171 protein-coding genes, 1 tRNA gene and 1 other RNA gene are annotated in these 198,368 nt (G+C 59.8%); 108 read left to right on the top strand and 65 right to left on the bottom strand.

Annotated elements, in window-relative coordinates; translation table 11 throughout:
* Positions 1 to 39 precede the first annotated feature (39 nt).
* From NZ453_RS13625 to NZ453_RS13660, 8 genes are all read left to right on the top strand, one after another.
* Complete coding sequence (locus NZ453_RS13625) at positions 40 to 348, top strand: DUF2160 domain-containing protein (protein ID WP_263771197.1); 309 nt, start codon at positions 40 to 42, stop codon at positions 346 to 348.
* Positions 349 to 435: 87 nt separating this feature from the next.
* Positions 436 to 2,166 carry an ABC transporter substrate-binding protein gene (locus NZ453_RS13630; RefSeq protein WP_263771199.1) on the top strand — a complete coding sequence of 577 codons (1,731 nt, stop codon included), beginning with the start codon at positions 436 to 438 and terminating at the stop codon, positions 2,164 to 2,166.
* Between the two features lie 248 nt (positions 2,167 to 2,414).
* The gene (locus NZ453_RS13635) at positions 2,415 to 3,500 is read left to right on the top strand and encodes a glycerol dehydrogenase (RefSeq protein WP_263771200.1); all 1,086 of its coding nucleotides are present in this window, start codon (positions 2,415 to 2,417) and stop codon (positions 3,498 to 3,500) included.
* Positions 3,500 to 4,495: a dihydroxyacetone kinase subunit DhaK gene (dhaK, locus tag NZ453_RS13640; RefSeq protein ID WP_263771201.1), complete on the top strand. Its 996-nt coding sequence runs from the start codon at positions 3,500 to 3,502 to the stop codon at positions 4,493 to 4,495. Before NZ453_RS13635 ends, dhaK begins: the two co-directional genes overlap by 1 nt.
* A 15-nt stretch (positions 4,496 to 4,510) precedes the next feature.
* Complete coding sequence (dhaL, locus tag NZ453_RS13645; protein ID WP_263771202.1) at positions 4,511 to 5,137, top strand: dihydroxyacetone kinase subunit DhaL; 627 nt, start codon at positions 4,511 to 4,513, stop codon at positions 5,135 to 5,137.
* A gap of 588 nt (positions 5,138 to 5,725) precedes the next feature.
* Positions 5,726 to 6,529 (top strand): DeoR/GlpR family DNA-binding transcription regulator, encoded by an 804-nt coding sequence (locus tag NZ453_RS13650; protein ID WP_263771203.1) that lies wholly within the window; start codon positions 5,726 to 5,728, stop codon positions 6,527 to 6,529.
* A 275-nt stretch (positions 6,530 to 6,804) separates the two neighbouring features.
* Positions 6,805 to 8,712, top strand: coding sequence for a molecular chaperone HtpG (gene htpG / locus NZ453_RS13655; protein ID WP_263771205.1), 1,908 nt, complete (start codon positions 6,805 to 6,807; stop codon positions 8,710 to 8,712).
* 112 nt (positions 8,713 to 8,824) lie between these two features.
* Complete coding sequence (locus NZ453_RS13660) at positions 8,825 to 9,316, top strand: DNA-deoxyinosine glycosylase (RefSeq protein WP_263771207.1); 492 nt, start codon at positions 8,825 to 8,827, stop codon at positions 9,314 to 9,316.
* Between the two features lie 50 nt (positions 9,317 to 9,366).
* On the opposite strand, the gene NZ453_RS13665 is transcribed toward NZ453_RS13660, so the two are convergent.
* Both NZ453_RS13665 and NZ453_RS13670 read right to left on the bottom strand, forming a co-directional pair.
* The gene (locus NZ453_RS13665) at positions 9,367 to 9,801 is read right to left on the bottom strand and encodes a hypothetical protein (RefSeq protein ID WP_263771208.1); all 435 of its coding nucleotides are present in this window, start codon (positions 9,799 to 9,801) and stop codon (positions 9,367 to 9,369) included.
* 112 nt (positions 9,802 to 9,913) lie between these two features.
* On the bottom strand, positions 9,914 to 12,931 hold the full coding sequence (locus tag NZ453_RS13670; RefSeq protein ID WP_263771209.1) for a PAS domain S-box protein: 3,018 nt from the start codon (positions 12,929 to 12,931) through the stop codon (positions 9,914 to 9,916).
* A gap of 473 nt (positions 12,932 to 13,404) precedes the next feature.
* Between NZ453_RS13670 and tfpB the strand changes: the two genes are divergently transcribed.
* Complete coding sequence (tfpB, locus tag NZ453_RS13675) at positions 13,405 to 15,195, top strand: type IV pilus assembly ATPase TfpB (protein WP_263771210.1); 1,791 nt, start codon at positions 13,405 to 13,407, stop codon at positions 15,193 to 15,195.
* Between the two features lie 18 nt (positions 15,196 to 15,213).
* Here the strand turns inward: tfpB and NZ453_RS13680 are convergent, their stop codons facing one another.
* The 11 genes from NZ453_RS13680 to NZ453_RS13730 form a co-directional block, all read right to left on the bottom strand.
* On the bottom strand, positions 15,214 to 15,645 hold the full coding sequence (locus NZ453_RS13680) for a DUF1841 family protein (RefSeq protein ID WP_263771211.1): 432 nt from the start codon (positions 15,643 to 15,645) through the stop codon (positions 15,214 to 15,216).
* The gene (locus NZ453_RS13685; protein WP_263771212.1) at positions 15,626 to 16,759 is read right to left on the bottom strand and encodes an FIST C-terminal domain-containing protein; all 1,134 of its coding nucleotides are present in this window, start codon (positions 16,757 to 16,759) and stop codon (positions 15,626 to 15,628) included. Before NZ453_RS13685 ends, NZ453_RS13680 begins: the two co-directional genes overlap by 20 nt.
* A gap of 152 nt (positions 16,760 to 16,911) precedes the next feature.
* A complete protein-coding gene (nth, locus tag NZ453_RS13690; protein WP_263771213.1) occupies positions 16,912 to 17,589 on the bottom strand; it encodes an endonuclease III in 678 nt (225 codons plus the stop codon).
* An 8-nt stretch (positions 17,590 to 17,597) separates the two neighbouring features.
* Positions 17,598 to 18,284, bottom strand: coding sequence for an electron transport complex subunit E (locus NZ453_RS13695; protein ID WP_263771214.1), 687 nt, complete (start codon positions 18,282 to 18,284; stop codon positions 17,598 to 17,600).
* A gap of 67 nt (positions 18,285 to 18,351) precedes the next feature.
* Positions 18,352 to 19,008, bottom strand: coding sequence for an electron transport complex subunit RsxG (gene rsxG / locus NZ453_RS13700; protein WP_263771215.1), 657 nt, complete (start codon positions 19,006 to 19,008; stop codon positions 18,352 to 18,354).
* Positions 19,005 to 20,027 carry an RnfABCDGE type electron transport complex subunit D gene (locus NZ453_RS13705; protein ID WP_263771216.1) on the bottom strand — a complete coding sequence of 341 codons (1,023 nt, stop codon included), beginning with the start codon at positions 20,025 to 20,027 and terminating at the stop codon, positions 19,005 to 19,007. The genes rsxG and NZ453_RS13705 overlap by 4 nt, the downstream gene beginning before the upstream one ends.
* A gap of 7 nt (positions 20,028 to 20,034) precedes the next feature.
* Entirely contained in the window at positions 20,035 to 21,744 is a 1,710-nt protein-coding gene (gene rsxC, locus NZ453_RS13710; protein ID WP_263771217.1) for an electron transport complex subunit RsxC, read from the bottom strand.
* Between the two features lie 117 nt (positions 21,745 to 21,861).
* A complete protein-coding gene (gene rsxB / locus NZ453_RS13715) occupies positions 21,862 to 22,401 on the bottom strand; it encodes an electron transport complex subunit RsxB (RefSeq protein WP_263771218.1) in 540 nt (179 codons plus the stop codon).
* Positions 22,401 to 22,985 (bottom strand): electron transport complex subunit RsxA, encoded by a 585-nt coding sequence (gene rsxA / locus NZ453_RS13720; protein ID WP_263771219.1) that lies wholly within the window; start codon positions 22,983 to 22,985, stop codon positions 22,401 to 22,403. Before rsxA ends, rsxB begins: the two co-directional genes overlap by 1 nt.
* A gap of 86 nt (positions 22,986 to 23,071) precedes the next feature.
* On the bottom strand, positions 23,072 to 24,115 hold the full coding sequence (locus tag NZ453_RS13725) for a quinone-dependent dihydroorotate dehydrogenase (protein ID WP_263771220.1): 1,044 nt from the start codon (positions 24,113 to 24,115) through the stop codon (positions 23,072 to 23,074).
* A gap of 68 nt (positions 24,116 to 24,183) precedes the next feature.
* A complete protein-coding gene (locus tag NZ453_RS13730; protein WP_263771222.1) occupies positions 24,184 to 27,276 on the bottom strand; it encodes a PAS domain S-box protein in 3,093 nt (1,030 codons plus the stop codon).
* Between the two features lie 309 nt (positions 27,277 to 27,585).
* Between NZ453_RS13730 and corA the strand changes: the two genes are divergently transcribed.
* From corA to NZ453_RS13745, 3 genes are all read left to right on the top strand, one after another.
* Positions 27,586 to 28,551, top strand: coding sequence for a magnesium/cobalt transporter CorA (corA, locus tag NZ453_RS13735; protein ID WP_263771223.1), 966 nt, complete (start codon positions 27,586 to 27,588; stop codon positions 28,549 to 28,551).
* A 289-nt stretch (positions 28,552 to 28,840) separates the two neighbouring features.
* Entirely contained in the window at positions 28,841 to 30,112 is a 1,272-nt protein-coding gene (locus NZ453_RS13740; protein ID WP_263771224.1) for a cyclic di-GMP phosphodiesterase, read from the top strand.
* The gene (locus NZ453_RS13745; protein WP_263771225.1) at positions 30,109 to 32,526 is read left to right on the top strand and encodes a sensor domain-containing protein; all 2,418 of its coding nucleotides are present in this window, start codon (positions 30,109 to 30,111) and stop codon (positions 32,524 to 32,526) included. Before NZ453_RS13740 ends, NZ453_RS13745 begins: the two co-directional genes overlap by 4 nt.
* A 9-nt stretch (positions 32,527 to 32,535) precedes the next feature.
* On the opposite strand, the gene NZ453_RS13750 is transcribed toward NZ453_RS13745, so the two are convergent.
* The 4 genes from NZ453_RS13750 to NZ453_RS13765 form a co-directional block, all read right to left on the bottom strand.
* Positions 32,536 to 35,337 (bottom strand): cation-translocating P-type ATPase, encoded by a 2,802-nt coding sequence (locus NZ453_RS13750; RefSeq protein WP_263771226.1) that lies wholly within the window; start codon positions 35,335 to 35,337, stop codon positions 32,536 to 32,538.
* A 207-nt stretch (positions 35,338 to 35,544) separates the two neighbouring features.
* A complete protein-coding gene (locus tag NZ453_RS13755) occupies positions 35,545 to 36,324 on the bottom strand; it encodes an arginyltransferase (RefSeq protein ID WP_263771227.1) in 780 nt (259 codons plus the stop codon).
* A 39-nt stretch (positions 36,325 to 36,363) separates the two neighbouring features.
* Positions 36,364 to 37,071 carry a leucyl/phenylalanyl-tRNA--protein transferase gene (gene aat, locus NZ453_RS13760; protein WP_263771228.1) on the bottom strand — a complete coding sequence of 236 codons (708 nt, stop codon included), beginning with the start codon at positions 37,069 to 37,071 and terminating at the stop codon, positions 36,364 to 36,366.
* Between the two features lie 286 nt (positions 37,072 to 37,357).
* The gene (locus tag NZ453_RS13765; protein ID WP_263771229.1) at positions 37,358 to 37,870 is read right to left on the bottom strand and encodes a C40 family peptidase; all 513 of its coding nucleotides are present in this window, start codon (positions 37,868 to 37,870) and stop codon (positions 37,358 to 37,360) included.
* A gap of 239 nt (positions 37,871 to 38,109) precedes the next feature.
* Between NZ453_RS13765 and NZ453_RS13770 the strand changes: the two genes are divergently transcribed.
* The 7 genes from NZ453_RS13770 (at position 38,110) to rplI (ending at position 43,995) form a co-directional block, all read left to right on the top strand.
* On the top strand, positions 38,110 to 39,126 hold the full coding sequence (locus NZ453_RS13770; protein WP_263771232.1) for an oxidoreductase: 1,017 nt from the start codon (positions 38,110 to 38,112) through the stop codon (positions 39,124 to 39,126).
* Between the two features lie 27 nt (positions 39,127 to 39,153).
* The gene (locus NZ453_RS13775) at positions 39,154 to 40,302 is read left to right on the top strand and encodes a diguanylate cyclase (protein ID WP_263771233.1); all 1,149 of its coding nucleotides are present in this window, start codon (positions 39,154 to 39,156) and stop codon (positions 40,300 to 40,302) included.
* Between the two features lie 58 nt (positions 40,303 to 40,360).
* Positions 40,361 to 42,262, top strand: coding sequence for a propionate--CoA ligase (locus NZ453_RS13780; protein WP_263771234.1), 1,902 nt, complete (start codon positions 40,361 to 40,363; stop codon positions 42,260 to 42,262).
* Positions 42,263 to 42,544: 282 nt separating this feature from the next.
* Positions 42,545 to 42,940 (top strand): 30S ribosomal protein S6, encoded by a 396-nt coding sequence (gene rpsF / locus NZ453_RS13785; RefSeq protein WP_263771235.1) that lies wholly within the window; start codon positions 42,545 to 42,547, stop codon positions 42,938 to 42,940.
* Between the two features lie 14 nt (positions 42,941 to 42,954).
* Positions 42,955 to 43,263 (top strand): primosomal replication protein N, encoded by a 309-nt coding sequence (gene priB, locus NZ453_RS13790; protein ID WP_263771383.1) that lies wholly within the window; start codon positions 42,955 to 42,957, stop codon positions 43,261 to 43,263.
* Positions 43,256 to 43,531, top strand: a complete 276-nt coding sequence (gene rpsR / locus NZ453_RS13795; protein ID WP_338051167.1) for a 30S ribosomal protein S18 — start codon at positions 43,256 to 43,258, stop codon at positions 43,529 to 43,531. Before priB ends, rpsR begins: the two co-directional genes overlap by 8 nt.
* Before the next feature lie 14 nt (positions 43,532 to 43,545).
* The gene (gene rplI, locus NZ453_RS13800; protein ID WP_263771236.1) at positions 43,546 to 43,995 is read left to right on the top strand and encodes a 50S ribosomal protein L9; all 450 of its coding nucleotides are present in this window, start codon (positions 43,546 to 43,548) and stop codon (positions 43,993 to 43,995) included.
* Positions 43,996 to 44,182: 187 nt separating this feature from the next.
* Here rplI and NZ453_RS13805 read toward each other — a convergent pair whose 3' ends face one another.
* The 6 genes from NZ453_RS13805 to NZ453_RS13830 form a co-directional block, all read right to left on the bottom strand.
* Complete coding sequence (locus tag NZ453_RS13805; protein ID WP_263771238.1) at positions 44,183 to 45,163, bottom strand: uroporphyrinogen decarboxylase family protein; 981 nt, start codon at positions 45,161 to 45,163, stop codon at positions 44,183 to 44,185.
* Between the two features lie 108 nt (positions 45,164 to 45,271).
* Positions 45,272 to 46,237: a tripartite tricarboxylate transporter substrate binding protein gene (locus NZ453_RS13810; protein ID WP_263771239.1), complete on the bottom strand. Its 966-nt coding sequence runs from the start codon at positions 46,235 to 46,237 to the stop codon at positions 45,272 to 45,274.
* A gap of 80 nt (positions 46,238 to 46,317) precedes the next feature.
* The gene (locus NZ453_RS13815) at positions 46,318 to 47,823 is read right to left on the bottom strand and encodes a tripartite tricarboxylate transporter permease (RefSeq protein ID WP_263771241.1); all 1,506 of its coding nucleotides are present in this window, start codon (positions 47,821 to 47,823) and stop codon (positions 46,318 to 46,320) included.
* Between the two features lie 10 nt (positions 47,824 to 47,833).
* The gene (locus tag NZ453_RS13820) at positions 47,834 to 48,295 is read right to left on the bottom strand and encodes a tripartite tricarboxylate transporter TctB family protein (protein ID WP_263771242.1); all 462 of its coding nucleotides are present in this window, start codon (positions 48,293 to 48,295) and stop codon (positions 47,834 to 47,836) included.
* Between the two features lie 433 nt (positions 48,296 to 48,728).
* On the bottom strand, positions 48,729 to 49,199 hold the full coding sequence (locus NZ453_RS13825) for an Lrp/AsnC family transcriptional regulator (RefSeq protein WP_263771243.1): 471 nt from the start codon (positions 49,197 to 49,199) through the stop codon (positions 48,729 to 48,731).
* Positions 49,200 to 49,256: 57 nt separating this feature from the next.
* Positions 49,257 to 50,567, bottom strand: a complete 1,311-nt coding sequence (locus NZ453_RS13830; RefSeq protein WP_338051168.1) for an L-cysteine desulfidase family protein — start codon at positions 50,565 to 50,567, stop codon at positions 49,257 to 49,259.
* A 551-nt stretch (positions 50,568 to 51,118) separates the two neighbouring features.
* Between NZ453_RS13830 and dnaB the strand changes: the two genes are divergently transcribed.
* Positions 51,119 to 52,534 (top strand): replicative DNA helicase, encoded by a 1,416-nt coding sequence (dnaB, locus tag NZ453_RS13835; protein ID WP_263771245.1) that lies wholly within the window; start codon positions 51,119 to 51,121, stop codon positions 52,532 to 52,534.
* Between the two features lie 13 nt (positions 52,535 to 52,547).
* On the opposite strand, the gene NZ453_RS13840 is transcribed toward dnaB, so the two are convergent.
* The 3 genes from NZ453_RS13840 to NZ453_RS13850 all read right to left on the bottom strand — a co-directional run bounded on the left by NZ453_RS13840 (position 52,548) and on the right by NZ453_RS13850 (position 55,815).
* Entirely contained in the window at positions 52,548 to 53,777 is a 1,230-nt protein-coding gene (locus tag NZ453_RS13840) for a transglutaminase-like domain-containing protein (RefSeq protein WP_263771246.1), read from the bottom strand.
* Positions 53,778 to 53,878: 101 nt separating this feature from the next.
* Entirely contained in the window at positions 53,879 to 55,312 is a 1,434-nt protein-coding gene (locus tag NZ453_RS13845) for a PhoH family protein (protein ID WP_263771247.1), read from the bottom strand.
* Between the two features lie 47 nt (positions 55,313 to 55,359).
* Positions 55,360 to 55,815, bottom strand: a complete 456-nt coding sequence (locus NZ453_RS13850) for a peroxiredoxin (RefSeq protein ID WP_263771248.1) — start codon at positions 55,813 to 55,815, stop codon at positions 55,360 to 55,362.
* 473 nt (positions 55,816 to 56,288) lie between these two features.
* Here NZ453_RS13850 and upp point away from each other — a divergent pair, with 473 nt between their 5' ends.
* The 7 genes from upp to NZ453_RS13885 all read left to right on the top strand — a co-directional run bounded on the left by upp (position 56,289) and on the right by NZ453_RS13885 (position 64,055).
* On the top strand, positions 56,289 to 56,915 hold the full coding sequence (upp, locus tag NZ453_RS13855) for a uracil phosphoribosyltransferase (RefSeq protein ID WP_263771249.1): 627 nt from the start codon (positions 56,289 to 56,291) through the stop codon (positions 56,913 to 56,915).
* Positions 56,916 to 56,936: 21 nt separating this feature from the next.
* Positions 56,937 to 58,175, top strand: a complete 1,239-nt coding sequence (locus tag NZ453_RS13860; protein WP_263771250.1) for a uracil-xanthine permease family protein — start codon at positions 56,937 to 56,939, stop codon at positions 58,173 to 58,175.
* 31 nt (positions 58,176 to 58,206) lie between these two features.
* Positions 58,207 to 59,025, top strand: coding sequence for an amino acid ABC transporter substrate-binding protein (locus NZ453_RS13865; protein WP_263771252.1), 819 nt, complete (start codon positions 58,207 to 58,209; stop codon positions 59,023 to 59,025).
* Between the two features lie 148 nt (positions 59,026 to 59,173).
* Positions 59,174 to 59,827, top strand: a complete 654-nt coding sequence (locus tag NZ453_RS13870; RefSeq protein ID WP_263771253.1) for an amino acid ABC transporter permease — start codon at positions 59,174 to 59,176, stop codon at positions 59,825 to 59,827.
* Positions 59,817 to 60,584, top strand: coding sequence for an amino acid ABC transporter ATP-binding protein (locus NZ453_RS13875; protein ID WP_476747162.1), 768 nt, complete (start codon positions 59,817 to 59,819; stop codon positions 60,582 to 60,584). Before NZ453_RS13870 ends, NZ453_RS13875 begins: the two co-directional genes overlap by 11 nt.
* A gap of 154 nt (positions 60,585 to 60,738) precedes the next feature.
* On the top strand, positions 60,739 to 62,664 hold the full coding sequence (locus NZ453_RS13880) for a DNA repair helicase YoaA (protein WP_263771254.1): 1,926 nt from the start codon (positions 60,739 to 60,741) through the stop codon (positions 62,662 to 62,664).
* Positions 62,661 to 64,055, top strand: a complete 1,395-nt coding sequence (locus tag NZ453_RS13885) for a hypothetical protein (RefSeq protein WP_263771255.1) — start codon at positions 62,661 to 62,663, stop codon at positions 64,053 to 64,055. Before NZ453_RS13880 ends, NZ453_RS13885 begins: the two co-directional genes overlap by 4 nt.
* On the opposite strand, the gene NZ453_RS13890 is transcribed toward NZ453_RS13885, so the two are convergent.
* The 10 genes from NZ453_RS13890 to NZ453_RS13935 form a co-directional block, all read right to left on the bottom strand.
* A complete protein-coding gene (locus tag NZ453_RS13890; protein ID WP_263771256.1) occupies positions 63,981 to 64,754 on the bottom strand; it encodes a hypothetical protein in 774 nt (257 codons plus the stop codon). The two genes, NZ453_RS13885 and NZ453_RS13890, sit on opposite strands and share 75 nt — an antisense overlap.
* A gap of 87 nt (positions 64,755 to 64,841) precedes the next feature.
* Positions 64,842 to 66,479, bottom strand: a complete 1,638-nt coding sequence (locus NZ453_RS13895) for a methyl-accepting chemotaxis protein (protein WP_275983201.1) — start codon at positions 66,477 to 66,479, stop codon at positions 64,842 to 64,844.
* Positions 66,480 to 66,722: 243 nt separating this feature from the next.
* A complete protein-coding gene (locus tag NZ453_RS13900) occupies positions 66,723 to 67,541 on the bottom strand; it encodes a M55 family metallopeptidase (RefSeq protein WP_263771257.1) in 819 nt (272 codons plus the stop codon).
* Positions 67,542 to 67,552: 11 nt separating this feature from the next.
* Entirely contained in the window at positions 67,553 to 68,602 is a 1,050-nt protein-coding gene (locus NZ453_RS13905) for a DmpA family aminopeptidase (protein WP_263771258.1), read from the bottom strand.
* Positions 68,599 to 69,498: a glutathione ABC transporter permease GsiD gene (gene gsiD, locus NZ453_RS13910; protein WP_263771259.1), complete on the bottom strand. Its 900-nt coding sequence runs from the start codon at positions 69,496 to 69,498 to the stop codon at positions 68,599 to 68,601. The genes NZ453_RS13905 and gsiD overlap by 4 nt, the downstream gene beginning before the upstream one ends.
* A 14-nt stretch (positions 69,499 to 69,512) precedes the next feature.
* Entirely contained in the window at positions 69,513 to 70,433 is a 921-nt protein-coding gene (gene gsiC / locus NZ453_RS13915; RefSeq protein WP_263771260.1) for a glutathione ABC transporter permease GsiC, read from the bottom strand.
* 204 nt (positions 70,434 to 70,637) lie between these two features.
* Complete coding sequence (gsiB, locus tag NZ453_RS13920; protein ID WP_263771261.1) at positions 70,638 to 72,191, bottom strand: glutathione ABC transporter substrate-binding protein GsiB; 1,554 nt, start codon at positions 72,189 to 72,191, stop codon at positions 70,638 to 70,640.
* Positions 72,192 to 72,232: 41 nt separating this feature from the next.
* Positions 72,233 to 74,125 (bottom strand): dipeptide ABC transporter ATP-binding protein, encoded by a 1,893-nt coding sequence (locus NZ453_RS13925; RefSeq protein WP_263771262.1) that lies wholly within the window; start codon positions 74,123 to 74,125, stop codon positions 72,233 to 72,235.
* 14 nt (positions 74,126 to 74,139) lie between these two features.
* Positions 74,140 to 75,099, bottom strand: coding sequence for an isoaspartyl peptidase/L-asparaginase family protein (locus NZ453_RS13930; protein ID WP_263771263.1), 960 nt, complete (start codon positions 75,097 to 75,099; stop codon positions 74,140 to 74,142).
* A complete protein-coding gene (locus NZ453_RS13935) occupies positions 75,096 to 75,989 on the bottom strand; it encodes a MurR/RpiR family transcriptional regulator (protein ID WP_263771265.1) in 894 nt (297 codons plus the stop codon). Before NZ453_RS13935 ends, NZ453_RS13930 begins: the two co-directional genes overlap by 4 nt.
* 1,044 nt (positions 75,990 to 77,033) lie before the next feature.
* Between NZ453_RS13935 and NZ453_RS13940 the strand changes: the two genes are divergently transcribed.
* From NZ453_RS13940 to NZ453_RS14000, 14 genes are all read left to right on the top strand, one after another.
* Positions 77,034 to 77,417: a nuclear transport factor 2 family protein gene (locus tag NZ453_RS13940; protein WP_263771267.1), complete on the top strand. Its 384-nt coding sequence runs from the start codon at positions 77,034 to 77,036 to the stop codon at positions 77,415 to 77,417.
* A 989-nt stretch (positions 77,418 to 78,406) separates the two neighbouring features.
* Positions 78,407 to 79,000: a hypothetical protein gene (locus NZ453_RS13945; protein ID WP_263771268.1), complete on the top strand. Its 594-nt coding sequence runs from the start codon at positions 78,407 to 78,409 to the stop codon at positions 78,998 to 79,000.
* Positions 79,001 to 79,022: 22 nt separating this feature from the next.
* A complete protein-coding gene (locus NZ453_RS13950) occupies positions 79,023 to 79,901 on the top strand; it encodes a DUF817 domain-containing protein (RefSeq protein WP_263771269.1) in 879 nt (292 codons plus the stop codon).
* A 96-nt stretch (positions 79,902 to 79,997) separates the two neighbouring features.
* Positions 79,998 to 80,435 (top strand): membrane protein insertion efficiency factor YidD, encoded by a 438-nt coding sequence (yidD, locus tag NZ453_RS22215; protein ID WP_420851662.1) that lies wholly within the window; start codon positions 79,998 to 80,000, stop codon positions 80,433 to 80,435.
* 103 nt (positions 80,436 to 80,538) lie between these two features.
* Positions 80,539 to 81,285, top strand: a complete 747-nt coding sequence (locus tag NZ453_RS13955) for an SAM-dependent methyltransferase (RefSeq protein WP_263771270.1) — start codon at positions 80,539 to 80,541, stop codon at positions 81,283 to 81,285.
* 106 nt (positions 81,286 to 81,391) lie between these two features.
* On the top strand, positions 81,392 to 81,967 hold the full coding sequence (locus NZ453_RS13960; protein WP_263771271.1) for a metal-dependent hydrolase: 576 nt from the start codon (positions 81,392 to 81,394) through the stop codon (positions 81,965 to 81,967).
* Between the two features lie 73 nt (positions 81,968 to 82,040).
* Positions 82,041 to 82,967 (top strand): LysR family transcriptional regulator, encoded by a 927-nt coding sequence (locus NZ453_RS13965; protein WP_263771273.1) that lies wholly within the window; start codon positions 82,041 to 82,043, stop codon positions 82,965 to 82,967.
* 78 nt (positions 82,968 to 83,045) lie between these two features.
* Positions 83,046 to 84,458 carry an FAD-dependent tricarballylate dehydrogenase TcuA gene (gene tcuA, locus NZ453_RS13970; protein WP_263771274.1) on the top strand — a complete coding sequence of 471 codons (1,413 nt, stop codon included), beginning with the start codon at positions 83,046 to 83,048 and terminating at the stop codon, positions 84,456 to 84,458.
* Positions 84,451 to 85,575: a tricarballylate utilization 4Fe-4S protein TcuB gene (gene tcuB, locus NZ453_RS13975; RefSeq protein WP_263771275.1), complete on the top strand. Its 1,125-nt coding sequence runs from the start codon at positions 84,451 to 84,453 to the stop codon at positions 85,573 to 85,575. Before tcuA ends, tcuB begins: the two co-directional genes overlap by 8 nt.
* Before the next feature lie 420 nt (positions 85,576 to 85,995).
* Positions 85,996 to 86,604 carry a hypothetical protein gene (locus NZ453_RS13980; protein WP_263771276.1) on the top strand — a complete coding sequence of 203 codons (609 nt, stop codon included), beginning with the start codon at positions 85,996 to 85,998 and terminating at the stop codon, positions 86,602 to 86,604.
* Between the two features lie 67 nt (positions 86,605 to 86,671).
* Positions 86,672 to 87,169 carry a hypothetical protein gene (locus NZ453_RS13985; RefSeq protein WP_263771277.1) on the top strand — a complete coding sequence of 166 codons (498 nt, stop codon included), beginning with the start codon at positions 86,672 to 86,674 and terminating at the stop codon, positions 87,167 to 87,169.
* A gap of 95 nt (positions 87,170 to 87,264) precedes the next feature.
* Positions 87,265 to 87,771: a GNAT family N-acetyltransferase gene (locus NZ453_RS13990; protein WP_263771278.1), complete on the top strand. Its 507-nt coding sequence runs from the start codon at positions 87,265 to 87,267 to the stop codon at positions 87,769 to 87,771.
* Between the two features lie 130 nt (positions 87,772 to 87,901).
* Positions 87,902 to 88,258 (top strand): VOC family protein, encoded by a 357-nt coding sequence (locus NZ453_RS13995; protein WP_263771279.1) that lies wholly within the window; start codon positions 87,902 to 87,904, stop codon positions 88,256 to 88,258.
* Positions 88,259 to 88,336: 78 nt separating this feature from the next.
* Positions 88,337 to 88,657 (top strand): DUF1330 domain-containing protein, encoded by a 321-nt coding sequence (locus NZ453_RS14000; protein ID WP_263771280.1) that lies wholly within the window; start codon positions 88,337 to 88,339, stop codon positions 88,655 to 88,657.
* A gap of 208 nt (positions 88,658 to 88,865) precedes the next feature.
* Here the strand turns inward: NZ453_RS14000 and NZ453_RS14005 are convergent, their stop codons facing one another.
* Positions 88,866 to 89,672, bottom strand: a complete 807-nt coding sequence (locus tag NZ453_RS14005; RefSeq protein WP_263771281.1) for a type IV pili methyl-accepting chemotaxis transducer N-terminal domain-containing protein — start codon at positions 89,670 to 89,672, stop codon at positions 88,866 to 88,868.
* A gap of 347 nt (positions 89,673 to 90,019) precedes the next feature.
* On the opposite strand from NZ453_RS14005, the gene NZ453_RS22220 reads away from it, so the two are divergent.
* The gene (locus tag NZ453_RS22220) at positions 90,020 to 90,166 is read left to right on the top strand and encodes a DUF3861 family protein (RefSeq protein ID WP_420851665.1); all 147 of its coding nucleotides are present in this window, start codon (positions 90,020 to 90,022) and stop codon (positions 90,164 to 90,166) included.
* A gap of 112 nt (positions 90,167 to 90,278) precedes the next feature.
* On the opposite strand, the gene NZ453_RS14015 is transcribed toward NZ453_RS22220, so the two are convergent.
* The 4 genes from NZ453_RS14015 to NZ453_RS14030 all read right to left on the bottom strand — a co-directional run bounded on the left by NZ453_RS14015 (position 90,279) and on the right by NZ453_RS14030 (position 93,859).
* Positions 90,279 to 91,745 (bottom strand): DEAD/DEAH box helicase, encoded by a 1,467-nt coding sequence (locus NZ453_RS14015; RefSeq protein WP_263771283.1) that lies wholly within the window; start codon positions 91,743 to 91,745, stop codon positions 90,279 to 90,281.
* Positions 91,746 to 91,777: 32 nt separating this feature from the next.
* Entirely contained in the window at positions 91,778 to 92,038 is a 261-nt protein-coding gene (gene infA / locus NZ453_RS14020; RefSeq protein WP_263771284.1) for a translation initiation factor IF-1, read from the bottom strand.
* A gap of 103 nt (positions 92,039 to 92,141) precedes the next feature.
* Positions 92,142 to 92,348 carry a cold-shock protein gene (locus NZ453_RS14025; RefSeq protein WP_263771285.1) on the bottom strand — a complete coding sequence of 69 codons (207 nt, stop codon included), beginning with the start codon at positions 92,346 to 92,348 and terminating at the stop codon, positions 92,142 to 92,144.
* 323 nt (positions 92,349 to 92,671) lie between these two features.
* Positions 92,672 to 93,859, bottom strand: coding sequence for a 3-phosphoglycerate dehydrogenase family protein (locus NZ453_RS14030; RefSeq protein WP_263771286.1), 1,188 nt, complete (start codon positions 93,857 to 93,859; stop codon positions 92,672 to 92,674).
* Positions 93,860 to 94,129: 270 nt separating this feature from the next.
* Between NZ453_RS14030 and yccS the strand changes: the two genes are divergently transcribed.
* Positions 94,130 to 96,319, top strand: a complete 2,190-nt coding sequence (yccS, locus tag NZ453_RS14035) for a YccS family putative transporter (RefSeq protein WP_263771287.1) — start codon at positions 94,130 to 94,132, stop codon at positions 96,317 to 96,319.
* Positions 96,320 to 96,449: 130 nt separating this feature from the next.
* On the opposite strand, the gene NZ453_RS22070 is transcribed toward yccS, so the two are convergent.
* Positions 96,450 to 97,268, bottom strand: coding sequence for an acid phosphatase (locus NZ453_RS22070; RefSeq protein ID WP_263771288.1), 819 nt, complete (start codon positions 97,266 to 97,268; stop codon positions 96,450 to 96,452).
* Between the two features lie 275 nt (positions 97,269 to 97,543).
* Here NZ453_RS22070 and NZ453_RS14045 point away from each other — a divergent pair, with 275 nt between their 5' ends.
* Positions 97,544 to 97,891 (top strand): hypothetical protein, encoded by a 348-nt coding sequence (locus tag NZ453_RS14045; protein WP_263771289.1) that lies wholly within the window; start codon positions 97,544 to 97,546, stop codon positions 97,889 to 97,891.
* A 71-nt stretch (positions 97,892 to 97,962) separates the two neighbouring features.
* On the opposite strand, the gene NZ453_RS14050 is transcribed toward NZ453_RS14045, so the two are convergent.
* Positions 97,963 to 98,832: a PEP-CTERM sorting domain-containing protein gene (locus NZ453_RS14050; RefSeq protein WP_263771291.1), complete on the bottom strand. Its 870-nt coding sequence runs from the start codon at positions 98,830 to 98,832 to the stop codon at positions 97,963 to 97,965.
* Positions 98,833 to 99,341: 509 nt separating this feature from the next.
* Here NZ453_RS14050 and NZ453_RS14055 point away from each other — a divergent pair.
* The 6 genes from NZ453_RS14055 (at position 99,342) to NZ453_RS14080 (ending at position 106,953) form a co-directional block, all read left to right on the top strand.
* Positions 99,342 to 99,743: a bacteriohemerythrin gene (locus tag NZ453_RS14055; RefSeq protein WP_263771292.1), complete on the top strand. Its 402-nt coding sequence runs from the start codon at positions 99,342 to 99,344 to the stop codon at positions 99,741 to 99,743.
* A 25-nt stretch (positions 99,744 to 99,768) separates the two neighbouring features.
* Positions 99,769 to 99,969, top strand: coding sequence for a hypothetical protein (locus NZ453_RS14060; RefSeq protein WP_263771293.1), 201 nt, complete (start codon positions 99,769 to 99,771; stop codon positions 99,967 to 99,969).
* A gap of 155 nt (positions 99,970 to 100,124) precedes the next feature.
* On the top strand, positions 100,125 to 100,868 hold the full coding sequence (locus NZ453_RS14065; protein ID WP_263771294.1) for a YdcF family protein: 744 nt from the start codon (positions 100,125 to 100,127) through the stop codon (positions 100,866 to 100,868).
* 112 nt (positions 100,869 to 100,980) lie between these two features.
* Positions 100,981 to 102,264 carry an NAD(P)/FAD-dependent oxidoreductase gene (locus NZ453_RS14070; RefSeq protein ID WP_263771295.1) on the top strand — a complete coding sequence of 428 codons (1,284 nt, stop codon included), beginning with the start codon at positions 100,981 to 100,983 and terminating at the stop codon, positions 102,262 to 102,264.
* A gap of 102 nt (positions 102,265 to 102,366) precedes the next feature.
* A complete protein-coding gene (locus NZ453_RS14075; RefSeq protein ID WP_263771296.1) occupies positions 102,367 to 105,792 on the top strand; it encodes a hybrid sensor histidine kinase/response regulator in 3,426 nt (1,141 codons plus the stop codon).
* A gap of 27 nt (positions 105,793 to 105,819) precedes the next feature.
* Entirely contained in the window at positions 105,820 to 106,953 is a 1,134-nt protein-coding gene (locus NZ453_RS14080; protein ID WP_263771297.1) for a response regulator, read from the top strand.
* Between the two features lie 52 nt (positions 106,954 to 107,005).
* Here NZ453_RS14080 and ssrA read toward each other — a convergent pair.
* Positions 107,006 to 107,330: a transfer-messenger RNA gene (gene ssrA, locus NZ453_RS14085) on the bottom strand.
* A 260-nt stretch (positions 107,331 to 107,590) separates the two neighbouring features.
* Between ssrA and NZ453_RS14090 the strand changes: the two genes are divergently transcribed.
* From NZ453_RS14090 to NZ453_RS14110, 5 genes are all read left to right on the top strand, one after another.
* The gene (locus tag NZ453_RS14090; protein ID WP_263771299.1) at positions 107,591 to 109,189 is read left to right on the top strand and encodes an ABC transporter substrate-binding protein; all 1,599 of its coding nucleotides are present in this window, start codon (positions 107,591 to 107,593) and stop codon (positions 109,187 to 109,189) included.
* Between the two features lie 104 nt (positions 109,190 to 109,293).
* Positions 109,294 to 110,304 (top strand): ABC transporter permease subunit, encoded by a 1,011-nt coding sequence (locus NZ453_RS14095; protein WP_263771300.1) that lies wholly within the window; start codon positions 109,294 to 109,296, stop codon positions 110,302 to 110,304.
* Positions 110,301 to 111,218, top strand: a complete 918-nt coding sequence (locus NZ453_RS14100) for an ABC transporter permease subunit (protein WP_263771301.1) — start codon at positions 110,301 to 110,303, stop codon at positions 111,216 to 111,218. Before NZ453_RS14095 ends, NZ453_RS14100 begins: the two co-directional genes overlap by 4 nt.
* Positions 111,219 to 111,223: 5 nt before the next feature.
* Positions 111,224 to 112,246 (top strand): ABC transporter ATP-binding protein, encoded by a 1,023-nt coding sequence (locus NZ453_RS14105; protein WP_263771303.1) that lies wholly within the window; start codon positions 111,224 to 111,226, stop codon positions 112,244 to 112,246.
* Positions 112,243 to 113,217, top strand: coding sequence for a peptide ABC transporter ATP-binding protein (locus NZ453_RS14110; RefSeq protein ID WP_263771305.1), 975 nt, complete (start codon positions 112,243 to 112,245; stop codon positions 113,215 to 113,217). The genes NZ453_RS14105 and NZ453_RS14110 overlap by 4 nt, the downstream gene beginning before the upstream one ends.
* A 127-nt stretch (positions 113,218 to 113,344) precedes the next feature.
* Here NZ453_RS14110 and NZ453_RS14115 read toward each other — a convergent pair whose 3' ends face one another.
* Entirely contained in the window at positions 113,345 to 113,812 is a 468-nt protein-coding gene (locus NZ453_RS14115; protein WP_263771306.1) for a GNAT family N-acetyltransferase, read from the bottom strand.
* Positions 113,813 to 114,122: 310 nt separating this feature from the next.
* On the opposite strand from NZ453_RS14115, the gene NZ453_RS14120 reads away from it, so the two are divergent.
* Entirely contained in the window at positions 114,123 to 114,611 is a 489-nt protein-coding gene (locus tag NZ453_RS14120) for an acyl-CoA thioesterase (protein ID WP_263771307.1), read from the top strand.
* Positions 114,612 to 114,690: 79 nt separating this feature from the next.
* On the opposite strand, the gene NZ453_RS14125 is transcribed toward NZ453_RS14120, so the two are convergent.
* Both NZ453_RS14125 and NZ453_RS14130 read right to left on the bottom strand, forming a co-directional pair.
* Positions 114,691 to 114,867: a CsbD family protein gene (locus NZ453_RS14125; protein ID WP_263771308.1), complete on the bottom strand. Its 177-nt coding sequence runs from the start codon at positions 114,865 to 114,867 to the stop codon at positions 114,691 to 114,693.
* A gap of 132 nt (positions 114,868 to 114,999) precedes the next feature.
* Positions 115,000 to 115,566, bottom strand: a complete 567-nt coding sequence (locus NZ453_RS14130) for a rhomboid family intramembrane serine protease (protein ID WP_263771309.1) — start codon at positions 115,564 to 115,566, stop codon at positions 115,000 to 115,002.
* 254 nt (positions 115,567 to 115,820) lie between these two features.
* Here NZ453_RS14130 and NZ453_RS14135 point away from each other — a divergent pair, with 254 nt between their 5' ends.
* Entirely contained in the window at positions 115,821 to 116,318 is a 498-nt protein-coding gene (locus NZ453_RS14135; RefSeq protein WP_263771310.1) for a thermonuclease family protein, read from the top strand.
* Between the two features lie 92 nt (positions 116,319 to 116,410).
* On the top strand, positions 116,411 to 117,247 hold the full coding sequence (locus NZ453_RS14140; protein ID WP_263771311.1) for a hypothetical protein: 837 nt from the start codon (positions 116,411 to 116,413) through the stop codon (positions 117,245 to 117,247).
* A gap of 61 nt (positions 117,248 to 117,308) precedes the next feature.
* Here NZ453_RS14140 and NZ453_RS14145 read toward each other — a convergent pair whose 3' ends face one another.
* Complete coding sequence (locus tag NZ453_RS14145; RefSeq protein ID WP_263771312.1) at positions 117,309 to 120,734, bottom strand: PPi-type phosphoenolpyruvate carboxykinase family protein; 3,426 nt, start codon at positions 120,732 to 120,734, stop codon at positions 117,309 to 117,311.
* 271 nt (positions 120,735 to 121,005) lie between these two features.
* On the opposite strand from NZ453_RS14145, the gene NZ453_RS14150 reads away from it, so the two are divergent.
* The 3 genes from NZ453_RS14150 (at position 121,006) to NZ453_RS14160 (ending at position 122,337) form a co-directional block, all read left to right on the top strand.
* A complete protein-coding gene (locus NZ453_RS14150) occupies positions 121,006 to 121,176 on the top strand; it encodes a hypothetical protein (protein WP_263771313.1) in 171 nt (56 codons plus the stop codon).
* 28 nt (positions 121,177 to 121,204) lie between these two features.
* Positions 121,205 to 121,630, top strand: a complete 426-nt coding sequence (locus tag NZ453_RS14155) for a VOC family protein (protein WP_263771314.1) — start codon at positions 121,205 to 121,207, stop codon at positions 121,628 to 121,630.
* 161 nt (positions 121,631 to 121,791) lie between these two features.
* Complete coding sequence (locus NZ453_RS14160; protein WP_263771315.1) at positions 121,792 to 122,337, top strand: hypothetical protein; 546 nt, start codon at positions 121,792 to 121,794, stop codon at positions 122,335 to 122,337.
* 32 nt (positions 122,338 to 122,369) lie between these two features.
* Here the strand turns inward: NZ453_RS14160 and fghA are convergent, their stop codons facing one another.
* Together fghA and NZ453_RS14170 are read right to left on the bottom strand one after the other, a co-directional pair.
* Positions 122,370 to 123,239, bottom strand: a complete 870-nt coding sequence (gene fghA, locus NZ453_RS14165; protein ID WP_275983203.1) for an S-formylglutathione hydrolase — start codon at positions 123,237 to 123,239, stop codon at positions 122,370 to 122,372.
* Positions 123,239 to 124,345, bottom strand: coding sequence for an S-(hydroxymethyl)glutathione dehydrogenase/class III alcohol dehydrogenase (locus NZ453_RS14170; RefSeq protein ID WP_263771316.1), 1,107 nt, complete (start codon positions 124,343 to 124,345; stop codon positions 123,239 to 123,241). The genes fghA and NZ453_RS14170 overlap by 1 nt, the downstream gene beginning before the upstream one ends.
* Positions 124,346 to 124,470: 125 nt before the next feature.
* On the opposite strand from NZ453_RS14170, the gene NZ453_RS14175 reads away from it, so the two are divergent.
* The 6 genes from NZ453_RS14175 to NZ453_RS14200 all read left to right on the top strand — a co-directional run bounded on the left by NZ453_RS14175 (position 124,471) and on the right by NZ453_RS14200 (position 129,913).
* Positions 124,471 to 124,941 (top strand): hypothetical protein, encoded by a 471-nt coding sequence (locus NZ453_RS14175; protein WP_263771317.1) that lies wholly within the window; start codon positions 124,471 to 124,473, stop codon positions 124,939 to 124,941.
* A 143-nt stretch (positions 124,942 to 125,084) separates the two neighbouring features.
* Positions 125,085 to 125,957, top strand: a complete 873-nt coding sequence (locus tag NZ453_RS14180; protein WP_263771318.1) for an HDOD domain-containing protein — start codon at positions 125,085 to 125,087, stop codon at positions 125,955 to 125,957.
* Positions 125,958 to 126,077: 120 nt separating this feature from the next.
* Positions 126,078 to 126,620: an HD domain-containing protein gene (locus NZ453_RS14185; RefSeq protein ID WP_263771320.1), complete on the top strand. Its 543-nt coding sequence runs from the start codon at positions 126,078 to 126,080 to the stop codon at positions 126,618 to 126,620.
* A gap of 108 nt (positions 126,621 to 126,728) precedes the next feature.
* On the top strand, positions 126,729 to 127,754 hold the full coding sequence (locus NZ453_RS14190; RefSeq protein WP_263771321.1) for an adenosine deaminase: 1,026 nt from the start codon (positions 126,729 to 126,731) through the stop codon (positions 127,752 to 127,754).
* The gene (locus tag NZ453_RS14195) at positions 127,751 to 128,647 is read left to right on the top strand and encodes an SIR2 family NAD-dependent protein deacylase (protein ID WP_263771322.1); all 897 of its coding nucleotides are present in this window, start codon (positions 127,751 to 127,753) and stop codon (positions 128,645 to 128,647) included. Before NZ453_RS14190 ends, NZ453_RS14195 begins: the two co-directional genes overlap by 4 nt.
* Positions 128,648 to 128,995: 348 nt before the next feature.
* A complete protein-coding gene (locus tag NZ453_RS14200; RefSeq protein ID WP_263771323.1) occupies positions 128,996 to 129,913 on the top strand; it encodes an EamA family transporter in 918 nt (305 codons plus the stop codon).
* Positions 129,914 to 129,967: 54 nt separating this feature from the next.
* On the opposite strand, the gene recJ is transcribed toward NZ453_RS14200, so the two are convergent.
* Both recJ and NZ453_RS14210 read right to left on the bottom strand, forming a co-directional pair.
* Positions 129,968 to 131,728, bottom strand: coding sequence for a single-stranded-DNA-specific exonuclease RecJ (gene recJ / locus NZ453_RS14205; protein ID WP_263771324.1), 1,761 nt, complete (start codon positions 131,726 to 131,728; stop codon positions 129,968 to 129,970).
* Complete coding sequence (locus tag NZ453_RS14210) at positions 131,725 to 132,795, bottom strand: hypothetical protein (RefSeq protein WP_263771326.1); 1,071 nt, start codon at positions 132,793 to 132,795, stop codon at positions 131,725 to 131,727. Before NZ453_RS14210 ends, recJ begins: the two co-directional genes overlap by 4 nt.
* Positions 132,796 to 133,046: 251 nt before the next feature.
* Here NZ453_RS14210 and NZ453_RS14215 point away from each other — a divergent pair, with 251 nt between their 5' ends.
* Positions 133,047 to 134,294: a lipoprotein-releasing ABC transporter permease subunit gene (locus NZ453_RS14215; protein WP_263771327.1), complete on the top strand. Its 1,248-nt coding sequence runs from the start codon at positions 133,047 to 133,049 to the stop codon at positions 134,292 to 134,294.
* On the top strand, positions 134,287 to 134,985 hold the full coding sequence (gene lolD, locus NZ453_RS14220; protein ID WP_263771328.1) for a lipoprotein-releasing ABC transporter ATP-binding protein LolD: 699 nt from the start codon (positions 134,287 to 134,289) through the stop codon (positions 134,983 to 134,985). Before NZ453_RS14215 ends, lolD begins: the two co-directional genes overlap by 8 nt.
* A 29-nt stretch (positions 134,986 to 135,014) precedes the next feature.
* Here lolD and NZ453_RS14225 read toward each other — a convergent pair whose 3' ends face one another.
* Positions 135,015 to 135,548, bottom strand: a complete 534-nt coding sequence (locus NZ453_RS14225) for a hypothetical protein (protein WP_263771330.1) — start codon at positions 135,546 to 135,548, stop codon at positions 135,015 to 135,017.
* A 59-nt stretch (positions 135,549 to 135,607) separates the two neighbouring features.
* The gene (locus tag NZ453_RS14230; protein WP_263771331.1) at positions 135,608 to 136,585 is read right to left on the bottom strand and encodes a cache domain-containing protein; all 978 of its coding nucleotides are present in this window, start codon (positions 136,583 to 136,585) and stop codon (positions 135,608 to 135,610) included.
* Positions 136,586 to 136,844: 259 nt separating this feature from the next.
* Between NZ453_RS14230 and NZ453_RS14235 the strand changes: the two genes are divergently transcribed.
* From NZ453_RS14235 to NZ453_RS14260, 6 genes are all read left to right on the top strand, one after another.
* Positions 136,845 to 137,825, top strand: a complete 981-nt coding sequence (locus tag NZ453_RS14235) for a transaldolase (protein WP_263771333.1) — start codon at positions 136,845 to 136,847, stop codon at positions 137,823 to 137,825.
* A 249-nt stretch (positions 137,826 to 138,074) separates the two neighbouring features.
* On the top strand, positions 138,075 to 140,426 hold the full coding sequence (locus tag NZ453_RS14240) for a DNA internalization-related competence protein ComEC/Rec2 (protein ID WP_263771334.1): 2,352 nt from the start codon (positions 138,075 to 138,077) through the stop codon (positions 140,424 to 140,426).
* A gap of 172 nt (positions 140,427 to 140,598) precedes the next feature.
* Positions 140,599 to 141,516 (top strand): substrate-binding periplasmic protein, encoded by a 918-nt coding sequence (locus NZ453_RS14245; RefSeq protein ID WP_263771335.1) that lies wholly within the window; start codon positions 140,599 to 140,601, stop codon positions 141,514 to 141,516.
* Positions 141,517 to 141,592: 76 nt separating this feature from the next.
* Complete coding sequence (locus tag NZ453_RS14250) at positions 141,593 to 144,661, top strand: hybrid sensor histidine kinase/response regulator (protein ID WP_263771336.1); 3,069 nt, start codon at positions 141,593 to 141,595, stop codon at positions 144,659 to 144,661.
* Positions 144,658 to 147,210, top strand: coding sequence for an EAL domain-containing protein (locus NZ453_RS14255; protein ID WP_263771337.1), 2,553 nt, complete (start codon positions 144,658 to 144,660; stop codon positions 147,208 to 147,210). The genes NZ453_RS14250 and NZ453_RS14255 overlap by 4 nt, the downstream gene beginning before the upstream one ends.
* A gap of 17 nt (positions 147,211 to 147,227) precedes the next feature.
* The gene (locus NZ453_RS14260; protein ID WP_263771338.1) at positions 147,228 to 148,097 is read left to right on the top strand and encodes an alpha/beta fold hydrolase; all 870 of its coding nucleotides are present in this window, start codon (positions 147,228 to 147,230) and stop codon (positions 148,095 to 148,097) included.
* Positions 148,098 to 148,111: 14 nt separating this feature from the next.
* Here the strand turns inward: NZ453_RS14260 and NZ453_RS14265 are convergent, their stop codons facing one another.
* Positions 148,112 to 149,023, bottom strand: a complete 912-nt coding sequence (locus tag NZ453_RS14265) for a dihydrodipicolinate synthase family protein (RefSeq protein ID WP_263771339.1) — start codon at positions 149,021 to 149,023, stop codon at positions 148,112 to 148,114.
* A 222-nt stretch (positions 149,024 to 149,245) separates the two neighbouring features.
* On the opposite strand from NZ453_RS14265, the gene NZ453_RS14270 reads away from it, so the two are divergent.
* Both NZ453_RS14270 and NZ453_RS14275 read left to right on the top strand, forming a co-directional pair.
* Positions 149,246 to 151,141 (top strand): bacteriohemerythrin, encoded by a 1,896-nt coding sequence (locus NZ453_RS14270; protein WP_263771340.1) that lies wholly within the window; start codon positions 149,246 to 149,248, stop codon positions 151,139 to 151,141.
* The gene (locus NZ453_RS14275; RefSeq protein WP_263771341.1) at positions 151,141 to 152,325 is read left to right on the top strand and encodes a methyltransferase; all 1,185 of its coding nucleotides are present in this window, start codon (positions 151,141 to 151,143) and stop codon (positions 152,323 to 152,325) included. Before NZ453_RS14270 ends, NZ453_RS14275 begins: the two co-directional genes overlap by 1 nt.
* A gap of 51 nt (positions 152,326 to 152,376) precedes the next feature.
* Here NZ453_RS14275 and NZ453_RS14280 read toward each other — a convergent pair whose 3' ends face one another.
* Positions 152,377 to 154,230, bottom strand: coding sequence for a GGDEF domain-containing protein (locus NZ453_RS14280; RefSeq protein ID WP_263771343.1), 1,854 nt, complete (start codon positions 154,228 to 154,230; stop codon positions 152,377 to 152,379).
* Between the two features lie 107 nt (positions 154,231 to 154,337).
* Here NZ453_RS14280 and glmM point away from each other — a divergent pair, with 107 nt between their 5' ends.
* The 23 genes from glmM (at position 154,338) to NZ453_RS14395 (ending at position 176,490) form a co-directional block, all read left to right on the top strand.
* Positions 154,338 to 155,705: a phosphoglucosamine mutase gene (gene glmM, locus NZ453_RS14285; RefSeq protein ID WP_263771344.1), complete on the top strand. Its 1,368-nt coding sequence runs from the start codon at positions 154,338 to 154,340 to the stop codon at positions 155,703 to 155,705.
* 165 nt (positions 155,706 to 155,870) lie between these two features.
* Entirely contained in the window at positions 155,871 to 156,908 is a 1,038-nt protein-coding gene (gene pstS / locus NZ453_RS14290) for a phosphate ABC transporter substrate-binding protein PstS (protein ID WP_263771345.1), read from the top strand.
* A gap of 63 nt (positions 156,909 to 156,971) precedes the next feature.
* A complete protein-coding gene (pstC, locus tag NZ453_RS14295) occupies positions 156,972 to 157,979 on the top strand; it encodes a phosphate ABC transporter permease PstC (protein ID WP_263771346.1) in 1,008 nt (335 codons plus the stop codon).
* 9 nt (positions 157,980 to 157,988) lie between these two features.
* Positions 157,989 to 158,831 (top strand): phosphate ABC transporter permease PstA, encoded by an 843-nt coding sequence (pstA, locus tag NZ453_RS14300; protein ID WP_263771347.1) that lies wholly within the window; start codon positions 157,989 to 157,991, stop codon positions 158,829 to 158,831.
* 40 nt (positions 158,832 to 158,871) lie between these two features.
* Entirely contained in the window at positions 158,872 to 159,648 is a 777-nt protein-coding gene (pstB, locus tag NZ453_RS14305) for a phosphate ABC transporter ATP-binding protein PstB (protein ID WP_420851668.1), read from the top strand.
* Positions 159,649 to 159,878: 230 nt separating this feature from the next.
* Positions 159,879 to 160,631 (top strand): triose-phosphate isomerase, encoded by a 753-nt coding sequence (gene tpiA / locus NZ453_RS14310; protein ID WP_263771349.1) that lies wholly within the window; start codon positions 159,879 to 159,881, stop codon positions 160,629 to 160,631.
* Positions 160,632 to 160,640: 9 nt separating this feature from the next.
* Entirely contained in the window at positions 160,641 to 161,015 is a 375-nt protein-coding gene (secG, locus tag NZ453_RS14315) for a preprotein translocase subunit SecG (protein WP_263771390.1), read from the top strand.
* A gap of 66 nt (positions 161,016 to 161,081) precedes the next feature.
* Positions 161,082 to 161,166: transfer RNA gene (locus NZ453_RS14320), tRNA-Leu, on the top strand.
* A 56-nt stretch (positions 161,167 to 161,222) separates the two neighbouring features.
* Positions 161,223 to 161,597, top strand: a complete 375-nt coding sequence (locus NZ453_RS14325; protein WP_263771350.1) for an NADH-quinone oxidoreductase subunit A — start codon at positions 161,223 to 161,225, stop codon at positions 161,595 to 161,597.
* Positions 161,598 to 161,603: 6 nt separating this feature from the next.
* Positions 161,604 to 162,080, top strand: coding sequence for a NuoB/complex I 20 kDa subunit family protein (locus NZ453_RS14330; RefSeq protein WP_263771351.1), 477 nt, complete (start codon positions 161,604 to 161,606; stop codon positions 162,078 to 162,080).
* Positions 162,081 to 162,098: 18 nt separating this feature from the next.
* A complete protein-coding gene (locus tag NZ453_RS14335; protein WP_263771352.1) occupies positions 162,099 to 162,704 on the top strand; it encodes an NADH-quinone oxidoreductase subunit C in 606 nt (201 codons plus the stop codon).
* Positions 162,697 to 163,950, top strand: coding sequence for an NADH-quinone oxidoreductase subunit D (locus NZ453_RS14340; protein WP_263771354.1), 1,254 nt, complete (start codon positions 162,697 to 162,699; stop codon positions 163,948 to 163,950). The genes NZ453_RS14335 and NZ453_RS14340 overlap by 8 nt, the downstream gene beginning before the upstream one ends.
* The gene (gene nuoE / locus NZ453_RS14345) at positions 163,950 to 164,423 is read left to right on the top strand and encodes an NADH-quinone oxidoreductase subunit NuoE (RefSeq protein ID WP_263771355.1); all 474 of its coding nucleotides are present in this window, start codon (positions 163,950 to 163,952) and stop codon (positions 164,421 to 164,423) included. The genes NZ453_RS14340 and nuoE overlap by 1 nt, the downstream gene beginning before the upstream one ends.
* Positions 164,423 to 165,751: an NADH-quinone oxidoreductase subunit NuoF gene (nuoF, locus tag NZ453_RS14350; RefSeq protein WP_263771356.1), complete on the top strand. Its 1,329-nt coding sequence runs from the start codon at positions 164,423 to 164,425 to the stop codon at positions 165,749 to 165,751. Before nuoE ends, nuoF begins: the two co-directional genes overlap by 1 nt.
* Positions 165,752 to 165,760: 9 nt before the next feature.
* Positions 165,761 to 168,091 (top strand): NADH-quinone oxidoreductase subunit NuoG, encoded by a 2,331-nt coding sequence (nuoG, locus tag NZ453_RS14355; RefSeq protein WP_263771357.1) that lies wholly within the window; start codon positions 165,761 to 165,763, stop codon positions 168,089 to 168,091.
* A gap of 38 nt (positions 168,092 to 168,129) precedes the next feature.
* Positions 168,130 to 169,197, top strand: a complete 1,068-nt coding sequence (gene nuoH / locus NZ453_RS14360; protein WP_263771391.1) for an NADH-quinone oxidoreductase subunit NuoH — start codon at positions 168,130 to 168,132, stop codon at positions 169,195 to 169,197.
* Positions 169,198 to 169,207: 10 nt separating this feature from the next.
* On the top strand, positions 169,208 to 169,696 hold the full coding sequence (gene nuoI / locus NZ453_RS14365; protein WP_263771358.1) for an NADH-quinone oxidoreductase subunit NuoI: 489 nt from the start codon (positions 169,208 to 169,210) through the stop codon (positions 169,694 to 169,696).
* A gap of 14 nt (positions 169,697 to 169,710) precedes the next feature.
* A complete protein-coding gene (locus tag NZ453_RS14370; RefSeq protein WP_263771360.1) occupies positions 169,711 to 170,313 on the top strand; it encodes an NADH-quinone oxidoreductase subunit J in 603 nt (200 codons plus the stop codon).
* A 97-nt stretch (positions 170,314 to 170,410) separates the two neighbouring features.
* Positions 170,411 to 170,725: an NADH-quinone oxidoreductase subunit NuoK gene (gene nuoK, locus NZ453_RS14375; protein ID WP_263771361.1), complete on the top strand. Its 315-nt coding sequence runs from the start codon at positions 170,411 to 170,413 to the stop codon at positions 170,723 to 170,725.
* A 2-nt stretch (positions 170,726 to 170,727) separates the two neighbouring features.
* Positions 170,728 to 172,809 (top strand): NADH-quinone oxidoreductase subunit L, encoded by a 2,082-nt coding sequence (gene nuoL / locus NZ453_RS14380; protein ID WP_263771362.1) that lies wholly within the window; start codon positions 170,728 to 170,730, stop codon positions 172,807 to 172,809.
* Between the two features lie 23 nt (positions 172,810 to 172,832).
* On the top strand, positions 172,833 to 174,350 hold the full coding sequence (locus tag NZ453_RS14385; RefSeq protein WP_263771363.1) for an NADH-quinone oxidoreductase subunit M: 1,518 nt from the start codon (positions 172,833 to 172,835) through the stop codon (positions 174,348 to 174,350).
* 27 nt (positions 174,351 to 174,377) lie between these two features.
* Positions 174,378 to 175,856: an NADH-quinone oxidoreductase subunit NuoN gene (gene nuoN / locus NZ453_RS14390; RefSeq protein WP_263771392.1), complete on the top strand. Its 1,479-nt coding sequence runs from the start codon at positions 174,378 to 174,380 to the stop codon at positions 175,854 to 175,856.
* Between the two features lie 61 nt (positions 175,857 to 175,917).
* Complete coding sequence (locus tag NZ453_RS14395) at positions 175,918 to 176,490, top strand: NUDIX domain-containing protein (protein WP_263771365.1); 573 nt, start codon at positions 175,918 to 175,920, stop codon at positions 176,488 to 176,490.
* Here NZ453_RS14395 and NZ453_RS14400 read toward each other — a convergent pair.
* From NZ453_RS14400 to tssJ, 9 genes are all read right to left on the bottom strand, one after another.
* A complete protein-coding gene (locus tag NZ453_RS14400) occupies positions 176,473 to 178,368 on the bottom strand; it encodes a putative bifunctional diguanylate cyclase/phosphodiesterase (RefSeq protein WP_263771366.1) in 1,896 nt (631 codons plus the stop codon). The genes NZ453_RS14395 and NZ453_RS14400 overlap by 18 nt on opposite strands.
* A 2-nt stretch (positions 178,369 to 178,370) precedes the next feature.
* Positions 178,371 to 178,919 (bottom strand): YfiR family protein, encoded by a 549-nt coding sequence (locus NZ453_RS14405; RefSeq protein WP_263771367.1) that lies wholly within the window; start codon positions 178,917 to 178,919, stop codon positions 178,371 to 178,373.
* A 3-nt stretch (positions 178,920 to 178,922) separates the two neighbouring features.
* On the bottom strand, positions 178,923 to 180,887 hold the full coding sequence (locus NZ453_RS14410) for a TonB-dependent receptor plug domain-containing protein (RefSeq protein ID WP_263771368.1): 1,965 nt from the start codon (positions 180,885 to 180,887) through the stop codon (positions 178,923 to 178,925).
* A gap of 454 nt (positions 180,888 to 181,341) precedes the next feature.
* Positions 181,342 to 182,490, bottom strand: a complete 1,149-nt coding sequence (tssG, locus tag NZ453_RS14415) for a type VI secretion system baseplate subunit TssG (RefSeq protein ID WP_263771369.1) — start codon at positions 182,488 to 182,490, stop codon at positions 181,342 to 181,344.
* Entirely contained in the window at positions 182,454 to 184,313 is a 1,860-nt protein-coding gene (tssF, locus tag NZ453_RS14420) for a type VI secretion system baseplate subunit TssF (RefSeq protein WP_263771370.1), read from the bottom strand. The genes tssG and tssF overlap by 37 nt, the downstream gene beginning before the upstream one ends.
* Positions 184,314 to 184,802 carry a type VI secretion system baseplate subunit TssE gene (gene tssE / locus NZ453_RS14425; protein WP_263771371.1) on the bottom strand — a complete coding sequence of 163 codons (489 nt, stop codon included), beginning with the start codon at positions 184,800 to 184,802 and terminating at the stop codon, positions 184,314 to 184,316.
* Positions 184,803 to 184,820: 18 nt separating this feature from the next.
* Positions 184,821 to 185,606: a type IVB secretion system protein IcmH/DotU gene (gene icmH, locus NZ453_RS14430; protein ID WP_263771372.1), complete on the bottom strand. Its 786-nt coding sequence runs from the start codon at positions 185,604 to 185,606 to the stop codon at positions 184,821 to 184,823.
* Positions 185,607 to 185,619: 13 nt separating this feature from the next.
* Complete coding sequence (gene tssK / locus NZ453_RS14435) at positions 185,620 to 186,966, bottom strand: type VI secretion system baseplate subunit TssK (protein ID WP_263771373.1); 1,347 nt, start codon at positions 186,964 to 186,966, stop codon at positions 185,620 to 185,622.
* 5 nt (positions 186,967 to 186,971) lie between these two features.
* Positions 186,972 to 187,871 (bottom strand): type VI secretion system lipoprotein TssJ, encoded by a 900-nt coding sequence (gene tssJ, locus NZ453_RS14440; protein ID WP_263771374.1) that lies wholly within the window; start codon positions 187,869 to 187,871, stop codon positions 186,972 to 186,974.
* A gap of 337 nt (positions 187,872 to 188,208) precedes the next feature.
* Between tssJ and NZ453_RS14445 the strand changes: the two genes are divergently transcribed.
* The 8 genes from NZ453_RS14445 to NZ453_RS14480 all read left to right on the top strand — a co-directional run.
* Positions 188,209 to 189,000: a M15 family metallopeptidase gene (locus tag NZ453_RS14445; protein ID WP_263771375.1), complete on the top strand. Its 792-nt coding sequence runs from the start codon at positions 188,209 to 188,211 to the stop codon at positions 188,998 to 189,000.
* Positions 189,001 to 189,052: 52 nt separating this feature from the next.
* Positions 189,053 to 192,964 carry a type VI secretion system membrane subunit TssM gene (gene tssM / locus NZ453_RS14450; protein ID WP_263771376.1) on the top strand — a complete coding sequence of 1,304 codons (3,912 nt, stop codon included), beginning with the start codon at positions 189,053 to 189,055 and terminating at the stop codon, positions 192,962 to 192,964.
* A complete protein-coding gene (tagF, locus tag NZ453_RS14455; protein WP_263771377.1) occupies positions 192,965 to 194,005 on the top strand; it encodes a type VI secretion system-associated protein TagF in 1,041 nt (346 codons plus the stop codon).
* 57 nt (positions 194,006 to 194,062) lie between these two features.
* Positions 194,063 to 194,569 (top strand): type VI secretion system contractile sheath small subunit, encoded by a 507-nt coding sequence (tssB, locus tag NZ453_RS14460; protein WP_263771378.1) that lies wholly within the window; start codon positions 194,063 to 194,065, stop codon positions 194,567 to 194,569.
* 3 nt (positions 194,570 to 194,572) lie between these two features.
* Positions 194,573 to 196,060 carry a type VI secretion system contractile sheath large subunit gene (gene tssC / locus NZ453_RS14465; protein WP_263771379.1) on the top strand — a complete coding sequence of 496 codons (1,488 nt, stop codon included), beginning with the start codon at positions 194,573 to 194,575 and terminating at the stop codon, positions 196,058 to 196,060.
* Between the two features lie 136 nt (positions 196,061 to 196,196).
* Positions 196,197 to 196,697 (top strand): Hcp family type VI secretion system effector, encoded by a 501-nt coding sequence (locus NZ453_RS14470; RefSeq protein ID WP_263771380.1) that lies wholly within the window; start codon positions 196,197 to 196,199, stop codon positions 196,695 to 196,697.
* Between the two features lie 115 nt (positions 196,698 to 196,812).
* On the top strand, positions 196,813 to 197,298 hold the full coding sequence (locus NZ453_RS14475) for an OmpA family protein (RefSeq protein ID WP_263771381.1): 486 nt from the start codon (positions 196,813 to 196,815) through the stop codon (positions 197,296 to 197,298).
* A 40-nt stretch (positions 197,299 to 197,338) separates the two neighbouring features.
* The coding region (locus NZ453_RS14480) for a type VI secretion system Vgr family protein (RefSeq protein ID WP_263771382.1) at positions 197,339 to 198,368 on the top strand (1,030 nt) is incomplete at its 3' end.

Genomic DNA, 198,368 nt, shown 5'->3' on the forward strand with positions numbered 1-198,368 from the left:
AAGGGCTTCGCGATGGGCCGCGTTTGATTGGAGATCAACATGCTTGAATGGATGGCGTGGACCACGCCGGTAGCGGTCTTCTTTTCCAGCATCGCCCTCATGCTCGTCGGTATGACGGTTTGGGAAAAGAAATCTCCCACCGCTCTGCGGAAAGGGTTTCTTCCAATCGAGACGACGCGCGGCGACCGCTTGTTCGTCGGCCTGTTATCTGCGGCCTACGTGAATCTCGCCTTCGTCGGCGTCAGCGGCAAGCTGGCTGCGCTGTTTGGAATGGAAACCGACCCCTCGATCTGGATCAGCTTCATTGCATCGATGATCCTGCTCGTCGTGATTATGCGAAAAGGTTAAGGAATGCAATAACAAGGTTCGGCCTGCTACCCCCTGGAGCCGAAACAACCTACAAACAGGGGTCTTAAACTTCTGAGGAGACTGATTGTGAAATTACGTTACTCCGTACTAGCAGTCGCTGTTGCATATGCAATGGTCGGGCACGCCTGGGCCGATGAAGCTGCCGCAAAGAAGTGGATCGACAATGAATTCCAGCCGTCAACGCTGAACAAGGACCAGCAGATGGCCGAAATGAAGTGGTTTATCGAAGCAGCCAAGAAGCTGCAAGCCAAAGGGGTAAAAGAGATCCAGGTTGTCTCCGAAACCATCACCACACACGAATATGAATCGAAGACCCTGGCCAAAGCGTTCACGGAAATCACCGGCATCAACGTCAAGCACGACCTGATCCAGGAAGGCGACGTCATCGAGAAACTGCAGACGTCGATGCAGTCGGGCAAGTCGATCTATGACGGATGGATCAGCGACTCCGACTTGATCGGGACCCATTACCGGTACGGCAAGATCATGAACCTGACGGACTACATGGCGGGCAAGGGCAAGGAATGGACGAACCCGGGGCTCGATGTGGAGGACTTCATCGGCCGCAGCTTCACCACCGCGCCCGACAAGAAGATGTACCAGTTGCCGGACCAGCAGTTCGCCAACCTCTACTGGTTCCGTGCCGACCTCTTCGCGCGTCAGGATCTGAAGGACAAGTTCAAGGCCAAATACGGCTATGAGCTGGGCGTTCCGCTCAACTGGAGCGCCTACGAAGACATCGCCGAATTCTTCACCAACGACGTGAAGACGATCGACGGCAAGCCGATCTACGGGCACATGGACTACGGCAAGAAGGACCCGTCGCTCGGCTGGCGCTTCACCGATGCGTGGCTGTCGATGGCCGGCACCGCCGACATCGGGATTCCGAACGGCAAGCCAATCGATGAGTGGGGCATCCGCACGACTCCGGATGGTTGCAACCCAGTGGGGGCTTCCGTCGCTCGTGGCGGCGCGACGAATTCGCCTGCAGCCGTCTATGCGCTCACCAAATACGTCGACTGGATGAAGAAGTACGCGCCGAAAGAAGCGACCGGCATGACCTTCGGTGAATCCGGGCCGGTACCGGCGCAAGGCCAGATCGCGCAGCAGATCTTCTGGTACACCGCCTTCACGGCGGACATGACCAAGAAGGGCCTGCCCGTCGTGAACGAGGATGGCACACCGAAGTGGCGCATGGCCCCTGGCCCGAACGGCCCGTACTGGAAACAAGGCATGCAGAACGGCTATCAGGACGTCGGTTCGTGGACCTTCTTCGACAAGCAGGATGAGAACCGGACGGCCGCCGCGTGGCTTTACGCCCAGTTCGTGACGTCGAAGACGACGTCGTTGAAGAAGACGATCGTTGGTCTGACGCCGATCCGCGAGTCCGACATTCAGTCTGCCGCAATGACGGAAATGGCGCCGAAGCTCGGCGGACTGGTCGAGTTCTATCGCAGCCCGGCGCGCGTGGCCTGGACACCGACGGGGACCAACGTGCCCGACTATCCTAAACTTGCGCAACTGTGGTGGAAGAACGTCGCCGTCGCGGTAACGGGCGAGAAGACGCCGCAGCAGGCGATGGACAACCTGGCCGAAGAAATGGATCAGGTGATGGCCCGACTCGAGCGCGCCGGGATGGCCCGCTGCGCCCCGAAGATGAATCCGAAGGGCGATCCTGCTAAGTATCTGAGTGACACGGCCGCCCCGTGGAAGAAGCTCGCGAACGAGAAGCCGAAGGGCGAGACCATCGCCTATGACGCGCTGCTCAACGCTTGGAAAGCCGGCAAGGTCCGTTAACTGCGCTTTGTAGTCATTGCAATCACGCCATCCCGAGCCTGCACGGTCGGGATGGCGGCACCAGAGATCATTTATTCCCTGCCGATCCTCGTTCAGGACGAGCACTTGGCCAACGGGCGGCGGCAGGGATTTGCATCAAACCAGAACGAGTCAGCCACTGCAGAGGTGAGGAGTTCGTCCTGCAGAGTGAAGCCAAGCACGAATTGATTTAAGACACTTTTCAAACAGACAAACTGAAAGGAAGCAGCATGAAAAAGATCATGATCTCCCCGTCGAGATACGTTCAGGGCGAAAACGAACTGTGCAATCTGGGCGAATACGTCAAGTCGTTCGGCAGCAAGGCTCTCCTGATTTCTTCGAAAGACGATCAGGGTCGCGTGCAGTCAATGCTGGATGAAGCACAGAAGCGTGTGAGCTTCGAACTCGTTTCCGGTGGTTTCAACCTCGAATGCAGTTGGGCGGAAGTCAATCGTCTGAAGGCCGTCGTCGATTCAAAAGGCGCGGATGTCATTATCGGCCTCGGCGGCGGCAAATCGCTCGATACGGCCAAGGCCTGCGCGCATCTCACCAAGAAACCCGTGATCATTGTTCCGACCATCGCCTCGACCGATGCGCCCTGCAGCGCGTTAGCCGTCATCTATACCGAAAAAGGCGAGTTCGAAGAATATTTCTTCTTCCCCAGCAACCCGAATCTGGTCCTCGTCGACACCGGCGTGATTGCCCGCGCTCCGGTTCGCTTCCTCGTGGCCGGCATGGGTGATGCGCTCTCAACATGGGTCGAAGCCCGCGCTTGCGCCAAGTCATTCGCACAAAACGCTTCGCACGGTCACAGCACGATGGCCGCCAATGCGATCGCCAAACTCTGCTACGAAACGCTGTTCGAGGATTCCTTGAAAGCCAAGGCGGCTTGCGAAGCCAATGTCGTCACGATGGCGCTTGAGAACATCGTCGAAGCCAACATCCTCCTCTCAGGTCTCGGTTTCGAGAGCTCCGGCCTGGCTGCCTGCCACTCAGTGCATAACGGCCTGACGGTTCTCGAGGAGACGCACCACTTCTTCCACGGAGAGAAGGTGGCCTTCGGCGTCATTGTTCAGCTGGTTCTGGAAAACGCGCCTCAGGAAGAACTCGAACGTACCATCAAGTACTGCCAGTCCGTCGGGTTGCCGACCTGCCTGGCCGATCTGGGCGTGAAGGAAGTAACGCCCGAGAAGGTGATGAAGGTGGCCGTTGGCGCAACGGCGGCCGGCGAGACGATTCATAACATGCCGTTCGCGGTCACGCCGGAAATGGTATGTGGCGCCATCTTCGCCGCAGACAAGCTGGGAGCTCACTAATGAAAAAGGTCCTCAACAAGGTTGAAGACCTTGTCATAGAGATGTGTGAAGGCATGATCAAGGCGCACCCGACGCAATTGGCTTTTGACAAGAAGTTCAAGATCATCAGCCGTGCCAAGGTTAACAAGCAGAAGGTGAGCCTGATCTCCGGCGGTGGTAGCGGCCACGAGCCGGCACACGGCGGTTTTGTCGGCACGGGTATGCTGGATGCGGCGGTGTGCGGCGACGTGTTTGCCTCCCCCTCGACCATTCAGGTCTACAACGCCATTCTGAAAACCCAGAGTGAAAAAGGCACCTTGCTGATCGTCAAGAACTACTCGGGCGATTGCATGAATTTTGACGCCGCTGCTGAAATGGCCGAAGAAGACGACGACATCAAGGTAGCCCGCGTTTACGTGAATGACGACGTAGCCGTCAAAGACAGCCTTTATACGGTGGGGCGTCGCGGGGTGGCCGGTACGATTTTCGTGCACAAGATCGCTGGCGCCGCCGCCGAACAGGGCATGTCGCTGGAGGAGGTGAAAGCGGTCGCGGAAAAAGTGATTGCCAACGTCCGCAGCCTCGGCTTCGCATTGACGTCCTGCACGGTCCCAGCCAAGGGCAGTCCGACCTTCTCGCTTGCCGAAGATGAAATCGAATTCGGGGTCGGCATCCACGGCGAACCCGGTATCGCGCGCGAGAAATTGCCGAGTGCCGCTGAGTTGGCAAAACGGATGGTTGACCAGATCGTCGACGACGTGCCGTTCAAAGCGGGAGAAGAAGTCGCCGTAATGATCAACGGTCTTGGCGCAACGCCGCTGCAAGAGTTGTACCTGCTGAACAACTCGGTGGCTGATTGCGTTGAGGCCAAGGGGCTGAAGATCTATCGCACCTTCGTTGGCAACTTCATGACGGCCATCGACATGGCGGGCGCTTCAATTACCGTGCTTCGTCTGGATGCGCAAACCAAGGCCCTGCTCGACGCCGCCGCCGACACGCCAGCACTCAAGATCTGAACGTTAGAGGAATGTATGGAAACCTTCACAAAAGACCAGGTAATCGGCACGATCGCTTCAATGTGCGACATCATCATTGAAAACGAAGTGCCTTTCTGTGAGCTGGACTCGGCCGCCGGCGACGGCGATTTCGGGATGTCTTTGGCGAAGGGCTTTAAAGTCGTCAAGGCGGAGTGGGCCAACCACAGCAGGGATGACATCGGAGCCTTCCTAAAAGACTGCGGCATGATCATCACTGAGCATTGCGGTGGGGCTTCAGGCCCGATCTGGGGTTCTGGATTCCGCGCCATGGGCAAGTATGCTCATGGCAAGGAAGCTCTGAATCTGGTTGAACTTGGCGAAATGGTACAAGCGGCGATCGATGCAGTTCAAAAGCGAGGGGGCGCGAAGTTGGGTGACAAGACCCTGCTGGATGCTCTGATCCCCGCAGTGGAATCGATCAAGGCGAGCGGCAGTGCCGCCGAAACGTTTGCTGTGGCGCTCCCCAAAAGTGCGGCGGCGGCCGTGGCCGGCGGCGAAAGCACCAAACTGATCGCGGCGACTAAAGGCCGGGCCAGTTATGTTGGCGATCGGAGCATCAGCTTCCCAGATGCAGGTGCCACGGCAATTGGCATCATCTTCAACCGTTTGCTGGCACGTTAATGAGGACAGCAATTCCGACCGTCAAGGCTAGCGCGCGCCTGTTCTGACGGTCGGATTGCCTTTTCGTCAAGGAGCGCTTTCCTGCGAGGGCGCGGATGCAGCGTCCTGTCGCCAAGTATTTTCTTGGAGCTGCCGCAGGGACCATAGCAGCGAAGCCATATTTACCGGCGCTTAGCCTATAGCGCCACGCGGTATCTGCCGATTTCCATCAGGATCGTGTTCGACCTGGCGCTCGGAAAATTTGAGTGCCCTTTTTTTCGCGCGATGCCGGTGCCCTTGTCAAATGCATCGGAGAGAAAGGCGTGGACATCCGCCGCATCCCCTTTTCACTTCCCCTGTGTCGTTGTCATGGCTATTGGAACAATACCTGCTGCCTAGGGGAGGAGTGGGTGTTTCCAATGAAAATTGCAATGTTCGCAAACGAACGTTATTGTGTGCTTCCTCACTTTGTCAATGGTTGCGCCAACGCGCGCCGAATATGGCTTGGCGGTATCGGTTAGAATCGCGCTCGCTCGATTCCAATCGTCGGCGAACGCGGCGCGATGAAACATTGCCGGTTGCAACGGGCCGCCAACAACGGGAGTGAAAATGAAGACACGGCTATCGCAGTTGAGCTTGAGCCAACGCCATCTCGATATTCTTGAGATGGCCAAGCAAAGCGGCTTTCTGTCGACCGAAGAATTGAGCAAGACGTTCAAGGTGACGGCGCAAACGATACGCCGCGATATCAATGAGCTCTGCGATAAGGGGCTTCTGCGGCGTTACCACGGTGGCGCGGGCTTGGCATCGAGCGTCGAGAACGTCGATTACCCGACTCGGCAGGTGCTCAACCATGAAGCGAAGATCCGTATCGCGCACATGGTCGCCGAGTACATTCCCGACAATGCTTCACTCTTCATCAATATCGGCACGACGACCGAGGAAGTGGCGAAAGCGCTGCGAGGCCATCGCAAACTGCGCATCATCACCAACAACCTGAACGTTGCCGCGTCCCTCTGCGACAACGAGGACTTCGAGGTGATCGTCGCTGGCGGCGTTGTCCGCCGCGATCGGGGGGTGATCGGGGAATCGACGATCGACTTCGTACGGCAGTTCAAAGTCGATTACGGCATCATCGGTATCTCGGGGGTGGACGGCGATGGAACCCTGCTCGATTTCGACTACCGCGAAGTTCGGGTGGCGCAAGCGATCATCGAAAACGCGCGTCAGGTCATCCTCGTCACGGACCACACGAAGTTCAGTTGCAATCCTATGGTTCGCCTCGGACACATTTCGGAGATCGATGTTTTGTTTACCGATCGCCAGCCGCCTGAAAGCATCATGGCCGAACTGCACAAGGCGAAGGTCGAGTTGCATGTCTCGGATCCTGTCGAGGAAGAGTCCGACGACTGACGGCTTGCTTCAACGGTCAAGCCGACGCGCGGGGTTGGCGTTTTTCCGCAAGTCAGATCAACTGCTTCGTCGGCATTCGCCGAGCGATTCTTGTTTTCCCGCATGGCGATGGAGCGCTCGCCTTCGCCTCTGGCGTATGCGTAATGCGGTCCCGGGGGATTGAAAAAGAACCCGCCGCCCCCACGTAGCAGTTCGTCTGCGCGGCCGGCAAAAGACGCGTGCCGGGCAAATCGAATTATCGACACAAATAAACCGACCTCTTACGGAGTATTTCAATGGGCGCCAACAAGGAAACCCTGGGCTTTCAGGCCGAAGTCAAACAGTTGCTCAACCTGATGATCCACTCGCTGTACAGCAACAAGGAAATCTTCCTGCGCGAGCTGATCTCGAACGCTTCCGACGCCTGCGACAAGCTGCGTTTCGAGGCGTTGAACAATGCGTCGCTCTACGGCGATGATCCCGACCTGAAGATCCGTCTTTCCTTCGACAAGACGGCACGCACGATCACCATTTCCGACAACGGCATCGGTCTCATCCGCGACGAAGCCGTCGAGCATCTGGGCACCATCGCCAAGTCGGGCACGCGCGAGTTCTTCTCGGCGTTGACCGGTGATCAGGCCAAGGACGCGCATCTGATCGGGCAGTTCGGGGTCGGCTTCTACTCGTCGTTCATCGTTGCCGACAAGGTCACGGTGATCTCCCGTCGTGCCGGCGTTGAGGCAGGCCAGGCGGTCAAGTGGGAGTCGGCGGGCGAGGGCGATTTCTCGGTCGAGATGGTCGAGAAGGCTGGGCGCGGCACCGACGTCATTCTGCACCTGCGCGAAGGCGAGGACGAATTTCTTTCCAGCTGGAAGCTGCGCCAGGTCGTGCGCAAGTACTCCGACCACATCACGCTGCCGATCCTGATGAAGAAGGAAAAGTGGGACGAGGAGAAGAAAGAACAGGTCGCCACCGACGAAGACGAAACGGTCAACCAGGCCTCCGCCTTGTGGGCGCGTCCGAAGTCGGAGATCTCCGACGAGCAGTACAAGGAGTTCTACAAGCACGTCGCGCACGACTTCGAGGACCCGCTGGCGTACGTGCATGCCAAGGTCGAAGGCAAGCAGGAATACACGCAGCTCCTGTACGTGCCCCAACGTGCGCCGTTCGACTTGTGGGACCGCAACGCCCGTCACGGCGTGAAGCTCTACGTGCGCCGCGTGTTCATCATGGACGACGCCGAGCAACTGATGCCGCTGTACATGCGCTTCGTGCGCGGGGTCGTCGATTCGAACGACCTGCCGCTCAACGTCTCGCGCGAGATTCTGCAGGAGTCGAAGGACATCGAGACGATCCGCGGCGGCTGCGTGAAAAAAGTGCTGTCGATGCTCGAAGGTCTCGCCGACAGCGAGGACGCGGCCGAGAAAGAGAAGTACGCCAAGTTCTGGACCGAGTTCGGCCGCGTGCTCAAGGAGGGCGTCGGCGAGGACTTCGCGAACAAGGACCGCATCGCCAAGCTGCTGCGTTTCGCCTCGACGCACACCGATACGCCCGAGGAAACCGTTTCTCTGGCCGATTACGTGTCGCGCATGAAGGAAGGGCAGGAGAAGATTTACTACGTGACGGCGGAGACATTCACGGCCGCGAAGAACAGCCCACACCTGGAAATCTTCCGCAAGAAGGGCCTCGAGGTGCTTTTGCTCTCCGACCGCGTCGACGAGTGGGTTACCGGTCACTTGACCGAATTCGACGGCAAGCAGCTGCAATCCGTGGCCAAGGGCGGGCTCGACCTCGGCAAACTGGAAGACGAAGCGGAGAAGAAAGAGGCTGAGCAGGCCGCCGACGAGTACAAGGAACTGATCGAGAAGATCAAGACCTCGCTCGGCGAGAAGGTCAAGGACGTACGCGTGACGCACCGTCTCACGGATTCGCCATCCTGTGTCGTCGCCGACGAGCACGACATGGGCGGCAATCTGGCGCGCATCCTCAAGGCGGCAGGGCAGAAGGCGCCCGAGATGAAGCCGATCCTCGAGATCAACCCGAAGCACCCGGCGGTGCAGCGACTGAAATACGAGGAAGCTCGTTTCGACGACTGGGCCAACCTGTTGCTCGAGCAGGCGACGCTCGCCGAGGGCGGCACGCTGGACGATCCGGCCGGCTTCGTGAGACGCATCAATGAACTGATGATGGCGCTGTCGAAGTAATGCGCCTTCCGCCCGTGGTGCTGCCGACCGTGCGCTGCTGGGGCAGCACGCGGTCTTCGGCGGATGTTCGCGCCATGGGCAGTTTCCTCGCTGGAACGGAAGCGGAGGCGGTTTGAACGGGGATTCGTGTCTCCTCGAAGGGCTGCCTCCAATCATCGACACCGAGGTGGAAACGTTGGTCCTCGGCAGCTTCCCTTCACCGGCGTCGCTCGCCGCGCAACACTACTACGCGCACCGGCAGAACCAGTTCTGGCGAGTGCTGGACGAAATCCTCGGCGAACCCCTTGTGGATATGGCCTACGCCGACAAGCAGCGCTGCCTGCTGTGCCATCACATCGGCGTCTGGGACGTATATCGCCAGTGTCTCCGCGAAGGCGCGCTCGATTCGGCGATCCAAGCGGCGGAGGCCAACGATTTCAGCCGGCTCCAGGCAGAGGCGCCGCGTCTGCGGCGCGTCGGATTCAACGGCAAAACGTCGGCCCGGTTCGAACGCTTCTTTACGGAGCGGGGCTATGAAACCCGTGTCCTGCCTTCGACGAGCCCCGCCTACACGCTCGCTTTTGCTCGCAAGGTCGAGCAATGGCGGACGCTACTCGCGCCCTGAACTAGCCGTCGCGCTGGTCGGCGTCGGTGACCGAAGGCGCTTCGGCACTCCTACTTTCCCGTCAACGTGTCGCGCAAGCACTGACGGTGCTCGGCGCCCGTCTTGTCCTTGCAGACTTCGCGCGCTTTGGCATGGCGAGCGCAAAGCATGGGGTCGGCCGCCTTGCCGCAGTCGCTTCCCGCTGGGCGGGTTTTCTCGCATTGCTTGAGCCCGGCGCCGGCCTTGGTCTGGCAGACATCGCGCGGTTTACGAGGCGTGCTCGGACGGGACTTGCATTGGGGAACGTTCTTGTCGACCTTGCAGTCGACTTTCGGTCGTTGCGTCGGCTCGGCGCTGCGCGCTGGAGCGGGCGGCGGCTCCGGTACCAACCCGGGGGCACCTGGAACGCCCGCCGGCCCTTGTTGCGCGGCGACCGGGAAGGCAGCGAGCGCCAAAGTCAGCGAGGCAACAACCAGCAACGTTTTCATCGAGTGATCCTTGTTCATTCGGTAAGCATTTTCGTCAGCAAGAGCAGTATTCCGGTCTGCGATCCGGCCTGCATATCTGTTGCCGATTGTAGCGTGCGCGGCCTGCATCCACCAAGGCCGAACTTCGCTTTCAGCGCCCCGCTTGGGAAGAAACGAGGCGCACGACGATGTTCGTAAGGACGTCGGGATCGGTCGGCTTGGCAACATGCTCGACCATACCGACGGCGAAACACTTTTCCCGCTCGTCGCCGAGAACGTGCGCGGTTTGGCCGATGATCGGCAGCCCGGGAGCGATTTGCAGGAGACGGCGCGTTGCCTCGTAACCGTCCATTTCCGGCATCTGCACGTCCATCAGCACCACGTCGTAGGCGTCCGGACCGTCGCGCATCACGAAATCAACCGCTTCGCGCCCGTTGCCCGCCATGGTGACGATCGCCCCGTCTTCGGTGAGGTTGTGTTCAAGCACCATCTGATTGATCGCGTCGTCCTCGACAACGAGGATGGAGACACCGCCGAGCGGATGCGTCGTCTGGAGCGGAGGAACGATCGGCGACTCGCGTTTCGGCAGGGTGCTTCCCGGCAAGGGTTCGATGTACGGCACACGGAACTCGAACACGCTGCCCGCACCCGGTGAGCTCTCGACACGGATGTCGCCGTCCATGAGTTCGAGCAGGCGCTTGCAGATCGCCAAGCCGAGCCCCGTACCACCGAACCGGCGGGTGGATGAGCCGTCGGCTTGTTGGAAAGGGTTGAAGAGGTGCTGCACCTGCTCCTGCTCCACGCCCATCCCCGTGTCGGCAACGCGGAAGACGAGGTCCGCCTCGTCGCGCAGGGCGGACAACGTCACGCTTCCCGTCTCGGTAAACTTCACGGCATTGGAAAGCAGATTGAGGAGAATCTGGCCAAGGCGCAACGGATCGCCTACGCATACGGCGGGCAAATCGTCCGCTTTTTCAACGTACAACTCGAGATGCTTGGCCTGGGCTCGGTCGTTGACCAGCGTCACCGCATGGTCGATGACTTCATCAAGCGTCATTTCGGTCTGCTCGATGCTCAGTTTGCCGGCTTCGATCTTGGAAAAATCGAGGATGTCGTTGACCACGCCGAGCAAGCGGCTTCCGGAAGTGAGGATCTTTTCAAAGGCGTTGCGCGCTTTTTCCGGGTCGTCACAACTGCGATAGCCGATCTGCGCGAAGCCGAGGACGCCGTTGAGCGGGGTCCGGATTTCATGGCTCATGTTGGCCAGGAACTCGCTCTTCACGCGCGCCAGATGCTCGGCGGCGATCAGCGCCTGCTCGCGCGCCTCGGCAGCGGCGTGTTGTTCGCTGATGTCGACAACGCTTACCACCGCGCCGGTATTGCGGCCATTCTGCACAATGGGGTGCATCGCGTACATGACAGGGATTGCGCGGCCGTCGCGATGCCAGTAAACCTGATTGTCGACGCGAATCTCGCGCCCGCTCAACAATGCTTCGTGACCGGGGCACTCATCGGCCGGATACGGCAGGCCATCATGGCGATTGTGGTGGAAGAGGGCGTGGGCGCTGAGACCGACCACTTCAGCCGCGCTATAACCCAGCATCCGGCAGGCGGCCGGGTTGATAAAGGTGATGCGGCCCTCGGTGTCCACGCCGTAAAGACCGTCGGCTGTCGATTCGAGCAGCAGGCTCGCCTTCGCTTCCGTCTCGACGAGTGCTGCCGAGCGCCGATGGACGAGCTCCTCGAGATGCCGCCGATGCTCGTCGAGCTCGGCCTCGATGCGCTTGCGGTCGGTAACGTCGCGCGCGCAACCTACCGTCCCGATAACCTTGCCTTCGGCGTCGAAGAAAGGCGACTTGTGGATTTCGAGGTAGACGAAGCGGCCTCTGACGTACCCCGATTCCTCGAAGACGGTCGGCGCACCCCGCTGCAGCGTGATTTCGTCGCTGTCGTCGAACTGGATGCCGAACGTGTGCCAGTTTGGGTCGTCAGGATGGCGTGCCACCTCGCGGTCGAAGAAGAAGGCGTTGGTCTTGCCGATCGGTTCGCGCACGTCGTTGGCATTCAGCAGTTGTTCGCACAGAGCCTTGTTGGCGAACAGGAAGCGCTTATCCAAACCCTTCGCCCAAATCATGTCGGGCACGTTGTCGCACATCAGACGCAACATGGTCGCGATCGTGCGCGACTGTTCCTCGGTCGCCCGCAGCGTTTCTTCCGTGCCCTTGCGGCCGGTGATGCTATGGCCGATGCCGAGGACGCCGATCAGATGGCCGTAGCGGTCGTACATCGGTGTCTTCGTCGTTTCGAGCAGTTCGCGGTGCCCGTCTTCTGCGAAGGTGACCCATTCCTCGTTGACGCTCGGCCCGACATTCCGGATTGCCGCTCGGTCATGTTCGCGGAAGGATTCGGCGAGCTCGCGATCGACGAAGTCAAAGTCGGTCTTGCCGACGATGTCCCGTTCAGGCGCACCGAAGAACCGCTCGAACCGGTTGTTGCAGGCCAGATAAACGCCATCTGCGTCCTTGAGCCAGACGAGATCCGGCAGAACGTGGATCAGCGCCTGGCGTTCGGAATGTGCATCGGAAAGCCGGCGGGCATGTTGCTCGTTACGTGCGCGCTCGTTCGCCAGCTCCGCCGAGACTTCAGTCAGCCGGGCTTCGAGTTGGCGCGCTCGCGTTTGGGCTACGGCGCAGTAGAGGGTCCCGGTCAACCGCTCGGCGACTGGCCACAAACTCTCAATCAATCGGCGCACTCCCTCACTCTGCACACCGCGAACGAGGAGCAGGCCGTTGTCGCCAAGCGGGATGACGGCAAGCGCCGCCGGCCCCGCAGCGCCATTCGGCGCGTCGGGCAGTCCTAAGCCGTCGGTCTCGGCAAACCAATGTGTGACGCCATCGCGGGTGCGCTGCCACAACGGGTGGGAGAAATCGATTTTGCTGGCGTGAGGTATACCTATGTCTGTGGCGGCGAGAAGCTCCAGCGAGCCAGCTTGCGCCACAGGTGAATCGTCTGATGATGCAGTGCCCGTGACCGTCGCGTACCAAATAGCCGCATCCAGCCCGCCATGTTGTGCGAGGGCGGTCAGGAACCGCGAAGCGACCGTACGAGTGTCGGCTCCAGGCACGACCGCCAGCGACAAGGTGTACAGCGCGGCAGTCTGATCATGCAAACTCATCTCGGCCATGGCGGAACGGCGGGTAATCGCAGAAAGAGGTACCGGCGCTAGTGAGGGTATGGGACGAGGCACGCCAAGTCGTACGCGGCGTGACGTACGCGGCCAGGCGGCCAAGAGCATGCTGCGCCTTGCCGATCCGTCGCAGCAAGGCAGACGGAAGCAGAGTGCGGAGAGTGCGGATGCCAGCCGAGAAACTTGGGTATTCCCGCCCGCCGGGCCTTGCCGGTAGGCGTTTCAGCGTACATAAAGGGAGACACGTATGAGTTCCCCTTGGTGCTACAAGATGAATGCATTCTATACGAGATGGCGGAGAGTGGCGGCTGGAAGCGGGAACCGAACGAACGGCTGGTATGCACAGAACGAGCGCCAGGAGCGAGATGAGGTCGCCGACCACTTTACACGTTCGGCATTGAGCCGGCGGCGGCTTGTCGGGTATAGTCCCCGGATCGTTTGCCTGGAAAGTAGTTATGTCCGAGAAGACGGCGAGTCCTACGAATACCGCGCCGGACCATCGCCTGACAGTAGCCGAGATTCTCGGCATGCTGGTCGCCGACGGCATCGTTGGCCAGCCGGAAGCCGATGCGCTGATCAGGGAATGTCGGCTCAAGCGCCTCTCCGCTCACCCGCTGACAATCATCGCCGATCAGAAATGGAAATCGCGTTTGCCGCCACATCGGCCGCTCGCGATCGACGAACTCGGCGAGTGGCTGGCCGCCAAACTTGGCCTTGAGTATTACCACATCGATCCGCTGAAGATCGACTTCACGGCGGTGACGGACATCATGTCAAGCGCGTATGCCACGCGCTTCGGGATCCTCGCCGTGCAGGTCACGGCACTCGAGATCGTCGTCGCGACGACTGAGCCTTTCTTGCGCGACTGGGAGAATGAACTCCAGCCGCTCGTCAAGAAGAATATTCGCCGCGTTATTGCCAATCCGGCCGACGTAGCGCGTTATCTCGTCGAGTTCTACAACCTGGCCCGCTCGGTGAAGAGGGCATCGCAACTCGGCGGACAAGCCGCCGGGTTATCGTCGTTCGAGCAACTCGTCGAACTGGGGCGCAGCAATCGCCAGTTCGACGCCAACGACCAGCACATCGTCAACATCGTCGATTGGCTATGGCAATACGCCTTCGAGCAACGGGCCAGCGATATCCACATCGAGCCGAGACGCGAACTCGGTATCGTCCGTTTCCGTATCGACGGCGTGTTGCATCAGGTGTACCAGATTCCGATGAGCGTGATGGCGGCAATGGTCAGCCGAATCAAGATCCTCGGCCGTATGGACCTCGTCGAAAAGCGGCGTCCTCAAGACGGCCGGATCAAGACGCGCACCGCCGACGGGCAGGAGGCCGAGTTGCGCTTGTCGACGCTGCCGACGGCCTTCGGCGAAAAGCTCGTGATGCGAATCTTCGATCCCGAAGTACTCGTGCGCAATTTTTCCGACCTCGGGTTTTCTGACGAGGATCAGGGCCGCTGGAAGACGATGGCCGAGAGCCCGCACGGCATCATCCTGGTAACGGGGCCGACCGGATCCGGGAAGACGACGACGCTCTATTCGACGCTGAAGCAACTCGCTACGCCCGCCGTCAACGTGTGCACTATCGAAGACCCGATCGAAATGATCGAGCCGGCGTTCAATCAGATGCAGGTGCAGCGCGCCATCGACCTCGATTTCTCCGAGGGCGTGCGGGCGCTGATGCGGCAGGACCCGGACATCATCATGGTCGGTGAGATCCGCGATCTCGCGACGGCCGAAATGGCGATCCAGGCGGCACTGACAGGGCACCTTGTACTATCGACCCTGCACACGAACGACGCGCCGGCAGCGATGACGCGCCTGGTTGACCTCGGGGTTCCGTCTTATCTGATCAGCGCCACGCTGCTTGGCGTGATGGCGCAGCGCCTCGTACGCGTGCTCTGCCCGAACTGCAAGAAGTCGGTACCGGCGACCCCCGAAGACGAGGCGCTATGGGACAGCCTCGTCGCCCCCTGGAAAGCGAATCGACCGAGTCATTTCCACCAGCCGGTGGGTTGTCTCGACTGCCGTATGACGGGTTATCGCGGCCGCATCGGCCTTTACGAAATTCTCACGCTGTCGCCGGACATCAAGCAGTTGATCAGCGACGGCGCTGACCTCGCCAAGATTCGTGATCTTGCCTATCGCGAAGGCATGAAGCCGTTGCGCATTTCCGGTGCCATGAAAGTCGCTACGGGCATCACTACGCTTACCGAGGTAATCGGCCGCGCCACCCTTTAGTCGGTATGGCGCGTATGGTCAGCCGCGTCCCGCGGCGCGTCTGACGCACTCCAGGTAGCGCTCGGCATCGAGGCCGGCGCCATTCCGTTGTGCCTGCCACAACGTTTCACCAAGGCAATCCATGATCGCGTGCTCTGCATCGTGCACGTCGAGGCGTTGGCGCAGGGCTTCATAAGCGGCACGGATTCCCGGCGGTTGATCGATGCTGAGCTGATCGGCGATCGCAAGATGCAGCGAGAGGTGGAGAAAGGGGTTCGTCTGCCCCCCTTCGGGCGTGAACTCCTGCTCCAGGGCCGCCTCGGGATTCTCCAGCAGGGCGTGGTATTCGGGGTGCTCGGCGATCAAGTCGGCAGCAACGGCTTCCGCTCCTTCCAGGATCTGCCGTTCGCGATACTTGCGCCACGATTCACAGAAGAATTGGCGGACTTGCTCACGCGAGGGGTTGAACATGGACAACCTTCAAATTATGTCTGACAAGCGCGGTGACCACCGTGTTCTGGACGTGTCTGTTTTCGCCCGCCGCACCAGGAACTGCCGGGGTAATCTGGCCCGTTCCATAGACGCCCAGAATGGGAAGTCCGGGGAAACGTTCGGTCATCGCGCGCAGGTCGCGATCCTCCCCGCCGTAGAAATAGGGCCCGCGACCGATGCATGAGAACATCAGGGCACACGCCGGTTCGTGGCCGGAGCGGGCGGCGAGTTGATCGATCGTACCGCGCATGTCGGCTTCTGCTGTGAGCGGCTGCCGAACGGCCCACGCAAGCGATTGACCGGGTGTCACCTGCTCGGAAAGCGTCAGCGAGCCGTCGGGATTAGCGGCGAGCAAGGCGAGCGCCCGGCCATGCCCCTCGCGCAGTTCATTCCTGGCTCCCGCCTCTTCATCGAAGAGAACGGCGGCGAGGTGATGCAATTGCCGGCCCAAATTCTCACGCAACTCCGCGGGAACCGCGCGAGCAAGGTTTTTCAACGCGGTCTGGCTTCCGATCCGTTCGAGGTCATAGCCGTTACTCTGCTCCACGCGCTTGGCCTTACCGAGCAATCGTAGCCCACTCGACACACCGACCGAAATGTCAGCCCCAAGCAACTTGACGCAGCAGGCGCTCGATTCGGTGAGGCGGCCATGTTCCCATGCCGCCGGATCGGTAGGCGCCGCCGTGCCCGCGAAGCTGCCGGCGAAGGTGGCACCAAAGCGTTTCCCGGTGACGTTCCAATGGGGCGGCACGTTGCCCGTAGCGTAGCTCAGCAGGAGGCCCGAAGCTCCTTCGCCCGGAGCAAGCGAGAACTCGCCCCCGAGTACCATGGCGACGGCCGCCGGCCGATCGAGAACCCAGCCCGATTCGGTGAATACGCCCGAGGCAATGCCCCCCGCGACCTGGATGCAACGTGCCGCTCGCGCGGCCGCTGCCACGGCCGGTTGTGCATGGCGCGTATACTCGGGCGTCAGAAAGAGCAGCACGGCGTTGGCCTGCACTAGGCCTGCCCGCGTAAGCGCTTGCTGAACAGCGCGTTCGGCGAGTTGAGGTATTGGGTCGTTGCCGGATACGAGCGCCGTGGCGACGGGCATGGGAGAGGACCGTAGAAGTTCGTTCGATTGAGCGAAGGGACTCGGCTTTGAGAGTGGCCGAAAGCGATCAGCGAGTGGTTCGGACGATGGGGCGGGAAACGCGAATGTGGCGACGCATCAAAAGGCTCCTGTCCTGTCTATCGCTGTTATTGTCAGGCGCCGGCGTGACCTTCCTCGATCGCGGAATCGGGTCCGTAGAGCGCGGTCTTGTTCTTGTACTCACACAAGTCGGCAATGACGCAACGCCAGCATTCCGGTTTGCGCGCCTTGCAAACATAGCGCCCGTGCAGAATCAACCAGTGATGCGCGTCATGGACAAACTCGTCGGGAACGGATTTTAGCAGCTTGAGTTCGACAGCAAGCGGGGTTTTTCCAGGAGCCAGTCCGGTACGGTTGGCGACGCGGAATACGTGCGTATCGACGGCGATTGCGGCTTCGCCGAAAACGGTTGACAGCATCACGCTCGCCGTTTTACGACCGACGCCGGGTAGCGTCTCCAGCGCCGCCCGCTCGCCGGGCACTTCTCCTCCATGCCGTTCCAGAAGCAGGCGGCAGGTTGCGATCACGTTCTTCGCCTTCGCTTTGTACAGGCCGATGCGGCTGATGTACGGAATCAGCCCGTCTTCGCCGAGAGCGAGGATGGCTTCGGGCGTGGGTGCGTCGGCAAACAGCTTGCGCGTGGCGAGATTCACGCTCTTGTCGGTCGCCTGTGCCGAGAGGATGACGGCGACGAGCAACTGAAAGGTTGATCCGAATTCGAGCTCCGTCGTTGGCGTTGGATTGTCGGCGCGTAACCGCGCGAAAATTTCCTTACGCTTGGCGGCGTTCATCAGGCTCTTCAGTGGCAACCAGCCGCGGAGACTGGTTCGGGCGTCCGACGTTGATTGCGCGCTGCTGCGCGTGCCTCGACCCAGTTCTTCCAGGCGATCAGGCAACCGAGAACGATGAACGCACCGGGCGGCAGCATGGCGAGCAGGAGACCAGGGTAATCGTCGGGAAGCAGTTGCAGCGGCTGCAGCCCGGGAAAGACCATATCGATTCCCGAGAAGAGCGTACCGCGGCCGATGAGCTCGCGCAGCCCACCGAGCAGCGAAAGCGTCCACAGCATCCCCGTACCCATGAAAATGCCGTCGAAGATCGATTGCAACGGCGGGTTCTTGGCGGCATAGGCTTCTACGCGAGCCAGGACGATGCAGTTGGTGACGATCAGCGGAATGAAAATGCCGAGGACGAGATAGAGATCGTGCAGATTCGCGTTGAACAGCAAATCGACAATGGTTACCAAAGCGGCGACAATCAGGATGAACACCGGGATGCGGATTTCGTGCGGGATCAGGTTGCGCAGGCTGGCGATGGCCGCGCCAGACATGGCCATGACGACGATCGTTGCCAGCGACAGCATGGCGCCATTGACGAGATTCGTGGTGACCGCGAGCAGCGGACACAAGCCGAGAATCTGTACGAGGCTCGTGTTCTGTTTCCACACTCCGTTGGCGATGATTTGCCGTAGTTCATTGCGCGTCATGGTGTTTCCTCAGTGCAGTTTGACGGCTCGGTATTTCCGGATTTCCAAACAGGGCCTTGCTTGTTCGTCAGCGGGCGGCGAAAAACGTTTCGCGGTTTTCGGCGACATACAGCGCTGCCTTGCGGACGGCCTTTATGACCGCACGCGGGGTCACGGTCGCTCCGGCGACCGAATCGAAACGGCCGCCGTCTTTGCGTACCCTCCAGTCGCGTTCCTCGATCTCAGCCGGCTTCAAACCATCGAACTGAGTAATCCACGGCCGATTCTTGTTCTTGTCCTTTTTCGGCTCGATGTAGTCGCCGAGACCGGGTGTTTCCTTGTGCTGTGTGGCCCGGACGCCGAGTACGGTGCCATCGGTTCCGATTGCAAGCAGTAGATGGATGCGGCCTGCGTAACCGTCTGGTGCGACTGCTTCCAGCACCACGGCCGTCGTTTGTCCGGCACGTTTGGCGCGGTACGCGGTGGAAACGTCCTCGGTACCGAGGGCGGGAGATGGCGGCAGACTGATCGCGTCCTTGAGCAGATCGTTATCGTAAGCGTTCCGGGGAAGTACCTCGTCGACCAGCTTCATTTTCTCTTCCGCCGCCGCGACGTCAATCGCCGACTTCGTCCATAGGTAGGCGCCGGAGAGGAGCCCCGTGAAGATGACGACGAAAATGAACAGGATGACGGCCGTACGTACCGCCATCTTGGGCGCCGAAAGCGGCTTGATCGGCGGCGTCATGGTTTCCTGCCCTTCATGCCGAAGATCGCGGGCTGCGTGTACAGGTCGATCAGCGGGACTCCGATATTGAGGAGCAGCACCGCGAAGGCAACCCCGTCGGGGTAACCGCCGAAAACGCGAATCACGTAAGCGAGGGCGCCGGCGAGCCCACCGAAAATCAATTTACCTTTCGGCGTCGTACAGCCCGATACCGGGTCGGTGACGATAAAGAAGGCACCAAGCAGCGTACCGCCCGAGAACAGATGGAACAGCGGGCTGGCGAACTGCTGCGGGTCCCATAGCCAGAGGCTGCCGGCGAGTACGGCCATGCCAGCGATGAAACTGAGCGGCGCGTGCCAGCTGATGACCTTCTGTTGCCACAACCACAGGCCACCGAACAGGTACGCGGCGGCTACCCACTCCCAGCCGCGCCCGGCAACGCGGCCGAAGACGGCGGCGTCGGCCATAATCGTGCCGACAGAGGTGTGGCCCTCGCCCAGCTTGAGCGCGGTTTTCAGCGCGTCAAGCGGTGTCGCGCCGTTCATGGCGTCGATGCGCGGGGCGTGACCGAAAACGAGCGCGAGCTGCTCACCGACTCCTGCCCCCATATCGACCGGAGGCCATTGCGACATCAGCGCCGGAAACGAAACGATGCATACGGCAAAGGCGATCATCGCCGGATTAAACGGGTTCTGGCCAAGCCCGCCGTACAGGTGCTTGGCAATGACAATAGCAAACAACGAACCGACGACCACCAGCCACCACGGCGCGAGCGGCGGGAAGGAGAGAGCGATCAACCAGGCGGTGACGAGCGCGCTGCCGTCGCCGAGAAACAGGGCGAGCGGTTTGTCGCGTAATTTGAGCAGAGCGGCTTCGGCCAGCAAACAAGCGACGCTGGCGATCCCGATCTGCACGAGGATGACCGGCCCCACCAGGTAAACATACGCGGCGATAGCCGGCACGAGCGCTGCCAGCACTTTGAGCATGATGCGCTGGACGCTGACGTTCTGAGTCAAATAGGGCGGGCTCGTGAAGTTCATGGGCGGCTCATTTCTCGATGGCCGGGGCTGAATTCTCTTCCCCTTGATCGGTCGGCTTCTGCAAAGGCGTCCGGCGCGCCTCGATTTCGGCGATTTCCTCGCTCTGCGCGGCAGTCAGGCCTTCAGTATTCTTGGGCTGCACGCTTTCACGTTGCCGCTTCGCACGCTCCATCGCCGCGGCGATGGTTGCCTTCTTTATCGCTTCCGGATCCAGCGTCGCAGCCGTGTTGTCCGTAACAGCCACGCTCTGCGCAGACACACCTTCACTCGCCGGCTTTGCCGCTGCGGCCTTGGCAGCGGCCGCCTTCGCCAAACGCTCGGCTTTTTCGGCCTTCTCGCGCTCTTCGCGCTCGTTGCGGAACTCGAAGCGCGCCTTGGCTGCATCAGCCTGGTTTTTCTCGCGTTCGCGCGCCCAGATTTCGCTCTTGGCGAAACGGAAGTACTGCACGAGCGGAATGTGCGACGGGCAGACGTAGCTGCAGCAACCGCATTCGATGCAGTCGAAGATGTTGTATTCCTGCGTCTTTCCGAAGTTGCGGGCGCGTGCGAACCAATAGAGTTCGAACGGCTGCAGTTCGTGCGGACAAGCTTGCGCGCATGCACCGCAACGGATGCAGGGCATTTCCGGCGCTGGCGGTGGAAAGAGTGTTGGGGAGGCGGCGATGATGCAGTTCGTGGCTTTGACGATGGGGGCCTCAAGGCTCGGCATTTCAAAACCCATCATCGGGCCGCCCATTACGTAGCCTGTCGTGTCGGCTTTGGGTTGGCCGAGGGCGATGAGGTCACGCAGCGGCGTGCCGAGCAGCACCTCCCAATTGCGCGGTTGCTCAACATTACCCGTCAATGTGACGATGCGCGAAAGCACGGGCTCGCCGTGTGCAATGGCGCGCCAGGCGGTGTAGGCGGTGGCGACGTTGAAACATTGCACGCCCATTTCCGGCGAACGCGTGCTGGCAGGTACCTCCTTGCCGGTGAGCACGCGGATCAACTGCTTCGCACCGCCTGCTGGATAGCGGGTGGGTACGGCAACAACCTCGAAGTTTTCCCCGACGATTTGCACCGCCGCACGCATCGCGGCCAGGGCTTCCGGCTTGTTGTCCTCAATGCCGATGAGCACGCGTTTGGGCGCCAGCAGATCGCGGAAAATGCCGACGCCGCGCACGATTTCCTCTGCCCGTTCGCGCATCAGCATGTCATCGCAGGTCATGAATGGCTCGCATTCGGCACCATTGATGACGAGCTCTTCCATGGGTACCGCTTTGGCAGCGACCAGCTTGGCATGGCTAGGGAAAACGGCACCCCCGAGGCCAACGACGCCAAAGTCGCGCAGCCGTTCTCTTACGCGTTCAGGCTCCAGTGAGGCGTAATCAAGCGGCGCGCGCTCCATCCATTCGTCGCGACCGTCGGGCTCGAGGACGACGGATAGCGTTGGCAGGCCTGAGGGATGCGAAGCGATCCGCTCCTCGACAGAAACGACGGTTCCCGAAGTCGGCGCATGCACCGCCGCCGAAATCCACTTATCCGGGTCGCCGATACGTTGCCCCTTGAGCACCCGTTCGCCCGCCTTGACGAGCGGTCTCGGCATGCCGCCGATGCTCTGGTGCAGCGGCACGATGAGTTGCGCCGGCAACGGTGCGATCGCGATCGGCGCCGTGACCGAAACCGCCTTGTTAGTCTCCGGCTTGACGCCACCCTTGAACTTGAAAAGCTGAAACACGCGTCTATCCCTGCCGTGAACCAGCGGCACGCCCTGATCGGAGAAGGGTAACCATGCGCTCTCTCCTCTGGGCTCCCCAAGGCCGCATCGCACGCGAGCGGCAACTGTCGTTGTTTGTCATGCCACTCGTTTGAGTTCGATTACCGGATACTTCCACTTCCAATTGTCGATGCTTTCCTCGATGACTTCCATGCGGATGCATTCAACCGGGCAGGGCTTCACACACAGTTCGCATCCGGTGCACAGCGAACTGACGACGGTGTGCATCTGCTTGGCCGCGCCGACGATTGCGTCGACCGGGCAGGCTTGGATACATAACGTGCAGCCGATACACGTCTGCTCGTCGATGATCGCGAGTTGTTTTGGTTTTTCTTCGGCATCGAGCGGCTTGACCTCGCGACCGAGCAGATCGGCAAGCTTGCGGACGCCTTCCTGGCCACCCGGCGGGCAGCGATTGATTTCCTCGCCTCCGGCAATTGCCTCGGCATAAGGCTTGCAGCCCGGGAAGCCGCACTGGCCACACTGCGTTTGCGGCAGGATGGCTTCGATCTTTTCGACGAGCGGATTGCCTTCGACTTTGAATTTGATCGACGCGTACCCGAGGGCGGCTCCCAGGATGACGGCGCCGAGCGCCATGATGAGGATCGCAGTCAGCATTACCGGTACTTGTCGAGGCCAGCGAAGCCCATGAATGCCAAGGACATCAATCCCGCGGTGATCATCGCGATGGCTACGCCACGGAAGTGCACCGGAACGTCGGCGCCTTCGATGCGCTCGCGAATGCCCGCAAAGAGCACCAGCACGAGCGAAAACCCGACGGCGCTTCCGGCTCCGAAGAGCAGCGATTCAAGGAAGTTGTACTTGTTCGCGACATTGAGCAGAGGAACGCCGAGCACTGCGCAATTGGTCGTGATCAGCGGCAGGTAAATACCGAGCACCTGGTGCAGCACTGGGCTGCTCTTCTGGATGACCATCTCCGTCAGCTGGACGATAGCGGCGATTGTGACGATGAACGAGATTGTGCGTAGATACTCAAGCCCGAATGGCATCAACAGGAAGTGGTCGATCACATAGGTCGCGCCAGTCGCTACCGTAAGCACGAACGTTGTTGCCGCGCCCATGCCGAACGCCGTCTCCAGTTTCTTGGAGACGCCCATGAAGGGGCACAGCCCGAGGATTCTCACCAGCACGACGTTGTTTACGAGAACAGCGCCGATGACGATGAACAGATAGTGGGTCATGTCACGCGTAACGTTCGGATGCGGAAGGCAAAGCCCCGGGATTATCCCCTTTTGGCGCAGGCCGAACAACCATGCTATGGGTGGCGTTATCCGGCCGTCGTCGGTCGTTTGGCGATGTCGGAAGCCGCTTCGCTGACGAGCGCTGGTCCACGGTATATAAATCCAGTATAGAGCTGCACCAAGCTGGCTCCGGCGTCGATCTTGGCCGCCGCGTCCGCGCCGCACATGATGCCGCCGACGCCGATGATCGGCACTTCACCGGCAAGCGCAGCGGACAGCAGGCGCAACACCGCCGTGGACCGGCCGAACACAGGCGCTCCAGAGAGACCACCTGTTTCCTCGGCATGCGGAAACCCCTCGACGCCGCCGCGGGAAAGCGTTGTATTTGTGGCGATGACCGCGTCGACGCGGTGCCGACGCAGCAAATCCGCAATAGACTGGATCTGTTCACTTTCGAGGTCGGGAGCAATTTTTAGCGCGAGTGGAACGTACTTGCCGTGCTTGTCGGCAAGGCGCATCTGTTCCGCCTTCAATTGGCCGAGTAGCGCGTCGAGTGCGTCGTCCTTTTGCAGCTCGCGGAGATTTTTCGTGTTGGGGCTCGAAATGTTGACGGCGACGTAACTGGCAGCGCCATAAACGCGCTCTAGGCAGATCAGATAATCGTTCGCGGCTTTCTCGATCGGCGTATCGAAGTTCTTGCCGATATTAATGCCGAGGATGCCGCCATGCCTGGGAAACCGGGCGTCCGCGATATTGGCGAGCAACTTGTCCACACCATCGTTGTTGAATCCCATCCGGTTGATGATCGCCTGCTTTTCCGGGATGCGAAACATCCTGGGTTTCGGGTTCCCCGGTTGAGGGCGCGGCGTGACGGTGCCGATTTCTATGAAACCGAAACCGAGCGCAGCGAGGGCGTCAACGTGCTCGCCATTCTTGTCGAGCCCCGCGGCGAGGCCAACCGGGTTCGGGAACGTAAGCCCCATGACCTTGACCGGGCGCGAGGGGACAGGCTTGGCGAGCAGGCAAGCGACGCCGGCACGGTGCATGAAATCAATGCCCGACATGCCGAGTCCATGCGACATTTCGGGGTCGAGCGAGAAGAAGAATTTGCGAATCAGCGAGTAAATCATCGGCGGATTTTACCGCATCGTCGAATCGCCGGTCGCCGCGAAGCCCTCGGCGTCGCTAAGGCGGCCCTTTACGACGAAGCGGTGGTACTCGAACGATCGAGCCAGCGGAGCACGACCGCAAACAACATGTCGGGGTCGAACGGCTTGGCCACAAAGTCGTTCATCCCAGCTTCGAGACAGCGCGCCTTGTGTTCGGAGAATGCATTAGCCGTCATGGCGATAATCGGTGTTGTTCGATGAGCGGCCAACCCGCGTATGCGTTGCGTCGCTTCCAGCCCATCGATGTTCGGCATCTGCATATCCATGATGATTATGGCGTAGGGCGCCAGTTCGGCCATGCGTACGCCTTCCTCGCCATCGTCCGCTGTATCGACAATGAGGCCGCAGTCCTGGAGAACCAGACGGGCGACCTCGGTGTTGATCGGCTCGTCGTCCACGACCAGAACGCGCCGTCCACGGTAGCGTTCGCTGATCTCTTTGCCTGCGTCGGCCGGCAGCGTGTCGGAAGTGGTCATTGACATTCCCTTCCTCAATCGAGCCGTAAACCAGAAGCGACTACCGACGCTTGGCGTGCTTTCCACCCCGACCTGGCCGTGCATCAGCTCGCTCAGGCGGCGGGTGATGGCCAGTCCGAGCCCCGTTCCTCCGTATTTGCGCGAGGTCGAACTGTCGGCTTGTTCGAAGGCGCTGAATAGGCGCGGCACGGCCGTCGGCGCAATGCCGATTCCCGTGTCCGTTACTTCGAACCGGATCACCGCTGTTTCGGCGTCTTCTTCGTCCAACACAGCCCGCAGGTTGACGGAGCCGCATTCGGTGAACTTGACCGCGTTGGAAACGTAATTGAGGAGGGCCTGCTGCAGATAGGTGGGGTCGCCGTAAAGCGTCGGAAAATCACCTTCGTCGACGACAAGGGAAATTCCTTTTGCCTGCGCGCGTTCGCACACCATCGCGCTTACATTGGAGAGCAGCCGATTGACCGATACCGGCGCTTCGTCGAGGACGAGTTTCCCGGCCTCGACCTTTGACAGGTCGAGGATATCGTTAATGATGCCGAGCAGATGCGCCGCCGAGGTATCTATCTTGTCCAGCCGCTCGGCTTGATCTGGCGTCACGCCGCCCCGGCGCAGGATGTTCGCCATACCGATGATTCCGTTTAGCGGCGTCCGGATCTCATGGCTCATATTGGCGAGGAAGGTGCTCTTGGCACGGTTGGCTGCTTCGGCTTCGTCTTTGGCGCGTTCGAGTTCAACCGTGCGCGAGGCAACCAGCTCTTGAAGGTGAAGCCGATGTTGTTCGAGTTCGGTTTCGGTGCGCTTGCGCTCAGTGATGTCACGCAGGAAGACGAAGAGTTCCGGCCCCTTCTCCTTTGGGTAGTTACCTTCCTGTTCGCGGGAGGTTGCGCTGACTTCGACGTGCCAGAGGCTTCCATCCTTCCGCCGATGAGTTGATTCGAATTGCTGACTTCCTTGCGCCAGGGTTTCCGCGATACGCCGCGCCACACCCTCTGCATCGAAGTTGGCGTCAAGTTCGCCAACTGGCCGGTCGAGAAGTTCCTCTCGTGCGTATCCCGAGAGGCGACAGTAGGCGGCGTTGACTTCGATCAGACGACCCGTTTGGTCTAGCCTCCAGAAGCCGTCTCGGGTCGTGGCCAGGATGCTGCGCAACGTTTCGTGGCTATCGCGTTGGGCGGCTTCGGCGCGTTTGTGTTCGGTGATGTCGAGCATGACCCCGATCAGGCCGGCCACTCGACCTTCGGAATCGCTGAAGGTCGCCTTGTAGAGAATGCAGTCGCGCGTACTACCGTCGGCACAAGGCACGAATGTCTCTTGAATCTGCACACCGGGGTTGGCGATCAATGCGCCGTCCGCGGCTTCCTCGCTTTCTGGAAACGGTGACGACACGAAATCCCGGATATGTTTGCCGACAAACTGCGTGCGGGGGATGCCGACATACTCGCTGAACGCGCGGTTGCCGCCAATGAATCGTCCGCTAGCGTCCTTGTAGTAGATCGGCGAGGGGACCGTTTCCATCAATTCCTGTTGAAAGCGCAAGGCGTTATGCAACGCCCGCTCGCGTTGCCCAAGCGTCTCCAAGAGACGGTTGAAACTGGCGATCAACTGCCCGATTTCGTCACGACGGACGACGGGCAACGGTTGCAAAGGATAGGGGGCGTTGGCGATGGTACCGAGCGTGTGGGCGGTACTTTGCAACGGCGAGAGCTGCCGCTTGAGCAGCCACCACGTGAAGGCGCCGGCGGCGAGCGTCAGGGCAATTGTGGCGAAGAGCATTCGCCGCTGCAAATCGCGGATCGGTGCGAAGGCCTCGGCAGTTGGCAACGCCGCGACGGCATACCACCCGGCCGCCGGGATGGGCTTTGCCGAGGACAAAACTTCGATACCGTCTGGATCGTGCGTGAGGCGCGTTCCCTCATGGCCCGCACTAAATTCGCTATCGAGCCCTTCTCGATCGCTCTGTGGAAGCGTTTCCATGATTCGACTCTTATCGCTCGATGTGACGATAAGGCGGTGCTGCGGAGCGACCAGCAAGTAACTTCCGGTTTGCCCGTAGCGGCTCTCCGTAATCTGATCGAGGAAGTTCGGCTGCTCAAGGTTGGTCAGCGCTGATAGTGCACCGATCACCTCACCGGCTGGGTTCCGAATCGGGGCGGTCATGACGAACACCGGAGCTTGCGCTTTCTTGCCCATCACTGGCCGACCGATCGTCGTACGCGCTTCACGCAGCGCGGAGGCGATGAAGTCCCGGTCCATGTAATTGACACCGCGGCGCCCCGACGCTAGTGGAACATCGGCAAGCGTGGTTCCGTCACCTCCCGTGATGTAGCCACCTCCATTGAATAGGAGTTTGAGGATGATGCGTTCCTCGAGGAACCGTTGCGCGGCCTCGGACCCTGCCGCCAAGGGTTCTGCGGCGCCGCTTGCCATTTCACGCAAGGCAGCAAGTCGTTCCTCGATGCCGCGATTGACCTCGCTTGCCACCATGGAAACGGTCGAGTATTGCTGGGCACCGAGCACGCGTTCCATGTCGCGGCGCAAGGCTTGGCTGGCATAGAACGAAAGAGACCACAGGCCGGTAAGGAAAACGGCCAGCGTGGCGAACGTTATTCTGTTCTTGAGCGACTGCCAGGAACGGACCGTCAGCATCGTGGGCGTTTCCCCCTCAAGCGGCGCGTTATGCCAGCGCACCAAGGCCTAGCCATTTTGCATGGCGATACTACACGCGAGCTTTCGGGTGAGGCAACCACGGATTGCTTCATGAAAGGTCTGACGTTGGACGGGCGGATGCTCTGGACGGTATTTTTGAGCAAAAGGTGCGGGGCGCCTCGCTTTTGACCGCGCGAACGAGTCGTGCCATATTCGTGCGGCGCAGGAGGGCCTGGGACCGAGTCGATGTGCCGGGTCCGGAAGGCCGCCGTAACCTGCCTATTACCCGATCAAACGAAGGAACGAAGCGTGCTTGTCAATTGTGTAGCCTACGAAAATGGTTCGCGGCTGGCGGACCTATCGGTCGAAGAGATAAGCGATTACCTGCAACGGCCGGGCTGTTTCGTCTGGGTCGCCCTGGCGGACGCTACGCCGCAGGAACTCGCGCAGATGAAGGAAGAATTCAGCCTGCACGAACTCGCGGTTGAGGATGCGCATCACGGCCACCAGCGCCCGAAAATCGAAGAGTACGGCGATTCCGTTTTTGTCGTCATGCAACTGCCGGAGTTGACCCGTGACGGTTTCAATGTCGGCGAGGTCGACATCTTTGTCGGCCGCAACTACGTTCTCTCCGTCCGGAACCGCAGCGACCAGCATTTCATGGCGGTACGCCAGCGTTGCGAACGCGAGCCGGAATTGCTTCGCCAGGGAGCGAGTTTCGTCCTTTACGCATTGATGGATGCGACGGTAGACCGGTACTTCCCGATCATCGATCGACTGGAATCAGAACTCGAAGAGATCGAGGACCAAATCTTCGCCAAGGACGCTGCTCGTGCCAACATCAAACGCCTCTACTTGCTGAAGTCGAAGATCACCGTCCTTCGTCACGCGGTCGGCCCGCTCGTCGAGGAAACTGCGAAGCTCTCCGGAGGCTGGGGGCCTACGGTATGCTCGAACAGTCGCGAATATTTCCGCGATGTCTATGACCATCTGGCACGAATCAACACCTCGCTCGAAAACATCCGTGACACGATCGGTACCGCGATTCAGGTGAACCTCTCGATGGTCGCTATCGAGGAAAGCGAGGTCAACAAGAAACTTGCTGCGTGGGCCGGGATCTTCGCCGTGGCAACAGCGTTTGCCGGCATTTGGGGAATGAACTTCAGAGTCATGCCCGAACTGCAATGGGAATACGGCTATCCGGTGGCTCTGGGCGCTATAACCATTGCGTGCATCCTCCTTTTCCTGCGGTTCCGGCGTGCCGGCTGGCTCTAGACGCGGCGCGAACCGCTGACGGCGGGTTCTGCGGCTTGCCACGATGCTGTTGTTGAGGCGCGCAGCGTGCCTGCAGGCCGCGTCGTATTGCCGTAATGGTCATCTTGCATGTTGCCCTCAATTCCGTCGCGGACGTGCCGTTATCGTCGGGGAGTTATCAACCTGGCGTGTTCCCTTTAGCCGGAACAACGAACAAAGCCCTAATAGGCGCATGTACTGCTTGCGGAGAAGGTGCATTCCTTCGCGATGCGGTATGCTTGCCCCGTTAGGCACGGAGAGTGATTCGAATATGAAAAATGCGTGCGACCCCGATACCCCGATGATCGATGTCGCCGACTTGCGTATCGGCTTGTATGTCTACATCGACTCGGGATGGATGTCGCATCCGTTTCCGCTCAGCAGTTTCAAATTGCAGTCGCAGGAACAGATCGCCGCCATACGCGCGATGGGGATCGGACGTATCCGCTACTCGCCCGAGAAGAGCGACCCGCCAGCAAGCGAGCAAACGTCTGACGTTCCAGATCAAAGTCCCATCTTGACGCCGGAGCAAGAGGAGCGTCAGCAGCGACGGGCGCTCTTACAGACGCAGAATGCTCGCCTCAAGGCGTGCGAGTACCAATACGACGAGGCGGCTAAGGCCTTCAACGCGCTCGTGAAGCATGTGAAGGTGGTCCCCGACAAATCGCGCTTGCAGGCACGGGTGCTGGTCGAAAGCGTCGTGGCGCGTTTGTCTGAACTCGAAGAAAGCAGCATCCGATTGCTTTCCGAGCAGGTCGGTGACCGCGGGTCGATGCATTCCGTGAATGTCCTCGTGCTTTCGTTGTTGCTCGGCAAGGCGAGCGGGTTGTCCAATGAGGATTTGCACGAGCTCGGAATTGGGGCTCTGCTCCATGACATCGGCAAGGAAGAGCTGCCGAACCGCCTGCGTTGGAACGACGAACAGTTCACCAGCGTCGAACGGCGCCGCTACCAGGAGCATGTGGGCCACGGTCTCGAAACGGGCAAGACCATGGGCTTGTCGAACGCTGCTCTGCTGTGCATCGCGCAGCACCACGAGGCGGCGAACGGTACGGGCTTTCCGCTCAACCTGGTCGGTAAGAAGATCTCCCCGTTGGCCAGCATCGTTGCCTTGACCAACCAGTACGACGGGCTCTGCAATCCGGCTAATCCGGCGGCGCTGCTTACGCCGCACGAAGCGCTTTCGCTGCTCTTCACACAGAGAAAGCAGCGCTTCGACGACAAAACCATGGCGGTTTTCATCCGCATGATGGGCGTTTATCCTCCCGGCTCCGTGGTTCAACTGACCGATGGCCGGTACGCTATGGTGGTTTCTGTAAATTCTTCCCGCCCGCTCAAGCCACGGCTCATCATTCATGACGCGCAGGTTCCGAAGGAAGAAGCGCTGGTCGTCGATCTCGAAAAACATCCGGACCTCGGCGTCAGGCGCAGCCTCAAGCCGATGCATTTGCCGCGGCCCGTGCTCGATTACCTGTCGCCGCGCAAGCGCATCTGCTATTTCTTCGAAGCCGCGAGCGCCACATCGGGAGGGGAAGAGTCGTGATCGGTATCGAGCGCTGGCAGCCTCTGCTGGAAGGAATGATCGAGGCGGTCTGGCTCGTCGACCCGCTTGAATTCCGCATCATTGCATGCAACCGCGCCGCGGCCGCAATGCTCGACATGCGGCCCGACCAGCTTGTCGGCCGTGCGGTGATCGAATTGACTGGTACGCCGGAGGATCAGTTTTTCTGGGAGGACGTTGCCGCCGGTCTTGCGTCTACAATTTCGTCGAATACGCTCCTGCTCTTGAAGGATGGCAAGACGGTGCCGGTGGAACGCCGGGTGACGCAAGTGAAACTTACGCCAGACGTCGTCGTGTACCTGGTCGCGCTATCGAACAAGACCGAGCAGAGGCGCGTCGAGCAGGAACTTGAGACTCTGCTTGCGGAATTGCGCGCGACGCTGGAGTCGACAGCGGACGGTATCCTCGTCGCCGATACCGAAGGTGGTATCCGTAGCTACAACAAGCGCTTCGCCGAACTCTGGGACATTCCGCTGTCGCTGATGACGCGCCGCGATGATGTTGCTACGCACCTGTGGATGGCGCGCAGCGTCGTAAACAGCGTTGAATACGAAAAACGTTTCGCCGCTGTCGCCGACTCAGGGCTCGAAGAGACTCGCGATGTAATCACCCTGCGCAACGGCCGTGTTCTCGAATGCGTGTCGATGCCGCAGCTTGCCAGCGGGCGGTTGACCGGTCGGGTATATTCGTTCCGCGACATTACGCAGCAGTTGGCCAACGAGTCGCGGCTGCAACTTGCATCAGAGGTATTCGAGTCGAGCCTGGATGCGATCTGCGTGACCGACTCTGAGGGGCTGATTGCGACTGCGAATGCCTGCTTCGAGCGTATCAGCGGACTCACAGCGGGCCAGGTCAAGGGTCAGTCGATTTGGCGGATGATCCGTACGGTACAGCACGGGTCACTGGGCCCTGAGTTTTTCCGCGAGTTGGACCGGCGTAATTCCTGGGAAGGCGAGGCGTACTATCAGCGGCCGGACGGCGAGTGCGTACCGGCGCTTGTGTGCCTCGTACGTGTCGTGTCGAAAACAAACACCACTTCGCACTACATCGGTTTCTTCAAGGATCAGACTGAAAAGATTGCGGCTAGCCAGCGTATTGAGGAACTCGCCTATAGCGATGCGCTGACCGGCTTGCCCAACCGGGTTTTGCTGAGCGAGCGTATCGAGTTCTCGATCGGCCTCTGTGGGCGCGAAAACAAGACGTTCGCGATCGTGGTCATCGACCTCGATCGCTTCAAGCAGATCAACGACTCGCTCGGCCACGTCGTTGGCGATCGGGTGCTCGTTGACGTGGCGCAACGTATCAAGTCCTGCCTGCGCCTCTCCGATACCGTCGCGCGCATGGGGGGCGACGAGTTCGTCCTTCTCCTGCACGATACCGACGCGCTTGGCGCCGAAGCGATGGTTCAGCGTGTGCTGCACCGACTCGGCGAACCGGTGGTTCTCGACGATCTTTGCATTACGCTGACGAGCAGTATCGGGATCGCGCTCTTCCCAGTGGATGGACGGACGAGAGACGAGTTGATCAAGAACGCCGATACGGCGATGTACCAGGTGAAGGAGCGGGGGCGCTCGAACTTCCGTTTCTATCACCCGCAAATGAATATCGACTCGCTCTCGCGCATCAAGCTCGATTCCGCGATGCGCGCTGCGCTCGATGAAGGACATTTCCTATTGCGCTATCAGCCGCAAGTGGATCTCGTCACCGGCCGGATCAATGCCGTCGAAGCCTTGTTGCGCTGGAAAAGCGAGGAGCTAGGCGAGGTTTCGCCGGCGTACTTCATTCCCGTTGCCGAGGAAACGGGCTTCATTGTCGCCCTCGGCCAATGGGTGCTCAACGAAGCGGTTGCGCAGGCTGCGCGTTGGCAGGCCGCGGGCATCGATACCGTCGTTGCGATCAATGTCTCCGCCTTGCAGTTTCAAAGCTTCACCTTTGTTGACAGCGTTGCAACCGCGCTCAGCAAATCCGGCCTCGAACCCCAACGACTGGAACTCGAACTCACCGAGTCGATCCTCATCCGTGATATCAACGAGACCTTCGCGCGCCTGCAAGCGTTGGCCAAGCTTGGCGTCCAATTGTCCATCGACGATTTCGGCACCGGCTACTCCAGCCTCTCCTACCTGAAGCGTTTCCCGGTACAAAAGCTGAAGATCGACCGCTCGTTCGTCAACGGGTTGCCTGACGATGAGAGCGACCTGGCGATCGTGCGCGCGATTGTCCATCTCGGTCACGCGCTAAGGCTGCGCGTGATTGCCGAAGGTGTGGAGAACGAGCAGCAGAAAGCTTGCCTCAGCGAACTCGGATGCCAGGAATACCAAGGGTATCTGTTCGCGGCGGCGCTCGACGCCTGCGAGGTGGAAACCATGCTGACGCCGGATTTTCTTCCTTCCGTTTAGCACTGAGCACTACGCCGCTTTCGTTTCCCGACGGCGGTAATACACCTTCAGTGTCTCCATGGCGATCGGCGATGCGAGGAAGAACGGCAGCATGAACGCCCAGTCTTCGGCAGTCAGCGGAACTGTGTCGAAGAAGGGCTGAAGAGCTGGCACGTAGATCACGAGCAGGACAAGCAGGAAAGACGCACCCACAGCCCACACTATCGCGCGGTTGGAGAATAGCCCGACCGAGAACACGCTGTGATACTCCGAGCGCGCCGTGAAAGCCCTCAGCAACTCCGATGTGCAGAGCGTTGCGAAAGCGATGGTCTGCGCCGCCATCAATTGCCCAGGATAGCGTTGTAAAGCGAGGTAGAAAACCGTCAGCACGGCCAGTGTATCAACGACGCCGATTAGCCCAATACCGATGGCCATGTCGCCGTTGATGACGGGCTCGGCTGGAGAACGAGGGGGATGTTTCATGATATCCGGTTCGCCCTTTTCTAATCCGAGAGCCAAAGCCGGTGCACCATCGGTGACCAGGTTCAGCCATAGCAATTGGACGGGTTTCAGCGGAATCGGCATACCTGCCAGCATGCCGCCAAAGAGGATCAGTATCTCGCCGATATTGCAGGCGAGAAGGAAATAGACGAACTTGCGGATGTTCGAATAGATGATCCGCCCTTGTTCAATGGCCGAGACAATGCTTGCGAAATTGTCGTCCGTGAGGACCATGTCGGCCGTCTGCTTGGCGACGTCAGTGCCGGTGATTCCCATGGCAACGCCAATGTTGGCGCGCTTGAGCGCCGGTGCATCATTGACGCCGTCGCCCGTCATTGCAACCACGTGCCCGCGGGACTTTAGCGCTTCGACAATCCGAGTCTTGTGTTGCGGAGAGACCCGGCAGCACACTTCGAGTCTGTCGGAGCGCGCGGCCAGTTCGTCGGCGCTGAGGCGTTCGATTTCCGGTCCGGTGAGTACGATGCCGCCAGGTGTCAGCAGGCCGATATCGCGCGCAATCGCCTCGGCGGTGTCCTTGTAGTCGCCCGTGACCATGATGCTCTTAAGCCCGGCTCCGCGCGCGACTTTGAGCGCCTCGATGACTTCCGGTCGTGGGGGATCAATCATGCCGAGCAGACCCACGAAAACGAGGTCGCGTTCGACCGTTTCTGGCGCCATCTCCGCTGGTATTTCGGCGAGCGGCCGATAGGCGATGGCCAGTACTCGCAGCGCGTTCTGCGCCATGTCACGATTCTGTTCGAGTATCCGTGCACGCGACTCGGGCGTCAGTTCCGTCTCGCGGCCTGATTCAATTCTGCGCGTACACAAATCGAGCACGACGTCCGGGGCTCCCTTGACGAAGGCGACAAACGAGCCCGACCCAAGGGCGGCGAACGATTCGCCTTCGAGGCGGTGTATCGTCGTCATTCGCTTGCGGTCCGAGTCGAACGGGATTTCCTGAACCCGCGGTAGCAAGCCTGTTTCCGCGTCGCGCAGGTATCCGGCCTTTGCCGTCGCGACTACCAGAGCGCCCTCGGTAGGGTCGCCGATGATCCGGCGCACCGTAACTCCAGCTTCGTCCGCCTTCTCTTCCAGATTGGCATCATTGCAGGCGAGCGCACCGCGCAGCAGCAGGGCTACGTCGGCGTCACGGCGAGCCTCAAAGGAGGCGGTGCCCGCCATGAACAGCCCGCTCGGGCTATAGCCCTCGCCCGTGACCCGGAATCGTAGGGCCCCGGCGTAGCCTTGAACTACGGTCATTTGGTTCTGAGTCAGCGTGCCGGTCTTGTCCGAACAGACGACCGTGGCGCAACCCAGCGTTTCCACAGCAGGAAGCTTACGGATGAGCGCGTGGTGCTTGATCATCTGCTGCATCCCAAGGGCGAGGCAGATCGTCACGATGGCCGGAAGACCTTCGGGAACGGCTGCGATGGCTAAGCTCACCGCCGTCATGAAGAGATTGACGATGTCCTTCTCTTCGGTCACCAGGTAGTTCAGGAAGTCACCCCTGAGCGCTGTGAGAAGATCGGTATCGCGGAACAGACCGTAGAAAAAGACAAGCGCGCAGATGCCAAGACAGGTCGTCCCGAGCACTTTGCCCAAATGTTCGAGCTTCTTCTGCAGCGGCGTACTTTCGGTTTCAAAGGATTGAATCATCTCGGCGATAAGGCCGATTTGCGTGTTCATGCCGGTGCACGTCGCGATTCCTTTGCCTCGGCCATAACTGATGAGCGTGCTCATAAAGGCCGTATTTTTGCGGTCGCCCAGCGGCACTTCCTTGTCGAGCACAATCGCAGCGTCCTTCTCGACCGGGACCGATTCACCGGTCAGCGAAGCCTCCTCGATCTTGAGGTTCACGCTCTCGATCAAGCGCAGGTCGGCTGGCACATAATTGCCTGCTTCAAGGAGGACGACATCCCCGGCGACGATCTCCCGGCCCGGAATCGTTAACTGTTCGCCGTCCCGAATAACCTGCGCGTGGGGAGCGGACATCTTCTTAAGCGCTTCGAGCGCGGCTTCTGCCTTCGACTCTTGGATCACGCCGACCACGGCGTTGAGGATGACGATGAAGATGATCGCGATCGAATCCACGATTTCGCCGAGAGCCAGCGAGACGAACGCGGCGATGATCAGGATGATGACCAGATAGTTGTTGAACTGCTGCCAGAGCAGGGCGGCGAACCCGGGGCGAGGTTTTTCGGTCAGCTCATTCGCGCCGTACTTCGTGAGGCGTTCCCTCGCTTCTGTTTGGGTCAAGCCTCTGGCGAGATGGGTCTGCAACGCATCGGCGAGTTCGTCGATGGATTTCCCATGGGCTTCCTTGTCATGCATGAGAACGTCCTCCCCGAGTTTTGATGTCCGGCACGGCAGGTTGCCCGTATCTCGATCGTTTCTCGTTGAGGCAGATGACCCTTGCCTCAGGCACCCGTCAACTCAATCCTAGGCCGCGGTTACATGTCGAACAAGTCGATTGTTGCGGTGCCAGGTAGCGAGAAGGACTGATGCATTGGAGAGAGAGGGCCGTGCGTAATTGACGGACTAACAGCCGCTGCGGGATGAAGAGCGAGGATATTGAGCCTCGACGTCCGCAAGGTCGAGTGGCCGCCATTCGCCGTTGATCAAACCTTCCACGGGACGGAAGTTGGCTTTGTAGGCCATCTTGCGGCTGTTGCGGATCCAATAGCCGAGGTAAAGGTAGGGCAGGCGGTTGGCGGCGCATTGCGCCACTTGCCAGAGTACGTTGTAGGTGCCAAAACTGGCACCAGGTACATCGGGGTCGTAGAAGGTATAGACCGACGACAATCCGTCGGCGAGCACGTCGATGATGCTCACCATGCGCAGTACGCCGTTCTCCGTAAACTCGATGAGTCGGCTATCCACGCGGCTCTGCAGCAGAAAGTGCGAATACTGCTCATGGCTGTCCTGATCCATGCCGCCGCCGCTGTGGCGAACCGCTTGATAGCGTTGATACAGATGGTAGTGCTCATCGAAATACATCAACGGCAGTTCGCGGGCATGCAGGCTGGCGTGCGTCTTAAGGCTGCGTCGCTGGCTCCGGTTGGGCGTGAACAACGCGATCGGCAGCCGAACCGGGACGCAAGCTTGGCACTGAGGGCACATCGGCCGATAGGTGAATACACCACTGCGGCGGAAACCTGCCCGTACGAGGTCGCCATAGACTTCGGTGCTGATCAAGTGCGTCGGCGTCGCCACTTGGGAGACGGCCTGCTCGCCGGCGAGATAGCTGCAAGGATAAGGCGCTGTGCTGTAGAACTGCAGGAGCGAAAACGGGAGTTCGGAGTCGTTGAGATGTGACATTGGGCGCCGTCGTGTTCTTCGCGTTCCGTTCGTCGATCGCTAACGCCAATCTCGCTGGGCGGCGTCTGCAGGCCAACGCCCGGCAGGTGGTGGCAACGTCGTGAGCCTTCGCACCTCGGCAATGAAAACGTGCCGCGGAATCTCGCGGGCGCCGAGCGATGCAAGGTGTCTTGTGTTCATTTGACAGTCGATGAGGCCGAAATCCATGTTCTCCAGGTACTTCACCAGATGGGCTAACGCGATTTTTGAGGCATCGGTCGCATGCGAGAACATCGATTCTCCGTAGAACATACGGCCGATGGCAAGCCCATAGAGTCCGCCGACCAGCGTATCGCCAACCCATGTTTCGACCGAGTGGGCAAAACCGAGTTCATGCAGCGCTCCATAGACGGCCTGCATCGGCTCGGTAATCCACGTGCCGTCCTGGCCCTTACGCGGGGTACTGCCACAGGCGGCCACTACCTCGTCGAACCGGGCATCGAGTTTGATCCTGTAACGTTCTGCCCGCAATGCCTTGCGTAGCGAGCGCGAGATCTTGAACTCAGAGGGAAACAGCACCATGCGCGGGTCCGGGCTCCACCACAAAACGGGGTCGCCCTCGTTAAACCACGGAAATATCCCGTGTTTGTACGCCTCCAAGACCCGTTGCGGCGAAAGGTGAAGGCCGGCGCACAGCAGCCCGTTGGGGTCGCGCAGGGCGTCTTCCACTGAGGGGAACGTTTCGTCGGCTTCGATCCAGGGAATCATTTGCTCTGACCACTTCCCGTTTGTGAAATGGACGTTCTTTTCTGCGGCCGGTACGCCGGGGAGTTTGCGAGGAATGCCTGAGAGGTCGCCAGGATCGGAGTGGTAAGTGAAGCTCCCTGCATGACTCTTTCTGGATGAGAATAATCCTCAACTTTGGAACATGCCATCGGCCTTTGCTCCTTGCTTAAATGAGAACGTACTCCGAGAAAACGGGTGTGCTCAAGAGGGCAAGTAACAAAAAAGGACGCTTCAGCGTCCTTTTTTTCGCTCATCAAACAATTTCCCGTCAGTGTTCGACTACCCGGCGGGCCCCGTTATAGCGTTTGACCCAATAACCCTGACTCATGTCCTCAACACGAATTTCGGCCCCGGTGCGCGGCGCGTGCATGAAGCGGTTGTCGCCTAGATAGATGCCGACATGCGAGAACGCCCGACGCATCGTATTGAAGAAAACGAGGTCGCCCGGCTTCAGTTCGCTGCGCTTAATGACGTCGCCGACCTGGCTTTGCTCTTTCGCCGTACGCGGCAGAAGCAGGCCGAGCGAATCCTTGAAGACGACTTGGACAAATCCGCTGCAATCGAGCCCGCTGTCAGGATCGGTACCGCCGAAACGATAGTTGATGCCTACCAGTTCCAATCCCTTGAGCACGAGATCTTTTGCACCCGTCTTGTAGCGTTCGAGCAGCGAGGGCTCGTCGCTGAGGCCCGGCTCGTGTTCCACGGCGCTTGCTGTCGTCATGCCGGCGAGCATGATCACCGCGGCGCTGAGCAGTATCGTGATGGATTTGTGACAAAACATGGGGCCGAAATCTAAAAGAAAAGGCGGTCGGTGTAAACCCTGAAAGCGTGAATTTGTTCTCGAAATCACGCCGATTGTTTCGTAAGTTAATGATTTTAAATAGAGTGGAGTTGTATTCCCGAATGAACGTGTACGTCCCCTAAACGCGGTTTTATCGCTATCATGGCGTTCACATCACAAACGGCTCGCAGAGGGCTCCGAAGAACCGGGCCCCGGAATCAAGGAAACAAGGACACACTATGCAGCCCTTCAAGGCATACCGCATCGATGAAGTGGACGGCAAGGGACGTGGTGCTTTTATCGTCATGGATGAGGCGCAACTCGATCCCGGCGAAGTGACGATCCGTGTCGCGTATTCAAGCGTCAACTACAAGGATGCACTGGCGGCTACCGGCGCCGGGCGTATCGTTCGCCGCTATCCCTGCGTTGGTGGCGTCGATCTTTCAGGTTACGTTGAAAAAAGCGCAGACCCGCGATTCAGCCCGGGAGACGCCGTCCTGGCGACGAGTTTCGATATCGGTGTCGCCCACCATGGTGGTTACGCGGAATACGCCCGCTTACCGGCCGGCTGGGTCGTGCCACTACCGAAAGGCATGTCGCCCTTAGAAGCTATGGCGATCGGAACAGCCGGGTTTACCGCAGCGCTAGCTATCGCACGTATGGAACTAAATGGCCTGCGCCCGGATGCGGGGCCGGTGATCGTCACCGGGGCCACCGGAGGCGTCGGCAGTCTGAGCATCGACATGCTGACCAAACTTGGCTACCAAGTTACGGCGATTACAGGAAAGGAAAGCGAAACCGATTATCTGAAGAGGTTGGGAGCCACCGAGATTCTTCCGCGCTCGTCGCTGGATCTTGCCAATATCCGCCCCCTCGGGAAAGCTATTTGGGCCGGTGCTGTCGACAACGTCGGCGGTCAATTGCTTGCCTGGCTGGCGAGCACGATGAAGAACGGCGGAACCATCGCCAGCATTGGCTTGGCGGGTGGCGCGAGCCTCAATACGACGGTAATGCCATTCATCCTGCGGGGCGTTTCCCTGCTCGGCATTGACTCCGTGAACGTCGGCGAACCGCTTCGATCGCAATTGTGGCAGCGCCTTGCGGGTGATCTGCGGCCCTCGCGTCTCTCCGAGATCACGCGACGAGTGGCGTTTGCCGATCTGCCCGGCGTGTTCGACGATCTCGTGCAAGCGCGATCACGCGGCCGGATTGTCGTCGAGATCGCTGGCGAGCGGAACGGCGCGTCTTCAAATTGAGAGAGTGATTTGGGGCCGGGCGTAAGAATGGATAACGAGAATCGATTGCCGCGGATTCTGATTGTCGACGAATCGCGCATGGTTCGCGCGATGATCGGCCGGCACATACGGGACTATTACGACTTCCGCGAGGAGGCGGACGGGGAAGCGGCGTGGCAGGTCCTGGTCCTCGATCATTCGATCGACCTCGTCATCTGTTCGCTATCTCTCCCGATTCTCGATGGTAACGGACTGCTGATGCGTGTGCGTTCGTCGCGCTTGGCGCGCTTGGCGCAGATGCCGATGCTGATGATTTCCGGCGATAACGAGGAGGCCTTGGAGCGGGCTAAATCGCACGGAGCTTCGGATTTCGTCAGCCGTACCGCTACGGCGGCGGAGTTGCTGGCGCGCGTCGAGTCGCTTCTTAAACTGGCGCAAGCGCAGAACCAGCTCAAGGAGAATCTTGAACAGAATGTCCAGAATCCGGAAACCGGCCTGTTTACGCGCAAGTACATCGAGCTTCAGGCGGCTCAGGCCATGTCGCACGCGGCGCGCCACGGGAGCGAGGTGAGCGCGATCGTCATGGGGTTCGACAACGTCGGTGCATTACGCGAAGAGCATGGTGCCGAGGTCATCCAGACGTTGCAGAAACGTTTCATCTCGATCCTGCAGGGGAAAATTCGCAAGGAGGACAGTCTCGGACACTACGCGGGCAGTCAACTCGTGGCTATTTCGCCTGGAACGCCTTATCCGGCCTGCGAGTCGTTTGGTAACCGCCTGCGTGAAGCGATCCAGAAGGCAAACATCGCCGTACACGGCCAGCGATTGAACTTATCGGTCAGTATCGGTGTCAGTAACAGCCCGACCGACACCGTGACGTCGGCGGGGGCCTTGATCGAATTGGCCGGGGCGCGCCTCAAGGAGGCTCAGCAAGCAGGCGGTAATCGGGTGATTGCCTGTTCGCGAGCACCGGTTGCGGTCTCGGCGGCGCCGACGATTGAGTGTGCGCTGGCCTTGATTCAGGCAGGTAGTGAAGGCGAAGTGATACCGCATCTGCGCGTTTTGGCGCGCCAGTTGTTGCCGTTGCTCCGGCTGATGGAGCGGGATTTGGAGTTGGGCCTGCCGATCGCAGGCATCGAACAGCGCTTGCTTGACCTCGACTCGGCGCAGGACGCAAAAGACGCCGGGCACAAATAGCTTAAGTCGTACATCGTATCGTTAGTGCAGGGTTGCCGTATGGCTGCAGAGGGTTCCCATGACGACGATCAAGGAGTTTCACCAGCAATCCATCGAACACCCGAATGAATTCTGGGCTCGCCAAGCCGAACTAATCGACTGGCACGTTCCCTTCACGCAAGCGCTCGACTTTTCGAGGCCACCTTTTGCCAAATGGTTTGTCGGTGGGCAAACCAATCTCTGCTACAACGCTATTGACCGCCACGCGGCGAAACGGCCCGACGCGCGGGCGTTGGTCTTCGTGTCGACCGAAACCGACACTGAGCGCGTTTTCTCGTTTGCCGAACTCAAGACCGAAGTCGTTCGGGTCGCCGCGATCATGCAGCGGCTTGGCGTAGGCAAGGGCGACCGCGTCCTGATCTACATGCCGATGATTCCCGAGGCGCTGTTCGCGATGCTTGCCTGCACCCGGATCGGGGCGATCCACTCCGTGGTTTTCGGCGGATTCGCCTCTGGTTCGCTGGCGACTCGCATCGACGACGCGGCCCCGAAACTGATTGTTTCCGCCGATGCCGGCCTGCGCGGCGGCAAAGTCATTCCCTACAAGCATCTGCTCGATGACGCTATCGCGCAGGCGAACCACAAGCCCGAGCGCGTCCTGATGGTCGATCGAGGACTCGATGAAGGCTTTGCCCGGGTCGAAGGGCGCGACGTCGATTTCGCCACGCTGCGCGAAGCGTGCCTTGATGCTGATGTGCCGGTGACCTGGCTCGAATCATCGGAACCGTCCTATATCCTCTATACGTCGGGAACGACCGGCAAGCCCAAGGGCATTCAACGCGACACCGGTGGCTATGCAGTGGCACTCGCGGCATCGATGAAACACATCTACTGCGGGGCCGAGGGCGAAACGATGTTCACTACCTCGGATATCGGATGGGTAGTCGGTCATTCCTACATCGTATATGGCCCGTTGCTGGCCGGAATGTGCACGATCATGTACGAGGGCACGCCCCTGCGTCCCGATCCCGGCGTCTGGTGGAGCATCGTCGAGAAGTATCGAGTGAACGTCATGTTCTCGGCGCCGACAGCCGCTCGCGTACTGAAGAAGCACGACACGTCCTATATGCACCGGCACGACCTGTCGAGCCTGAAGCATCTTTTCCTGGCTGGCGAGCCCCTCGACCAGCCGACGCACGAGTGGCTGATGGGCGAATTGAAGCTGCCCGTGATCGACAACTACTGGCAGACCGAGACCGGTTGGCCGATCTTATCGGCGATGCCCGGCGTGGAGAAAACCGAGATTAGGTATGGGACGCCGAGCTTCCCGGTTTATGGCTACAACGTGAAAATCTTTCGCGAGGACGGGACCGTCTGCGATCCAGACGAGAAGGGCGTTGTCGGTATCGTGCCGCCGCTTCCTCCGGGGTGCCTGTCGACAGTGTGGGGGGACGACAGCCGTTTTGTGTCCACGTACTTCTCGCTGTTCCGCGACCCGTTGGTGTACTCCTCCTTCGACTGGGGAATCCGCGACAAGGACGGCTACCATTACATCCTCGGCCGTACAGACGACGTGATCAACGTCGCAGGCCATCGCCTCGGAACGCGTGAGATCGAGGAAGCCATCCAGGGCCACCCGGCGATAGCCGAAGTCGCGGTGGTCGGTGTTGCCGATCCGGTCAAGGGCCAGATGCCGATGGCTTTTGCCGTAGTCAAAAACCCTGCCGTAATAGCTACGCCTGACGGACGCGCCGCTCTCGAAAAAGCCGTTCTCAAGCAAGTGGACGACAGTCTTGGGGCTTTGGCACGCCCAGGACGGGTCCACTTCCTCACCGTGCTGCCCAAAACGCGTTCGGGCAAACTCTTGCGGCGCTCGATTCAGGCTTTGGCTGAAGGGCGCGACCCAGGGGATCTGACGACGATCGAGGACCCGGCCGCGCTCGAACAATTGCGGAACGCGCTTGATCTGACGCCGGCCTGAGCCAGTCGCTGCGGGTAGGGCCAAAGTAAAAGGGGGCGCCGGTGTCGGCGCCCCCTGGTCGAGCCCTTGTGGTCGGCCGGGCGCGGGACTTTTCCGACATTTCCCCCGCGTTTAGCTTCGGGAGGGTTTGTCCCTGCATGCTCCTATGTTTGCCTTTGCATTTATCAAGGCGCAAACATACAAACACATTGATTCGCAAGCCATTACTGCGCTAGAATAATAAGCTTTTCCACCTTGCTCCACCGTTCGCATGGCGGGGGGCTTTATCCATGAGGAGTGTTCATGCGTCATTACGAAATCGTTTTCATCGTCCATCCGGACCAGAGCGAACAGGTCCCGGCGATGGTCGAGCGTTACAAAACGCTCGTCACCTCGCACGGTGGCTTTATTCACCGCCTCGAAGATTGGGGTCGCCGCCAATTGGCCTACCCGATCCAGAAACTGCACAAGGCGCATTACGTGCTCATGAACATCGAGTGTGACGGCGAAGTGCTTGCCGAACTCGAACACGGGTTCAAGTTCAACGATGCCGTCCTGCGCCACCTCACTATCAAGATGAAGAAGGCCGTGACCACTCCCTCGCCGATGATGAAGGAAGAAAAATCCAAGTCGATGATGGAAACCAAGGGTGAGGCTCCGGCCGAAGCCGCGGCCCCTGCCGAACAACCGTCGGCCTGATTGACGAGGCTCAGCTGAATCGCGTCGAGTTAGCGGGAACACTGATCGAGCGCAGGGCACTACGTTACACCCCGGCGAGAGTACCGGTCCTGGAATGCGTGATCGGTCACCAGTCAGAGCAACTCGAAGCCGGCCATCCCCGGCGCGTTGAATGCGAAATTCGCGCGATTGCGCTAGGAGAGACGGCCAAGTGGCTTGAGGCGGCTACGCCAGGAGTTGAAGTCCGGGTGACGGGCTTCCTGGCAGCAAGAAGTCGAGAGAGCAAACAGCTGAGATTGCACATACTTACGATCGAATTTGTAGAAGGAAACCAAAATGGCTAGGTTCTTCAAGAAGAAGGATGACAAGAACGTCAAGAAGCGCGGCGGTGGCATGTTCAAGCGTCGCAAGTTCTGCCGCTTCACGCTCGAGAAGATGGACGGCATCGACTATAAGGACGTCGATCTGTTCAAGGAATACATCGCCGAGAATGCCAAAATCATGCCGGCGCGCCTGACCGGCACGAAGGCCGGATACCAGCGTCTGTTGTCGGTCGCCATCAAGCGCGCGCGCTTCCTGGCGTTGCTGCCCTACACCGACAACCACCAATAATCGAGGAGATGACGATGCAAATTATTCTGATGGAAAAGGTCGTCAACCTCGGCAACCTGGGCGATCTCGTCAAGGTCAAGGATGGTTATGCGCGCAACTTCCTGATCCCGCAAGGCAAGGCAAAGCGGGCGACGCCGACTGCGATGAAGGAGTTCGAAGCCAAGCGCGCCGAGCTGGAAAAAGCCGCTTCGGAGAAGCTTGCCGCTGCGCAGGCGTTTGCTGACAAGCTCGAAGGCGTCGAGGTAACGATTGCCCGCAAGGCAGGGGTTGACGGACGGTTGTTCGGCTCTGTGACGAACTACGACGTCGCCGACGGTCTGAAGGCACTGGGCTTCGAGGTCGAGAAGGCGAACATCCGCATGCCGGCTGGTCCGCTGAAGACCGTGGGTGAATCGACGCTGGAAATTGCCTTGCACACGGACGTGTTGGCTACCGTTAAGGTCGCCATCGTCGCCGAGCAGTAAGCTAGCTCCAGACACCCGTCAGCCCGAACGTTGGGCCGAGAAAAATACGAAAAAGGCTTCGCGCATCGCGAAGCCTTTTTTTCTTGCGAAGCGATCACAGTGGGTCGCGGCAGGTGTACTGCTTCCCATGGCTAGAAGCAATCGAATCAACCCGCCTCAGAACCTCATCTCGTGTTGGTCCAAAGGCCTAAAGCTTCCTAATCTCCCCGATCACGGCTTTCAGTACAGCGTGGTCTACGGGGTGCCTGATCACGCAGGCCGGGCCTAACAATAATCCTCGTCCGCCGGTGGCCGTCATGGCGTCGGCTATGTCGGCGCGGGTCATATTCATGTCGCCGTCCGTCAATGCCATGCGCCGGAGTCCGCCGACAACCGGTTTGCGGCCGGATGTCGCGGCATAGTCGGCAAGTAGGGGAGGCGTTTCGCCGATGTGCCAGTTCAATGCGGTGACCGGGTAATTCTTCAGCACGTCGAACATCACGTCGTCGCCGTGCATGTGGATGACGTTGAACCAGCCGCCCGAGGCGGCGTCCAGAACTTCAAGATCGTACGGTTTGCCGAACTCGAGGTAGGTCTCCGTACTCACGCACTTCGTGCTCGACTCCTGGGTGGCGAAGAAGACCCCGGCGCAACCCACGTTCAAGGCTTCTCGGATGAAAGCCGCCATCGTGGCTGATATGACAGCGAGCGCTGCCCTAACAAGCGCTGGATGCGTTTGCAGGTGCGAGCGATAGGCGGTGCCGGCGAGTTTTTGCGCGATGGTGAGCGGTGAAAACACTGTGGCGAGTACCGGAACGTCGGGACCGAGTTCCGTGCATACCTTGGCGATCTGTTTCAGCTCGCGCCCAAAGGCCCCCTGTCTGGCATCGAGCCGACGGATGGCCGACCAATCTTCGGGCGCGTTCACCGCGGCCTTCACCACTTTGGCGACGCCGCCCTTTGCTACCTCGCTGAAGTCCGATACGGCGCCCCAGTCCTCGGTACAGAACTGGCCGTTTGGCATCGTCTTCACGAAGTCGAGATCGAGCTCGCGCGCAAAGGCGATCGTCTCCCGCGCAAGGGCGTCCGGGTCGAGGTCGATGCCCGGGAAGTGCGTCCAGAAGGCGTACGGCGGGCGATCGACAGCCTCGCCGTTCAATGCCGCCTGCACGCGGTCAAGCTTGTTCAAAAGTCTCTCCCATCACGCAATTGGTTTGTTCGACATTCCGCATTGGCTGCGGTTGGCCAGTGCTCCCGGCACAAAGGCCGGGAGCACCGGAAACCGTGAAAATCCCGCTTACCAGGGGCTCTTGGCGTATTCGGCACGGTAGAAGGCGTCCTGACGCGCGAGTTCCTTCGCCAATTCTTCCGGCCCCATGTACTGGAGCGGCAGGTGCAGTTCCTGTGCGTGCTTGCGGAACTCAGGATCTTCGAACGACTTCTTCATTGCGTCGGCGAGGAACTTGACGTGTTTCGCATCGACTCCCTTCGGAGCTGCCAGTCCGCGCATCGAAACCTGCGTGTAGTCGAAACCCGATTCCTTGTATGTCGGCGCGTTCGGATACAGATCGACGCGCTTTTCCGAGCCGACGGCGATGACGCGAATCGTCTTCGCTTCCACTTGCGGGTAGATCTCCGAGGCGTTCGAGATCATGATGTCGATGTGTCCGCCCATCAGCGCTGTGAGCTGCGGGCCGGTTCCTTCGAACGGTACCTTGCGGAACTTGATGTCCAGCTTCTGTTCCAGGTTGCGCAACGCCAGCGCTTCCGATGTTCCCGGGCCGCCGTAAGCGAGCTTGACCTTGTTGGGGTTGGCCTTGGCGTAGTCTACGAAGTCCTTGAAGGTCTTGAACGGGCTGTCAACATTGACCGCGAAAACGCCCGGGTCGCTCACGAAGTTAGCGATTGGCACGAAATCGTCGAGTTTGTATTTGACCTTGTCGGCGAGCTGGATGGGGTTGAGCACGATCGTCGGCGCGTTAATGAAGCCCAGCGTATATCCGTCTTTCGGCGCGCCGGCGATCGCGGTGAAACCGATGGCGCCGCCTGCGCCGGGTTTGTTATCGACCACGAACCCTTTGCCGACATACTTCTCCGCGGTGCGGAAAATCGAGCGAGCGATGATGTCGGTACCGCCACCGGCCGGGAAGGCGACGATCGCCACGATGGGTTTTTGCGGATAGGGCTCATCCGCCGCTTTCGCGTTGAATCCGGCCGTCAGCAGGAAAGCCGGAAGAAGGGCCGCCAGGAGTTTGTGTTTCATTTTCGTGCCTCGCTTTGTTGATTGATCAGGGGTTCCTACGTTGAATTTGCCGCTCGTTGCTTGTTGATCGTCCACCTTCTTTACGCTTCCTCGTCGGCTGCAAGGGCGCCGCGCTTGTTCTTGATTGTCGTGTAAAGACCCGCCGCGAGGATGATTCCGCATAACGTGAGCAGTGTCCCGGAGATGGGGCGTTCGAACAGGTACAAGAGGCCGTTATCGGACAGCGTGAGCGTTTGTACAAGGGTGAACTCAATATTCTTGCCGAGTACGAACGAAAGGATGAGTGCCGCCGTGGGCAGCTTCCATTTCTTCATCATGTAGCCGATAGCCCCAAAGCCGATCGTCATGCCGACGTCCCACAAGCTGCGATTGACGCTGTATACGCCTACCATGCAGACAAGCAGGATCAGGGGGAACAACAGTTCATACGGGACGAGTGCGATCTTTGCCCAGTACTTGGCCAGGGGCAGGTTCATGATGAGAAGGATCAGGTTGCCGATGAACATGCTGGCAACGACCGCCCAGATGAAGTCCGGATTCTTGATATACAAGAGCGGTCCGGGCGTCAGCCCGTGCATGATGAAAGCCCCGAGGAGAACGGCAATGGTCGGTGACGTCGGGATTCCCAGCGTAAACAGCGGGATCAGGGCGGCGCCCGCGTAGCTGTTGTTCGCGGTTTCAGGCCCCGCGACGCCTTCGATGGCGCCCTCGCCGAAGCGCGACGGATCTTTCGCCATCTTGCGTTCGAGCGAATACGACATCAAGGATGCAATCGAAGCGCTCGTGCCCGGAATGAGGCCGAGGAGTCCTCCAATGCCTGTTCCCCTGAGGATGGCGCTCAAGCAGGGCTTCCATTCGGCACGAGGAGGAATGAGTCCGGCGATTTCCTCCGGCTTGTTCAGCGTCATGTCCTCCTCTGAATTCGTCAGGATTTCGGAGAGACCAAACAATCCGATGGCGAGAATCACGAAATCGATGCCTTCCAGCAACTCGATCTGCCCGAACAAGAAGCGGTCGACGCCTGTCCCGGGATCTTGTCCTACCAGCGCCAGGATCATGCCGATCAGGGCGGCGATCAGCCCCTTGATCACCGATTTGCCGATTAGGCCGACCAGCAACAACAGGCCGAAGATCATGATGCTGAAGAACTCAGGCGGCCCGAACTTCAGGGCGTATTTGGCGAGAACGGGTCCGAGGAAAGTCAAAAAGAAGACCGCGATGCACCCGCCGATGAATGAGCCGATGGCGGCGACCCCGAGCGCGTGACCCCCGCGCCCTTGTTTGGCCATCTTGTATCCGTCGATACAGGTGATGACAGAAGCTCCCTCACCGGGAACGTTGATCAGTACCGAGGTAATTGTCCCGCCGTACATCGCGCCGTAGAAAATCCCGGCGAGCATGATGACCGCCGTTGTCGGTGAGAGCGCGTAGGTGAGTGGGATGAGCATCGCCGTCCCGGCGACCGGACCGAGTCCCGGCAGTACGCCGACGATCTGCCCGACGAGAACGCCGATAAAGCAGAAGAGGAGGTTGGTGGGAGTGAGGGCGGCCTGGAAACCGTGCAACAAGGAAATTACGTTTTCCATTCTTATATCCTCAGAAGCCGAACATATTTACCGGGAGAGGCGACGCGAATCCCTCGGTGAAAAGAAGAAAGAGAAAAATCGAGGCGCCGGCCGAAATCGCCAGGCTTTTGTACCAAGGGTAGGCGCGCCGGAGAAACACGAAGAGAAACACCGTGCCACTCAGGTTAAACCCGATAAGCGGGAGCAGCGCGACAAAGAGGGCCATATTTCCGAGAATCAAGCCCATTTCCATGCGGGCTTTCTTTTCCGGCCATTTCTCAGCTGAGTCCTTGCCTTTGAGAACTGAATACAGATAAGCAAAACCAAGAATGATCAGTATGCCTGAAAGCCAGACCGGCATCATTCCTGGGCCTGGTCCGAGTTCGCTCTCGTAAGGGTATTGCAGTGAATAGATAAAGAACACCAGGCCGACGACGAGAACGGAAATTGCCCCGCTCAGTCCAACGGTGTTTATCCCTGGCCGATTTTGCATACCGGTATCTCCCCCAAAAAACCGTAATTCAATTAACAACAGTCAACGATGACTGATTTCGTCAATCGTTTTTGTCAAGTGCAATTCAAACGAAAAAGCAATTTATGTGCCTCTGTTTAGGTCAATATTCTGTGAGCAGATCGATATGGAAATAGACTTTCTTAAAGTCTCGATCGGCCTTCTTGTTGGAATTTGATTCTCCTTTCCTGAGGATTCTCAATCGTCTGAAGAAAAAAGTTCTAAGGCTTTACACAAAGCTCACTTCTGTACATTTACAACACCAAGGCGTCGACGTGTTTCAATAATAGAGTTGGGCACCAGAATGGGGCTTTTCTGAAGGCACAGGCACCAAGAAAGCACCGCTGCATCTGAATTACCTGCTTGCTCATCGGCGTTGAAACGCTTTTTCATTCTCGCTTGGTTACTTAAGGTGCTAATTGCCCCGGTCAAGATAATCTAGTGGAAGTGATGTGGTATGTTTTATTTCCTCCATGGCGAAACTAGAGCTGACTTCGAATATTTCGATTTTTTTTGTCAGCCTTTTGTAGACCTCGTCGTATGCCGCAATGTCGGGAACCACAACACGTAGTAGATAGTCGATATTTCCGCTCATGCGATAGAAATCGACGACTTCTGGGATCTCGCGGACCGTAGCGCTTAATCTCTCGAACCATTCTTGATTGTGCTGATTCGTACGCAGAACCACGAATACGGTCACGCCTACATTCAATTTCTCCGGATCGAGAAGAACGACCTTGCGCTGAATGTATCCTGCGTCCTGCAAACGCTGGATACGCCGCCAACAGGGGGTGGTAGACAAGTTGACGCGTTCCGATATTTCGTTGATCGGCAGATCGGCGTTTTCCTGCAACAAGGCGAGAATCTCTTTATCGATTCGATCCATATCGGCCTCAGGCTATTCTCTCTGTTATCCAGGGCTATTTAGGTGGGACCGTTCCGTTCAGCATTGCTTCTTGATCATGATCTGGAGGATTTGTCGGTCGGTGTGCACCATGCTTTCGCGTGCCAGCGAGCAGAGATTGTCGATGGAAGCGTCGAGGCTGGCGTCGACAATACCTTCATTTCCGGTGACGCGAGAATTGTCCAGAGCCATCAGTACAGCCTTATAGGCCGCCGTGGCAGAAGTCGATACCTTCATCGCGCAACTATTGGACGCTCCGTCGCAGATCATGCCGGCCACGTCGCCAATCATGCTGCAGATCGCCATCCTGACGGTGTTGTAGTCCCCTTGCATCAGCCAGGCCATACCCGCCGCGGCGCCCATTGCGGCCGTGGTAACCGCGCATAGCGCAGAAAGCTTGGGCAGTTTGCTGTGGATATATACCGCCATCAAATTCGAAAGCATCAGGGCACGGGCGAGTTTTTCATCATCCGCTCCGATATGTTCGGCAACGACGAGGACGGGCATCGTGGCCGCGATTCCCTGGTTCCCCGAGCCGGAATTACTCATTGCCGGCAAGGTTGCGCCTCCCATGCGGGCGTCGGATGCGGCTGAAGAGCGCATGACGACGCGGGTTTGCAGGTCGTCGGAAAGCAGTCCCCGTTCGATCTGACGTTGCAGGGTCGCGCCGATATGAAGACCGTAGTCGCCGCGTAATCCCTCGGTGGATAGCGACGCATTGATTCTTGCGGCATCAAGAATGAAAGCGATGTCGGCGAACGGCGCGGTAGTCGAAAACTCGTAAACCGAGCGGGCGGTCGCGCCCTCCAACGAGTAGTGCGACGTTGCTGCGGCTGTTCCCACGGGAGCTTTGAAGAGGATTGCTCCGTTCTTCTCGATCAGGACGACGTGAGTATGCTCGTCCGCAATGCAGACTCTGACCCAATCATCACCTCGAATCACCCGGGCTTCGGCGTAGAGGACCGGTACGTCATCAGCGATACCAATGTTGACCTTGCCCTCGTTAAGCATCTTCTTGCCGGCCGCGACGACTTCCGGTGTCAGCCCCTTGAGAACCTCAAGCCCACCGTCGGGATCGCCACCCAGGGCGCCGACAGCCGCCGCAATCGAGAGGCCGACCATCCCGGTGCCCGGGACGGTAACCCCGATCCCGTTCTTCATCAGATTGGCCGAGACCTTTCCTTCGATCCGTTCGGGCACGGCGCTCAGGTGTCTTGTAGCAATTGCGGACGCAAGGGCGAGCGAGATGGGCTCTGTGCAGCCCAGCGCCGGAACCACTTCGTGCTTGATCGCCTTCAAAAATTCCGATGCCAGTTGCTCGCTAACAGCCAATTGGGTAAGTCCTTCCACTGGTTTCTCCGATACAGCCCGCTGAAGCGTTGCCGTGGCACATTGAAAGCTCATTCGTTCCTCGTCCGGTTTCCTGCGGGTCCCGTGGTCGTCTTGTTTGCTTAGGGGCTCTGTTTAGGAAAAATATAGCATCGAGAGCGCTTATAAAAGCAAACAATTTCCAGTAAATGTACAAATAACGAATATATTTTTCTTTTGCTCGGTTTCGTAGTTGGCGTTTTCGATAATTCGGCGTGCTCACAATAAATTTGGAAATAATTTCTCGTTTTTCAGGGAACAAGAGCATGGGATGATCTGAGAAACGCGGTTGGCGCAGGCGGATTCCTGAGTCTTTCGCCCAGAAGTAGGTGATACGTAGCCTTCTAGCGCCGAGCTGGATGAGAGAAGAGCGCAGTTGACATGGGCAAAGCGCTTACTCGGTTTCGGTTGACCTTGGCGTTCAAATGACTGAGCTGCCCAGCCCCCTTGTCGGTACTTTCTCTGCGCACGGAGGCTGCCTCGCGGTACACTCACTCCCCTTGCCTCACGCACCGAGTATCTGGAACACCCTTATGGCCAAGCCGTTCAACACAACGAACTCGAAATATCCGCAAACCCCGCCGCTCGACGCAGCCGTGGCGCAACTCCGTGTGCCGCCGCACTCGATCGAAGCAGAGCAGTCGGTTCTTGGAGGGCTCCTGCTCGACAATGCGGCGTTCGACAAGATCGCCGATCTGGTGGGTGAAAACGACTTTTATCGCGACGAGCACAAACGCATCTATCGGCACATCCGCAAGCTACTCGAGCAGACCAAGCCCGCGGACGCCGTCACCGTTGCTGAGAGTCTCGATTTGGCGGGCGAGGGGAGCGAAACGGGCGGTCTTGCCTATCTTGGCGAACTCGCGGCGAATACCCCGTCTGCCGCGAATATCCGCCGCTACGCGGAAATCGTTCGGGAACGCGCCATTCTTCGCCAACTGGTTACGGCTGGCGACGAGATCGCGGGCAGCGCCTTCAACCCGTTGGGCCGCGATCCCAAGCAATTGCTCGACGAAGCGGAGGCCAAAGTCTTCGCCATCGCCGAAAGCGGCTTCCGCCATCAGACCGGATTCCAGCACATCAACCCCTTGCTGACTCAGGTCGTCGAACGTATTCAAGAGCTCCATGATCGCGATAATCCGTCCGACATTACTGGGGTGCCGACCGGCTATCACGACCTCGACGGCAAAACCTCAGGTTTGCAGCCGGGGGATTTGCTCATCGTCGCGGGCCGTCCTTCGATGGGCAAGACCTCGTTCGCCCTCAACATGGGAGAACACGTGGCGATCGAGATCGGGCTCCCGGTGGCGGTGTTCTCGATGGAAATGGGCGGGACGCAGCTGGCGATGCGGATGCTCTCCTCGGTCGGCAAGCTTGACGCTCACCGCGTGCGCACTGGCCGGCTGAACGACGACGAATGGTCGCGTCTTTCGTTTGCTCTGGGCAAGATGCACGAGGCGCCGCTGTACATCGACGAGACGCCGGCGCTCAACCCGATTGACTTGCGCGCTCGGGCACGCCGTCTGCATCGGCAGTGCGGCAAACTGGGCCTGATCATCATCGACTACCTGCAGCTGATGTCGTCGGCCAACGGTTCCGGCGAAAACCGGGCAACGGAGATTTCGGAAATCTCACGCTCGCTGAAGGGGTTGGCGAAGGAACTCAGCGTTCCCGTCATTGCCTTGTCGCAGCTCAACCGTTCGCTGGAGCAGCGTCCAAACAAGCGCCCGGTCATGTCCGATTTGCGCGAATCCGGCGCTATCGAGCAGGACGCGGACGTCATCATGTTTATCTACCGCGACGAGGTTTACAACCCCGATACGCCGGACAAGGGAACGGCGGAAATCATCATCGGCAAGCAACGTAACGGTCCGATCGGAACCGTCCGCCTGACCTTCATCGGCGAATACACCCGCTTCGAAAACTTCGCTAGCCCGGGGGCGTACTAGGGAAAGCTGTTCGTTACCCGTAGACCCGGGACGCGGTGACCTCGTACGTGAAATGGTCGCTGTCCTGGCTGTTGAAGCGGCCTTGTTCCGTCTCGACCTCAGGGTAAATAAGGAAAGGTAGCGTCTCTTTTGATGACCCGCGAAGGTCCACGTCCTGAGCGGCATTGAAGCCGACCCAGTTCATTTCCCAGAAGCCGAACAGGAGTTTCTTCAGCACGTTGAGCTTCGGGTCGCCGTGCCCCAAGTTTTCTTCGCGGACCGCCTTGCGAACATCGGCCGGGTTCACTGGAATCCATCCGTAGCCCGGAGTGTAGAACTCGGCGCGGCACTGTTGCGCAGTGCTCAGGTTGCCCGTCGCGCCCAGGCTCCCGAACAGTCGTGAGCCGTCCATGCGCAAGCCGAAGACGGGCCGTGCCGGGATGCCGATCGATCGGCACAGGCCGACGAAGAGCAGGGCGATATCTGCGCTGCGTCCCGCCAGATCGCCACGTTCGAGCATCGCGCCGACGCTGGTATTACCGACGAAGCGCAGGTTCGGGTCATACGCGGTGTTTTCTACCACCCATTCGTAGATTGCCTTGCCCTGGGCGAGCGGGTCTTTGACGCGGCCGATGGCCCGCTCGGCTGTTTTGCGCACGATGCCGTCGACCGGCACGAGCGCGGTGGATTGCAGGCAGCGGCGCAGGACTTCAGTACGCTCGGCAATGGCGCCGCGGCGCGTGATATCGAAATGGCGGTCCTGGGTGGCTACCTGGCTGACGACCTGCAATTGCGGTTTTTCGACGCCGTCGGGCCAGTCGGCAAAGAAAACTTCCATTTCTGCCACCGGGTCGCGGTAAATGCCGGCGCTTTCGAAGTTCCCTTGCCAGTTATGGCCGAGCGAGCGTTCCCAGGGGGTGTCCTTGTATTGCACGAGCGGCAGCCAAAGCCGGGCTTTACCTTTCGTCGGCCGCAGCGTAATCGTCGACCGGATATCGTAGGTGCGCCATTGCGGCAGCGGCTCATCCGGAAGGCTGATCGCGTTGCGCGCCTCGCCTTGCGGCATTGCTTCATCGTCCGCCGCCTCGGTGGCCGACGCTGCCGCGGGTTGTTTTTTCGCGGGTTTGGCGGGGGTCTTGCTCGTGCGCGCGGGCCGTTTGGCTGGCGCGGGTTTTTTGGCCGGCGCGTTCTTCGCTGCGTGCGCCGTAGAGGCGCCCAGAAGAGAAAGAACGGCCGTGGCCGTGAGGAAGTCTCGTCGCTTCAATCGACTCTCCGGACAACAAAGGAATGGGGCGCGCACGGCGCAGCCCGTTCGATTGGCAAAAACGATTGAGCCGTGTCTTCAACACGGCTCAGGGCGCTAGATCATAGCACTTCGGCGGCGTAATCCGCGAGGCGGGAACGCTCTCCCCGTTGCAACGTGACGTGCCCGGAATGGCTCCATCCCTTGAACCGGTCGACGACATACGTCAGGCCCGAACTACCTTCCGTCAGATAGGGCGTGTCGATCTGCGCAATGTTTCCCATGCACACCACTTTTGTCCCGGGGCCGGCACGTGTCGTCAGCGTCTTCATCTGTTTCGGCGTCAGATTCTGCGCCTCGTCGATGATCAGGAACTTGTTCAGGAAGGTACGGCCGCGCATGAAGTTCAGCGACTTGATCTTGATCCGGTTGCGGATCAGGTCGTGGGTCGCGGCTCGACCCCAATCGCCCGCATCGTCGTCGGTTTTGTTCAGCACTTCGAGGTTGTCCTCGAGCGCGCCCATCCAGGGGCCCATTTTTTCTTCTTCAGAACCTGGCAAAAATCCGATGTCCTCACCAACCGGCACGGTGACCCGAGTCATGATGATCTCGGAGTAAAGCTTGCTTTCGAGTACCTGCGTCAGCCCGGCCGCCAGGGTCAACAAGGTCTTGCCGGTACCTGCCTGCCCGAGGAGGCTGACGAAGTCGATTTCAGGGTCCATCAGCAGGTTGAGCGCGAAATTCTGTTCTCGGTTGCGCGCAGTGATGCCCCAGACGCTGTTCTTCGGATGCGTGTAGTCGACAAGTGTCTCGAATTCGGCCGTCTTGCCGGAGATGTTGCGCACGATTGCCTGTAGCGGAGGTTCGCTTTCCTGATAGATGAACTCGTTGACCAGGAGCTTTGAACACAACGGTCCCGTGACCCGGTACAGCGTGCGCGCCTCGCGCTTCCACGATTCCATCCCTTCACCGTGTTTGTTCCAGAAGTCGCGCGGGAGTTCGCGCATCCCGCTGTATAGCAGGTCGGTGTCCTCGATCACCTTGTCGTTGAAGTAATCCTGTGCCTCCAGGCCGAGGGCGCGGGCCTTGATGCGCATGTTGATGTCTTTCGACACCAGGATCACGACGCGCTCGGGCATCAGCCGTTGCAGATGAATCACGACGGCGAGGATCTGGTTGTCGGCCTTGGCGGTCGGCAACCCGCGCGGCAGGTCGTTCGAAATCGCTTCGGTTTGCAGCAAGAGACGACCGCTCGCCAGCCGGTGCGAGGGACCGAAAAGCTCGATGCCGTTTTCGATGGGGCCGGCATGGCTGGAGACGATCTCGTCGAGAAGCCGTGTCACCTGACGTGCATTGCGGGAGACTTCGGAAAGCCCCTTCTTGTTATTGTCGAGTTCTTCGAGCGTCATGATCGGGAGGAATACGTCGTGTTCCTCGAAGCGATAGACGCTGGTCGGGTCGTGCAACAGAACGTTGGTGTCGAGTACGAAGAGTTTTCGGGGGGCGTTGCTGGTAGGAGTCCGGCGTTTCTTGGTGGAGCCTGACTTATGGACCATGTACGGGAGTTCTCCGGTTTGGTTTGTTGTTGGGTGAGGGCGGACGGTCAAAGCATCTTGATGTACTCAAGTACCTCCTGCGCATGCCCGGGAGCCTTCACGCCGCGCCATTCGCGCCGCAATACCCCCTTGCCGTCAATGACGAAGGTGCTGCGTTCGATGCCACGTACCGGCTTTCCGTAGAGTTTTTTCTCCTTAATCACTTCAAATTGCGCGCACAAGGCTTCGTCGGCATCCGAAAGGAGCTCGAACGGAAGTTCCTGCTTGAGCTTGAAGTTTTCATGCGAGCGCAGGCTGTCGCGCGAGACGCCAGCGATGACGCAGCCTGCCTTGACGAACTCGGCATGGAGGTCTCGGAACTGTTGTGCCTCGGTGGTACAACCCGGCGTACTGTCCTTCGGATAGAAGTAAAGAACGGTGGTTTTCCCTCGCTGGTCGGAGAGTTTGAAGGGTTTGCCGCCGGTGGCGGGAGCTTCGAAGTCGCTTACGATGCGGTCGGTCATGCGGTTGCGGCCTTTCCTCGTTGTTGCACGTCGGTTCGATTGTTGATAGAAACCGGGCCAGGGTCAAGTAAGGCGTTCTTGCTGAAAACGGCGCGCGGAAGGCGGTTGCGGATTCTCGGATGTGGAAAAGCGCAAAGGCCGGTGAACCGGCCTTTGAATGGCGGCGAGGGAACAATCAGAGCCTGAAGCGCGTGACGCTACTCTTCAGCGCGCTGGAGAGGCCCACGAGTTGTCCCGGCGACGGCAACGATGGCCGCCGAATCGTTTTGATCGTAATTCAACCGTGCTGATCGACCCTGATCCCCACAAAGGATCGGATCGTCGTTGCATGTTTCTGTTGGCGGACCGCTAGCTATTTCGTCGCTTTTTTTCTCCGTTGTTGCGCTTGGCCTCGCATTTTGGGGATGCACTTTCGGCCCGAATCCGTTAACCTTGGAAGGTTTGCCCGAACCCTGCTTATTCTGGAGAATGCCATGCCGGTCATTGAGGTCCGCCACCCGCTCGTAAAACACAAAATCGGGCTCCTGCGGGAGGTCGACATCAGTACCAAAAAGTTCCGGGAGCTGACTGCCGAACTCGCGCGTTTGTTGACTTATGAGGCCTGTCGGGATTTCGAACTCGAGCACTGCACGATCCAGGGCTGGGCGGGGCCGGTCGAAATCGACCAGATCAAGGGCAAGAAGGTTTCGGTGGTTCCTATCCTGCGCGCCGGACTCGGCATGCTTGACGGCGTGCTGGACCTCATTCCGAGCGCGAAGGTGAGCGTGGTCGGCATCGCGCGCAACCATGCGACGCTGATGCCCGAACCCTACTTCGAGCGCTTCGTCGGCAAGCTCGATGAGCGTATGGCGCTGATCATCGACCCGATGCTCGCCACCGGCGGTTCCCTGATCGCCACCATCGACATGTTGAAACGCAACGGCTGCAAGCAGGTGCGGGCATTGGTGCTCGTTGCCGCGCCCGAAGGCATCAAGGCGCTCGAAAACGCCCATCCCGACGTCGACATCTACACAGCCGCGATCGACAGCCACCTCAATGAAGTCGGCTACATCATCCCCGGCCTCGGCGATGCGGGCGACAAGATTTTTGGAACCAAATAACCACAACGCTCAGGGAATCCGATGACTACAACAACCCATGACCCCGTTTGGCGTACTGCCCTATCGGGGGCGCAAATCCTGTTCGTCGCTTTTGGCGCGACGGTGCTGGTGCCGCTGCTCACCGGCCTCAATCCAAGTCTTGCGTTGCTCGGCGCTGGTATCGGCACGCTGGTTTTCCAGCTGTGCACGCGCCGTGAAGTCCCGATCTATCTCGGGTCCAGCTTCGCTTTCATTGCACCCGTCATCTATTCCGTCAAAACGTGGGGCATGCCGGCAACCTTCGGCGCCTTGGCCGCCGCGAGCTTTTTCTATTACGTCGCCGCCGGCCTGGTCAAGTGGCGCGGCGTCGGTTTCATTCATCGGCTTCTGCCGCCAGTGGTGATCGGGCCAGTGGTCATGGTCATCGGTCTCGGCTTGGCCCAAGTCGCCGTCAACATGTCGATCGGTAAAGCCGGTGACCAACAGATCGTGCCTTACGGCACGGCGCTTTCGGTGGCAGCAATCTCGCTGCTGGCGACCATGCTGACGGCGATCCGTGCGCGCCGTCTGCTCAAGCTGGTGCCCATCCTGGTCGGTGTAGCGGTCGGTTACGTGGTCTCGATTCCGCTCGGCCTGGTCGATTTTTCCAAGGTGCTCAACGCGCCGTGGCTGGCGGTGCCGGCCTTCGGGTCGCCAGAATTCAACATGTCGGCGATCATGTACATGATCCCGGTGGCGATTGCGCCGATCGTCGAGCACGTCGGCGGCATCCTGGCCATCGGCTCGGTGACCGGCAAAGACTTCACGGAGGAGCCGGGCTTGCATCGCACGCTGCTGGGAGACGGTCTGGCGGTGAATATCGCCGGCCTGTTCGGCGGCCCTCCGGTGACCACCTACGGCGAGGTTACCGGCGCGGTGATGCTGACCAAGAATTACAACCCGGTCGTGATGACCTGGGCAGCCTGTTTCGCGATCCTGATGGCGTTCGTCGGCAAATTCGGCGCATTCCTGCAGACGATCCCGATGCCAGTCATGGGCGGCATCATGATGCTGCTCTTCGGTTCCATCGCGGGTATCGGCTTGAAGACGATCATGGATGGCCGGGTCGACCTCTCCAGCGCTCGCAACCTGTGCATCGTTTCCGTGACGCTCGTCACAGGCATCGGCGGTCTCGGCGTAACAATCGGTAGCTTTTCTCTGCAAGGCATCAGCCTGTGTGGCGTTCTCGCCGTTCTGTTGAACCTGTTGCTGCCGCGCGAAGCGGTGGCACAGCAGGGGTGATTCTTTTATCAACATTGACTGGGATGAAAAAATGAAAAAACGCATATCGCTCCTCCTGATGGCGCTCGCCGCCTCCGCGATGTTCCTTGGCTGCAGTAAAAAAGAAGAAGCGCCGGCTCCGGCCGCCGCCCCCGCGCCGGCACCTGCCGCTGCGGCGGCCGCTCCGATCGTTATCGGCCTCGACGACAATTTCCCGCCGATGGGTTTCCGTGACGAGAAGAACGAACTCGTCGGCTTCGACATCGATCTGGCGAAGGAAGCCGGCAAGCGCCTCGGTCGTGAAGTGACGTTCAAGCCGATCGACTGGAACGCTAAGGAAGCGGAACTGAACGGCAAGCGCATCGACGTGCTGTGGAATGGCCTCACCATCACCGAAGAGCGCAAGGCCAACATTTTGTTCACCACGCCTTACCTCGCCAACCGCCAGATCGTCGTGGTGACCGACAAGTCGCCGATCAAGACCAAGGCCGATCTTAAGGACAAGATCGTCGGCGTGCAGGACGGCAGCAGCGCCGTCGACGCGGTTCAGAAGGACGCCGATGCCGCCAAGTCGATCAAGGAATTGAAGAAGTTTTCGGACAACGTGACCGCGTTGATGGACCTTTCCGCAGGCCGTCTCGACGCGCTCGTCGTCGACGAAGTGGTTGGCCGCTATTACACCTCGAAGAAGCCGGGTGAGTACCGTGTGCTCGAGGATAATTTCGGAACCGAGGACTACGGCGTCGGCACGCGCAAGGACGACACCGACTTGATGAGCAAGATCCAGAAGGCGCTTGACGATATGAAGGCCGACGGCACGGCGGCGAACATCTCGACCAAGTGGTTCGGCAGCGACATCGTCAAGAAGTAATTAATCAGCAGGAGACACGGGTCGGCCGCCGGCAATCGGCGGCCGATTCTTTAGCTCTCCGCATCCGGCCATCCGGTAGACTGACGGCTTGCGCCGTTCGGTCTTCCTGGTGGCCGGATTTACTTATTCAGGGCTGCGAATTATTCCAATGAACTACGTGTTCGATATTCTCCCGCCGTTGTTGCATGGGACCGGGGTGACCCTGCAGGTTTTCTGCATCACGCTCGTGCTTTCCGTTCCGCTCGGCTTGGCGCTGGCGTTGCTGCGCATCTCGCGGTTCCGGCTCGTCAGCAATCTGGTCAACGGCTACATCTGGCTGATGCGTGGCACGCCGTTGATGTTGCAGATGCTTTTCATCTACTTCGCGTTGCCGTTCGTGCCGGTGGTCGGTATCCGACTGCCCGATTTCCCGTCGGCCATCGTTGCCTTCGTGCTCAATTACGCCGCGTATTTCGCCGAGATCTTCCGCGCCGGCATCCAGTCGATCGACCGGGGACAGTACGAAGGCGCGCGCGTGCTTGGTCTCACCTACGCCCAAACCATGCGGCGCATCGTGCTGCCGCAGGTCGTCAAGCGCATCCTGCCGCCGATCAGCAACGAGACGATCACACTGGTAAAGGATACCTCGCTGATTTACGTGCTGGCCATGAATGATCTTCTGCGCGCGGCACGCGGGATCGTGCAGCGCGACTTTACGACGACGCCGTTCGTCGTTGCCGCCACGTTCTACCTGATCATGACGCTGGTACTGACCTATGGCTTCCAGCGGCTCGAGAAGAAATATGCCGTCTATGATGAATGAAGCAATGATCCGTGCCGTTGACGTGCACAAGCATTTCGGCCCGGTCGAAGTCCTCAAGGGAGTGTCACTCGACGTCGGCAAAGGCGAGGTGATCGCCGTCATCGGGCCTTCAGGGTCCGGCAAGAGCACCTTCCTGCGCTGTCTCATTCACCTCGAGACTGTGCACCGGGGAACCATCGAGATCGAAGGCGAAAAGCTTGTGTCGACCGACGCCGGCGGGCATTGCCACTATGTTGCGGAACCCGATATCCGGCGCATCTGCGGCAAGATGGGCATGGTGTTCCAGCACTTCAACCTGTTTCCGCATCTCACTGTGCTGCAGAACGTCATCGAGGCGCCGATCACGGTCAAGGGCGTGCGCCGCGACGAGATCGTGCCGAAAGCCGAGGCATTGCTGCGCAAGGTCGGCCTCTTCGAGAAGCGCGACGCGTACCCGTCGCGCCTGTCCGGTGGGCAGAAGCAGCGCGTGGCAATCGCACGAGCATTGGCCATGGAGCCCGACATCATGCTCTTCGACGAGCCGACTTCGGCGCTCGATCCCGAATTGACCGGCGAAGTGCTGCGCACAATGCGCGAGCTCGCCGAGGAACACATGACGATGGTCGTCGTCACCCACGAGATGGCTTTCGCGCGCGAGGTGGCGAGCCGGGTTGTTTTCATGGATGAAGGCAACATCGTCGAAGCGCGACCCGCACGGGAACTGTTCGCGTCTCCGCAGCATCCACGTACCCGAGCGTTCCTTGAGAACATGTTGTGATGAGGTCGCCCTTGGTTAACCCCTTGCCGCTGGCCACGTCTGGCGTTGCGCCGCCGGCCAGTTTCGACGGAGCGAAGAGCTTCTTCGCTAACCCCGTGCGGCGGGAGGAAAGCTTACCCGACCCGATAAGGTGAGCGGGGGCTGAAGACTGCCGATGACGCTTTCTGACGTCTTTTCCCCCAATGGGCTGCTGGCAAGCCGCATCCCCGGTTACCGGTTGCGGCCGCAGCAGCTCGAGATGGCCGAACGTATCGCAGCGGCGATTGAGAATAACAAAGTGCTTGTCGCCGAAGCGGGAACGGGCACTGGGAAGACGTTCGCCTACCTGGTTCCGGCGATGCTCTCCGGCGGCAAGGTGATCGTCTCGACGGGAACGAAGAATCTGCAGGATCAGCTGTTCTCCAAGGATATCCCAATGGTGCGGGACGTCCTCGGTTCGCCCGTGCAGGTGGCGCTGCTCAAGGGGCGAGCGAACTACGTATGCCATTACCATCTGGAGCGCGCGCAGTCCGACGGGCGCTTTGCATCGCGAGAGGACGCGGCCGACGCGGCACGCATCGTGCGCTTCGCCAAGATCACCAAGACGGGCGACAAGGCCGAGTGCAGCGAGGTGGCCGAAAACTCGCCGGTGTGGGGAATGGTCACGTCGACGCGCGAGAATTGCCTCGGGCAGGACTGTCCGCATCATAAGGAGTGCTTCGTCCTGGCCGCGCGCCGTGCCGCGCTCGATGCCGACCTCGTGGTCGTCAATCATCATCTCTTCTTTGCCGATGTCATGCTGCGCGACGAAGGCACGGCCGAGCTGCTTCCCGCCTGCAACACCGTGATCTTCGACGAGGCGCATCAGTTGCCGGAGACGGCGAGCCTCTTCTTCGGCAACAACGTGTCTACGGCGCAGGTGCTCGACCTTGCGCGCGACGCACGCGTGGAAGGTCTTGCCTCGGCACGCGACTGTCTGGACCTGCCGAAGGTTTGCGGCGTCGTCGAGAAGGCGGCCAAAGACCTGCGGCTGACGATGCCCGTTGAGCCGGGGCGCTTCTCGCTCGCGCAACTCGAAGAGCGCATGGGCTTCGACAACGGCCTCGTGGGGCTGATCCGCGAAGTCGACGTGCTGGCAGCGCTCCTGGAGACGCAAGCCCAACGCTCCGAAGGTCTGGAGAATTGCTGGCGCCGTGCCGGTGAGCTGACCGCGCTACTACGTCGCTGGCAGGCCGGGACCGACACGGATTATGTGCGCTGGGGCGAGACCTATACGCACTCCCTGCAACTCAATGCGACACCGCTCAACATTTCGAGCATCATGCAGAAGCAAATGAGCGGCCATCCGCGCGCCTGGATCTTCACGTCGGCAACGCTTGCCGTGCAGAAGGACTTTGCGCACTACTGCGCCGAGATGGGCCTCGCGGATGCCGAATCCGCCGCCTGGGACAGCCCCTTCGACTACGGACAACAGGCCGTGTTGTACGCCCCCACGGGATTGCCTGATCCGAATACGTTCGCCTACACGGAGGCGGTGATCCGTGCGGCGTTTCCGGTGGTCGAAGCCAGCGGCGGGCGGGCATTCTTTCTATGCACCTCGTTGCGCGCGATGCGGCGCGCCTATGATCTGCTGCAGGAGCATCTGCAACGCGCTGGCCTCGATTTCCCACTGTTGATGCAGGGGGAGGGAAGCAAGAACGAGCTGCTCGAACGTTTCCGCCGCCTCGGTAACGCCATTCTCGTCGGCAGTCAAAGTTTCTGGGAAGGTGTGGATGTGCGTGGCGAAGCGCTGTCACTCGTCGTCATCGACAAGCTGCCCTTTGCACCTCCCGACGATCCGGTACTTTCGGCGCGCATCGAGCGTATGAAGGCAGAGGGACGCAACGCCTTCATGGACTATCAGTTGCCGCGCGCGGTAATCAATGTCAAGCAAGGAGCCGGGCGGCTCATACGTGACGAGACTGATCGCGGCGTGCTGATGATTTGCGATCCCCGATTGGTCGGCAAGCATTATGGCAAACGCATTTGGCGCAGTCTGCCGCCGATGAAGCGGACTCGTGAGCTTGACGAAGTTCTCGCCTTTTTTGGAGGCGGGCGGTGAACGAACCGGTGCACGTGCCACTGGCGCCCTTGCCGCTCGACTGCCGGGCCGCTGCCGCCGTGCTCAATCGCGGCTGCGTCTGCAATTCGATCGATCACGAGTTGTTGCGCCACGCGCTCGAAAGCGGCTCGGGCGGCGGCATTTCGCATGCGGCGCTGCGGACTTCGCACCCGAATCTGTTTTCCGATACCGCCGTCTTTGTCGCTGAAGCGCATCTGCAGCGGATGGCCGATATCGTCGCAGCAATCGAACGTGTAGTGGCTCTCCCGGCGTGGCAGGAACGCGTCTTTGCCTATGCTCCGGAGAGCGCGCAGTATGTACCCGCAGCGGCGGGCGTTTTCCTCGGCTATGACTTCCACCTGGGCGCAGACGGCCCGCAACTGATCGAGATCAACACCAACGCCGGCGGCGCGTTGCTTAACGTGAAGTTGCTGCGCGCGCAACGCGAATGCTGCGCCCAACTCGAGATGCTACCCACCGAGCAAATCGCGATCGAGGCGGAGTTCGTACGCATGTTTCGCGCAGAATGGCGCCTCGCGCACGGCGATGCGCCCTTGCGTCGTGTGGCGATTGTCGACGAAGCGCCGACCGCACAATTCCTGGCGCCGGAGTTCGAGCTGTTCCGACAGCTGTTCGAGAGCGCCGGCTGGGAGGCCTATGTGCTCTCCCCAGATCAGCTGCAGTTCGACGGTCGTCGACTCCTCCATGCGGGCCAGTCGATCGACCTTGTCTACAACCGCCTGACCGATTTCTCGCTCGACGATCCCGGGAATACTGCCTTGCGTGCCGCCTATCTGGCTGACGCCGTGGTGCTTACACCGCACCCACGCGCGCATGCCCTGTACGCCGATAAACGCAATCTGGCCGCGCTTTCCGATGACGGCTGGTTGGCGTCGATCGGCGTTGGCGAAAACGATCGTCGTCTGCTGCGCGCAGGCGTCCCGGCAACCGAGACGGTGACGCCGGAGAATGCGCCGCGCTTCTGGGATGAGCGAAAACGCTGGTTCTTCAAACCGTCGGCCGGCTTCGGCAGCAAAGCGGCCTACCGCGGCGACAAGGTGACCACCCGGGTTTTCGCGGAGATCGCCCGCGGCGGTTATGTGGCGCAACGCCTGGTTCCGCCCTCGGAACGGCGTCTGCTCGTGGACGGTGTTGAGCAGGATCTGAAGATCGACCTGCGCAACTTCGTCTATCGCGGCGCTGTTCAACTCGTCTCGGCGCGCCTCTACCAGGGGCAAACGACGAATTTCCGCACGCGCGGTGGCGGCTTTGCGGCGGTGTTTGCCGTCAATTGCGGCGGCAACCGGGAGAGCGGATCAGTGGCGGCCCAGTTTTCGACGCAACCAGACGGCGGCGACCTGCAGTGCCAACGCAACGACAACGGCCGATAACAGAGCCGGCCCCGTCCCCGCACGCTCGATGAATTGAGCGACGATCAGGAAAAACACCGCAAACGAAAACAGTCCCTGCAACATGCCGCGCAGTACACGTATGGCGGCAGCCGGTCCTTCAAAATGATGGGCGAATACGGCGAGAATCATCGCGTACAACGGGAACGGCGCCAGTAGGCCCGTAACGTGGGGACCGAGCGCCTGTGAAATCTCGGTCAGACCGACGACGAACAGCGTGGCAACGATCATCCGGGCTGGGATATCCCACGCGGGCAGCGAGCGGGACGTCGTCGTTTCGGCTCTTGGCTGCGGCATGAGACGCAGGATTGCGATCAGGCCGGCTATCACCAATGGGAAAAGCCATTCCACGGCCGGACGAAAAGCCTTGAAGCCGACGGTGGCGAGCGCGAAGAAGCCAAGACTGATGACCAAAGTGGCCGGCCAACGGTGAGTTTCACAAAGCCGGGTGTAGACGAGGCAGACAATGGCTTGCGACAAGGTCCCGGAGAGAATGCCGAGCGCCGCCGCACTGGCGAAGGTCGTACCGTGAGTAAGGGCGAGAAAGAGGACGATAGGCCCGGAGGTGAGCGGCAAGCCGACGAGCCAGCCGCTGATGAACGAGCCCCACCGCCGCCCTGCCCAACTCACCATTCCGATCAGGGTGGGGGTCAGGATCAGTTTCAGGGTGAAGACGTCCATGCGCGATTGTTCGGCCCCGCGCACGATCGTGTCAACTCAAGGTGCGGGTACCAGCTTGCTGCCTCCGCGATGCCGCGAAGCTCTGTGTCAATGCAATTTGAATCGGCTGACTGAAACGCTCAAGGTCTCCGAAAGCGTCCGCAAATGGCGCGCCGCTTTGGCGGTTTCCTCGACCGCGTTGGCGCTTTCCTCCGACATGCGGGCGATGTGCTCGATGCTGCCGGCAATATTCGTCGATGCACTGCTCTGCTCGCGAATCGAGGCCGAGATGTTGTCGACCACGCTCACGACCTGACGTGCGCCGCCTCGGATCTCGTTGATCGAGGACTCAGCCTGGCCTGCCAGTTCGACGCCCCGGCCGGCTTGAGTGACGCCGGCCTCCATGCTCGCCACCGCGTCGCGAGTCCCAGTCTGGATTTTCTCGACCATGACCGTGATCTCGGCGGTCGAACGGCTGGTACGCTCGGCCAGCTTGCGCACCTCGTCGGCGACTACGGCGAAGCCCCGTCCTTGCTCGCCGGCCCGGGCGGCTTCGATCGCTGCATTGAGCGCGAGCAGGTTGGTCTGGTCGGCAATTTCACGGATCGTATTGACGATCGAGGAGATTTGTTTCGACTGCTGGCCGAGCTCTTCGATGACGGACGCCGACGAGCGAACGGCTTGCGCAATCCGTGTCATCTCGCTGGCCGCGCCCTGAATGATCTGCGTACCCTTGTCCGAGAGTTCGTCCGACTGTAACGAGATGCCGTGTGCTTCTCGCGCATTGTCGGCCACCTGGTCGATACTGACGGTCATTTCCTCGACGGCAGCGGCCATCGACGACGCGGATTCGCTCTGCGCGCGCGAGCGCTTGGCGACTTCCTCCGACGCATTCAGCAGCTGCCCCGAGGCGGCGGCAAGTTGCGCCGAACTCTGCACGATGTCGTCGATCATGCGGCGCAGCGTGAGCTGCATTTCCTTCATGCCGGCCAGCACGCTGCGCGTATCGTCGGGGGCGCAGACGATTTCCGTGGTCAGGTCGCCGGTCGCGATGCGGTGCGTGATTTCCGAAACGGCTTGGGGATCGCCCCCGATGTCGCGGACGACTCGTCGACCGACCAGCGTCAAGCACACACCAATCACACCGCCGATGACGATGACCCAGGCGAGCAGTTTCAGGGCGCTGGTACGGAACATCGCGTCCACATCGTCGATGTAGATGCCGCTGCCAATGACCCACCCCCACGGCTCAAAGCCCTTGACGTAGGAAATCTTCGGCACTTCTTCCTTGAATCCGGGCTTGGGCCAGACATAGTCGACGTAGCCGCCGCCCGAGGTCTTCGCCACCTTGCTGAACTCAACGAAGATCGCCTTGCCGTTCTTGTCCTTGAAGTTCGAGAGATCCTGCCCATCGAGCTCAGGCTTGATTGGATGCATCACGATGCGCGCGCCGAGATCGTTGATCCAGAAGTACTCGGTCTTCTCGTAGCGCATCGCCTTCACGGCGTCGATGGCGGCCTTCTTCGCGTCGTCGACGCTTAGCTTGCTCTCGCGCGCCTGCTTTTCGTAGAGACCGACCGTCGCATGCGCGACTTCCACCAGGTTGCGTACCTTCTCCTGACGATCGGCAATGAGTTGCCCCCGCTGCCCATACAGGACGACGACAACGAGGATGACCATGCCGGTCAAGGCCAGTGCCGTCAGTGCTCTCAGTTTTGTCCGCAACGTACCGTTCATCAGACCCATTCGCTTTTCCCTCGATGATCAAGCGCGCCCTTTGGCCGGGCGTCACCGGTATGAATTATGCAGGCGTGGCCAATGTACACGGGAGCTAGAGCGTTAGCAACGGCCACATGGGGGCGTACCAAGGGCGAGGACGAGGTCTATCGGAGGGAGGAGTTAAGGATGCGAAACGATGGGTGTCGGCCACCGTATCGCATCGTGCGAGGTATGGGGAAGGCGGGCTATTAGGGCCCTCTGCCGGAATGCTCAGCGCAGCATGAATGACATCGCCGAGAGGCAGTTGATGACGCGCACGGCATGCTCAACGCTCGGAACGTCAAAGCCCACGGTGCAGTCGTCGATGCGCGACAGTGTGGGCCACTGGGCGAATAGGTCGGCGTGCGCGGTCGTTTGCGCGCGCAGGCGAACGGCTATGGGGCCGGCGATGCGGAAGGGCGTCGCCTTTTCTTGGGTCGCGATCGCCTGGCGTGCACCGTTGCGGATCGCCGTGCGGGATGCCTCGGGGGAAAGCGAAATCGCGCTGTTGCGTCCTGTTGCCGTTTTGGTCACGACAAACACGGTTTCGGGGAGCAGCGGCCGGGTTTCCTCGGCGAATGCGTCGTCGCCCGAACAGAGGATGACCGCTACGCCTCGTTCGCCTGCCAGCGCCGCGTAGAGTCCGGCCTCGCCAAGCTCAAGGTCGCCCAGCCAGATGCGGGCGAATGCCTGGCTGTTCACCGTATGCGCGAGAACGCCGCGTGCCTGCGAGCGAGAGTGGTAGCCGACAAGCATTACGGCATCGCAACCGACCTCGAGGCCGCCGAGCATGCCGAGGTAACGCGGTTTGCCAACGACGTAGCGTGCGCGCGGGTCGAGTTCGTCGGCGATCAGATTGCGGTAGTCGCCATGCGAGTCGTTGACCAGCACCTCGTGGGCGCCGCCCTCGAAGGCACCGGCAATGGCGGCGTTCGCCTCCTGCGTCATCCAGCGTCGGGCGCGTTCGTATTCGCCGTTCCCGGCTCGTGTCTGCTCGGGATTCACCACGCCGGCGACGCCCTCGATGTCGGTGGAGATCAGGATGCGCATGTCGTTTCCTTTCAGGTTTTTCCGGCAATCTGAGCGAGCGCCTGGCGCAGCGATCGCCGGCTGTTTCCGTCGCGCCCGCCTACCGGTTCGGCGTGCCACAGGGCGTTGACGATCGCCTGTTCGGTGGCTTCGGCAGCGGCGGCAAACAACGGGTCGAGGCGGGATTCGTGGAGCATGGCGAGCGAGGGCATCGGTGCGCTCGGCGCCTGCGGAATCGTGTAAGCGGTGGAGAAGGCGACGACGATGTCGCCGCTGCCGTGCCCATAGTGCGAGCCGGTTCTTGCCAGTCCGGCACCGGCGCGACGCGCCAGTCGCCTGAGCTGGCGCGCATCGAGCGGCGCGTCGGTGGCAAGCAGCATGATGATCGAACCCTGTTCCGGTTCGGACGACGATTCCGCGGCCGCGAGCACGCGGCCCACCGGGTCGCCGTCGAGAATCAACATCGGCAGCCGCCCGAAGTTGGCGAGCACGAGCGCGCCGACGGTGAACTTGCCTGCACGGCGCGAGGCGGTACCAATGCCGCCCTTGAGGTCGAAGGCACTCATGCCGCGCCCGGCGCCGACGCTGCCTTGCGCGACGTCCGTTGAGCGGGCGGCGAGGGCCATGCCGTAGTGTTCCTCGCACACGGCGAGCGCGCGTATGTCGTTCAGGTAACCGTCATTGCATTCAAGCACGAGCGGGTTGACGGTCGGCCACTCGCGGCCGATACGGGGGTGTGCTTCCAATGCGGCGCGAATCTGGGCTTGAGCCACCGTGCCGACGGCGAACGTGTTGGTTAGCGCGATCGGTGTTTCGAGCACGCCGAGTTCCTCTAGCTGCACGAGGCCGACACTCTTGCCAAACCCGTTGATCACTGAGACAGCGGCGGGAACCTTGTCGATGAACGGGTCTCCGCCGTGCGGCGCAACGACCGTGACGCCGGTCTGAATCGCGCCCTCGGCGAGCGTCAGATGCCCCACGCGCACGTCGCCGACGTCGCTGATCGAATTGCGCGGCCCGGGCGGTAGTTGCCCGACGCGCGGCAGGGACCGTGTGTCTTCCGGTGCCGGTTGCTCGTTCATTTGCGGTCGATCTTCGGGTCAAGCGCATCGCGCAGCCCGTCGCCGAGCAGGTTGAACGCAAGCACGGTGAGGAAGATGGCGATGCTCGGGAAGATCGCGATGTGCGGGGCGTTCACCATGTCGGCACGCGCGGCGTTCAACATCGCTCCCCACTCGGGCGTCGGCGGCTGCGCACCGAGGCCGAGGAAGGAGAGGCTGGCGGCCGTGATGATCGAGGTGCCGATACGCATCGAGAAGTAGACGACGATCGACGAGATCGTTCCCGGCAGGATGTGGCGCACGAGAATCGTAAAGTCCGAGGCGCCGATGCTGCGTACCGCCTCGATGTAGGTGAGATGCTTCAAGGCCAGCGTGTTGCCGCGCACGAGACGCGCGAACGCCGGGATGCTGAAGATCGACACGGCGACGATCACGTTGGTGAGGCCGTTGCCGAGAATGGCGACAACGCCGATCGCCAGCAGGATGCCGGGGAAGGCGAACAGCACGTCGCAGATGCGCATCGTGACGCGGTCCCACCAGCCCTCGTAGTAACCGGCCATCAGGCCGAGTGTGGTGCCGATTACCGCGCCGACGGCGACCGAAGCGATGCCGGATGCGAGCGAAATGCGGGCTCCCATCAGGATGCGGCTGAAAATGTCGCGGCCGAGCGAATCGACGCCAAACCAGTGTTTGAGCGAAGGTGCGGCGTTCAGCGCGTCGTAATCGAAGAAGTTCTCTGCGTCGAAAGGTACGAGCCAGGGCGCGAGGATCGCCACGATCATCAGGAAGATCACGAAGCAGCCAGCAACCATCGCCAGGTGCTGCTTGCGGAACTTGCGCACGAATTCGGTCCAGGGCGTGCGGACGTCCCCCGCGACGTGGGCGGAAGGAGCGGCGGCGGTAGTTTGTGTGGTCATCGTCGGCCTCGCGCTCACTTGTAGTGGATGGTCGGGTTGATCACGGCGTACAAGATGTCCACCACGAGATTTATCAGGATGAATTCGAGCGAGAAGAGCAGGACTTCGGTCTGAATGATCGGGTAGTCGCGCATGTCGACGGCATCGACGAGCAGGCGTCCCATGCCCGGCCAGTTGAAGACGACCTCGACGACGATTGAGCCGCCGAGCAGGAAACCGAACTGCAAGCCCATCATCGTCACGACGGGAATCATGGCATTGCGCAGGCAGTGCTTGAGTACCACGACCGGTTCGCTGACGCCCTTGGCGCGGGCGGTGCGTACGAAGTCCTCCTGCATGATTTCGACGAAGGAGGCACGCGTGAAGCGCGCCATCACGGCGGCCACGGCGGCGCCCAACGTGAGCGAAGGCAGGATGTAGTGCTTCCAGGAATCGGCACCGATCGACGGCAGCCAGCCGAGCTGTACGGAGAACACCTGCATGAAGAGCATGCCCAGCGCGAACGCGGGGAAGGAAATACCGGAGACGGCGAGCGTCATGCCGAGCCGATCAGGCCAGCGGTTCCGCCACACGGCGGAGACGATGCCGATTCCCATGCCGAAGAGAACCGACCAGCCCATGCTGGCCAGCGTCAGGTACAGGGTAGGAAGAAAACGGACCGAGATTTCCTCACTGACCGGCCGTTTTGTACGCAGCGACTTTCCGAATTCACCGCGCAACGCGTTGCTGAAGTAGGTGACGAACTGCTCGTGCATCGGCTTATCGAGGCCAAGGTCTTGGCGCACCAGCTGCACGGTGGCTTCATCCGCCTCCGGGCCGGCGGCCAGCCGTGCCGGATCGCCGGGCAACAGGTGAACAAAAAGGAAGACCAGCACGGCCACGATGAGCAGCGTCGGTATCAATCCCAGCAGGCGTTTAAGGACGTAATTCAGCATTTCATACCTGGAAAAAACCGTTTATCCACAAAACAACAGTACAGCGGAGAGCTCGGCTTACTTATTCATCATTCCGGCCAAAAGCCGGAGACATTGCTTTTCCCTTGAAGCTGGGAAGGTTTGGAGGGGATGGCCGCGTTGCGGGCAATGATGTTTCCATCCCCACCCGATCCCTCCCCTTGGCAAGGGGAGGGATCGGGCTACTTACTTCACGTCGATATCGTCGTAGTTGAACGAGCCGTCAGGCATGACGTAGATACCCGAGAGGTTCTTCGCCCGTGCGTAGAGCAGCTTCTCCGTGACCAGGAAGGCCCAGGGAGCGTCTTCCCAGATCTGCTTCTGAGCCGCTTTGTAGAGCTTTTCCTTCTCGGCGGTATCGGTCGTGTTCAACGCCTTGGCGATGTTGCCGTCAACCAGGTCGTTCTTGTAGTACGCCGTGTTCAGGAGCTTCGGCGGGAAGGCTTCGGAAGCGAGCAGCGGACGCAATGCCCAGTCGGCCTCGCCGGTCGAGGACGACCAGCCGATGTAATACATGCGCACCGGGGCGGCATCCGGGTTCGGCTGGCTTTCCACCTTCTCGACGCGTTGCCCGGCTTCGAGCGCCTGGATCTGCACCTTGATGCCGACCTGGGCCAATTGCTGCTGGGCGAACTGGATGACCTTTTGTGCCGTCGAGTGGTTGTACGCCGACCACAGGATCGTCTCGAAGCCGTTCGGGTAGCCCGCTTCGGCCAGGAGCTGCTTGGCCTTGGCCGGATCGTAGGGCCAGGCGCCGAACTTCTCGGCGTATTCGACGCCTGCGGGCACGACACCTTCCGCTGGTACGGCGTAGCCGGCGAACGCCACCTTGGCCAACGCTTCCTTGTTGATCGCGTAGTTGACTGCCTGGCGTACCTTGACGTTATCGAACGGCTTCTGCTTGGTGTTCATCGACAGGTAGCGCGCGATGATCGACGGGCTGGTGACGACGTCCACCTTCGGGCTCTGCTTGAGCTGCTCGGCCTGTTCCGGCGGCAGCGTGTAGGCGAAGGAGGCTTCGCCGGTCTGCAGAACGGTGGCGCGGGTGTTGTTATCGACGACCGGCTTCCAGGTCAGGGTGTCGACCTTCGGCAGGCCCTTCTTCCAGTAGCCGTCGAATTTCTTCACCTTCAGGTAGTCGGTCTGCTTCCACTCCTGGAACACGAACGGTCCGGTCCCGACCGGGTTGAAGGCGATGTCCTTGCCGTACTTCTGCAGCGCGGCCGGGGAGATGATCACGCCCGATGGGTGGGCCAGCACGTTGATGAACGGCGAGAACGGCTCCTTGAGCGTGAACTTCACGGTGTGCGCGTCAACCACGTCGGTCTTCGCGATGCGGTTGTACAGCGTGTAGCGCTTGAGCTTGTTGTCCGGGTTGGTCACGCGGTCGAAGTTGGCCTTGACCGCCGCCGCGTTGAAATCCGTACCGTCATGGAACTTGATGCCCGACTTCAGCTTGATCGTGTAGGTGAGGCCGTCCTTGCTTACCTGGTAACTGTCGGCCAGAACGTTCACGAGCTTCAGATCCTTGTCGAAGCCGAACAGGCCCTGGTAGAACGACTTCGTCACCGCCATGGACAGCGTGTCATTGGCATCGTACGGGTCGAGTGTCGTGAAGGTAGAGTTGACGGCGAGCACCACGTCCTTGGCAGCGAACGCTGGTGTGCTCAGGGAAGCGGCCGCCAGCGAGCCTGCGATCAGCAGGTGCCGGAAGCTCAGCAGACGGGTGGAAGACTTCATCGAAAACGTCCTTTCAAAAGCCCGTGAGGGCGGGGATGCACTTAAAAAGCGCCAGAGACGGCATGGCGCGCCACAAAATGCCCAGGCCCGACTTCCTGCAACGGGGCGAGCAAGGGTTCGTCGCCCAGCGCCCGTACGGGGCTGGGTATCTCGTCGGAAAGCAGCGGCCGATGACGGTTGCGGCGGTTTGGATCGGCCACCGGCACGGCGTCCATCAGCTTCTTCGTGTAGGGATGCTGCGGGTTCTCGAAGATGGCCCGGCGCGGGCCGATCTCGACGATCTGGCCGAGATACATGACCGCCACGCGGTGGCTTACGCGCTCGACGACGGCCATGTCGTGCGAGATGAACAGGAAAGCGAGGCCGAACTCCTTCTGCAGGTCGAGCAGCAGATTTACGATCTGCGCCTGTATCGAAACGTCGAGCGCCGACACCGATTCGTCGGCGATCACCACCTTGGGATTCGAAGCCAGCGCGCGGGCGATGGCGATGCGCTGCCGCTGTCCACCGGAGAATTCATGCGGATAGCGTTGAGCAAATTCGGGCGGCAGGCCGACTTTTTCCAGCAGCCAGTCGACGCGTTCCTGGGCCTCCTTGCCCGTGGCCATCTTGTGGACCAGCAACGGCTCCATGATCGAGAAACCGACGGTGACACGCGGATCGAGCGAGGCAAACGGGTCCTGGAAGATGAACTGGATGTCACGGCGCAGGCGTTGCAAGGCAGGGCCTGCCAGCGTGTCGATGCGTTGCCCGGCGAATTCGATCGTGCCGCTCTGCGTTTCGACGAGGCGCAGTAGCGAGCGGCCGGTGGTCGATTTGCCGCAGCCCGATTCGCCGACTAGGGCCAACGTTTCGCCGGGGTAGAGGTCGAAGCTCACCTTTTCGACGGCGTGCACCTGCTTCGTCACCTTGCCGAACAGGCCGCTGCGCACCGGGAAGCGAGTGATGAGATCCTTGACGCGCAGCACCGGCCCAGCCTCTTCCTTGACCGTCTTTTGCGGTTCGAGGGCTTGGCCGCGTGTGTCGCTGTCCATTTGCAGGAGCGGGAACTTTGCCGGGTAGTCGTGCCCCTGCATCGTCCCGAGCTTCGGCACGGCGGAGAGCAGGGCTTGCGTATAGCGATGCTGCGGCGCGTGGAAGATGGCGCCCGTTTCGCCTTCCTCGACTTTCTCGCCGCGGTACATCACGAGTACCCGGTCGGCCACTTCGGCGACGACGCCCATGTCGTGCGTGATGAACATCACGCCCATATGCATTTCTTCTTGCAGCGTGCGGATGAGTTGCAGGATCTGCGCCTGGATCGTCACGTCGAGTGCCGTCGTCGGTTCGTCGGCAATCAGCAGGGCGGGGCGGCAGGCGAGCGCCATGGCGATCATCGCGCGCTGGCGCATGCCGCCGGAGAGTTGGTGCGGGTGGCGCTGCAGGACTTGGCGCGCTTCCGGAATGCGCACGAGTTCCAGCATGCGCAGGGCTTCCGCGAGCGCCGCGGTGCGGTCCTTGCCCTGGTGCAGGCGGATCGATTCCGATATCTGGTCGCCGATCGTGAACACGGGGTTCAGCGAGGTCATCGGCTCCTGGAAGATCATCGCGATGTCTGCACCGCGAATGCCACGAAGCGTGTGCCCGTCGGCCTTCGCGAGGTCGAGAATCTGGCCGCTGTTGCGGCGCAGCATCAGGCTCCCCTGCGTGATCTTGCCGCCGCCGTGTTCGACGAGGCGCATGAGCGACAACGAAGTCACCGATTTGCCGGAGCCCGATTCGCCGACGATGGCCAGCGTCTCGCCGCGATCGACGTGGAACGAAAGGTTATTGACGGCGACCACGGTGCGCTCGCTGGTGGCGAACGAGACGGTCAGGTTGCTGACTTGGGTCACCCGCTGCGCCGGGAGTTCGGCGGTGTCGCGGGCGGGGGAGGAGGTGTTCGGTACGTTCACGGCGGGCTCGGTAGTCATCGGTAGATGGCGGTCTGGCGCGGGCCGCCGGCATAGGCGTGACCGCGGTACATGCCCTCGGTGTTGAAGGTCAGCCTGACGTTGCCCTGGGCATCGACGGCGATTAGACCGCCGCGTCCCTCGATTGTCGGCAGCTTATCCATCACCACTGCGCGGCAAGCTTCGTCGAGCGACAGGCCGCGATACTCCATCATCGCGCTGACGTCGTACGCAGCCAGCATGCGGATGAACATTTCACCGGAGCCCGTGCACGAGACGGCTGCCGTGCGGTTGTTTGCATAGCACCCGGCGCCGATCAGCGGGCTGTCGCCCACGCGGCCGACCCGCTTGTCGGTGACGCCGCCCGTCGACGTGGCGGCGGCGAGGTTGCCTTGTGCGTCGAGCGCCACGGCGCCGACGGTGCCCATCTTGGTATCCGGGTCAATCGGCGCCGTCTCCGTCATGCGCGACTGGGCGTCGTGATCGAGCAGATTGGAAGCGCCGTCAGCCAGAGCACGCAGCCATTGGTCGTGGCGGGCGACGGTGAAGTAGTAGTCGCTCGGTACCGTCTCCAGCTCGGCCTGGCGCGCAAAAGCCTCCGCGCCTTCGCCGACCAGCAGCACGTGCCGACCGTTTTCCATGACGGCGCGCGCGGCGCGAATTGGATTACGCAGCGATTTCACGCAGGCCACGGCGCCGGCCGCGAGCGTGCGGCCATCCATGATCGACGCGTCGAGTTCATGCGTGCCGGCGTGGGTGAATACGGCGCCCTTGCCGGCGTTGAAAAGCGGACAGTCTTCAAGGCGGAGGACGGCTTCGGTCACCGCGTCGAGCGCGCTGCCGCCTTTTTCGAGGATCGACTGTCCGCCGAGCAGGACATAGTCGAGGGCGTCGAGATAATCCTGTTCCTGGTCGGCGTTGAGCGCGGCGCGCGTGATCGTGCCTGCGCCGCCGTGGATGGCGATTACGGGTTTCATTCGGTCTTGCCTTCACGATGCAGCCACGGGAGTACGAACTCGGTCATGGCTGCGGCGGTTTTCACGGAGTTCTTGGCATGGCGCGCCACGGCGGCGCACAGGGCCTCGATCACCGCATGGACGGTCGAATCGGACGTGGCGTTGAAACGGCTCGGCGTCTGCAAATACAGCGTGAGGTCGCCCAGCGGCGCCAACGGCGAGGTCGGCGAATCGGTGAGTGCGACGATGCGCGCGCCGCGCTCCTTCGCCTTGCGCGCGATCACCATGCTGTCTCTCACATAGCGCGGAAACGAGATGACGATCACCACGTCCTGCGGCAGCAGCTTGAACATGGTGCGCGCCCCGTGTGCCGGGCCGCCGATGCCCGCCAGCGAGTGCACGTTCGGGCAGTAAAGCTCCAGTCCGTGCGCCAGCATCCCGGCCAGGTAGCCACTGGTACCGAAGCCGGCGATCAACACACGGCGTGCGCCGAGGATCGACGTTACGATCTGCTCGCACAACGCCGGCGGCAGACTCTCGCGGATCGTTTCGAGGTTCGTAATATTGTCGGTAATCGCCGCTGCCATCACTTCGGCGCAGGTCGACTTGCGCGACAGCTCGTTGCGCATCTTCTCCACCGGAGCCAGCGCGCTCTCGAAGCCGCGCACGAGCTCGGCGCGGAAAGCGGGGTAGCCGTCGAACCCGAGGGTGTGGGCGAACCGGTTGGCCGTGGCCACCGATACGCCTGTGGCTTTCGCCAACTCGTCGATCGTCATCGTCGCCGCCCGAAATGAGTTCGCCAGCACGTAGTCCGCCATCGCACGATGAGACGGGGTCAAGTCCGCCATTGCCTTCGCAATGCGTTCCTTGATATTGCCGGTAGCTTGCTGTTGCAGGGATTTGCGAGGCATATAGCGATGGGGCGAGAAACGGTGCTGAAATAATAGTTACATGAAACTTTGAAGTAAAGAAAAAATTTTACAGAGCGATCTGCCGCGAGTTTTCCTTGTATGAAATTGAAATAAAAGGATATTTCAATGCGGACTAGCTGTGCTGTTCGTAAAAATGCGAACGTAATTGGTGCGTGTTGTCATATTCCGGCACGCTTTTGGTGCGAATGAAAAACGGAGCGCAAGATTTCTTTGCACACCGCGCCAGAAAACGGCGGTGCCGTCCTCAAGTCACTTGTTCTGTTTTTGCGACACAGGCCTACGCCAGTGACATGGATTTGGGCCGGTAACCGTTCACGCTCCGTTTGCTGCGGCGTATGCTTCTGATCATCTTGGGCTACGACCCACGACCGACCAGGAAGAAAAAGAGCAAGCTGCCTTCTAGGGATTCCGATCAATTGAACAGACGCACCTCGTGGCCGCGTATGCGTTGGACGATGCGGTATGGTTGCCCGTGGTCTCAGGGGTGGATCGGAAAAGGTAACAACCCGAATGCAAAATAGTCGTCGGCGAGAAGCTGTTCTATACGGCCTAAAAGACGGTGAGCTTTCCGTCATGACGCAAAACTCCCCGTCTTTTAGGACGGCTACTTTACGTTAGCGAGCATCCACAGTGGATAAAGCGTACTTCGTAATGATTGCCGCGTTCGTCATGAGCACTGGAATCACTGTCATCACAGGCAGTTTCCTTTGGGGCGTTTTGTTGCCTACGTTGTGTGTCAGCCTATTCGTATCGGTCGGAGCCATCCGAGAACCAGTTTGGTTCATCGGCATCTTCCTAATGGCAGCAATTCCTTATGCTGGAATTTCCGCCCTCGGAGCTGTAATAGGTGATTTTCTTTCTTCAAGAATCAAGAGCAGGAAAAAACATGCTTCCCTCGAAGATTCTCGCTAACCAGGCAGTCGAGGGGACCGAAAAAGCAGCCGTTCTTCGACTCAGCCCGCCTTGCGCGGCGCCCCTCACTCCTACGTTGGGCCGCACAACCTCACCCATGGAGTCTTTTCAATGCTTGAAGGTGTCGAAAGCCAAATTGAGGCAGCAGAGGAACAGCTTAGGCTTGCCATGCTTGCATCTGATGTCGAGTCACTTGATGCCTTGATCTCACCGAGCCTTATCTTTACCACTCATTTCGGCTTGGTGATTTCCAAACAAGACGATCTGGAGATTCATCGTTCTGGTGTGTTGAAGTTCGAGAAAATTGAGCCATCAGAACGGAAAGTGTTGGTTCTTGACCGCGTAGCCTACGTTTCCGTTCGCGCACACTTGTCGGGCGTTTTTGACGGTTCGCCATTTCACGATGACATTCGGTTCTCCCGCGTGTGGCAACTATCCCGGAACAATGCTTGGCAAATCGTTGCTGGGCAGGCTACCGTCGTGCAAGCTCCATAGCAATGTGCGGCCCAACCAATCATTCCACCGGACCTGCACGAAAAGCCGCGCAGGCCGGTGAGTTCAGACGTTAGTGCGCACAGAGAATGCTCCGCCACTTACTCACGGCTGCGGTTCTTTTGCTGAGTTCTGGCCTCGCGCTGGCGGAGGTTTCAGACAAAGCGACCTCTGTCACGGAGCTTTGGTTGGCACCTCTCGCCTCGTGTACTTTTGCCCTTCTGGCCGGCTGGGTACGCAAACGCTGGTTCGTTTTCTTGCTTAGCGGCGTTTGCCTCGCACTGGCCTACGGGACATACGATCTCGTTTCCGATCCATATATTGGGCCAGCGTTGGTAACTGAGCAGGGCTCAATCTATATTGGCTCAGCATACGGTAATGTTCTCGTCAGTCTGCTCGGTTGCGCGATTGGCATCCTATTGGCTTTCCGACGGCGGCAGAAAGCCAATGGTGCGTGAAATGCGCTCTAGCCATTCCGCCGCTTCGCGGCTCCGGCCGCCCCTCACGTCAAACGTTAGCGCTCGCATAGCAACACATCATGACAGTATCTACATTTCTCATTGTTGCACTCCCCTTGCTCCCTGCTTGGTTTCCTGCAATCAGGCTATTCCAGTTTTTCTTGCAGGGAAAGCTTCAGCCAAGAACAGTTGTCTGGCTCTACGCACTGTCGTTTCTTTGGACTGCTGGCGGTGTGTTGTTTCTGTTCGTGATAGGAGTTCCAAGCGGTATCCCTTATGGACTCATCCTACTAATTGCATGGCCGCTACTAGTTGCTGCGATGATCGCTGACGGCCCCTCCTCTAAGAAAACGGGTGCCAAACAATGAGAATGAGCGCCATCATGACCAACGGCTTGGTCACCGTTTTCTTTCGAGAGCGCTGTTCGGGTACTTCTGGTTCAGTCGGTGTTCACGCAAAAGCGCTAACCCGGCAGTCAAGCGGATCTGCGCGAAAAGCCGCGCAGACTGCTCACTTCTACGTTAGGTGCCTCCGATGGTGACTCGCAAACGATTGAGATGGACGGCGATCCTCTGCTGTCACGCTATCGCAAATCTCGCGGCGTACCGGGCCGGTTGGAGCGGCAAGAAGCTCAGACGGGAGGAAGACTTCTGGCGGCGGGTAAACAGCAACTTTATGGACATAGCGGTACTTGAATGGTGCAAGCTCTTTGCTGATCGTCGTGGCTTTCACTGTTACACGAATGTCCTAACCGACCCGAAAGGATTCGAAACAGACTTGTTTGCTCATCTTGGAGTGACGACAGGAGATTTTGACGCCTATTGCGCGGGTATCCGCACATACCGCGATAAGTTTGTCGCCCACTTGGACGACTCGCAAGCAAAGTACCCGCAGCTCGACATCGCAATTGAGAGCACGAAGTTTCTATTTCGCTATTTACGCACACAAGAGGATCCGGACAATTATCTCGAAGGACTTCCCCGTAATCTGGTCTCAGCTTATCGATTGGCGCTAAATGATGCGAAGGCGTCTTATCTGGAGAAGAAGCCACCTAACCTTTCGGTCAAGCGGGACAGGCCAACAGCGGGCTTTACCGGCTGCCGGCCAGCCCCTTACCTCCAACGTTAGCCATCTATTTGCCGTCCACGATATGGCCGCCCAGCTTCTTGCCAGAATGTCGCTGTTGCGCTTGAGCGTGCTTGATGACCACTTGCTCAGGCAGATTGAAAGGCCTCACCTCACTGGCTCGTTGCGCTTTGTTGTCGAGTTCCTCTATTTCGGAATCAAGGAAGCTCGTGCGTGTTTGTTCGTTGGTTTGTTCTTCGCCGCCGTCTTTACGGTGCCACGTGATGGCATATGGAACATACCTCGCTACGATCTTCTACTCATCTTTGCCTTTGTCATTCAGGCTTGGATGATCTTGGCAAAACTCGAAACCCTCGATGAACTTAAGGCGATTACGCTCTTCCACATCATCGGCTTCGCTCTTGAAGTGTTCAAGACCTCAAGTGGCATCAGGTCTTGGGCCTACCCCGATTTCGCTTACACCAAACTCTTTGGCGTGCCCCTCTTCTCGGGTTTCATGTATGCCGCTGTCGGCAGCTACATCATCCAAGCATGGCGGCTGTTTGAACTCCGCGTCGTCCACCACCCGCCCTACTGGATGGCTGGTGTAATGGCACTGCTCATCTATGCCAACTTCTTCACCCATCACTATATTGGCGACTACCGCTGGTACATCGCGGCCTGTGCTCTCGGTTTATATGCCAGAGCTACCGTGATCTTTCGCCCCTTGGACCGTGACCGAAAGATGCCGTTGCTACTCTCGTTTGTACTCATCGGGCTTTTCATCTGGCTCGCTGAGAACATCAGCACGTTTTTCAGCATTTGGAAGTATCCAAATCAACTTGGTGCTTGGTCCGCCGTCCACGTTGGCAAATGGAGTTCTTGGTCGCTCCTCATCGTCATGACCTTCACTATTGTTGCCAACCTGAAACATATTAGAGAACGAATCCATGTGCCCGCGTGAGGTCAGCCGGCCCCCCCGCAAGCTGAGCTTGCGGGTACCCTCCGAGCTGCGCGCTCCGGCGGCCGGCAAAATTGAACGTTGGAACGCTTAACACCCATGCGTCGAGTCGTGCTATCCGTGATAGCTGGATACCAACGGTACGTCTCTCCCCACAAAGGGTTTTGCTGCGCATATCGCGTACATACGGGACGTAAGAGCTGCTCCGTCTTAGGCTTTAGAGCAGTGCGCAGATATGGCGTACTAACGGGCCTCGCTATTCTTAAACGTCGCACCTACTTGTGCGGCGTTGCCCACAGGCGGTTCTCCAAGCAGCATCCTCGCGGCTTTCGTTCGCAGCAAGGTTTCTGCGATGTCGGTTGCGATTTTCCCTGTGATATTCCTAGCCTTGACGGTTGCTTATCGTTGAGCGACTTTGCGAACTGTTGCGATTTCGGAAGTTGTGACTGGCCCAGTCGACACAAGGGGAATCAAGAGGGAGAACAGTACGTGCATATCCCGCCGAACGTCGGAGGCAGGAAGGGCGGCCATGCTTGAGACCAAGCGCCCAACCCATTTTGGGAGGGCGGCGCGAAGAACCGCAGGGCCGAGCGTGCCTTAGCGAACAATTCCATTCACACCCATCAGGAGAATTTCCACTTTGGATATCCCACGTATTTTCAACATCACCGAAAGCGCTCACCGGGTTCATAACCCGTTTACCCCCGAAAAATTTGCCACACTCGGTATGGCGCTGCGCATGAAGAAGGGGGCCCGTATCCTCGATCTCGGCAGCGGATCGGGGGAGATGCTCTGCACCTGGGCGCGCGAGCACGGCGTGATCGGCACGGGCGTCGATATGAGCCGGTTATTCTCCGAGCAGGCGAGACTACGCGCGAAAGAACTCGGCGTCGCCGATCAAGTCACCTTCGTTCATGCCGACGCGGCCGGTTATGTCGTCGACGAAAAGGTCGATGTGGCCGCTTGCGTTGGCGCGACCTGGATTGGCGGTGGCGTGGCCGGCACCATCGAGCTTCTGGCGCGGAGCCTGCGCACGGGCGGGATCATCCTCGTCGGCGAGCCGTACTGGCGGCAACGGCCGTCGACGGAAGAGGTGGCCAAGGGCTGCTTGGCCACCTCGATTTCCGACTTTCTCATGCTTCCGGAACTCCTGGCGTCGTTCGGCCGCCTCGGCTACGACGTGGTTGAAATGGTTCTGGCGGACCAAGAGGGTTGGGATAGATACGAGGCCGCCAAATGGCTAACCATGCGTCGCTGGCTCGAAGCTAATCCCCACGATGAGCTGGCGGCAGAGGTTAGGGCGCAACTGACTTCGGAACCCGTACGTTACGCCACCTATACGCGCGAGTACCTGGGCTGGGGCGTATTCGCGCTGATGCCGCGGTGATGAAGAATTGGCAGGGCAACGCAGAGAAAATGGGCCGAACCATGCGTGACAATGCGAGCAAGCCGACGCGGCTCCGTTGCGCGGAGCAATCCGGGCGCTAGAGCCAATGCCGACGCTTCTGACGCATCCGGCCATTCCTCTCGCCATGGCGTGCGGCCTTGGGCGGGATAAATTGCCTGCGCGCCTGATCGCCGCGGGAGTCGTCGCCTCGATATTGCCGGACCTGGACGTCCTCGCTTTTCGCTGGGGTGTGCCCTACGCCGCCGAATTCGGCCATCGCGGGTTCAGCCATTCCCTTTTGTTCGCACTTGCGGTGGCTTTGGTGGGTGTTGCCTTGGCTCCATTGCTGCGGTCGACGCGCGGGCGTTCGTTCTGGTTTCTGCTTTTCGCGGCAGCATCTCATGGGGTGCTCGATGCCTTGACCAACGGCGGCCTCGGCATTGCGTTTCTGTGGCCGTTTTCTGCCGAGCGCTACTTCGCGCCATTCCAGCCCATTGAAGTTGCGCCGCTCCGTCTATCGCGTTTTCTGTCGCTAAGAGGGGTGGCGGTTCTCTGGTCCGAGCTGGTCTGGGTCTGGCTTCCATGCTTTGGCGTTGCGTGCGCCTTGTTGGCCTATCGGCGTTACCGTGCCTCAGCATCTCTTGCCCGGACGTCTGCCACCAAGGCGAATCCCGGACCTTAGCGTTAGTCCCTTTAAGTCCACTGAGCGTATGACGCTGTACGATCAGGGTGATTCGGCCAGGGAGAGAAGAACGATGGAGCTCAGGCAACTGCACTATTTCATCCGCGTCGTGGAGCTCGGCAGCATGGGCCGGGCGGCACAGGAGCTCGGCGTGGGTACCTCGGCACTGAGCCAGCAGATCAGCCGGCTGGAAAGCGAGCTGGCGACGCGCCTGCTGCAGCGTACCTCCACCGGCGTGGTGCCGACCGAAGCGGGGTTGGCCTTCTGGCCGCAGGCTCAACTCGCCATCCGCCATGTCGAGGCGGCGAAAGCCGCGGCACTGCACGCGCGTCTTGCCGGTCAGGTCAGCGTGGGCATGGCGCCAAGCACCGGCGCCGTTCTCGGCTTGCCGTTTCTGCTGGCCATGCGCGAACGTTATCCGGACATCGGCGTGCGCCTTGTCGAGGCGCTGTCCGGCAACCTGGCGTCGATGATTGGCATGCGCCAGCTCGACCTGGCGGTACTCTTCCAGGCGGAACGCGCACAGCGCTGGAGCGTGATGCCCCTGCTCGAAGAGCGGCTGTTCGTCATCGGCCGGCGGGGTGTGCTCGCTCTTCCCGATAAAGGCGCGCTGAGTTTTGGGCAGATTGCCGGTCTCCCGTTGATTCTTCCCAGCGATCAACACGGCCTGCGCGCGCTGATCGAGGCGGCGGCAATTCGTGCCGGAACGGTCCTGAACGTTGTCCTGGAAATCGACGGACTGGCGATGTTGATGGACGCCGTGCGCGCCGGCCTCGGCGCGACGATTCAGCCGGGCGCCGCCACGGCACGCCTCGACGATCCGGACTTGGTGGCACTGGAAATCGCCGATGCGCAGGTGCGCCGGCCGAATCTGCTGGTCAGCCTGTCCGACGATGAACTGTCGCCGGCCGGCCTGGCGGCTCGGGTCGTGCTCGCCGATGTCGCTCGGGCATTGGTGGCCGGCGGGAAGTGGCCGGGCGCCACGCTTTACAAAGCGTAAACACCTCTTCCGGAAACCCCGCTGGCGGTGAGGTGGGGCACCTCCTAAAGTCATCGTCATTCGAAGGAGCGTGTGACGATGCACGATGTTCTGGTGATCGGCGGTGGGAATGCCGCCCTGTGTGCCGCCCTGACCGCGTGCGAGGCGGGTGCGTCGGTGTTGCTGCTGGAATCGTCTCCGCGCGAATGGCGTGGCGGCAATTCGCAGCACACGCGCAACCTGCGCTGCATGCACGACGCGCCGCAGGACGTGCTGGTCGAGGCTTACCCGGAAGACGAGTATTGGCGCGACCTGCTCGGCGTAACCGGCGGGCTGACCGACGAAAAACTGGCCCGGCTGGTCATTCGCAGTACCGCTTCCTGCCGCGACTGGATGCGCCGCCACGGCGTGCATTTCCAGCCCTCGCTCTCCGGCGCGCTGCACACCGCGCGCACCAACGCTTTCTTCATGGGCGGTGGTAAGGCGTTGGTCAATGCCTACTACCGCAGCGCGGCCCGCCTCGGCGTCGAGATTCGCTACGACGCGTCGGTTAACGCGCTGGAATTGCGTGATGGCGAATTCGTCGCCGCGCGCATTGGCGACGAGCGCATTGTGGCGCGCTCTTGCGTCGTTGCCGCTGGCGGCTTTGAGTCTGACCGCGAGTGGTTGCGCGAGGCCTGGGGACAGAATGAACACGGCGAATGGCCGGCCGACAACTTCCTGATCCGCGGCACGCGTTTCAATCGTGGCGTTCTGCTCAAGCACCTGATCGAATCGGGGGCGGACGCCATCGGCGACCCGTCGCAATCGCACTGTGTGGCCATCGACGCGCGCGCCCCGCTTTACGACGGCGGTATCTGTACCCGCGTCGACTGCGTGTCGCTGGGCATCATGCTCAACCGCAACGCCGAGCGTTTCTACGACGAAGGCGAGGATTTCTGGCCTAAGCGCTATGCCATCTGGGGCCGGCTGGTCGCCCGCCAGCCGGGGCAGATCGGCTACGCGATCATCGACTCGAAAGCCATCGGCCGGTTCATGCCCCCTGTCTTTCCTGGAGTGCGGGCCGATGCGCTGGACGATCTGGCGCGCAAGCTTGGTCTGGAGGAAGCGCGCTTCATGCGCACCGTAAACGACTACAACGCGGCCTGTCGCTTCGGCCGCTTCGACCATACGGTGCTCGACGACTGCCGCACAGAAGGCCTCACGCCAGCCAAAACGCACTGGGCGCTGCCGCTCGATACGCCGCCGTACTACGGCTACGCACTGCGCCCGGGCATCACCTTTACTTACCTCGGGCTGAAAGTGAACGAGCACGCGGCGGTGCACTTTGGCGGACGACCGAGTTGCAATCTTTTTGTCGCCGGTGAAATGATGGCCGGCAATGTGCTCGGCAAGGGTTATCTCGCCGGCATCGGCATGTCGATCGGCACCACGTTCGGACGCATCGCCGGCATGCAGGCGGCGCAGGCCGCACGGTCGGGAAACGCAGGGAGCCGATATGCAGATGAGTGACAACGTGATCGGGACCAACACGCCAACCGACAGTGAGGCGGAAGTCGCGCGCGTCATGCAAATCTGCAACGCCTGCCGCTATTGCGAAGGATTCTGCGCCGTCTTCCCGGCCATGACACGGCGCATCGAATTCGGCAAGGCCGACGCGCATTACCTGGCGAACCTTTGCCATAACTGCGGCTCCTGCCTGCATGCCTGCCAGTACGCGCCGCCCCACGAATTCGCGGTGAACGTGCCGCAGGCGATGGCTCGGCTGCGCGGAAAGACGTATGCCGATTACGCATGGCCGTCGTGCATGGGGGCGTGCTATCGGAATGCTTGGGGCACCCTGGCGCTGGCCCTTCTCGCGAGCCTGCTGCTGTTCGCCCTGATGCCCGCAGCAAGCGTCTTCCAGCCCGTCGATCCGCCGGGCAACTTCTTTGCGTTTTTCCCCCACGGTACGCTGGTGTGGCTGTTCGGCACCATTTTCGCCTTCGCCGCAGTTGCCCTCGGTGTCGGGGTCAGCCGCTTCTGGCAGGAGGTCTCTCCGGGAACGCCGAGCGCCCCTGCGGCGAGCGAGGCGATGCGCAACGTCCTGACGCTCAAGTACCTCGACGGTGGCCATGGAGAAGGCTGCAACAACGAGGACGATGCTTTCTCGTTGTGGCGGCGCAATTTCCACCATCTCACTTTCTATGGGTTCCTGCTTTGCTTCGCGGCCACCCTCGTGGCCGCGGTCTATCACTATCTTCTCGGTATCCATGCGCCTTACGCGCTGACCAGCGTGCCGGTCCTGCTCGGCACGGCGGGTGGAATCGGGCTGATGGTCGGTCCGGCAGGCCTGCTCTGGTGCAACCTGCGACGCCATCCGCTCCACGGCGACCCGGCGCAACACACGCTCGATCGCGGGTTTATGCTCTTGCTGCTGCTGACCAGCGCCAGCGGGCTGGCCTTGCTGGCGTGGCGCGATTCAACTGCAATGGGTGTGCTGCTGGTTACGCACCTTGGCGCCGTCATGGCTTTCTTCCTGACCCTCCCGTACGGCAAGTTCGCCCATGGAATCTACCGCTCCGCCGCGCTCCTCAAGTGGGCTATCGAAAAGCGTCAGACCAGCGGGCTGAAACTGGGTGGCGATTGATCTGTTGGATGACTATGGGACAAAAAAAGAAACGGGTGTAGAGAGATCGACAAAGGCAGCGAGCAGGATCGCCCTTACAGCGATGTGCTTGTGCGCTGGCGACGTAGGCTTCTGATCTTTATCTCAATTCACCGCGACGCTGACAGCCGATTTGAGCCAGAGGCCGCCCACCGCATCAGCAGGCCATACGAGAGGTGACGGTACCGTCCGAATCACTGTCGATTCCGTCGGCATTAAGAGACGACAAGCATCGGGAATCCTGACGCTACGCCACGTGTTCGCCCTGATATGTGGTTTGGGAACGCTTTGATGCCAGGTGGCGCGGTACCGAGGCTCGTCATGTCTAGCGTATGATTCCGCCGTCGCACATCATCGGTTGCATAACTTGTTTTCACCAATAGGAAGAATATGAGGAAGAATATGAATCTCACCTCGACTCTGGCTGGCGTCTTGGCGCTTACACTCGTTGTTTCTGGCTGTGCATCCAACGTCAGGGCATCGCGTACGGACAACCCACCTCCCGCGGAGGCTTATTCAAAGTTTGGCCGGATTGAGATCAAGCCGGTGGTTCTTGCGCAGGAGTTCCGTGGGCAAAGCGCTAACGAAAAGTCGCTGGATAGGATCAACGCCAATTTCTTCAAACGCTTAGGGGACGCTCCAAAGAAATGGAATAGCCGACCCGATAATGGCCGCACGCTCGTGATTGAACCGGTTGTCACCGACATTCGCTTTATCGGCGTCGGCGCACGGATATTCACCGGTCCGTTGTCCGGTAGTTCAGGCGTGGTCATACGCATGAAAGCGACCGAAATCGGCACAGGAAAGCAGATTGATTACCCTGAGTTCTATCAACACTCAAGCGCCGGCGCCGGATTCGCTTTGGGTGTTGCAGACAACATGATGCTGACGCGTATCGGAGAGTTGGTGGGTGACTATGTGCTGCGGAACTATGATGCGGCGGTAGGTGGCCTGACGGGGGCGACAGACGAAGTTGTCAGCGAGAATACCAAGGCGACGGCCGCAAACTAAGGCTCAAACGAGAAGGGCGGCCAGTAGCAAGGTCGCCCCGGGATGCACACTTCTGAGACCGTGCTAGATGAAGCGGGCGCCGAGAGGCAACCCTTTGTTCCACTCACAATCATCCAAAACAATCATGAAATCTCTATTCTTCGCCCTTGCTCTTCTTCTCGGTTTGTCCGGTATTGCTCACGCCCAAAGCGATGCGCTTGCCACCTGCCTAGCCGATAGCACGACCGGAAAGGACCGCAAGGAATTAGCCCGGTGGATTTTCGTAGCGATGTCAGCTCACCCTGGAATGCGCGATCTCGCTGCAAATTCCCCGGAAACCAGCGAGCAAATCAACAAGACCATGGGCGCGCTTGTTACTCGTTTGCTGACCGAGAGCTGCCCGCGGGAAGTCCAAGCCGTGGTCAAAGGAACCGAAAGCGCTCAAGGTATGCGCAGCGCGTTCGAAGCGTTAGGCCGCCTGGCGATGGCGGAATTGACTTCGAATGCAGACGTCGCAGCCTCCATCTCGAAGTTTGAGGGGTATGTCGACCGGCCCAAAGTATCGGCGGTTTTGAATCCCAAGTAGCGCTCGGCTTCCCTATCCTCTGGTGAGCCTGGGTCCGGCTGCATCGTGCTCTTGTGGCGTATGCAAACGATGCTCGACGCGAGACATTGGATCTCATGCGTATAAACGTCTCCCCACCCGAATTCTCCTCCTGGGACGAACTGCTTTCGTTGCTGCGCGGGGCGTTCGCGTACATGGAAGCACGCATTGATCCGCCATCGTCATTAACCCGTATGGGCGCTGATGACCTTCGAGCCAAGGCACACGTCGAAAATCTCATTGTGGCCACCGAAGGGGCGGAACTCATCGGGTGCGCGTTTGCGATGATCCGGCCGAATTGCGTTTATGTGGGAAAGCTAGCGGTCGCGCAAAGCTACCGCGGCAAAGGCGTGGCCCGCGCGCTCATAGCGGCGGCGGAGGGCTTGGCGCGCAAGCACGGCCAGTACTTTCTCGAATTGCAGACCCGGGTTGAATTGATCGAAAACCACGCGGCGTTTGCCTCGCTTGGATTCGAGAAGGTGGCTGAGACGGCTCACCCCGGGTACGACCGACCGACGAGCATCACGATGCGCAAATGGGTCGTGGATCGCGCCAACGGACAAGCTCTCAATCCGGGCGCCTGAGTTAGCGCCACCCAGCTACGGGACGGAGACCTCTGACGCCCTCCCGATTGTTCCACTTTCCACCCTGAGGTCGTGGGCACGCGCCTTGCCGCCTGCGATGCTCTTCGCAAATGCAAGCAGGAGCGCCGCCTTGAGAGTTAACCGTGTCGTTGCCAACATCACGGCGCAAGATCCCGGTCTCGCCGACAAGTTCTACGGACAAGTCCTCGGCCTGGATCTCCTGATGGATATGGGTTGGATTCGGACCTTCGGCAGCAAGACCAATGTGTCGGCGCAGGCCAGCTTCATGAGCGAGGGGGGCTCCGGCACGCCCGTGCCCGATTTGTCTATCGAAGTGGATGACGTTGAAGCCGCCTTTCATGCCTTCAAGAAGGCCGGCTTCTCTGTTGAGTATGGCCCGACCGACGAGCCCTGGGGCGTGCGGCGCTTCTTTGTTCGCGATCCGTTCGGCCGCCTCGTAAACGTCCTCTCACACCTGGCAAGGTAAGACTGCGCCGGCAGCGAGCCAACGTGATCCCTGCCCGCGCTTGCCGCACCTAAACCGACCTAAACATCGGAGCAGAGAATGAGCGCATATGCCGTTGCGGTAATCCGTGAAACTCGTTTTGACGAAGAGATCAAGACTTATCTCAAGCAGATCGACGAGACGTTGCGGCCTTATTCAGGCAGATACATCGTCCATGGCGGTCCATGCGAACCTCTGGAGGGCGCTTGGCAGGCGGCCTTGGTGATTCTCGAATTTCCGTCGATGGAGATGGCGCGCGGCTGGTATGACTCAGAGGCTTACAAGGCAATCCGTCCTTTGCGTTCGAACAATACGGAGGGCGAGGTATTTCTGGTGCAAGGGGTGCGCGAAGGACACAAGGGCGCGGATATCCTTGACTGAGTTCGGCTGGGAATGCTCCGTGTTAGTGCAAGGCGGGAGAGGTGCGCCGAGAACTCATCTCGTTGCTGAAACGGTGCTTCGCGATGATGATGAATAGAGGAGTAGGGCGCTAGTTACAGAGCGCGTGCCCGGTGATGCGCGCCTCGCCATTAAGCGAAGCGTGAGCAGGCTGCCTGCAATAGCGCGGCAGCCTGCGGCGACTCAGAGCTCAGCGAACAGTGAGCTTTTCGTACAGGCCGACGACGGTTTCCATCTCTGCGAGAATCCGCTCACTCGTGGTGGCCACGTTAGCCATCTGTTTTGGATCCGCGGCACCGCTCCGTTGCCCGAGTGCGAGGTCAAAGAACGTCCACTGCTGTTTTACCAGATCGAGCTCGTTCTTGATCTGCTGCGTGTTCGAGGTGTTGGTGCTGAGGTCGGACACGGTCGCGACGAATTCCTTTCGGGTCTGGTCAAGCAGGGCGTCGGTTTCATTGCCGCCAATTTTCCATGCTTGTGCTTGGTAGAGCTTGGCCATACGTTGCGACATCATGCGAGCCCGGCCAGCCGAATTCACGAGGTGCCCCCCGGCCGTCCCGGCTTGCTTCTCCAAAGCGACGGTGCCTTTGTCGGCAATCTGATAAATCAATTCGGACGAGGCGAGGACCTTCTTGCCGTTTTCCTTGTTCGGGGCGGCCCCGATCAAGACGTCTTTGTACTCGATCCAGGCGGTTTCAAGTTGCTTGTAGATGTCTCGGATCTCACCGGTCGGCGCGTAGTTTTTCAGTTCGACAAGCTGGCGGTCAAACAGCGACATGGACGTGTCGAGGACGTTTTTGGACTTTTCCCCATCAACACCGAGCCCCAACTGAAAATAAGCTTTAGCCATGCGATGAGCGAGCATCCGCTGCCGCCCGGCCTTGTTGATCGCCGAATTAATGTCTGCTACTTGTGCATGAGCGAAGCCAGCAAAGAACACGGCCAACACCACGACCGTAGGAAGAAAGGCGCTCGCCCAGCTATTCCGATGAATCATTTTTTACCCAAAATGCGTAATTTTACCCCTTTTTGACTAGGGTTTTCTCGAAAAACGAGCTAACGTGCAGTGTTTTCGCGCAGCTAAATCGTATAAGGCGATGAAAACAAATACGTTTCGCCATTTTTTATCTTACATGGTTTGCGTTCTTTGACCGTTTGCCGGCCGAATTCGTCAGTAGATGGAGTTCTGAACCCTCGGACGGAAAGCGAAAGGACCAGAAGGAAATGAAGAGCCATCTTTACCGAGTCACCGTCGAGCATCTGGAAGACGCAAAAGGGAACGCCGTGCAGACCTAGCCTTTGCACTTCGGGGCGCGAAACCATGACGATCTTTTTTTTCCCATCATGGAGCGACCAAAAGCCCGTGGTGACTTCGCAGAGGGCGAGGCGATGGCGTTTGCCCTCGGCCTGAAGCTTTCCAGCGAGGTTATGCTCAATCATCGCCGCAATGAGCTTTTTACGTCGCTGCAGCCGCACTTCGGTGAATTATGAAGGGGCTCAAAAGGGAATAAAGCGAACGACCGTGTCGCTTTTGAGTCGGAGCAGGCAGTTTTTGGCCACGCCTTCACTGCCCATTTTGCTCACGACACGATCGGGGTACGGGCTAGCTTGATACCCGTGTCGCTTTTGGCGTTGCTTTGGCCTTGGAGTGAAACGGCCGTTGCTGACGACGCCCCTGACCTGCTGAATGGTCGGTTTTTGCGCTTTGTTCGCCCGGCGTCTTTTTGGGCATGGGACGTTCCGGGCTGCCTGATCGGCGTGGTGGCTTCTTGGCTTCGCCCTCCCGCGCTTTCTCGGTTGCGCCAAGGCGGCGCGCTTCATCAGGGTGATTGGAGGAAACGCTTCTCTTCTTGGTGCCCATGTTTCTGGCAACCTTCGCGGCTTGCGGTTTATTCTGACCCGTAGAGCGGTTCGCGATCGGCTGCGGAGCAATAGTCGCATCTACTGCAAACCCAGGATGGGTCAGGGCCGGCAACGATTTCTTGATCAACCGCTCGATGTCGCGCAGCAGCTTGTCTTCGTCGACGCACACCAGCGAAACCGCCTTGCCGGATGCGCCTGCCCGGCCTGTGCGTCCAATGCGGTGGACGTAGTCTTCGGGAACGTTGGGCAGTTCGTAATTCACCACGAACGGAAGTTGCTCAATGTCCAATCCGCGGGCCGCAATATCGGTGGCCACCAGAACCCGCAGCTCTCCGTTCTTGAAGTCGCCGAGGGCGCGTGTGCGCGCTCCCTGGCTCTTGTTGCCGTGGATGGCGCTCGCCTCAATGCCGGCCTTCGTCAGTTTCTCGGCCAAGCCGTTCGCACCCCACTTCGTGCGGGTGAACACGAGGACCTGATGCCAGTCGTTCTGCTTGATGAGTTCGATCAGCAGCTCTCGCTTGCGCTCGCGGTCAACGCGATAAACCGCTTGCTCGACGAGTTCCGGCGCCGTGTTGCGACGTTCCGATTCGACGTAGCTGGGGGATACGAGAAAACTCCCGGCGAGCGCGCGGATGTCGTCGGAGAACGTGGCCGAGAACAGCAGGTTCTGGCGCGTCTTCGGGAGCAGCGCGATGACGCGTCGGATGTCGTGAATGAAGCCCATGTCGAGCATGCGATCGGCTTCGTCGAGCACGAGGATTTCGATTCCCGAGAGGTCGACGGCTTTTTGCTGAGCCAAGTCGAGCAGCCGCCCCGGGGTGGCGACGAGAATGTCGACGCCCTTTTTCAGCGCCGCGATCTGCGGGACGATGCCGACGCCGCCGAAGACGACGAGGGATTTGAACGCGAGGTGAGCGCCATAGTCGCGTACGCTTTCAGCGACCTGCGCGGCCAACTCTCGCGTGGGGGTGAGGATCAGTGCGCGCACATGTTGCCGCCCCGACGGTTTGCTTGCTGCGAGGCGGTGCAGGATCGGCAAGGTGAAACCGGCAGTTTTCCCCGTTCCGGTTTGCGCGCAGGCCATCAGGTCGTGGCCCTCCATGACGAGGGGAATGGCCTTCGCCTGGATAGGCGTCGGCACGGTGTAGCCTTGGTCGGCGATCGCCCGGAGCAGTTCCGGGGAAAGGCCTAATTCAGAAAACTTCAACAATCAAACTCCATGTTTTTGTCCGCCGTGGTTCAGCGGCGGTATTGGCGCCTGGGCGCCGTGGCGGTGCGGCTTTCGAGATGGCGGAAGGTAATGCGGCCCTTGTCTAGATCATAGGGCGATATTTCGAGGGAAACTTTGTCTCCGGCCAGAATGCGGATGTGGTTCTTGCGCATTTTTCCGGCCGTGTAGGCGGTTAGCTGGTGGCCGTTTTCGAGCAGGACCACAAAGCGTGAATCGGGGAGAACTTCAAGGATTTCTCCGCGCATTTCGAGCAACTCTTCTTTAGCCAAGGCATCGCCTCCAGAAAACGAGAAAAACAAAACCCGGCATGTGCCGGGTTTTCATTGAGGCAAACCGGAGAGCTTCAGCTCGTCCCTGGATGCCGACGAGCCTTTAGTTGTTCGGGACGATGTTCGATGCTTGCTTGCCCTTGGGGCCCATCGCGACGTCGAACGTCACTTTGTCGCCTTCTTTGAGCGTCTTGAAGCCATTGCCCTGGATGGCGGAGAAATGCGCGAAAAGATCTTCGCCGCCTGCGTCGGGCGTGATGAAGCCAAAGCCCTTCGAATCGTTAAACCACTTGACGGTACCTGTTGCCATAACCTGAATCTCCAAAAAATTGTTCCCCGGCCGGGGCGGTAATCAAGACGGCGAAGTGGTAATTGGGGGAGACCGCGGTTGGCGGACGGTGACCGACTGACGACAAGCGCGCTTGACTTGGGTGAGGTGCGGACTATGCACGTTACTGACTGGAATAGCAAATATACTTTTCCAGCAAACGGCGTGCCCGGCCTAAGAGGGTTTCAATGAGGCTGACGCCCCGTCATTCACCAACCGAGGCTGTTTTTTTGCTGGCAAAGCCGCAGGAACGAGGGCGGGAGGGAGGGTACGGGGAGTTGCCCCGTACCCTGTGCACATTAGGGCTACTTCAATACGGCTTGGATGACGTTCTCGCCCGACGCGATACGTTGCAACAAAGAGTCCGAGGGACGCCTGTCGAGCACCAATGAGCAACAGGCCGCTTGTTCTCCCTCGAAGATCGTGTTGTCCATTTCCTCGATGTTGATCCCTTCGTTGCGCAACTCGTGCAAAACGCCGGCCAGGACGCCGACACGGTTGTAATGCCGCACGACGAGCGGAACACCCGTATGCGCCTTGCGCGGATTCACGGCGTTCACGGGCTTGCCTGTTTCTACGAAGGTACGCACGATGCGCACCGTCTCCTCGGCAATCGCTTCCTCCGCCTGCTCAGTAGACGCGCCGATATGCGGCGTCGCGGCGGCGAGAAGGCCAGCGAACTCGGCGTCGGCAAACGGTGCCTCGCCCGACGAGGGCTCATTGTCAAAAACGTCGAGCGCGGCGCGGATGCGGCCGCTGCGCAGAGCCTCTTTCAGTGCCGCGAGATCGACGATTTCACTGCGCGCCGTGTTCACCAGGAGCGCGCCGGCTTTCATGCGTGCGAGGAAATCGCTGCCGATAATGCCCCGCGTTTCTTTCGACAGAGCAAGGTGCAAGCTCACGACGTCGGCGCTTTCTGCTAGTTCGTTAAGGGAGCTACAGAAACCGATGTCCAGCGCTTCCGCTTTCGCGGGCGTGAGGCTCCGCGACCAGCCGATAACCTTCATGCCCAGCCCTTGGGCGCGACAAGCGACAGCCTCACCGATATGGCCCAGCCCGACCACGCCGAGCGTACGGCCTTTGAGGCCGCGCGCCTTGCCGTATTCCTTCTTGCGCCATTTACCGGCACGCAGGTCGGCCAGGGCGTCGGGAATACGACGATCCGTCGCGATCATGAGGCCGATCGCGAGTTCGGCCACGGCATCCGTGTTCTTGCCCGGGCAGTTGGCGACGTATACGCCCTTTTCGCTTGCCCGCTTGATGTCGATTGTGTTCACGCCGGCGCCCGCGCGAATGATGAGCGAAAGGTCGGTTCCTGCGTCGATGCAGGCAGCGGTTACCTGTGTCGAGCGCACGATCAAGACTTCCGCTCCGGCGACGGCGCCGGGCAGCGTTTCGGCATCGAGCTCAGGCTTTAGAGTTACGTCGCACCCTAGCGCCTTCAGGTCGGCGACCATCTGGGATGACACCTTGTCGGCAATCAGCACTTTCATCGATTTCCTCCACTGGATTGATCTTGGTTATCGAGCCGCCACCAGGCGAACCTGACGGCGTGTCAGGCATTCCGAAGCGCATGCTACTCCTGCTTTCATGTCATATGCGATCCGTAGTTTTGCGGGGGACGATCGTCGCGCGGGAGGGACATCGGAAACGGCATTTGGCCTTGCAGCGCGGGGCCATGTATCGTCCGATATGGAAACGGTACGCTGCGTTCATGAGAACGAACCGGCACGGTGCACGGAGAACGGATAGGAAGACGCGAGATGGCGGGAAGCGGGTGGGGACTGCAAGGATGGTGGAACGCGAGGACCCGCGAGGCGGTGTGGTCGAACGCGAGAGTGACGCTGGCCATGGCCGGCATTATGGCCTTTGGCGTGCTTGCCGATCGGCCTCAAGCGATCATCCCTTTGCTGCTCGGAACGATCGCCAGCGCATTAGCGGAAACCGACGACAACTGGCGAGGACGAACGGGAGCGCAACTCATGACGTTGCTCTGCTTCTTCGTTGCTATCCATTCGGTACAGCTCGGCATGGCACGCCCGCCGTATCTTGCTCCGGTGCTCGTTATGGGTGCCTTTCTGCTGACCTTGCTCGGTGCCCTTGGCGACCGCTACCGGACGATTGCCGCCGCTACGTTGATCATGGCGCTGTACGCTGCGCTCGCCATGGGGCCGGGTACCGAGCGTGAACTTGCGGCTCAGCGCGGCGTACTTTTGTTCTCCGGTGCCATTTGGCACGGAATGGTTTCTGTCCTCTGGGCTGCCGCTTTCCCTACCTTCGCGGTGCGCGAGTCCCTAGCCAACCTGTATGAGACATTGGGGAAGTACCTTGAACTGAAATCGCGCATGCTCGAACCCGTCCGCAACGCGGACCTGGAGCAATGCCGGCTGCAGCTGGCGCTGTACAACGGGCGACTGGTGGACGCCCTGAATGCCACCAAGGAAATCCTTTTCGTGCGCGCGAGCAGCAAGCCGGACCGGATGCCGCCGTGGCTCGTGCGGGCGCTGCACCGGTACTTCACGGCGCAGGACGTTCACGAGCGTACGTCGTCTTCCCATGAGAATTATGATCTGCTGGCCAAGACCTTCTTTCACAGCGACGTGCTGTACCGGTGCGAACGCGTGCTCGCCTTGCTCGGTCAGGATTGCATCGCTTTTGCCGGAGTTATCCGCGAACGGCGGTCATGGGAGAGAGACGAAGCGGCCGCGCATGCCGTCGAGGACATGAACGCCGCCGTGGCGCATATAGAACCCGTTGGCGCCGACGAGCTGCCCGAAACGCACCGGGCCCGCCCTTCGCTGCGGGCATTGGCCACAAACCTTGGCGCAATACATCGGGAAATCTCGGGACTGCGCGACCAGGAACCGTCCCGGTTGCCCGCAGAATGGACGTTGCAAGACATCCAGCCGCGGACGTGGCGTGATTTCCGCGACCGTTTGGCGGCACATCTGAACCTCCAATCGCCCATCATGCGCCACGCTATCCGTCTTGGGGCTGCCCTCGGTGCCGGATATGCGGTCATGACACAGGTCAGCGATGCCTTCGGCTTCTGGATTCTCCTGACGATCGTTTTCGTCTGCCAGCCGTACTACGGGGCGACGCTGACCCGACTTGCGCAAAGGATCGCCGGGACGGTGCTGGGCCTGCTCGCGGGGTGGGCGTTGCTCCGGCTCTTTCCTGATCCGCTCACGCAGTCCGCTTTCACAGTCGTAGCGGCCGTCCTGTTCTTTGCGTTTCGAACGGCGCGCTACGCGATTGCAACCGCCGGTATCACGATGTTCGTGCTTCTCGCCTTCAATCAGGTGGGCAACGGATACGATCTGATTGTTCCGCGGCTGCTCGACACGCTGATCGGGGGTGGGATTGCGGGGGTGTCAGTGTGGCTGATCCTGCCCAGCTGGCACTCCCGACGCCTGCCACGGCTCGCGGCGGCTGCGATGCGTGCCCACTCGCGCTACTTGAAACAACTGATGCTTCAGTATTCGGCAACGGGCAAGCAGGACGACCTCGCGTATCGTATCGCGCGCCGCGACGCGCACAATGCCGACGCGACGTTGTCCGGAGCACTTCTAGCCGCTCTCCAGGAACCGAGCCACGTGCGCCGTGGGCGGGGCGAGTCGGGCAAGCGCTTCATCGTTTCGTCGCACACCTTGCTCAATTACCTGTCGGCGTTGGGAGCGCATCGGCCGCGGGAAGCCGTATCCGTTGGTACGGGTCAGGAACGGGCGATTGCTTTGGAAAGGGCGCTCGAGAACCTTGCCGCCGCCTTGGATTCGGGACAGGAAGCGAGTGAGAGCGATGTTGCGTGGAACTCGAATGGCGATGCAGGCAGCGACTCTCTACCTGCGGGCGAGCTGTCTGAAACGCAGCGCGTTGTACATGCGCAGCTCGCGTTGGTGGCTCGCCTGATGCCTACCTTGCGACGCGATGCCGCACAACTGGTCACGGGGTAGGGCGCGTACTGAGGTCAAATCGGGCTCGCGGGCAGTCGTCCTGTTGCCTGGAGCCGGGTTGGGAAAAGCCGTTTGGTCCTTGGCGTCGCTTAATCCTTGGGCGGCGTTCGTTGAACGCCGCCCTTCCATTTTATTTCCGCATCGCAAGCGCCTCGGCTTCGGCCGCGCAATATGCCGGGGCCTTGGCGCCGGCGGCGCGCGCCGCTTCGATTTCCTGGCGCGCCAACCTGAGCTGCTCGACGAACACCGGGTTCCGGTGCAGTCGGCTCACCGTTGCCGCGGCTACCACACGGCCTGCTTCGACGTCGCTCTTCCAGTGCACTCCGCAGATCAAGCGGCTGTCGCCGAAGGCGAGTCCGCGGGCCAGAATTGCATTGGCGCGTTCAGGAGCCGCTTCCGCCAGCACGAGCGCCCAAGCCCAACCGATCGACGTGTGGCCCGACGGGTAGGAGTCGTCCTTGTGCTTTTCGTCGGGCGTGCAACTCGTGTCGCCATGGGCGATATAGGGACGACGGCGCTTATAGAGATCCTTGGGCTTGTCGTTGGCCCGGCTTGCATCGGCCCGTACGCGGCGAATCAGCATATTCAAGTGAGGCGTGGCCTCCGCCGACACTTCGAGACCGAGTGCGCAGGAGAATGTGCGGGCCGCATTCGGGAAGGTCAGGTCGGCATCCTGGACGGCGAGTTTCCAGCGGGGCGAATCGCGCAATTGACGCGTGTTCTTGTAGTACTCCTCGTCCGCGGCGAAAGCCGCACTTCCGGCGGCTGGAGGTGGGGGAAGGAACTCCTGTGTGCCTGGAAGTTCGTCGGGTTGCAGGTAACCGATCACGTACCCGGAGCGCCCGCCCGATAGTCCGTCAGGCGATGTCGGCGGAGCTACGGTTGCGCAGCCGGCCAGGGCGAGAAGCACGGATAGGGCGCATGCGTTTCTTTGTATCGATAGAGTCACTGCTTCCTCCTTGAGTCGTTGTGATTGTTCTTGGTGCTCAACTAAGCCGCCGCCGCAGATCTTGTTCGTATGCTCTCGGCGGTAGTCACGGCTGTTGCTAAATCGAAAATTTAACGTTCATAAACCAACAAAATGTTCGATTGGGAACACTAGGCGTCAGGCGGCGGTTTGTCAAACCAGTGATAGAGTTCGCCTTGCCGAGCTGTCCATGCGCCGAGCCGGGCGTAAGAAAAGAGACCTCTCGGCAAAGTGTTGAACTGGTTTCGGATGAAAGCATGCCAATTGATTTGAAAAGCCGTCGCTTTCGCCTCAACCTGGCGGGTGCCCTTGTCCTGGCGCTCGGAGTGTTGGTGGCCACTTGGATCTACTTTCACGCGGCCGAGGACGATGGCGACGTGATCGGCTATGTCGTGGTGAATGGGGAGTCTTATCCCTTGCGTGCAAGCGATTCGAAGCGGTACCGAGCCGATCTCGAGCGTTTCGGCGGCAAGGCGGCGGTATTCGCGGACGATCTCAACCGGTGGGTGCAGAGCCTATTTCAAGGGCAGCGCTTGGCTTTCACGATCGCCGTCAGTGCCATTGCCGTATCGGCGGTCTGTTTCCGCGTTGCGCGACGGCACTGAATTAGCGGCAGAAAAAAAAACAAAGGCCGCTCAACTTTCATCGAGCGGCCCGGCTACGGCACGGTGTGAAACTATTTGTCGGCTTTACGGCGCCGGGTGCCGAGCCCGACGAGGGCGAGCGCGCTCAGGACCAGCGTACCGGGTTCGGGTACCGAGTTGTCGCTGCCGGGATCACGCGCCCACAACGAGACGTGGGACAAGCCCCGTGAACCGAACACCGGGGATAGATCCGCCGTGCCAAAGAAATTCAGGACCGGACCGGCGCTCGTCGGATGGTCGAAACCGAATTGCTGTCCGGTGAAGTTGTAAGCGGCGAAGGCATTGCCCTGTTTGAACACCAGAGCGAACTGGTCGAAGTACGCGTCCCCGAGAACCACGCCGGCCCTGGCAATCACACCGAGATCCGGGGTGAACGCCCAGTTCCAGATACCTTTCGTGGCGTCGAAAGAGATCGAGAAGAAGCTGTCGAGCACGATGCCGGTATAGGCGCCGATCTTGGTCACGGCTTCGAAACCGTTCGTTCCCGGGCCATCCACTTTGCCCAAATAAATCCAGCCGGGGTCCGCGATTCCATCGTGGTTGAGGTCGTACGCACTGTACGGGCTAGCTAGGAAGGCGCCGTTGCCGAAGAGGTCGCCCCCTGTTCCCGGCCCTTGCCATTTCTGGTTTTGCCCGTTCAACAAGCCGTCATTGAAGTAGCCCAGGTTGGTCGTAGGGTAAGGCGTATCGTTGCCGGCAAACGCCCCGTAGCAACTCTTGAAGTTGATCGGGGCGGCGTTGATCACAGTCTGAGTAGAGGCAACAGTCACTGTCGTCACCGTAACGTTTCCCGACGCGCAACCGTTCAGCGTCGTCGAAACGGTGCCTGCGAACGCCGAAGCACTGCTCAAACTGATAAGAGCCACGGCGGAAAGCGTGAAGTATTTGGCAGAGGTTTTCATGATGTGCTCGCTGGTAAGTGGGCAAGCTCCTAAAAGCAACACCTGTGCCGTCATATATTTTCCATTTTTAATCATACTATTAGATTAAAAAAACGAGAGTTCCCGGATGCTTTCTTCTTGGTGTACAACTGTCTGGTCGATGGGGAAGAAAATTTCCCGACATCGAGGTGGGGGAACCGGCGTCGGCTCGAACGGGCTCCTCCGATAGCCCGATACCAAGGAGGAAATGCCCGCAGATGGTGCGAGGGAAACGACGGCGCCATTCTGTAGTGCGCAGCCATGATCAGCCGCTTCTTGGGTCGCTTGACCAATCGGCAGATTGGCAGGAGATCACGAAAAGAGTTTCCGAGATACAGCCGTGGTGGCGTGAGACTTCATTCGGTTTTTGGGTGAAGTCGACGTTTACGGATTGCCCGATTGGTCAGATTCTTGCTTTTTCCGCACTGTCCGGAAGCCTGCTTCCGGTAACATCTATTCGCAACAAGGCCGAACTTTAGGGAGAAAAACGCATGGCCGGATTCAAATGGACCGATGATCTGAGTGTCGGCAATACGATGATCGATAACGACCATCAGCACCTGTTTGCTCTCGTCAACAAACTCTATGAGGCAATGAGCAGTGGCAAGGGAAACGCGGTTCTGGGCGAGATACTCGACGAACTGATCACTTACACCAAGTCGCATTTCGGACGGGAAGAGCGTCTGATGCAGCAACTCAGCTACCCGGAGTACTCCGGACACAAAGCGGAGCACGACAAGCTGGTGTCCGAGGTCTCCGAACTGGAGCGCAGTTTCCAGGCCGGCGCGATGACCTTATCGAGCAAGGTTTACATGTTCCTCAACGATTGGCTCAATACGCACATCAAGGCCAGGGACAAGCTGCTCGGCCAAGCGGCAAAAGCCGTGAGATGAACATTCAACGATGAGGCGAGGAGAAATGGGACGCTGGTTTCTCATCTGTCTGCTGCCCTTGGCGGCCTGCGGGGTGGCAGACGTTGCGACGACGGCCGCAACAACGGGCAAGATGCAGGCGGAACAGGCGAAGCAAGGCCAGCAGGCCGTGCAGAAAGTCCAAACCGAATTGGATGCTGCCGCCAAAGCCGCGCAGGAGAGGGCGGCCGCCGCCGAAGGGCAATAGCGCAACGGGAAGCTTCGAAGGCGAGGCGCGACTTGTATCCTGGCCTTCCGTCATCGCGAAGACTGTGAGCGCAAGGGCCGGCGAGCGGGCAAGGTAGAATCGTCTGTCATTGACCTTTCGGGCGGGCCGGTCCGCCATCGTTCGGAGCCCCCCGCATGTCCCTCACATGGTTAGCCACCAACGTCATTGCTACGATCCTTCTGCCGCCCCTCAACGGCTTGTCGATAATCGCTCTCGGCGTCTTACTATGGCGCCGGCGTCCTTGGCTCGGACGCGCGACCTGCTTAGTAGGCTTCCTCGCTCTCTGGATTTTGGCGATGCCTGTAGTCGGCGATGCCCTGTTGCGCACCCTCGAGGGCGACCCTCTGCGTGCCGAGGATTTGCGAGGTGTGCAGGCCATTGTCGTGCTCGGCGGAGGCCGTTACCTGAGTGCGGTGGAATACGACGGCGACACAGTTAACCAGACGACGCTCGTTCGCCTGAGATATGCGGCGAAGCTGCAACGCGAAACCGAGTTACCTGTTCTCGTCACCGGCGGAGCGCCGGAAGGCTGGGGCGAGCCAGAGGGAGAACTCATGCGCCGCGTTCTTCACGACGAGTTCGGCGTGCCCGTGCGCTGGGTCGAAAGCGCCTCGGCAGATACGCGGCAGAATGCCCTGTTGTCGGCCCCGTTGCTCAAGGCCGATGGAATCACGCGCGTTGCCCTTGTCACCCATGCCTGGCACATACCGCGTGCCATCGTGAGTTTCGAGCGCGCCGGTCTGTCTGTGACACCGGCACCGACGGGCTTCCATCGTGGTCCAGTGAGGCCACTGGACTTCCTGCCCTTGCGCTACACCGAGTCGCGGTATGCGCTGCACGAATGGATTGGCCTTCTCTGGCATCGATTGCGCGGCTGACGACTCCCCGAGCGTCGAATGCGAACCGAAGCGCAATAAGGCTGTCAGCCTTGAGGAAGGCAGGCTGACAACGGCCTGCGAAAGCAATCAAGGTTGACGCGAGGAATGCCATATGAGCGATGTACGTCCTGTAGTGGTTGTTGTCGGTGCCGGCTTTGGAGGGCTGGCGGCGATCAAGGCGCTGGCCGAGGAGGCGGTCGACGTCGTTCTGATCGATCAGCGCAATCACCACCTATTCCAGCCACTGCTCTATCAGGTGGCGACCGCGTGGCTGTCGCCGGCTGACATCGCCGCTCCCGTACGTAGCGTGTTCTCGCGCCAGAAGAACCTGCGCGTCGTGCTCGGTCGTGTGACGGGTGTCGATGCTTCGGAACATGCCGTCGTCGTCGATCTCGGCACACGGCAAGCACGGATCGGCTACGACTACCTGGTTCTGGCAACGGGCGCGCGCCACGACTATTTCGGCCACGACCATTGGGAGCGCTTCGCCCCCGGCCTGAAGACAATCGAGGATGCAATCGCCATCCGCGAACGCTTGCTCATGGCGTTCGAGCGTGCCGAGATGGCCACCGAGACGAGCGAGCGCGATGCCAACCTGACAGTGGTGGTCGTCGGCGGCGGGGCGACCGGTGTCGAAATGGCCGGGTCGATTGTGGAACTGGCCAAGGCGGCACTGGTGCGCGATTTCCGTCGCATCGATCCGCGTCAGGCGCGCATCCTGTTGGTCGAGGCCGGCCCGCGACTGCTGCCGGCGTTCCCTGAAAAGCTCTCGGCCGCAGCAAAAACCTCGCTCGAGCGGCTGGGCGTCACGGTACTGCTCAATTCTCGCGTCATGGACTGCGAAGACGGCGCGGTTGTGGTCGCAGGAGAACGTATTCCCACGGCAACGGTGATCTGGGCGGCGGGCGTCAAAGCGTCGCCGGCGGCAGCCTGGCTTAATGCGGCGGCTGACCGTGCCGGGCGCGTTCTGGTCAGCCCGGATTTCAGCGTCCCCGCTCACCCGAACGTCTTCGTGGTCGGCGATACCGCCGCGCTTACCGATGCGGCCGGCCATGTCGTCCCGGGCGTCGCGCCAGCGGCTCGGCAGGCCGGTCGCCATGCGGCAGCGGTCATAAGCGCTCGGGTGCGTGGAGAACCCGAGCCGCCGCCATTCCTCTACCGGAATCTGGGTAATCTGGCAACGATCGGACGCCGGGCGGCGGTGGCCGATTTCGGCTGGATACGCCTACGTGGGCCGATTGCCTGGTGGCTTTGGGGCATCGTTCACATCTTCTTCCTGATCGATTTTCGTAGCCGGCTCACCGTTTCGATCAATTGGTTGTGGTCCTTTCTCACCTACAAGCGCGGCGCTCGGCTGATTACCGGCGATCATCACCAGGCCGCCCACGAGGTTTGAGCAACAGCTTTCCGGCGCGCCCAATGGGCGGCCCAGCCGCCGAGGCGGCACCGCCCGCTCTGCCTGTGCGAGAATTGATCGCATGGGCGGCGGGGAGAGAACATGAGAATCGAAACAGCCAGTCGGCTCGTCACACTGATCGTGGCCATTCTTTCGGCATTCAGTATCGCGGCGTTCCTTTTTTCGGAGCACGCGATCGAGCAACGGCGGATTGCGCAGCAGCATGGGTTCGAAACCATGCAGGCGCTCAATCTTCTGCGCACCAGCCATGAAACCTTGGCGGAAGCCGCCCGCATGTACGCGTTTTCCGGAGATCGCCATTACCTGAACATTTTCAATGGCGAGCTTGAGGTCAAAGCACGTGATCAAGCGGTTGAACGGCTGCGTTCCTTGCTCACCGATCTGCCGGAAGAAATGGCGCTGATTGAAGACGCCAAGAGAGCTTCCGATGAACTCGTCGCCTACGAAAAGCATGCGCTGCAAGCGGTCGCTCGAGGAGAACGCGAGTCGGCTCTCGATATGCTTTTCGGGAGTGACTTCCGCGCGCGCAAGGCCGTCGTGAGCGGTCCGCTCGACCTCGCCACGTCGAGAATTGAGAGCGCCGAGATCGACGCCGTGGGGCTTCTCGCTCAACGTTCGGATAGCGCGGGAAAAGTCGCCTGGGTGACGATGTCGGTGAACGTGTTCGGCGTCCTGATGGTTCTTATGTGGTTCTATCGGCGGCGTGTCGTCGCACCCTTGGCCGGCATCACGCGGCAAGCGCAACAGCTTTTGGCCGGCAAGCGCGACGTACGTTTCCTCGGCGACGGCAGCACGCATGAAGCGCACGAAATCAGCGAACTGGCGAGAACGCTGGCCCGTTATCAGGAAGCGGCCATTCAGCTCAACGAGCAGCGCGAGGAGCTTCGCCTGGCTTACGCCGAGCAGCGGGCCATCGTTGACTCCGCGACGTCGGGCATTGCGCTGATCAAGGATCGCGTCATCGAGCGCGTGAACCGGAAGCTCGAGGAAATCTTCGGCCGGTCGGCGGACGAGCTCGTTGGGCAAACCACCCGCATCTGGTATCCGGATGACGCCTCATGGGAAGCGGAAGAAGAGTCCTTGTCGACGCCGCTCTGGCGCGGTGAGACGAGTACGCACGAGATCGAGATGGTGAGAAGCGACGGCAGTTGTTTCTGGGCGCGCATCGCCGGGCGGGCGGTTGACGTCCATGATCGATCGCGAGGCTCGGTGTGGATTATCGACGACATCACCGTCGAGCACGCTGCCAACGAGGAGATGCGCAAGGCGCGGGCCCTTGCCGAGGACGCGGTGCGCATGAAGTCAGACTTCCTCGCCAACATGAGCCATGAAATACGCACGCCGATGAATGCGATCATCGGCATGGCATACCTCGCGTTGAAAGCCGATCCAACCCCGCGTCAGCGCGACTATCTGCGGAAAATTCAGGCTTCGAGCCAACTCCTGCTCGGCATCATCAACGACGTGCTCGATCTTTCGAAGATGGAAGCGGGCAAGATGATCGTCGAGCGCATCGACTTCGATCTGCAACGCGTGCTCGACAACGTCACGAACCTGATCGCCGAAAAGGCGGCGAACAAGGGCCTCGAACTCATCGTCTACGTCGCCGAAAACGTGCCGATGAATCTGCGTGGCGATCCTTTGCGTCTGGGGCAAATCCTTATCAATTTCGCAGGCAACGCCGTCAAATTTACGGACCATGGCGAGATCGAGATTCGGGTCACGGTCGAGCGTATGCAGGACGAAGAGATTTCCCTGCGCTTCGCGGTCCGCGATACCGGAATCGGCCTTTCGCAGGAGCAGCGCGGGCGATTGTTCAAGAGCTTCGAACAGGCGGATACCTCGACAACGCGCAAGTACGGCGGCACAGGCCTGGGGCTCGTCATCGCCAAGCAGCTCGCCCGGCTGATGGGAGGAGAAGTCGGCGTCGAGAGCGAGGTGGGCAAGGGCAGCACCTTCTGGTTCTCCGCGCCTCTTGGCCTCGGCACGACAAAGCCACGGATCCTGCAACCCAACCCGGAAATGCGCGGCTGCCGAATGCTGGTAGTCGACGACAGCGATACGGCGCGCGAAGTCATTGGCGATATGTTGCGCAGTATGTCTTTCGCAGTGGCCACCGCCGCTTCCGGTACCGCGGCGATAACCGAGGTTGCACGCGCGGCGCGCGCGGGTGAACCGTACGACGTAGCGTTCATCGACTGGCAGATGCCGGGGCTGGACGGCATTGCGACCGCCGAGCGCATTCTTGAACTCGGGCTTGTGCACGCTCCGCGGCTTGTCATCATTACGGCGTACGGGCGCGACGACCTGTTCAAATCGGTCACGGACGCCGGTATCGACGACGTGTTGATCAAGCCCTTGAGTGCCTCGCTGTTGTTCGACACGGTGATGCGCCTGTTGGGTGTCGAACCGGCGGTATCCGGTACGGAGATCGCAGAAGCCTCCGCGCTCGAAACCTTGTTGCCGACGATCGCCGGGGCGCGCATTCTGCTCGTCGAAGACAACGACATGAACCAGCAGGTGGCGACAGAATTGCTCGAAGGCGCGGGATTTTGCGTCGATCTTGCGGAGAACGGCGAGATTGCTCTGGAGCGTGTGCAGAAGGGCAACTACGACGCCGTCCTGATGGACATGCAGATGCCGGTGATGGATGGCATTACCGCAACGATCGAGATCCGCAAACGCTACCCGGCCGAGGTTCTGCCGATCATTGCCATGACGGCGAACGCCATGCCGGGTGACCGGGAAAAATCACTGGCTGCAGGGATGCAGGATCACGTCGCCAAGCCGATCGAACCCGACGAACTGTGGCGTTCTCTGCTGCAGTGGATCAAGCCGACGGCCGCCGGAAGAACAGTTGTCCGGGCACCAAAGGCCCAAGATGCGAGCGTGCCGGACGAGCCTGACATTCCGGGCAGGATTGTCGGTATCGACCTGACGTTGGGCCTGAAACGCGCTTTGGGAAAGAAGGCCCTGTACCTCTCCCTGCTGCGAAAATTCGTCGATGGCCAGGCGTCGGCTCCCGCCAACGTCCGCTCAGCACTCGACGCGGGAAAAGAGCACGATGCCGAGCGTCTGGCGCATACACTAAAGGGAACCGCGGCCAATATCGGTGCCCAAAGGATACAGGCCGTTGCCGCGCGACTGGAAGCGGCAATCCGAAATCGGGAAATGCGCGAGACAATTGACGCCTTGATTGGCGAAGCTGAACGCGCCCTTACTCCAACGGTAGCGGCGTTGCGTGAAGCATTGCCGTGCGATGAGCACGTCGTGCCCCAACGGCCGGTGGGGCAGGAAGAATTCGATCGGCTGGCCTCGCGTTTGGCGGCACTCCTGGCTGACGACGATGCGGAGGCCGGCGATCTTCTTGCGGAACACGCCGGTGTTTTCCGTGCCGCATTTGGCGAACGTTGTCGTCTGATCGAGGACCGCGTACACAATTTCGATTTCGACGCCGCGCTGGAAGCGTTGCGCGAGGCGATGGCGGAGCAGGTGCCGGCCACGTGACTGGCGGCCACTGAGATGGGAACAGCAATGGACGTACTGGATATGACGACGAGAGCGACGATTCTCGTCGTCGACGATACGCCGGACAACCTTGCCCTGATGAGTTCGCTGCTCAAGGACGAGTACCGGGTGAAAGTCGCCAACGGTGGCGAGAAAGCCTTGCGCGTCGCGCAGGGAGAGACTCCGCCGGACCTGATTCTGCTCGACATCATGATGCCGGGGATGAACGGCTATCAGGTGCTCGAACAACTGAAAGCCGATCCGCGAACTCGTGAAATTCCGGTCGTCTTCCTAACCGCCAAGGCGGAAGTCGAGGACGAAAAGCGCGGACTCGAACTCGGTGCCGTCGACTACATCACCAAGCCCATCAGTCCGCCGATTGTGCTCGCCCGCGTGAAGACGCAACTATCGCTCAAGGCGGCAGCGGATTTCTTGCGTGACAAGGCCAAGTTCCTCGAAGAAGAGGTGGCGCGGCGTACGCGCGAAGTGGCGGCGATCCAGGACGTAACAATCCTTGCCATGGCCTCGTTGGCGGAAACGCGCGATGCCGATACCGGTAATCACATCCGGCGCACGCAACACTTCGTCAAAGCGCTCGCCGAGCACTTGAAGATACACCCGCGCTTCGCCGCGTACCTCTCGGACGGCAACATCGCTTTGCTCTTCAAGTCAGCGCCGCTGCACGACATTGGCAAAGTCGGTATCCCCGATCGCATCTTGCTCAAGCCCGGGGCGCTGGACCCCGACGAATTCGAGATCATGAAGACGCATACCACGCTCGGGTTCAATGCAATCACGCATGCCGAACGTTCGCTGGGCAAGGACGTGGCCTTTCTCAGCATGGCCAAAGAAATCGCGCTCTCCCATCAGGAGAAGTGGGACGGCAGCGGTTACCCGCAAGGGTTGTCCGGCGACGCTATTCCGATTTCCGCGCGCCTGATGGCGGTGGCTGACGTGTACGACGCCCTGATCAACCGTCGGGTGTACAAGGAACCGATACCGCACGACGAGGCGGTCGAGATCATTATCTCCGGGCGAGGGCGACACTTCGACCCGGATATCGTCGACGCCTTTCTGGCGTTGCAGGATGAGTTCCGCGCGATTGCAGGGCGCTTTGCCGATCAAATCCGGACCGGTAACGAGTCAACGCAAGGCCGCTAAGCCAGAGCAGCAAGGCTAAGTGACGCAGAAGGCCAGGAAAGCGATGCGGAAATGACGACGGGGGCCGAAGCCCCCGCCGGCTTTTCTTTGGTTACAAGGCTAAAGCGGCCTCGGCATAGGCCTTAAGCGGCCAGTGCAAAACGCTCATCGTTGGCGTTTGTGGATTTGCTTCATTAACGTCGATCGCCTGACGGGTTGCCTGCGCACCTTTGCGCGCCCTGTCGAAACCGGTGCACCCCCACCTAAGAGAACCCCACGACTCTTAGGTGGAGGTGGCGGGAATCGAACCCGCGTCCAGAACGCCTCCAGATTGCCGGGATTACAACCATGCCTCTAGTATGGGGTGCGGCCCGTCCCAATTCAAGGGGTGCGCCAAAAAGAAACCCCTCTTTCACCATCCCGGTGCATCCGACGGCTGAATCCGTTCCATCCGCTTCGAACTCGGGAGGGGAGAACCGAGCGCCAGAGCGGCGCCGCCAGGTGTTTCTCAAGAACGGCTTGCTTTGTGCTTTAAGACCACGTATACCTACGCCCGCTGGCGACGCTGTCGATCAGGGGGCAGCGTGGTACCGCGTCCCAAAACGGCTGCAGCTGAAGACGGGCGCGGAATAAATTGTCCGAAAACTAGGAGATTCCTATGAAGAAAGCCGTCATTGCCGGTCTTGTCATGGGTTTGCTGGCAGTTCCAGCCTTTGCCGCCAAAACCATCGTTTATTGCTCTGAAGGAAGCCCCGAAGGCTTCAACCCCATGTTCTACACTACCGGCACGACGCATGACGCCACGTCGGCCCAGCTCTTCAACCGGCTCGTCGAGTTCGAAGTCGGAACCACGAATATCGTTCCCGGCCTCGCCAGTTCATGGGACATCTCGCCGGATGGCCTGACCTACACCTTCAAGCTACGTAAGGGCGTCAAGTTCCACACCACCGAGAAGTACACGCCGACGCGCGATTTCAACGCGGATGACGTCCTGTTCACCTGGAATCGCATGGCTGATCCCGAGCATCCGTTCCACAAGAACACGCCGGGCGTGAATTACGCTTACTTCCAGGATATGGGGATGAGCAAGATCGTGGACAAGGTCGAGAAGCTCGACGACTACACGGTCGTGTTCCGCCTCAAGGCGCCGAATGCTCCTTTCCTTGCCGACATGGCGATGGACTTCATGTCGATCCACTCGGCTGAGTTCGCCGAGAAGATGAAGGCGGCCGGCACGCCCGAAATCATCGACCGCGAACCGATCGGCACCGGGCCGTTCCGCCTGGTCTCGTATCAAAAGGACGCCGTTATCCGCTACAAGGCGCACGACAAGTATTTCGAAGGCCGCCCGAAGCTCGATAACGTGATCTTCGCCATTACGCCCGACGCCTCGGTGCGTCTCGCGAAGGTGAAGACCGGCGAATGCCAACTGATGGCGTATCCGAAGCCAGCTGACCTGCCGGCGCTGAAGGCCGACAAGTCGATCAACCTCCTGACCAAGGAAGGCCTCAACATCGGCTACATCGCGATGAACGTCGAGAAGAAGCCGTTCGACAACAAGCTCGTGCGCCAGGCGATCAACATGGCTATCGACAAGAAGGCCATCCTCGATACGATCTATCAGGGCGCCGGTCAGGTTGCCAAGAACCCGATCCCGCCGATTCTCTGGTCGTACAACGACAAGATCGTCGACTACCCGTACAACGTGATCAAGGCGCGCGAACTGCTTGCCCAAGCCGGATACAAGAACGGCTTCGAGATGGAGTTGTGGTATCTGCCTGTGCAGCGCCCGTACAACCCGGACGGTAAGCGCATGGCCGAGCTGGTGCAGGCCGACCTCTCGAAGGTCGGCATTACGGCGAAGCTTATGACTTACGAATGGGGTGAATACCGCAAGCGCGGCAAGAACGGCGAGCACCAAGCCATCATGTTCGGCTGGAGCGGTGACAATGGCGATCCCGATAATTTCTTCGCCAATCTGCTGTCGTGTGATGCCGTCAAGGGTGGTGGGAACTTTGCCCGCTGGTGCAACGCCACCTACGACGACATCATCGCCAAAGCGGCCCGTATTACCGACAAGGCCGAGCGCGCCAAGCTCTACGCCAAGGCGCAGGAAATCGTCAAGGAAGAGGCCGTCTGGGTACCGATCGCACACTCCGTACGCTATGAGCCCGTGCGCAAGAGCGTTGTCGGCTACAAGACCGCGGCCGTGCCCACCAACCACTACTTCTCCAAGGTGGACGTGACCGGCAAGTAGAACGCCGGGGACGATTCTCATCCCGTAGCACCTGATGCCGCCTTTCCGGCCGGTTCCCGGCCTGGAAGGCGGGCGGGCACCCCTCGTTCAAGAGACTTCGAAGAATGATCTCCTATATCCTGCGACGCCTGAGCGTCGTGATTCCGACTTTTCTCGGCATTACCGTACTGGTGTTTTCGCTGATCCACATGATTCCCGGCGATCCAGTCGAAGCGATGTCGGGCGAGCGTGGCATGGAACCCGAGCGTTATGCGCGGCTCATGGCCCAATACGGGCTCGATCGGCCGTTACCGCTGCAATATGCCGATTACATTTCACGAGCGGCGCGCGGCGATCTCGGGCGCTCGATCGTTACCCAGGAACCCGTGCTGAGGGAGTTCCTCGACCGCTTTCCTGCGACGGTGGAGCTGTCGCTTTGTGCCATCGCCTTCGCCATCTGCCTCGGGATTCCAGCCGGCATGATTGCGGCGTTGAAACGCAACACGCCAGTCGATTACGGCGTCATGGGGGTATCGCTCGCCGGCTATTCAATGCCCATCTTCTGGTGGGCGTTGCTCCTGATTCTTTTCTTTTCCGTCAGTCTGGGATGGACCCCGGTTTCGGGCCGCATCGATATCGAATTTGACCCGGCGCGGGTCACCGGCCTGATGCTGGTCGATACGCTGCTGAGCGGCGAGGAAGGCGCTTTCTTGTCGGCCGTTTCACACCTCATCCTGCCGATGGTTGCACTCGGCACGATTCCGCTGGCCACGCTAGCACGCATGACGCGCTCGTCGATGCTCGAGGTCCTGGGCGAAGACTACGTACGCGCTGCCCGCGCCCGCGGCTTGTCGCCTTTGCGCGTAGTTGCCAAGCACGCGCTGCGTAACGCGCTGATCCCGGTGGTTACGGTCGTCGGTCTGCAGGTTGGAACGCTGCTCGCCGGTGCCATCCTCACCGAAACCATCTTTTCATGGCCTGGCATCGGGAAATGGATGGTCGAAGCCATCCACCGCCGCGATTATCCCGTCGTGCAGGGCGGCATCCTGCTGTCGGCGACCTTGGTCATTTTCGTCAATCTGATTGTTGACGTGCTGTACGGCGTCATCAACCCGCGTATTCGCCATACCCGATGAAACCTCAAACTTCCCCAGCATCTGTCAGCGCGGAAGAGCTTCGCGCCTGCGCGCCGCCGTCGCCGTTCGCTGAACTGTGGCGCGACTTTACCCGCAACAAGGGCGCGCTGTTCGGCCTGTCACTGGTCGGCGCCTTCGTCTTTCTCGCCGTGTTCGCCGACTGGATCGCGCCATACTCGCCGATCGAGCAGTTCCGCGACGCGGTGCTTACGCCCCCGTCTTGGGAAGAGGGGGGTACCAGCCAATTCCTGCTCGGTACGGATCCCGTCGGCCGCGACATGCTTTCCCGTCTTATCCACGGCACGCGCCTGTCGTTGGCGATCGGTTTGATCTCCGTGTCCCTCTCGCTGTCCATAGGGATCTTGCTCGGGCTGATCGCGGCGTTCTCCGGACACAAAGTGGAGACGGCGATCATGCGCCTGATGGACGTTCTGCTGGCGCTACCCAGCCTGCTGCTGGCCGTGGCCGTGATCGCGATTCTCGGCCCTGGACTCGCCAATGCCATGTATGCGATCGCCATCGTGCGACTGCCTGGTTTCGTCCGACTGACGCGGGCCACGGCGATCGGCGAACTATCCAAGGACTACGTTATGGCCTCCCGCATCGCGGGTGCCGGGACGTTGCGTCTAATGTTCAACACCGTGCTGCCCAACTGCCTGGCGCCGCTGATCGTGCAGGCCACGCTGGGTTTCTCGACGGCCATTCTCGACGCTGCCGCGCTCGGCTTTCTCGGCCTCGGCGCCCAGCCGCCGACACCCGAATGGGGCTCGATGCTCTCTGGAGCGCTGGAGTTCATTGAGCGTGCGTGGTGGGTTGTGAGCCTCCCAGGCGTGGCCATTCTCCTGGCTGTCCTGGCCTTCAATCTGATGGGTGACGGCTTGCGCGACGCACTCGATCCGAAACTGAAGCGCTGACCATCATGGCACTTCTCGAAATCAAGAATCTGAGCGTTCATTTTGGTTCGCTCGAACGTCCGGTGATCGCCGTCGATCGGCTTGATCTGACCCTAGAAGCCGGCGAAGTCCTCGGCATCGTCGGCGAGTCGGGGTCCGGCAAGAGCGTGACTTCGCTCGCCCTGATGGGCCTGGTCGATCCGCCGGGGCGCGTCTCCGCCGACATCCTGAAGTTCGATGGGCGCGATCTGCTCGCACTTTCGCTGCGCGAACGCCGGGCGATGCTCGGGCGCGACATCGCGATGATCTTCCAGGATCCCGGTACGACGCTGAATCCCTGTTTCACCGTCGAGGATCACCTCGTCGAAACGCTGTCGGTGCATGAGCACGGCAGCCGCAAGGCGATGCGGGCCCGTGCCTTAGAGCTTCTGCAGCAGGTGGAGATTCCGGACGCGCCGCGCAGGCTGGCTGCCTACCCGCATCAGCTCTCGGGCGGAATGAGCCAACGCGTCATGATTGCCTTGGCGATCGCCTGCAATCCGCGCCTGCTGATCGCCGACGAGCCGACGACGGCGCTCGATGTCACCGTCCAGGCTCAGGTGCTCGACCTCTTGTTGCGGCTGCATCGCGAACGCGGCATGGGCCTTATGTTGATCACGCATGACCTCGGCGTGGTGGCCGAAACAGCGCACCGGGTGGTGGTGATGTACGCCGGCCAGGTCATGGAAATCGGCAAGGTCCCGGATATCTTCGTGCGCCCTCGGCACCCCTACACCACTGCGTTGATGTCGGCGCTCCCAGAAAACAACATCGGCCGGAAACGCATACAGACCATCGCTGGAGTGGTTCCTGGCGCTTATGACCGCCCGCGCGGTTGTCTGCTGGCTCCGCGTTGCCAATACGCGCAGGAACGCTGCCGTACCGAATGCCCCGATCTGGAACGGACGGAAGGCGGGGAGGTGCGCTGCTTCTTTCCTCTCGATGCTGCCCGCAAACCCGATCACCAAGCTGAATGCGAAACGCTGGGATCGCAGGGATTCTCGTCATGACCGAAACTCAAGCTCTGCTCCAGGCCGAGAATTTGGCCAAGCACTACCCGGTCTCGACCGGGTTCATGAAACCGAAAGCGCTGGTGCGGGCGCTTGACGGCGTCAGCTTCACGCTCGAAGCGCGCAAGACGCTGGCTGTCGTCGGTGAATCGGGCTGCGGCAAGACGACGTTGGCGCGACAGATCACCATGATCGAAACGCCGACGTCGGGCAGCCTGCGGCTTGGCAACATAGACATCGCATCGGCGACGCCCGAAGAACGCAAGCAGCTGCGCCCGCAGGTACAGATGATCTTCCAGAATCCGTATGCCAGCCTCAATCCGCGCAAGCGGGTAGGCAGCATTCTGGAGGAGCCGCTGATCATCCACACGTCGTTGACCGCCGCCGAGCGTAGTGAAAAGGCACGCGCGATCATGGCCCAGGTGGGTTTGCGTCCGGAGCACTACGGGCGCTACCCGCATATGTTCTCTGGTGGCCAGCGGCAGCGTATCGCCATCGCACGAACGCTGATGACGAACCCACGGCTGGTCGTTGCCGACGAGCCGGTTTCCGCGCTCGACGTATCGATACAGGCGCAGGTACTGAACCTGCTGATGGACCTGCAGCAGCAGACCGGCGTTGCTTATCTGTTCATCTCGCACAATCTAGCCGTCGTCGAACACATCGCGGACGATGTGCTGGTGATGTATCTGGGTCGCACGGTCGAGTACGGGCCGAAACGCATGATCTTCGAGACACCGTGCCATCCGTATACGCGCGCCCTCCTTTCGGCAACACCGCGTATCGACGCAGCACAGCGCAAAACACGAATCGTCGCCAAGGGCGAGTTGCCGTCGCCCCTTGCCCCTCCGCCTGGGTGTGCATTCCATCGCCGTTGTCCTTTCGCGATCGATGCCTGCAAAACCGATGCGCCGGTGTTGCGTGAAGTGGGCGGGCATCTCGTAGCGTGCCATCGCGCAGGAGAAATCTAGGCAGAGTCGTTGAGGCAATTGCACAAACGAGAACTCCCAAGTCGCGTGCCGGGCACGTAGGAGAAGTGACCTGTGAAGGCAAGGTCTATAAGCTTTTTGGACCGACTTCGCGGGAGAGGCCCCGGCGTCAGGGCCTTGCAGGACGACGCATGAGAATGACTTCCGAACCCGGATCTTCAGTCGCGGGGACGAACCCCAAGCTTTCGTAGAGAGCGGCCGCAACGGTGTTTTGTCGCACGACGCGCAGCGTGACCGACGAAGCGCCCGTTGTCGTAATCGCGCGATTCATCAGTTGCCGGCACAGTTCGCGACCGATGCCACGGCCTCTTGCCTCCGGAGCGACGATGATCCGGCCGAGATGCACCGCGCCTTCCTCGATCACCCAGTATTGCCCGAACGCTACCGGGGATCCATTGCCCTCTGCTAGGCACAACAACTCCCCGTCCGGCTGCACCAACCGAGTCGGCAAATCCGCGGCGAGGAACGGGTAGGCCAGGCGAGGTCCGGCCCAACGCCGACACGACTCGGCGTCCGGTATCCAGGCGGCGAGAGCCTCGAAATCCTCAAGCTGCGGTGTGCGGAGGGTAAGCGGCATATCAGTTCACTAGGTCACCAAGGAGACCGACGCGGGGACGGAGCTGCAAGAAAGCGCAATGCACAAGGGATAATAGCGCAGCGCCCTCGACCAGTAGACGAAGGCCGACCAGTCTCGCGAGATGCGCTATGGAGGAGGTGCCGTTTTTGCGGTCCTTCAACGTATGGCGAACCGTCGGTTGCTGCAGTGCCCCAACACGCCGTGTGGCGATTGAAGCGCGGCTCAGTCAGGAACGGAGAATGAAGCTGAAACGTGTCTTCGAGCAGGGGCAACGGTAGAATTTTCGTTTGTTCACACGTCTTCAATCATCATGCCCCGCATCTTCGTTCAGCGGTTCACCGTCGACGAGCAGTCCATCGACATCAACGGCCACGTCAACAACCAGGAGTTCGTGCGCTGGATGCAGGATGTCGCCACGAGCCACTCGGGTGAGCAGGGCTGGCCAATGAAACGGTACTTCGCGGAGGGAATGACCTGGGTCATTCGTTCCCACTTCATCGAGTATCAACGTCCGGCTTTCTTGGGCGACGAATTGCTCGTCGTCACCTGGGTAGCCGCGATGGAGGCGCGGACGTCGCCACGGCGCTACCGTTTTTTGCGTGCTGCCGACGGCAAGACGGTGGTCGAAGCGGAGACGAAGTGGGTTTTCTGCGATCTACGAACCGGGCGGCCGCGGGATATTCCGGAGGCTGTGCGAGTTGCGTTTCCGCTGGTGACGGACGAAGAGGAAGTCGCCGCTACCGTTAGCGGGCTGCTCGCATCAGCGCAGACCAAAGGCACGAAAGCGGCGGTGGCTTAGGCTGCTGGCCGTCGTGGGCGGCGTGCCCGCCGCACCCCGTCATGCAAGAGGGCGGCAGGCTCGGCCTTTCTCCGCGGGCTCAATGCAGCTTCTTGATGTCGTCCTTCATATCGCCGTAGGCTGATTGCACTCGACCGCCCGCCTTCTGCAGCTTGCCCTTGGCTTCCAATTGGCGGTCGCCCGTAACTTTTCCTGCCGTTTCCTTGGTCTTGCCCTTGAGTTCCTCGATGCGACCCTTGGCTTGATCCTTGTTCATGATTCGCTCCTGAAGAAATCGTGACTGAAGGTAACGCCGCTCTCGTCTAAACGAACTGGCGAGCGGCAGAGTTTTCAGGGCAAAACGCGTGCCCCCATTCATCGATGAACGGTAGAACAAGACGGGTTGGGACTAGTGGCGGCGACGCCCGAAGCGCATGTACAGATAGCCGCCTGCGAGTCCCCCAAGGTGCGCGAAGTGGGCTACGCCTTCTTGCGTCCCGGTAACGCCGAGCACCAATTCGAGGATTCCGTACATCGCGACGAATACCGGTGCTCGCATCGGTATCGGGGGAAAAAGAAGGATCAGGCGCCGCTGCGGGAACAGGCGCGCAAAGGCATAGAGCAGTCCGAAGATGCCGCCGGAAGCGCCGACCGTCGGATAGTAGGCGCCAGTGAGCGTCGTGACGACGAGTTGCAGTGCCGCGGCGGAGAGGACGCACACGATGTAGTAGGTGAGGAAGCGTTGTGATCCCCACACCCGCTCGACATCGCTACCGAAGAGGTAGAGACCGTACATATTGACGAGCAGGTGTGTCAGCCCACCATGGACGAATCCATAAGTAAAGACCTGCCAGGGCATGAAGTTTTCCCCGAACGGCCATAGGGCCAGCAGCGCGAGTGGCAGTTGTCCGAGTACGCCTTCGGAGAAGAAGACGATGACGTTGATCAGGATGAGCGCTTGTGTAACGGGAGGCATGTATCGAAGCTTCTTATGAAGGAGGTAGATGAAAGAACGGGGACAGGCCGAACGAGGCAAGGGTGTTCGGATAGGGGAGGAGCAAGAGCCGAGCTAACCCGACTCTATACCATCGAATGAAAGTTGCGTTCAAGGTTCATTTTTCCGGAAAATTTCGTACGTCGGACGCATTTCCCGCCGGTGAGGCAAAGATCGCGGGGTTGCCTTTACGCTCTCGGTGCGCACAATAACGGGTATCCCAAGGACGTTTGAGCATGAAGCAGTTATTGTTTGCAGTTCTCGCTGGACTCGCGGTACCGGCCGGCGCCGCCGTCATCTCGGGACGAATCGTCGCGGTCAACGACGGTGACACGTTGACGATCGAGAGCGAGGCGCATAGTCAGAGTCCGGTCCGCCTGCTTGCCGCAGACGCGCCGGCGCGCGCGCAGGATTTCGGCGAACGTGCGACAGCCAACCTTTCCGCCATGGCATTCCATCGGCTGGCGCAAGCCGACTGCCCGAAACTCGGCCGCGATGGCACGCCGCTCTGTCGGGTAGTGGTCGAGGGTCAGGACCTGGGCCTCGAACAAATCCGCGCCGGCATGGCGTGGTGGTATCGGCCGGATGGCAGCCAGCAAAGCCCGGACGAGCGTGCCGAGTACGAACGAGCGGAGTTCCAGGCCAAACTACGCCGATACGGACTATGGAATAGCAAGAACCCGGTGCCGCCGTGGGATTGGGGGCGTGTGCCGGCGCGTTCGCCGCTCCGCTGAGCTCCAGCGATACGTCGTTGAGGAATTTCCTCCGACGACGGCGGCTCAAAGCCAAAGCGTCGCAGCCGACGCAGGGGACGCTGAGGAGTAGAATGCCGTTGTTCTCAACAGCGACCCGTCTCAAAATGTTCCCCCGGTATTGGATTGCGCTGCTCTTCGCGCTCTTCTGCACTTCGGCTCTCGCATGCCGCCAGCACCCCCTCACCAACCCGGAAAACGTAAGGATTAGCGGCGATTCCGTAATGATCGTCGTGCATCAGTCGTCGACCTACGACGCCCGGTTTTCCACCAAACGCGGCGTGGACGAAGCGGTCCGGTTTGCGAAGAGCGAGAAGATTCCCGTCATCTATCTGAAGGACGATACGCCGGAAACGTACTACTTCATGAAGGACTGCGCGCCCGATTACTGGGTTTATTCGGGCGGTGGCGAAGTCACCTTCGATGTTCCCGTGTCGAATCTCTACATCGTCGGCGGTCACCTCGAACATTGCATGTCCACGGCGCTGCATGACATTCTCTATCAATGGGCGCAGCGGGCTCCGCGGAACTACACGGTCACGTATTTCATGGATGCCATCTATTCCAACGGCAAGATGATCGAACCGGGCGCTCCGTTCTACGCCGACTTCGAACGCTTCATGAATGTAGTGACGTACGGCCGGCCGGGCGGTGAGCACTGGCCGAAACTAAGCCTGCTCGAAACGATGGGAATCATCGTCGACCAGGACGACGAGCTCGAATACATCAAGAGCATCCTGCCACGCTGGGATACCACGTTCAGCAAGGATTACCGGGTCGAGGTCCGTCTCAACGATTCGGTGACCAAGGTGTTGCGCGCAGGCAAGGGCTGGAAGCCGCCGACGTTGTCTTTCCGCTTCCTCGACTCGGCGCTCGATCTGCTCGACCCGCCGCCTTCCATGCGCAACTGAGAAGTGGCTCGGTAGCCGATTGGGCCCGGCCGCCGATTGCGGCAGACCGGGCCTCTGCCGATTACAACGGTTGCAGCCCGATCGTGCCGACCAATCCTTCGCGATAGGCCGGTGAGCGGACACGTTCCAATTCCGCCTGCGCCTCTTCTCGACGCTTGGCGAGCGACAGGCGGGCGACCACGCCGCTGTTATAGGGCCGGCCGATGAAGTCATCGAGAGCCGCCACGCCACGTACGAGCCGGGCTTCGTCGCCGCGCTGCTTGGCGTCTAGGCGATCTGCGTACCAGTCGCTGGCAAGGACGCTTTCGCGTGTGAATAACGCACGCAGTTTCGGCGAGTCGAGCGTGTAGCCGTCCGCGCTCTTCCCCTCGGCCATGATCTCGAGCAAGGCCTTGAGCGGTGGGCAGGCCATTTCCACCGTGCCGTCCTTGAAATAGTGCTGCGCGACGCGCCGATGCGTGTCGACGATGTTGTCGATGCCGTCGACGAAGACCTCAATATCCTGAAGTTCGGGACGCAGCATTTCCTCCGTGAATACCGAGTGCGGGTGCAGGAAGATGCGGCCGAAGTAGAGGCTGGTGAAGCGCGACGTCATGCGATAACCGAGCCGGCTGGCAAGAACCTGTTTGCCGTTATGCTCGAAATCGATCAGCCGCTCAAGAGCGCCTTCGCGCACCAGATTTTCCGCCTCGCGCTCTTCGGGGCTCATGCGGGCAAAAATTTCCGGCACGAGCAGGCTGACGTCATGATCGACGCGCATGTTCGGGCCCACGTAGCCGGCCGCCGAGACCCAGCCGTCGTAGCCGGTCAACGCAAAAGAAACGAAGGCCGCGTTGAGATCGATGATCGCCGGCAACATGTTGAACGGCCCCTTGGTGAGCGCGCCCTCGGAGCCCGCGCCGGTCGTCGACGGCGATTTGCCGGTCATCGAGCTGATGTACTCGATGAAGAGTTCCGGCAGCTCCATGTAATGCAGGGGGTTGTATGGGCACAGCGGTCGGATGCCTTCCTCGGGCGGGTTGTTGCGCCGCCCCGTAGCGACAACGTGAACCGGCGTCAGCGCTGGCGCGCTGCTCGGCAGTCTCCGGAAGAGTCGCATCGAGAGCTCGGCGGCAGCCGTCTCCCCGGGCTTTGCGATGTCGGGTCGCAATTGCAGGTAACGCGGGTTCTTGGTCGGTTTGCCGTCGACGATGCGTGGGTGGGCCGATGAGACGAAATAAGCCGGCGAAGCGCCATCGGGCTGGGCCGCGGCCGCCTTGACGAGGTTCTGCATCGGCGCCGTGAAAGCGCTGAACCCGATAGCGTCGTCGACGAGGTCCCGGGCATCCTTCGCCTGCAGTGGCTGGAAGTTGGACATGAAGGCGTCGGGCAGCGCGATGTCGGCCTCGGCCTGTGCATCGTACCCGCGGTGGATGGCATCGTCCGGGCGCTGGAACAGATAGCGTTCGCAGTTCTGCACGTACTTGCGCGAGAGCTTGGCATCGCGGCCGTCGCGCCCGTCGTTGGCAGGCGGGACGACAACGCTCACCGTGATGTCGTCTTCGGTCTGCACTTTGGCGGCGGGGTGGAAATCGTGCCGCAAGCCGAAAACGCGCCAGGAACCGTCCTTCTCGAAACCGACGCGCAGCGTATTGACGAGCAGCTTGCTGCCGTCAAGCTTGAGCGAGTAGCCCTGGCGGCCGTTGATTACGTCTACCGAATAGTGCGAGCGCCAGTTGCCGCCCCACTCGGGACGATGGAAACGCTTGACGACGAACACGAGCTCCTTGATGTGCGGCGGTATCGCGCGCAGCCAGACGTTGTACTCGTCGTTGTAGTCGGGGGACGGCGTGAGCAGCTTGATCACGCTACCGACCGAGCGCTCGGCGCTGAGGATCAGACGGTGGTCGGTACCGTTCTTCGTTGGATCGCGGAAGCGCTCCGAGAAATCGCGGGCCAGAATGGCCGCCACCGCGTCCATGTCCTTTTCCAGATCCGGAACGTATACATAGCCCTCGAGGATCGCGTCCGCGAGCGCCTTCGAGATTTCGGATTTGCCGCCGCCCGACACAGTCGCCGGTTTATGGCAGGAAGTTGCCTCCGGCGAGGTGCCGACAAGGTTCCATTGGCGCGGGTTGGCGCGCAAACGCTCCATTTGCACCCGGAAGCCGTTCGGCCCGATGTAGGCCGTTTCTGCCTTGAGCTTGATCGAAGCCGTTTGTCCGCCGGGCTGTTTCCACGACACGGTACCGGTGCGCAGGCTGAAGGTCGAGGCTTCGGGAACGAGGACGATGTGCGGCTGTTCACGGTCGAGCGCGTGGCCTTCCGGCTGTGGAGCGAAACGCTCCGGATCGCGGCGCAATACCTCGGCGATCGAGTACGTGCCGTCTTCGGTCAGATCTATATACTCGCTGCCTTCGTTGTAGCTCGGGAAGACGAGTGCGCCGCCGGAATGTTCTTCCTCGGCTGAACCGTACAGATTGGCCGAGTAGCTGATCTGCGTCTTGACTTCCTTCTTGCAGTACCCGAAGTAGTTGTCGGCGATCAGCGTGATGACGACGCCTCGCTCGTCGCGCGCGCACAGCTTGAACGCGTTGCCGCCGTTGTACGGTTCGTCGTCGTTGCGGTAGCACATACCGTCGCGCCGCTGCAGCTCAGTCGCGTCGTCCCAGTGCGGCAGCCCGAGCTGACGTTTCGGAACGCCGGCAATGTGCGGGGCGAGAATCACACAGCCGGTATGGCCGGTCCAGCCCTCGGGGTCCAGCGACGCATCATTTTCCGGCAGATAGGGATCGCCACCGTTGCCGAAGATGTTCTCGACGAAATCGAGGTTGGCAACCATCCCGCCCGGAATGAAGAATCGCGTCTCCATCCGTTTTTCGCGCGTGAAGCCGGGGACGGCGGGGACGACGAGGGGGCGCAGCAGCATCGAGACGAAGCAGGCCGCCGGCGCCGATTCGTTGGCCGTGAACGGCAGCCGCATTGATTCTTCCGGCGGGTTGAGCGCCAGGGCAAGCAACCGGGCGAAGGTGACTTTGGGCACGGCCAGTTTATCGTCGGGAATCGGCAAACCGCCTTCGACGAGGTGGAAGACGCCGGCCGTCGTGCGCCGGTCGCTGGCGGGGTTGTGCAGCACGCCGTTACGCAGGCGGTAGCTGCTCAGAAGCGGCGACTGGAACATGTCGCCGTTGGCCGGAAGCGAGAGGCCGCGCGCGAGGCCGGGCTGATCGAGAATCAAGGTGCGTGCCGGCAACTGCGGGACCGTTCCGACTTCCGCAAGGTAGCTGTTGAGGAAGTCCTGGATGCGCTGGTCGACGGGACTGAGTCGATCGGCCAGGCGGCGGGCCAGTTCGCGTTGCCGGGCGAGAATCGGTTCGACCAGCCGCGTGGTTTCCGAGCCGTGCGCGGCGGCGTGGGGTAAGCCGAGCAGCGCGAGACGCAGGTTGATCGCGGCGTGGAGGTCTTGCGAGGAGAGAGGAACGGGGGAGGTGGCGTGCTTGGAATCCAATTGTCTACTCACTGTCTGAACGAGGCGGCGTGGGAATTGAACCGGCGCGAAACTCCCGCACCGGTGGCGCATGCGTCGTCGATTTGACTGTCGTGCCACGCCGTTGTTCAGCGAAATGTGGCGCACGCGCGCAAGGCGGCCGAGTTTAGCAGAGCCTTCGCCCTTTCAGATTGCATCGGCGGATGTTTCGGATGGTCGGCGAGTGCTCGCGTGTTTAGAATGTAGCCCCTTTGACATCTTTGACTGCCTCGACAATCGAGGGTGAGTTGCTGTGCATCGCGTAGTTACGAAAACCCGTCGGCACGACGGGATGTGGATCATCGAATTCGGCCCATGGCTGCCTTCACTCGAAGACGCACGAACCTGGGCCAGGACGCTGCAGGATCTCGGCTATATCGTGCGGCTCGAGAACATGCGCGGCGAGGTGGAGAGCCCAGCATAGCGGGCGGCTGGAAAAGCGGAGGTTAGGAATGCGGCAGAACCTGAGTTTTGTCACGCTCGGCGTGGGCGATCTGGCGCGTAGCCGAGCGTTCTACCGGGCGCTGGGCTGGCGCGAATCGAGTGGCAGCCAGGAGAGCGTTGCCTTTTTTGATGCCGGCGGCGTGGTGTTCGCGCTGTTCGGGCGCGCAGCGCTGGCCGAGGACGCGGGCGTTTCGGGGGACGGTTCCGGATTCCAGGGAATCACCCTGGCGCACAACGTCGAATCCGAAGCGGCGGTAACGCGGACACTCGAAGAAGCGGTCAACGCCGGGGGAAAACTCGTGCGTAACGGTGAGAAGGCTTCTTGGGGTGGTTTCCGTGGTTACTTTTCGGATCCCGACGGTTTTCTCTGGGAAGTCTGCTGGAACCCCTTCTTCCCGCTCGGTGCAGACGGCCAGGTCCAGCTGCCCGCTTGAGCAGGGTGCGAGCCGTCGAAGGCTTCTTGCGGATATCCGGCGTCCGGGGGTGCCGGCTTATCCTGGTGGCGTTGTCGTGTGCTTTCGTAGGGGATGTGCTCGCCGATGAGTGCGACCAGCTGCCGCCACCGTCCGTTACGCTAAAACGGATCGAGGAAGCGGTGACGCTTGATACCACGCTCGGCTACCGCGACCTGGGCGTTCTTGCCGCCTCGTTGGCGCGACCGAACGCGCGCGTTCTCGGGCTGACGCGAGGCAAGATCGCCGTCCGGTTCGATGCCCGTACCGCGTATTACGTCGAGCGGACCCAGCGCTGGGAATGCGCCAGTCCGCAGCTTACGGTCAGCTACGGCTTCAGTCCCGTGACCGTTTATGTCGCGCGCGAAATCCCGCAAGGTTCCTGTGCTTACGACGCGGTCTACCGTCATGAGCAGCAACACGTGAAGATTTACCACGATCATCTCGTGGCGATCGAGAAGCGCCTCGCGGAAGCGTTGCAGAATCGGTTCTCGACCGGCAAACCGTGGCGCGGGCCGGTCGGCGAGACGAGGGCGCGATTGCAGCGCGAACTCGATGAGCGCTGGATTCCCTTCTTCGAACGCGAAATCGGCCAAGCCGAGCCTGCGCAAGCGGCCATCGATACCCCAGAGCAGTACGCCCGGGTGGCGGCGAGTTGCAACGGCGAAATCGAGCGACTAATGCGCTGAGGTTTCACGGCGGCGCTGAGCTTTCCCGGTGTTCAACCGCCGGCGCGCAGGATGCGCGCGTGGTGGGTGAGATGGTCGGCCATGAAGGTCGAAATAAAGTAATAGCCGTGATCGTAGCCCGCGTGTCGCCGCAGCGTGAGCGGCTGTCCGGCGCGTGCGCAGGCGGATTCGAAGAGGTGCGGGTTCAGTTCCGTGGCCAGGAATTTGTCGGCCAGCCCCTGGTCGATGAGGATGCCTTCGGGAAAGGCGGCGTCCATGCGTCGGCCGATCAGCGCCGTCGCGTCGTGCGCCGCCCAGCGGGCTGTGTCGCCTCCGAGGTAGCCGGCAAATGCTTTTTGTCCCCAAGGGCACTGCGCCGGCGCACAGATCGGGGCGAACGCCGAGACCGACTTGAACAACTTGGGATGCCGCAGTGCAAGCGTGAGGGCGCCGTGGCCTCCCATCGAGTGGCCGAAAATACCCATCCGGGCGCCGTTGACAGCTTGCGTCTCGACGACGAGGCCGATGAGTTCATGCGTCAGGTAGCTTTCCATGCGGTAATGGCGCGACCAAGGCGGCTCGGTGGCGTCGACATAGAAACTCGCCGCTTCGCCGAAATCCCAACTTTCCTGTTCTCCGGGAAGACCGGCGCCGCGCGGGCTGGTATCCGGCGCGAGCAGTGCGAGCCCGAGCTCGGCCGCGACGCGTTGCGCGCCCGCCTTGGTCGGGAAGGTTTCTTCCGTGCTTGTCAGCCCGGCGAGGTAGATGAGCAGCGGAACGGGCGCCTGCGTTGCCTGCGGCGGCAGAAAGAGCGCGAAACGCATCGGCAGCCCAATCTCGCGCGAGGCGTGTCGATAGAAGCGTTGCACACCGCCGAAGCAGCTATGCTCGCTGATCAACTCCAAATTTTGCGCGGCCGCCATCAATACACCACTACCGCGCGGATCGATTCGCCACGCTCCATGAGTTCGAAGCCACGGTTGATTTCGGACAACGGCAGCGTATGCGTGATCAGATCATCGATATTGATCCGGCCTTCCATGTACCAGTCGACGATGCGCGGGACGTCGGTACGGCCGCGGGCGCCGCCGAAGGCCGAACCTTCCCATTTGCGCCCGGTGACGAGCTGAAACGGCCGGGTGCTGATTTCGGCGCCTGCCGGGGCTACGCCGATGATGATGCTGCGCCCCCATCCCTTGTGTGTGCACTCGAGCGCTTGGCGCATGACCTGCGTGTTGCCGATGCATTCGAAGCTGTAGTCGGCGCCGCCGTCGGTGAGCTGGACGATGGCATCGACGACGTTTGCGGTGGCCTTGGCGTCGATGAAATGCGTCATGCCAAAGCGACGTGCCATGGCCTCGCGCGCCGGATTGATGTCGATGCCGATGATCTTGCCGGCGCCGATCAGGCGCGCGCCCTGGATTACGTTCAAACCGATGCCGCCGAGCCCGAAGACCGCGACGTTGGCCCCAGCCTCGACCTTGGCCGAAAACAGAACGGCGCCGATACCCGTGGTAACGCCGCAACCGATGTAGCACACCTTGTCGAAGGGCGCGTCCTCGCGAATCTTCGCTACCGCGATTTCGGGCAAAACGGTGTAGTTACTGAACGTCGAGGTGCCCATGTAATGCAGGATCGGCGTGCCGTCGAGGCTGAAGCGGCTGGTGCCGTCCGGCATCAGCCCCTTGCCTTGCGTCGCGCGAATGCTCTGGCAGAGATTTGTTTTGCGGCTTAGGCAGAACTTGCACTGCCGGCATTCCGGGGTGTACAGCGGAATGACGTGATCGCCGGGTTTCACCGAAGTGACCCCGGCGCCAACGTCCACGACGAGGCCGGCGCCTTCATGGCCAAGGATCGCGGGAAAAATGCCTTCCGGGTCAGCGCCAGAGAGCGTGTACTGGTCGGTGTGGCAGATGCCCGTGGCCTTGATCTCGATCAGGACTTCACCCGCCTTGGGGCCGGCCAGGTCGACGGTTTCGATGGTCAGGGGAGCACCTGATTTCCAGGCGACAGCAGCTTTTGTTTTCATCGGTTGGCCGGATCGAGTTGGAGGGTTGATCGTGGAAACACGGGATGGTCATCCCGAATTCCGAGTGGTACGGTAGACGGGCCGCCATGGGCGGAGTTCATTCGTTGCCATTTCCCCAGAAGACCATGAAGTTGAAGCGTTACCTCATCACTCTCGCCCTGCTCGTCGCTTCCATGCCCGCGTCGGCGATCTACATCTCTGAAAAGATGGTGAATGACTATCTCGAGAAGAAGATCGCCGAGAAGAACCAGAAGGACGTCAAGGTGCTCAATTCGCACGTGGCCCTGCTCGATGGGTATGCCTCGATCTGCGCCAGCGTGCGCAGCCGCTACCTCGCGAAGGATGTCGACTTCTGCGCCGACATGACGCCCGCGTGGCGGCAGGAAACAGCGTCGCTGCACGCCACGCGCATGGCCCTCGTCTCGTTTGACGCCCCGGGGGTCCCGCCGCAGCAAATCGAAGCGCTGAAAACGCTGCTTAATCAGATCGTGTTGCCGCGGCTGGAGGGCGTCGAGCTGTACCGGACCGAAGAATTGATCGGAAAGCGGATTTCGAGCGTCAAGGTCGTCCCCGGGCAACTCGACATCGCGATGTAGAAGAAGGTATTGCCGCGGCCAAGAGCCGCCAGCCCCACGAGCCAGTGATAAGATCGTCGAGCGATGTGAGGATTGCCGTTTCCGTATCGCTTGATTTCGGATCTCTTCGTCGAACAGAAAAGTACCAAGGACAAGGTAGTTCCATGACCAGGGACCCCGCGACTGCCGATATTGCCGGCGACGACTTGAGCGCCCAGCGCTTCAGGATGCTCCGGGACATCGCCAAAGACCTTGCCGGCGACGTCGTCTTCCCCACCTGCTTCGACGCCGCGCTCGGTCTGCGCAAGAAGCTCCAGGACCCAAACATCAGTGCCTCCGGCATCGCACGCATCGTGGCCGCCGAGCCGCTGATCGCCGCAAAGCTCTTGCAGCTGGCCAACTCGGCGTATTACAGCCCGCCGGGCGAACAGGCGCGCGACATTCAGGGCGTCATCGTGCGGCTTGGCGTAGACGTCGTGCGTACCACCGCGCTGGCCATTGCCATGCGGCAGTTACTGCGCGCCAAGGACATGGCGATCTTCAGCGATCTGGCTCAAGCACTCTGGGAGCATTCGATCAAGACGGCCGCTGCGGCGCACGTCGTGGCGCGCGTGCACACCCGGCTCGATCCGGGCGAAGCGCTGCTCGCCGGGCTGGTCCATGATCTGGGTGCGTTCTACATGCTGTATCGGGCGAGTCAGGATGACGATTTGCGCGTTCGGCCCGACACCATGAAGCATCTCATCATGCAGTGGCATGAGAGCGTCGGCGTCTCGCTGCTCAATGCCCTCGGGCTGCCGGAAGAGATCGTCAACGCGACGATCGACCATGACCGGCCGCGTAGCGTGCCGATACCGCCGCGTTCGTTGGCCGACGTTCTCTACGTCGCCAATGGGTTGGCCGGTGCTCAGTTCGAGTGGCTGCTGCAGGACATCGTTCCAGTGCCGGATGAGACGCGCGCACTGCGCGAGCATTATGGCGATCTCCTCGGCGACATCAAGGCCGAAGCCGCGGGTATGACCGGTGTTTTCGTCTGAGTTCTTGCCGCAGAACTGAAAACCGTGGCCAGGGTCCTATAATTATGACGGTCGCGACGCGGCGGGTTCGCGGAAGGCACGTCATCGTAGCAAGTGCGGTTGGGACCGCAGGAGGCCACCATGAAATCGAAGAAAGTTCTCCAGATCGTGCGCGCGCTCGACTTTGCCGCTTGGGCGCATTCGTCCCAACGCCGTAAAGGGGGCGAGGGTGAACCGTACATCAACCACCTCACCGAGGTATCGCGCCTGGTGGCTCAGGCAACCGGCGGCAAGGATGCGACCTTGATCATCGCCGCCTTGCTGCATGACGTTCTCGAGGACCAGGGCAAGCATGTGAACTACGAGATGCTCGTCGGCAACTTCGGCAAGCGCGTGGCGAAGATCGTACGCGAGGTGACCGATGACATGTCGTTGCCCAAGGCAGAACGCAAGCGTCTGCAGATCGAGCATGCGCCGCATTTGTCGCGCCGAGCCAAGATCCTGAAGATCGCCGACAAGGCCGCCAACCTCAACTCGATTATCGAAAGCCCGCCCAAGGACTGGTCCGTGCAGCGAAAGCGCGAATACTTTGCCTGGGCGGCCGAAGTGGTGGCTGGCTGCCGCGGCGTCAATCCGTGGATCGAATCCGTCTTCGATGAACGTCTGGGCGAAGGCAATTTTTGAGGCTTGAGCAACGCGCACCGGGGCGGCAAAACGTTTACTTGCCGCTCGCGAAGACGGAAACGCGGGCATTGAAACGAGTAGCACCTCAACAATAAAGAGAACGACCTCATGACTTCATCATTGATCGAATTTATTCGCTCGCTGCCGAAAGCCGAATTGCATTTGCATATCGAAGGCTCGCTCGAACCGGAATTGATGTTCGATCTGGCTCATCGCAACGGCGTTGCGCTTCCCTACGCTTCGGTCGACGCCGTCCGCGCGGCTTACGAGTTCGACGATCTGCAATCGTTTCTCGACCTTTACTACGCCGGCGCCGCCGTGCTGCAGACGGAGCGCGACTTCTACGATCTCACGCGTGCCTACGTGCAACGTGCACGTGCGGATGGCGTGCGTCACACCGAGTTGTTCTTCGATCCGCAAACGCACACCGTACGCGGTGTGGCGATAACGACCGTGTTCGCCGGCATCGCCCGCGCGCTGCGCGAGGCGAAGGCGGAGGACCGTTTCTCTGCGCTCATGATCCTGTGCTTCCTGCGCCATTTGAGTGAAGACGATGCCTTTGCCACGCTCGATGCCGCGTTGCCGCTGAGGGCCCAATATGCTGATCTTTGGATCGGCGTAGGGCTCGACTCGGGAGAGCGCGGCAATCCACCGGAAAAGTTCGCCCGTGTTTTCGCAAAAGCGCGCGAGCAAGGCTTGCGCCTTGTCGCACACGCGGGCGAGGAAGGGCCGGCGGCTTACATCAAAGATGCGCTCGACGTTCTACATGCCGAACGCATCGACCACGGCGTACGGTGCGAAGAGGACCCGATCCTGGTGAAGCGACTTGCCGAAAGCGGTATTCCGCTGACCGTCTGCCCGTTGTCCAACCTGAAACTGTGTGTCGTGAAGGATCTGCGTGAACACAATCTGGCGCGCCTGCTGCGCCAAGGATTGCGAGTCACGATCAACTCGGACGATCCGGCTTATTTCGGCGGCTATATCGGCCGCAACTTCGTGGCCACGGCCGAAGCACTGAATCTCACACGCGAAGAGCTGCGCCAACTCGCACGCAACAGTATTGAGGCTTCGTTCGCCGGGGAAGACGATAAGCGGCGCTGGCTGGCGGAGATCGGCGCTCTTCCGCTGGAATGAAGAGGGTAGCAAGCGGGGAAACGAGCGAACAAACGAGCGAGTTCCCGGAATCGGCTGAGTTGCCCGACCTGCAAACGCTCGCCGCGCGCAGCGCGGAATGGATAGTGCAGGCGGATGGGCTGTTAATCACGGCCGGAGCCGGCATCGGCATCGATTCCGGGTTGCCCGATTTCAGAGGGCCGCAAGGATTCTGGCGGGCGTATCCGACGCTTGGCAAGGCGGGGTTGGCGTTCGAGGAAATCGCCAGCCCCGAGGCCTTCGTTCGCCATCCTCGCCTTGCGTGGGGGTTCTATGGCCACCGACTCAATCTCTATCGCGCCACGGAACCGCATGTGGGCTTCGGAATCCTCAGACGCTTCGGCGAAAGCCGGCCCCGCGGTTGCTTCGTCTTCACAAGCAATGTCGACGGCCAGTTCGTCAAAGCTGGCTTTGATTCGATGCGCATCGTCGAATGCCACGGTTCGCTGCATCATTTGCAGTGCCTCGATCGTTGCTGCGACGACATCTGGCCGGCTGACGCTTTTCACCCCGAGGTCGACGAGACGCATTGTCTCTTGATCTCGGACTTGCCCCTTTGCCCGCGCTGCGGAGGATTGGCCCGCCCTAATGTACTGATGTTTGGCGATTGGGGATGGCTTGAGGAACGCAGCGACGCGCAGCACGAGCGTTTTGCCGCTTGGCGCCAGAAGGTCGGGAAACTCGTCGTCATAGAGGTCGGGGCGGGTACCAGTATCCCCACGGTTCGCCGGCTCGGCGAGTCGATCAACGGCGTGCTGATCCGCATCAATCCGGACGAACCGCAATTGCGTAGCGGGCAAGGGGTCTCCATCGCGTGTGGCGGACGTGCCGCCCTGGAAGCAATCGCAGCGGCGATGGAACACGAAACGAGGTGAGCGCGATCAAGGGACCTCGCTCCCTGGCGTTGAGGGTTGAAAGTTGGCGGCAAGGCGGCGAGGCTCATCAGCGGCGATTCGCAAGCGCAGCAAAGAGCCCTTTCCGTCGTATAGGACGGATAAAGGAACCTCGTCGCGCGAAGCGTGTCCGCAACGTGACGAGCAATTCAGATCTCCGGTTGTCCAGCTTAGCCGTAGTCTTGAGAATCGAAATACCGTTCGCCAAGTAAATCGCCTTGACGCTGGCAACAAGGTTTGCCAGCGTATCGGGCTTCTTTTCGTTATCCCTGCGGTGTCAGGTAGGATCGTGTTCCGACCCCGTGCGGTTCGCTTTGCCAACGACAAAACGTGGAATCAACTCACCCAATGCACGCAGCCCTGCCTTTACGCCATTTCCTGCTCGCGCTCGCCGTCGTCGGCGTCTGGGGCAGCAACTTCGTCGTCATCAAACTTGCGTTGGGGCAGTTGCCGCCCTTGCTGTTCGCTGCCCTGCGTTTCACGCTTGTCCTGTTGCCCGGGATGTTTTTCCTCCCGCGTCCGACAGTACCTTGGCGAAACGTCGCGCTCTATGGCTTGCTCATCGGCGTAGGCCAGTTCGGGTTGCTCTACGTCGCCATGAACGGGCACATATCGCCGGGTATCGCCTCCCTCGTCGTGCAGGTTCAGGTCTTTTTCACGATCGGCCTGTCGATGCGCCTCACCGGCGAACGCGTGCGCTTTTTTCAGTGGGTGGCCTTGCTCCTCGCCACCGCCGGGATCGCGGTCATCGTCCAGCATACGGACGGCAGCACCACGATCGCCGGCCTGACGATGGTCGTTCTTGCCGCGCTGGCCTGGGCGGGCGGCAACATCGCGGCCAAACAGGGGCAGCCGGCGAACATGCTGGCTTACGTGGTGTGGTCCAGTGCGTTCGCAATTCCGCCGCTTTTTGCGCTCTCGTTGTGGCTGGAGGGATGGGGGGCGGTCGTCGCCGGCGTGCGTGACGCCGACCTCGGCGCATGGGCGGCGATTGCGTGGCAGGCTTGGGCCAACTCGCTGTTCGGTTATGCGATGTGGGGCTGGCTGTTGGCCCGGCATCCGGCGGCGACGATTACCCCGATGGCCCTGTTGGTGCCAGTCTTCGGAATGGGAACCTCGGCGCTTTATCTCGGGGAGACGCTGCCAGCCTGGAAGCTCACGGCAGCGACGTTGGTGTTGGCCGGTTTGGCGCTCAACCTGTTGTGGCCTCGGTTGCGTCTCCGGCTCGCGCGAGGCAACGCCACCTAATTGCCGCGTGCGAACATGAACGGGAGTAACGAGGAATAGGCGCTGCGGTTCGCCTTATTGACCCCGCCGTTCGGCCCGGTCGAGCGCCTCAAGGTACTCGATCATCAGCTGCGTTGACTGCACCCCGTTGTAGTCGTTGATTGCCAGACGAAAGGCGGCACGGATGCGTGCGCCGGGCGTGGCGCCGAAATTGAACTGAATCGCGTCCAGGCGCTGCTCGCCCTTGCGCAAACGCAGCTTCAGGTGTTTCTCCTTGAGCACGCGCTGGCTTTCAACGATGAACTCGTCTTCGAACAACGGCGCGGGGAACCCCTGACCCCATACCTCGTTTTCGAGCAGACGCACGGTGTCGATCGAAAAATAGCCGCTTTCCAGCGGCCCGTCGGTTTCCAGCGTCCGCGAACGGTCGGCGGGGGCCAGGAGTTCGTCGACGACGGTGGCGAAGAGATCGCGGAAGCGCGCGAAATCGGTTTCCAGGATCGTCGCGCCAGCCGCCATCGCGTGACCGCCAAAACGCAGCAGGAGGCCGGGCGCACGTTTTGAGACGAGGTCGAGAGCGTCGCGCAGGTGCAATCCGGGGATCGATCGCCCCGAGCCCTTGATCTGCCCGTCGGCGACCGTCGTATCGCCGCGGGCGAAGGCGAACACGGGGCGGTGCAGTTTGTCCTTGATGCGCGACGCGAGAATTCCGACCACGCCCTGATGCCACTCGGGGTCGAACAGCGCCAGGCCGGCACCTTCGCTCACTGCGACATCGTCCAGATGCAGCAGCGCCTGCTCCTGCATATCCGATTCGATGCTCTTGCGTTCGCGATTGAGCGCATCGAGCTGCTGCGCGATCGATAGGGCGCGGCCCTCGTCGTCGGTAATCAGGGCTTCAATGCCGAGCGACATGTCGGAGAGCCGCCCGGCGGCGTTGAGACGCGGTCCGACGATGAAACCGAGGTCGAGGCTCGTCGCCTTGGCCGGGTCGCGGCCGGCGGCGCGGAAAATGGCGCGCACGCCGGGATTGAGCTTGCCGGCGCGCATGCGCTTGAGGCCCTGGTCGACGAGGATGCGGTTGTTGCGGTCGAGCTTCACGACGTCGGCCACGGTGCCCAGCGCCACGAGGTCGAGCAGGGCGCCCAGATTGGGTTCGCGGCGACCGCTGCCTTCGGCGAACCATCCGCGCGCGCGAAGTTCGGCGCGCAGGGCGAGCATTACGTAGAACATGACGCCGACGCCGGCGATGCACTTGCTCGGAAAGCGGCAATTTGGGTGGTTCGGATTGACGATGCACGTCGCTTCGGGCAGTTCGTCGCCCGGCAGGTGATGGTCGGTGATCAGCGTCGCAATGCCGAGTTCGTTCGCCCGCGCCACGCCCGCGATGCTCGCGATGCCGTTGTCTACGGTGACGATGAGGTCCGGGCGCAGGCTGGCGGCAAGATCGACTATTTCCGGCGACAGTCCGTAACCGTAGGTGAAACGGTTAGGGACGATGTAATCGACGCTCGCCGCTCCATCCGGGGTCGCCGGACCGATCATCGCCCGCAGCGCCCGGATGCCTACGGCGCAGGCCGTGGCTCCGTCGCAGTCGTAGTCGGCCACAATGACGATGCGGGCCTGCGCCTCGATGGCGTCGGCGAGCAGCGCGCCGGCCTGTTCGGTACACGTCAGGGTGCCCGGTGGCAACAGCCCCTTGAGTTCGTAATCGAGTTCGCTGCGCTGCTCGATGCCGCGCGCGGCGTAGATGCGGGCGAGCAGCGGATGCAGCCCCTGTTGTTCGAGTTGCCATTGAATGCGCGGCGGGGCCGTACGGGCCTTCAGGGTTGTCATGCCGCTTCGTCCTTCCTTCGCTGACTGGCCAATTGCTCGGCAAGTTGACGCAGGGGCGTCGGCCGCCGCCAGAGCTTCCAGGCATCAAAGCGCGCATGATCAGCGGTCAACGTACCGAAGGCGGTTGGCGCCACGAGGTGCAGACGATCGATCTGTCCCTTCCTCAATGCTTCTCCCAGAGGCATGAACCAGTCGCGGTCAAGGTCGGCGAGCACCGTCCGGTAGGCGGCCGCATTTTCGTATTGAACCGGCCGCAAAAGCTGATCGAGAACGACGAGGTGATGGCTGTCGGCGGCCGCGTGCTCGAACAGTCGCCGCGCATCGACCGGCAGCCGGTGGCTCGGAACGCCTGCCGCGCGGGCGAAGCCGGCGGGTAACGGGGCGGCGCTCCAGACGCCGTCAAAGTCGCTTTCGCGGCGCTCGGGAAGCGGCCCGGCACCCCACAACCAGAGACTATTGACGGGCAAGAGGCCGGCACGCTCGCGTTCGGCGTTGAGCGGCAGGGTATGCAAAAGCATCTGGACTTCGTTGAGGCTCCGGCGCAATTCCCGCGCGTCGGTGGCGCCGGCGAGAATCTGGTCGACGCCACGGCCTGCGACGGCCGAAAGCGGCGGCAGATCGGAGTGTGCCGTCAACATAGTGTCGGATACTTCGAGATACCAACGCTCCGGGGCGACGGCATGAAAACGGCCGAGGTCGCCGAAATGCGCGTTCAGCGCGGCGACATAGTCCCTTGCCGTGTCCGGCCCCAGTTCGAACTGGCTGGCATCGGCGAGCACGAGGCGATCCTGGTGGAAGCGCAGATGCACCGGGTCGGCGGCCATCCAGGTGGTGGAGGCCGGGTCGATGGGCGCCGTCTCGCCCAGCAACCGGAAAGCCGCGTGCGAGGTGCCGGGCTCATGGCCAAACAGCGATGAGAGCGCATGTTCCTCCGGCTGCACCGGGCCGACGTCGACGTGGCTACGGGCTAATAGCCGTTCGAGCCCGGGACAGGCGAGGTCGGAATAGGTGGCTTCGTCGGCAGGTTCCGGCCAGAGCAGTTCGGGAACGAAGAGGGTTAGCGGCATGGGGCCAATCAGAACTTCGGTTGCGGAGATTCGGCCGGGCGGCGAATGCCGGGGCCGGGCTTTTGGCCAGGCCCTCTTGGGCGGCGGACCGGCAAAGACGACGATGCGGCGAAAAGTGTACCATAGCGGCTTGCCGGGCCTTCGGCGCGGTGTTTGCCCACCTTCTCGGCTCGCTGCGTCAATGTATGTAGCGCGAGCGGAGCCGGCTTCGGCCGTTTCCGAAACCCGATCCACACCAACAAGAACCCGCAATGGCACTCCCCTACGAATTGATGATCGGCCTGCGTTACACGCGGGCCAAACGCCGAAACCACTTCATCTCGTTCATTTCCCTGATATCGATGTGCGGTATCGGCCTCGGCGTTGCCGCGCTGATCGTCGTGCTTTCCGTCATGAACGGTTTTCAGACCGAGCTGCGCAGCCGCATCCTGGCGGTTGTTTCCCACGTCCAGATCAGCGGTGCCAACGGCGAGATGGCCGGATGGGAAAGCGTCGCCGCACAGTCCACCCAGCAGCCCGGCGTGCTCGCCGCCGCCCCGTTCATTCAGGCGCAGGGAATGCTTTCCTTCGGGCCGTCGGTGCGTGGGGCGATGGTGCGCGGCGTGCTTCCTGATCTCGAAGACAAGGTGGCCGATTTCCGCCCGCACATGAAGGAAGGCAGCCTCGAGAGCCTGGCGCCCGATTCGTTCAACATTGTGCTCGGCATCGAACTGGCCCGTGCGCTCGGCGTCTTCGTGGGCGACAAGGTCACACTGATTGCCCCGCAAGGCATCGTTACGCCAGCGGGCGTCGTGCCGCGCCTGAAAACGTTCACGGTGAGCGGCGTTTTCGAGGTCGGCATGTTCGAATACGACAGCGGTCTGGCATTGATCCGCATGGAAGACGCGCAGCGCCTCTATCGCATGGATGACCGAGTTTCGGGCGTTCGGCTCAAACTTGCCGACCTGTTCCAGGCGCCGACGATCGTGCGTCAGTTGGCCGCCCGGCTCGACGTGCCTGCGTACATCAGCGACTGGTCGCGCAGCCACGCCAACTTCTTCCGCGCCGTACAGATCGAAAAGAACATGATGTTCATCATCCTTTCGTTGATCGTCGCGGTGGCCGCGTTCAATATCGTATCGACGCTCGTGATGGCGGTGACTGACAAGCAGGCGGATATCGCGATCTTGCGCACGCTGGGGGCGACGCCGCGCAGCATCATGGCCGTGTTCATGGTGCAGGGCGCGCTGATCGGCTTCATCGGTCTCGGACTCGGGGTGCTCGGTGGAGTAACGCTGGCGCTCAACGTCGATGTCGTTGTGCCTTTCATCGAGCGCGTCCTCGGTACACAGCTGATGTCGAAAGAGGTCTATTACATTTCCAGCCTGCCGTCGGAACTGCAATGGCGGGACGTCACCACGATCACCGCGGTTTCGTTCGCGCTGTCGTTGCTGGCGACGATTTACCCAAGCTGGCGCGCATCGCGCGTCAATCCGGCGGAGGCCTTGCGTTATGAGTGATGAAACGAAAATCGTCCTGTCCTGCCAGGGGCTTAAGAAAACCTACCGTCAAGGCTCGGGTGCCGGCGAAGTACCGGTGCTGCTTGGGGTCGACCTGCAAATCAAGGCCGGCGAGCGGGTGTCGGTGATTGGCGCATCCGGGTCAGGCAAGAGCACGCTGCTGCATCTCCTTGGTGGCCTGGATTCGGTCACGGAAGGAAGCATAGAACTCATGGGGCGGGACATGGCGGCCGTCGGCGATGCCGAGCGTAGCCTGCTGCGCAATCGCCATCTCGGCTTCGTCTATCAGTTCCATCACCTGTTGCCTGAATTCACGGCACTGGATAACGTCGCCATGCCGCTTTATATCCGGCGTACGCCGAAGGCCGAAGCGCAGGAGCGGGCGGCTGCCGTGTTGGCCGACGTGGGGCTGGCGCATCGTCTCGATCACCGGCCGTCCGAGCTGTCTGGGGGCGAACGTCAGCGCGCGGCCATTGCCCGCGCTCTGGTTACCGAGCCGGCCTGCGTTCTCGCCGATGAGCCGACCGGCAATCTTGACCGGCATACGGCGGAGAGCGTCTTCGAGCTCATGCTGGCTCTGAACCGCTCGCGGCAGACGAGCTTCGTGATCGTTACGCACGACCCGGGGTTGGCCGCGCGTGCTGATCGCATCATGACCTTGCTCGATGGGAAGTTCGCCGACGCGATGTGAGGCCCCCGGGCGCAGCCGGCGGAGGGCGATTAAGCAGCGGTCGCGTTGATTTCTGCGATGACGTTCTGGAGCGCGGGTAGCTGAGCCGGGCAAACCTTCTCGGCGAGAGCCCGTATAGCTACGAGACAAACCTCGACATCGCGCACCGATTTGCACGCATGGACCTGTCCGGCGATCGCTTCTGACTGGGTGCCGAAACTATCGACGGCAAAGTCGGTAAGCAGGAATTTCGCTTCGGAAAGGATGATTTCCGGATCAAGGCCAATCGGGCTTCCTGCCGCGGGTAAGGCGGCAGGCTGAGCAGGGAGAGCGGAGGCCGCTGACGCAGGTGGCGGTATGGGAACTTTGCCGTTGGAGCCGATAAACCCTTCCCGAATTAACGCGCCAATTTCTGTCAGCGCTTCGTCGCCCTGAAAAACGACCTTTCCAAGAAGATCGCCGAGCGTTTTCGGCTTATCGAGCAATATCAAGACGCTACGCCGCTTCATGTGCAGCTTGTACGTCCTGTGTTTGACCTCTTCTTCACCTTTTGGGGTGATGTACAGAGTCGCCGACAAGTCCATGTTTACCTCATTTGTTAAGACGGCAAGATCCGCCAAGCAAAACCAAGGTAGCTAAACGCTTACAACCTGAACCGCGAAATCGACTTGCCGAGGATATCGGCTGTTTTTCCGAGTTTTTTCACCGAACGCTGCACGGCTGCAAGATCTTCCTCGCTGCGGGATTCCGTGTACGTCCTGGCGATGTCGTCGAAACCCCGTACCTGATCGGAAAGCGTCTGCGCGTTTTCCTGGATCGCCGAGGTGAGATTGATCAGCTTCATCTGCATAACCTTCAACGAAGCCATCATGCTCGAGCTGTCTTCCTTAGCAACGGGGATGTCGATGCCCAGGTCGCCGCTGGCGATCTTGCGCATGCTGTCGGCGGCATCCTTAGGTTCGCCGCCCAGCTGCTTGAGGATCGAATTACGCATACGCCAGATCAGGATCGACAGTATGGCCAGCAGAGCGGCTCCAACGGCCAGAAACACGCGGGACTGCTGCCAGAAGCGTTCGTCGATGTCGTCAATGTAGAAGCCGATGCCAGGCATCCAACCCCACGGCTCGAACTTCACAACACCGTTCAGTTTCGGGAACTGCTGATCCTTGTTCGCCGCACCGGGCTTGGGGGTTTTGAGCTCGAGGAAGCCCTTGTTGTCGCGGCTTTGGGCGAGCGCTTCGCGGTAAGCCTGTACGGCGGTCCGGCCATCCGGCAGCTTGCCGCCGTCGTCCGGCTTGCCCATGCGGCTGGCGATAGGGTGCAGGACGAAGTAATCGTCCGTCAGCGTGCGAATGAAAAAGTAGTTGTTGGCGCCCTGCTTTTGCGCACCGATGGCTTCCTTGGCTCGTGTTTGAGCCTCTTCGCGAGAAAGCTTGCCTGAGGTTTCCAGGCCGTAGTAGTACTTGAGTTGCGAGTCGGCGAAATCGAGCAGTTGCGTGATTTGAGCGCGGCGCTCCTCCATCAGGCCCTGCCGCAGACTATAGAGACCGAAGGTCCCCATTCCGAGGAGGCCTGCCAGCGAGGCCAGAATGATAATCAGAACCCGGGTCTTCAGACGCATACGATTCTCCCCAATTGGTACGTAATTATTCTCGTCGCACCGCGCGCCAAAATCTTCGCTGGCGGCACTGCAGCAGGGTGAGCTTAACCCCGCTCCAGCCGATGCGCAATCGAAGGTCCGACTGAATGAACTATATCCTCCGTCATATGCAATTGGTCAATGTATCGAGAATGTAAATTCTTGCTAAAATCAGCCGTCATTGCCCACCCCGCTTTGTTGCGAGTGGTTCTCGGTCTTGCTCTGCCCCGGGAGTCGAATCATGCCGGCAAATCTCCTCGATCAGTTACGCCAGATGACCGTTGTTGTCGCGGATACAGGCGACATCGAGTCGATCGAGGCGTTCGCTCCTCGCGACGCTACCACCAACCCCTCACTGATCACCGCCGCCGCCCAGATGCCGCAGTATCAGAGCATCGTGGACGAAACCCTGCGCCAGGCAAAGGAATTGTGCGGACCGGAAGCGCCGGCCTCCGCAATCGTCTCGGCGGCCTTTGACCGGCTCGCGGTCTCTTTCGGTCTGCGTATCCTCAAGGTCATTTCAGGTCGCGTTTCGACCGAGGTGGATGCTCGCTTGTCCTACGATACCGGCGCGACGATTGCCAAGGCACGCCAGTTGATCGGGTTATACGAGGCCGCGGGCGTGTCCCGGGAGCGTGTTCTGATCAAGATCGCCGCTACCTGGGAAGGGATTCAAGCGGCGGCGATTCTGGAAAAGGAAGGCATCCACTGCAATTTGACCTTGCTGTTTGGCTTGCATCAGGCGGTGGCCTGCGCTGAAGCGGGTGTAACGCTGATCTCGCCTTTTGTAGGCCGCATTCTCGATTGGTACAAAAAGGAGACTGGCCGCGCTTCGTATCTGCCCGAAGAAGATCCGGGCGTACTTTCCGTTACCGCGATCTATACTTACTACAAGAAGTTCGGCTATGAGACGGAGGTGATGGGCGCCAGCTTCCGCAACATTGGCGAGATCGTCGGATTGGCCGGCTGCGATCTGCTCACGATATCTCCGTCGCTGCTTGCCGAATTGCGGGCGAGCGAAGGTGTTTTGGAACGCAAGCTGGCCGCGGAGAAGGCCGCGTGCGCATCCGTCGAAAGGATTTCGATGGACAAAGCGATGTTTGAGCAGATGCACGCGGCGGACCGGATGGCAACGGAGAAGCTCGACGAAGGGATCGCGGGTTTCACCAAGGCGCTCGAAACGCTTGAAGCCCTTCTGGCCGCGCGGCTAACGTCGATTTGACGCGTCCGCCGACGGGAAAGAGCTGGACGAACAGAGGGCCGGGGAGGGCTCCGGGGTCAGGGAAAGGCGGGGAACCGCCTTTCCCTGATTTCTTTTGCGCATCGCCTTTGCAGTCACATTCCCACTAGAGCGGTTTCAGGGACATTTGGTGCTACCCGTCGCTTGATGGACAATGCCGGATTCATCGACGCGGCGCTTTATCCAAAAAACTGAAGGGGCGACCAGCGACCGAACAGGGGGCCGGCTTTCATGCGTCTTTCCATTCTTGCGTTCGCCTGCGGGGTTGGCTGGCTGCAGGCGCAAGGCGTATTGCCTCCGCCGCTCCTTATTGCCCTAGCCGCTCTATTTGGTTGCGTCGGGCTTGCCCTGACCTTCTCGAAATACCGCTGGCTGGCGGGCATTGGCATTGTGGTGGGATGGGGGTTGCTCGGTTTTTCCTGGGCGGGCTGGTTCGCGCACTCGCGTATGGCTAACCACCTTTCCGAGGCATGGGAAGGGAAGGATGTCATGGTTACCGGAGTCGTCGCGGCTTTGCCGCAACGCTTCGAGCGCGGGGAGCGCTTTCTTTTCGATGTCGAATCTGTCGAGCCTCTCGATGCCGTCGTTCCCGCTCGCGTGCTGTTGTCGTGGTATCACGGCTGGGACGAAGTGGATGAGACCGATGCCTCCTCGTTCCCGGGAGCAGTACGTCCCGGCGAGCGCTGGCGTTTTACCGTGCGTCTAAAGCGGCCCCACGGAAATGCCAACCCATACGCCTTCGACTACGAGGCGTGGTTGCTCGAACGCAATATCCGGGCAACCGGCACGATCCGCGCGCGCGGTATGGCGGAGAATCTTGGCACCACGAGCTGGCAGCCGGGCTATGTCTTGGAACGGGTGCGTGATCGAGTGCGCGAGCGTTTCATTTCAGCGATGCCTGACGCGCCTTACGTCGGTGTGCTGACCGCCCTCGCGATTGGCGACCAACGCTCGATCCCGAGCGCGCAGTGGCAGCTCTTCAATCGTTCGGGCATCACGCACCTCGTCAGCATCTCCGGGTTGCACGTGACGATGGTCGCGGCACTGTTCGCCTGGCTGGTCAACGTCACATGGCGACGCAGCGAGCGGCTCATGCTGCGGTTGCCTGCGCAGAAGGCGGCTGTGGCGGGAGGATGGTGCGCAGCTCTTGCCTATGCGTTGCTGGCCGGATTCGAAATACCGGCGCAACGGACGGTTTACATACTCAGCGTCGTGGCCTTGACGCTGTGGTCGGGACGGCATTTCGGTGTCGGGCGAACATTGCTGCTCGCTCTGTTTGTCGTGCTCGCGCTAGATCCCTGGGCTGTTCTGGCGACCGGGTTCTGGCTATCCTTCGGAGCCGTGGCGGTACTCCTGTTCGTCGGCGCAACGCAGGTCGGCGAAGCGCGCGGATGGCGTCCCTTAGTCTACCGGTGGGGCGCAGCGCAGTGGGCGGTGACGATTGGCAGCCTGCCGCTGCTCTTGCTCTTCTTCCAGCAGTTCTCGCTGGTTTCGCCGCTCGCCAACGCGGTCGCCATTCCGCTCGTCAGTTTCGCCGTTACGCCGTTGTCCCTGGCCTTCGCAGTGATTCCATGGTCGCCGTTGCTGCACGCTGCCCATGCACTGTTTGCGATGCTCGCCACATTTCTCGAATGGCTGTCAGTGTGGCCGGTGTGGCAGCAGGCCGCGCCACCGTGGTGGGCGATCGGCATGGCCACGATCGGAATTGCTTGGGCTTTGTTGCCCAAGGGTTTTCCCGCGCGCTGGCTCGGGCTTTGTCTGGTATCCCCCGCGCTGTTCCTTTCGCCTCCGAGGCCTTCGGCAGGTGAGGCGTGGGTGGATGTCCTCGACGTCGGTCAAGGGCTTTCGGTCCTTGTGCGCACTACAGAGCACACGTTGCTCTATGACACGGGGCCGACCTATGGCCCGGGTGCCGACGCCGGCCAGCGGGTGGTTGTTCCATACTTACGAGCCATCGGCGTGCGGCGGCTCGATGCGCTCATGGTTTCGCATCGGGATAAGGATCATGCGGGAGGTTTGGCCGCCGTACGAGAAACCGTAGGCGCAGACCGTATCGTGTCGTCGATCCCCAACTTGGGCGATCGGTGCATCGCGGGAGACGAATGGGATTGGGATGGCGTTCGTTTCACGGTTCTGCATCCGACGACGGGCGATTTTGACGACGTAAGGCCGGCCTCACTTCGTGCCGGCAATGGAATGAGTTGTGTATTGAAAGTTGCGTCAAAGGGCGGCAGCATCCTGCTCACGGCCGACATCGAGGCAGAAGAGGAAAGGGCACTCATTCGCCGTGCGACGGCCTTGCTGCGTACGGACGTCTTGCTGGTGCCTCACCACGGCGGCCGGGGATCGTCCTCGCCTGAGTTCATCGAGGCGGTGCGACCGAAAGACGTCATATTCTCCGCCGGCTACCGGAATGCGTTTAACCATCCGCGCCCCGAAGTGGTGAAGCGTTACGCAGCGGGTCGGCGTTGGCGAACTGATCTTGAAGGATTGGTGCGGGTCACGCTCCCCGCCTCTCAGGGAGAAACCGCGGAGGTGTCCGCTTGGCGGCACGCCCGCCCGCATTACTGGCATGGGGGATGAATCCCCGGCAAGTAGCGATAATCTCTCAAAATTGAAGACTGTGCCCCCCCAAACAGCGGACGCCCTAGCGCTAGACGTACCGGCAGCCGCACCCCATGTTTCGACCCAGCCGTGTTGCCGGTTCGAGCGAAACGGAACAGAATGGCATCGTCAGTCCGGCCATGGCTTCTCTATGCGTCAAGCATTGAATCGGGTGTTCGCCGTACGTCTTGCCAGGAAAGTTTCGTCCTGTTTGGGGGCGCTATCGATCGCTGCCGGTATGGCCTGCGCCGCCGCGATGCCGGCGTCTGCCGCTGAGACGGTTATCCGGTACTTCCCGGTCGGGTCGATCTACGAATACCGCTGGCGTCTGCTCCAACTGGCACTCGAACATACAGTCTCCACCGACGGACCCTTCCGCCTCGTCCCGCACGACGAGGACATCACCCAAAATCGAGCCGTCTTTCTTCTGCAGAAGAAAGACCTAGGCGTTATTGCGTTGGGAACGAACGAAGAACGCGAGGCAAGACTGCGACCGGTGCGCGTCGATATCCTGCGCGGCATCGTCGGCTTCAGGCTTCTGCTTATACGTTCCGCCGATCAGGCGAAGTTCGCCCGCCTGGACGAAACAGGGCTACGCGGCAACGTGACGTTTGGGCTCAACAGCCAATGGGCCGACCTGGCGATCATGCAAAAGAACGGCTACGCCGTCGTTACCTCGACGGGGCACGAAAACCTGTTTGAAATGCTTGCGGCGGGGCGTTTCGACGCGTTTCCGCGTGGCCTTAACGAAGCCCAGCGTGAGCTCGACGAACACAAGGCGCAGTTTCCACAGTTGACCATCGAGCGTACCAAGGCACTGTTCTTCCCTTATCCGGTTTATTTCTGGGTCAACAAGGACAATGCGGCTCTGGCGGCGAGAATAGAGCGCGGCCTCAACATGGCGCTGGCCGATGGCTCGTTCCGTAAGCTTTTCGAGAGCTGGCACGCCGCCGAGATCGCGACGATGAAAAAGGAAAGGCGCCGGGTTGTGCGCCTCGATAATCCTATTCTTCCGGCCGGGCTGCCGCCGCCCGACACGGGATGGTGGTGGTCGCCCGGCGATAACTGAGCAGCGCGAGACATGAGGCGGGCGCCGGGGCTTCCGGTGTCCGAAGAGGCCGTACAACGGCAGGTTGGGGAAATCGATGCGACGACGACAAACGTTGGCCCGACGGCTGTTCTACACCATGCTGCCGTGGTACCTCGCGCTCGCGATCTCGGTGACCGCGCTCCAGCTCGTCATCCAGTATTTCTCCGTGACCGCCGCGATCTCGCAGGACTTGGAATCGTTGGGGAAGACGGTGCTGCCGGGTGTCACCGAGGCGGTATGGACGCTCGATTCGACCCACCTCGACTTTGTGGCCGACGGGATAAGAAAGAATGCGATCGTCACCGGTTTGCTCGTCCTCGACGAGTCGGGTGCCGAGTTGGTCGCGAAGGGGGAACTACCAGCCCGCAACGCCGAAGGCGAGTGGCTTGCTATCGTCCGGCGAGAAGTCGTTTTCCCGCTCGTACGCCAGGTCGTGACTCGCAACGAAACGGTCGGGCAGATGATTCTCTATTCCAACGCCACCGTCCTTTGGTCGCGGCTGAAATACGGTTTTCTCATCGTTCTGTTCAACTCGGTCGTCGTCACTGCCGGCTTATGGTGGATGTTCTCCTGGGCGACCCGGCGTCGCCTCTCAGATAGCGTTACCGCAGCGGCGGAAGTCGTATCGCGATGGGAGTACGGAGAGGGCGACGCGCATACCGAGAAGATCGTTTATCCCTATTCGGATGAACTCGGCGAATTGATTCGTGCGCTGAACGACAGCGAGACGCAGCGTGTTGAGGCGATCCTGAGGCTGAATGCGACGAATGAGAATCTGGAACGCCTTGTGGCCGAGCGAACCACCGAATTGCGACAAGCGAAGGAGGCGGCCGAGGCGGCGACGCAGGCCAAGAGCCAGTTCCTCGCCAATATGAGCCACGAGATACGCAGCCCGATCAATGCCATCCTCGGCATGCTGTATTTGGCGCTCCGCCCGGGCCTAACGCCGGCCTTGCACAATTATTTGTCGAAAGCGCAGAGCGCGGCGCACTCGCTGTTGGGACTCATCAACGATATTCTGGATTTTTCCAAGATCGAGGCAGGGAGGCTCGACATCGAGAAAGTCGAGTTCAGTCTCGACACCGTGCTGGAACGGCTCGCCGACGTCATCGGCAACCAGATCGGGCGCAAACCGGTTGAATTCCTCATCCGTTATGACCCGTCGATTCCGTCAACCCTGATCGGCGATCCGCTGCGCTTCGGGCAGGTGCTGCTCAACCTGTGCGGCAATGCCGTCAAGTTCACCGAGCAGGGCGAGGTCGAACTCGCGTTTCGCGCCACCGACGCCACGGATTCCGCCCTCACGCTCGAAGTCAGCGTCCGCGACTCCGGCCTCGGCATGACGCCGGACGTGCAAGAAAAACTCTTCCAGAAATTCACGCAAGCCGATCAATCGACGACGCGCCGATTCGGCGGTACCGGGCTCGGTCTCGCGATCAGCAAGCAACTCGTCGAACTCATGGGTGGCCGCATCTGGGTCGAGCGTTCCGAACCGGACAAAGGAACGACTATTTGTTTCACGGTACGCCTTGAGGTCGCCGGGCAGAAGCCGAGGCAGCAACTTGCCGAGCAGGTCGGCCCGCTGCTGCAGGACATCCGCGTTCTCGTCGTCGATGACAACGCCGTATCGCGCGGCATCATGGCCGAGATACTCGGTTACTTCAAACTCGACGTGTCGGTCGCGGCGGATGGCGAGGGTGCGCTTGCTGCGCTGAAGGGCGGCAGCGGCAAACCCTTCGACCTTGTTCTCATGGACTGGCGCATGCCGGGCATGAACGGCGATGAAGCCGTACGGCGCATTCACGGCGATCCTTCCATAAAAACACAGCCGAAGATCGTCATGGTCACGGCGTACGGCCGCGAGGATGTGATGCACCTTGCCGAGCAGGCGGGGGTGGATGGCTTCCTTGTCAAACCGGTGTCGCCATCGACTTTGCTCGACACGATTCTCTCCGTGCTCGGGCGCGGCCGCGTATTTTCCGAGAGCCGGCGGAAAGAAGGTTTCCTGCCCGGTTTTTCGACCTCTGGTCAGTTGGCGGGCACACGCCTTCTGCTCGTCGAGGACAACGACATCAACCGCGAATTCGCCTACGAATTGCTCAGTGCCGAGGGCATCGAGGTGGACGAAGCGGTCAATGGCGAGGACGCCGTCGCGAAAGTACGCGAAAAACCGTACGACGCGGTCCTCATGGATATCCAGATGCCGGTGATGGATGGCCTGGAGGCGGCACGTCGCATTCGCGCCATGGCGGGAGAGCCCGGGGGCGAACGTTTCGCGCGCTTGCCGATCATCGCCATGACCGCGCTGGCGATGGCTCAGGACGCCGAAAAAAGTGTCGCCGCCGGGATGAACGACCACGTGACGAAACCCATCGCGCCGGACCGGCTGCTCGCTTCGTTGTTACGGCACGTGCAGTTGCCGCAGGGTACGCCGCCTACGATCGGTATCTCCGCGCCCGCTCGCGTGGCGGATGCGGTGCCCGACGAACTGCTCAGTCTTGCGAGCATCGACGCGGCCGACGGCATTCGCCGCATTGGTGGCCGAGTGGAGGCCTATCGCAAGCAGCTGCGCCGGTTTCGTGAGCATTACACCACGGCGGCCGACGAATTGCGGGCGAGGATTTCGGCGGGCCAGCTCGACGAGGCGCGCGAGTATTGCCACGCGCTCAAGGGCGTCACGGGCAATATCGGGGCGGTCGACCTGCATGCGGAGGTGAGCCGCCTCGATGATGTGCTGAAAGCCGGCCAACCTGTCGGCGAAGCGGTACTCGCAGCAATTGCGGCCAGCCTGACACGGGTGATCGACGAGATTGCCGAACTCGGCGATCCGGCGCAGACCAGGCACGCGGCCGCACCAGCCACGCCTTTACCCGCGGTGGCCATCGTCGGCAGACTGAACAGCCTGCAACACGCGCTCGAATACGATCTGGGCGCCGCCGAGCAATTGCTTGCCGACCTGAAGAGCGGAGTCGCGGACGACGCGTCGGAAAGCGCCCTGGCCGAAATCGCGGCCAAGCTCGACGTTTTCGCGATTGACGAAGCCGTCGCTCTCGTCGACGCACTGCGCACACGTTTCGCCTCCATCGCCTCAAGCACCGAGGAAACTCACGAGACTCAATCATGACCACGCCACGCAAGGAACGGCCACGGGTGCTCATCGTCGATGACGTTAATGAGAACCTGCACACGTTGATGAGTATTTTGCGCGACGACTACGCCATCATGGCGGCGTCGAGCGGCGAGCGTGCCATCGAGATGGCGCGGCGAACGCCGCCACCGGACCTGATCCTGCTAGACATCATGATGCCGGGGATGGACGGTTATTCGACGCTCGCGCACCTCAAAGCCGACCCGAAGACGACAGATATTCCGGTCATTTTTGTCAGTTCCCTAGCCGAAGTCGACGACGAAGCGCACGGGCTGAAACTCGGCGTAGCCGATTTCATCACCAAACCAATCAATCCCGCGCTCTTGAAGCTCAGGCTGAGTGCGCAACTCGAACTGCGTACCTACCGGAACCGGGTGGCGGCGCTCGCCGCGGATACGCGGGTGCCGTCGTCGCGGCCTCCCACGCTGCTCGTCGTTGATGACGTTCCCGAGAACATCCATGAGTTGCTCGAGGCGCTCAAGGACGAGTACCGGATCATGGTCGCCAACTCCGGGCCGAAAGCCCTGGAGGCCGTGCAGGGTGCAGTCGTTCCGGATCTGATTCTTCTCGATGTGATGATGCCCGACATCGACGGTTACGAGACGTGCCGCCGGATCAAGGCGACGCCGGCCGGTAGCCGCATTCCGGTCATCTTCGTCACGGTGGTCGATGCCACAAAGGATAAGTTGCGCGGTTTCGAAGTCGGCGCGGCGGATTACATCACCAAGCCGTTCGATATCGACGAGGTGCGAGCGCGGGTCCGTACACACCTCGAACTCAGTCGCCTGCGGCTTCACCTCGAACAGGTGGTCGCGCAGCGTACGGCGTTACTGGAAAAGAGCGAGGAAAAGTACCGCGTGCTCGCTGACTACTCCCCGAACTGGGAGTACTGGCTGGCGCCAGATGGCCACTACATGTATGTGTCGACGGCGTGCTCGACGATCTCCGGCTATGCCCCGGAGGACTTCTTTGCCGATCCAGAACTGATGGAAAAGATTCTGCATCCGGAATCACTGGAAACCTGGAAACGCCACGGCCCGAAAGCCGACCGGCTTGATGCGCAGGCACACGTCATGTGCATTCGTGCCAAGGATGGCAGCGAGCGCTGGATCGAGCATGTGGCGAAAGCCGTGTTCAACAGCTCCGGCCAGCCGTTCGGCGTGCGTGGTTCGTATTGCGACATCACCCAATTGCGCCATGCCGAGCAGGCCGTCGATTTCCTGACGCATCGCGATGCGCTCACCGGCTTGCCGAACCGCGCCCTGTTCGCCGAGCTGCTGGAGCAGGCGATCAAGCATGCCGGGTACGGGCAGCTCGAATTGTCGCTGCTCGTTGTCGACATCGATAACTTCAAGATCATCAACGAGACGCTGGGCCACAACGCCGGCGACCAAGTGCTTGTGGAAACGGCGCGCCGCTTGCGCGAACTGCTTCCCGGGGTCGACGCCATCGCGCGCGTCGGTGGGGACGAGTTCAACATCATCGTCGAGCGCCATATCAACGATCCTGGTGCCGATCTCGTCGCCCAGCGCGTGATCGACACCTTGTCGCAGCCGTACGACCTGAATGGCAATTCGGTATATGCGGGAGCTTGCGTGGGCGTGGCGATGTATCCGTTCGACGGAGCCGATGCCGAAACGTTGTTGCGTTCCGCGGAAGCCGCGTTTCACTGGGCGAAGGAGCAGGGGCGCGGCGTGCTGCGCTTCTTTTCGCCGGAGATTACTGTTCACGCCAGGGACCGCCTGGCGCTGGAGGCCGATTTGCGCCGGGCTCTGCGAAGCGACGACGAACTGGTGCTGCACTATCAGCCGCAGGTCAACCTGCGGAGCGGCGAGATCGTCGGTGTCGAAGCCCTTGTACGTTGGCGGCATCCGCGCCGTGGCATGGTCTCGCCCGGCGAGTTCATTCCGCTGGCCGAGGAGTGCGGCTTGATCGTCGAACTGGGCGTGAAAGTCGTAGAAACCGCGTGCCGCCAGGTCAGCGCCTGGCGTGGCAAGGGGCTCGTGCCCCCGCGTACGGCGGTCAATATCTCGGCGATTCAGCTCAGTCAGGGCGACCTGTTCGCCTCCGTGAAGCAATCGCTGGATGCAAGCGGCGTGCCGCCGGAACTAATCGAGCTCGAGATCACCGAAAGCTTCGTGATGAACGATCCGGAGCGCGCTCTGCAAACGATCGCCGACTTGCGGAAGCTCGGTGTTGCCCTGGCCATCGACGATTTTGGGACGGGTTACTCCTCGCTGACCTATCTGCACCGCTTCAAGGTCCACCGCTTGAAGATCGACATGTCGTTCGTCCATGACATGATGGTCAACCGGGGAAACCGGGCCATCGTTCAGGCCGTGATCGCGCTTGGGCACGGCTTCGGGCTCGAGGTTGTCGCAGAAGGCGTGGAAACGGCCGATCAAGAGAACGAGCTTCGAACCATGGGCTGCGATATCGCTCAGGGATACCTCGTTGCCAGGCCCATGCCGGCCGAGGAGCTGGCGAACTTTCTGCTGACGGCACGCCAAGCCGCCACGCACTGAATGAATCGGAGCACGTAATGGACGTTTCTTCGCCGGAATGCCGGGAAAAATATGTTCTCTGCGTGTCGCCGTCCGGGTTGCATCGCATGGCCTATACCGAGTGGGGCGATGCCGGGAACCCGCGCGTCCTCATCTGCTTGCACGGTTTGGCACGCAATGGACACGACTTCGATGATGTTGCGCGGGCAACGGCGGGCGATTACCGCGTCGTATGCCCCGACCTCGTCGGGCGCGGAAAAAGCGGCCGCCTTGCCGACCCGGCGGCGTATCGCCCCGAGCAGTACGTGTCCGACATGCTCGTTCTTCTCGCGCGGCTCGACGTCGAGGGCGTCAATTGGCTCGGAACCTCGCTTGGCGGCGTAATCGGCCTTGTCTTGGCCAGCCTGCATGACACGCCGATCCGCCGTTTGCTGCTTAATGACGTGGGGCCGGAAATCCACCCGGCCGCAATGCACAGGATTGCCGATTACCTCGGTCGTGCGCCTTCGTTCGCGAACATTGACGAGGCGGAAAAGTACGTACGCCTGGTTGGCGCTCCTTTCGGCAACCTTACCGATGCCCAATGGCGGCGACTGACCGAGACCAACCTGCGCGCGCTTCCCGGCGGGCGCTTTGAAATGCTCTACGACCCGAGAATCGCCGAGCCTTTCCGCGACTCAGCCGCCGAGGAGGTCGACCTGTGGCGTTACTACGATCGCATCCGTTGCCCGACCCTTGTGTTGCGCGGAGCCCAATCGGACCTGCTCACCATTGAGACGGCACAGGCCATGACGCAGCGTGGCCCGCGAGCGCGGGTGATCGAGATCGCCGATGTCGGACATGCTCCGGTGCTGATGGACGAGGCGCAGATTCAGATCGTGCGGGATTTCTTCAACGTCGCCGGCTGAGCATTGGCCCGCGCTCAGCCGTATTGCGGGAGAAAGCTCGAAAACTCGGCGAGGAAGCGACCGATGACCTCGCTTTCATCGTCTGGCAAGGCGTAGCCCGGCTTTCGGCAATAGGCGCTGGCGATGATGCCGCGGCGTTGCAGCAGCGTCTTTTCAACCTGGATGATGTATTCGGCCCGGCTCATCCAGCGGCGGATGTAAGGTAGCAAAGCGCTGTGCAACTCGCTGGCGCTTTTGTGATCGCCTGCCAGCCAGCGCGCGTAGATGGCGGAGTAGATCTCGCCGAATGAGCACCCCGGCATTACGCCCTTGCCTCCCACCCCGAGCATGTCAAGCATATAGAGGCCCGCGTAACCGTTCATGACCACGGCTTCCGGCACCAATGACAGGAATTGCTGCGTGTAACCGACGGGGGGGTTACATTCGATCTTGAACACGGCATGCGGGTAGCGCGCGGCGATCTCGGCCATCTTCTCCGGCGTGACGGGCAAACCGGTTTCCGTCGGAGCGTATTGGACGAAAACCGGGATCGAGACGGCGTCGAGGACAGCGAAGACATGATCGAGAATCTGCCCGGTCGACGGGGCGAGGAAAAACGGTGGCAACAGCATCAGCGCGTCGACTCCAGAGTCCTGATAATCGCGTGCGCGGCGTACCGCGAGCTCGGTTGCGTGGTCGGTGATTGAAAGAACTCGGTAGACGCCGCAGCCGGCGAGTCCGCCCAGAAAGCGCTGCGCCAGCCGCTCTTTTTCCGCTTCGGCCAGCTTGTGGAATTCGCTGGCGATACCGAACAAGGTGGCGCCATTGATGCCGCTGCGGGCCATGAAATCCAGAACCCGGTCAAACCCCGGATAGTCGACCGATCCGTCGTCCTTGAAGGGCATCGCGACGATCGCGTTGACGCCGTGAATGGCCGTTTTCTGCATAGAACTATCTCCAATTTATCGAGCGTGCCGCCGGCGTTCTGGTGGCCGACCACGTCGGTGTGCATAGAGTAAAGGATTGGTGCGCCGACGTCCGCTTTCTGTGTTTTGACATCGCGCACAACCCCATCGATACTGCAAGTGTGGTGAGCAATGGCGCGTCTATCGAGGACGGTTGCAAGCAAGAGGCTGGCTGGCCTTCGATTGGGCAGGGCAGGGGACGTCATGGGAAGTCTGAGAGACGCGAAAACGCGCGATAACGAGCCTGACACGGACGGGGCGCTACCGGAGGAGTCCACGCGGACCGGTTGCTGCGCGTCGCCCGCCGTCGTCGTTACCGACCCGCGTGGCGTCATTGCGGTCTTTAGCCGAGGTGCGGAAGCGCTGCTCGGGTATCAGCCCGCGGACGTCGTAGGACGCGTCGATTTTCTGGCTTTGCTCGATCAGACTGAAGTCGCGGCGCTGCGCGATGCCTTGAGCGCGCAAGCGGGTTGCCCGATCGGACCCGGTCTTGGTGGATTTGCCGAGTGGGCAGAAAAGTCCGGTAGACGATGCGAGCGCGAGTGGACGTGTATCCGTCAGAATGGCGAGCGGCTTCGCGCGCGCATCGAGATGACTCCCCTGTACCTTCCGGCAGGCGATGAAGCATCCGGCTTCATCATTACGCTGACCGAAGTCGCGCCCAGCGCGAAGGATGGGCGCGACGAGCTGCTCCGCAGCGACGAGTGTGCCAAGCGCGGAGAACTGCTCAACGTTCTGCTGAGAACCATCCCGATCGGCACCTGCCTGGTGGAGGTGCCGTCGGCGCGGGTGCTGGTCGCCAACGACGCGGCGTTCGCTCTTCTTGGGCGTACCCTGGTGCCGGGAGAAGACCTTCATGATCTGCGCCGTCGGTATCCGGTCTACAAGCTTCCGAAACGCCAGCCTTACCCCAGCGATGAGTTGGCCGTCGTCCTTGGCGTTCGCGGGGTCGAATCGCGTGTCGATGACGTCTTGCTCGTCCTCCCTGACGGCAGCGAGCGTGTCCTCGAGATTATTGCCGCGCCGGTGCGGAATGCGACCGGCTGCGTCTGGGCCAGTGTCGTCACCTTCATCGATGCGACCGACCGCTCGCAGGCATCGGCTGAAATGCTTCACTTGGCCTACCACGATCACTTGACGCGGTTGCCCAACCGGCGTCTCTTCCATGACCGTCTGCAGGTGGCGATCAATCAGGCGCGCCGCGAGGGAACGCGCATCGCGCTGTTGTCGATCGACCTCGACCGCTTCAAGCCGGTCAACGATACGCTTGGCCATCCGGTCGGCGATCTTTTGCTCAAAGCGGCCGCAAAAAGCATGCAGGATTGCCTCCGCGAGTCGGATACGTTGGCCCGTATCGGCGGCGACGAGTTTCTGGCGATTCTGCCTGGAATGGACGACGCTAAGGACGCGGTAGGCGTGGCGGAGAAAATCCGGCGAGTCTTGTGCGAACCGTTCGATCTTGTCGATGGGCATCGGGTGTCGATCGCATGCAGCATCGGCATTGCCCTCTATCCTGAACATGGCCGGGACGAGAAGCGTTTGCTTAAGCGCGCCGATGAAGCGATGTATCAGGCCAAGCGTGAAGGGCGCAATTGCATCCGTTTGTTTGCCGGGGAAGTCGGAAGCATGTTCACCAGAACGGAGGCGAGCATCGCATCCATCATGCGCATCGTATGGCGCAAGTCCTTTGCCTGCGGCGAGGAGTCCGTCGATCGCGAGCATCAAGAGCTTTTCAGGCAAGCCAACGCGCTCATCCAGTCGTTCATCGCCAGCGAGTCGGACGGTTCGCGGCTGCTTCCGGCGCTGGATGACCTGATCGATTACACGGCGAGTCATTTCGCCAACGAGGAACGTCTCCTCGCTCATCATCACTACCCCGGACTGGAAGAGCACGCGCTCAAGCATCGAGCCCTTGTCGCCCAGGCGTTGGAGCTACGCGGGCTGGCGCTGGCAGGTGAACTTACACTGGGGGGCCTCGTCTCCTTCCTCGTCGAAGACGTTGTCGTCAAGCACATGCTGACTGACGACCGACAGTTTTTTCCGCTATTCAGTGCCGGCCATTCGGACGAGCCCGACCCTCCATCAAACAAAAACACGTGATGACTAAACCTGTACCGGTTGTTTGCGATACCGATCTCCTCGTTAGCTGGGCCGAGGCAGGAGAGACGCGTTCCGCCCTATGGCGCTCCGAAGCGGGAGTGCCGCCCCCGGCACGCTTGGAAGCTGTGGACGACAGCCTCACCGCGGATGCAGCCTACCGCCTGGCGTGTGAGGGCACCGCGCTTCTCTGGCGCGGCGATTTCCAAAACGCGCGCCAATTGCTACAGGCGATGAAGCGACGCGCTGAACGCAAGCCAGCGAAAAAAGGCGCCTCGAACCAACCGCCAACCTCCGGTGACGCCTTCCATCTTTATCGCATGGCGCGAGCTCAGAGAGCACGCACGTTGGGACGGCTGGTCATTCCTGTGAATCCCGGGCACGTGATCGCCCTGCGGCGGGCTCCCGACGTGGCGGCGGCCTGTGAAGAGGCATATGGTGCCGCAGACGCACCGTATGTCGTCTCCCTGCGCGAACTCCAAGGTGTAATCGGCGCCTACGAGTGGCACCGGAACGGTGTCGATGTCCCGATGCTGGGGGCGAAAATCCATCCTTCATACGGTGTGTTTTCCCCGGTCCGCGGGGAATACCTTGATCTCGTCGCCGAGACTCCTTTGCCGGCGGCATTGATCGACCATGATGTCGCTTTCGACATCGGTACCGGGACGGGGGTGCTGGCGGCCATCCTCGCAAAAAGAGGCGTTGCGCGCATCGTCGCCACCGACCAGGATCCGCGTGCGCTGGCGTGTGCAAGCGAGAACGTGGAGCGCCAGGGACTTTCGGGTCTGATCGAAGTGAGGCAAGCGGATCTCTTCCCGGCCGGTCGTGCGGGGCTCATTGTCTGCAATCCGCCCTGGCTGCCCGGTAAACCTGGTTCGCGCCTCGAATCCGCGGTTTACGACCCCGATAGCCGGATGCTCAAGGGGTTCCTGCGCCGTCTTCCTGCGCATCTCGTCCACGGCGGCGAAGGCTGGCTGATCCTCTCCGATCTTGCCGAGCACATTGGCTTGCGGCGACGCGATGAACTCCTTGCCTGGATCGACGGCGCCGGGCTCGAAGTACTCGGGCGTGCCGATGCTCGCCCGAAGCACCCGGGAATTGCCGACCGTAGCGATCCGTTCCATGCAGCTCGCGCGGCTGAGGTGACTTCGCTCTGGCGTCTGCGGTCGAGAATCGCCGAGCATTGAATCGCACAAGGTTCAATGGCCCAGGCAATCGCCTGGCTAAGTGTTAACAGGTCAGGGCGCCTTCCGGCGCTCCACGAACAGCGTGCTGCCGTTCGATTTCTTCGCGTTCTTCTTCGCTTCGGCCGCCGCCGCCGAGATCTCGCGGTGCGACTCGAACGTGTCGGGAACGATATGCACGGCGCCGATCGACAAGGTCGGAAGCGAATAGAAAACCATCTGCCCGCGGCGGTTCTCTGCGAAATAGCCGTTGTCCGTTAATCGCCCGACGCTGGGTTCGCCGACCTGTCCGGAGGCGATCGTTTCATTGATCCGCTCGTCGAAAAGGCGCAATGCATCTTGGCAGCGTCGTTCCCAATCTTCGCTCTGGAACAGGATCATGAAATCGTCGCCGCCAATGTGACCGCAGAAGTCGACCAGCGGATTGGATACCTCGGTCACGATCTGCGCCAGGATCACGATGATGTCGTCGCCCTTGCGGTAGCCGAAGACGTCGTTGAATGGCTTGAAGTGGTCGATATCGAAATAGCAGGCGTGAAAACCGAGCTTGCGTTCGAGCAAGCGTTCGATGTGCTCGTTGATCGGGACGCTGCCCGGCAGCTGGGTGAGCGGGTTGGCGTAGCGCGCAGCCTGGATCTGCATCTCAGTGATCAACCCCATCAGGTCGTGCGCGCTACCGATGCCGCGGTATTCGCCGTTGCAGGTGACGATGAAGCCGTCGTAGATATGCCGGCGAGCCGAACGGCTGATGATGAGGCCGGCTTCCTGTACCGTGGATTCTTCGTCGATGCACAAAGGCATCGGGTCCATGAAGTTCGTGCACGATTTGCGTCCGAAAAGCTCGCGCCGATAGGGGCGCGCCATGCGGTCGACGAGATCGTGGCGGTTGATGAGGCCGATGGGCGTTCCGTTGGTTACGACGGGCATCGACATCAACTCGGCGTCGGCATCGAAGCGCCGGTAGATTTCGTCGTTGTCCATCTGCGGCGAGGCGGGTTCCACCGGTCGGATCAGGCTGCGCACGGTGACGTTGCCTGCCGGCGAGAAACCCGTCGGAAAGACGACGATACTGCGTTGCCGGATTGTCGAGACCACCTTTTCGCTCGGTAACGTCGTCGGCTCGGCCGATGGACGAGCGATCAGAAAGCCCTGACCGAAAGCAATACCCAGGTCGCGCACGGCGAGGCAATCTGCCTCGGTTTCGATTCCCTCCGCGACGATCTTCGCCGAGCAGCTTTCAGCCAGGTTCTGCATCGCCTTCACGAAGTGATGCTTGAGCTTGTCACCTGCGATGCCGTCGATGAAATGGCGGTCGATCTTGACGTAATCCGGTCGTATCTCGGCCCACATGCGCAGGTTGGCGAAACCTTCGCCGAGATCGTCGATGGCGATCTGATAGCCCAACTCCCGGTAGTGCGAAAGTGCGCGCTGAACGTCGGGATAATCCTTGATGCGCTGGTTTTCGGTCAGTTCGATGACGACGCGGCTCGGGCTGATGCCGATCTGATGCAGCAGATCGACCGTACTGCCATTGAAGAACAAGTCGTCGTCGAGGCAATCCGGACTGGCATTGATGAAGAGTTTCCCGGGCATTTGCCGTTCGGCGAAGGCACGGAACACCGTTTCCCGACAAGCCTGTTCCAGCCTTCTCCTCACACCATGCCGTTCGGCCGCCGCGAAAAGCGGTTGGGGCATATGCAGCAGCGTTCCGACCGGTCCCCGAATCAGGCCTTCGAAAGCGACGTATGCGATGGCGCGAAAATCGATGATCGGTTGAAAAACGGCCGTCAGACGGCAGTTTTCAATGATGTCTTCGAGTGCGTCGGATTCGCTCGTCGGGCGATTGAGAGCATCGGTGGAGGAAAAACTGGACGTGAGAGGCGCGGTTCTGAACGCCGCTTCGCGCATGTGCGTGCTCCATGATTGTTCGACTATTTCACATAGCTTGGCTCGCGAAGGTTTCAGTACAATGACGGACGTTTGGCCTCGGGCCGCCGCAAAGACAGGAGAAGACGATGACAAGAAAGTATTTCGGAACCGACGGCGTACGTGGCAGGGTGGGGCAATCGCCTATTACCCCCGACTTCGTGATGCACTTGGGTTATTCGGCTGGAAGAGTCCTCGTTGCCGACGAGTCGCAGCGTGGTCAGCATCATGGTGGTGAGCGCCCCGTGGTGCTGATCGGCAAGGACACCCGGATATCCGGCTATATGCTTGAAGCGGCCCTGGAAGCCGGCTTTTCGGCCGCCGGCGTAGATGTCTGCCTGGTGGGACCAATGCCGACGGCGGCGATCGCTTACCTCACGCGGGCGCTGCGCCTCCAGGCCGGCATCGTCATTTCGGCTTCGCACAATCCGTTCTACGACAACGGCATTAAATTCTTCTCCGCGCACGGCACCAAGCTCGATGACGCACTGGAAGCTGAAATCGAAGCGGGCATCGAGGCGCCCATCGTCTGCGTACAGTCCGCCGACCTCGGGCGCGCGCGGCGTATCGACGATGCCGACGGCCGCTACATCGAGTTCTGCAAGAGTACCTTCCCCAACGATCTCGACCTGCGTGGGCTGAAGATCGTCGTGGACTGCGCCAATGGCGCGGCCTACCACATTGCTCCGCATGTCTTTCACGAACTCGGAGCGGAAGTGGTGGCCATCGGCGCCGAACCGAATGGCCTCAACATCAACAAGGATGTCGGCGCGACGGCGCCGGACGCACTGAGCAAGGCGGTTCTGGCGCACCGCGCCGATCTGGGGATTGCGCTCGACGGTGACGCCGACCGCGTCATCATGGTGGACGCCGAAGGAATCGTCTATGACGGGGATCAATTGCTACTGGCCGTGGTGCGCAGCCGTCTGCAGCAAGGGCCAGTGGCGGGCGTCGTCGGCACGCTGATGACGAATCTGGCCTTCGAGCGCGCCTTGGACGAACTCGGCATCCCGTTCGCGCGGGCCGCAGTTGGCGACCGCTACGTGGTGGAGATGCTGCACGAGAAGAAATGGCTGTTCGGCGGCGAGAACTCGGGCCACCTGCTGTGTCTCGATAAGCACACGACAGGCGACGGCATTATTTCTGCGCTACAGGTTCTTTCGGCACTACGCCGCGAAGGCGGCGATCTCGGCAGTCTGCTCAGCCGCCTCACGCTTTATCCGCAACAGCTCATCAACGTGCCATTGAGCAAGGGGTTTCCCTGGAAAGACCACCCGCAGATCGCGGCGGTGCAACGAGAGGTCGAGGGCGTTCTCGGCGACGAAGGGCGTGTCCTGTTGCGCGCGTCGGGTACCGAGCCGCTGTTACGGGTGATGGTCGAAGGACGCGACCCCGACAAGGTGCTAGCGGCGGCGGAAAAGCTGGCCGGTGCCGTGAGGGAAGCCGTTTCTGCGTAGCGGATTCCTCGGGGGCGGAAAGAACCGGACCCAATTTCAGTGGTTGTTGATCGTCGAACGAGGTTCTTCTGCGATCTCCTTCAGCTTTTCGGTGTAACGGAAATGTAATCATCGGTCGCTAGCATGTCGAGGCGCTGATCACACATTTCTGATAAGGAGAAAATCTTGAAGAACGTCAAATGGCTTGCTTCGTCCTTGATCGCCGTATCGCTTTCCGTGTCCGTCCAGGCCGCGGAAGTGACGGGCGCGGGGGCGACGTTTCCCGCACCGATCTACGCGAAGTGGGCCGATGCGTACAACAAGGCGACCGGTAACAAAATCAATTATCAGGCCATTGGCTCGGGTGGCGGGATCAAGCAGATCACAGCCAAGACCGTAGATTTCGGCGCGTCCGATATGCCGCTGTCGCCTGCCGATCTGGAAAAAAACGGGTTGGTTCAGTTTCCGGCGGTCATTGGTGGTGAAGTCCTGGTCATCAACGTGACCGGCATCAAGCCGGGGGAATTGCGCCTCACACCCGAACTGCTCGCGGACATCTATCTGGGCAAGGTGACCAAGTGGAACGACAAAGCCATCACGGAGCTGAACCCGAAGCTTACGCTGCCCGATCAGGCCATCGCCGTTGTGCGCCGCGCAGACGGTTCGGGCACTACGTTCATTTTCACGAACTACCTTTCCAAGGTGAGCCCCGAGTGGAAGCAGAAGGTCGGCGAAGGTACGGCGGTGCAGTGGCCGGTCGGACTTGGCGGCAAGGGTAACGAGGGTGTATCGGCCTTCGTGCAGCGGATTGCTGGTTCGATCGGCTACGTCGAGTATGCCTATGCCCTTCAGAACAAGATGACCTGGACGCTATTGCGAAACGCCGACGGTCAGTGGCCAACTCCAGGCGACGTCAGCTTCAAGGAAGCCGCCGCGCACGCCGATTGGAACAAGTCGGCGTTCGCCGAGATCCTCACGAATGAACCCGGCAAGGATTCCTGGCCGATCACTGGGGCCACGTTCATCCTGATGCACAAGTCGCAGGAAAAACCGGCACAGGCGGCTGAAGTGCTGAAGTTTTTCGACTGGAGCTTCAAGAACGGGGGCAAAATGGCCGACGAACTCGACTATGTGCCGCTGCCTGACAGCTTGGTCAAGCTGATCCATACGTCTTGGACGCAGATCAAGGATACGGCCGGCACGCCTGTCTGGAACGCTAAATAAGGTGTCGCGAGTTCCGCGCCGTCGTTCCGGCGCGGAACGTTTATTTTGACCTGATCATTCCCGATGAGTCCTCCAACCCACGCTGCCGTTGCCCCCGCCCCGAGTGAAACCGCCGGTACGCAGACTCAGCCGCGAGGTTCGCGTCGCGTCGGCGATTTGCTGTTCTTCAACCTGACACGTGCCTTTGCCGGCTTGACCTTGTTGATGCTGGCGGGAATCATCGTTTCGCTTTTCATCGGAGCCTGGCCGGCTCTGAAGCAGTTCGGGATTGCCTTCCTCTGGTCGGGAGATTGGAATCCACCAAAGGAGCGTTTCGGCGCACTGATCCCGATTTACGGCACGCTCGCCACTTCGCTCGTTGCGCTTTGTGTCGCTGTGCCGACGAGTTTCGGTATCGCGCTTTTCCTTACCGAACTTTCCCCACCTTGGCTGCGCAGGCCTCTCGGTACCGCCATTGAGTTGTTGGCAGCGATCCCTTCCATCGTCTACGGAATGTGGGGGTTGCTGTACTTTGCGCCGATATTTTCCCAGTACGTTCAGCCCTTTCTAGCGGCGACGTTGGGCAAGATCCCCGTTATAGGAGGCCTCTTCGATGGGCCTCCCTTGGGCATAGGCATCCTGGCGGCGGGACTCATTCTGGCCATCATGATCATCCCGTTCATTGCCTCCGTGATGCGAGACGTCTTTACCGTTACGCCGACGATGCTTAAGGAGTCGGCGTACGGGCTTGGTTGTACCACGTGGGAAGTTGTCTGGAACGTCGTGCTTCCCTATACGAAAGCCGGCGTCATCGGCGGCATCATGCTGGGACTAGGGCGCGCGCTCGGCGAGACCATGGCCGTTACCTTCCTGATCGGCAACATGAATGTCTTCAACGGCTTTTCGCTGTTTCTTCCCGGCAACAGCATTGCCTCGGCTCTTGCCAATGAGTTTGCCGAAGCCGAATCCGAACTCTATACCTCTTCGCTGATCGAGCTCGGGTTGATTCTGTTCGTGATCACTTTCATCGTTCTGAGCTTATCTAAACTGCTGCTCCTGCGTTTGTCCAAGCAGGAAGGCACCAAGACCTGAGAACACGCGGTGGACCTTCAAAAAAAACGCAAATTAATCAATAAGCTGGCCCTGACGCTGTCGGTCGTGGCGATGTTGTTTGGCCTGTTCTGGCTGGTCTGGATACTGTTCACGACCCTTGAATTGGGCGTCACACGCATGTCGCTCGATTTGTTCACCAAGATGACGCCACCTCCGGGAACCGAAGATGGCGGCTTGGCGAACGCCATCGCAGGCACGCTCATCCTCGTTGGCCTTGCGACCTTACTCGGGACGCCGATAGGTGTGCTCGCCGGCGTCTACCTGGCTGAATATGGTCGCCGCACCTGGCTCGGACACGCCACGCGCTTCATCAACGACATCTTGCTTTCCGCACCCTCAATCGTCATCGGCCTCTTCGTGTATGCCGTCTATGTAGCGCAGGTGGGAAATTTTTCCGCTATGGCGGGTGTCATTGCCCTCGCGCTGATCGTCATACCTGTGGTCCTTAGCACGACCGAGAACATGCTCAAGCTCGTGCCGGATACGCAACGCGAAGCGGCTTTTGCCCTGGGTGCGCCCAAGCGTGTGGTGATCATGCAAGTCACTCTCAAGGCGGCGATGCCCGGCGTCATTACCGGTGTTCTGTTGGCCGTGGCGCGCATTGCAGGGGAAACGGCGCCGCTGCTCTTTACGGCTCTGTCGAACCAATTCTGGAGCCTGGATTTGAACAAACCCATGGCCAACCTGCCGGTCACCATCTTCAAGTTCGCCATGAGTCCATTCAAGGAGTGGCAGGAGATTGCGTGGGCCGGTGTATTTCTCATTACTCTCGGTGTTCTGGGCTTGAATATCGTCGCCCGGGTCGTGTTCCGACCGAAGCACAAGCAGTGACATCGATCAGTCAACGAACAATGCGAGCCAAGCAATGATGATGAACGAAGCAGCCGTGAGCCTCGAAACGCAGGTGGCGTTCAAACACCTCAATTTCTACTACGGGCAATTCCACGCGCTGAAGAATATCAACCTGGAAATCTACAAGCGGCACGTGACCGCCTTCATTGGGCCGTCGGGATGCGGCAAATCGACGCTTTTACGCGTGATGAACCGGATGTACGACCTTTATCCCGAACAGCGGGCGACAGGTGAGTTGCTCCTTGACGGTGTCGACGTGCTCGACAAGAAAATCGACGTGAACGTGCTGCGCGCCAAAGTCGGAATGGTTTTTCAGAAACCGACTCCGTTCCCGATGTCGATCTACGAAAACATCGCGTTCGGAGTGCGGCTGCACGAAAGACTGTCGAAAGGGGAGATGGACGACCGCGTCGAATGGGCGCTGCGTAAAGCGGCGCTCTGGGAAGAAACAAAGTCAAAGCTCGATCAAAGCGGGATGAGCCTTTCGGGCGGGCAGCAACAACGCCTGTGCATCGCTCGCGGCATTGCGGTTAAGCCGGCGATTCTATTGCTTGATGAACCGACTTCGGCCTTGGACCCCATTTCGACGATGCGCATCGAGGAGTTGATTGCGGAACTGAAGAACGAGTTCACCATCACCATCGTCACGCACAACATGCAGCAGGCTGCTCGCATCTCCGATTACACGGCGTATATGTACATGGGCGAAATGGTCGAATTCGGCCTGACCGACCAAGTGTTCATCAAACCCAAACGCAAAGAGACGGAAGACTATATTACCGGGCGCTTTGGCTAGGCGATCCGGTTTCATCCGCACAAGCACGCCCGCTGGCAATCGCTTTTCTGCCGGCGGAATTGCTCGTTGGTAACAAAAGGCCGGAAGCCTCTCTGCTTTCCCCATATCCTTGAATAAAAGAGGTTTTCCCTGGGGCGGCGATTCGCTTATGGAAATCCTCGGGCCGCTGTTTTGTTGCCTCTATGTCATCCCGTCGCTATAATCTTTCCTTTTTGCACTGGGTGGTTCGTATGCGCCAAAAGCTGGTTGCAGGTAACTGGAAGATGCATGGCGGCCTCAAGGCCAACGCACAATTGCTCCAGGACGTCGTTGCCGGTGTCGCTGATCTGCGCAATGTTGCCGTCGCTGTCTGCGTGCCGTTCCCCTATCTTGCTCAAGCCCAAGCGGCTTTGACTGGAACTCCGGTCGCCTGGGGCGCTCAAAACTTGAGCGACAAGGTGCAAGGCGCCTTTACAGGTGAAGTCAGCGCCTCGATGCTGCAGGATTTCGGCTGTCGCTACGTGCTAGTGGGCCACTCCGAACGGCGTGCTTTGTATGGCGAAACGGATGCTCTGGTCGCCGAGAAATTCGCTGCTGCGCTTGCTTCAGGTTTGCGCCCCATTCTCTGCGTTGGCGAAACCCTGGAGCAGAGAGAGGCCGGGCAAACGATGCAGGTCGTTTCCGCTCAAATCGATGCGGTTCTTAAGCGGGTTGGTGTGGCTGCATTTTCCGGAGCTGTTGTTGCCTATGAACCGGTTTGGGCGATCGGTACCGGTCGTACTGCAACATCCGAGCAGGCTCAGGAAGTGCATGCCGCCATCCGGGCTCAGATTGCCAGTGCCGATGCCAAGGTTGCGGGCGGATTGCAAATTCTCTACGGCGGTAGCGTCAAGCCGGGTAATGCGGCCGAGCTGTTCACTATGGCGGATATCGACGGTGGTTTGATCGGCGGTGCTTCGCTGGTTGCCGGTGATTTTCTTGCCATCTGCCGCGCTGCGGCCTGATACCGAGGCATCATGGAATATCTGTTCAGGATCATTCTGGTAGTTCATGTCCTTGCGGCGATCGGCGTTATCGGTCTCGTACTGGTCCAGCACGGCAAGGGGGCCGATATGGGCGCCGCGTTTGGTAGCGGTGCTTCAGGCAGTCTGTTCGGTGCCACCGGCTCGGCGAACTTTCTGAGTCGGACAACGGCCGTGCTCGCCGTCGTGTTCTTCGTGACCAGTCTGTCGTTGGCTTATATAGCTTCAAATAAGCCAAAAACGTCTGGTAGCGTGATGCAGGATGCTGTACAATCGCAGCCGCTTCCGGCGCCCGCTCCGGCGGAGTCTGGGAAGGCGGGAAGTCCAGCGGATTCTGACTCCAGGACGAAGGATATTCCGAAATAGCTTGACAGCAAGACAGTGGCGGGGTGGCTTCATCCCTCATCAACCCCGCCGCCTGACTGTGGTATTGCCGACGTGGTGAAATTGGTAGACACGCTATCTTGAGGGGGTAGTGACTTCGGTCGTATGAGTTCGAGTCTCATCGTCGGCACCAAGTGGAGGTCCCCTTCGGGAGCTCCGGTCAGAAGATAAGCGATTGCGTGGCGGATCATGCTGGAAAATTATTTCCCGGTATTTGTCTTTATCCTGATTGGTCTCGTGTTCGGTATCGCACCGGTCATCACGGGTCTTGTGGTTGCGCCCCATCGCCCGAACAGCGAAAAGCTTTCGCCGTACGAATGCGGTTTCGAAGCGTTCGAAGACGCGCGCATGAAGTTCGACGTGCGTTATTACCTCATTTCGATCCTCTTCATCCTGTTTGATCTGGAAGTGGCGTTTCTTGTGCCGTGGGCGACGATCTTCAAGGAGATTGTCCAGACGGATTCGGTCAAATGGTTCGGCTTCATCGAGATGCTGGTTTTCCTCGCTATCTTGGTGGTTGGTTACGTCTACGCTTGGGCCAAAGGCGCGCTTGACTGGGAGTAGGAAGTAATGGGTATCGACGGGATTCTCCAGGAAGGCTTTGTTACCACCACCGCCGACAAGCTGATCAACTATATGCGCACCGGCTCGATGTGGCCGATGTCCTTTGGCCTCGCCTGTTGCGCTATCGAGATGATTCACGCCGGATGTTCGCGGTACGACCTCGACCGCTTCGGTATCGTGTTCCGGCCCAGCCCCCGCCAAGCCGACGTAATGATCGTCGCGGGCACGTTGACCAACAAAATGGCGCCTGCGTTACGCAAGGTGTACGACCAGATGGCGGAGCCGCGGTGGGTGATCTCGATGGGAACCTGCGCAAACGGCGGCGGCTATTACCACTATGCATACTCCGTTGTGCGCGGCTGCGACCGCATCGTGCCGGTCGATATCTATGTGCCGGGGTGCCCCCCTACCGCGGAAGCCCTCATCTACGGCTTGATCCAGCTTCAAAACAAAATCCGACGTACCAGTACCATTGCACGCTAAATAATCCGAGACCCCGACATGTCCGCGAAGCTTGAACTGCTTGGCCAGAATCTGCAAAAACATCTCGGCGACCGGATACGAGCCTCGGAAGCCGCTCTTGGCGAAATCACAATCGACGTCACTCCTGCAGACTATCTCGATGTGATGAAGACGCTCCGTGACGAGCCGGAGCTGCGGTTTGAACAGTTGATGGACCTTTGCGGAGTGGATTATTCCACTTACCGCAATGGCAATTGGCAAGGGCGCCGGTTTGCCGCAGTAAGCCAACTGCTTTCCGTTACCCACAATTGGCGTGTGTGCGTGCGTTGCTTTGCCGCAGACGACGATTTCCCGTCAATTCCTTCCGTGGTTTCGATTTGGAATTCCGTCGGCTGGTTCGAACGGGAAGCGTTTGATCTTTATGGCATCGTCTTCCCGGGGCATCCGGATTTGAGGCGGTTGCTGACGGACTATGGTTTTGTTGGTCATCCGTTCCGCAAGGATTTCCCGATTTACGGTTACGTGGAAATGCGTTACGACCCCGACGAGCAACGCGTCGTCTACCAACCCGTGACGATCGAGCCGCGCGAAATTACGCCGCGGATTGTCCGCGAAGAAAGCTACGGGGACGTTGAAAATGGCTGACATCCAGAATTACACGCTTAACTTCGGGCCGCAGCACCCAGCGGCGCACGGCGTTCTCCGAATGGTGCTCGAGCTTGACGGCGAAGTGGTGACACGCGCTGATCCACATATCGGCATGCTGCATCGGGCTACCGAGAAGCTGGCCGAAACGAGAACCTGGGTGCAGTCGGTGCCGTACATGGATCGCCTCGATTACATGTCGATGATGTGCAACGAGCACGCCTACTGCATGGCGATCGAAAAGCTGCTCGGAATCGAAGTTCCGATTCGTGCTCAGTACATTCGCGTGATGTTCGACGAAATCACGCGCATCCTGAACCACCTGCTGTGGATCGGAGCGCATGGTCTCGACGTCGGTGCAATGACGATGATGCTTTATGCGATGCGCGAGCGTGAAGATCTCGTCGACTGTTACGAAGCGGTCTCGGGAGCACGCTGGCATGCCGCCTACTATCGTCCCGGCGGTGTTTATCGCGATCTGCCGGACAGCATGCCGAAGTACAAAGAATCGAAGTGGAAGAAGGGTGCCGACCTGAAGAAGCTCAATGAGGCGCGCAGCGGTACGTTGCTGGATTTCCTCGATGACTTCGTGTCGCGCTTTCCGAAGCTGCTCGACGAATACGAAACGCTCTTGACCGACAACCGCATCTGGAAGCAGCGCTTGGTGAACGTCGGTGTCGTCTCTCCGGAACGTGCGCTGCAGTTAGGATTTACCGGTCCGATGCTGCGCGGCTCCGGGATTGCGTGGGATTTGCGCAAGAAACAGCCGTACGAAGTGTACGATCGGCTCGATTTCGATATTCCTGTCGGCGTAACGGGCGATTGTTATGACCGTTATTTGGTCCGCGTGGAGGAAATGCGACAGTCGAACCGGATCGTGAAGCAGTGCATCGACTGGCTGCGTGTCAACCCCGGGCCTGTCATCACGGACAACTACAAGGTGGCGTCTCCCCCGCGCGCGCGGATGAAGTCGAACATGGAAGAGTTGATCCATCACTTCAAGCTGTGCACCGAAGGCATGCACGTTCCTGAAGGCCAGGTCTATTCGGCGATCGAGCATCCCAAGGGCGAATTCGGCATCTACGCCGTTTCCGACGGTGCCAACAAGCCGTACCGCCTGAAAATCCGCTCGCCCGGTTATGTCCACCTTTCGGCGCTTAGCGAGATGACGCAAGGCCACATGATTGCCGACGTCGTGACGATGGTCGGCACGATCGACATTGTTTTTGGCGAGATTGACCGCTGATGCTGACTCAAGAATCGATAACAAGAATCGACCGCGAGGTTGCCAAGTACCCGGCCGACCAGAAACAGTCCGCGATAATGGCGGCCTTGGCGATCGCTCAGGAAGAGAAAGGGTGGCTGCCGAGTGAGGCGATCGAGTTCGTGGCCAACTACCTCGGCATGCCGCCCATCGCGGCTTACGAGGTCGCCAGTTTCTACAACATGTACGATCTGCAACCGGTCGGCAAATATAAACTGACCGTTTGCACCAACCTCCCGTGCATGCTTTCGGGCGGCGTTGATGCGGGTGAGTATCTCAAGAAAAAACTTGGGATCGGCTACAACGAGACGACACCGGACGGCAAAATTACTCTCAAGGAAGGTGAGTGCATGGGAGCCTGCGGGGATGCTCCGGTCATGTTGGTCAACAATCGTCGGATGTGTAGTTGCATGCAGCCCGAGCAGATCGACAAACTCCTGGCGGAGCTCGAATAATGGCCATCCTCGGCGCAATCAACCCGATACTTACCGTCGATATAGAAGGCGGAAACGCTTGGCGGCTTGATGACTACGTCAAGCGAGGCGGTTATGCGGCGCTTAAGCGCATCATGGCGGAAAAGATGCCGCCGGCTCAACTTATCGAAGAGATGAAGAAGTCCGGCTTACGCGGACGCGGTGGGGCCGGCTTCCCGACAGGGCTGAAGTGGAGCTTCATGCCCAAAGACTTTAAAGGCGAGAAGTACATCGTCTGCAATTCAGACGAAGGTGAACCGGGGACATTCAAGGACAGGGACATACTCAGCTTCAATCCGCATTCGGTGATCGAAGGTATGGTCATTGCGGCCTATGCGGTTGGAGCTGTGCGCGGATATAACTATATCCACGGTGAGATCTGGGAAGTCTATAAGCGGTTCGAGGAAGCGCTGGATGAAGCGCGCGCGGCGGGTTTTGTGGGTAAGAATATCCTCGGATCGGGCTTCGATTTCGAATTGTTCGCCCATCACGGTTACGGTGCGTACATCTGTGGAGAAGAGTCAGCGCTGCTTGAGTCGATTGAGGGCAAGAAAGGCCAGCCGCGTTTCAAACCGCCTTTTCCGGCAAGTGTCGGCCTCTATGGGAAGCCGACGACCATCAACAATACCGAAACATTCGCTGCGGTTCCGTTCGCGCTCAATATGGGACCGCAGAACTACCTTGAGGCCGGCAAGCCGAATAACGGCGGCACGAAGTTGTTCTCCGTCTCAGGCCATGTGAATCGACCTGGGAATTACGAAGTGCCTCTCGGCACGCCTTTCATGAAGCTGCTCGAAATGGCGGGCGGCATGCGCGGCGGCCGCAAGTTGAAGGCCTGTATCCCGGGCGGATCGTCTGCGCCAGTGTTGCCTGCGGAAATCATTTCCGAGTGCACGATGGACTATGACTCGATCAGCAAGGCGGGGTCGATGCTCGGATCGGGGGCGGTAATCGTCATGGACGAGACGACCTGCATGGTCAAGGCGCTCGAGAGACTTTCGTTTTTCTACTACGAAGAATCGTGCGGTCAGTGCACTCCGTGTCGTGAAGGCACCAATTGGATGTACAAGGTCGTACACCGGATCGAAACGGGTCTTGGCCGTCCCGAGGACTTGGACCTCTTGGGCAGCGTGACGAAGCAGATCATGGGGCGCACCATTTGCGCGCTGGGGGATGCGGCTTCAATGCCGGTGCAGAGCTTCATCAAGCATTTCCGCGACGAGTTTGCATACCACATTGAACACAAGAAGTGCCTCGTTCCGCTCGACGTGCAGCGTTCGGGAAGCGGCTTCTTCAAAGCGACGGTTTAAGGTAGCGACATGCTAGATATCGAAATTGACGGCAAGGCGGTGCAAGTCCCACCGGGGAGCACCATCATGGATGCCGCCGAGCTGGCGGGAACCTACATCCCGCATTTTTGCTATCACAAGAAGCTGTCGATCGCCGCCAACTGCCGGATGTGTCTGGTTCAGGTGGAGAAAGCACCGAAGCCGCTGCCGGCTTGTGCGACCCCGGTGACGGCCGGCATGAAGGTCTTTACTCACTCGGAACTTGCAGTGGACGCTCAGAAGGGCGTCATGGAGTTCCTGCTCATCAACCATCCGCTCGACTGCCCGATTTGTGATCAGGGCGGTGAGTGCCAGCTCCAGGACCTCGCGGTCGGTTACGGTAGCTCTGGGTCGCGGTACCAGGAAGCAAAGCGCGTTGTTTTCCACAAGGAGGTCGGACCGCTGATCTCGATGCGCGAGATGACGCGTTGCATCCATTGCACGCGCTGCGTCCGCTTCGGACAGGAGATTGCCGGCGTCATGGAACTCGGCATGGCGAACCGCAACATGCATTCCGAGATTCAGACGTTCGTCGGTCGCACGGTCGATTCCGAGCTCTCTGGAAATATGATTGACCTCTGTCCGGTCGGCGCATTGACCTCGAAACCGTTCCGCTATTCGGCCCGTACCTGGGAATTGGCGCGTCGCAAGTCGATCAGTCCGCACGACAGCTTGGGTGCAAATCTCGTTGTCCAGGTTAAGCAGAATCGCGTCATGCGCGTTCTGCCTCGGGAGAACGAAGACGTCAACGAATGTTGGATCTCCGACAAGGATCGTTTCTCGTACGAAGGTTTGAATAGCGAAGAACGATTGACCAAACCCATGATCCGGGTGGACGGCTCGTTGCGCCAAGTGGAGTGGAACGTCGCCCTGGACTATGTTTCGCACGCACTCAAAGATGTCGCGAACATGCAGGGTGGAGAGTCGATCGCCTCGCTCGCGTCACCACATTCGACCCTGGAAGAGCTTTATCTTTTGCAGAAAGTTACTCGCGGCCTGGGATCAGGCAACGTGGACTTTCGCCCCCGTCGCCGCGAGTTCTCGGCGGATGGAAGCGTGGCCGGGATTCCATGGCTCGGACTCAGGCTGTCGGAAATCAAGGAACTCAGCGCGGCGCTCGTCATCGGTAGTTTCCTGCGCAAGGACGCTCCTTTATTTGCGCAACGCTTGCGCCAATTGGCGCGGAATTCGGGCAAAGTCAGCATGATCTCGGTGACAGCGGATGACCCGCTGATCAACCTCCACGCTAGGGCGACGGTTGCACCATCAGAGCTCACGACGGTGCTAGCTGAAGTAATCAAAGCGGCTGGTAAGTTGAAAAACATGCCTTTGCCGGCGGAGTTTGAGCCAATTGACCCGAGTGTCACAAGCAGAGCGATTGCCGAGAGCCTCGTTGCCGGCGAGAAGAACGCTATCTTCCTGGGCAATGTTGCCGAGCAAAGTGACTCGGCTGCACAACTGCACCGCTTGGCCCAGCAACTCGCGAATCTCACGGGAGCTCGTTTTGGCTTCATCGGTGAAGCAGCAAACAGCGTAGGTGGATACGTCGCCAAGGCGCTGCCTACAGCGCTGAATGCTTATGAAATGTTTGCTCAACCGCGCAAAGCTTACGTCTTGCTCGGGATCGAGCCGGAGCTCGATTGCCATAACCCGCAGCAAGCCGTGACGGCACTCAAACAGGCGGCACTTGTCGTGATGCTGACGCCGTTTATAAGCGAAGCGGCCCTTGAATACGCCGACGTACTTCTGCCGATGGCTCCCTTCTCCGAGACTTCCGGCACGTTCGTCAATACTGAAGGACGGGTGCAGAGTTTCAATGGTGTGGTGCGCCCACTTGGCGATTCTCGGCCGGGATGGAAAATACTGCGGGTATTGGGCAATCTCCTGGCCCTGCCAGGATTCGAGTATGAATCGAGCGAGCAAGTTCGTGACGAACTGCTGCAAAGTGGAGATGAGTTCGTATCTGGGTTGGATAACGCCATCGCTGGCGTTCCGGTTCTGAATAATGCCGTGAGGACTGATTTGCAAAGGATCGCGGATGTCCCGATTCACTTTGCCGATCCTCTGGTCCGGCGCGCGGGAGCATTGCAGCAGACACGCGACTCAGTTGCGCCGACGGCTCGTATGTGTGCGACGACGCTGCAACAAATCGGTGCCGCTGACGGCGAGCCGGTTAGGGTGCGGCAGGGTGCCGGGGATGCTCGTTTGACAGCAAAACTCGATGAAACGGTGCCCTCGGGGTGCGTACGGGTTGCTGCTGCACATGCGTCCACGGCCGGGCTGGGCGATATGTTCGGAACGATTACGGTGGAGCGTGCATGATGGTGGAAACGCTTGAGCAGTTGCTGCCTGGTTTTCTGATGCCGCCCATCAATTGGGCGCTGCAACTGGGTCAGGATACCTTCGGATCGGCATGGCCGACCGTTTTGCTCGTTTTGTGGACGGTGATCAAAGTCGTCCTGATCATTGCGCCACTGCTGCTTGTTGTCGCCTACGTTACATTCTGCGAGCGCAAAGTCATCGGCTGGATGCAGGTACGGATCGGTCCGAACCGCGTAGGACCTTGGGGATTGATTCAGCCGATTGCTGACGGTCTGAAATTGCTGCTCAAGGAAGTGGTCGTTCCGTCGGGCGCGGACAAGACCGTTTTCCTGCTGGCCCCGATGTTCTCGTTTGCTCCGGCCTTGCTCGCGTGGTCTGTGATTCCGTTCAACGATGTCATGGTACTGGCGAACCTCAATGCCAGCCTGCTGTTCATCATGGCAGTCACGTCGATCAGCGTTTACGGCATTATCCTCGCCGGTTGGTCATCCAATTCCAAGTATGCCTTCCTGGGCGGCATGCGTTCGGCGGCGCAGCTCATCTCGTATGAAATCGCCATGGGCTTGGCTCTGGTCGTCGTTCTGATGATTTCGAACAGCCTTAACTTGGGCGACATCGTCGCTGGACAGAACAAGGGTCGCTTTGCCGACATGGGACTGAAATTCCTGTCGTGGAATTGGTTGCCGCTTTTGCCCATGTTTGTCATCTATATGGTCTCCATCGTTGCCGAGACGAACCGGGCTCCGTTCGACATGGCGGAAGGTGAGTCCGAAATCGTCGGTTTCCACGTGGAATACTCCGGCATGGCGTTCGCTGTGTTCCAACTGGCCGAGTACGGTGCAGTTATCTTGTGCTCGACGCTCGCCTCGTTGCTGTTCCTTGGCGGTTGGTTGTCTCCGGTCAGCTTCTTGCCAGACAGCATTTTCTGGTTGTTCGCGAAAGTATTCCTGATCATCTGCTTCTTCTTTTGGATCCGTGCCACCTTCCCGCGGTATCGGTACGACCAGATCATGCGCCTGGGCTGGAAGGTATTCATTCCCGTATGCCTCATCTGGCTGACGGTCGTGGGGTGCTGGATGATGTCGCCATGGACCATCTGGAAGTGAGAGGCTAGTCATGGGTTCAATGAAGGAAATATTCAACAGCCTCCTGCTCAAGGAACTGTTCAAGGGGATGTCAGTGACCGGGCGGTATATGTTCGCTCGCAAAATCACTGTTCAGTATCCCGAGGAAAAGACTCCGCAAAGTTTCCGCTTCCGCGGCCTTCACGCCCTGCGGCGTTATCCCAACGGAGAAGAGCGCTGTATCGCGTGCAAGCTCTGCGAGGCGGTGTGTCCGGCGATGGCGATTTATATCGAGTCAGCCGAGCGTGAAGATGGTTCACGGCGTACCACGCGTTACGACATCGACCTGAACAAGTGCATCTTCTGCGGATTCTGCGAAGAAGCCTGTCCGGTGGATGCCGTCGTTGAAACTCGCGTCCTCGAGTACCACGGAGAGAAACGCGGCGACCTCTATTTCACCAAGCCTATGTTGCTAGCGAACGGTGATCGTTATGAGGCCGAAATCGCGGCAGACCGCGAGCTTGATTCGAAGTACCGCTAACAGGCGCCGATACAATGGAATTCAAGACCTTCGTTTTTTACTTTGTTTCCGCGATCCTTGTCTACGCGAGTTTGCGCGTTGTCACCTTGCGTAACCCGGTGCACGCGGCCCTACACTTGGTCCTGGCCTTTTTTAGCGCCAGCGGTATCTGGGTTTTGTTGCAGGCAGAGTTCTTGGCCATCGCGCTTGTCCTGGTTTATGTAGGCGCGGTCATGGTGCTCTTCTTGTTTGTTGTCATGATGCTGGACATCAATCTTGATCGCTTGCGCGAAGGCTTTTGGACGTATCTCCCTCTTGGGTCGATCGTTGCTCTGCTTATGGTGGCCGAGATGGGGCTCTTCATCTACGGCAGTTTCTACGGTCTTCTTGAAAGCGCCGTTCCGCAGGCGGATCGGGGTTACAGCAATGTACAGGCCGTCGGGCGCTTGTTATTTACCGAGTACGTTTATCCGTTCGAGCTCGCGTCGATCATCCTGCTCGTCGGTATCGTCGCGGCGACAGCTCTTACGTTACGCGGTAAACGGCGCAGCAAGTCGGTTAGCCCGGGCGAGCAAGTATTCATCAAGGCGGCAGACCGCGTTCGTGTCCTGCATATGCCGGCTGAGCGCCCCGACTGACTTGGGGTTGGCTCAATAGCGGCTGAATCGAGAGTTCGAGAATAAGTTGCGGTGAAGGGGTCTAGTCACCGCTTGCAGAAGGAATCAGGGAGGCACCTTGCTCACAACACTGTCACTGTCCCATTTTCTGATATTAGGCGCGATCCTATTTGCAATCGGGATCGTCGGCGTGTTCCTGAATCGGAAAAACCTGATCATCATCCTGATGTCGATCGAGCTGATATTGCTTGCGGTGAACATGAATTTCATCGCGTTCTCGCATTACATGCAGGACCTCGCGGGGCAACTGTTCGTCTTCTTTATCCTGACAGTTGCTGCGGCCGAATCGGCTATCGGCCTCGCCATTCTCGTCGTGCTGTTCCGCAACCTCAAAACCATCCACGTTGATGATCTGGACAGCCTGAAGGGTTGAACATGGAAATGCAAAAACTCTATCTGCTCGTCCCCCTCGCTCCGCTTCTTGGCGCCGCGATTGCCGGTCTTTTCTGCCGGATCATTCCGCGTTGGGTGGCACATACGGCGACTATCGCCGGCGTCGCCATTGCCTTTGTCGCTTCGCTGGTCATTTTCCGTGACGTCGCTGCCGGAAATACATTCAATGGTCCGGTTTACCAATGGCTGACGTCAGGCGACTACAAGTTCGAAGTAGGATTCCTGATCGATCAGCTAACGGTGACCATGATGATGGTGGTCACGTTCGTATCCTTGATGGTGCATATCTACACTATCGGCTATATGCACGACGATCCGGGATATAACCGGTTCTTCAGCTACATTGCCCTGTTTACGTTTTCGATGTTGATGCTCGTGATGAGCAACAACTTCATGCAATTGTTCTTCGGGTGGGAGGCCGTCGGTCTGGTTTCGTACTTACTGATCGGCTTCTGGTATACGCGTCCGACTGCAATCTTCGCGAATATGAAAGCCTTCCTGGTGAACCGGGTCGGCGACTTTGGCTTCGTTCTTGGGATCGGGCTTGTACTTGCGCACTTCGGATCGCTCGATTACAAGACGGTGTTTGCGCAGGCGCCGTCACTAGCCGAAGCGACGATCACGCTGTATGGTGGGGCAGGTTGGGGAACCGTGTCCCTGATGAGCGCGACATGCATCCTGCTGTTCATTGGCGCTATGGGTAAGTCGGCACAGGTTCCGTTGCATGTCTGGCTTCCAGATTCGATGGAAGGCCCGACCCCGATCTCGGCGCTGATCCACGCGGCCACGATGGTGACGGCTGGTATCTTCATGGTGGCGAGGATGTCGCCGCTGTTCGAGCTTTCCGATACGGCGCTTTCCTTCGTGATCATCATCGGAGCCATCACGGCCCTGTTCATGGGTCTGCTCGGCATTATCCAGAACGACATCAAGCGGGTAGTGGCGTATTCGACGCTGTCGCAGCTCGGCTACATGACCGTTGCTCTCGGCGCATCCGCCTATTCCGTCGCCATCTTTCATTTGATGACGCATGCGTTCTTCAAGGCGTTGCTGTTCCTCGGCGCCGGTTCGGTGATCATCGGGATGCACCACGACCAAGATATCCGGAACATGGGCGGGTTGCGCAAGTACATGCCAGTGACTTGGCTGACATCGTTGATTGGGTCACTCGCCCTGATCGGGACGCCTTTCTTTTCGGGGTTCTATTCGAAGGACTCGATCATCGAAGCGGTTTCGGTGTCACATATTGCGGGGTCGGGATTCGCGTATTTTTCGGTGATGGCAGGGGTTTTCATTACCGCCTTCTATTCGTTCCGGATGTACTTCCTGGTGTTCCACGGAGAAGAGCGTTTCGGGCTCGCGCACCACGGGCATGAGGCCGCATCGCATGGCAAGGTGGAGGATGCGCATGCCGACGCACACGATGGCGACCACGATGACGAAGAGGTCGCGCCCGACCATCATCACGGCTTGGCCCCGGGCCAGAAGCCACACGAGACTCCGTGGGTCGTGACGCTTCCGCTCGTGCTCTTGGCTATCCCGTCGGTGGTGATCGGCTACTTTGCTATCGAACCGATGCTGTTCGGCGACTTCTTCAAGGGTGCGATCCTCATCAACCATGAAGCCCACCCGGGAATGGAGGAGCTGGCTCAAGAATTCCATGGCGCGTTCGCTATGGCGGCGCACGCGTTTGGTTCTCCTGTCTTCTGGTTGGCGATTGGGGGCGTGGTCGTTTCGTGGTTCTTTTACCTGAAACGCCCCGATATCCCGGCGGCGATCAAGGCGGCTTGCGGTCCGATCTATACCGTGCTCGAAAACAAGTATTACTTCGACAAATTCAACGAACTCGTGGTGGCCGGTGGTGCACGCTTGCTTGGCAAGGGCCTCTGGCGAGGGGGAGACGCGGGGGTAATCGACGGGCTTTTCGTGGGCGGAGCCGTCCGCGTTGTGAACGGCGTGGCAGTGATTGCCCGATTGTTCCAGTCCGGACATATCTACCATTACGCTTTCACGATGATCTTCGGAGTTTGCGCATTGCTTTCTTTCTGGCTCCTGCGCGCCTGAACTGAATAAAGACTGGGAACAATATGTCAGGTATGCCGCTTCTTTCACTTGCCATCTGGGTTCCGATCGGCTTCGGTGCTCTGGTGTTAGCAACTGGATCTGATCGTAATGCGCCACTCGCCCGCATGCTGGCCTTGCTTGGCGCAGTCGCCGGGTTGGTCGTGACGATTCCGCTATACACGAACTTCGATCTGGCGACGCCGGCAATGCAATTCGTCGAGCTAAAGAACTGGATTCCTCGATTTAATATCAATTACCACCTCGGGGTTGACGGTATCTCGATGCTGTTCGTCATCCTGAACAGCTTCATCACGATTATCGTCGTGCTCGCCGGATGGCAGGTGATCGGGAGTAAGGTAGCCCAATACAACGCGGCGTTCCTGATTATGTCGGGCCTGATGAACGGCATTTTCGCGTCGCTCGACGGTATTCTGTTCTACGTCTTCTTTGAGGCGTCACTGATCCCGTTGTACCTGATTATCGGTGTGTGGGGTGGTCCGCGGCGTGTGTATGCGGCGTTCAAGTTCTTCTTGTTTACGCTGATGGGCTCCTTGCTGTTCATGATTTCACTGATCTACCTCTACGTGGAATCAGGAAGCTTTTCGATTCTCGACTGGCACCGTATGCCGCTCGGAATGGTTCAGCAGATGTGGATTTTCCTGGCGCTGCTGGTGGCCTTCGCTGTCAAGGTGCCGATGTGGCCGGTCCATACGTGGTTGCCGGACGCACACGTGGAGGCACCGACCGGCGGCTCTATAGTCCTTGCCGCTATCGCCCTGAAACTTGGCGCGTACGGATTTCTGCGATTCTCGTTACCGATTGCTCCGGATGCGTCGCAACAGCTCTCAGGATTCATCGTCGCTCTTTCGCTCATTGCCGTCGTTTACATCGGTTTCGTCGCTCTAGTTCAAGCCGACATGAAGAAGTTGGTTGCTTATTCATCGATTGCGCACATGGGGTTCGTGACGCTCGGATTCTTCATGTTCGGTGGGATTGGTAAAGAAGGCAGTCTGGGAGTCGGAAGCACGCTGGGGATGGAAGGGGCGATCGTGCAAATGATCTCCCATGGCTTCGTCGCGGCTGCGATGTTCTTCTGCATCGGTGTGATGTACGACCGAGTGCATTCGCGCCTCATTGCGGATTACGGTGGCGTTGTTAATACGATGCCTAAGTTCGCCGCCTTCTTCATGTTGTTCGCGATGGCGAATGCCGGTTTACCTGCAACCTCCGGGTTCGTCGGCGAATTCATGGTGATTCTGGCCGCAGTCAAGTTCAATTTTTGGGTTGCTGTGGCTGCCGCGACGACGATGATTCTTGGTGCCGCATATACGCTTTGGATGTACAAACGTGTCGTGTTCGGAGCGGTTGGGAACCACCACGTGGCTGAACTCACAGACATCAATGCGCGGGAGTTCTTCATTCTCGTCCTGCTGGCACTCGGTGCTCTAGGTATGGGCCTCTATCCCCAACCGTTTACTGAAGTCATGCACAGTTCAGTGAACGAACTGCTGCGCCACGTTGCCGTAAGCAAGATCCTATAACTGGTATCCGCTATGACGCTTGCTGATTTGCAATTCCTACCGCCCGACCTGCGCTTGGCCAGCGCGGAAATCTTTGTTGCAGCAATGGCCTGTTTGATCATGTTGGCGGACTTGTTCGTGAGGGACAAGAAGCGCACGGCGACCTTCGTGCTTACGCAACTGACGCTTCTTGGGGCGATAGTCGTCACGTTCTATACGAGTTCGGGGAACGTTCTCTATACGTTCAGCAACATGTACGTCGGTGACTTGATGGGCGACATGTTGAAACTGGCGCTCTACCTGACTGTCATCGTCATCCTCTTCTATTCGCGGGGTTACATCAACGATCGGCCGCAGATGGCCCGCGGCGAGTTCTACACGCTGACGCTTTTTGCAACGCTGGGCATGATGGTGATGGTTTCCGCCAATCACTTTCTTACCGTTTTCATCGGCATCGAATTACTTTCGCTGTCGTTGTATGCGCTGGTAGCGATTAACCGCGATTCAGTCGCGGCGACCGAAGCTGCGATGAAGTATTTCGTTCTCGGTTCTTTGGCATCCGGTCTTCTCCTGTATGGGATGTCGATGATCTATGGCGCAACCGGATCGCTGGAGATTTCTGGCATCGCGGAGAGGACTTTCTCCGGGCAATTCAGCCGCACCGCTTTTGTCTTTGGGTTGGTGTTCCTAGTTGCGGGCATTGCTTTCAAACTCGGTGTTGTTCCGTTTCATATGTGGATCCCCGACGTTTATCACGGGGCGCCGACGGCGGTGACGCTGTTCATTGCCAGTGCGCCGAAGATCGCTGCGTTCGCGATTGTCATTCGTGTTCTCGTCAACGGCATGCTGATCGCCTTCCAGGACTGGCAGGCCATGTTGTTGGTGCTTTCGGTTCTGTCAATGGCCGTCGGGAATTTCGCGGCGATTGCGCAAACTAACTTGAAGCGGATGCTGGCTTACTCGGCCATCTCTCACATGGGCTTCATGTTGCTTGGTATGGTGAGCGGCGTCGTCGGTGGTGATCCGGGTTATGCCCTCAGCGCATACAGCTCGGCCATGTTTTACGTGGTGACTTATGTGCTGACGACTGCTGGCACGTTCGGCATCATCATGTTGTTGGCCAGAGTGGGGTTCGAGGCAGACGAGATCAGCGACTTTGCGGGACTCAACAAGCGTAGTCCCTGGTTCGCCGGGATGATGATGATGATGATGTTCTCGCTGGCGGGGATTCCTTTTTTCGTCGGATTCTTCGCTAAGTTCTCGGTGATACAAGCGGTGGTGGCAGCCGGCAATATCTGGTTGGCGATTGCCGCCGTGTTTTTCTCGCTCGTCGGCGCGTATTACTATCTCCGCGTGGTGAAAGTGATGTATTTCGATGCGCCTTCAAGCACGGAGCGCATTGAAGCGACGATGGACGTGAAGGTATTGATGTCGGCCAATGGCTTGGCCGTGGCTTTGCTCGGGATTTTCCCGAATGCATTAATGACATTCTGCATGTTCGGCCTTTCAAGGTCGATCGGGTTATAGAATCCCGAGAGAAGGCATACGGCGCCCCGCCTTGGCGGGGCGTTTTTCATTGGAGAACGGTATGGGCAGCAAGTCGTCAGAACTTCATCCGCATCTGCACGAGACTCAGATCGAGGGAAGCCAAATCTATAAAGGGAAGTTGCTCGACGTTCGCCGGGACCGAGTTCGCTTGCCGGATGGCCAGGAGGGTACCCGCGAGTACATCGTCCACCAGGGCGCGGTCGTCGTCATTCCAATTACCGACGCCGGCAAGCTGATGCTGGTCAGGCAGTTCCGGTATCCTTTGGGGGAGGTTTTCGTTGAGTTTCCCGCTGGCAAGATTGATCCGGGCGAAGACATACTGACGACCGGCCAGCGCGAGTTCTTGGAGGAAACCGGGCACGTGGCGAACGAGTGGCGCTACCTGGGCGTCATGCATCCTTGTGTCGGCTATTCGAACGAACGGATTGAGATATTTCTTGCACGCGACATCGAGCATAAGTCGGAACAGCAGCTAGACCATGGCGAGTTCGTCGATGTTCTGGAAATGGAACTCGATGAGGCGATTGCAGCGGTTCGTGCCGGTGAAATCACGGATAGCAAAACGATCACCGGGCTGATGTGGGCGGAGAAGGTCTTACGCTCCGACTGGTAACGCCGATTCCGTCCGGGCCGTGGCGTACGCGATCAAGTCCCGGGTCGAAACCGGGCGGCTGAGCAGGAACCCCTGCAGATAGTCGCAACCGCTGGAGGCAAGGAAATCCGCTTGGGCTTCCGTCTCGACGCCCTCGGCAATTACCGCGATACCGAGCGCTTTGGACATCTGAATCACGGCTGTTACGATCGCGGCGTTTTCGGTATCCGCCGGCAGGTGTTGAATGAATTGGCGGTCGATCTTCAGAGTGCTGACATCGAACCGCTTAAGATAGCCGAGGGACGAATAGCCGCTGCCGAAGTCGTCGATGGCAAGCGTGAAACCCGCTTGGCGGAGGGCATTCAGGACTTGGGAGCCGCTCTCGTTCATCAAAGTGCTCTCGGTCAGCTCGAACTGAAAGCGCTCCTCGCGTTCACCATGCTGTTCGATGGTCTGGCGTATCTGCTCGACCACAATATTTCCGCGCGTCAATTCGCGTGGCGAGACGTTGACGGCGACCTTTGGAATGTCGAGGCCTTGAGCTCGCATTTCGGCCAAATCGGTACAGATCCTGTTCAACAGCCATTGCCCCAGGTCGACAATCAGGCCGGATTTCTCGGCCACTGGGATGAACTCCCCTGGGCTGACGATTGTGCCGTTGGCCATGGTCCAGCGCATCAGAGCTTCGACACCAACCAACTCCCGCGTCTTGGCGCTGAGCTGTGGCTGGTACGCTACCCAGAGTTCGTCATTGCGGTCCTGAAGCGCTTTGCGCAAACCACCCTCGAGCTCAAGTTCGCTCCGGACCTTGCGATTGATGTCCTCCGAGAAGAACTGGTATCTATTCTTGCCGTGCGATTTGGCGACATACATTGCCATATCGGACCAGCGTAACAAGGTGTCCGGATCCTCGCCATCGTTGGGCATCATGGCGAGGCCGATACTGAGGCCGACGTGGCTCGGAATGGGTTCAGTCGGAAACGGCTCCCTCATCGCCGAGATCATATGCGCGGCGACCTTGGCGGCATTCTCCGGTCCCCCCACGCCGTAAAGAATGGCGGCGAATTCATCGCCACCAACCCGGGCAATCATGTCGGCCGAGCGTATGGAGTGCCGCAGTCGTTCCGCAATCATTTGCAAGACTTCGTCACCCGCCTGATGGCCGCAGAGATCATTGACCTTCTTGAAATCGTCGACGTCAATGAAGAGGAGGGCGCCGCATTTCCCCTCTCGTTTCACGCGACCGACGGCCGATTCCAGTTCGTGTTCGAAGAAACGCCGATTGGGAAGCCCGGTAACTCGGTCGTACAACGCCATTTGATGCAGTTGGCCCTCGGTATGGGCCATCCTTTTCCGCAGTCCTGCTGTGAAATGGCTGGTTATCAGAAGGGCAAGGGCGCCGATGAGGATAACGCCCACGGCGTACTCGATCATATGGCGATACAGTGATCGGTTGGTCACATGTAGGAGCAGGGTGCCTACCGGTGTCCCGTCCTGAATTACTTCCTGGCTGATCGTCTTTGAGAGAAACCGTTCCCACCCTGTCCCATAAGCGGTGGTCGGGTCGTAGGCGCTAATGTGCCTTGGGAATACGCCTCGCACGTCACCTTGCGATACGAGCAGGGTACCGTCGGCTCGGTACAATGCCGCGTTCAGGATGCGCGGTGTCATCTCGATTGCGGAGAGGATTTCTCGAGCCGCTTTTTCATCGTTGAATACAAGCGCCGCAGAACTGTTGGCCCCGATGATCGACGCTTCCGTGTGCAGTTCTTCGAGCAGCTGACGGCGACCGGAAACAAATTGGTAAGCCATCAGCAGAACAAAGGCGACGAGCAACGCGATGCCGGCGGTGAGCAGGGTCGCTTTCCTGGAATGCTGAGGGTTTGTGGCGATGTCCATAGTTACTCGATCACTTGCCGCGCCAGACGCAGCGCCTTCGAGCTTACGCGCAGTCCCGCCTTCTGTGTTGGGCGAAGGTCAATGTCGAAGACGATCCGCTCGGAAACGAGTTCGAGGTTGATCATGATCCCTCGCTCAAGGTATTCAGGCGAATCACCTGTCAGCAATACGGCTTTGGGCCGTGCTTCGCCGACCGTCTTGGCGAGGGCAGCACCGTCAGCGGGCGAAAAATAGTAGGCGTGACAGGCGGATAGGTTTTCGACATTCGTCTGCGTGACCCTGAGTGTTTTCCCTTTGATTGTTTTTCCATCCAGTCGGGCAAGCGCCGAGGCGACAGGGCTGCTACTTGAATAGCAGACCCGGAGAAGATCGGACCGAAGTGCGCTTTCCGAAGGCCATTCAACGAAAAGAAGCATGTTCGCAATAATCGCCGCTTTCAACTCGGGCTCGGATGCTTGCGGCGATGTCTGCGCGGTCGCCTGCCCGACCCATAACAGCACGCAGGCAAGTACCGCGCCGGCGTGCCGAAATAGGTAAGGGAGAACGCGCATATGTTAGAGGCCGAGTGTCCAACGCACGTGGAACTGGCGGCCGTCCTGCTCGATCGCATGCTGAATGAGACTCGCCGTCGCCGGGTCGTGGTAGTGCTTATCGCCTAGGTTATTGACGACCAAGCTGATTTGCCCGAGTCTCGCATCCGTCCGTGTGGACACGGCAAGATTCGCGATGCCGTAACCCGGCACCGGTCCATTGACGCCCTTACGCGAAGAGACCCCGAGCATTTCCCCCGAGGCGGTCCAGCCGCCCCAGAGCGGAATACCGAAGATCAGTTTCCCCATCCGCTGGGGCGAATCCACGAGCCCGGTGCCGTCTTCGACGCGACTGCGCTGCCAAGCAACGCTGCCCCGGAGACGCAAGCCGGAAGCCCAGTGATTTTCTGCATCAAGTTCAACGCCGCGCGATCGGATCATCGCTTGGTTCGTATACGTTGAAACGCCGGAAGCATCCGTTGTCTGATCGATGAGGTGCTGGATCCGGCTGGAATAGAGGCTCAGTCCTACGCGCCCGTTCTGCCCGAACCGGTAAGCGCTGGCAAGTTCGGCCGTGCTTACACGCTCCGGTGAAAGGTTCGGATTTGCAGCCTGAGTAACGTTTTGATCGTTGTAAAAGCGTTCGTAGGCATTCGGGACACGGAATGCTCGGCCGCCCATCGCCTTCAAGGTCAAGCGGTTCGTCGCTTGCCAGATCAGCGCTACACGTGGCGACGTCTCCGGCTCAAAGTCTTTCGTTCGATCGTGCCTGAGGCCAATATTGAGTCGCCAATCCGGCTGGAATTGCCACTCGTCCTGAACGAACGCGCTGATCGTCCGAGAAGGGTCGTTGGTGTTGAGGATCGACGTGTAAGGCGCAACTTCAAAGTAACGCTGTTCCAGTTGCCAATTCCACTGCGAGTCGACGCCAAACATCAGTTTGTGTTTAGGAATTGCGGTATATGCCAGATGGAACTCTCCCCCGTACCACCGGGCGACAGCGCGGTCGCGAGTGTTACTCAGCGGGGTGTAGTTATAGTTACCATCGTAACGGTATCCGCCAGTGAACAAGCGATAGGATGGTTGCCATCCACGCTCGGTGTCACCGTCGTAGCGCAGTTCGAGCAGGCGATACTCGTCGCGCGCCCAGGTACCCGATTCGCCGAAGGTCGTCTCGTAAGGTGCGGTTGGCAGGTCTTTTTTTCGAGAGCTGAAGTTGCCGGTTAAGCGCCAATTTCCGAACCGCAGCTTGGCATAGGCTTTTTCGTAGTGTTCGCCATCGAGCCCTCGGGCATGGCCGTCAGTCACGCCATTGTCGTATTCCGGAAAATACAGATCAGCACCTTCCGCTTTGTATGCCGATACACCGAGGAACCACTCGCGGTCTCCATCGAGCCGTTCACCGGCTACCACTCCTGCCCGCTTGCTGCCGAACGATCCTGCGTCCAACGTGACGCGGGCTCCGTTGATGTCGCCGCCGTCCAGCATGATCGTGTTCACCGTGCCGAAGAGCGCGTTCGACCCGTACACGGCAGACGCCGGACCGGACACGAATTCCAGCCGCTTGACCCAGTCGATCTCTATCGGCGATTCGTTACCGAACAATGCTTGATCGAAGAGAGGGTCATTACGCCGCGCTCCATCGGTCAGCAACAGCAAGCGTGACCCATAGTCGCCGGGACGATTCAAACCTCGTACACCGAGATAGGTGTACGTCCTGTCGTTGCTTGAATATACACCCGGTACCGTTACCAGCGCCTCGGCAAGGTTGCGGTATCCCCGTTGGCGCAGTTCCTCTTCACCGATCACCGTCACCGTCGCCGGCGCTTCGGTTGTCGATTGCTCGAACCGCGAGGCGCTGACCACGGTAACCTGGAGCAACTCTTCCAGACCGAGGTCAGCCAGACTTTCCGAGCTGGCGGCCGGCGTAGCGAAAGATACGGCCGGCAGAAGTGCCGCAACAAAGCTGGCGATCTTACGTACCTGCATCCTCGGTTGTTGTTGATTTCGCGGTTTGAGGCGGGGCAATCGGCACATATCCTGTCCTCCCTGACGCGGCTTGGCTCGTGAGTTGAGGGCAGTGGGGGCGCATGTCATCGACACGCCACAATCGCGGCGCGACCTAAAGAACACCGAAGGTTCGATACGTGCAATTTATGGACGATCTCAGTTCCACCCGCATCCAAATCGCTTTTCTCGTTTTTTGCGCGAATTTGGCACGGCCCCTACCCGAATATGTTCATTATACAGCCGCCAATTCCTTCGCTTACGGCTAGCCAAGCAGTGGAAACGCTTGGTGTCACGGCGAGTGCGATCGATTCTGCCTTGGGAGCTCATGCTTCGTTTGAGGCTTGAAGGCGGGGGCGCCAATGGGGCGGTACGAGGGAGCGACAGCTGCCTCGCGTACGGATAACGCTTACCGCCTCGCTCCTTCCCGTCGAACTCAGCGGTGTCCGAGCAAGGTGAAACAGACGTCGTCAGCGTGCTTCGATGGGGGTGATGTGTTTAGCCACGCCGAATAACCGAGTTGTAGGGGGATTTGCTTGGCCTTTTCATAACCAAGTACTGGATGGGGAATGGCGTCTTTCCGGAGGATGAGTTTCAGGTCGCAATCAAGTGTCAGCCCAACGCAGAATTGCGCGAGTTGTCGCAAAGCGTTCAGACCAGGCTGCCCCGGCAGAAACCGAGCGAACTCCTCTCGAGAGAGAGGTCCGAGTTCGATGCGCATTTTTGTCTGACGATCCCACAAACGCTCTCCGATGAAAGCCGTTTGTCCCAGCCTACAAGGCCGCCCGTCGAGCGCGCTTTGCTCAGTGACGGGAAGGGGCACCCAATGGCCGACAAACGACCGAATCGTTGCCTCGATACCGAAGTACCCGCGAATTAATGCCGCGATGTTTACCGGCGGAATCGGTCTTTGCGTTAGCAAGCCAGCGTAGTGAATCAGGAATCGATCAGGAATGCCGCCGCCGAGCGATTCGAGGCGCCGTTGCAGATTGGCCAATCCCACGCCGATCAAATCGAGGATGTTGCGCGAGAATCGATCGTTCTGACTCGCTTCGTAGGGCAGGTAGAAGCGGTGCTTCCGCCATGCCTGGTAGAAAAGCGCAACGGCCCGATGAGTGAACATATCGAGAAATCGATGCGCCGTAACGTCGCGGAACTGGTTGCGCCGATCGATCAGCATTTCCGTGTACGGGCGGGGCAGGACGCCGGACGGACCGGTCATTCCCATGAATCCCAAAGTCATATTAAGGCTGCGTGGACCACTTTCCCCCTCCAGCGCATGCGGAGCGTCTTGAGACGTGGTTTCGTTGGGCGGGGCGTCAGGGAAGGGCGGCGCTTCCCGATTGGGCTGTGTGCGGGTTGCCGGACCATCTTGCCGCGCCCTAACTTCGACGATTTCGCTGGCCAGAAATGACAGTGTTAGAGGTGAGCCGAATCGCAGTTGCGCCGGGACGCCAGGTTCTTTCTCACGTGTTCCTTGAGTGAGCGCGAGTAACCTGACCGCCTGGAAAAAGCGAAAGTGCGGTCCGTCCGCGCAGATTTCATCGATCAGATCACGAGCGCTTCGCCTGCCCGGGCTGGCCATCGGCCTATCTCCTGTTCTTGTTGCCTAGAACGCAAAGTCAGGCGCGTAAAGTTGTTCGGACCACAGTAAAGCGCGAAGAATCGTTCGAGAATGGCGCCGAAGAGCACCATGCCACTTCCGACGAACGCGTTCTCGTCCAGTGTGAGCGTGATGTCGATGCCTCGAACAAATCCGGAGAACTGCTTGCTCGTTACGAGCGTCGTGGCCGGTCGGCTGTCAACTGAGACAATGCCCTGAATCTGGCGTCTCGCCATCTGGGACTGTGTCGGGTTGTAGAGCGCAAGCATTTCCTGCAGGGCTTCTTTCCCGTCATTTACGATTGAGAGATGGTTTAGCGAGAGGTGGGAAATCAGGCGCCAGTGCAATCCTGGCTTAGCCGCTGCGCGAAGGCTTCGCGTTGGCTTGCGCAGGGGCCGCACGCGTTTTACGACCGAGAACTGCGGCAACGTGAAGTCCCCTTGGGTAGCGTTGTTGCTGCCACCGAAAGGGAGTTGTTCTGGAAGATCACGGTTGCTGCACAGCAAGTCGAGTGAGAGAACTTCAAGTTCAGGGCGCTGCGGTGTGAATTGAGTGTCGACGAAGGCGATTTCTACATCAGTACCTGCGTCGTTCTCTAGAACCGCGTCTTCGCGGGTGGTGTACCAGTAATAGCGTTGCTCACCGTCCGCATCGTGATGTTGAGTCGAATAGAAGGGAGGAATCGGACGAGAGGATTCATGCGAACCGTTCTTCTCCACGCACGTGACAGAGCGGACAGCGATCGTTTCATAGGCGCGTTGTCGCCGACCGTCGGCAACGACTGGATAGGTCGTCTTGTGGTGGCTGATTCGGATTGGCTCCGCGGCGTGGGCGAAGAGATTGATTGCAGGCGTGCAACCGAGTTTGAAGTTCGCCGCGTTTAGTGTCTGAGCTAATCGGTTATGTTGTTCGTCGTCAAGGTAGCGGCCTAGGAATATCTGAATCGAAAACTGATCCCCGGAGAAGACGGTGGTGTGCCGTCCGAGACCAACCAGATCGACAAACATGAACTTGTCGGGAAACGCGAAATACTCGGTGAGCAAGCGGTAGCCGAGGAACGATCGGTTGTCATACTCGAGGAGTCCTTCGTCGTTCGCGAATCCAACAGCCTGGACGTGGCTGGCCGGGATGAGCCCCGAATGGGGCGTTGCTGGCCCGTCCTCCGATAAGCGCACCTGGACGGCATTCATGATCAGGAGTTCGTAGAGCAGGGCCATGAGGCCTGGGTCGCCGTCGAGGAATAACCGTAGCTGATCGAGCCCGAGCACCTTGAGTGGCAACGCTCCGTGAGTCTGTAATTCAAGCGTAATGGCGGCCGCGGCGCTCGGACAGAGCCGGCGCAGAAATTCGGAACCCTGCGTTAACTGGACCCGCGCTGACGTGATTGTCAGAGGCCAGAGTTCTACGTCGTAGACAGTGCGGAAATGGCACGGTATGCCGCCAACAGGTGGGGAGATGGCGGGGTGGTGGCGCGGGACAACCGTCTTTCCGGCAACCTCCGGTTTATCCGGATCAAGCTCCATCTGCAGTACGGTGCAGGAAGGTATCGGTTGCGTGAAGTGCGGATAGAGAACTTGCAGGAAAGCTTCGGTGATCTCTGGAAACTCGTCGTCGAGCTTGCGGTGGATACGTGCGGCGAGGAAGGCAAAACCTTCGATGATACGTTCGACGTGCGGGTCCTCGCTCTGTTCTCCGTCCAGTAGCAATCGTCGGGCAATCTTCGGATAGCGCTGAGCGAATTCTCCTGAGAGTTCGCGTACATACGTCAATTCCCGTTCGTAATAGGGAAGTAGTTCCTTGAGCATTCAGTTTTCCCTAACCTGGCAAGAATTCGAGGAAAGTTGAAGGCGAGCGTCGAAACTGACTGGAGGGCGAGTAGGAAGAACCTCGAGGAAGGCGTCGACCCGGAAGCGCAGCGTACGGTCCGTATCGGTTGGGGTATCGAGGCTGACTCGCACTGCACCAAGCCGGGGCTCATGCCGCTCCACGGTTTGGCGAATCTTGTCCCGCAGATAGGCTCGATCACTGGGATTGAGCAGGCTGAGACTCGAAAGATCCGTGATGCCGAAACCGATCATCGAGTTGCGGGCCTGCGGGAAGGTTTCCAACGTTTCTTCCGGGTCGACGCATCGGGTGTTCAGCAAGGCCTCAATGTCCCGAGCCACAGCCTGTTTCAACCGGCGCAGGTCGAACATCTGCTGGTTACGGCTTTCCACCGCTTCTTTCGGGTCGTCGTCGAGCAACCGGTCGAGGACCGAGGGCTGCACACGGATCCCGTGTAAGTCAGCGCGCATCGTTCTTCCTTCTGTGCATCAACTCGACGTCCGTCCCGCTTTTGTCGGTTGAACGTTGTCGTTCCCCGCAGGGAGCGGCGTCACGATTGGCGGGCGCGCCTGTTCCAATGTCAGTTGTTCGGACTCGCCGTGGAGCAACCACCGGAATGCGAAGAACAACAGGCTGGCCGTCAGTGCAAGGAGTGCAAAAAAGAGCCAGAGAGGTAACTCATTGCGCACGTACTGTTGAAAGCGTTGTGGAAGCTTCCAGTTCGGTGCGAACTCGGAACGCCCGCCGCGGGCATGAATGATCTCTTGGCCCAGGCGGCTTATCAGGTAGTCCAGTTTCTCGGAACCTTCGATCAGGTACTTGCCCTGAAACCCGAGCAACAGCATCGTGTAGAACACTTCGAGCGGTTCCACGTTTGCGACCGGGTCGAGACGCAGCTTCTCGAGCTTCTCAAAGAAATGCTCGCCAGCGAGATGGTCGCCGAAAAGGCGCAGTTGTAGCGGTGCGCGCTCCCATTCGGACCGGAGCGAAAAGTCGGACGACAAGATGATCTCATCCATGAGAGCACAGAAGGCGTATTTCGCCTCGCTAATCGCTGCTTGTGATTTGTCGAGATTCCTCGCATTGGCGTCAAACTGGGTCAGGAATTGGTCTACGCGCCGGAGGTATTCCGCCAAAGAGTTCGGCGCGTTTCCATTGCGCAAGAGGAATAGCAGGTAGATACCGTCCTCCATGAGTTCGTGAAGACTCTTCGAGAACGAGCGTTGTTCAGAGGCTGTGGGAGCGCCGGCATCCCGAAGTGCAATGGAAGTCATGACCTAAGTCCTGTCAGTGAAATACGGCGAACAACTCCAGTTTGATCTGGAGCAAGGCTTGGGGAACGTAAATGCAGATGCTGCGGGACTTCTTCATGCGGTCGAAGATTTGCCCCTGAGGTTCAAGGACAAAGTAATGATTCCCGACCCTGACAGGGAGGGCGACAGGGGTCTGCGTCGCATGTACCAAGCGAACGCCGGGGAGGGCCGAGTTGAGTATTTTTTCCACATCGTCCGGAGAACCGGCCTTGAGCTTGAGCGGGACCGTCTCGAGTATCTGCGTCGTCGGAAGATCACTGGAAACCGAGAGGTAGTAGTCGACGTTCTCCACTAGTCGTTCGCTGTCCAGCCGCCCCACGAGGAACGAGGGCTTGGTGTTATCGAGCGGAATGATCGCGTATCGATCCGAGACCACCGTTTCCAGAAGTTCACGAATCATAGTGTCGAGTCGCCCGAAGACGTGAGTGAGGTCTTCGTGGTCGTACGCAGGAATCTCCTTCAGAGTCAGTTCCGAAGAAAACGTCATGAGTTCACCACATAGCTGGGCCATCAGTCCGTAGAGCGTCTCCGGATGCGTCGGCACCGAGGCGAAGTGCCGAAGCAATGGAAAACTTCGGTTGACGGTATGCAGGAGCCAGAACGACGCGATGTCCGATGTGCCGTACTCGACAATGCTCTTGACCTTTTCGCGGTGTCTTGCAGCGAGAGCCACGTTCTTGACGACCAGGATATCTAGAAGACGCCGTATGCTGGTTGCAAGGTAATGGTTTCCCCCGATTTCGACGAGAGGTGGAATGAAGCTCTCGACGACTTCCCAAGATCCGCTTGCGTTCTTCGCAAGACGCCCGATTGCCAGGCTGAGATGTCCGTCCCGATTCTCCTCCTCGACCATCAGTCGGACGTTCGGGTGCAAGGTCGTTACTTCCGCCTCTAAGGCTTCGGTGTAGAGATCGGCGCAATTTGTTCGCGCGGTCAGGTAGCGGGGGCGACGAGCCGTTGTGCCGTCGTTTTCAGCACAGTTTCCTCCGAACCCATTCAATACTGGCAGACACGCATACACCGTTGTTTCGGTTCCGATGTGACCGATGTCCGCGAGATTGCGCGAGGCGGGAAGCGGATTTGCGAAGGGGGCTGAAAAGTCGGTTCCGTCGCCGAAAACGATGTCCAGTGTATTGAGAAGCAAAGTCCCACCACGCAAGGCTTCAACGTCGAATGTCACATTTCGGACGCCCCAAGGATGAGCGTGAACCTGGCGAAGTCCTTGCGCAATCGTGGATTCGAAAAAGAGTGCTTGTTGCTGGAAGTGCTGCGGGCGAAGGAAAAGGCCTTCTCCCCACAGGATCCTGCCTGATGCCGTCATCTTGCTTATCTCGGAGCGTTGTAATAGCCCGGCTGGTTGCCGTAATAGTTCGGTTGGTTGTTGTAGTAGCCAGGCTGATTGTTATATCCGGGTTGATTGCCGTAATAGCCCGGTTGATTGTTGTAGTACCCCGGTGGCTGGCTGTTCCCGGGGCTCTGCTCGCCGACGGTGACGGAAGTCACACCACCACTTCCTATGCGAACGTTGGTTGGAGCGATCGGAGTTGCGGCATTCACATTTACTTCGGGCATGCCTTGCGGCAACCCCCCTGAAGAGGTATTGGCCCGGTTGGTGCCTGCGGGGTTAGCTCCGCGTTGCCCTGCTTGAACTGGTTGCGTGTTGGACATTCCGGGGCGGTAATTCTGAACTGGCGACGCCACCATGCCGGGTGTGCTGCATTCTCCGCGTGGTTGCGGAGACTGCCCGGGGAGAATGACCGGCTTCACAGAAGTGAGCATCACGTAGCAGTCTTGAACCTTGAACGCCAACTCCCCATTGCGCGTTCCGGACAAAGCCTGGACGTCTACCAACTGGCGCCAATGGTGCCGATCAGGGTTTCGGAAGAAACCGACGATGCCCACAAAGCGGGTTTCATCAAGCAATTTCTCTGTACTGGAGTAATTGCCTCCAGGGACAACGATCACGTCCGTCTTGTCGAGGAGTGCCGGACCGAGCAGTTCGGCGTCGGGGTAGCCCGCGGCAAGCGTATCGAAGGTTAGCTTCGAAAACTCGCGTGCGTCCTTTAACTGATAAATCCGGACCACCACGGACAGCGATTTTCCGCTGATATCCCTATTCAGGGTCGAGTCACCATCTCCTCGAATTGTGTACTGCTTGGGCGTTGAAGAACAGCCAAGCAACGAACTCACCAACAACACAGTGAATGGCAGTAGGAAACGGCTCATGGCGCCCACCCGAGTAGTACTTTGGTTATATGCAATAAGTCATAGCTAAATGATGACTTCAATTGATTAGCATCGATAAATGTAACAAGATGTGATGCATATTATCCAACAAGTTTTAGATTTGAGGTAGAATTTCGTCATTGTGTTGATTATGATCGTCTGAAATCTAATCACATCGTGTTGTTTATGAGACGGCGGATTATTCAGTAAGTCTTTGAAGCTACGGCTAGTTCGGCATAGCCACCAACGTCGCTGACGAGGATTTCTGGTGACGCGGCTTGAACCGTTCTTCAGGGTACGAACCCTGTGAGAACGTCTTACAAAAGGTGTCGGGGTAATGAGTGTTTTTATGCTCTGGGGTCTCTGGGGGGTGGTTTTTTGCCTTCTTCTGGTGCTGACATGGGTCGGATGGCGTTTCTTCGCCATTACGCCGGATCGAGCGCTTGAGCCTGCGCACATCGGGGCTTTAGTCGTTGCTCCGAAAAGATCGCCGTCTACTGGCCGATCTGTTGATCCTCGGTTTTCATGGAGACTTGGCGCGCAGGCCCTGGCGGTGTTCGGCACCGGCTGCCTCGTCGTCGGCGTCGTCTTCCTGTTTTCCGGGCAAATTGCGCCCGATCCGCTCTCCGTTCTGGCATGGCACCGCGAAGACCATATCCAGGCGGCTCTCAATCCCGAGCGACTAGTTCCCCCGCCCCCACTGCCTCCGTCCATTTTCGTCGGTAGTGAACGACCGGCATTGGAAACCGCGGATCGAGACTGGAACAAACTCGACCCACAGTTCATGCAAGCTCTGCTGCGCATGCTGTCGCGTCTCGAATCAAGAGGCTATTCCTTCGCTCTCCTTGAGGGCTACAGAAGCCCCGAGCGGCAGGAGAGGCTGGCCGATCTTGGCAGCAGCGTAACGAATGCCAGGGCGTTTCAGAGCAAGCACCAATATGGCCTTGCGGCGGACATCGCTCCGGTGAGGGATGGGCGGTTGGTTATTTCCGAACGCGACCCGTGGGCTATGGAAGCGTATACCGCGCTCGGCGTAGAAGCGGAGCGAGCCGGCCTGACGTGGGGAGGCCTGTGGTCGCTCAAGGATTATGGGCATGTCGAGATGGCTGGTGCAAGGAATTCGAAATGAGAAACGTTGGATTTGATTCGGGGAAATATCGATTGAGGAGGGGAGTCTCTTGATGAGTAAGCTGTTACGCAACGCGAAACTGGCGTCGGCTCTCGGTTTCTTGATCGTCATCGCCTTGGTGTGGTTTGTCGGCCCTTTTGCCGGTCTTTCGCAAGAAACGCGGCTAACCATCATCATCGGAGTCATGCTGATCTGGGTTGTCGCGCTGCTCATTGGCCGCCTGCTTGCCGATCGTGCAGGAGTTCTGCTTGAGAAGGTATTGCGTCGCCAAACGGATGAGGCTGTCATTGGCGCAAACGCCGAGCAGCGACGCGATGTTGCGCAACTTCGGCAGCGCCTGTTGGCGGCGATCGATACGTTGAAAACATCGCAACTAGGGAAGACGAGCGGCAGGGCCGCCTTGTACGAGCTTCCTTGGTACCTCGTTATCGGCCACCCCGCTGCCGGCAAGAGCAGCGCTGTGCTGTACTCGGGACTCGACTTCCCGTTTGGCGACAAACAAGCGATTCAGGGAGTCGGAGGCACGCGCAACTGCGACTGGTTCTTTACGACCGAGGGCGTCTTGCTGGATACCGCTGGTCGTTACTCAACCCAGTTGGAAGACCGCCCGGAATGGCTGGAGTTTCTCAAGCTGCTGAAGAAGTATCGCGCCAAGGCCCCGGCCAACGGAATCCTCGTCGCCGTCAGCTTTCCGGAACTCGTCCAGCACAAGAGCGAGCAGTTTGCCGTATACGCGCGCCAGGTTCGGGAGCGCATCAACGAGATCGACGATGCTTTTGGCATCAAGGTGCCGATCTATCTTCTCTTTACAAAGATTGATTTACTCGGAGGTTTTGCTCAGTTCTTCGAAGATCTGCCAGACGAACAAAGGCAGGCCGTCTGGGGAGCTACTCTGTCTCACGATCAGGGAAGCGAGTTCGACGCAGTGCGAGTCGTGGGGCAACAGTTCGACGCACTGCATCGCGGCCTTGTGCAAATGGGTTTTGACAAACTGGCGAACAATCGCGGCAATGTTCGACGTCCGGCGCTTTTTGCGTTTCCGATCGAGTTCAACAACATGCGCGAAGCGGTGTGCAAGTTTGTTGAACTGCTTTTTCAGAACGACCCATACCATAGCAAGCCACTTTTGCGCGGCTTCTATTTCACCAGCGCCTTGCAGGAGGGTAACCCCCACCTCGCAGCAGGGAATCGAATTTCGAGGATTTTCGATCTTTCCCAGGACGGGCGCACTGCGATGCTCTCGCCGGCATCGAACAGTTTCTTCCTGAGAAGTTTGTTCAAAGATGTGATCTTCCCGGATCAACATCTCATTGGCCGACAAGTGAAATCTGTTGGCAGTCGCTTCCGTCTGGCCGGCATGGCGGCAGGTCTATGTTGCCTGGCGATTATCGCCGGTGGGTTGACATGGTCCTTTATCGGCAACCAGAAGCTTGTAGCGAGTGCACAAGAGGAGTTGACGGTGGCGCGCAAGCTGGCGGAGAGCGGGGAGCTAGTAGATCGCCTGAAAGCGCTCCAAATCTTGCAGTTGCGCGTCGAGCAACTGTATCAGTATCGGCGAGACGGGTATCCGTTCAGATTGGGTTTGGGACTTTACCAGGGTGAAGAAGTCGAGCGTGCCCTGCGCAAGGAATACTTCGCTGGCGTTCGAGACTTGATGCTCTCGCCAGTGAAGGTAGCGCTTGAAACCACTCTGTCGGGCTTGCGTGAGCCGGCGCGAGCCGTTCAGGTGCCAGTCCCCCAGGAAGAACCGAAATCACCGGCCCCAAAGATTCTGCCGAAGCCTCCCGCAAGCGGGCCCGATCTGCCTTTTATTCCGATTTCGTTCACGCTGCAGAGCGTAGATGAGGCGACCAAGCCGGCCATGGCCGTTTTCCGGAGTCATGGGACACCGGCCTTTTCAGTGATCCGTACGCAATTGTCAAGCGGTGCGGACTCAGACGTGACTAGGACCCCACGCCAAGGTTCGTCGGTATTGAACTCGCTGGCAAAGCTGCTCCCCGGTACATCGTCTACGGGTTCGCGGCTGGAAGACAGTTACAACGCCCTCAAGACATACCTGATGCTCAAGCAAAAGGAGCGGATGGAGATTTCTCATCTCTCTGATCAGATTCCTAAGTATTGGCGGCCGTGGCTTGCCCAGAACAAGGGCAAAGGCAGCGTCGATGAGATCAACCGGCTCGCGGAACGGATCGTGGCCTTCTATGTGTCTCAGATTGGCGAGGAGGATTTGCCCCTGATCGAAAACAGGGAGGACTTGGTCGCACAAAGCCGGGAAATCCTGAAAGGCAGCTTCCGACAACTGTCCGCCGCCGAACGCGTATATAACGAACTGAAAGCACGCGCGAACACTCAGTTTGGTCCAATGACCATCGGTCGCATACTGAACAACCGGGACCTCGACCTAGTTGCGGGAAGCACAACGCTTCCTGGCGCATTTACCCGTGAGGCGTGGGACAAATACTTCCGGGACGCAATCCTGGACGCAAGCAAAGGATCGATCAAGGGAGACGATTGGGTTCTCGACACTTCGTCCCTGGAGAATCTCGGCAAGGATGGCAACTTCGAACGCAACCGGCAAACGCTCGAGGGGTTGTACAAAGCCGAGTTTGTCAGAGAGTGGAAGAAGTTCATCCAGGGCGTCGCCATTCAAGATTTCGGTTCGCTGGATGTGGCAGCGCAATCCTTGGGGAAACTTGCCGACAGTCAGAACTCGCCGCTTAAGCTCATCATCGCGAAGGCTGCTTATGAAACGGCTTGGGATAACGCTTCGCAACTGAGCAAGTCCATCGAAACGGCAAAGAACTCCGTGATCGAGCGAACGGAGAAACTCGTGCTGGGGGGCACGAATCCAACACATGCGCCGGCCTCGGAAAAGCAACTTGGAGAAATCGGCGCTAAGTTCGCCTTGCTTGCTTCACTGACGACTCCCGGCGAGGGTGGCCGCATCCCTTTGGCCGCCTATCTCGACGTGCTCGCCAAGCTGAAGGTCAAGCTAGCGCAGATCGCGGCCAACCCGGAGCCTGGAACGCCCGCTAAGCAACTCATGCAGGCAACGCTAAGCGGCAGTGGGTCCGAGTTCGCCGAAGGTCTGTCGATGATCGACGGTGTATTGCTCTCGACGGCCGGGGATGACGCTCGCGAAATCCTCCGGCCGCTTCTCGTTCGTCCCCTGGTTCAGGCTTATGCGACGTTGATTCCTCCCGTCGAGCAGGAGATCAACCGCAGTTGGCGCTCGGAGGTCCTTACTACGTGGAAGAGTCTGTCCAGCAAGTATCCATTCGCGGATTCAGCGAACGAGGCCTCCTTGGCAGACATTGCCAAGTTCTTGAAGCCGGGGGATGGCCTCTTGCCGAAGTTCGTGGAGAAGAACCTCACCGGGTTGGTAACGCGACGGGGCGACCAACTGGTTCCGCGGACGTGGGCGAATTTGGGGGTCGCTTTCAATCCCGCATTCCTGTCCGGCATCGCCGGCCTGACCGCTGCCGGCAATGCGGTGCTTCAGGAAGGCGACGCGGCACGCTTCGAACTGCAGCCCGTTCCTACTCCAGGGCTGAGCGAGATCTTCATCGAGGTCGACGGGCAGGCTCTTCGCTATCGCAATGGACCACAACCCTGGAGCGGTTTCACCTGGCCTAATCCGCAACCCAACGTGGTACAGGGGACACGCATCCAAGCGGTGTCGTTCTCTGGCGTGGCGACCTCTGTTGCGAGCTTCGGCGGGCGCCTCGCACTCATGCGTTTGCTCAATCAGGCACGCATCGACGACCACGGCAACGGCGCGGCGGTACTTGAGTGGCGTTTCAAGCCCGCTAGCGCAGGGCCGGAACGCGGTAGTCCTGGCGGCGACCCTGAGGGTTCCGTAGTCCGTTTCAATTTCCGCATGGTGAGCGGGGCCAACCCGCTTTCGCTGTCGGGTTTCCGCCGCCTGAGCCTTCCGGAAAAAATCACGAGTAAAGGGAGTTGAATGCTTAACCTGCCTTTTAAGCGGATTGATGCGCAAACCGCCGCCACATACACATTATTCGGAAAGCTGCCTAACCGACCCGATTTCGTTCGGGTCAATGCGAATCATCCGGTCGTTCTGGAATTCGACGGTTTGGTTCAGCGCGTTTTTGATCGAATGTCTGCTGACGGCGTGGGATTCGAGGCAACCGGCGCAGTCGATTTTCAGTACGTGTCGCAGGATCAGAGCTACATCATGGTCGGCATTCTCGCCCCTAGCCATGACAGTGCCGGACGCCGGTACCCCCTGGTGGCTGCTGCAATTCTCCCGTACGAATCGATCGAGGGATATCTACCGGTATCGCCGATCGCGTACGAAGTTTTCTTTGATGGGTTGCGCGAGCAGGTGGCCAACGCGGTTGAGAACTCAGTCGAAGCGCTGTCATGCCGTCAATTCCTCGAAACGAATCTACGGGCCTACGATTCCGCCGACGATGACCTACAACTCGCGAAGAGTGTCGTGCAGCGTTTCATGTCGGTGGAACCGGCCGGAAGGGTGGCTGAGCTCCTAGCCGGCACCCGGTATCCGGCGACATTGCATCAGGCCCTGCTAAACGTCGCTTTCTATCAAGACTATCTGCGCCGGTTCGATAACCGGGCGACGAACCAACTGATCCTTCTTCCTCTGCCCGCCAATAAAGGAGAGCAAGGGCTGATGGCGAGCACTTGGTTGTCGCTTTTGTCTGCTCTTTGGAGCCCCTATGAGCGTGGCGTCGCATGGCGGGGAAGCTATCTCTTGTTGCGACGCCCAGACCACGGAGCGGAACTTGTCGCCAGTGTTGGTCGGCTTCCGGACAGTTTCGTCAATGTCATGCTTGGCGGAGCCGTCGAGCGCGGAATGTTGCTCGACCTGGGGATCGAACACGAGGCGTGGAAAAGCCACCGTATGTATGCAGAGGCTTCCTATGCTCTCGGCCGAATCCTGGTCGACCCAGATTTCCGTCTTTCAATGCTGTGCGGCTTCCTCGACGAAATGACACAGCAATTGGAAGTTAATGCTTGAACCCGATCGCAAACACAGGAGCTCGCCGCTCGTACGCCCTTATTGAAAGGAAGTCTCATGGCCAAGGAAAGCACACAGAAAAAGCTATCGCGGGTGCGTCCGCCCCGAGTCCAGATAACGTATGACGTTGAAATAGGAGACGCCATAGAAACCAAGGAACTGCCCTTCGTCTTGGGGGTCCTCGGCGACTATAGCGGCAATCCAAAGACTCCGCTGCCCAAACTCAAGGAGCGCAAGTTCGTCGATATCGATCGAGACAATTTTGACGAAGTTCTCAAGGGGGTCGCGCCGCGCCTCAACTTGCGTGTCGAGAACAAACTTAAGAACGACGGAACCCAGCTAGGGATGGAACTCAACTTCGGCAAGCTGGAAGACTTCGATCCGACGAACGTCGTCAACCAAGTGGAGCCCTTGAGAAAACTGCTCGAAGTGCGGACCCGGCTTTCCGATCTGCGGAACAAGATCAGCGGCAACGACAAGCTTGAAGAACTGCTGGACGAAATCATGCGCGATACCGAGAAGCTCAAAAAAATCGGCGCGGCGCGTTCGAAGAAGGGGGAGTAAGTCATGGGGACGCAAGAATTGGCAGTTCTCGATACGCCAGAGACAACCGAAGGTGAAGCGCTCGGGCTTCTGGATCAAATCGTCGCCCAGAGCAAAGTCGCGAGCTCTGAAACCGAAAAGGCGAGCACGCGCGATCAGATTGGGGAACTGGTCGACGAAGTTCTGGCTGGGACCGTCACGGTATCGATGGATCTCGCCGCAAGCATCGACATGCGGATTGCCCAGTTGGACGCCTTGTTGTCCGATCAGCTCAACACCGTCATGCATCACCCCGATTTCCAGCGACTGGAGGCGTCGTGGCGAGGGCTGAAATACCTCGTGATGCAGTCCGAGACGAGTCCGATGCTGAAGATCAAGGTCCTTAATACCAGCAAGAAGGATTTGGTGAAGGACTTCAAGACGTCACCCGAGTTTGACCAAAGTGCGTTGTTCAAGAAGATCTATGAAGAAGAATACGGCACGTTCGGGGGAGCTCCTTATGCGGGGTTGATCGGCGACTATGAGTTTTCCAGGCACCCGGAGGACTTTTATCTGCTGGACGAGTTGTCCCACGTCGCCGCATCGGCCCATGCACCGCTCATCACGGCGGCTTCACCGGCGCTATTCGGCCTGGAGAGTTACGTCGACATCGGCAAGCCGAGAGACTTGTCGAAAATATTCGATACCGTCGAGTATGCAAAGTGGAAGTCGTTCCGGGAGTCCGAAGATTCTCGGTATGTGGGCCTTGTGCTTCCGCACATGCTTGGTCGTCTGCCGTATGGACGCGAAACAGTTCCTCTTGAGGAATTCAATTTCGAGGAAGACGTTGACGGTTCCGATCACAGCAAATACTTGTGGTGCAATGCGTCCTATGCGTTTGCCGCCCGGTTGACTGACGCTTTTGCCAAGTTCGGCTGGCTCGCTGCTATCCGCGGGGTCGAGGGGGGCGGGCTTGTGGAAGGTTTGCCGACGCACACGTTCCGTACAGACGACGGCGAGATCGCCCTGAAATGCCCGACCGAGGTGGCGATCACCGACCGCAATGAGAAGCTTCTCTCGGACCTCGGCTTCATTTCACTCGTGCACTGCAAAAACACCGACTACGCGGCGTTCTTCGGCGGTCAGTCTGCGCAGAAGGCGAAGACCTACAACACCGATGCCGCCAATGCCAATGCCCGCTTGTCCACCCAATTGCCGTACATCTTCTCGGCATCCCGCATTGCTCACTACATGAAGGCGATCATGCGGGACAAGATCGGCAGTTTTGCGTCAAGGGAAAACGTTCAGGATTTCCTGAATACGTGGCTGGCACAGTACGTGTTGCTGGACGATTCGGCGTCGCAGGAAGCTAAGGCCAAGTACCCACTTCGTGAGGCAAGAGTCGACGTCGTGGAGGTGCCCGGAAAACCTGGAGTTTATCGAGCAGCGGCTTTCCTTCGTCCGCATTTCCAACTCGATGAGCTAACCATATCGCTGCGGCTGGTGGCCGAACTGCCGAAAGCCGCGCGATAGACGAGGGGCGCCGATCGCACTGTTCAAGCTGGCCAACCCATAAAGAAGAGCTAGGTGCGTTTATGCACGTCGCATGAAGTCGTGCGACTGTTTTTTGTACTAAAAGGTTGATTAACCAACAACTGGAGAAAGACGAATGGCATTTGATACTTTCATCAAGATCGACGGCATTCCCGGCGAGTCCACCGATGACAAGCATAAGGAGTGGATCGAGGTCGTCAGTTATGACCATCAGATCGAACAACCAGCATCGAGCACGGCGAGTTCAGTCGGCGGGGCAACGGCGGAGCGGGTCAATCACGGGGCGTTCAATTTTTCGCACCTCATGGATAAGGCGACACCCAAGCTCCTTGAAGCCTGCTGCACGGGAAAACATATCAAAGAGGTCACCATCGAGTTCTGCCGAGCGGGTGGCGACAAAGTGAAGTACATGGACGTCAAACTGGAACAAGTTCTCGTATCCCGCGTTTCCCAGGGTGGCACGACAGCCAATGAGTCGGGTTTTCCCGTCGAGAACGTGGCGTTGTCCTACGGCAAGATCAAATGGACCTACACGCAGCAGAAGCGGGCGGACGGTTCTGCCGGCGGCAACGTCAGCGCAGGGTGGGATCTCACGGCGAACAAGACGATCGCTTAATCCACGAGCTTCTGACAAAGCAGCAATGCATCGGCTGCGGTGCGAAGCCGTGGCCGGTTTTTGAACAGGAACACTTCGTCCACGAGGTGTTCCGATTGATGAAAAAGGAATAGTGATGTTGTGGAGATACAACTTGCGGGGGGCGGGTGCCGTTTTGAGCATTCTTTTGCTGGTTGGCTGTGCGAGCAACGAGACGAAGCCGGGGGACGAGTCCGATAACAAAGGAGCCGCTACAGCGGCCGCAGGTCAAGCAGGTAATGAACCGGCGCCAGCGCCCGCTCGTCCTGTCCCGCCGCCGAAACCATCGGTCGAGATTGCTAATCCGACGGTAATCACGTTCGAGAAGATGAGTGTGGCGTTGGATGGGAAGGCACGTGACACGATTGCAGAATTGGCCGACAAAGCACGCTCTTCGAACAAGCTACTGGTTACCGGTTATTGCGACCGTAACCAGATCAAGAACGCCACCGATTCTGCTGTTGCACGAGCCATCGCGGTGCGTGACGAACTGATGCGCCATGGGGTGAATCCGGCCAACATTTCGGTGAAGTTCTCGACCGTAAAGCCGAAGAAGCACGCGGCTGAAATCAAGTTCGACTAAGTAACATCGTCCCCATCCTTGCCTAGAGCGTGCGCCACCTATGAGTTCGCCTTCTGAGTTACTTGAGTCGCTGAAGGCCCGCGGCGTATCGCTTTTTAGCCAAGGGGACCGGTTGCTGCGGCTGCGTTTGGCCGCGGGGCGGGGGTTTTCCGAAGCCACGCTCTTGCCGCACCGCCTGCACGGCGAAGAAGGTCTCTCGGTCAATTATCGGTACGACCTCGAGTGCCTGTCGGCGAACGCCCACCTCGAACTCAAGACCCTGCTCGGACAACCCGTCGAAGTGGGGTTATTGCTTCCCGACGGCGGTGAGCGTCTCCTGACGGGCCTCGTCACCCGCGCCGAGCAGCTTGGGGCCGACGGCGGCTTTGCCCGCTACCGGCTGACCATCGAACCCGCGCTCGCCACGCTCGCCCACCGGCGCAACAGCCGGGTCTATCAGGACAAGAGCGTGCCGGCGATCGTCGAAGCGCTCCTGACCGAACACCGCGAGCGCAACCCCGCGTTCCTCGCGAGCTTCACCTGGCGTAACGACCTCACCCAGACCTACCCCGTCCGCTCCTACTGCCTGCAGTACCGCGAATCGGATCTGGCCTTCATCACCCGCCTGCTCGCCGAAGAAGGCATTTCCTGGCGCTACACCCACGGCCCCGACCCCGACACCGCCCCCCCGGGCGAGGCCGGTGCCCGGGCCGGGGGCGGCGCCGCTTCGGGGAGTGCTTCCGGGCGCACGTCGGGAGACGCCGCCGAGACCGACGCCGGCGCCGGCGTCCCCGTACACACCCTGATCCTCTTCGACCGCCAGACCGTCCTGCCCTCAAACCCGCTGCAACAGGTGCGTTTCCACCGCACCGACGGCGTCGAAGCCGACGATGCCGTCGATGTCTGGGAAGGCACGCGGCAGATCCAGAGCGGCCAGACCTCCCTCGCGAGCTACGACTACAAGGCCGTGAGCGTGCACACGGGCGGCGAAACGAGCCGTACCGACCAAGGGTCGGTGGGCACCGCGCTCAGCGACGGCCTCGAAGACTACGACCCGCAGACGCTCTACTACGGCAGCGACCCCGACGAAG

Origin of the sequence: Propionivibrio soli (assembly GCF_025770765.1) — a bacterium.
In the GTDB taxonomy this organism is placed as follows: domain Bacteria; phylum Pseudomonadota; class Gammaproteobacteria; order Burkholderiales; family Rhodocyclaceae; genus Propionivibrio; species Propionivibrio soli.

Bases quoted from the DNA above. Each gene is read 5' to 3' on its own strand.
- NZ453_RS13625 (WP_263771197.1), top strand. From the start codon at position 40: ATGCTTGAATGGATGGCGTGGACCACGCCGGTAGCGGTCTTCTTTTCC.
- NZ453_RS13635 (WP_263771200.1), top strand. From the start codon at position 2,415: ATGAAAAAGATCATGATCTCCCCGTCGAGATACGTTCAGGGCGAAAAC.
- dhaK (WP_263771201.1), top strand. From the start codon at position 3,500: ATGAAAAAGGTCCTCAACAAGGTTGAAGACCTTGTCATAGAGATGTGT.
- dhaL (WP_263771202.1), top strand. From the start codon at position 4,511: ATGGAAACCTTCACAAAAGACCAGGTAATCGGCACGATCGCTTCAATG.
- NZ453_RS13650 (WP_263771203.1), top strand. From the start codon at position 5,726: ATGAAGACACGGCTATCGCAGTTGAGCTTGAGCCAACGCCATCTCGAT.
- htpG (WP_263771205.1), top strand. From the start codon at position 6,805: ATGGGCGCCAACAAGGAAACCCTGGGCTTTCAGGCCGAAGTCAAACAG.
- NZ453_RS13665 (WP_263771208.1), bottom strand. From the start codon at position 9,801: ATGAACAAGGATCACTCGATGAAAACGTTGCTGGTTGTTGCCTCGCTG.
- tfpB (WP_263771210.1), top strand. From the start codon at position 13,405: ATGTCCGAGAAGACGGCGAGTCCTACGAATACCGCGCCGGACCATCGC.
- NZ453_RS13680 (WP_263771211.1), bottom strand. From the start codon at position 15,645: ATGTTCAACCCCTCGCGTGAGCAAGTCCGCCAATTCTTCTGTGAATCG.
- NZ453_RS13685 (WP_263771212.1), bottom strand. From the start codon at position 16,759: ATGCCCGTCGCCACGGCGCTCGTATCCGGCAACGACCCAATACCTCAA.
- nth (WP_263771213.1), bottom strand. From the start codon at position 17,589: ATGAACGCCGCCAAGCGTAAGGAAATTTTCGCGCGGTTACGCGCCGAC.
- NZ453_RS13695 (WP_263771214.1), bottom strand. From the start codon at position 18,284: ATGACGCGCAATGAACTACGGCAAATCATCGCCAACGGAGTGTGGAAA.
- rsxG (WP_263771215.1), bottom strand. From the start codon at position 19,008: ATGACGCCGCCGATCAAGCCGCTTTCGGCGCCCAAGATGGCGGTACGT.
- NZ453_RS13705 (WP_263771216.1), bottom strand. From the start codon at position 20,027: ATGAACTTCACGAGCCCGCCCTATTTGACTCAGAACGTCAGCGTCCAG.
- rsxB (WP_263771218.1), bottom strand. From the start codon at position 22,401: ATGCTGACTGCGATCCTCATCATGGCGCTCGGCGCCGTCATCCTGGGA.
- rsxA (WP_263771219.1), bottom strand. From the start codon at position 22,985: ATGACCCACTATCTGTTCATCGTCATCGGCGCTGTTCTCGTAAACAAC.
- NZ453_RS13725 (WP_263771220.1), bottom strand. From the start codon at position 24,115: ATGATTTACTCGCTGATTCGCAAATTCTTCTTCTCGCTCGACCCCGAA.
- NZ453_RS13730 (WP_263771222.1), bottom strand. From the start codon at position 27,276: ATGCTGACGGTCCGTTCCTGGCAGTCGCTCAAGAACAGAATAACGTTC.
- NZ453_RS13740 (WP_263771224.1), top strand. From the start codon at position 28,841: ATGAAAAATGCGTGCGACCCCGATACCCCGATGATCGATGTCGCCGAC.
- NZ453_RS13750 (WP_263771226.1), bottom strand. From the start codon at position 35,337: ATGCATGACAAGGAAGCCCATGGGAAATCCATCGACGAACTCGCCGAT.
- NZ453_RS13755 (WP_263771227.1), bottom strand. From the start codon at position 36,324: ATGTCACATCTCAACGACTCCGAACTCCCGTTTTCGCTCCTGCAGTTC.
- aat (WP_263771228.1), bottom strand. From the start codon at position 37,071: ATGATTCCCTGGATCGAAGCCGACGAAACGTTCCCCTCAGTGGAAGAC.
- NZ453_RS13765 (WP_263771229.1), bottom strand. From the start codon at position 37,870: ATGTTTTGTCACAAATCCATCACGATACTGCTCAGCGCCGCGGTGATC.
- NZ453_RS13770 (WP_263771232.1), top strand. From the start codon at position 38,110: ATGCAGCCCTTCAAGGCATACCGCATCGATGAAGTGGACGGCAAGGGA.
- NZ453_RS13775 (WP_263771233.1), top strand. From the start codon at position 39,154: ATGGATAACGAGAATCGATTGCCGCGGATTCTGATTGTCGACGAATCG.
- NZ453_RS13780 (WP_263771234.1), top strand. From the start codon at position 40,361: ATGACGACGATCAAGGAGTTTCACCAGCAATCCATCGAACACCCGAAT.
- rpsF (WP_263771235.1), top strand. From the start codon at position 42,545: ATGCGTCATTACGAAATCGTTTTCATCGTCCATCCGGACCAGAGCGAA.
- rpsR (WP_338051167.1), top strand. From the start codon at position 43,256: ATGGCTAGGTTCTTCAAGAAGAAGGATGACAAGAACGTCAAGAAGCGC.
- rplI (WP_263771236.1), top strand. From the start codon at position 43,546: ATGCAAATTATTCTGATGGAAAAGGTCGTCAACCTCGGCAACCTGGGC.
- NZ453_RS13810 (WP_263771239.1), bottom strand. From the start codon at position 46,237: ATGAAACACAAACTCCTGGCGGCCCTTCTTCCGGCTTTCCTGCTGACG.
- NZ453_RS13815 (WP_263771241.1), bottom strand. From the start codon at position 47,823: ATGGAAAACGTAATTTCCTTGTTGCACGGTTTCCAGGCCGCCCTCACT.
- NZ453_RS13820 (WP_263771242.1), bottom strand. From the start codon at position 48,295: ATGCAAAATCGGCCAGGGATAAACACCGTTGGACTGAGCGGGGCAATT.
- NZ453_RS13825 (WP_263771243.1), bottom strand. From the start codon at position 49,199: ATGGATCGAATCGATAAAGAGATTCTCGCCTTGTTGCAGGAAAACGCC.
- dnaB (WP_263771245.1), top strand. From the start codon at position 51,119: ATGGCCAAGCCGTTCAACACAACGAACTCGAAATATCCGCAAACCCCG.
- NZ453_RS13845 (WP_263771247.1), bottom strand. From the start codon at position 55,312: ATGGTCCATAAGTCAGGCTCCACCAAGAAACGCCGGACTCCTACCAGC.
- NZ453_RS13850 (WP_263771248.1), bottom strand. From the start codon at position 55,815: ATGACCGACCGCATCGTAAGCGACTTCGAAGCTCCCGCCACCGGCGGC.
- upp (WP_263771249.1), top strand. From the start codon at position 56,289: ATGCCGGTCATTGAGGTCCGCCACCCGCTCGTAAAACACAAAATCGGG.
- NZ453_RS13860 (WP_263771250.1), top strand. From the start codon at position 56,937: ATGACTACAACAACCCATGACCCCGTTTGGCGTACTGCCCTATCGGGG.
- NZ453_RS13865 (WP_263771252.1), top strand. From the start codon at position 58,207: ATGAAAAAACGCATATCGCTCCTCCTGATGGCGCTCGCCGCCTCCGCG.
- NZ453_RS13870 (WP_263771253.1), top strand. From the start codon at position 59,174: ATGAACTACGTGTTCGATATTCTCCCGCCGTTGTTGCATGGGACCGGG.
- NZ453_RS13875 (WP_476747162.1), top strand. From the start codon at position 59,817: ATGATGAATGAAGCAATGATCCGTGCCGTTGACGTGCACAAGCATTTC.
- NZ453_RS13880 (WP_263771254.1), top strand. From the start codon at position 60,739: ATGACGCTTTCTGACGTCTTTTCCCCCAATGGGCTGCTGGCAAGCCGC.
- NZ453_RS13890 (WP_263771256.1), bottom strand. From the start codon at position 64,754: ATGGACGTCTTCACCCTGAAACTGATCCTGACCCCCACCCTGATCGGA.
- NZ453_RS13895 (WP_275983201.1), bottom strand. From the start codon at position 66,479: ATGGGTCTGATGAACGGTACGTTGCGGACAAAACTGAGAGCACTGACG.
- NZ453_RS13900 (WP_263771257.1), bottom strand. From the start codon at position 67,541: ATGCGCATCCTGATCTCCACCGACATCGAGGGCGTCGCCGGCGTGGTG.
- NZ453_RS13905 (WP_263771258.1), bottom strand. From the start codon at position 68,602: ATGAACGAGCAACCGGCACCGGAAGACACACGGTCCCTGCCGCGCGTC.
- gsiD (WP_263771259.1), bottom strand. From the start codon at position 69,498: ATGACCACACAAACTACCGCCGCCGCTCCTTCCGCCCACGTCGCGGGG.
- gsiC (WP_263771260.1), bottom strand. From the start codon at position 70,433: ATGCTGAATTACGTCCTTAAACGCCTGCTGGGATTGATACCGACGCTG.
- gsiB (WP_263771261.1), bottom strand. From the start codon at position 72,191: ATGAAGTCTTCCACCCGTCTGCTGAGCTTCCGGCACCTGCTGATCGCA.
- NZ453_RS13930 (WP_263771263.1), bottom strand. From the start codon at position 75,099: ATGAAACCCGTAATCGCCATCCACGGCGGCGCAGGCACGATCACGCGC.
- NZ453_RS13935 (WP_263771265.1), bottom strand. From the start codon at position 75,989: ATGCCTCGCAAATCCCTGCAACAGCAAGCTACCGGCAATATCAAGGAA.
- NZ453_RS13940 (WP_263771267.1), top strand. From the start codon at position 77,034: ATGCTTGAAGGTGTCGAAAGCCAAATTGAGGCAGCAGAGGAACAGCTT.
- NZ453_RS13945 (WP_263771268.1), top strand. From the start codon at position 78,407: ATGGTGACTCGCAAACGATTGAGATGGACGGCGATCCTCTGCTGTCAC.
- NZ453_RS13950 (WP_263771269.1), top strand. From the start codon at position 79,023: ATGGCCGCCCAGCTTCTTGCCAGAATGTCGCTGTTGCGCTTGAGCGTG.
- yidD (WP_420851662.1), top strand. From the start codon at position 79,998: ATGCGTCGAGTCGTGCTATCCGTGATAGCTGGATACCAACGGTACGTC.
- NZ453_RS13960 (WP_263771271.1), top strand. From the start codon at position 81,392: ATGCCGACGCTTCTGACGCATCCGGCCATTCCTCTCGCCATGGCGTGC.
- NZ453_RS13965 (WP_263771273.1), top strand. From the start codon at position 82,041: ATGGAGCTCAGGCAACTGCACTATTTCATCCGCGTCGTGGAGCTCGGC.
- tcuA (WP_263771274.1), top strand. From the start codon at position 83,046: ATGCACGATGTTCTGGTGATCGGCGGTGGGAATGCCGCCCTGTGTGCC.
- tcuB (WP_263771275.1), top strand. From the start codon at position 84,451: ATGAGTGACAACGTGATCGGGACCAACACGCCAACCGACAGTGAGGCG.
- NZ453_RS13980 (WP_263771276.1), top strand. From the start codon at position 85,996: ATGAATCTCACCTCGACTCTGGCTGGCGTCTTGGCGCTTACACTCGTT.
- NZ453_RS13985 (WP_263771277.1), top strand. From the start codon at position 86,672: ATGAAGCGGGCGCCGAGAGGCAACCCTTTGTTCCACTCACAATCATCC.
- NZ453_RS13990 (WP_263771278.1), top strand. From the start codon at position 87,265: ATGCGTATAAACGTCTCCCCACCCGAATTCTCCTCCTGGGACGAACTG.
- NZ453_RS14000 (WP_263771280.1), top strand. From the start codon at position 88,337: ATGAGCGCATATGCCGTTGCGGTAATCCGTGAAACTCGTTTTGACGAA.
- NZ453_RS14005 (WP_263771281.1), bottom strand. From the start codon at position 89,672: ATGATTCATCGGAATAGCTGGGCGAGCGCCTTTCTTCCTACGGTCGTG.
- NZ453_RS22220 (WP_420851665.1), top strand. From the start codon at position 90,020: ATGGAGCGACCAAAAGCCCGTGGTGACTTCGCAGAGGGCGAGGCGATG.
- NZ453_RS14025 (WP_263771285.1), bottom strand. From the start codon at position 92,348: ATGGCAACAGGTACCGTCAAGTGGTTTAACGATTCGAAGGGCTTTGGC.
- NZ453_RS14030 (WP_263771286.1), bottom strand. From the start codon at position 93,859: ATGAAAGTGCTGATTGCCGACAAGGTGTCATCCCAGATGGTCGCCGAC.
- yccS (WP_263771287.1), top strand. From the start codon at position 94,130: ATGGCGGGAAGCGGGTGGGGACTGCAAGGATGGTGGAACGCGAGGACC.
- NZ453_RS14045 (WP_263771289.1), top strand. From the start codon at position 97,544: ATGCCAATTGATTTGAAAAGCCGTCGCTTTCGCCTCAACCTGGCGGGT.
- NZ453_RS14050 (WP_263771291.1), bottom strand. From the start codon at position 98,832: ATGAAAACCTCTGCCAAATACTTCACGCTTTCCGCCGTGGCTCTTATC.
- NZ453_RS14055 (WP_263771292.1), top strand. From the start codon at position 99,342: ATGGCCGGATTCAAATGGACCGATGATCTGAGTGTCGGCAATACGATG.
- NZ453_RS14060 (WP_263771293.1), top strand. From the start codon at position 99,769: ATGGGACGCTGGTTTCTCATCTGTCTGCTGCCCTTGGCGGCCTGCGGG.
- NZ453_RS14065 (WP_263771294.1), top strand. From the start codon at position 100,125: ATGTCCCTCACATGGTTAGCCACCAACGTCATTGCTACGATCCTTCTG.
- NZ453_RS14070 (WP_263771295.1), top strand. From the start codon at position 100,981: ATGAGCGATGTACGTCCTGTAGTGGTTGTTGTCGGTGCCGGCTTTGGA.
- NZ453_RS14075 (WP_263771296.1), top strand. From the start codon at position 102,367: ATGAGAATCGAAACAGCCAGTCGGCTCGTCACACTGATCGTGGCCATT.
- NZ453_RS14080 (WP_263771297.1), top strand. From the start codon at position 105,820: ATGGACGTACTGGATATGACGACGAGAGCGACGATTCTCGTCGTCGAC.
- NZ453_RS14090 (WP_263771299.1), top strand. From the start codon at position 107,591: ATGAAGAAAGCCGTCATTGCCGGTCTTGTCATGGGTTTGCTGGCAGTT.
- NZ453_RS14095 (WP_263771300.1), top strand. From the start codon at position 109,294: ATGATCTCCTATATCCTGCGACGCCTGAGCGTCGTGATTCCGACTTTT.
- NZ453_RS14100 (WP_263771301.1), top strand. From the start codon at position 110,301: ATGAAACCTCAAACTTCCCCAGCATCTGTCAGCGCGGAAGAGCTTCGC.
- NZ453_RS14105 (WP_263771303.1), top strand. From the start codon at position 111,224: ATGGCACTTCTCGAAATCAAGAATCTGAGCGTTCATTTTGGTTCGCTC.
- NZ453_RS14110 (WP_263771305.1), top strand. From the start codon at position 112,243: ATGACCGAAACTCAAGCTCTGCTCCAGGCCGAGAATTTGGCCAAGCAC.
- NZ453_RS14115 (WP_263771306.1), bottom strand. From the start codon at position 113,812: ATGCCGCTTACCCTCCGCACACCGCAGCTTGAGGATTTCGAGGCTCTC.
- NZ453_RS14120 (WP_263771307.1), top strand. From the start codon at position 114,123: ATGCCCCGCATCTTCGTTCAGCGGTTCACCGTCGACGAGCAGTCCATC.
- NZ453_RS14125 (WP_263771308.1), bottom strand. From the start codon at position 114,867: ATGAACAAGGATCAAGCCAAGGGTCGCATCGAGGAACTCAAGGGCAAG.
- NZ453_RS14130 (WP_263771309.1), bottom strand. From the start codon at position 115,566: ATGCCTCCCGTTACACAAGCGCTCATCCTGATCAACGTCATCGTCTTC.
- NZ453_RS14135 (WP_263771310.1), top strand. From the start codon at position 115,821: ATGAAGCAGTTATTGTTTGCAGTTCTCGCTGGACTCGCGGTACCGGCC.
- NZ453_RS14140 (WP_263771311.1), top strand. From the start codon at position 116,411: ATGCCGTTGTTCTCAACAGCGACCCGTCTCAAAATGTTCCCCCGGTAT.
- NZ453_RS14155 (WP_263771314.1), top strand. From the start codon at position 121,205: ATGCGGCAGAACCTGAGTTTTGTCACGCTCGGCGTGGGCGATCTGGCG.
- fghA (WP_275983203.1), bottom strand. From the start codon at position 123,239: ATGGCGGCCGCGCAAAATTTGGAGTTGATCAGCGAGCATAGCTGCTTC.
- NZ453_RS14170 (WP_263771316.1), bottom strand. From the start codon at position 124,345: ATGAAAACAAAAGCTGCTGTCGCCTGGAAATCAGGTGCTCCCCTGACC.
- NZ453_RS14175 (WP_263771317.1), top strand. From the start codon at position 124,471: ATGAAGTTGAAGCGTTACCTCATCACTCTCGCCCTGCTCGTCGCTTCC.
- NZ453_RS14180 (WP_263771318.1), top strand. From the start codon at position 125,085: ATGACCAGGGACCCCGCGACTGCCGATATTGCCGGCGACGACTTGAGC.
- NZ453_RS14185 (WP_263771320.1), top strand. From the start codon at position 126,078: ATGAAATCGAAGAAAGTTCTCCAGATCGTGCGCGCGCTCGACTTTGCC.
- NZ453_RS14190 (WP_263771321.1), top strand. From the start codon at position 126,729: ATGACTTCATCATTGATCGAATTTATTCGCTCGCTGCCGAAAGCCGAA.
- NZ453_RS14195 (WP_263771322.1), top strand. From the start codon at position 127,751: ATGAAGAGGGTAGCAAGCGGGGAAACGAGCGAACAAACGAGCGAGTTC.
- recJ (WP_263771324.1), bottom strand. From the start codon at position 131,728: ATGACAACCCTGAAGGCCCGTACGGCCCCGCCGCGCATTCAATGGCAA.
- NZ453_RS14210 (WP_263771326.1), bottom strand. From the start codon at position 132,795: ATGCCGCTAACCCTCTTCGTTCCCGAACTGCTCTGGCCGGAACCTGCC.
- NZ453_RS14215 (WP_263771327.1), top strand. From the start codon at position 133,047: ATGGCACTCCCCTACGAATTGATGATCGGCCTGCGTTACACGCGGGCC.
- lolD (WP_263771328.1), top strand. From the start codon at position 134,287: ATGAGTGATGAAACGAAAATCGTCCTGTCCTGCCAGGGGCTTAAGAAA.
- NZ453_RS14225 (WP_263771330.1), bottom strand. From the start codon at position 135,548: ATGGACTTGTCGGCGACTCTGTACATCACCCCAAAAGGTGAAGAAGAG.
- NZ453_RS14230 (WP_263771331.1), bottom strand. From the start codon at position 136,585: ATGCGTCTGAAGACCCGGGTTCTGATTATCATTCTGGCCTCGCTGGCA.
- NZ453_RS14235 (WP_263771333.1), top strand. From the start codon at position 136,845: ATGCCGGCAAATCTCCTCGATCAGTTACGCCAGATGACCGTTGTTGTC.
- NZ453_RS14240 (WP_263771334.1), top strand. From the start codon at position 138,075: ATGCGTCTTTCCATTCTTGCGTTCGCCTGCGGGGTTGGCTGGCTGCAG.
- NZ453_RS14245 (WP_263771335.1), top strand. From the start codon at position 140,599: ATGCGTCAAGCATTGAATCGGGTGTTCGCCGTACGTCTTGCCAGGAAA.
- NZ453_RS14250 (WP_263771336.1), top strand. From the start codon at position 141,593: ATGCGACGACGACAAACGTTGGCCCGACGGCTGTTCTACACCATGCTG.
- NZ453_RS14255 (WP_263771337.1), top strand. From the start codon at position 144,658: ATGACCACGCCACGCAAGGAACGGCCACGGGTGCTCATCGTCGATGAC.
- NZ453_RS14260 (WP_263771338.1), top strand. From the start codon at position 147,228: ATGGACGTTTCTTCGCCGGAATGCCGGGAAAAATATGTTCTCTGCGTG.
- NZ453_RS14265 (WP_263771339.1), bottom strand. From the start codon at position 149,023: ATGCAGAAAACGGCCATTCACGGCGTCAACGCGATCGTCGCGATGCCC.
- NZ453_RS14270 (WP_263771340.1), top strand. From the start codon at position 149,246: ATGGGAAGTCTGAGAGACGCGAAAACGCGCGATAACGAGCCTGACACG.
- NZ453_RS14275 (WP_263771341.1), top strand. From the start codon at position 151,141: ATGACTAAACCTGTACCGGTTGTTTGCGATACCGATCTCCTCGTTAGC.
- NZ453_RS14280 (WP_263771343.1), bottom strand. From the start codon at position 154,230: ATGCGCGAAGCGGCGTTCAGAACCGCGCCTCTCACGTCCAGTTTTTCC.
- glmM (WP_263771344.1), top strand. From the start codon at position 154,338: ATGACAAGAAAGTATTTCGGAACCGACGGCGTACGTGGCAGGGTGGGG.
- pstC (WP_263771346.1), top strand. From the start codon at position 156,972: ATGAGTCCTCCAACCCACGCTGCCGTTGCCCCCGCCCCGAGTGAAACC.
- pstB (WP_420851668.1), top strand. From the start codon at position 158,872: ATGAACGAAGCAGCCGTGAGCCTCGAAACGCAGGTGGCGTTCAAACAC.
- tpiA (WP_263771349.1), top strand. From the start codon at position 159,879: ATGCGCCAAAAGCTGGTTGCAGGTAACTGGAAGATGCATGGCGGCCTC.
- NZ453_RS14325 (WP_263771350.1), top strand. From the start codon at position 161,223: ATGCTGGAAAATTATTTCCCGGTATTTGTCTTTATCCTGATTGGTCTC.
- NZ453_RS14330 (WP_263771351.1), top strand. From the start codon at position 161,604: ATGGGTATCGACGGGATTCTCCAGGAAGGCTTTGTTACCACCACCGCC.
- NZ453_RS14335 (WP_263771352.1), top strand. From the start codon at position 162,099: ATGTCCGCGAAGCTTGAACTGCTTGGCCAGAATCTGCAAAAACATCTC.
- NZ453_RS14340 (WP_263771354.1), top strand. From the start codon at position 162,697: ATGGCTGACATCCAGAATTACACGCTTAACTTCGGGCCGCAGCACCCA.
- nuoE (WP_263771355.1), top strand. From the start codon at position 163,950: ATGCTGACTCAAGAATCGATAACAAGAATCGACCGCGAGGTTGCCAAG.
- nuoF (WP_263771356.1), top strand. From the start codon at position 164,423: ATGGCCATCCTCGGCGCAATCAACCCGATACTTACCGTCGATATAGAA.
- nuoG (WP_263771357.1), top strand. From the start codon at position 165,761: ATGCTAGATATCGAAATTGACGGCAAGGCGGTGCAAGTCCCACCGGGG.
- nuoH (WP_263771391.1), top strand. From the start codon at position 168,130: ATGCCGCCCATCAATTGGGCGCTGCAACTGGGTCAGGATACCTTCGGA.
- nuoI (WP_263771358.1), top strand. From the start codon at position 169,208: ATGGGTTCAATGAAGGAAATATTCAACAGCCTCCTGCTCAAGGAACTG.
- NZ453_RS14370 (WP_263771360.1), top strand. From the start codon at position 169,711: ATGGAATTCAAGACCTTCGTTTTTTACTTTGTTTCCGCGATCCTTGTC.
- nuoL (WP_263771362.1), top strand. From the start codon at position 170,728: ATGGAAATGCAAAAACTCTATCTGCTCGTCCCCCTCGCTCCGCTTCTT.
- NZ453_RS14385 (WP_263771363.1), top strand. From the start codon at position 172,833: ATGTCAGGTATGCCGCTTCTTTCACTTGCCATCTGGGTTCCGATCGGC.
- NZ453_RS14395 (WP_263771365.1), top strand. From the start codon at position 175,918: ATGGGCAGCAAGTCGTCAGAACTTCATCCGCATCTGCACGAGACTCAG.
- NZ453_RS14400 (WP_263771366.1), bottom strand. From the start codon at position 178,368: ATGGACATCGCCACAAACCCTCAGCATTCCAGGAAAGCGACCCTGCTC.
- NZ453_RS14405 (WP_263771367.1), bottom strand. From the start codon at position 178,919: ATGCGCGTTCTCCCTTACCTATTTCGGCACGCCGGCGCGGTACTTGCC.
- NZ453_RS14410 (WP_263771368.1), bottom strand. From the start codon at position 180,887: ATGCAGGTACGTAAGATCGCCAGCTTTGTTGCGGCACTTCTGCCGGCC.
- tssG (WP_263771369.1), bottom strand. From the start codon at position 182,490: ATGGCCAGCCCGGGCAGGCGAAGCGCTCGTGATCTGATCGATGAAATC.
- tssF (WP_263771370.1), bottom strand. From the start codon at position 184,313: ATGCTCAAGGAACTACTTCCCTATTACGAACGGGAATTGACGTATGTA.
- tssE (WP_263771371.1), bottom strand. From the start codon at position 184,802: ATGCGCGCTGACTTACACGGGATCCGTGTGCAGCCCTCGGTCCTCGAC.
- icmH (WP_263771372.1), bottom strand. From the start codon at position 185,606: ATGACTTCCATTGCACTTCGGGATGCCGGCGCTCCCACAGCCTCTGAA.
- tssK (WP_263771373.1), bottom strand. From the start codon at position 186,966: ATGACGGCATCAGGCAGGATCCTGTGGGGAGAAGGCCTTTTCCTTCGC.
- tssJ (WP_263771374.1), bottom strand. From the start codon at position 187,871: ATGAGCCGTTTCCTACTGCCATTCACTGTGTTGTTGGTGAGTTCGTTG.
- NZ453_RS14445 (WP_263771375.1), top strand. From the start codon at position 188,209: ATGAGTGTTTTTATGCTCTGGGGTCTCTGGGGGGTGGTTTTTTGCCTT.
- tssM (WP_263771376.1), top strand. From the start codon at position 189,053: ATGAGTAAGCTGTTACGCAACGCGAAACTGGCGTCGGCTCTCGGTTTC.
- tagF (WP_263771377.1), top strand. From the start codon at position 192,965: ATGCTTAACCTGCCTTTTAAGCGGATTGATGCGCAAACCGCCGCCACA.
- tssB (WP_263771378.1), top strand. From the start codon at position 194,063: ATGGCCAAGGAAAGCACACAGAAAAAGCTATCGCGGGTGCGTCCGCCC.
- tssC (WP_263771379.1), top strand. From the start codon at position 194,573: ATGGGGACGCAAGAATTGGCAGTTCTCGATACGCCAGAGACAACCGAA.
- NZ453_RS14470 (WP_263771380.1), top strand. From the start codon at position 196,197: ATGGCATTTGATACTTTCATCAAGATCGACGGCATTCCCGGCGAGTCC.
- NZ453_RS14475 (WP_263771381.1), top strand. From the start codon at position 196,813: ATGTTGTGGAGATACAACTTGCGGGGGGCGGGTGCCGTTTTGAGCATT.